Origin of the sequence: Streptomyces sp. NBC_01384 (assembly GCF_045040035.1) — a bacterium.
Taxonomy (GTDB): Bacteria; Actinomycetota; Actinomycetes; order Streptomycetales; family Streptomycetaceae; genus Streptomyces.
The window spans coordinates 4,984,796-5,212,595 of record NZ_CP109559.1 but is presented as its reverse complement, the minus strand read 5'-3'; the positions used below and the strand labels follow the sequence as shown (position 1 = coordinate 5,212,595).

Here is a 227,800-nt window from a genome sequence, read left to right as displayed (position 1 = left end):
GGCGGATCACGAAGGCGTTCAGCGACAGGGAGTGCTTGCCGACGATCAGCGAGACGGTCGTCGAGAGCTTGCGGGTGCCGGGCAGTTTCACGACGTACGAACCCGCCCTGGGGCTCTCCCACTCCAGCTCGGCCTCGGTGAGGACCTGCTCGATGATCGACGCTGCGTCAGCCATGGGGGGAGCGTACGTCAGGCACCCCGCGACGGGGGCATCAGCCCTGGCGGGCGCGTCAGCCCTGGCGGGCGCGTCAGCCCTGGCGGGCGCGCACCTTGCGGCGGTGGTTCTGCACCGCCGCCGTGTACACGTCCGCCGTCGCCGCGGCCGCGGTGTCCCAGCCGAAGTGCTGTGCGTGCCGCCCGGCGGCCTCGCCCATACGGGCCGCCAGCGTCCGGTCGTCGGCGAAATCGCCCAGCACGCGCGCGTAGGCGACGGGATCGTGCCCCGGGACGAGGAAACCGGTCTCCTGGTGGCGGACGGCCACCGGCAGCCCGCCGACCTCGGCGGCCAGCACCGGTGTACCGGCCGCCTGGGCCTCGATGGCGACCAGCCCGAAGGACTCGCTGTACGAGGGCATGACCAGTACCGACGCGGCCCGGAACCAGTCCGCGAGCTGCTCCTGACCGACGGGCGGCCTGAAGCGCACGACGTCGGCGATACCGAGCCGGGCGGCGAGTTTCTGCAGCCCTTCGGGCTTGGCGAGGCCGGTGCCGCTGGGACCGCCCACCACGGGGACGACGATGTTGCCGCGCAGCTCGGGCCGCTCGTCGAGCAGGACGGCGACCGCGCGCAGCAGCACGTCAGGGGCCTTCAGGGGCTGAATGCGGCCCGCGAAGAGCGGGATCAGGGCGTCCTGCGGGAGTCCGAGGCGGGCGCGGGCGGCGGCGCGGCCGTCGGCCGGGCAGAAGCGGTCCAGGTTGACGCCCGGGTGGACGACGGCGACCTTGCCGGGCTCGGCCTCGTAGTGGCGGACGAGCTCGTCGGCCTCTTCGGAGGTGTTGGCGATGAGGCGGTCGGCCGCGCGCACGATCTGGGTCTCGCCGATGACGCGGGCGGCGGGCTCGGGGGCGTCGCCCTCGGCCAGCGCGGCGTTCTTGACCTTGGCCATGGTGTGCATCGCGTGCACCAGGGGCGCGCCCCAGCGCTCGGCGGCGAGCCAGCCGACGTGGCCGGAGAGCCAGTAGTGGGAGTGCACGAGGTCGTAGTAGCCGGGGCGGTGACCGGCCCAGGCCTGCATGACGCCGTGCGTGAACGCGCACAGCTGGGCGGGCAGGTCTTCCTTGGCGAGGCCCTCGTAGGGGCCCGCGTCGACGTGCCGGACGAGGACGCCGGGGGCGAGTTCGACGGTGGGCGGGAGGGCGGCCGTGGTGGCCCGCGTGAAGATCTCGACCTCGATGTTGATCGCGGCGAGGCGCTGGGCGAGCTCCACGATGTAGACGTTCATGCCGCCGGCGTCGCCGGTGCCGGGCTGGTGCAGCGGCGAGGTGTGGACGGAGAGCATCGCGACGCGACGGGGCCTGCGGTGCAGCCTGAGCCGTGAGGGCGCCGCCGGGGAGCGCCGCCCGAGCCTGCTGACGTACTGGCTCACGTGGCGTTCCTCCTTGCTGCGGGGCTGCGGGCATGCCGTCGGAGGATGCGCCGCACCCTCCAAAGAGGCCAAACGCCGGACTACGTCGCTCCATTTCCTCCCCGCCCCCTCCCGGCCGTCCTTTGCCCAATCATTACCGTTGATCGCTCAACCGTTCGAGCCGGGGGTGCGTGCGCCGCGGGGCACAGACGCCGACCCCGACCCCGACCCCGGCGCAGGGGGCCTGTCGGACCGCCCGCTTACCCTCGTACGCATGACAGCCCGCGCAGCGTCCCGCCCCGTGGGTACGGTGACGCGCGGGACCACCAACCCCAACCGACTGCGCCGCATGGACCGCTGGATCGCGGCCGCCCACGGCGCCGAACTGCGCAGGAGCGCCGAACCGGTGGCGGTCGACCTCGGATACGGGGCCGCACCCTGGACAGCGGTCGAGCTGCTGGCGCGCCTGCGCACCACCGCTCCCCGCACACACGTGGTGGGCGTGGAGATCGAACCGGCGCGGGTCGCGGCGGCGCGGCCGTACGAGCGCGACGGACTCGTCTTCCGGCACGGCGGCTTCGAGGTCCCGGTGCAGGGCAGCCCCTCGCTCATCCGCGCGGCGAACGTGCTGCGCCAGTACGACGAGGAGCAGGTCGCCGAGGTCTGGCAGCGCCTGTGCGCCCGCCTCGCACCGGCGGGCCCCGGCTCCTCGGGCGGGCTGCTCGTCGAGGGCACCTGCGACGAGATCGGCCGCCGGCACGTCTGGGTCGCCCTCGGCCCCGAGGGCCCGCGTACGGTCACCTTCGCCACCCGCCTCGGCTCCCTGGACCGCCCGTCCGACCTCGCCGAACGCCTACCGAAGGCCCTGATCCACCGCAACGTCCCGGGCGAGCCCGTGCACGCGTTCCTGCGCGACTTCGACCGCGCCTGGGCGGCCGCCGCGCCCTACGCCTCGTACGGCGCCCGGCAGCGCTGGATCCGCGCGGTCCGCGACCTGACGGCCGACTGGCCGGTGACGGACGGGACACCGCGCTGGCGCCAGGGCGAAGTCACGGTGCGCTGGGAGGCGTTGGCGCCGCGGGGGTGAGCGGGGGGGGGAGCGGGGGGAGCGGGGGTGAATCGGGGAGCCGCCCTGCCCGCGCGGGGGTCGCCCGGAGGCCGGCGGTCCTCTCGCGGGACCGCAAAGAAGACTGCACGCGGGACCGCTAAGAAGACTGCAGGGGAGCGATAGCCCCCGCAGGGGTAAAGATCGGGAACTTCGGGGGGAATCCGGGGAAAAGACGCCGGGGCGATCGAGAGAATCCGGATGGGATGCGCGGGGGCGTCACGCGGGCGCGCCTTCTCGGCGGTTGGTGGCCACCGCGCGCCCACGCCCCGTACGGAACGAACTCCGTGACTGGTTCGTCACACAGCCGGGGAGATCGTCTTGTGCGGGAGGAGAGATCGTTTTACGGGATCGGGGCGGGGAGGGGAGTTCTTGCCCGCCTCTGTCGCATTGCGAGCCGACATGGCACGATCCCCCAGGCGTCCGTAAGTTACTGACGGTAAATCAGTTTGGGGGCGGAGTAATGGGATCCGGCAAGCGGAGCCTGACCACGGCGGCCATGGTTCTGACCTGCGCCTGCGCGGCGCTGTCGGCACCGGGTGTGGCGTATGCGAGCCCGACAGCGACATCCGCGCGCACACCGACACCGACACCCACCCCGGGAACCACGCCGGGAAGCACCCCCGGAAGCACCCCTGGAAGCACCCCTGGAAGCAAGGATCCCGCGAAGGACCCCGAGGCGGTCCGCAAGAAGAAGGACCTTGAGGCGATCCGTAAGAAACTGGACGGCCTCTACCACGACGCGGCGGTTGCCACGGACACGTACAACGCCGCCGAGGAGAAGGCCGAGCAGCAGTCCGCCGAGATCGTCGACCTGGCCCGCGAGATCGTCAAGGGGCAGGAGAAGCTGGACGAGTTGAAGGACCGCGCGGGCGCCGCGGCCAGGGCGCAGTACCGGGGCGGCGGGCTGCCGCCCGAGATGCGGCTGTGGCTGAGCGACAACCCCCAGGAGTACCTGGACGGCGCGGACCGGGTGCGCCAGGGCGAGCACGCGACCGAGGGCCTGCTCGCCGAGATGGCGCGCACCCAGCAGGACTTGGAGCAGTACGCGAAGGACGCCTCCGCGCAGTGGAGGGACCTGGAGGCCGACCGCCAGGCCAAGGCCACGGCCCAGAAGGAGATCAAGAAGCAGATCGCCGCCGCCGAGAAGCTGGAGTCCCAGCTCCAGAAGGAGGAGAAGGAGCGGCTGGCGAAGCTCGAGGAGGAGGCCGCCTACCAGGCGCAGACGGCCTGGCTGAGCTCCGGCGTCCTCGCGGAGCTCAACGGCAAGGCGTCCGAGCAGGGCAAGAAGGCCGTGAAGTTCGCCACCGATCAGATCGGCAAGCCGTACGAGTGGGGCGCCGAGGGTCCGGGGTCGTACGACTGTTCGGGGCTGACCTCGGAGGCCTGGGCGGCCGCCGGCCACGGCATTCCGCGCACCTCGCAGGAGCAGTGGAAGCAGCTCCCCCACGTCGACATCAAGGACATGCGCCCCGGCGACCTGATCATCTACTTCGACGACGCCAGCCATGTCGCGATGTACATAGGCGACGGGGCGATCGTGCACGCGCCGCGGCCCGGGCGGACGGTGACGATCGCGGGGGCGGGTTCGATGCCGATTCTGGGGGTCGTACGGCCGAACCCGTAGCGGTCGAGCCCTGCGATCAACTCCGGCGATCAGCTGCGGTGACCAACCGTGGCGATCGACTCCGATGACCAACTCCTGTGATCAACTCCGGCGACCGGGGCGCCGCCCGAAGCGGCCCCGCCCACAGTGACCCACCACACGTGACCTTCCCCACGGTCGCGCGTGCCCTCCACCCCGGGGACGTGACGTTCGTCATCTCGAAGGACACCGCATCCTGTCCAAGTGCGGTACAGGATGCGGCATATGACGGTGACCGTTGGCAGGACGCCGAGTCGCACACCATTCCGTTGCGGCGTCCGCTACCGCTATGGTCCCCGTCGGTGGGTCGAGGACCTTCGCCCACCACGCCCTCGGGGGGAGGGAAGGAACCCACAAGATGCCCGTACCCATACCGCGGCAGAGAGCGATCCCGGCCGCGGAGAGTGGTCAGGCTCAAGGCGCGTTCTCACCCGGCGGCCCCTCCGGAGACGCGACCGGGAGCCCGTCCGGGACAGCACCGGCGCCCCACGCCCCCACGACCCCGGTCGACAGCACCACCAACCTGACCCTGCTGGTCATCGAGGACGACCCGGCGGGTTCGCTCAGCGTGCCCGAAATGCTGGACGCGGCCGGCAAGCCCATCCGCATCCGCACCGCCCGCAACCTCACCGAGGCCGCGCGGCTGCTCACCGACGACGTCCACTGCATCCTGCTCGACCTCGCGCTGCCCGCCCCCGGCCGGGCGGCCGCCGAGAGCAACGACGAGCTGACCACGCTCAAGCACGTGCTGCGGCTCGCGCCCCGGCACGCCGTCCTCGCGCTCACCGCGTCCGGGGACGCCGAGCGCGGCGCCGAGGCGGTGCGCGTCGGCGCCCAGGACTATCTGCTCCGCGACGAGCTGGACGGCCGGCTGCTGAGCCGCGCGATCCGGTACGCGGTGGAGCGGAAACGTTCCGACAAGGCTGAGCGACGACTCACCGAGTCCAGGCTGCGCGCCCAGGAGAACGCACGCCTGGAGCGTGGCCTGCTGCCGACCCCCCTCCTGGAGGGCTCCTCGCTCCGCTTCGCCGCGCGCTACCGCCCGGGCCGCTCCCGCGCCCTGCTCGGCGGCGACTTCTACGACACGGTCCGTACATCCGACGGCACCGTGCACGCCATGATCGGCGACGTCTGCGGGCACGGGCCCGACGAGGCGGCGCTCGGCGTGGAGCTGCGCATCGCCTGGCGGGCGCTGACGTTCGCGGGCCTGTGCGGCGACGAACTCCTGTCCACCCTCCAGCAGGTGCTGGAGCACGAGCGCGAGAACGACGAGATCTTCGCGACGCTGTGCACGGTGGACATCGCGCCGGACGGCCGCCGCGCCGGGCTCTGCCTGGCCGGTCACCCGTCCCCGCTGATCTCCCGCCCCGGCCTCCGCCAAGGTCTCGGCCCCGCTCGACCAGGGGGAACCCCCGTCGTCGAACTGCTGCCGTACGAGAACGGCGGCCCGGCCCTCGGTCTGCTGCCCGGCGCCCGCTGGCCGCGCCAGCAGGTGGAGCTCGGCGGCGAGTGGAGTCTGATGCTCTACACGGACGGCCTGATCGAGGGCCGCGTCGGCGAGGGCAGGGAACGGCTGGGCCAGGACGGCATGGTGGAACTCGTCCGCCGCCGGCTCGCGCAGGGCCTGGCGGGCGAGGAGCTGCTGCGGGCGACGGTGAACGAGGTCAGGGACCTCAACGGCGGAGAGCTGACGGACGACGTGGCGGTGCTGCTGCTCGACCGGGCGCCGTAACCGTCGTACGCCTACAGGCTCGTCGTACGCCTACAGGCTCGTCGTACGCCTACAGGTACAAGGACGACTACAGGTACGAGCTGGTCAGCGGCCGCCGTTGTAGGGGCCGTACGGGCCGTCGCTGCTGCTTCCGCCGCGGCGGCCCCGGCCACCGCCGGAGACCTGGCGCAACGCGGGGCGTACGTCCACGAAGAAGACGATCGTGGCGACCAGCCCCGCGATCTGCAGGAAGATTATCGGGACCAGCAGGTTCACGGCCACTGTGATGCCCAGGATGATCAGCCAGAACATCTTGTTCTGCTTGTCGGCCGCGCGGTACGCGTCCTCGCGGGCCACCGCGGCCATCACCAGTGCCACCACGGCGAGCACCAGCATGGCAAGGAAGATCAGCGACATAAAGCCGCCGAATGCCGTCAAGAGCACTATGCCCACCGCCCGAGTCGAATCGTCTCTACGGCCACCGTACCCGGAGAACGGGCCGGGAACTCGGAGAGTGCCCGGCCCGTCTTCACATCGCGACACAGGCGCCGTGACTGCGTCGCTTCCTACTTCTCGTACTGCTCGTACTAGTTCGTACTGCTCCTGCTGCTCCTGCTGCTCTGACTTCGCCTGCCGCTCTTACTTCGCGGGCGGCGTCGTCTTCTTGGCGACGGGCTTGCGGGCCGGGGCCTTCTTCGCCATGGTCTTCTTGGCCGGGTCGGGCTCGGCGGCGGCAGCGGCCGGCTTCTCCTCCGCCTTGACCTCGACGGGCTGCGGCTTCGGCTCGACGGCCACGGCCAGTTCTTCGATCTCCTCGGCGGCCTCGCCGCGCCAGGTCCTCACGGTCTGCTCGCCGTGCTCGGCGACCTTCTCGTACGTCTCCCGGGCCTTCACGGCGTACTCGGCGGCGACGCCGACACCGCGCAGGGCGAAGTCCTGGGCGGACTCACCGAGCTTCTTCAGGTCGGTGTCGAGGGTGCTGATGAACTCCGTCACCTTGGCCTGGAGGTTCTCCTGCGCCTCCCTCGCGCGGGTGGTGGCCTCCCTCGCGCGGGTGGTGGCCTCCTTGGCGCGGGTGGCGGCCTCCTTGGCGCGGGTGGCGGCCTTCTCCTGGACGGCGTTCGAGTCGATGTTCTTCACGGTCTCAATGCGCGCCGGGGCCTCGGCACGGATCTGCTCCACGAGGCCGGGGACCTTCTTCGCCTGCTGGACGGCCAGGTCGGCGGTGCCGGCCAGGAAGTACAGCGGGGTCGGGTCCGTGGCGGCCTTGCGGATGTCGTCGGTGATGGCCATGGTGATGGTCCTCCCGGAGTCGCTTTCAGCTGAGGGTTTTGGTGTTCCGCGGCGAGACCGGCCGACCCGTGGAGGGCCCGGCGATGTTGCTCGTGGTTCTCGTCAACTGGCGGTCTGCTGCGGATCGGCATCGCTGCCGTCGGCCGTGCGGGGGCTGCGGACGGCGGTGTCCGGCGATTGCTGGGTGTCCGATATGTTCTGTGCCTTGCTCTGGGTCATGTCCTGGGCCATGCCCGGCGTGATCTCGAATCCGTTCTCCTTGCGGAAGGACTCGTAGATCTGGAGCAGCACCTGCTTCTGCCGCTCGTTCAGCGTGGGATCGGCGAGTATGACGGCACGCGTCGCACCTTCGCGTCGGTACTCCTCCCCGTCCCGCTCTGCATCAAGGATCCCGGCCCGCACGTACAGCGTCTCGGCGGAGATCCGCAGCGCCTTCGCGACCTGCTGCAACACCTCCGCGCTCGGCTTGCGCAGCCCGCGCTCGATCTGACTCAGATACGGATTGGACACCCCGGCGGCGTCGGCGAGCTGCCGCAGCGACAGTTGCGCGCTGCGCCGCTGCTCGCGCAGATACTCACCGAGATTGCCGACGTTGAGCGATGCCATGTCTCCACCTTGCCGCACCCTTGCTAACAATTGCAAGCACCCGCTTGCAAAAGTGCGCTACGCCACGCACCCGTTCCGGTGAGGCTGAGCACGATAGGTGTCGTATTTGCAGGACAACTGTCGTCGCCCTGACTCCAGCATGTCGCCAGGGCCTGTCCGGCGGATCGGATACTGCCGGACAGGCCCCGGGCCGGAAGGACTCAGCGCTTGAGCATGAAGGTGAAGTCGCCCGAGAGCTCGCCGCCCAGGTGGACTGTCGACACGAGGTTCCCCTCGGCGAGCAGTCTCTCGACCTAGGCTCGCGAAGAGCCGAAACCTTCGGCGCTCAGACGCACCGGTCGCACAGGTATCCCCGCCGCAAAGCGGACCGAGACCAGGCCACCCCCGGCACAGGCGCCCACCGGCCGCGGTGCGCCCGGTGCGGCGGCGGACCGTACGGCGACTGCCAGGCCGGCCGCTCGGTTCGACCCGAGCCGCCCACGTCGCGGCGCCGTACGACCGGGTCCTGGAGCAGCTCGGCTGCCAGGCCGGGGTCGTTGTCGTGCAGCAGGTTCAGGACCTCGGGCCGTACGGAACGCACGTTCATCCGCTCCAGGACAGTGACCTTGGCGGTGTCCCCGCACCCGGTGCACAGCGCGAGGAGCCAGGCGTCGAGGAGCTCGTGGTTCGCGTTGACGCGGAATTTGCCGTTCGCCCGGAAGCGCCCGGAGGCGCACGTGTGGCAACGGCGGAGAACGATCGGCAGGCAGGTGGGCACGACCACCCAGTTCTTGGACACAGAAATACACCGGTTCCAGTGAGAAGACCGCAGCGAAAAGGAGCGCGGCGCACATGTGCGACGCACGACGGATCAGCGCTCGGGGGGTCTCACTTGGTGTACAACGGCACGTCCTTGACAGGGCGACTGCGGGCGGGAGAACGGTAACGGCACACGAGAGTGCGGTTCCACGGATTTTCGGGCAGTTGGCGATACCTCGTGGCGGGCCCCCGTGCCACCCTCGACCCACCGGACATGCCCTAGTGGCGCCGGCCCGCAGCACAACCACGAAGGCCGACTCGCCCTCCAGGCCGCGAAGAACTGCGGCAACGCCGACCCGGTCTCCCAGCGGATCAACCTCGATGACGTCCGCGAGGCCCGCCTGGGGGCCGAAGCAGCCGTCGACCGCGGCCTTCACTTCGTCGCCGCGACAGGTCCGAAGGCGATGCCGGGAGATGAGGGAGCAGGCGAGTTCGGCCACGCAAGCCGGGAAGGCCCACCGAGGCAGCAGCAGCCCGTGAGGGATCCCACAAGCCGCTCGACCGCTGGCGCGAGGACGCCAACAACGCGGTCCTTGTGTCAGACCGGCCCTCTACGATCCCCGGTCATGACCGATGACGCGCTCGACTACTCCCAGCCCGGTCCGCTCACCCGCCTAGCCGCCGAGAATTAAGGCTCGCCGAGGGGCTGCCGGACGACCCGGTCGGTATTTGTGCTGCCGTACAGAGCTTGGTCATCCAGCCGACCGACGCCGCCGCGCTCGGCGTTTCCGAAGAGCGGCTCGCGGAGAAGGACATCCGGCCGGTGAACGAGCTGGTCGTCACGCTGACTGCGCTGGACCCCGCTCCCCTGCACCACGCCCGGACACCCGAGAAAAGGGTGGTGGGAACATGCCGCCACTTCGCCACCATCGCCTGCGCGATCCTGCGGGCGCGGGGCATCCCCTCCAGGGCCAGGTGCGGCTTCGGCACCTGCTTCCTGGAGGGACGCGGCCTCGACCACTGGATCACCGAGTACTGGAACGTCGGCGAACGGCGCTGGGTACGCGTCGACACGGAACATCTCGGCCACGGCTACGTCGAGCGCCCGGAAGACCTCGCACCGGGCGAGTTCCTGACCGGTGGCGAAGCGTGGATCCAGCACCGCAAGGGTCTGATCGATCCACACCTGTTCGGGGTCGTCGGCACCGATCACGCTTGGGGGCCTGCCGAGATCAGCGGCAATGCTGTCCGCGACCTTGCGGCCCTCCGCAAGCGGGAGATGCTGCCCTGGGATGAGTGGGGCCGAATGACCGAGGCCTACGAGGACAAGACCGGCCCCGACTATGACCGGCTCATCGACACCGTTGCCGATATCTGCGCCGGAGATGATCCGATGGCTCTGGCTCGTCTGTTTACCAGCGAGGACTTGCGACCTGGGTGCCGCCGCCCTGCCGTTGACGGCCGACGGCGGCCGTTTCTCGGCGCACGGGGCGGCCTCGGGCGGCTTCTCCCCCCTCGACGCGGAGGAGGCCGCCCGCCGGGGGATCGAGCTCTTCGGCATCGGCGACGTGCAGTTCGCCCCCGCCGACCTGCGCCGCTTCACGTCCACCGCCTACAGCGAGGCCGCGGCGGGGCGGCTGCGGCCGGTGATCGGGGAGGTGTTTCCGCTGGAGCGGGCGGGGGACGCACATGCGGCTGTTGAGGGGCGGGGGTTGGTGGGGAAGGTGGTGTTGGAGGTGTCGGAGGCGTCGCAGGCGTCGCAGGCGTGAGGGAACGCCGGCTCGGCGGCGACGACAGACTCCACAAGTCGTCGAGATGCTTGTTCCAGTGGCGACGACGGACTTGGAGTCGTCGCCGACCTCCCCGTGCCGACGCTCGCGGCGGAAAGGTCAGGCGCCCGCGGAGCCTCCGGCTGTCCGTTGACCGCGATGGTCTCCCTGCGGCAGCGCACGGGCAAGATAGGGGTTGGCCGTCAGTTTGCCCGGGAGCCCCAGGGCCGCCGTGGCGTCCGCCAGAGTCATCGCGTAGGCATCCACCGCACGGCGGACGTTGGGGGCATCGAGGCTGTCGCCGGTCACCAGGCGGTCGAGGTCCACGAAGGCCGAACGGATGACCTCCATGGAGCGGTAGACGCGCCAGTCCTCGAGCCAGCCCTTGGTGCAGTCCTCCGGCAGCAGACGGGACCAGCGGGAGAACAGCCGCGCACGGATCTCGGGCCGTGTCGGGGTGAGATGGATATGGCGGACCAGGTCGTGCAGCGGATCGCCGACCGTCGCCATCTCCCAGTCGATCAGCGTCAGACCGCCGTCCTCCCGGCGCACGAGATTCCACGGGTTCAGATCGCCGTGCAGGAGTACGGACCTACGGGGGACCAGGTTGTGGCGGTCCAGGAGCTCACCCAGCCGGTAGCCGCTGGGCAGCCCGAGTTCCCGCGCCAGATCCCGGGTGGCCTTGGGGAGTTCGGTCACCATGTGGACCAGCTCGTCCCGTAGCCCCAGGTAATAGGTGTGCCCTCGCATCTCGGGGTCCAGCTCGTCGCAGTCGACGTGGGTCAGCGCCCCGAGCTGGTCCACGAGATCGTCCGCCTCGTGCGGCAGAAGTCCCTCCGCCGGGTGCTCCGGGGGACGAAATCCGGCTCCCGGGCCCTCGTAGGAGTGGATCGTGAACTCGTCCCTCAGGCCGCTGCTGCCCAGGGCCAGCACTTTCGGCGCCCGTACCGCGGCCCCCGACCGCTCGATCGCTCCCAGCACCGCGTGCTCGTTCAGGAACCGGCGTTCCCTGGGGGTCACCGCCCCCACCTTTCGGCGCACCATCACCGGGAACGGGACCCCCGACACCCGTACCGCCGTACTGAGATGGGCCGTTCCCTTGAACACCCGCTCCGCGGAGGCGGCACCCTCCTCGAACAGCGCTTCTCGCACCGCCCGTTCGGGGAACCTGGGGTGCTCGGCCACCCGCGGGTCGCGCTGCCAGACGATCTGCGAGACAGACCTGTCCCGGCTGTGCCGGCCCCCATGGGACTCGTTCCATCGAAAGAGAATGCGTTCGATCTCGTGCTCCCCCGGCACGCTCTTGAGCCGCAGCGGCTCCTCGGCCGCCACCAGTGCCCGGTACACCGACCGCGTCGCGGCGTCCAGGTCCCGCTGGTCGAAGGAGTCGCCCAACGCGTTCGCGGCACGCATGACGTCGGGATAGACCGACTGGGCCCTCTCGAAGGCGACGTAGTGCTTCAGGTCCCGGTCCATGCCGTAGACGGCCTTGCTGCGGCGCGCGCTCATGGCCTCACGCCAGGCTTCGACCACCTCGTGCCACTGATGGTCGGGGTACTGCATCCGCACCAGGTGAGTGGCGAGGTCGTGCAGCGGGTCCCCGTAGCTCGCCAGCTCCCAGTCGACGCAGATCAGGGGCGGGGCGCCGTGGTAGGAGACGATCACATTGTCCCGGTGCAGGTCCGTGTGGAGCAGGCCGAAGGGACGGCTGATGAGGTTCGGCACCCGCTCCGCGAACCGCACCATCGCGTCCTCGGGAATGCCCAGCATCGCGAACAATCCGCCGAACACCGCCCAGTTGGGCTGCCTGATCTGTTCCTCGGCAGCGAACGCCAAGGCCCGCAGAAAGGCTCGGCTGTCCCGGCTCGACCGGGGCCAGGACATCGGCAGGGGCGGCAGTTGCTGCCTGCGCACCTGCGTCATGTCCGCGAGGAGACCCGCGAGAGCGGTGATCAGGTCGGAGTCCACCGGCTTGCCGTTGGGGCAGATGCTGGAGAGGGGTACGCCATCCACATAGCTCAGGACAGCGGTCCCCCGGCGCTTGACCAGACAACGCGGGACATGCGGAAGCACACCACAGATCGCGTTGAGGATCTCCGCCTCGTCCTGCCAGGTCCTGATGACCACGGGCAGCACCGATCGAATCCGCTCCCGCACCGTGACCGGCTGTCCGTCGTCGCAGGCCACGAGACGGGCATCGCCTTCCGTGAGCGGCCGCACCATGTAGTTGAGATTGTGGTGCCCGCGACTGAACGACCCCAGCATCCGGGCATAGCGCACGAATCTGTCGTACGCCTCGTCGTCCGCCCCTGGCAGAGCGGGCTTACCGAGATTTAGCGGACCGCCCACGGGTCACTCCTGAATAACTGTGCGTCGCAGCCGATGTTCATGCGCCGCAAGAGAGGTGAGCACACCTTAGTGCCCGCGCACGAAGGCCGCTGAGCGGAACGGGGCAATCGGTGGCCACCTGAGAGGCATACCACTCGTGGGCTTCAGGGCTTCTCGGCGAGGAGGTTCCAGCATGAGTCGAACCAGGCCTGCATGCTCTCCATGAACACCGAGCCCGTCGAGTCCGGGTCGCCCTCGTCATTGACGTGCCGGGTCAGCGTGGACCCGAGGCCGAGTACGTCGATGGCATCGACCTCCGTCTCGTCGTCCAGGAGGATGGTGCGCTCCAGGACCTCATAGGGCCCGAACAGCGCCTCGACACCTGGCCGCAGATAGAGCTTGAACGGCGGGGCCAGCGGTACGTACCGGATGTCCACTCGCACATCGGGCACCAGACCCTCGGTCTTCAGGTCACGCAGAGCCGTGCGCAACGAGATCGTGTGCCGGCCGGTGATGGAGCGGAACCGCTCCCGGAGCTGCTCCTGCAACTGGTCCAATTGTCCTGGATTCCGCTCCGGGTCCGGCTTCCGCTCCTGCTCATGCCCCTGTCGCGACTCCCGCCCCTGCTCCCGCTCCACATCCTCGTCCGGCTTCTTCGCGCGGGGATACGGAAGCTCGAGCGACTTCGACGGCAGCAGCATGCGCAGCTCAATGCGCTCGGGCTGTACCTCTCCGAGGCGGATGCGCTCGGCCTGCAACCGGATGTGAGCGTTCAGGGACTCGGAGGTGAGGGTGAACACGTCCAGCTTCACGACTTTCTGGGCGAAGGCCCGGGCGATGAAGGTACCCAGCGCCGCGCGCACCCGGGGCTCCTCCTTCTTCGGCGCCCTCAGATGGATCGGGGTGACGACCCGTGTTCCGCTGCCCTGACGGGACTTGACCCACCCCTCACTGTTCAGCTCCCGTATCACGCGCTGCACGGTGTCGCGGGAGACCTCGAACTCCTCGGCCAGTTCACGCTGCGGCGGCAGGTGGGAGTCCGGTGCGTAGGTACCGTCGGCGATACGGGAGCGCAACTCCTCCAGGACGCGCGCGAACTCCGTACCACCTCCGTCACCGCGTTCCTCGCTCACATCGCGACCGTACCTCGCCCAGTCCACAGGCAAACCGCTTCCAGTCAGATTGGCGGCAGATCCCAGAAATTGACAGGACTGGAAGTTGACTGGCTGTTAAGGGATCAAGCAGGCAGGGGATACCTAGCTCAAGTCAACCAGTCCAATTGGACAGCAAGTTGATCGATTCACGGAAGTGGACGGGTGAGAATCGTGATCATCTACCAACCGGCCCAGGTGGACGCCGAATTAAGAAGTCCGACACGGGCGACGACACGAACCTCGGCACTACCCCCGAAGCACCCGCAGAACCGGCTCCAGCGACCCCACCACATTTTCGGCCCCCGCCTCCCGCAGCAGCTTCTCCTTGGAGCCGTTACGCGCGTAACCGAGGAACGGAACGCCGGCTTGCCGGGCGGCTTCGTAGTCCGAAGGGGCGTCGCCGATCATCAGGGCGGCCGAGGGGGCGGCGCCCAGGGCGTTCAGGGCCCGGTTGAGGCAGTGCGGGTCCGGCTTGAGCCGGCGCAGGTCCTCGGTGCGGCCGTAGACGTTGAGGGCGAAGCAGCCGACGAGGTCGCGGCCGGCCAGGTAACGGGCGGCGGTGCGGGCCGAGTTGTTGGTCGCGATCGCCAGTCGCGCGCCCACGGCACTCCAGGTCCGGATCAGCGGATCCGCGTACGCGGTGGGCCAGGCGGTCGGCACCGCCTTGAGCTCCTGCTGGGTGAGCCGTTCCTCCAGCTCGGTCACCAGGTCGCTGTGCGGATGGCGCCGGTGGACCGCGTACAGGACGACCATCGGGTCCGGATGGACCTGCTCCTCCTCGGTCAGCAGCCCTCGCAGCCCCTGCCGCTCCAGCCACTCCACCAGGTCCTTCGCCACGTCCTCCGCGGAATGCCCCGCGAACAGCCGACAGATCGGCCCGTCGAAGTCGAAGAGTACGAAGCGAGCGCGTTCGATCACTTCCCGCAAGTTCTCGGTCTCTGCTGCCACCGGTTCAGTCTGCGCCGTATCAGAAGTCACTAGGAGAGTGTCAGGTCCGTGGTGATGGTTTCCCAGAGGGCGTCGAACCACTTCTGGGACTGATCCACGAACGCGGCGTCCCGTTGACCGGTCCGCCTCTCGAAGGAGAAGAGGAGGGACTCGGAGCCCAGAGCGTCGTACATGTCCAGAACTCCATCGGCCACCTCCTCCTCGCGTCGGGTGACCATGTAGTACGCGATTAAAGCCTCAACGCCGTTGAGCAGGTACAACTTCACCGGCGGAGTGAAGGGGAGGGCCCGGAACGCCACGCGTACGTCGATGCCATGCGAGGAACGCAGGGCGCGGAGGTTGTGCTGGAGCACGTGGACCTGGGCGTTGCGCTGGGCCAGCCAGCGTTTATGGACCGGATCGTCGTCTCCGCGGCCGTCGACGGGGACCGGGAAGGCGAGGTTGATGTCCCGGGAGGGGAGCAGGATGCGGACGTCGATCGTCTCCGGGCGGATGCGGCCCTCATGGATCAGCCGGACCGGTTCGCCGAGCGCCAGCATCAGGGTCTCCGCGGTCAGGCAGGCCGCGTCGACCCGGACGTGCGGCGCGGAGAACGCCTCGGCCAGGCGGGGAGCCAGCCCGACCATCGTGGTCTGGGGCTCGTTCCGGGTCGGTGTCGGCTCCGCGATCCGTGGGGGGCTGCCCTTGCTGACGTTGCTGAGCAGGCCGTCGTCCTGGAGGGCACGCAACGCCTGACGGACGGTGCCCCGCTCGACTCCGAACTCCTCTGCCAACTCGGCCTGAGTCGGCAGGCGGTCTCCCGCCTTGAGGTCTCCGGCGCGGATCCGATCCCGCAGGACGTCGGCGATCTCCTGGGGCGAGAGCCTTCTGCTGCCGTTCACTGCAACGTTCTCCTGGGTCACGACCAAACGCTACAACTCTGGTCCATCTATCGGGAGTTGTTTGAAAGTTGTTTATGACTACCGGCCAAGTGGGGACAACTTAATCAGAGTTGGCAACCAACTTGGCCAAGTTGGCGGAAGTTTTGCCTCCCCCACCCGAGCCCCGCACGAGCCCCACCCGAGGCCCAACCCGAGCACCGCCCCCGACTCACCCGGGCTCACCCTCGCACACCCCAGAGGAACCACCACGCCACAGTAGAAGCAGGAGAATCGCCCATGCCCGCCATCGCCCTTCTCTCCGCCCTCTTCGTCGTCGGCTTCGACCAGTTCGTCCAGTGGCAGTACGGCACGACGGGCGTCGTCGGTCTGCTGCTCCTCACCATCGGGATCAAGGCGAAGAGCCCCGCCTGCAGCTCCGTCGGGGCGGTCGTGCTGGCCCTGATGGTCGCCGGGCCCGCTCTGTGAACCAGGTCCGCACTGTGAACCAGGTCCGTGCCGCACAGGGGACCTCAGCTCGTCAGCAGCAGCTCCGAGCTGATCGTCTCCCACAGCGCGTCGAACCACCGGTGGGACTGCTCCACGAACGTGGTGTCCCGCAGCCCGGTCCCCCGCACGAAGGGGAACAGCATGGACTGGGTGCCCTGGACGTCGTACATCTCCAGGTATTCATGGTCCACCTCCTCCTCGCGCCTGCTCAGGGTGTAGTACGCGAAGAGCGCCTCGACGCCGTTGAGCAGGTACAACTTCACGGGCGGAGTGAAGGGCAGGGCGCGGAAGGAGACGTTGACGTCGATGCCGTGCGTGGCGCGCAGGGCGAGCAGGTTGTGGCGCAGCACCTGGCCCTGGGCGTTGCGGTTGGCCAGCCAGTTGCGCTGGAGCCGGCCGGAGGCCGACGCGTCCACCGGGGTGGGGAAGGCGAGGTCGATGTCACTGCTCGGGAGCAGTACGCGGACGTCGACCGTGGCCGGTTTTATTCGCCCCGCGTGAATGTGCCGGAGGGGTGCGCCCATGGCAAGGGTGAGTGATATCGACGTCAGGCACAGGGCGTCGATCTCCACGTGCGGGGCCTCGAAGGCGGCCGTGATCCGCCCGCCGAGCGCCACCGTGGTGGGCTGCGGCGAGGCCTCCGGGCCGGTCAGGGCCCGTTCCAGGGTGTCGGCGACGGTCGCCGGGCTCCCCTTGGACACGTTGACGAGCAGGTGCTCCGACTGCAGGATGCGCAGCGCCTGGCGGACGGCCCCGCGCTCGACACCGAACTCGTCGGCCAGCTTGGCCTGCGTGGGCATGCGCTCTCCCGGCCGCAGCCGGCCGGACCTGATCCGGTTGCGCAGCTCGTCGGCCACCTCGCGGTGTGACCTCTGTGGCCGTGGTGACCTGTTCCGCCCATTGACGGAGGCGTGTTCCGGCTCCACGACCAAACACTACAACTTCGCGCCATCTTTGGGCAGTTGCGGGATAGGTGGTTATGAGTCGTCCCAACACGGAGATAAGTAAGGGTGAGTTGGTTGCCAACTTGAGCAACATGGTCAAACTACCGGAGGGTTGGCCGCCAGAGTCATCAAGTCATCCACCCGAAGGCTGGTTCTGAAGGGCCGTCCTCAAAGAGGCCCGTCCCGAAGGCCCGTACTCGAGGCCCGTCCCCAAGGAGGGACCGTCATGCCGCTCGTCGCCCTCGCCGTCGCCGCCCTCGCCATCGGATTCGAACAGCTCATCCAGTGGAAGTACGGGCCGCTGGGCATCATCGCGTTCGTCGCGCTGTCCGTCGGCCTCAAGGCCAAGAACACCACCATCAGCGGCATCGGGGCCGTCATCCTCGTGATGCTGCTCGCACAGTCCGGCTGATCGGACGCCACCGTCCGGCAGTCCGGCTGACCGGGCTCCCTTCCGGAGGGGAGCCGGGAGCTCGGCCAGTCCGCACCACCACAACTGAATCGCTACGGATCAAGCACCACGAATCAAGCACTACGGATCAAGCACTACGGATCAGTAGTCATCACCCGCACGGAAGGAGTACCGGTCGGCCGAGATCAGAAGATGTCCGGGCACCACGGTCGCCTGGACGTGCGGAGCAGGGCGTCGGCAACGGAGGCGGCGCCCTCTCGTTCTTCCCGCACCCGCCCCAGCGCGGCAAGCCGGACCGCCGACTCGTCGCCCAGCCACAGCGACGCCAGCTCACCGACGTCCAGGGTGAGGTCGGCGCCGGCGGTGGTCGGTGCGCAGGCCGCTCCGTCCGGTCCGGCGTCCAGCCGATAGCGCCCGGCGGACAGCCCGTCCCCGTCGGTGACGTCCAGGACCAAGGTCCCGGACCCCGCGTACGTACGCGCCTCCAGAGCCCGTACGACATCCAGGATCCGCACCCACAGCCAGTCCGCCTGGGTGGTGATGCGGGCGGCGCGCGGATCGGGGAGGAAGTGCGGCAACAGATCGTCGGGGGCCCGCCAGCCGGTCTTGACCTTGGCGATCCAGTCGATCGAGCAGAGGTACTGCCACAGGGCGCGCTCGGCCGCCGGGGTCACCGCGATCAGCCAGTTCACGTCCGCCGTGTTGAGGGGTTGTTTGACGTCGCCCCAGTTGTCGTCCGACTCGTACGAGACCAGGCCCTCGACCTCGCCGGTCGCCGAGCGGTACACGGCGTAGAAGGGCTCGTCCCAGGGGTCGTCGCTCAGGCTCAGTACGCCGGTGTTGATCTGCCACCAGCGCTCGTCGCGGCCGACCGCGCCCGGCTGGACGCGCCTGAGCCGCTCGTACAGCTCCGGGCCGATCTTCCGTACGTCCTCGCCGTCGACCAGGTCGATACGGGTGCCGTCCGCCGGGCCCGACCAGCGGGGGTCGAGGCCTGCCCTGGGGACGTCGATGGTCCACTCGACGGCGGTGGTGGCCGGTCCGAAGCCGTACCGCCCGTAGATCGGATACTCCGCGGCGATGAGCGTGGCGACCACGTCTCCGCGTTCCTTCGCGGCCGTGAGGTCGGTGGCCATCATGCGGGTGAGGAGGCCGCGGCGGCGGTGGGTGGCGGTGACGGTGACGTTCGTGATCGCGTCGGCGGGGACGGGGGTGCCGCCGACGGTGGTGAGCTGCTGCGGGAACGATCTGAAGGTCGCGACGATGGGGGTGCCCCCGCTCGAGCGAAGTCGAGAGTGGGGGAGGCCGGTGTCGAAGGCGCCGAGTGTCCGCTCGGGCACGATGCCGGAACCCCGGTTGGTCATCTCCCGCTCCGATACGGCCGGGGAGCGCAGAAAGCCCGTGTGCATCGCGCGGATCCAGTCCGGGATCTCGGCGTCGGTGATCGCTCGTACGTCGATTTCTTCGCGGCGGCTCATGGGGTCACGCTAGGGGGACGGCTACGGGGGTGTCGCGCGGTTTTCGCCCACGCCACCCCTGGGGCGGGGCTCCGCCCCGCATCCCCGCCCCTCCGGAGTTTCGCTCAGAACACCGCCCGGATCTCCCCCACCTCGAGCCCCCCGCCCATCAGCGGCGCCCGGCCGATCCTCGTGGCGACCGGGGTGTCCACGCCCAGCAGGGACAGTGCACGGGCCAGGACGGGGCCGAGAGCCCGGCCGCCGCCGTCGTCGATCTTGAAGGCGAGGGCCCGGCCGTCGGGGAGGGCGACCGCCTGGACGGCCTCCGCGCCCATCTTGGAGAGGGTGCCCGGGACCTCGCGCATGAGCCAGGTGTCGGGGCGGCGAGTGCCGGCCACGTACTCGGGGTGGGCCCGCATCGCGTCGGCGACGCGGCGTTCGGCAGAGCCGGGAGCCGCGAGGACGAAGGAGCGGAAGGCCCGGGCCAGACCGGTGAGGGTGACGGCCATCAGCGGCGCCCCACAACCGTCCGTACCGACCGCGGCCACCGGCTCCCCGGCCGCCTCCTCGACGACGGTGTGGATCAGCTTCTGGAGCGGATGCCCGGGGTCGAGGTACGAGTCCGTCGGCCACCCGCGCAGTGCGCACACCGCGAGCATCGCCGCATGCTTGCCGGAGCAGTTCATGGTGACCCGGTCCCGAACGGCGCCCTCGGCGAGATACACCTCTGCCTCCTCCGGGTCCAGCGGCAGATCCGGCGGGCACTGCAACTGCCCGGCGGTCAACCCGTGCTCGGCCAGCATCCTCTGGACGAGTTCGCGGTGGAAGGTCTCCCCGGAGTGGCTGGCGGCGGCGAGGGCCAGCCGTTCGCCGGTCAGGTCCAGCCCCGCCCGCAGCACACCGGCCGCCTGCATCGGCTTGTTCGACGAGCGCGGGAAGATCGGCGCGCTCACCTCACCCAGCGCCCGCTCGACCGACCCGTCCGCGGCCAGCAGCACCAGGCTGCCCCGATGGCGCCCCTCGACGAATCCCGACCGGACGACCTCGGCGAGAACGGGGGGTATGACGAGGGGTATGGAGGGGTCTGCGGGCGCGGCAGGGGCGGCGGACATCGGCGGTGGCCTTCCAGGACTCCGGAACGGGGACCCGCCCCGGGTGATCGAACCGCGACACCTCAGGGGATGTCCCCCCTGACGTCTCCGGCCGAGCCCCGCGACCGCATACCCGGACCGTGCCCGAACGCGGCCGCCGCGACGGCGGAACCGTACGGAGCCGTGGGGCGCCCGGCCCCGGATCTCCCGGACCGGCGGTGCCGCCGCGACCACCACACGCGCCCCCCGGGATCGCCGGGGGCCACCGCGTCACATGAGCAGGTCGTCTACTTGTGCTTCCCCTTCACGGTACCTGCGGGCGATCTCGGCACTGCAATCGTCGGCCGTGCGCTGCAGCAGCTGGCGCCGCCGGGAGACCTGCTGCTCGTAGCGCACGAGCCGCCCCATCCCGGCGTCCAACTCGTCGTCCGTACGGGCATCCAGGTCCGACAGCTCCACCTCGGCGAGCATGTCCGCGGCCAGCCGCCGGTACTCCTCGCCGTGCGGTGTGCCGACCGTCACATGGCGGGCCGAGGAACGGTGCCGGGCGGGCGCGTCCGCCAGGATCTCCGGAAGCCGGTCGACGACGGACGCCTCGCCGGACGCGGCACCCGCCTCCCTCCCCAGCGCCGAGCGCAGGCCCGGACTCGTGCCCAAACCCGAAACCAGGGCCGATCCCGAAGTCGCGGAGGGTGCCCGCAGTCCCCCGCGGCGCGCCAGCTCCGCCCGCAGGATGTCGATCCGTCCCTGGAGCAACCGCCGCACATAGCTGAGGTCGGCCTCGTCCCGGTGCGCGTCGCGCCGCAGGGTCCGCAGTTCGGGCAGCCGCAGCAGGGCCAGATCGTGCTCGGGCGGGTCCGGACGCAGCGGGCTCTCGGTGCGCTGCACGGGAGGGCGATGAACTCCCGTACGACCGCCTTCCGCCCGCGGACTCGTACGGGTCAACGACACAGTCCCGGGCGGCTGCCCCGTACTCGGTGTGCTCATGTGCCTCTACCGTCCCCTCGACCGGCGCGGTCCACCCCACGGTTGCACCGCAACACACGCATCGTGCCACCCCAAGTGGACACTATGTGACCGAGTGCCCACGATAAGCCCCAGATGGGGGGGTAAGGATCAAAAAGAAACCCCCCAAATGACCCCCCAAAGGACCCTCCTGAGAGATCTTCTTCGGACACGGCATGATGGTCGCCATGCGTGCGGTGGTGCAGAGGGTGGACGGCGCGAGCGTCGTCGTGGACGGGGAACACGGTCCGGAGACAGTCGGGGCGATCGACGGCGAGGGGCTGTGCGTCCTCGTCGGCGTCACGCACGACGACACCAAGGAGAAGGCGGCCCAACTCGCCCGCAAACTCTGGTCCGTTCGGATGCTGGCGGACGAGAAGTCGTGCTCGGACATCGACGCGCCGCTGCTCGTCATCAGCCAGTTCACGCTGTACGGCGACGCCCGCAAGGGCCGTCGCCCCACCTGGAACGCGGCCGCCCCCGGCGACGTCGCCGAACCCCTCGTCGACGAGGTCGTCGCCCAACTCCGGGCGCTGGGCGCCACGGTGGCGACGGGCCGGTTCGGCGCGCAGATGCGCGTGTCGCTGACGAACGACGGCCCGTTCACCGTGCTCCTGGAAATGTGACCCAAGGGCTGTACGACCCCAGGGCCGTGAGGCCCCAGGGCCATGAGAGCCCAGGACTGTGTGAGCCCAGGACTGTGTGAGCGCTACGGCTCGACGACGACCTCCTGCGCCGCCGCCGTGGTGTCCGCCATCAGCCGGGCGTCCACCGGTACGTTCCGCTTCACCAGGCCGAGCGCGATCGGGCCGAGCTCGTGGTGGCGTACGGACGTGGTGATGAAGCCGATCTTCCGGCCGTCGGGGCCGTCGTCCGCGAGGCGCAGCTCGGCGCCGTGCGGCGGAAGGTGCACCTCGCTGCCGTCCAGGTGCAGGAAGACCAGCCGACGCGGGGGCTTGCCCAGGTTCTGTACGCGGGCGACGGTCTCCTGGCCCCGGTAGCAGCCCTTCTGCAGGTGCACGGCGCTGCCGATCCAGCCCAGCTCGTGCGGGATGGTGCGGTGGTCGGTCTCGAAGCCGAGCCGCGGGCGGTGGTGTTCGACGCGTAGCGCCTCGTAAGCCAGGAGCCCGGCCGCCGGGCCGGTCTTCGCGGCGTACGACTCCAGGTCCGTACGCGGCAGGAAGAGATCACGTCCGTACGGGGTCTCGCGTACGACGACGCCGTCCGGGACCTCGGCGATCGACCCCGCCGGCAGGTGGACGACCGCGACGTCGGCCGTGCGGTCGGCGGTTTCGACGCGGTAGAAGAATTTCATGGACTCCAGGTACGCGAGCAGCGCGTCCTTGGTGCCGGGCTCGACGTGGGCCCAGGTCGTGGTGCCGTCGTCGACGAGGTACAGCGCGTGCTCGATGTGGCCGTGCGCGGAGAGGATCAGTGCCTCGGTGGCGCGGCCCGCCGGGAGGTCCGTGACGTGCTGGGTCAGCAGCAGGTGCAGCCAGCTCAGCCGGTCCTCGCCGGTGACGGTGACGACGCCGCGGTGCGAGAGGTCCACGAAGCCGGTGCCGTCGGCGAGGGCGCGCTGCTCGCGGAACAGATCGCCGTAATGGGCGGCGACCTCTTCGTCCACGCCCTCGGCGGGGACGGCGCCGGGCAGAGACAGCAGGGGGCTCTTCATACGCCTAGCCTACGACTTGGTAGTTGAACTCTTGAGAGAGCAGTCCTTGCACCGACCGAAGATCGCGAAGTGCTTCATGTCCGTCTCGAAGCCGAACGTGTCCCGGAGCTTCGCGATGAACTCCGCGGCGACCGAGACATCGGCCTCGATGACATTCCTGCAGTCGCGGCACACCAGATGGATGTGGTGATGCCGGTCGGCCAGGTGGTACGTCGGCGCGCCGTGCCCGAGGTGGGCGTGCGAGACCAGCCCGAGCTCCTCCAGGAGCTCCAGGGTCCGGTAGACGGTGGAAATGTTGACCCCCGACGCCGTCTTCCTCACCTCGATGAGGATGTCGTCGGGGGTCGCGTGCTCCAGGGTGTCCACGGCTTCGAGGACAAGCTGGCGCTGCGGCGTCAGCCGGTAGCCGCGCTGCCTCAGGTCACTCTTCCAGTCGGTGCTCACCACACCAAAGAGTCTAGGACTACTTGAAGAAAGCGATCCCGTCGTCCGGCATGTCGTCCGGGAGGGCCTTGGCCCAGCGTTCGACGTCCTCCGGGGTGACGACCTTCTTCAGGTGCGCGGACATGTAGGGGCGCAGCTCGACCTCGGGGGTCTGCTTCTCGCCGACCCACATGAGGTCGCTCTTCACATAGCCGTACAGGCGCTTGCCGCCGCTGTACGGGGCGGATGCGGCGGTGCGCGCCACGGCGTCCGTGACCAGGTCGATCTGCGGCTGCTTGGCGGCCAGGTCGCCGTACCAGATCTCGACGACGCCGTCGTCGCGGATCATGACGACCTCGACCTTGCGGTTGCCGTCGATGCGCCAGAAGCCGGACTCGGTCTCCAGCGGCCGGACCTTGTTCCCCTCGGCGTCGAGCACCCAGGTGCGCGAGTGGTACTCCAGGAAGTCCCGCCCGTCCTGGGTGAAGGTGACCTCCTGCCCGAAGTTGCACTTCTCGGAGCCCGGGAAGTCGTGGACGCCCGCACCGGCCCAGTCGCCGAGCAGGAAGGCGAGGGGGAGCAGGTCCTTGTGCAGGTCGGACGGGATTTCGATCATGAGCTCGGCAGTTCCTCGATGGGTGTCAGCGCTGGCCCTGGTACAGCTTCTTCACGGCCAGCCCGGCGAAGGCGAGCACGCCGACGCAGACCAGGACCAGCAGGGTTTCGAAGAAGATCTCCACGGGGTGCTCCTCGGGTGAGCGGAGTGCGGTACGGGTACACAAGAGCCGGGCCCCAGCTTACGCGGCGGGAGTCCGGCTCTCTGCGTGAGGTACGCCCATTGGGGGGGGCTCAGCCGTGGAAGCCGCCGCCCTTGACCGCGCCGACGAAGGACGACCAGGCGCCGGCCTCGAAGACGAGGGGGGTGCGGGCGGGGTCCTTGCTGTCACGGACGGGGACGACGGCGGGGAGGTTGTCGGCGACCTCGACGCACTCGCCGCCGTCCGGATTGCTGTAGGAGCTCTTGCGCCAGTCGGCGGTGCTCAGGAGGTCGTCGGAGACCTCGACGCAGTTGCCGCCGTCCGGGTTGCTGTAGCTGCTCTTGCGCCACGTCACGTTGGTCAGGTCGATGGCTCGCACGGCACTTCCTCCAACATCCGCAGGATGAACGACCGCGACTCGGCCGGGTTCAGAGCCAGGTCGCGCATCGCATCGTACGCACGTTGCAGTGGCTCAACTGATCCGTTTCCCTCGACGAGTTCACCGCGGTGGGCGTTCTCCGTGTATGCCACCGTACTGCCGTCCAGCAGCCGCAGGAACATCACGGCGGTACTCACCAGCCCGTACAGACCGGCTACCTGCGGCAGTACCTGAAGCGTGATGTTCGGGCGCTGCGACACCTCCAGCAGGTACTCCAGTTGTTCCCGCCACGCCCCCGCGCCGCGCAGCGGCGTCCGCAGCACCGCCTCGGCCAGGAGGGCGCGGAACACCGGCGCGTCCTCCCCCTCCAGCAGCTCCCGTCGGCTTGTGCGGGCTTCGACCTGCCGGCTCAGGTCTTCGCCCTTGGCACCGCCCAGGGCGAGCACCTCGTGCGCGTACCCGTCGGTCTGGAGCAGGCCCGGCAGGATGCTCACCCCGAAGTGCCACAGGCTCACCGCCTCGGCCTCCAGCATCATGTACCGCCGGTACTGCTCCTTGAACTGCGTTGGATCGCCGACCGCCAGCTCCCACAGCGTGAGCAGCAACCCCGGCGTCCCGTAGTGCTGATCCAGCGCCTGAACGACCTCGGGACTCCCCAACGTCTGCCCGCTCTCCAGCTTCCCGAACAGCGACGAGTCCCACCCCAGCACCTCCGCGAGCTGCCGCAGGCTCTCCCCCTTGCCCGCCCGCAATAACCGCAGCTCCTCCGCGAAGCGCAGCCTGGGTTCCTGACTCCGTCCCGTGATCACGCGCCGCGGTGGCATCGCACTCCTCCGTGGAAAATCGTCGGCTCTGTGGAATTTGTGGAATTAACGACGCCAGGTCAAGAACAACCGCTGGTCCACGGCGTTTCCGCCCTGCCGATGGGCCATGCTCGCAACAGCCCTGAACACGCAGAGTAGTCCAATCGTCGCATTTCGTATAGAAGTTGGATGAATGGATGGAAATCGGTGACGGCGGAGACGACCGAGACGACGGACGCGAAACTCGACGGGCGGCGCGAGCACGCGCGGGCCGGGTTCGACGGCAGCGCGGTCACGGACGCCAACGTGCTGCTGGGCCGGCACCAGCGGCTGGAGCACCGCGAATGACCCGTCGTACGTTCTGTTACGTACTGAACGGTGCGAAGGCCGTGTGCGCCGGACCACCCATACACGGGAATGTGACACTCGGCGCCGAAGTGTCACATTCCCCACGCGGAAGAGTCCCAGGGGCGGGCACCCGAACGTACCGGGCGGCACGGACTACCCTTCGGCCATGGCGAAGAAGCTCGTGATCAAGGTGACAGCGGGGGCCGATGCCCCCGAGCGCTGCTCGCAGGCGTTCACGGTCGCGGCGGTGGCCGTGGCCAGCGGGGTCGAGGTCTCCTTCTGGCTGACCGGGGAGTCCGCGTGGTTCGCGCTGCCGGGCCGGGCCGCCGAGTTCGAGCTGCCGCACGCGGCGCCGCTGCCCGATCTGATCGACGCGATCCTGGCCGCGGGCCGACTCACCCTGTGCACCCAGTGCGCGGCCCGCCGGGACATCACGGAGAAGGACGTCATCGACGGCGTACGCATCGCGGGCGCCCAGGTCTTCGTCCAGGAGGCGATGGCGGACGAGACACAGGCGCTCGTCTACTGACCGCCGTCTACTGACAGCCGTCTACTCACCGTCGTCCACCGACAGCCGTCCGCTGAGGGCGGCCCCCTACGGCCGCCGCTTCTTCCCGTCCAGTTCGTCCCACCACTCGTCGGACTTCGGGTCCCCGGACGGGTCGTCCCACCAGCGGTCCTCGGGGCCGCGGCGGTTGGCCACCATCGCGGCGAACGGCGGGATCACCATCGCCACCACACACATCCCCACGGCCACGGGAATCGACCAGATCCGCACGACTCCCCAGGCCAGAACGAAGAGTCCGATGCACGTCCCCATCATGGCGAAGTACACGTGTCGCCGTCGTGCGTACATGACTCCAGCGTAGGCCCGTACATGCCGAAGGGCCGCACCCCGAGCGTCCAACCCAGGGGTGCGGCCCAACGGCCGTTCGTGGCTGCCGTCAGACGGCGATGGCGACCTCGGCGAGGCCGCCCGTCTGGGCGACGACCGTACGGTCCGCGGTGCCGCCGGGGACCAGGGCGCGCACGGTCCAGGTGCCCTCGGCCGCGTAGAAGCGGAACTGGCCCGTCGCGGAGGTGGGGACCTCCGCCGTGAACTCGCCGGTCGAGTCCAGCAGGCGCACGTAACCGGTGACGGGCTCGCCGTCGCGGGTCACCTGGCCCTGGATGGTGGTCTCACCGGGCTTGATCGTCGAGGCGTCGGGGCCGCCGGCCTTCGCTCCACACATATGTCGATTCCGTCCTTCAGTACTTCAGGCCTTGGGGGTTACTTGTTGGCGCCGAGCTCGATCGGAACGCCGACCAGGGAGCCGTATTCGGTCCAGGAGCCGTCGTAGTTCTTGACGTTCTCCACGCCGAGCAGCTCGTGCAGCACGAACCAGGTGAGCGCGGAACGCTCACCGATACGGCAGTACGCGATGGTGTCCTTGGCGAGGTCGACCTGCTCGTCGGCGTAGAGCTCCTTGAGCTCGTCGTCCGACTTGAAGGTGCCGTCGTCGTTCGCGTTCTTCGACCACGGGATGTTGCGGGCGCTCGGGACGTGGCCCGGACGCTGCGACTGCTCCTGCGGCAGGTGGGCCGGGGCGAGCAGCTTGCCGCTGAACTCGTCGGGCGAGCGGACGTCGACCAGGTTCTGCGAACCGATCGCGGCGATCACGTCGTCGCGGAAGGCGCGGATCGCGGTGTTCTGGGCCTTGGCCTTGTAGTCGGTCGCGGCGCGGCTCGGGACCTCGGCGACCAGGTCGCGGGAGTCGAGCTCCCACTTCTTGCGGCCGCCGTCGAGGAGCTTGACGTTGTCGTGGCCGTACAGCTTGAAGTACCAGTAGGCGTAGGACGCGAACCAGTTGTTGTTGCCGCCGTAGAGGACCACCAGCGTGTCGTTGGCGATGCCCTTCTCCGACAGGAGCTTCTCGAAGCCCTCCTGGTCGATGAAGTCACGGCGGACCGGGTCCTGGAGGTCCTTGGTCCAGTCGATCCGGATCGCGTTCTTGATGTGGTTCTTCTCGTACGCGGACGTGTCCTCGTCGACCTCGACGATGGCCACGCTCGGGTCGTCCAGGTGGTCCTGGACCCAGTCGGCGTCGACCAGGACGTCGCTGCGGCTCATGCTGTTTCTCCTCCGGGGCAGTTGCGGCGGGGCTGTGCGTTAGACAGAGGGTGCGCGGTCATGCCGGTCTCGGCTGCGCGGCGCGCACGGGGATCCTTGGCGAAGAGTTGCCAGGGGAGGGCGGACGGACGAATGTCCCGCTCAGAAGGTGCGACAGAGCATGGCGGCGACGCGGCACAGGTCTACTGCCCGCCGCTTCGTGAGATCCGCCTGTCGCTTCATGCCGTCGATCGTAGGGACGGACAGGCGGGGATGTCACCGGTGTGTCGGATACTGAGATGCGATCGTCCGTGATGTGAGACGACCTTCTCGCCGATCCCGCCCTCGCCCCGCCCAGGGGCCCCCGCGCCCGTCGTCGCGTCGACAGCGCCCCTGCGGTACGGACGGGCCCGTCTCGCCCCTCGGACAACCTCGGACAACCCTCCGCCCCTTGGCCGTTGGCGCTTGCCCCCTGGCCGTAGGCCGTTGGCCGTCCTACCCGACCAGCTTGACGTCCGAACCCTTCACCGAGATGTTCACGCCGTTCGCCGCCGCCTCGACCTTGTCGAGCTGGATGCCGCCCGGCAGCCGGTCGATCTTCTGCTCGAAGTCGGTGATCGCGCGCACCCGGTTCTCGGCGAGGGCGACGCCCACCTCGGGCAGCGAGTCCGCGTGCACCCGGACCGTGTTGCCCCCGACGACGGTGACCGAGCTGAGCACGGAGACCGGCTCGGGCAACGCGGAGCCGCCCACGGCCACCTTGACCGAGACCTTGATCTTGCCGTTGCCGCCGTCCGAGAGGCCCACGACCTCGGCGGTGACACCGGGGCCGACCGGCGTCAGCGCGGGCTTGACGGCCTTGAGCAGCGCGGCGTACGCGACGGTCGCGCTGCCGGAGGCGCTGTTGGCCGTGGCGGAGCTGTAGTCGCCGTTGAAGCTGACGCCGTGCATCTCGGCGTTCAGGTCGTCGATACGGATGGTGCCCGTACCGCCCCCGCCGCCCGTACCGCCGCCCGTCGACGCCTCGTACTCCTTGATACCGATCTTCACGTCGTCGAGCGTGCCGCCGACGACCTGGGTGAGGAAGGGGAAGCCCTCGATGGAGACGTCGGGGGTGCTGGCCAGGCCCTCGGTGCTCTTGATCCGGTCCGCCGCCTTGTTCTCCGCGAAACCGACCGCCACCCGGTCCGCGATCACGAACAGGCCGCCCAGGATGACGGTGACGATCAGGATTATTCGCAGTGCTCGCATGCTCGGAGTTTCCCCCACCTCGACCGGGTCCGGGCGACCGGCATGGCCGTCCCCCGGCGAATCTAACTCCGAAGGGCCCCGCGACGGGGGCCCCTCGAAGCCGTTGTAGATCACCTGTGACGAACGGCGCGGCCGAACGAACGGCCGCCAGCTAGCCGAGCGCGCGCCCCAGCAGGTACACCGCCGGAGCCGCGGCGGCCAGCGGCAGGGCCACGCCCGCGGTGAAGTGGACGAAACGGGACGGGTAGTCGTAGCTGGCGACCCGGTGGCCGATCAGCGCACAGACCCCGGCGCCGAGGCCGACGAGGGCGCCCTTGCCGCCCAGGTCCGTCATCCCGCCGACCGCGGCACCGGCGCCCGCCGCGGCCAGCACCGCCACCACCACGGAGGCCGCGGTGGGCAGCGGCAGCGCGCGGGCCAGGATCGTCACGGCGACCGCGGCGGCGCCCACCGTGACGGCGTCCGGCTCGGCCGCGAGGTAACCGGCCGCGATGATCGCGAGCGCCGCCGAGGCGACGGTCGCCATCAGGCCGTACATCCGGGTGTCCGGGTCGGCATGGCTGCGCAGTTGCAGCACGAGGGTGAGCAGGACCCACACGCCGAGGGTGCCGAGGATCGCGGCGGGCCCGTTCTCCCGGCCGGCCGCGAGCAGCGCCACGTCCGCGGTGACCGCGCCGAGGAACGCCAGCGCGATGCCCTGCCGGGCCGGCCACATGCCGTTCAGCCGGAACCAGCCCGCCGCCGTGACGGCCTGCAGCAGGACCAGGGGTACGACGAGGGCGTACTGCCCGATCGCCGCCGTACCGGAGAGCAGCAGCCCGAGCAGCGCGGTGAGCGCGGCGGGCTGGATCCCGGGTTCGATGATCGGCGAGCGGCCCTCGGCGCGGGCGCGCTGGGCGTCGGTGACGCGGGCGTTGCCGGTGACGGTCGGAGGGCCGTAGTCGGAAGCCGCCTCCGGGGCGAGGGAGGCCGTGCCGGGAGCGGACGCCTCGGGGCGCGGCGGCTGCGGGGCCCGCGTCGGGGCCGGGGTCCGTTCCCAGCCCTGTGCCGCGGTCTCCGGCGGAAGGGGCTGGGCGGTGACGCCGTACCCGCCTCGGTACGCCTGCGGCTCCTGGTAGCCCTGATGTCCCTGGTACCCCTGGTGTCCCTGGTACCCCTGCTGCTGTCCCTGGGGCGGCAGGTACGCCGTGTCCGCCGCCGGCATCGGAGGCTGCACGGGCTGCACCTGGTTCTCCCAGGTCTGCCCCTCCCACTGCTGGGTGTGCTGCTGCCACTCGGGCTGCTGTTGAGGCTGCGCGGCCTGCTGGCCCTGTTGAGGCTGCTGGCCCTGTTGAGGCTGTTGAGACTGCTGAGGCTGCTGAGGCTGCTGATACGGGTTGTACCCCTCGTACGGCCCCTCGTATCCGCCCTCGTACTGACCCTCGTACGGCTGGTTGCTCATCGTCTCGCTCACCCTCCTGCGAACGGCGGGAGCACCTCGACCGTGCCGCCCTCGGCCAGCCGTACCGTCTCATGCCCGCGGGTGCCCACCGGGTCACCGTCGATGAGGAAGGAGCATCGCCGCAGCACGCGGACGAGTTCGCCGGGGTGTCGCTCGCGGGCCGCTTCGAGCGCCTCGGCGAGCGTGCCCGCGTCGTACGGCTCCTCCGCGACGCCGGCCGCGGCCTTGGCGGCGGCCCAGTAACGGACCGTGCCCTTTGCCATCTCGTTCCTCAGTCATTGATTTCCGTGAACTCTCCGAACACGGTCAGGGTACTCAGCGGCACAGTGATTGGCCTCAGGAGACTCAATAGACGCTAGCCCGCCGCCGCGGCCGCCCATTCCCCGATCCGGCCCAGCAGCGCATCGTCGGCCGCGTGCTCGGCATGGCCCATGCCCGGCTCGATCCACAGTTCGGCGTGGTCACCGGAGGCGGCGGCGAGCATCCGCGGGTGGTCCAGGGGGAAGTAGCCGTCCTGGTCGCCGTGGACGATCAGGAGGGGGGTCGGCGCGATGAGGGGGACCGACTCGACGGGGGAGGCCGGCACCGGGTCCCAGTCGCGGTGGTGGATACGGGTGCGCAGCCCGTAGCGGCCGATCGCGCGGCCCACCGGCCGGGTCACCAGCCAGTGCAGGCGCCGCATGGGGGCCGTGCCCCGGTAGTACCAACGGGCGGGTGCGCTCACCGAAACCACGGCGTCAACCACGGCGTCGGTACGCGCGTCGCTGAGGGCCGCGTGGCGCAGCACCACCGACCCGCCCATCGAGAAGCCGACGGTGGCCACGCGCGTGTGCCCGAGTTCGCGGGCCCAGGCGACCGCGGCGGCCAGGTCGTGGACCTCGCGGTCGCCGACCGTGGAGCTGCCGCCGGAGGCGCCGTGACCGCGGAAGGAGAAGGTGACCACCGCCGCATGACGGGCGAGGACGGCCGCCGCGCGGCGCACGTGCGGACGGTCCAGATCACCCGTGAAACCGTGCGCGACGACGATGACCACGTCATTCGATCCCATGGCCGAGTCACCAGAAGGTCGCGTTCCAGGCTCGTACGCCGCATCGATCGTCACCCCGTCGACCGTATGCAGAGATCTCCGCAAACGGGTGCGCGGGGGCGTCTCAAGGGGTGGACGATAGGAAGATCCCGTGACTTGACCTGCCGGACCTGAGCTCATGTGGGCTATTCTGCTGAGCAGAGGACTCGGGCAGCGTAGCCCCCGGGTCCTTTTGTGCTTTCTGAAGCGTTGTATACGAAACGGGAAACCGTAGGTGTACCAAGGCCACGAACGCATAGCGACTCCCAGGGGCGCGGGAGCCGCACCGTAGGAAGCAGTGCCGCAAACGTCCTCGCAGGGACCGAGGAGGAACCAGACGTTATGGGCGAGCGAACCTTGCATGACCGTAAGACGACCCAGGCAGGTGGGGTGCGATGAGTTCTCTGCTACTCCTGACCAATGCCCTTCAGCCGTCGACGGAGGTGCTTCCCGCTCTCGGCCTGCTCCTGCACAACGTGCGAGTGGCTCCGGCGGAAGGCCCCGCTCTCGTCGACACCCCCGGTGCCGACGTCATCCTGATCGACGGCCGACGTGACCTCCCGCAGGTCCGCAGCCTGTGCCAGCTGCTGCGCTCGACCGGGCCCGGCTGTCCGCTGATCCTCGTCGTGACGGAGGGCGGCCTCGCGGCCGTCACCGCCGACTGGGGCATCGACGACGTACTGCTCGACACCGCGGGTCCGGCGGAGGTCGAGGCGCGCCTGCGGCTGGCCATGGGCCGGCAGCAGATCGTCAACGACGACTCCCCGATGGAGATCCGCAACGGCGACCTCTCGGTCGACGAGGCGACGTACAGCGCCAAGCTCAAGGGCCGGGTCCTCGACCTGACCTTCAAGGAGTTCGAGCTCCTGAAGTACCTCGCGCAGCACCCGGGCCGTGTCTTCACCCGCGCCCAGCTGCTCCAGGAGGTCTGGGGCTACGACTACTTCGGCGGAACGCGGACGGTCGACGTCCACGTACGACGGCTGCGGGCGAAGCTCGGACCCGAGCACGAGTCCCTGATCGGGACCGTCCGGAACGTCGGTTATCGATTCGTTACGCCGGAGAAGGTGGACCGCGCCTCGGACGAGGCGAAGGCCAAGGCGGCCCGGCCAAAGCCGGAGGATGCGGACGAGACGGCCCACCTGGACGCCGTCGAGGCCGTCGAGGCGGCGGCGGAGGCGCAGTAAGCGACCCCGAGGGCGCGAAGGGCGACTACGGGGGCGCAGTCAGCCGCCGTACGCCCTGCCCACAGGCGGGTCCATCCGCGTAGACTCCGCGCGTGGCCAAGGTGACGAGGGACGATGTAGCGCGACTGGCGGGTACGTCCACCGCCGTTGTCAGCTATGTCATCAACAACGGACCGAGGCCGGTTGCCCCGGCCACGCGCGAGCGCGTTCTCGCCGCGATCAAGGAACTGGGGTACCGGCCCGACCGGGTCGCCCAGGCCATGGCCTCGCGGCGGACCGAGCTCATAGGCCTGATCGTGCCGGACGCGCGCCAGCCCTTCTTCGGCGAGATGGCGCACGCCGTCGAGCAGGCCGCGGCCGAACGCGGGAAAATGGTCCTCGTCGGCAACTCCGACTACATCGCCGAGCGCGAGGTCCACTACCTGCGCGCCTTCCTCGGCATGCGGGTCTCCGGCCTGATCCTGGTCAGCCACGCCCTCAATGACAACGCTGCCGCGGAGATCGAGGCGTGGGACGCCCGAGTGGTGCTGCTGCACGAGCGCCCCGAGGCCATCGACGACGTCGCCGTCGTCACGGACGACATCGGCGGCGCTCAGCTCGCCACCCGCCACCTCCTCGAACACGGTTACGAGTACGTCGCCTGTCTCGGCGGCATCGCGGAGACCCCGACCGTCGGCGACCCGGTCTCCGACCACGTCGAGGGCTGGCGGCGCGCGATGCAGGAGGCCGGGATTCCCACCGAGGGGCGCCTCTTCGAAGCGCCGTACAACCGCTACGACGCCTATCAGGTCGGCCTGCAGCTGCTCGGCGGCCCGAGCCGCCCGCCCGCCATATTCTGCTCCACCGACGACCAGGCGATCGGCGTGCTGCGCGCCGCGCGCGAGCTGCGCATCGACGTACCGGGGCAGCTGGCCGTGGCCGGCTTCGACGACGTCAAGGAAGCCGCGCTGACCGACCCGCCGATGACGACGATCGCCTCCGACCGGTCGGCGATGGCCCGGGCCGCGGTGGATCTCGTGCTGGATGACGGTTTGCGGGTCGCGGGCTCACGGCGCGAGCGGTTGAAGGTGTTTCCGTCCAGGTTGGTCGTCCGGCGTTCTTGCGGTTGTGAGTAGCCGCGGGCCGGGTGGGGCTGGTCTCGCCCACCCGGCGTCGCCGCACAGTGTCTCAGCCCCGCGCCCCTGAAGCAGGGGCGCGTGCCGGCCCCGCGGGTTGCGGAGTCGGCGCGACGCGGATGCCGCCACAGAAGTGGCCGACGCCGCGGCGGGACGTCTCCAGCGGGGCGTACGACGCACCGGCCCGCTGTTTCCCGGGCCTCAGCGGGGCCCCGGCCCCTTTGGACGCTGTTGGCGCATCCGCTGCGGGCGGGTGGTCGGCTGCGGGAATGTGACACTCGCCGGGCAAGTGTCACATTCTCCGGGCCATACACCCTGGCCCTCGGGCCACCGGCCGGACCACCCACCACGCGCACCGGGATTCGCCCACAGCGTCCCTTTGTATCGGGGTGTATCGGGGCCCATATCGGGGCCCGGGCGCCTTTATATCGGGCATACGAGGTTCTGTCGGGCTTCTCAGCGGGGACTCAGGGAGCTCTCATGATCGCGCGGGAATCTCTTTTCATGACCGAGAGCTTCCGCCGCAGCGGCGAGTACCCCCAGGGCGACGACCACCAGGCGACCGACCCCATGCAGTCGGCGTACCCCCAGCAGCAGCCCGTCTCTTCCTCCCCCGTGAACCCCGAGTGGCCGCCCCCGCCGGCGTACGTGCCGGCCGCGCCGGTCGCCGTCGAGCCGGGTACCACCGTGTGGCCGGGCTCCGGTCAGGGTGCGGGTCCAGGCCAGGGGCCGGGTCAGGGCCCGGGTCAGGGTGGCTTCGGCGGTGCGGGCGGTCACGGCGGAGGCGGCGCGTACGGCGGCTACCCCGAGCCGGACGCCGTCTCCTCCACCGCGGTACTGATGGCGGAGCCGATCCCGGCCGCCCCCGCTCCGAAGAAGCGCGCGAAGGGCCCGCTCGCCCTGCTCGCCGCCGTGGCGATCGTCGCGGCGGCCATCGGAGGCGGCACCGCGTACGGCATACAGGAGCTGACCAGCAAGGACACCACGTCGAGCAGCACCAGCACCACCGTGGTGCCCACCGCCAAGAAGGGCACCGTGGCCGGTGTCGCCCAGGCGGTCAGCCCGAGCATCGTCGAGATCAGCGCGACCTCGAACGCGGGTTCGTCGACCGGCTCCGGCGTGATCATCACGTCCAGCGGCGAGATCGTCACCAACAACCACGTCATCTCGGGCGCCACCGAGATCAAGGTGCAGCTGAGCAGCGGCAAGTCGTACACCGCGAAGGTGGTCGGCACCGACAGCAAGAAGGACCTCGCGCTCATCAAGCTCGAAAGCGCGCCCTCCGGCCTGAAGGTCGCCACGCTCGGCAACTCCGACGGCGTCCAGGTCGGTGACGACGTCGTCGCGATCGGCTCCCCCGAGGGCCTGACCGGCACCGTCACCAGCGGCATCGTCTCGGCGCTCAACCGCGACGTGACCGTCTCCACCGACGAGAGCCAGGGCCAGCAGCAACAGCAGGGCAACGGCAGCGGCCAGTGGCCGTTCTCCTTCGGCGGCCAGCAGTTCAACGGCGACACCGGTTCCTCGACGACGACGTACAAGGCGCTCCAGACCGACGCGTCCTTGAACCCCGGTAACTCCGGCGGCGCCCTCATCGACATGAACGGCAACATCATCGGCATCAACTCGGCGATGTACTCGGCCGCGAACTCCTCGTCCAGCTCGTCGAGCGCGGGCAGCGTCGGCCTCGGCTTCGCCATCCCGATCAACACCGTCAGGTCCGACCTGGCCGGCCTGCGGGCCGGCGGCTCCGACAGCTAAGTCCTTCTTGGAGGTTGAAATGATCACGCGCGTCTCGCACAGCATCGAAGGCACCGACCCCGCCGCGCTCGACCTGGCTCTCTCGGTGGCCCGTGAACTGCACACGTCGGTACCGCGGGCTCCGGAAGTGGCGCTCCCGCTGAAGGCGATCTCGCAGGCGACCGCTCCGCAGATGATGGGCCTGCGTACGTCCGCCGCACGCCCGCACCGCCGCCGGGTCCCGCTGAGCCGCCTCAGCGCACTGCCGGGCTGAGCAACCCTCCCGGGCCGGCGCTGCCTGTGCTGCCCGTGCTGCCCGTTGCTGCCGGTTGCTGCCTGTTTCGGCTGATGCTTTCTCTCGGCCCCGCCCGGAAACGTGCGAGGCTGAGGGCGTCAGACCCCCCGTCCCACCGCACCCGAGGAACCCCCGCCCATGAGCCCCGCCGAAGGCGACCGTGAAACCCAGCGCATCCTGATCGTCGACGACGAGCCGGCCGTGCGCGAAGCACTCCAGCGCAGCCTCGCGTTCGAGGGGTACGACACCCAGGTCGCGGTCGACGGCGCGGACGCGCTGGAGAAGGCGACCGCGTACCAGCCCGACCTGGTCGTCCTGGACATCCAGATGCCCAGGATGGACGGCCTGACGGCGGCGCGCCGGATGCGCGGGGCCGGCACGATGACCCCCATCCTCATGCTGACGGCCCGCGACACGGTGGGCGACCGTGTGACCGGCCTCGACGCCGGCGCCGACGACTACCTGGTCAAGCCTTTCGAGTTGGACGAGCTGTTCGCCCGGGTCCGGGCACTGCTGCGGCGCAGTTCGTACACGGCCACGGCGGTCGGTGCCCCGGACGACGACGCGCTCACCTTCGCCGACCTGCGCATGGACCTCGCGACACGCGAGGTCACGCGCGCGGGCCGCCCCGTGGAACTGACCCGCACCGAATTCACGTTGCTGGAGATGTTCCTGGCCCACCCGCGCCAGGTCCTCACCCGCGAGCAGATCCTCAAGGCGGTCTGGGGCTTCGACTTCGAGCCCTCCTCCAACTCCCTCGACGTCTACGTCATGTACCTGCGCCGCAAGACCGAGGCGGGCGGCGAGCCCCGCCTCGTGCACACGGTGCGGGGTGTGGGGTACGTCCTGCGGTCGGGCGGCGCGGAGTGAAGAAGGTACTGCGCCGGTTCCGCTCCCTGCCGATCCGCTCCCGGCTGGCCATGCTGGTCGCGGCGGCGGTGGCGTTCGGGGTGGCGGCGGTCTCGGTGACGTGTTGGTTCATCGTGCGGGGGAAGCTGTACGACGAGATCAACAACACCCTCAAGGCGCAGCGGCAAGCCGTGCCGTATCCCGCGTTTCAGGACGCACTCACCAACTGCGGCCAGGACGCGACGGCCAGCACGTTCCGCAGGCAGATCGATTCCTACACTCAGGTGGTCCAAGCGGACGGCACTGTCTGTCCCTTCCCCTACGCCACAGGCACAGTGAAGGTCACCGACGGTGACACGAACATGGCCAAGGATCCGAAACTGCGCGACTTCACGATCCGGAACGGAACCGACAACAAGGGCAACGACGTGCAGGTGCTGACGATGCCACTCATCGTCAACGGCTCTCCCAACACCGACGGCCCGTCCCTGTACCGGAACGCCGCTCTTGTCGTAGCCGTCCCCCTCAAGGGCACCGAGTCCACCCTCAACGACCTGGCCCTCGTCCTCCTCCTCGTCTCCGGAATCGGAGTGGTCGGCGCCGGAGCCGCCGGCCTGGCGGTCGCCCGCGCGGGCCTGCGCCCGGTCGACAAGCTCACCGAGGCGGTCGAACACGTGGCGCGCACGGAGGACCTCTCCGTCCGCATCCCGGTCGAGGAGGACAGCGAGGACGAGATCGCCCGTCTCTCCCGCTCCTTCAACTCGATGACGTCCGCCCTCGCCAACTCCCGCGAACTGCAACAGCAGCTGATCGCCGACGCGGGCCACGAACTCCGCACACCGCTCACATCACTCCGCACCAACATCGAACTCCTCACCCGCAGCGAGGAGACAGGCCGTCCGATCCCCCCGGCGGACCGCAAGGCGCTGCTGTCGTCGGTGAAGGCGCAGATGACGGAACTGGCGGCGCTGATCGGCGACCTGCAGATGCTGTCGCGTTCGGACGCGGGCCAGTCGTCGGGCGACCGCCTTCAGGTGGTCGACCTCCAGGACACGGTCGAGGCGGCCCTGCGCCGCGCCCGCCTGCGCGGCCCGGAGCTGAGGATCACGGCGGACCTCCAGCCCTGGTTCGTACGGGCGGAGCCGTCGGCCCTGGAGCGGGCGATCGTGAACATCCTCGACAACGCGGTGAAGTTCAGCCCGCCGGGCGAGGCCGTCGACGTCATCCTCAAGGGCGGCGAGCTGACCGTCCGCGACCACGGCCCCGGCATCCCCACCGAGGAACTCCCCCACGTCTTCGACCGCTTCTGGCGCTCCCCGTCCGCCCGCGCACTCCCGGGCTCGGGCCTGGGCCTGTCGATCGTGGCCAGGACGGTGCAACAGTCCGGCGGCGAGGTGTCCCTGCAACCGGCGCAGGGCGGCGGAACCGTGGCGACGGTACGACTGCCGGGCGCGCCGACGCCTCCGCCCGAGCTGGGTCAGGACGGGGCCGAAGGTCAGTAGAAGCCGAGCATTCCTGGTGAGTCGATGTCGACGGTGACCACGCCCGGCGGATACGCGTTCTCGTCGCCCGTGAGCAGGATCGACATCCCCGTGAACTCCGGGCGCGGAAGCGCGCAGTACAGGGCGTGGCAGGTGTCCGGACCGCCGTAGCCGTCGCGGATCATGGTGCCGACGGTGACGGAGGCGACCGTGTCGAGGATGTCGACGACGATCGAGGAGAAGGCGAGCACCCGGCGGGAGAGATCCTCATCCCCCGCCTCGGCCTGCATAAGACACAGAGCGGGCACGTTGAGGCGGTCGCCGGGGGTACGCGCCATGTTTCCGGCCAGCAGGTTCAGCGTCTTGTGGCCGTCCGCGAGCGCCTTGACCGCGCTGGTGTCGAGGATGATCACGCGGCGACGCCCCGAGCGGCTCGGACCTTCTCGGCGGCGATCTTGTAGATGTTCGCAAGTACGTCGGGGGCCCGGTCGAACTCCTCGTCGCTGATGTCCACGCCGATCATGCCGCGCACAACCTCCCGGTCGGCCAGGAGCCGCTCGGCCCGCTGCTCGGCGGTCAGCTGCTCGGCCGCGAGCTGCTCAACGAGCTGCCCCAATGTCACGCCGCGATCCTTGGCGACCTGGGCGAGGTGGTCGCGGACTTCCTTGGTCACCTGGATGGTGGTGTGCTGTGCCATAGAGAAACCGTAGCCCGACCAGCGCCAGACCGGGAGGCGTCTCACACGAACGAGACGCCGCCGAACACCTCTCCGTTTTTGACCGCCCCCACGAAGGGAGCCCACGCCCCGGCGCCGAGCACCAGCGCGGAGCCCTGCGGGGCTTTGCTGTCCCGGACGGGCACGAGGCCGGGGCAGCCGTCGGCGACCTCGACGCAGTTCGTGCCACCCCCGTCACTGTAGGACGACTTGCGCCAGACAGCGGTGGTGAGGTCGGGGGTTCGGTTCATGATCTGCACTCCTCCAGAAGGCGCTTGATGAACGCCGTCGACTCCGCCGGAGTCAGAGCCGCGTCCCTGACCAGATCGTAGGACAACCGCAAGGACAGGACTTTGTCCGGATCGTCGATCAGCTCGCCGATGCCGTTGCCTTCCACGTAGGCAACTGGCTCGCCAACTCGCTGCCAAAGGAGCCAGAGGTGACTGTCCATGAGGTCGTGCACACCGGCCGTGAAGGGCAGTACCTGGAGCGCGACGTTCGAAAGTTCCGCCGCGTCCAGCAGGTATGACAGCTGGTCCGCCCACACATTCATGTCAGGAACCGGGCGCCGCAGCGCCCCCTCGTCCAGGATCACGCGCACCCTCGGCGCCGGTTCGCGGTTCAGCAGCTCCTGCCGTCCCATGCGCAAGGCCACCTGCTCCTCGACGTCCTCGTCGTTGCCAGCCGTTGTCTGAGCTCCAGACAACCCTGACAACACCGCTCGGGCATAGTCCTCGGTCTGCAACAGGCCCGGCACTCGCAGCTGGAACATCAACATGACCCGCGCGGTCGCCTCCAGCTCCATGAACTCCTTGTACTTGTCCTTGATGACGTCCTTGCGCGCATCCCGCCACAACCGAACCAGCAGGTCACCGGAGTCGTAATACCTGTCCAGGTCCTCCATGACCGCCTGCTTGGAGAGCCGCTGCCCCACCTCCAAGCGGTACAGATAGCTCTTGTCGTACGACGTCTCCTCGGCCAACTGCCCCAGCGTCTTACCGGTCTTCTCCCGCAGAAGCCGCAGCGTCCGCCCGAGCGCGGCACGCCCCGATTCCTCTTCTCCGTCAACGCGTTCGCCCACGTCACCCCTCCCCGTTGCCTGGGCGCCCGGACAACGCCCACCCTCTTCCGCAGCGTACGCGCCGGCTGTGACGATAAGGACACGAACGGTAATCACCGCTCGTCAGGACGACCGTCACGACAAACCCCCGCGGCCGATAGCAGGTCGGCCCGGGGGCGTGGCCGACGCCGCAAAGGAGCGCCGACATGGCCGAACGTATCGCGGGATTCTGCGAGTTACTACTTCTCGCACTGGTGCACGCATTGCTTCCCGCCCGGGGCCGCCACCGAATGGTTCCGGCCCAACTGCCGGACGTAGGCGGCAGGCCTCCGGCACCCTCCACCCCCGCACACCGCCCTGTACTCCGCCCCGTGGACCTATGGCCCATCGAGCGGGACACCCACCTCGTACGCCCGTATCTCCTCACGCCGGAAGATCGCCGCGCGCGGCGATCGCAGCGGCAGCGCCGCCGTGCCCTGTGGCTGGCCGTACACGGCATCGACGTCGGCCCCCGCCGCATTCACGGAGTGGAGGTGTCCGCGTGAACAACGCCGCCAAAACGCCCGACCGGCTGCGGCTGCTGCGACTACTGCCGTGGACGACACCCGAAGGCAAGCCCTGCTACCTGAGCACCGACAGCGACGGCAGCCGTCTCTCCCTGCTCGCCGACGACATCGAAGCGGCCCAGCTGGACTCCGGCGAGCAGGTACTGGCCGGAGCCAAGGCCGTACTCGCCGACCCCAAGGCCGGCGAGCGCGCGGTGCGCTTCGCGCTCACCAGGGCGACGGAGTCGCTGGCCGACGTGCTGCGTGTCGCGGTCAGCCGGGGCGGACGCATCCCCGGGGACGAACGGTGACCGTCACGGCAGGTCCACGAAGCGTCGTGCCCGGCGGAGCAGTTCCGTGCGGAGGGTGTCGTCGTCGAGGTCCATCACCAGGGGGTGGATGACGGCGCCGCCGATGCTCGCCGACCTGGAGAAGTACGCGACCGCCGCCGACCCGTACGTCATCGTCGTCGCCTCGGCGATCACGATGGACCCCAAGGGCAAGGTTCGCCCGCAGCTGACGGACGCGCAGGCCGCGGGCCAGTCGGTCGCGAACTGGCTCGGCGACTGGACGCCCACCGCCTCCTGACGCCCACGGCAGCCTCATTGACTCCCCGACCGGGGGGCTGGGCGCGGACACCGCCCAGCCTCCCCACATCCCTCTCAAAGCCCTCCCACAGCGCCCCGTTACACGTTGGGGGGATGGCGCGGAAGATCCTGCTGGCCGATGACGACGAGGCCGTACGTGAGGGGCTCGACCGGCTGCTCAGGTTCGAGGGGTACGAGACCGTCCTCACCGGGGACGGCCGCGAGGCCCTCGAACTGGCGGCCGGGGCGGACGGGCGGCCCGACCTGGTGCTGATGGACGTCACCATGCCCGGCCTCGACGGGCTGGCCGCGACGCGCCGGATCAGAGCCTCCGGGTCCACCGTCCCCATCCTCATGATCACCGGCCGGGACGCGGTCGGCGACCGTATCGTCGCGCTCGACAACGGCGCCGACGACTACCTCATGAAGCCCTTCGCCGCCGAGGAACTCCTCGCCCGGGTGAGGGCGTTGCTGCGCCGCTGCCCGCAGCACACACAGCGGACCCCCGCTCCCGACGAGCGGCTCGCCTTCGCGGACCTCGCCATGAACCGGCTCACCCGCAAGGTCAGCCGCGGCGACCGGCCCCTCGACCTCACCAGGACCGAGTACGCCCTGCTGGAGTATCTGCTCCGGCATCCGGCCAAGGTCCTCAGCCGGGCCCAGATCCTCAAGGAGGTCTGGGGCTTCGACTTCGAACCGACGTCGAACACGCTGGACGTGTACGTGATGTATCTGCGTCGGAAACTGGAGAGCCGCGGCGAACCGCGGCTCATCCACACCGTGCGGGGGCTCGGCTACACGCTCCGCGCCGCCAGGTAGTCGAGTTCCGGCGTCGCGAGCCGGGCATACGCCCCGCCCCACGCCATCAGCTCGTCGTGCGTGCCCGCCTCCACCAGCCGGCCGTCGTCCACGACCAGGATGCGGTCCGCGTCGGGGGCGAGGCTCAGATCGTGCGTGATCATGATCGTCGTACGGCCCGCCATCAGCCGTCGCAGCGGCTGCACCACCCGGCGCGCGGCGACCGAGTCGAGCCCGGCGGTCGGCTCGTCCAGGACCAGCACGGGCGCGGCGCGCAGCATGGCGCGGGCGATGGCAATCCGCTGGAGCTGGCCGCCGGAGAGGGTGGCCGTGCCGGGGGCGATCTCGGTGTCGTATCCCCCGGGCAGTGCGCTGATGAAGTCGTGCGCCACGGCGTCCGTCGCGGCCCGCTCGATGTCCGCCTGGGAGGCTCCCGGCCGTCCGCACTCGATGTTCTCGCGGATCGTGCCGTGCAGGATCAGCGTCTCCTGGGGCAGCAGCGCGACGTTCTCGCGCAGGAACTCCAGGGACATGTCGGGCAGCGGGACGCCGTCCAGGCAGATCACGCCGGCCGTGGGGTCGTAGAAACGGGTGAGGAGTTTGGAGAGCGTCGACTTTCCGGCGCCGCTCGGGCCGGTGACGATGACGAGTTCGCCGGGACCCGCGGTGAAGGTCACGTCGTGCAGGGAGTCGCGCTCGGCGCCGGGGTAGCGGAACGACGTGCCGTGGAAGCTGACCCAGCCGCGCACGGGCCAGTCCCGGACGGGCTCGGCGGGTTCGGCGACGGCGGGTTCGGCGTCCAGGATCTCCTGGAGGCGTTCCGCGCCGGCGGTGGCGGCGGTGAGGGTGAGGCCGAGCTGACCCAGATTGCGGATCGGCGGGTACAAGTACCCGAGGAACGCGGCGAAGGCGAGCAACTGGCCCAGCGACATGCGCCCCTGCGAGATCTCCCAGGCGCCGAGGCCGATCACCGCGAGCACGCACAGCGTCTCGACGACCTCGACGAACTGCTCGTACATCTCGCTCGCCCGCGCCCCGCGCACCGACGCCCGCATCCAGGCGCGCGCCTCGCGGTCGAGCCGCTTCTCCTCGGCGCGACGGCGGTTGTACGCCTGGGTCAGCACCACATTGCCGAGGGACTCCTCGACGACCGAGGTGATCGCGCCGTCGGCGGCCCGCTCCTCCTGGGAGGCCTGCTTGATCCGGCCGGAGAACCGGCGGGCGGCGACGAGGAAGAGGGGGGCGAGGAGGAAGGTGACGAGGGCCAGGTCCCAGCGCAGCCAGAGGGCGGCGGCGGCATAGAAGACGGCCGAGAAGGCCGCGGAGACCGTGCCGACCACACCCGACACGACCATCTGCTCGATGGCCTCGACATCACCGGTGAGCCGTTCGACCAGATCACCCTGGCGGTGCTTCTGGAAGAAGTCGGGCGGCAGATCCTGGACGTGACGGAACACACCCGCGCGCAGCCTCAGGACGAATCTCTCCGCGGTCCACACGGCGAGCGAATTGCCCAGGTAACCGACGAGCGCACCGATCACCGCGACACCCAGCCAGGCTCCGGCCGGTCCCCAGAACGCGGAGAGCGAACCGGCCTTCAGGGCGTGGTCCGTGAGCTGCGCGAAGAGCAGGATCGAGGCCGTCTCGGTGAGCGCGGCCACGACCACGCAGCCGATGATCAGCACCAGCCATTTGCGGTCGCCGCGCGTCAGCGGCCAGAAGCGTGCGAATGCCTCCCGTACTTCCCGCATATCAAATCAACTTTCCTTTCCGGTCCGGAACATGGCCGAGGCGGGGCCACCGGAAACCTCTCATTCCCGGGGACCCCGCCTCGCGCGGGCTGCTACTGGCCCTGACGGCCGACCGGGCGCTTCTTCGGAGCGGCGACCTTCTTCGGGGCGGGCTTCGGCGCGGGCTTGGCAACGCGCTGGGCGACCGGGGCGGCCTTGTGGTGCTTCTTGACGGGGGCGATCTTGTGGAAGCTCATGAGTGTCCCTCTCGCTCCTTCGATGAATTCGCTGAGTGCGGGTGGATCTGTTGATCGGGGATGGATCTTGCTTACTTGTTGCCGACAGGGCGACGCTCGGGCTTCTTCGCCACCGGGGCCGGCCTGGCGGGCTGACACTTCGCGGGCTTCTTCGGGGCGGGAGCGGGCTTGTGGTGCTTCTTGACCGGGACGATCTTGTGGAAGCTCATGAGTGTCTCCTTGTTCCCTGCGGGTGAATTCCCTTTGCCGTTTGCGCTGTTCGCTTTCGACATGGAAAACACTACGGGACTCCGGGCCCTGAAATCGCCAATTCGGCTAAGACCTCAATGAATTGCGGCTGAAACAAATTTTCAGATGACCGATGGAACCGACCTGCCACTCACACAGAATTTATTACGCCCCTCACACGGAATTTACCTAGGAAATTGCCAGGTCAAGTCAAGGGCGGACCAACAGAGCGGGGCCGGTACGCATCCGCGCACCGGCCCCGTCAGTGGTACCAGGGGGTTCGGAGCCACAGACTGATTGCCATCGCCCCACCACCGCCTGACGGACAGCCCTCCCCCGCTCCCTCGCCCCTGCTGCCGCTCCCCGCCACGCTCCACATCCACTCCCTTCAACTCCTTGTCCGGAAAACCCCGCGCCGTACCCTCGTATCCATGACCAGCGACGACACCTCGCCCTCTGCCCACAGCCGCTCCATCGAGACCCGCACCGTGCTCTCCCCGGCCCAGGCCGAGGAGGTGCTCCAGCTGCTCGCGGAGGCCGCCCGGGCCGACGGGCAGCAGGCGGTCTCCGAGCAGGGGCGGCTCCAGCTGAAGGGCGGCGCCCGCGAGGGCGTACGGCATCTGCTGCTGACCGTCGGCGACCAGCTGGTCGGGTACGCGCAGTTGGAGGACACCGACCCCGTGGAGGCCCCGGCCGCCGAACTCGTCGTGCACCCGGCGCACCGCGGACACGGGCACGGCCGGGCCCTGGGCGCGGCGCTGCTCGCCGAGTCCGGCAAGCGGCTGCGCGTGTGGGCGCACGGCGGGCACTCCGCCGCACGGCACCTCGCCCAGGTCCTCGGACTCACCCTCTTCCGCGAACTGCGCCAGCTACGGCGGCCGTTGACCGACCTCGAGCTGCCCGAGACGAAGCTCCCGGACGGCGTGCGTGTCCGCACCTTCGTGCCCGGCCAGGACGACGCGGCCTGGCTCGCTCTGAACGCCGCGGCCTTCGCCCACCACCCCGAGCAGGGCTCCCTCACCCAGCGTGACCTGGACGACCGCAAGGCCGAGCCGTGGTTCGATCCGTCCGGGTTCTTCCTCGCCTTCCGCGGGGGCGAACTCGTCGGCTTCCACTGGACGAAGGTCCACGCCACGGAGGGCCTGGGCGAGGTGTACGTCCTCGGGGTCGGCCCCGGCGCCCAGGGCGGCGGCCTCGGCAAGGCCCTCACCACGATCGGGCTCCGCCACCTCGCCGCCCAGGCCCTGCCCACCGCCATGCTCTACGTCGACGCCGACAACAAGGCGGCCATGACCGTCTATGAGCGGCTCGGCTTCACCACCCACGAGACGGACCTGATGTACCGGAGCGAGTCCTGACCGATGGTCCCGTTCCCGTTCCCGTCACCATTCCCGTCACCATTCCCGTCACCGGTGAGCGAGGGCAGCGGGCCGCCACGACCGTAGGGGTTCCACGCAGGACCACGCCCCGACCAGCGCCGCCACGACCAGGATCAGCGCCCACCGCTCATGGGCGCCGTCCCAGCGCGGATCGGCCGGCCCGACGAAGAGCGTCCACCCATTGGGGGGGCAACAGGGGTGCCACCACCGCTGTTGCCACAGTGTCCGGCGCAACCGGCCGCGCGCGCCGTCGCCGCGCAGTGCGTCGACCAGGCGCCGTGAGCCGATGCGCCACAGCCAGCCCGCCGCGTCACCCTCCTCGTGGTAGCGCGCGGTGCCGCGCCAGACGGCGAGGAAGGTCTCCTGCACGACGTCGTCGACAACCCCAACGTCCGCGCACCGGCCGCGCAGACACGCCGTCAGCCACGGCGCATACCGCCGGTACAGCTCCTCGAAGGCGCGACGGTCCCCGTCCGCCGCGATCGCCCGCAGCAGTTCCCCGTCGCTTCTCGTTTCCCTCACATCCCCTCATCGGACGAGCCCCATCGATCGGTTCACACCCCCGCCCACCCATCTCGGAATCCCTCCCACGGATCTCGGAGACCGGCCCGCGCATGCCGCTCTTGACTCCGGACACCCTCTTGCACCACCCTTTCACTACTCAATTAGTGAAAGGGTGATTGCCCAAGTGGTCGAGTACCGCATCGACCGGCGCAGCGGCGTCGCCACCTACGTGCAGATCGTCCAGCAGACCAAACAGGCCCTGCGCCTGGGCCTGCTCGAACCGGGCGACAAGCTCCCCACGGCCCGCGAGGTCGTGGAGGCCACCGCGATCAATCCGAACACCGTCCTCAAGGCCTACCGCGAGTTGGAGCGCGAGGGCCTGGTCGAGGCCAGACGCGGCCTCGGCACCTTCGTACGGAAGTCGCTGGGCGCGGCCCCGGCCGACTCCCCGCTGCGCGCCGAGCTCGACGACTGGGCGGCCAGGGCCCGCGAGGCCGGGCTCGATCACGACGACGTGGCGGCGCTCTTCACCGCCGTACTGGAAACGTTCACCGAGGGAGACCAGGAATGAGCAACACCGCCATCGAGGCGGCCGGGCTCGGCAAGAAGTTCGGGCGGCGAGGGAGCTGGGCACTGCGCGAGTGCTCCTTCCGGCTCCCCGCCGGACGCGTCTGCGCCGTCGTCGGCCCCAACGGCGCGGGCAAGTCGACCCTGCTGATGCACACGGCCGGACTGCTCGCCCCCACCGAGGGCTCCCTCACCGTGCTCGGCACGCACCCGGCCGCCGCCCGCGAACGCATCGCGTACGTCGCCCAGGACAAGCCGCTGTACCCGCAGCTCACCGTGGCCCAGACGCTGCGCCTGGGCCAGGAGCTCAACCCCGCCCGCTGGGACGCCTCGGTCGCCGAGCGGATCACGTACGAGAACGGCGGTCTGGACCCGAAGGCCAAGGTGCGCGCGCTGTCCGGCGGTCAGCGCACCCGCGTGGCCCTCGCCCTCGCGCTCGGCAAGCGGCCCGAACTCCTGCTCCTGGACGAGCCGATGGCCGACCTCGACCCGCTCGCCCGCCACGAGCTGATGGGCACGCTGATGGCCGAGGCCGCCCAGCACGGCACGACGGTCGTGATGTCCTCGCACGTCGTCGCCGAGCTGGAGGGCTCCTGCGACTACCTGTTGCTGATAGGCGGCGGCCAGGTGCGGCTGGCCGGCGACCTGGACGACCTGCTGGCCGCGCACACCCTGACCACCGGGCCGGTCCGCGACCTCGCCCCGCACACCGTGGTCGAATCCCGCACCACGGGGCGCCAGTTGACCGCCCTGATCCGCCCTCAGGGCCCGTTCGTCGCGGGAGCCGACGCCCGCACCGCCGCACCCTCCCTGGAGGAGCTGGTCCTCGCGCACCTGCGCAACCCCGAGGCCCCCGCGCTGATCCTCGCCTCCGCCCGCACCGCCGTCCAGGAGTCCGCCGCATGACCGCGCTCACCGCCCCCGGCACCGCGGCCGCGCCCACCCGCCGCCCGTCCGCCTCACGCGGCCTGGTGCGCACGGTGCTGCTGCTGCACCGCCCGGCGCTCTTCGTCTGGGCCGGCCTGTTCGTCGCGCTCGCGGCCCTGCTGCTGTGGCTGTACGGCCCGGGGACGGACGCGGCCGCCGCGGCGTGGCGGGAGTACGACCGCTGCACGAAGGCCACCTGCCCTTACGACCAGGACGCGATCCTCAGGTACAAGTCGTACTCCCTGTACGCCTCCCTCGCGCTGACCTTCCTGCCGTTCCTCGTCGCGGCCTGGGCGGGCGCCTCGCTGATCGGCCGCGAGATGGAGACCGGCACCGCGCAGCTCGCATGGACCCAGTCGGTCTCCCCGGCCCGTTGGCTGGCGGTCAAGCTGGCGGTTCCGGCCGCGCTCGTCACCGCCGGGACCAGCGTGCTGGTGCTGCTGCACCGCCGGATGTGGGTGAAGAGCCAGGGCCGGATCGACACCGCCAAGGACTGGACCGATTTCCTCGTCTTCCACGCCAACGGCCCGACCACCGTCGCCTTCGCCCTGTCCGGGCTGGCCGTCGGCGCGCTCGCCGGAATCAAGCTGCGCCGCTCCCTGGCCGCACTCGGCGTGTCGGTGGTGTGGATGGCCGGCGTCCGGTCCGCCCTCGCCCTCGCCCTGCCCTACCTCTGGCCGCCGGTGAGGACGGTCACCAGTCTCACCCACGACAGCCCCACGAGCCTCGGCATCACCGTCAACGAGGGTCTCCTCACCTCCACCGGCGCCCGGCTGGCCGACCCGCACTGCGGCAGCAGCCACAGCTCGGAGTGCCGTGCCCTGTACGACAGGCTCGACGCCGTCAGCTTCTATACCGACTCCCACCCCGTCTCCCACTACTGGCCTCTCCAGTTCGTGGCGACCGGCGTCGTCCTCGCCCTCACCGCGCTCGCGCTCCTCGCCGCCTTCCTCCTGCTCAAGCACCGCACCGGAAGCGCGCCGAAGCACCACACCACCGGCGCGCCGAAGCAGGCCCAGCGATGAGCGCCGTCACCGGCCTCCCCTGGACCGTCGTACGCCTGCACCGCGCGGCGCTGATCGTCTGGGGAGCGTTCGTGGCCGCCGTCGCCGGGCTCCTGGTGTGGCTCGTCGAGGTCAAGGCGGACGCCGCCCGGGCCGAACTGGCCTACTGCGCACACCGCGAGACCTGCACCATCACGGCCACCCTCGACTACGGCGACACCATCCGCTGGGCCGCCACCCTCCTGTGCTACTCCTCCTACGCTGTCGCCGCCTGGGCGGGCGCCGCGCTGGTCGCCCGCGAACTGGAGACGGGAACCACGCAGCTCGCCTGGACCCAGTCGGTGTCGCCCGTGCGCTGGCTGACCGCCAAGCTCGCCGTGCCCGCGCTGCTGCTCACGCTCGGCGGCGCGGTGCTGGTGCCGCTGTTCCGCTGGGGCTGGTCGAGCAACCCGGACCGGCTGAACGACGACTGGGCCTCCGACAACGTCTTCGTCGCCCGCGGGCCGGCGATGGTGGCGTACGTCCTGTGCGCGCTGGCCGTCGGCGCGCTGGCCGGACTGGTGCTGCGGCGCGCGCTGCCCGCCCTGGGCGTCTCCTTCGCCCTGATGCTGGTGCTCAACCAGTTCCTGCAGAGCCACCGCGCGGATCTGTGGCCCTCGGTCACCCGTACCGGCGCCAGGGGCGAGTTCAATCCGCCCGACAGCGCCTGGCGGCTGGAGGACGGGGTGCTCGTCCACGGCGAACACGTGCCGAACCCCGGTTACGGGAACTGCGAAGGCACGGCCGCGGAGACCAAGCGGTGCCTGGCCGACCACGGGATCACCGGCAACTACTCCGTCTACCACCCGGCCTCCCACTTCTGGCCCCTCCACCTGGTGGAAACCGGCATCGTCCTCGCCGTGGCCGCCGCCGCCACCGCGGCCGCCTTCCGGCTGCTGCGCCGACGCACCGCCTGAAGCGCCCGGCGCTCGCCGCCACCCCATGCCGTACGCCCCCCACGGGGTGGGGCGTACGCGGCTCCCGGACATGTAGACGTCCGGGAGCCGCTCCCCGATATCCCGCACGTCATGTCGCCGTAACCATCGATTCAGACGAGCTTGCAACGCTCAGCCAATGAATCCCGCCGTGCCAGAGCCCCCGCCTCCGCCGGAGAACGAGCCCTCGCCGACGACTCCGCCGACTCCGCCGACTCCGACGAGGGGCAGCGAGCCGGTACGGGCGATGCGGAACGGGAACATCCGCCTCGCCCCGCTACCGCTCGCCCTCTCCGACGCGCCGGTCTCGCTCCCGGCGCGGAAGAATGGGTCCATGAACCAGCCCAGCGCCCAGGCACCGGTCCAGCACCCGCAGCCCTCCGTCGGCTCCATAGCCGCCCACCGCCCGCACACCGTGGCGGCGAACGTCTCCGACCTCGAGCCCGACCTCGACGCCGACCTCGACGCGTACGAGGACACGGTGCAGGACGGCATCATCTTGCCGCAGGGCCGGTTCCTGGACCGGGAACGCAGCTGGCTGGCGTTCAACGAGCGGGTTCTGGAGCTCGCCGAGGACCCGAACACGCCCCTCCTCGAACGGGCCAACTTCCTGGCGATCTTCGCCAGCAACCTGGACGAGTTCTTCATGGTCCGGGTGGCGGGCCTGAAGCGCCGCATCGCGACCGGCGTCGCCACCAAGTCCGCCTCCGGCCTGCAGCCCCGCGAGGTCCTGGAGATGATCTGGGCCCGCTCGCGCGAGCTCATGGCCCGGCACGCGGCCTGCTACCAGGAGGACATCGCCCCCGCGCTCGCGGAGGAGGGCATCCACCTGGTCCGCTGGAGCGAGCTGACGGAGAAGGAGCAGGCCCGCCTGTTCACCCTCTTCCGGCACCAGATCTTCCCGGTCCTGACCCCGCTGGCGGTCGACCCCGCGCACCCCTTCCCGTACATCTCGGGTCTCTCCCTGAACCTCGCGGTCGTCGTACGGAATCCGGTCAGCGGCCACCGGCACTTCGCGCGCGTCAAGGTCCCGCCGCTGCTCTCCCGCTTCCTGGAGGCCTCCCCGAACCGCTACGTCCCCATCGAGGACGTCATAGCGGCACACCTGGAGGAACTCTTCCCGGGCATGGAGGTGCTTGAGCACCACACCTTCCGCCTCACCCGCAACGAGGACCTGGAGGTCGAGGAGGACGACGCCGAGAACCTGCTCCAGGCACTGGAGAAGGAGCTCATGCGGCGCCGCTTCGGGCCGCCGGTGCGTCTTGAGGTCGAGGAGTCCATCGACCGGTACGTCCTCGATCTCCTCGTACGGGAGCTGAAGATCTCCGAGGCCGAGGTGTACCCCCTGCCGGGTCCCCTGGATCTCACGGGCCTCTTCGGCATCGGGAAGCTGGACCGGCCCGAGCTGAAGTACCCGAACTTCGTCGCAGGCACCCACCGCGATCTCGCGGAGGTCGAGTCGGCGTCCGCGCCCGACATCTTCGCCGCCCTCCGCGAGCGCGACGTCCTGCTGCACCACCCGTACGACTCCTTCTCCACCTCCGTGCAGTCGTTCCTGGAGCAGGCCGCGGCCGATCCGGATGTGCTCGCGATCAAGCAGACGCTGTACCGGACCTCGGAGACCTCGCCGATCGTCGACGCGCTCATCGACGCCGCCGAGTCCGGCAAGCAGGTCCTCGTCCTCGTCGAGATCAAGGCACGCTTCGACGAACAGGCCAACATCAAGTGGGCCAGGAAGCTGGAGGAGTCGGGCTGCCATGTCGTGTACGGGCTCGTCGGGCTGAAGACCCACTGCAAGTTGTCGCTGGTCGTACGGCAGGAGGGGGACACGCTCCGGCGCTACTCCCATGTCGGCACCGGGAACTATCACCCGAAGACCGCCCGCCTGTACGAGGACCTCGGTCTGCTCACCGCGGACCCTCAGGTCGGCGCCGACCTCTCCGACCTCTTCAACCGGCTCTCCGGCTACTCCCGCCGCGAGACCTACCGCCGGCTGCTCGTCGCCCCCAAGTCCCTGCGCGACGGCCTGATCGCGCGGATCAACAAGGAAGTCCAGCACCACAACGCGGGACGCCCCGCCTACGTCCGCATCAAGGTCAACTCGATGGTGGACGAGGCGATCATCGACGCGCTGTACCGCGCCTCCCAGGTCGGAGTGCCCGTCGACGTGTGGGTGCGCGGCATCTGCGCGGTCCGGCCGGGCGTCCCGGGCCTGTCCGAGAACATCCGCGTACGGTCCGTGCTCGGCCGCTTCCTCGAACACTCCCGGGTCTTCGGCTTCGGCAACGGCGGCGAGCCCGAGGTGTGGATCGGCAGCGCCGACATGATGCACCGCAACCTCGACCGACGGATCGAGGCCCTGGTCAGGATCACCGACCCGGCCCACCGGGCAGCCCTCAACCGGCTGTTCGAGACCGGGATGTCGGACACCACTGCCTCCTGGCACCTGGGACCGGACGGCGAGTGGACCCGGCACGCGACCGACGCGGACGGCCAGCCCCTGCGGAACGTCCAGGAGATGCTCATAGACGCCCGGAGGCGCCGGCGTGGCACAGCAACACCTTGATCCCCCCACCGACTCCACGGTCGGCCCGGTGTCCGGGGACGCCCTCGCGGGCTACCTGAGGGCCCAGGCCACGGAGTTCCTCCGTTCCCTGCGGCAGCACCGGGAGACCGGCGCCGATGGCGGTACCCCCGCCCGAGCGAAGTCGAGAGCGGAGTCACGGCCGGGGGAGAACGGCTCGGGGGAGAACCGTTCGGGGGAATCCGTCGACGCGGCGCGCGCCCTGCGCCGCTCGGCCCGCCGCATCAGCGGCACCCTGCACACCTTCCGGCCGCTGCTCGACGCGGACTGGTCGGAGGGCATGCGGCCCGAACTGGCCTGGCTGTCGGGCACCCTGGCCCGCGAGCACGCCTACGCGGCCCGCCTGGAACGGCTGCTCGGCGCGCTGAACCGGCTCTCGGGCGCGTCCGGCTTCCCCACCCAGGCCGGCGGGCAGGGCGCGACCCCCAAGGCCCACCTGACCGTGGGCGCCGCGAAGGCGGGCGCGCTGCTCGACCGCCAGCTCACCCTGGCCCGTACCCGGGCCCACTCGGCGGCGCTCCAGGCGCTCGGCTCCTCCCGCTTCCACGCCGTCGCGGACAGCGTCGCCGTGCTCGCCAGCGAGGTGCCGCTGACCCCCGCGGCGACCACGGCCGACCTGCGCCCGCTGGCCGCCGCCGCGACGGACCGGCTGACCGACGCGGTCACCGCGCTGCCGCTGGTCACCGCGGGCCACCCCTACAACGCGGAGGCCCTCGTGCACGGCCTCTCCGCGGACACCGCGCCCCACCCCCAGGACGCCCCCTGGCACCAGGTCCGGCTGCTGCTGCGCCTGCACCGCTACGCGTGCGAGGTCCTGTACGGGGAGGACGCCCCCGCCGACGTACGACTGCTCGCCGCGGGCCAGGCACTCAACCGGCACCGGGACGCGGCCGAGGCCGCCTCGGCCGCGGCGTCGGCGGCCCGTACCCCGCGCATCGCCCCGGCGACCGCGTACGCGCTCGGCGTGCTCCACGCCGACCAGCGGCACGAGGTGGAGGCGGCGCGGTTCGCGTTCCAGCAGAGCTGGCGGAAAGAAGCCGTCCACACCCGGTGAGGGAGGCCAGATGACCGACGACACCTTCAGGCCCGTACGAGCGGCGGGCTGCGTCCTGTGGCGCCGCTCGCCCATCGACGGTGAGCTGGAGATATGTCTGGTCCACCGGCCGAAGTACGACGACTGGTCACATCCGAAGGGCAAGCTCAAACGCGGCGAGGACCCGCTCGCGGGGGCACTGCGGGAGGTCGCGGAGGAGACGGGGTACGCCGCCGTCCTGGGCTCCGAGCTGCCCACCCTCCGCTATCCGGTCGCCGGCCGTCCCAAGGAGGTCCGCTACTGGGCGGCCGAGGCGACGGACGGTCAGTTCCGGCCGAACGACGAGGTCGACCGCATCCTGTGGCTTCCTCCGACCGCGGCCCGCCACCGCCTGACCCATCCCAGGGACAGCGACCTGGTGGACGCCGCGCTGAGCACGTTGCGCATGGCCTGAGCATGGGCGTGCCCTCGGCCCTCCCGCGCCGGACCACACCCCGCACGCACCCCACGCGCACTCCTCCACACCCCGCGACCCCCATCCCCTCGCCCCGCTCGGCACCCCGCCCATGTGGGGCACAAATCCGCCCACGCAATGGAATGTCACTGTGTCCTTGACGTAAGCGTTCCGTGACCTCACCGCACCGCCCACAGGGGTTCACCCTCCGTTCACTTACGGCCTTCGACGGCTTCACCTGATCTGCCTAATTTCGGCCTTACCCGGTGCGGAACGCCTCCTGTGTGTGGCCTCCGCATTGCACACACACCTCGCACGCCGCCAACCAGACGGCGGCTCCTGGAAGGAACACCCCAACAGTGAAGCTTCAGCGCAAGAACCGGCTTCGCGCCCTTTCGCTCGGTGCTGTCGCCGTCTCCGGCGCCCTGGCCCTCACGGCGTGCGGCTCCGACGACACCGGCACCAAGAGCAACGCCAGCGGCGGCGCGACGACGGGCTCCAGCAGCTCGATCAAGTGCGACAACGCCAAGGGCCAGCTGCTCGCCGACGGCTCGTCCGCGCAGAAGAACGCGATCGACGCCTGGGTCAAGGAGTTCAGTGCCGCCTGCTCCGGCGTGCAGATCAACTACAAGGGCGGCGGCTCCGGCGCCGGTGTCACCGCGTTCACCCAGGGTCAGGTCGCCTTCGCCGGCTCCGACTCCGCGCTGAAGCCCGAAGAGGTCACCGCCTCCAAGAAGATGTGCACCGGCGGCGGCCAGGGCATAGACCTCCCGATGGTCGGCGGCCCGATCGCGGTCGGCTTCAACGTCCCGGGCGTCGACAAGCTGGTCCTGAACGCCTCGACGATCGCCAAGATCTTCGACAGCAAGATCAGCAAGTGGAACGACACGGCGATCGCGAAGCTGAACCCGGGCGTCACGCTGCCCGACCTCAAGATCCAGGCGTTCCACCGCTCGGACGAGTCCGGCACCACGGACAACTTCACCAAGTACCTGATCGCCGCGGCTCCGGCCGACTGGAAGTACTCCGGCGGCAAGGCCTGGCAGGCCAAGGGCGGCCAGTCCGCTCCGCAGTCCTCCGGTGTCGCCCAGCAGGTGAAGCAGACCTCCGGCGCCATCGGTTACATGGAGCTGTCGTTCGCCAAGGACGGCATCAAGGCGGCCTCCGTGGACACGGGCGCCTCCGCGCCGGTCGACGCCACCGTCGAGAACGCCACCAAGGCCATCGCCGACGCCAAGGTCATCGGCACGGGCAGCGACCTCTCTCTCAAGCTGAACCGCGCCACCAAGGCCGAGGGTGCCTACCCGATTACTCTGGTCACGTACGAGATCGTCTGCGACAAGGGCAACAAGTCGGACACCCTGGCTGCCACCAAGGCGTTCCTGACCTACGTCGCGAGCGAGGACGGCCAGAAGATCCTGAGCAGCATCGACTACGCCCCGATGCCGGCCGAGATCATCGCCAAGGTCCGCAGCACCATCGCGACCCTGAGCTGACCTGAGTGTGCGGCCCGCCTCACCGAGGCGGGCCGCACCGTCCGGTGCACCGCCGCCTGGAGCCGCCACCCCTTACGGCTCCGCAGACCGGAGAATCCTGATGGACATATCGACACAGAACGCAGAAGAAGCGCCTCCCCCCACCCCCCAGCCTTCCGTGGCCGTGCAGAAACGCACGAGCCGCGGCACCACCCGACCCGGTGACCGGATCTTCCTCGGTCTCTCCCGCGGGTCGGGCATCTTCCTGCTGGTGATCATGGCCGCCATCGCGGCCTTCCTCACCTATCGCGCCTCGCTCGCGATCAGCAAGGACCACGGCAACTTCCTCACCACCTTCGAGTGGAACACCAACACCATCCCGCCGGTGTTCGGTATCGCCGTCCTGGCCTTCGGCACGGTGGTCTCCTCGATCATCGCCATGGCCCTGGCGGTCCCGGTCGCGGTCGCCATCGCGCTGTTCATCACGCACTACGCGCCGCGCAAGCTGAGCGGCCCGATCGCCTACGTGATCGACCTGCTCGCCGCCGTGCCGTCCATCGTCTACGGCCTGTGGGGCGCCCTCGTCCTGGTGCCGCACATGAACGGCCTCTTCGGCTGGCTCAACACCTACTTCGGCTGGACCGGCATCTTCGACTGGCAGGGCGGCGCGCCCCGCTCGATGCTCACCGTCAGCATCCTGCTCGCGATCATGATCCTGCCGATCATCACCAACGTGAGCCGCGAGGTCTTCCGCCAGGTCCCGCAGATGCACGAGGAGGCCGCGCTGGCCCTCGGCGCCACGCGCTGGGAGGTCATCCGCATGTCGGTGCTGCCCTTCGGCCGCTCCGGCGTGATCTCCGCCTCGATGCTGGGCCTCGGCCGTGCGCTCGGCGAGACGATGGCCGTCGCCACGGTCCTCTCCCCGACCTTCGACATCAACGCCAGCCTGCTCGACCCGGGCGGCGGCACCTTCGCGCAGAACATCGCCAGCAAGTTCGGCGAGGCGACCGCGGACGGCCGTGACGCGCTGATCGCCTCCGGTCTGGTCCTCTTCGTCATCACCCTGCTGGTCAACGGCGCGGCCCGGGTGATCATCGCCCGCCGCGCGGAGTATTCGGGGGCCAACGCATGAGCCACGCAGCAGCAGTCACGGACAAGCGCCCCAGCACCCTGCGCGGCGCGACCCTGCCGAAGTGGTCCCCGTGGGCGATCGCCGCCGGCGCGGTCGTGGTGGCCGTGGGCATCGGTCTGGTCGGCGGTCTCGACAGCAAGGTCCAGTGGGGCCTGATCGCCGGAATCCTCTTCGTCCTCGGTACGTACGGCATCGCCGCCAAGGTCGAGGGCCGTCGCCAGGCCAAGGACCGCGTCGCGACCAGCCTCGTGTGGGTCTGCTTCCTCATCGCGGTGGTCCCGCTGGCCTCCCTGATCTGGACGACCGTCAAGCGCGGCGTGAAGGTCTTCGACGTCTACTTCCTGACCCACTCGATGGGCGTGGTCGCGGACTCCGAGCCCGGCGGCGGCATCTACCACGCCATCATCGGCACCCTGGAGCAGGTCGGTCTCGCCACCCTGATCGCGGCGCCGATCGGCGTGCTCACCGCGGTCTACCTGGTGGAGTACGGGCGCGGCAAGCTCTCCGCGGCCATCACCTTCTTCGTCGACGTGATGACGGGCATCCCCTCGATCGTCGCCGGTCTGTTCATCCTGAGCCTGATGCTCATCATGGACCTGCAGCCCTTCGGCTTCGCCGGTTCGCTGGCCCTGGCCATCCTGATGATGCCCGTCGTGGTCCGCTCCACCGAGGAGATGCTCAAGCTCGTACCGAACGAGCTGCGCGAGGCGTCCCTGGCGCTCGGCGTGCCCAAGTGGCGCACGATCCTTAAGGTGGTCCTGCCGACCTCGATCGGTGGCATCACGACCGGTGTCATGCTCGCCGTCGCGCGCATCACGGGCGAGACGGCCCCGGTGCTGCTGCTGGTGTGGGGCACGAACTTCATCAACATGAACCCGTTCTCCGGAGCGCAGGCCTCGCTGCCGCTGTACATCTACCAGCAGTACGCGAACAGCGCCGGTTCGAACGCGGCGTACGACCGTGCCTGGGCGGCGGCGCTCGCCCTGATCGCCTTCGTGATGATCCTCAACATGGTGGCCCGCGGCATCGCCCGCTGGAAGGCGCCGAAGACAGGTCGCTGACGCGGCCATATCAGCGACCAGCAGCATCCCCTCGAAAGAAGCAGTGATTGACATGGCCAAGCGAATCGACGTAAGCGGTCTCACCGCCTACTACGGCTCCCACAAGGCGATCCAAGACATCTCGATGACGGTCGAGCCGCGCTCGGTGACGGCCTTCATCGGCCCCTCCGGCTGCGGCAAGTCGACCTTCCTGCGCACCCTCAACCGTATGCACGAGGTCACCCCCGGCGGCCGGGTCGAGGGCAAGGTCCTCCTCGACGACGAGGACCTCTACGGCCAGGGCATCGACCCCGTCGCCGTGCGCCGCACGATCGGCATGGTCTTCCAGCGCCCGAACCCCTTCCCCACCATGTCGATCTTCGACAACGTGGCGGCGGGTCTGCGCCTGAACGGCTCCTACAAGAAGTCCGAGCTGAACGACGTCGTCGAGAAGTCCCTCAAGGGCGCGAACCTCTGGAACGAGGTCAAGGACCGCCTCAACAAGCCCGGTTCGGGCCTGTCGGGCGGCCAGCAGCAGCGTCTGTGCATCGCGCGAGCGATCGCGGTGGAACCGCAGGTGTTGCTGATGGACGAGCCGTGCTCGGCGCTGGACCCCATCTCGACCCTGGCCATCGAGGACCTGATCGGCGAGCTGAAGGAACGCTTCACGATCGTCATCGTGACGCACAACATGCAGCAGGCCGCGCGTGTCTCGGACCGCACCGCGTTCTTCAACCTGGCCGCGGTGGGCCAGCCCGGCCGGCTCATCGAGATCGACGAAACGGAGCGCATCTTCTCCAACCCGTCGGTCCAGGCCACGGAGGACTACATCTCCGGCCGCTTCGGCTGAGCCCGGTCCCCTGGAACCCCTCGCGGTGCTGCATGGCGGTGCCACCGCGAGGACGAGAAGGGCCCGCCCCTGGCTCCCGGGGGCGGGCCCGCTCGTTTTCTCCTGACCCTCGCCGCCGCCACCCGTCCCCTGGGTGGTTCTTTGACTGCGGGTAAGTCGGCTGCGGGTAAGTGGGGGCTGATCGCGCAGTTCCCCGCGCCCCTAAGGGCGCGCCGCCCTCGGCCTGAAGGTTCCGGTGCGGTGGGCGTTCTGGCCGGTGCCCCCAGGGCCACGGTGTATGGCCCGGAGAATGTGACACCTGCGCGGCGAGTGTCACATTCCCGCGGTCGACCACCCGGCCGCAGCCGACTGGCCAACAGCGTCGGTTCACGGGTGGGCAGGGGCGGCGGGTGCGGAGGAAACGGTTTGCCGGAGTCGTTACAGGAACGCCAGGTTCACGATCCAGAAGCTGGCCGCGGCCACCAACGCCGCCGCCGGCATCGTAATGAACCAGCCCATGACGATGTTCTTGGCAACGCCCCAACGGACGGCGTTCAGACGCTTGGTCGCGCCGACACCCATGATCGCGGAGGTGATGACATGCGTCGTGGAGATCGGCGCCTTGAAGAGGTACGCGGTGGCGAACATGATCGACGCCCCCGTCGTCTCCGCGGCAAACCCCTGTGCCGGATCAAGCTCGATGATCTTCCGCCCGAGCGTCCGCATGATCCGCCACCCACCCGCGTACGTCCCCAGCGACAGCATCACCGCACAGACGATCTTCACCCACACCGGAATCGGATCGTCCGCCGTCTGGACGTCACCGATGACGAGCGCCATCACCACGACGCCCATCGTCTTCTGGGCGTCCTGGAGACCGTGACCGAGCGCCATCCCGGCCGCGGACACCGTCTGCGCGATACGGAATCCCCGCTTGGTCTTGTGCGGATTGGCCCGCCGGAACAGCCACATGATCGCGCACATGACCAGATAGCCGACGATCAGACCGACGACCGGCGACAGGAACATCGGGATGATGACCTTGTCCACGACCCCGGACCACAGCACCTTCGTACCGCCCGCGAGCGCGGCCCCCACCAGCCCCCCGAACAGCGCGTGCGAAGAGGACGACGGAAGCCCGAAGTACCAGGTGACCAGGTTCCACACGATGGCCCCGACGAGCGCGGCGAAGAGGATCCCCATCCCCTTCGAGCCCTCGGGCGTCTCGATCAGCCCCTTGCTGACGGTGTTCGCCACCCCGCTGCCGAGGAACGCACCCGCGAGGTTCATCACCGATGCCATGGCGAGCGCGGCCCGCGGAGTCAGCGCCCGCGTGGACACCGACGTGGCGATGGCGTTCGCCGAGTCGTGGAAGCCGTTCGTATACGTGAATCCGAGCGCGACCAGAATGGTCACGACCAGCACAAAGGTGTCCACGAAGCTCAGGACTCCTTGACGGCGATGGTCTCCACCGTGTTCGCCACATGTTCGAACGCGTCGGCCGCTTCCTCCAGCACATCCACGATCTGCTTGAGCTTCAGCACCTCGATGGCGTCGTACTTGCCGTTGAAGAGATGGGCGAGCAGCTTGCGGTGGATCTGGTCCGCCTGGTTCTCCAGCCGGTTGACCTCGATCCAGTACTCCGTGAGGTTGTCCATCGTCCGCAGGTTCGGCATGGCCTCGGCCGTCAGATCGGCAGCGCGCGCCAGCACCTCGATCTGCTGTTCCACACCCTTGGGCAGCTCCTCGACCTGATACAGCACGACCAGGTCGACGGCCTCCTCCATGAAGTCCATGATGTCGTCGAGGGACGAGGCCAGGTTGTAGATGTCCTCGCGGTCGAACGGTGTGATGAAGGAGGAGTTCAGCTGGTGGAAGATCGCGTGAGTGGCGTCATCACCGGCGTGTTCGGCGGCCCGCATGCGCTCTGCGATCTCGGCCCGGGCGGAGGCGTCCGCCCCGAGCAGTTCCATCAGGAGTTTCGAGCCCGTGACGATGTTGTCCGCGGAGGCGGAGAACATGTCATAGAAGCTCGTCTCCCTGGGGGTCAGACGAAAGCGCACGTGGGGTCCTCAGAGTCCTTTTGTTCGGTCAGGCTGATGCTAGGCGCATCATCCGGCCACGGCTAACCGGCCGTCTCCCAGTGTCGCCCATCGGGCACAGTGATCAGCACAGGGTCCGGTACCGGCATCGGGCAAGGGCCCTATACCCAGCAAAGTTCGTTACCATATACCCGCCAGGGGTATATAAACCGCACCAGCGGGAGGACGCGATGACGACCACCGAGGCCGGCGCGACGGCGCCCTCCGGCAACACCGAAACGGCCCAGGAGATCCAGGACATTCCTGACATCCAAGAGACCCGAGAGACCCAGGAGCCTCAGGAGCCCCAAAAGGCCGAGGCGGTCCAGGAAGTCGTGACCGACCACGACCGCGGCGTCCACGGCTACCACAAGCAGAAGGACGAGCACCTCAAGCGGCTGCGCCGTATCGAGGGCCAGGTCCGCGGTCTGCAGCGGATGGTCGACGAGGACGTCTACTGCATCGACATACTCACCCAGGTCTCCGCCTCCACCAAGGCCCTGCAGTCCTTCGCCCTCCAGCTCCTCGAGGAGCATCTGCGCCACTGCGTCGCGGACGCGGCCCTCAAGGGCGGCGACGAGATCGACGCGAAGGTAGAGGAAGCGACGAAGGCGATCGGCCGCCTGCTCCGTACCTGATGAAGGATCACGCGACAGGGCCGACAAAGCCGACGGGGGAGTACGCGCGTACAGACGCAACCAAGGAAGTACCTGCGCAAGGCGGGTCTAGTCCTCCGTGCAGCTCCCCCGCGCACCGCGCTCTTCGGCCACTTTCAGCACCTCGTCGATGCTCTCAAGGCTGAGCCGGTCCTCGTGTGCGGCCGAGGCCGCGATGATCAGATCGCCGCACAGCTCGATCTCGGCGAGGGCCACGTGGTCCTGAACTGCCGTACCGCCGACCGGAGCCACGTGCATCACCTCTTCCTGCCGTCACCGGCTTCCTAGAGTAGGGAGCGGCCTACACACCGCGCATGGCACGGAAGGGCCATTTCCAGCCCCCAACTCGTCCTCACGCACGGGCCGACGCGCGGACCCTCTACGGTTCCGCGATCTTCCCCGCGAAGATGTCCCCGGACTCCGGAAGCCGTACGTGGGCGGGGACCCCGAAGTCGTACAGCAGGGTCGTCGACGCGACCGCGACGGTGCCCTTGTGCTGGTCGTTGACAAAGCTGAACCGGTTCCGGAGTTTGCGGACGCGCCCCTGGTCGTCGAGGTAGGCGTCGAAGGGGACTTCGGCAGTGGCGAACCCTTTCGCCGCCGCCCGCAGTGCCTTCCGGTTCCCCTTCGAGGCACCGGCCGCGGCGATTTCGAGATCCGCGGTCCCGCGATAGTGCCGCACCGGCGTCCCGGCCACCTCGGTCCTCCCCACATACGTCGCCGTCCGCGCCCCCCGCAGCACCTCGGCCGCGGCGAACGGGTCGGTGGCGCCGCCGGTCACCAGGTTCCCGTCGGAGAGGGTGGCCGTCTCGACGCGCACCCACTTGTCGGCGGGGACGCCGGCGCCACGGTTCTTCATGAACAGGGCGCCCGGGGCGAGGAGTTCGGTGATCGGGCGGTGCTCGACGGCGCCGGCGGGATCCTGCGGCAGCAGCACTTCCAGCTGCCCCAGCTGTTCCTTGAAGTCGTAGACGCCCTGGCCGCGGATGGTGACCCGGGTCCCGCCGGTGGCCATCTCCATCGACGTACGGGTCTTCGCGCTGCCGACGCGCCGCAAGGTGTCGGCGGCCCGGTGCAGTACCTCGACGGTGGTGGTGCCGGCGCGCGCGTCCTCGGCGCCGGCCCGGCCGACGGAACACCCGCCGACACCGACCATGAGCCCCGTCACCGCGACCGCGACGACGCCCGCACTCATCCGCCTATGCCGTTGCGCCACCATCGTCTGCCGACCCCCAGCCGGTCCGTCCCGGGCCCTCCTGACGTTCCGGTTAACGACGGGTAGGGACGCCCGTCACGCGGCAGGGATTCATTTGCTTGCCTTGGGTAACGTTGTTGGTGTGGCGCAGCCGGACGACACCCATCCCAGCCGGGAACACCGAACGACGACGATCGAACAGGGCCGCTTCTGCTTGGCCCGCTGCACCTGCGGCTGGCGAGGCCCGGCCCGCCGGGCCCGCAGCCTGGCCCGTACGGACGCCCAGGGCCACACGGAGGGCACCCGATGAAGATCCGTGAAGACGGGGCGATATCCGCGTGTGATCACGGTCATGTCGCGGTTCCGTCCCACGCCCGTACGCTGTGGAACTCCCGTGAGCGGACACCCGTCTCGTCCCACGCACAGGGAAGCAACGGGAGGCACACATGCAACGGCGTACGTTCATAGGTGGCGGCGCGGCCGCACTCGCGGTGGCGGCCACGGCCGCGTGCAACGGCAAGGACAGCGGCGGCAAGGCCTCGGGTGCCACGGACACGGCCGACACCTCCCTGCGCACGGCCACCACCGGTACGGGCACCACCAGTACGGGCACCGGCACCAGCACCACCCGCGCCGCCGCGAACTGGACCGCCCTCGCCAAGGATCTGGACGGTGCCCTGGTCCGCCCCGGCGACCGCAGTTGGTCGGTGGCCCACCAGCTGTACAACACCCGCTTCGACTCCCTGAAGCCCACCGCCGTCGCGTACGTCGCCCACGCGGACGACATCCGTACGACCATGGCCTACGCCCGCGCCCACAACATCCCGCTGTCGATCCGCAACGGCGGCCATTCCTACGCGGGTTGGTCCTCCGGAAACGGCCGCCTCATCCTCGACGTCTCCAAGCTGAACACCATCCGGGCGTCCGCGAACGAGGCGGTGATCGGCGCCGGTTCCAAACTGATCGACGTCTACCGGGCGCTCACCGCGAAGGGCGTCACGATCCCGGCCGGTTCCTGCCCGACCGTCGGCGTCTCCGGTCTGACCCTCGGCGGCGGCCACGGCGTGGTCTCCCGCGCGTACGGCCTGACCTGCGACAGCCTCACCCAGGCGACGCTGATCACGGCGGACGGCAAGCAACTCGTCGCGAACGCGAGCGAGAACAAGGACCTCTTCTGGGCCCTGCGCGGCGCGGGCAACGGCAACTTCGGCGTCGTCACCGAGCTCCGCTTCAAGACCCACCCCGCCCCGCAGGCCGTCTCCGCGTACATGACCTGGCCCTGGGCGAAGGCCGCCGCCGTGGTGAAGGCCTGGCAGGAGTGGGGCCCGGACCAGCCGGACGAAATCTGGTCCGCGCTCCACCTGGAGAACGGCAGCGGCACCCCCACCGTCGCCGTCGCCGCCTTCTCCCTCGGCACCTACGGCGAACTCCAGAACGCCGTGGACCGCCTGGCCACCCAGGTCGGCGCCCCCGCGCGCAGCGTCTCGCTCAGAAAGCACTCGTACAACGAGGCGATGGAGGCGTACGCGGGCTGCTCCTCGTTCCCCACCGAGGCCCAGTGCCACCTGCCGGGCTCGACGCCGGGCCGTTCCCCGCAGGGCGCCCTCGGCCGTGAGACGTACGCGGCCCGCTCGGACTTCTTCGACCGCTCGATCTCCGCGGCCGGCATCCAGACGCTGCTGAACCAGATCTCCTCGGTGCACGGCGGCGCGGGCAGCATCGCGCTCACGGCGCTCGGCGGCGCGGTCAACCGGGTCTCGCCGACCGCGACGGCCTTCGTGCACCGGCGTTCCCGGATGCTCGCCCAGTACATCGCCTCCTGGGGCGCCGGCGCCTCCGGCACCACGGCCCAGTCCTGGCTGACCTCCGCCCACACGGCGATGGCTCCCCACGCCTCCGGCGCCGCCTACCAGAACTACACGGACCCGACCCTCACCAACTGGCGCCAGGCGTACTACGGCGACGCCGCGACCCGCCTCACGGCCCTGAAGAAGCAGTACGACCCGAACCGCTTCTTCTCCTTCCCTCAAGCGCTGTGACCACTCCGTAGGGGAGCTCTCACGCGGCGAGGTCCGGCTCCTCCGGCCGCTCCGCCCGGGCCCCGGGAATCAACGCGCCCTGCCCCGCACGCCGCGCCCGAATCAGCCGGCCGCCGTGCGGCGACCGCTCCACGGCCTTCATCACCGGGGTCAGCAGGGCCATGGCGAGCGGGGACAGCAGCAGGGCGACGGCGGTGCCGAGGGCGAAGCCGCCGATGACGTCCGTCGGGTAGTGCACGCCCATGTAGACCCGGCAGAAGCCTTCGAGGAGCGCGATCCCTATCCCGGCGAGCCCGAACCTCCGGTCCGCGACGAACAGCCCGACTGCCATCGCCATGGTGAGCGTCGCGTGGTCGCTCACGAAGGAGAAGTCGGACTTGCCGCTGACCAGCACATCGAGCCCTTGGTGGTCGACGAAGGGCCGGGGGCGCTCCACGAAGCCCCGTATCGGCACGTTCACCAGCACCGCGATGCCCGCGGCGAGCGGCGCCCAGACGAGCGCGGCCACCGACGAGGCGGCGTTCTCCTCGCCGCGCCGCCGCACGGTCCACCAGCACCACAGCACCAGCAGGACCGTCGCGAGCAGCAGCCCGTACTCGCCGACGAATTCCATGCCCCGGTCGAACCAGTGCGGTGCGTCCTTGGCGAGGCCATTGATGTCGTACAGCAGATCGACGTCGGGGTTCGAACCGGATTCGGCGAGTCCAGCCATGGTGCTGCGGCCCCTTCGTCGTCTTTCCCGCGGGCGCACCTTTCCGTGCGCCGCCCGATCCACCCCCGTGGTCGTAGATCCGCTTACGTCAACGTCCTACGTCAACAGGAACGCACACTCCCCATCAGTACGTTCCACTCTCCACCGAATGATCACGTAGACGTTATCGAAGAGAGATACATCGCCGCAGCTCAGAGGCCGGTCACACCGTCGTGGGCAACGCTTTCGCGCCATCCTCGGTCACGCGGGTGGCGCCGAAGTAGTCGGGGGTGTCGATGGGGTCGAAGCGGATGACGGCACCCGTCCGCGGCGCGTCGATCATGTACCCGCCACCCACATAGATCCCGACGTGCCGGATGGCCCGGGAGTCGGTGAGGTCGTCGGAGAAGAACACCAGATCACCCGGCAGCAGTTCCTTGCGCGCGGGGTGCGGTCCGGCGTTGTACTGGTCGTTGGCGACCCGCGGCAGGGAGACCCCCACAGTGTCGTACGCGGCCTTCGTCAACCCCGAGCAGTCGAAGCGTCCGCCCTGGTCAGCGCTGCCGTCGCCACCCCACAGGTAGGGCGTGCCGAGCCTCTTCTGCGCGTAGGTGATCGCCGCGGCGGCCTGCCTCGACGGATCCACCCGGGTCACCGGCCGGGCGAAACTCTTCTCCAGCGTCGTGATCGTCTTCACGTAATTCTGGGTCTCCTTGTACGGCGGCACGCCTCCGTACTTGATGACCGCGTAAGCCCCCGCGTTGTAGGCGGCGAGCATGTTCTCGGTGACGTTCCCCGGCGCGTCCTTCACATACGAGGCGAGCTTGCAGTCGTACGAGGCGGCCGACGGAATCGCGTCATTTGGATCCCATACGTCGCGCTTGCCGTCCCCGTTGCCGTCGATTCCGTGCGTGGCCCAGGTCCCCGGGATGAATTGCGCTATCCCTTCCGCCGCCGCCGGACTCTTGGCGTTCGGATTGAACCCGCTCTCCTGATACAGCTGCGCGGCCAGCAGTGCGGGATTGATCGCGCCGCAGAGATTGCCCCATTGCTGTACGAGCGTCTGGTACGCGGCCGGCACGGCGCCCTTGGCGAGCCCCACCGAGCCTCCGCCGACCCCGTTGGCGAGGTTTCCCGCGACGACGTAGACGCCGACGACGAGCAGCATCATGAAGGCGAGTCCCGTCCCGGCAACGGCGGTAGCCACGATCCATGCCTTACGCACCGTCAACCGCCCCTCGCCGCCCGGGAGTCCACCGGACGTCAGTCTAGAGGCGACCCCTGCGCGAGGAAACGATCACACACGACAAGAAACCGAAGCTCGGAGTGCGCCCCCACCCGACCCCGCACGCCCCCAACCCCGCTCCGCGCGCGGCCAATCCGCCCCGTGCGCCCCTAACCCGCCCGGCGCGCCGCCTTGTAGAGCCTCGCGGCCTCGTTCCCGAGGACGACGCTGTACGAGACGTCGTCGGTGTCCCCACCCGCCTCGTGACCGCCGATGACCCCGACGACGTCCCCGTCGCCGTTCACCCAGGGGCTGCCGCTGGTGCCGGCGGCGAAGGCGGGGCACTCGATGCGCTGTTGGGTGCGACTGTGGACGGTCGGTTTGTTCGTACAGGTGATCGGCGCGTCAAGGGTGCTGGGGTACCCGGTGACGGTGACGGCGGTGGCCCCGGTCTCCCGCCCCGTGGCGAGGGCATTACCGCCGACGACGTCCTCGACACCCTTGCCGCCCCGCTTGGCGACCTCGGCGAAGGCGACGTCGCTGTCCTCGTCCTGACCGCCGGTCCACGCGTCACCGACGTACGTCTTCTGGACGTCCCAGATCCCGTACGGCGCCTTGCCTTCCCGGTACCCGGGCACGAACCGGAGCTTCCCGTCCCCGTCCAGGCAGTGCGCGGCGGTCACGATGAGATTCCGCCCCTCGCTGTGCACGACGGAGGCGGTGCAGAAGTGCCCGCTCAGGCTGTTGCCGCTGCCGAACAGGGCGCCCACGCGGGCGTTCGCCTTGTTCGTGTCGGCCTGCACGGTCACAGCGAACGGCCCGGGGCCGTCATCGGCGGACGCCACGGACGCGGACGTGACGGCGAGCATCACGACCACGACGAACAAAGCGTTCCGCCGGTTACCTGGGGGACGAGTGGTGCGCTTCATTGGTTCACACTCTGGCTCACGGAATTAAGAAAAATCCTGGAACCACACTGAGAATCTCCTATGAGTCACCGGCGGGAGCCAACGGGTCACGACGACACGTACACCGTACGACCCTTCCTCAGCCCCTGCACACACACTCGGCCCACAACAGTTTCCCGCCCCGCCCCGAACCCAGGGCATACGCACCCCAGGCCTCCGCACAGGCCTGCACGAGCTGCAGCCCACGACCACTCTCCGCACTGTCCACAGCCTGTGGACGAACGTCGCCGAACCCGGGCGGAACCTTTGGGTCGGAGTCCCACACGGCGATCCGCAGCCGCTCGGATTCGACCCCGCGGATGCGGAGAGCGTACGGGCCCTGGGTATGCAGATGGGCGTTGGTGAGCAGCTCGGAGGCGAGCAGCTCGGCGGTGGGGGTGAGTGCGGTGAGCCCGTGGGCGGCGAGGACGGTCCGGAGGGTGGCGCGGGCGATGCCCGGGGCGCGGGGATCGTGGGGGAGTCGGAGGGTGTAGGCCCAGGACGGCGATACGGTTGCCATGGGAAGTCTCCCGGTTCGGAGGGGAGTTGGGTGATTTGGATACATTGCCCAGTGACCGCGGCCGCTCCGTCGAGCGGGGTGCTTCTGGGCGGGGCGCCCGAGTAATAAGGTAGTGGCGCCAGATGTCATGCATGACATGAATGCCTGAGTATCCATGACTTACCACCCATATGGGTGACCAGCCGCAACAAGGAGGCGGGCCAGCCGATGAGAAACAACCCGACGGGTCGCCAACTCCGGTTCGGCGGTGAGCTGCGCAAACTGCGCGAGCGCGCAGGATTGAGCGCCACCCAGGCCGGTCAACTGATCGGCGCTCAGCAGAGCCAGATCAGCAACATGGAGGCCGGGCGCATCGGCGTGAGCGCCGAACGCGTGCGTACGCTGGCCTGCCATTACAAGTGCCCGGACAAGGCGCTCGTCGACGCACTCGCGGACATGACCTCGGGGCGCAAGCGCGGCTGGTGGGAGGAGTACCGCGAGATCCTCCCCGCCGCTCTGCTGGACCTCGCCGAGGTGGAGCACCACGCCTGGCGCCTGCGTACCGCGGTCACGGTGCACATCCCTGGCCTGTTCCAGACCATCGATCACGCCCGTGAGCTGTTCCGGCAAGTCGTACCCGAGTTCTCACCACCGGAGATCGAGCACCGGGTGTCGTTCCGCATCAAGCGCCAGACCGTCCTCTTCAGGGACGCCCCCACCACTCAGGTGGCGATCATCCACGAGGCGGCCCTGCGCATGCAGTTCGGCGGCCTCACCGTGGCCAAGGCCCAGTTGCGGCACCTGCTGGACATGAGCGAGCGGGACCACATCACCCTGAAGGTGCTCCCGTTCGCCGCCGGATCCTTCCCCGGTTCCGGCCAGTCGATCTTCTACTCCAGCGGCCCGGTTCCTCAGCTCGACACCGTGCATCTCGACCAGTCCCACGGCCCCGTGTTCCTCGACGCCGAAGCTCAGCTGCGGATGTACCGCGTTCTCCTCGACCGGATGGAATCCGTGTCCCTCGACCCCGAGCACTCCCGCGATTTCATCCACAAGCTGATCCACGATCTGTGAAAGGGACCGAAATGCTCCAGCACACCTCCTGGCAGAGGTCGTCCTACTGCGGATCGGGCGACTCGTGCGTGCACGTCACCGCCACCGCCACCGCCACCCGAATACATCTCACCGAGAGCAGCGACCCCCGCGGAGCGATACTCACCGCCGCCCCCGCCGCCTTCCGCACCCTCCTCCTGACCCTGAAGGAAGAACCCCGTGGCTGACGTCCCCTCGAACCTCGACTGGGTCCGCGCCGCCCCCGACGACGCGACCGGACCCGGCCCCTGGATCGAACTCGCCTTCGGCCCCGACGACCTGGTCTACATCCGCGAGACCAGTGACCCCGAGAACGTCGTCACGACCACCCAGAAGAAGTGGGACGCCTTCGTTCTCGGCGTACAGGCAGGTGAGTTCGACCACTTCGTGGAGGGAGTGGAGGACGGCGCACCGTAGGGACGCCGTCGCCCCCCACCCGCCACCAGGACACCCTTCTCAGAAACCGTGAACACTTCCGCGCAAAGTGTTCACGGTTTCCAGCAGCCCCCCGACGGAGCCGGCACCGCCGCGCTCCCCTTGCCCCCTTGCTCCCCTTGCTCCCCTTGAGTCAAGTCAAGCCGACGTCAACTTCCAGCCATCAAGGGGCCATTGGGCGGTAACCCGATCACCCGGGTTCAGTAAGGCGGAAGTCAGAATTCCAGATCTCTCTTGTTTGTCACGTACTCAACAAGCGAGTGTCTACGCGGGTCACACGACCCGGCCGCCGGGGACACCGTACCGACGGCACAGCACCCGCACCGCCCCTGTCAACCTCTCTCAGGAGCTGTACGTTGCGTACTTCACCCCCCATTCCCCCCACATCCCCCACGCCCGGCACCAGATCGGCCGCACACACCAATTGGCGCCGTATAGGCTCCGCGGCCGCCGCCACCGCCGCCCTCCTGGCAGCCGGTTTCGGCACCGCCGTCGACGCGAGCGCCGCCCCCGCCACCACGACGACGGCCAACGCCACGGCCGCGTCCACCTCCTCCAAGGTGACCTGGACCCGTTCCTGCGCCGAGCCCAAGAAGAAGGGGGAGATGGCCTGCAACGCGCTGCGCGTGACCGGCGGTGTCACCGCCTTCATGAAGGCCAACGCCCACGCGAACGCCGTCACCCCCAAGGCCGCCGCCGCCTCCCCCACCGGCTACGGCCCCAGTGACCTCCAGAACGCGTACGGCCTGACCGACGCCGCCGCGTCCAACGGTTCCGGCGAGACCATCGCGATCGTCGACGCGTACGACGACCCGAACGCGGCCTCCGACCTCGCGGCGTACCGCTCGTACTACGGCCTGTCGGCCTGCACCGTCGCCAACGGCTGCTTCAAGAAGGTCAGCCAGACCGGCTCCACGACCTCCCTCCCCACCGCCGACAGCGGCTGGGCCGGCGAGATCTCGCTCGACCTCGACATGGCCAGCGCCGTCTGCCCGAACTGCAACATCACGCTGGTCGAGGCGAAGTCCTCCTCCATGGCCAACCTCGGCACCGCGGTGAACGAGGCGGTCAAGCTCGGCGCGAAGTACGTCTCCAACAGCTACGGCGGCTCGGAGTCCTCCTCCGACACCTCCTACGACAGCTCGTACTTCAACCACCCGGGCGTCGCCATCACGGTCAGCGCGGGCGACGCGGGCTACGGCGCCGAGTACCCGGCGGCCTCCAAGTACGTGACCTCCGTCGGCGGCACCGCCCTCTCCTCCAGCTCCAACAGCCGTGGCTGGACCGAGAAGGTGTGGAACACCAGCAGCACCGAGGGCACCGGCTCGGGCTGCTCCTCGTACGACGCGAAGCCGAGCTGGCAGACCGACGCCTCCTGCTCGAAGCGCATGATCGCGGACGTCTCGGCGGTCGCCGACCCGGCGACCGGCGTCTCGGTCTACGACACCTACGGCGACGGCACCGGCTGGGTCACCTACGGCGGCACCAGCGCCTCGTCGCCGATCATCGCGGGTGTGTACGCCCTGGCCGGCACCCCGTCCAGCGGCTCGTACCCGGCGCAGTTCCCGTACAACTCGGCCGGCACCTCGGCCCTCAACGACGTGACCTCCGGCAGCAACGGCTCCTGCTCCACGAGCTACTTCTGCACCGCCAAGTCGGGCTACGACGGCCCGACCGGCTGGGGCACCCCCGAGGGGATCGACGCCTTCACCGGCTGATCGCGGCACCCTCCGCACGGCACGGAGCCGCCGGGCGACGGAGTAAGTGGGGATCCACCGGCGGCACCCGAGACGGGCCGCGGCAGCCGGCCGCGGCCCGTTCGCCGTCTCTTCCAACCGGTAAACATCCTTGGTACATCCCTTGAACCGCCTGTGCGTTGAGTCAAGCGGCGCTCAGCCCCAGGCCATCGAGCGTCCATCGAAAAGTAACGCACCGGCCTCGTTCAGTAATGCGGAAGTCAGGATTCCAGACCCCTCTTGTTGTCACGTACTCAACAAGAGGATGGTCATCGGCGGGCCGCTCGGCCCTCCGCCGGGGACACCGTACCGGCGGCGCACCCGCACTGCCCCTGTCAATCACTCTCAGGAGGCTGTACGTTGCGTACCTCGATCCCCCAAGAGCCTGCCAGACCCGCCGTACGTGGCAAATGGCGTCGCATAGGCGCCGCGGCCGCCACCACCGCGGCCCTCGTACTGGCCGGTTTCGGCACCGCCGTCGACGCGAGCGCCGCCCCCGCCACCACGACGACGGCCAAGGCCACGGCCGCGTCCACCTCCTCCAAGGTGACCTGGAGCCCGGCCTGTTCCACGCCCGCGAGGGGCCAGATGGCCTGCAAGGCGCTCCGTGTCACCGGCGGTACGACCGCGTTCCAGAAGGCCAACGCCCACGCGGACGCCGTCACCCCCAAGGCCGCCAACGCCGCCACCCCGTCCGGCTACGGGCCCAGCAACCTCCAGAGCGCCTACGGCCTGACCTCCGCCGCCGCCTCCAACGGAGCGGGCGAGACGATCGCGATCGTCGACGCGTACAACGACCCGAACGCCGAGGCGGACCTCGCCAAGTACCGCTCGTACTACGGCCTGTCGGCCTGCACCACCGCCAACGGCTGCTTCAAGAAGGTCAGCCAGACCGGCTCGACGACCTCCCTGCCCTCCAGTGATTCCGGCTGGTCCGAGGAAATCTCCCTGGACGTCGACATGGCCAGCGCCATCTGCCCGAACTGCAACATCCTGCTCGTCGAGGCCACCTCCGCCACCATGGCCAACCTCGGCAAGGCGGTGAACGAGGCGGTCACCCTGGGCGCGAAGTACGTCTCCAACAGCTACGGCGGCTCGGAGTCGTCCTCGGACTCCACGTACGACACCTCGTACTTCAACCACCCGGGCGTCGCCATCACGGTCAGCGCGGGCGACTCCGGCTACGGCGCCGAGTACCCGGCGGCCTCCAAGTACGTGACCTCTGTCGGCGGCACCGCCCTGTCCACCAGCTCCAACAGCCGCGGCTGGACCGAGAGCGTGTGGGAGACCAGCAGCACCGAGGGCACCGGCTCGGGCTGCTCCTCGTACGACGCGAAGCCGACCTGGCAGACCGACACGGGCTGCTCGAAGCGGACCATCGCCGACGTCTCGGCCGTCGCCGACCCCGCCACCGGCGTCTCGGTCTACGACTCCTACGGGGTCACGGCCGGCTGGTACACCTTCGGCGGCACCAGCGCGTCCTCGCCGATCATCGCCGGTGTGTACGCCCTCGGCGGCACCCCGTCCAGCAGCTCCTACCCGGCTCAGTTCCCGTACGCGGCGGCCGGCACCTCGGCCCTCAACGACGTGACCTCCGGCAGCAACGGCAGCTGCAGCTCCAGCTACCTCTGCACCGCCAAGTCGGGCTACGACGGCCCGACCGGCTGGGGCACCCCGGAGGGAGTGGCGGCCTTCACGGGCTGACGCGCAAGGAAGCGGGGGGGAGCTGCCGGCGGGCGTACGTGGGGTCCCTCCGGCAGTGCGGGAGAACGGGCCGCGGCAACCAGCCGCGGCCCGTTTCCGTGTGCCACGACGACGGGGGATAGCCTTCAGGAGGGGCCACGCGTCCACATCAGGCAGACGCGCGACCTGGAGAACATCGGCTCGACAGCCCGTCAGAAACAGGACAGGCAGGCGGGGATGCTACGAGGTCGGCAGGGCAACGGCCCCGCAGACTTCGTAGAAGGGGTTAACGACGGAACCACACCACAGGTTCCGTTCCGACTTCATTGCCCGTCGTGACCAGCCGTGATACACAGAGTGACCATACGACTCTTCGCATACCGTGGCACGCTCCCCGAATGGGTCCCGCGTGCGCCGGTGACAAGGGATTCGTAGGAAACCCGCCAATCAATGACGCCAAGTCGACATACGACAGCGACATTGTCAGCGAGAATGGGCCCGACCTCTGCGCGCAGTGGCAGGGGGTGCAGAACTACCCACTAGGGGCGGTGACTTACATGCTTTTCGCAGCCGACAAGGGCGACATCACCACAATCATCGGCGGAATCGCCCCGAACTGGGGTCCCTTCGGCAGCCTGGGCAACGAGGCCAAGACGATGATCCAGGTCGTGATGGCGGTCGCCATCCTGCTCTGCCTCGGGATCGCGATCTGGGGAGCGGCGAAGCAACGCATCGGAGCGACGGCGCTCCGCGACACGTTCAGCGCCGAACAGGGCAAGGGTCTGATCATCGCGGGCCTCACCGGAGTCTTCATCATCGGCTCCCTCGGCACGCTCTTCACCATCGTGTACGGCATGGCCGTCTAGCCCCGGCCGGGCGCCCGGCTCGTCTCTTGCTTTTCCTCTCTTTTCCTTTCCTTCCCTACCCGATCGTCGCGCCCACCGGCTGAGGTTGCGTTTCCCTGATGTCGAGTCACCACACCGCGCCCGCGCGGAAACCAGCACGGCTACCGTCGTACTACGCGGTTCAGCAAGAGGTTGAGGGGGCGTACGCGACATGAGTCTCGGTGACGAACCCGGATACGGGGACGGCTCCCGCGGCGAGGACGGGGGGTACGGGGGCACGGGCCAGACCCGCACCCGGCTCCCCGACCGCCCCGGCGACGTCTACGGCGGCGCCCGCCGCGGCCGCTCCTCCTCACGGAGCCTGGTCACGGTGGTGGGCGTCGTCGTCCTGCTGATCGCCGCCATCGCCTTCGCGAACCGCGGAGGCGGCAATTCCTCTTCCACCTCCGGAACCGGGAACGGAAGCAGCAACGGCTCCAAGACCTCCCCCACGGCACCTACGGGCCAACGGCCGGTCGAGTCGAAGAACGGGGGAATCCCCTCGGGGTTCGCGCACAACGAACAGGGAGCGCAGAGCGCGGCGGCGAACTACGCGGTGGCGCTGGGGTCGACGAGCATGTTCCAGAAGGCCAGTCGGCACAGCGTGATCGACACGCTCTACACCTCCGCCGCGGCCGGCCGTCTCCAGGGCCCGCTGGACGCCGCCTACTCGACGAGCTTCCTCGACAAGCTCGGGCTCGACGCGGACGGCAACGCACCGAAGGGCAGCACCTTCGTCTCCCACACGATCCCCGTGGGCAGCAAGGTCGAGCAGTACAGCGCCACCGACGCCAAGGTGTCGGTCTGGTACCTGGGGCTCATCGGAATGTCCGCGCAGAACTCGACCGACCCCGTCACCTCGACATGGAAGACGTGGACCTTCGAGCTGCAGTGGTCCGGTGGGGACTGGAAGATCGTCACGGACTCGCAGAAGGACGGCCCCGCCCCGGTCCCCGGCGACGACAAGGCCGCCACCTCCGACGAGATCAGCAAGGTCATCGAGGAGTACGGAGGGTTCACTTATGCCCGGTAGCCCACGCCGTGTACTCAGGCTCACCGGCGCCGTCGCGGCCGTACAGACCGCGGTCGTTCTGCTGGCGTCCCATGCCTACGCGGATCCGTCGCCGAGTGCGAGTACCAGCCCGGGCGCGAGCCCGAGTGCGAGCGCAAGCGCCTCGACCGACTCGTGCAAGCTCATCGTCGGCGAGGCCAAGAAGTACTGCCAAAAAGGCAGCACCACCGGCGGTACCACCGACCCCGGTACCACCTCCACCCTCGACCCCCTCTCCTCCCTGGCCAAGGGCTGCGCCGAAGCCGCCTCGTGGACCATCGACAAGCTCTCCGCCGCGGTCAACGACACGGCGAACGTCGACTTCACGAACGCCAAGTTCCTCCAGCAGTACGCCGTGGTCTTCGCGGCGTCGACCATCCTCACCCTCCTCCTGTGGCTGCTGGCCGTGGCGAAGCGGGCGGTGCGAGGCGTCCCCCTCGGCACCGCGATCTCCGAGGCGATCGGCTTCCTCTGGCTGACGGTGCTGGCGTCGGCGTTCACCCCGCTGATCCTCTACACCGTCGTCTCGGCGAGCGACGGCGTCACCGACGTACTCGCCAAGACCACCGGCAACCAGACCGACACCTTCTTCGGCACCTTCTCCGGCGCCCTCGCCAAAGGCGAGAACATCGGCGGCGGCCCGATCATGCTGATCGTCGTGTCCCTGGTGTCGATCCTCGCGGCAGGCGTCCTGTGGCTGGAGCTCGTCATCCGCGCCGCGCTCCTGTACGTCGGCGCCCTGCTCGGCACCGTCGTCTACGCCGGGCTCGTCGACAAGAACCTCTGGAGCCACGTCCGCCGCTGGGCCGGCATCATGATCGCCGTCATCCTGGTCAAACCGGTCATCGTGATCGTGCTGGGCCTGGCCGGCGCCCTGTCGACCAACGGCGGCCCGAACTCCTTCTCCGCCGTCGTCTCCGGCCTCGCGATCATCCTGCTCGCCATCTTCGCCAGCGCGATGATCTACCGCTTCGTCCCCGGCTTCGGCGACGAGATCGCCAACGGCCGCAACAACCGCATCATGCAGGGCGCCGAAGGCAAGGCCGCGGCCGTCATCAGCTCCCCGGCCACCCTGGTCGCCCAGGGCATCAAGACCCACAGCACCCGCGCCGACAACAACGGCGGAGGAGGGGGAGGCGGCGGCAACAGCCAGTCCCGCCCCTCCAACCCGGTCTCCGGCGGCGTGGCCGCCCACAGCACCCGTACGCCCAACGGCGGCGGCGGATCTGTCCCCTCCGCCGCACCCCCACCGCGTACCGGCAACACCCGCAACAGCAGCAGTAGCAACCGCACGGGAGGTGACGGGCGTTGACGACCGAGTCCCACGTGTCCCATCCGGCCACGCCCCGCCGTACATATCTGATCGGCCGCGCCCGGCCGAACGCGATCGTCGGCCGGAATCGTGAATCCGGCGAGATCGCGCTCATCATCGCGGGCGCGTTCCTGGGCATGATGTGCGGCTTGCTCGTTCCGGTGCTGTCCCTGCGGATCGTGCTGCTGATGGGCTTCCCGCTGGTGGCCATCGCCGCGGTGTACGTCCCGTACAAGCGCCGCACGTTCTACAAGTGGTTCGAGATCAACCGCAGTTACAAGCGCAACCTGCGCCGCGGCACGGCGTACCGCAGCAACGTCATGGAGGCCGGTACACGCGTCGACGGCCGTGAGGTCGAGATCGGGCCGCCGCCGGGCATCGGCCGGATCTCCTGGCTCGCGGCCCCCTTCGGCCCCGACGAGATCGCCGTGCTCCTGCACGCCGACCGCCGCACCGTCACCGCCGCGATCGAGATCGAGGGCCCCGGCGTCGGCCTGCGCGACAGCGAGGACCAGGAGGCCCTCGTCGACCGCTTCGGCACGCTGCTCAAGCACGTCGCGAACGGCGACGGCTTCGTCACCCGCCTCCAGATGCTCGCCCGCACCCTCCCCGCCGACCCGGACGCCCACGCCAAGGACGTCGCCCAGCGCGGGGACGAGAAGGCACCGGCCTGGCTGCAGCAGTCGTACGACCAGCTCCAGTCCATGGTCTCCACCAGCAGCGAGCAGCACCGGGCGTATCTCGTCGCGTGCATGCACTACACCCGCGAACTCGCCGCCGAGGCCCAGACCATGGCGCGCGCCGCCCGTCCGCAGGGCGGGAAGAAGCTGGACCGCGACGCCGGGCTCGCCGTCGTCATGGCGCGTGAGCTGACCGACATCTGCTCGCGGCTCCAGGAGGCCGACATCCGGGTACGTCAGCCGCTCGGTCAGGGGCGGCTGGCCTCCCTCGTGCACTCCATGTACGACCCCGACCACCCGATCGACCACATCCAGGCGATGACGAAACGTAATGCCTGGCCCGCCGAGCTCGACGCCATGGAGCCCACCTACCTCCAGGCGAAGACCCGCGAGTCCTCCACCCGTGCGCCCTGGTGCCACGCCACGGCCTGGGTGAAGGAATGGCCGATGACCCCGGTGGGCGTCAACTTCCTGGCCCCGCTCCTGGTCCACACCCCGGACGTGATCCGCACGGTCGCCGTCACGATGGACCTCGAACCCACCGAGGTCGCCATCGAGCGGATGCTGACGGAGAAGACGAACGACGAGGCCGAGGCCAGCCGCCAGGCCAAGATGAACCGCACGGTCGACCCCCGCGACATCGCCTCCCACAACCGCCTGGACCAGCGCGGCGAGGACCTCGCGAGCGGCGCGGCGGGCGTGAACCTCGTCGGCTACATCACCGTCTCCTCCCGCTCCCCCGAGGCCCTGGCCCGCGACAAGCGCACGATCCGCGCCTCCGCCGGCAAGTCGTATCTGAAGCTGGAGTGGTGCGACCGTGAGCACCACCGCGCCTTCGTCAACACACTGCCGTTCGCCACCGGAATCCGCAGGTAGGAGCTGATGTTCTGATGCGGGATCCGCTGTCCGCCGCGACAGACGCCTTCGCGGGCTTCCTCTTCGGCAAGGTCGAGACGACCCGCCTGCCCGTGCGCACCTCCACGGGCCAGGCCCAGGCGGTCTACCTGCCGACGGCCGCCCCCGGCCTCGGCGACTCGGGCGTCATCATCGGACGCGAGGTGTACTCCGGGAAGGGGTACATCTACGACCCCTTCCAGCTGTACGGTCAGCAGCTCCCGGCGCCGCACTGGCTGGTCCTCGGCGAGTCCGGCAACGGCAAGTCGGCGCTCGAGAAGACGTACGTCCTGCGCCAGCTGCGCTTCCGCGACCGCCAGGTCGTCGTCCTCGACGCGCAGGGCGAGGACGGCGTCGGCGAGTGGAACCTCATCGCGGAAGAGCTGGGGATAACTCCTATCCGTCTCGACCCGACAGCGGCGCTGGACATGGGCATCCGGCTCAACCCGCTCGACCCGGCGATCACGACGACGGGCCAGCTGGCCCTGCTGCGCACCATCATCGAGGTCGCCATGGGGCACGGCCTCGACGAGCGGTCCGGCTTCGCCCTGAAGGTCGCGCACGCCTTCGTCAACGAGACGATCCTCGAGCGCCAGCCGGTGCTGATGGACATCGTCGAGCAGCTACGCCACCCCGAGCCGGAGTCGGCCGAGGCGATGAACGTCGCCATAGACGACGTGAGGGCGTGGGGCCTGGACGTGGCCCTGGTGCTTGACCGCCTGGTCGACGGTGACCTGAGGGGCATGTTCGACGGCCCCACGACGGTAGGCATCGATCTCGACGCCCCGCTCATCGTCTTCGACCTGTCCCACATCGACCGCAACTCCATCGCCATGCCGATCCTGATGGCGATCGTCGGCGTGTGGCTGGAACACACCTGGATCCGCCCCGACCGCAAGAAGCGCATCTTCCTGGTGGAGGAGGCGTGGCACATCATCAACAGCCCGTTCGTGGCCCAGCTCTTCCAGCGCCTGCTGAAGTTCGGCCGACGCCTGGGTCTGTCCTTCGTGGCGGTGGTGCACCACTTGAGCGACGTGGTGGACGGCGCGGCGGCCAAGGAGGCGGCCGCGATCCTGAAGATGGCGTCCACCCGGACGATCTACGCCCAGAAGGCGGACGAGGCGCGGGCGACGGGACGGGTGATCGGCCTGCCCAGGTGGGCGGTCGAGATCATCCCGACCCTGACCCCCGGTATCGCCGTCTGGGACGTCAACGGCAACGTACAGGTGGTCAAACACCTGATCACCGAGACGGAACGACCGCTGGTCTTCACCGACCGCGCCATGACCGAGTCCTCCGCCGACCTCCGCGCCGACGACGCGCTGCGCGCCGCGGAGCTGGAGGCCGAGGAGCGCGCGGCGGCCTTCGTGGAGCAGCACCTCGCCGATCTCGACGGTTCGTCCGAGTCCACGGTGGCGTGAGATGAGACGTGAGATGAGGGCGTGAGATGAGAGGGGACAGGCGGGACCAGCGCAAGGCGGAGGGCGGCATCCCGGACGGGCTGTTGATCGGGGTGCTGGCTTTCCTGCTCGGCATGACGTTCCTGGTGTGGTCCGCCACCGGGCTCTCCGGCTGGTTCGCCCGCGGTGCCTGGCCGGACACCGTCACCTTCGCCCGTACACCACTGGCGCTGCGGCACCTGATCGGGAAGCCGCACGATGTGGCGGGCGCCTGGCCGAAGACGCCCGCGGACCAACTGTCGGGGTACGGGCTCTTCTGGGGCCTGTTCATCGGCCAGTTGATGGTGCTGGTCGTGCTGACGATCTTCGTGATGGGGACGTGGGCACGGTGGCGGGCGGTACGGGCGAGACGAAGAACGGGGGCGTACGCTACCCCGGCACCAACCCCGGCCCCGGCCCCAGCCCCGGTACCCGAACCGGCTCCGACCCCCGCTGCCGAACAGGCCCCCGCGCATCACGAGGTCCCGCTGCCGCGACCCGAGCCGCAGCCGGCCGAGCTGTCCAAGGAGGCTCCGCAGACAACGGCTTCGACGGCTCCCTTGGCAGCGGGCGGTAAACGGCTGAGTGGGTGGGAGAGAAATGGCGCCGCAGGCGCGCTCGTCCTCGCACCCCCGGAAACCCGCCAACCCACCGCGACTCAAGCCGTACGAGACGCGGAGGGCCCCGCTCTGGTAGTCACCTCCAACCCCACCATCTGGTCGGAGACCAAGGACGCCAGAGCCAAACTGGGCCCCGTCCTCCTCTACGACCCCTCCCACCTCTGCGACACCCCCGCCCGCCTCCACTGGTCCCCCTCCAACGGCTGCGAGGACAAGGCAACAGCGGCATCGAGAGCCGCCGCTCTGCTCAGCCCCGTACGCCCCACCGCCAAGGTCGACCAGGCCATGGCGGACGTCGCGGAAACGCTGCTGCGGAGCTATCTGCACGCCGCCGCCGTGGAGGGCAAGGCCTTCCGCCACGTCCACCGCTGGGCCCAGGGCACCCAAGTACAGGACGCCGTACGAGCCCTCCGTACGAACCCCAAGGCCGCATCCGGCGCGGCGGGCGAGCTTGAGGCCGCCCTCACCTCGCACCCCGAACGCCGCGACATCGCCCAGGAATTGACGGCCCGCGCACTGTCCGCCCTCTTCACGGTCAACGTCCGCGAATCCTGCACTCCAAACCGAAGTGACGCCCTCGTCCTGGATTCCTTCGTGAACGAAGGGGGCACGCTTTATGTGGTCGGTGAACCCATCGAGGACCCCAAGGCGAACCCCGGCGCGATGCCGCTCCTGACGGCCCTCGCCTCAAGCGTGGTCGAGCGCGGCCGGCGCATGGCCGAACGGTCATCCTCCGGTCGCCTCGACCCACCACTCACGCTCGTCCTGGACGACGTCGCCGCGGTGGCTCCGCTTCCCCAGCTCCCGGAGCTGCTCTCCACCGGCGCGGGCCAGGGCCTGCCCACCCTGGCCCTGCTCCGCTCCCAGGAACAGGCCAGGGCCCGCTGGCCCCAGTACGAACTCCCGGTCTAAGAGCCCAAGAACCCAAGAACCCAAGAACCTAAGAACCTAAGAACCTAAGAACCTAAGAACCTAAGACGCCGACGGCCGCGTGATCACGAACTCCAGGTCCCGGGTCCCCTCGTTCCCATGTGACTCCACGGACCCCCCGGTCGGTACGAACCCCGCCTTGCGGTAGAAGGCCTCGGCCCGACCGTTCTTCTCGTGCACGAACAGCCGTACGCGCTCCAGGCCGTTCCCCCAGGCCCACGCGAGGGCGGCATCGAAGAGCGCGTCCGTCACCCCCACCCCGCTCCCCCGGTACCCGGCCCGTACGAAGACGCCCACCAGATGCCCCTGGTCCCGTTCGATCACGGCATCGAAGAAATCCAGCTGCCCGGCCTTCTCGACCAGCACGACCACGGACCCGCCCCACGCCCCGTCCGGGCCGACCGCGACGAACTGCCGCGCGCCGTCCCCCTCGGCGGCCCCCGCCGCCCGCTCCTGCCAGAACGAGTCGGGCCGGGCCAGGGCCTGCTCGTAGGTCTCCAGGAACGCGAGATGCGCGACGGGGTCCCGCAGGGCGGCAAGGCGAAGCTCCTTGACCGCGGGCCACTCGTCGGCGCGTATGGAACGGACTACGTGGTTCATAGGACCACCGTAGTCTCCACGTCCGACATCGCTCACCTGAATTCCACCCTGCCGATCCCCGCCGTCCGGGCCCCCGTCATGCTCTTCCCTGTACGCACATTGATCCCAGGGGAGAAACCCGCATGACCAAGGTCCAACTAGAGGAACTCCGCGAGGTCATCCACCCTGCGGGCAAGCTGGAGAGCAGGGCGGAGCACTGGGCCGGCCGCCTCTACATGCGCGCGCTCTCCCTGCGGGTGACCCGCCTGATGCTGGGGACGCGCGTCTCGCCGAACCAGATCACGACGGTCATGGTCTTCGCGGGCATACTCTCCGGAGTCGCCCTGATCGTCCCCGGCCTGGGCGGCGCCGTCCTCTCCGTCCTCTTCATGCAGCTGTACCTGCTGCTGGACTGCGTGGACGGCGAAGTGGCCCGCTGGCGTCGGCAGTTCAGCCCGCTCGGCGTCTACCTGGACCGTCTCGGCGCCTATCTCGCCGACGCCGCCGTCATGGTGGGCATGGGCATCCGCGCCGCCCAACTCGGCCTGGACCCCTACCTGGTGGCCGGCCTCGCGGCGGCCATCGGTGTGCTGCTTCTGAAGTCGTCCTCCGACCTCGTCCACGTGGCCCGCTCCGACAGCGGCATGGAGAAGGCCACCGACCAGTCCGTCGTCCCGCGCTCCAGCGGCCTGGCCCGCGTCCGCCGTCTCGCCTCGGCCGTCGGCCTCCACCGCCTGGTCAACGGCATCGAGTGCACCATCCTGCTGCTTGTGACGGCCGTCGTGGACCTGGCGCTCGGCGACCTGACGGCGACGAAGATCGCGACCGTGGCGGTCACGGCGATCGTGTGGCTGCTCGTCCCGGCGCACATCGTCTCGATCGTCGCGTCGTCCCGCCTGAAGTAGTCGTCCCTCCTGAAGCAACCGTGAGACATGGCGGGGGCGGCCCGTTGTCGAGGCCGCCCCCGTCTTGCTGCCGTCAGATCGGTCGACGGCTTCAGGGCGTCGTACGCCGTCGCGCTCGGCCCCGCGGTGAACGAGTTCACCATCGGCGTCGCGTACGCGTCGAACTGAGCATGCTCTTGTCGGGCGACAGCACCGCGTTGAGCGGAAGGTTTCCGAGCTGGGCCTGTTGGCCGGCCGGAGTGACTCTGTACCGACGGGAGTGACAACTCGACATCTGTTTCTGCGTCTGAGGACCATGGGCAAAGCAGTGACGCAGAGGCATGACGTGGACATAACTGCATGGTGAACGCGAAAAAGCCCCAACTCCGGGTGCATACCCAAGAGTTGAGGCTTTTTCTCAAAATTTGTTCGGCGGCGTCCTACTCTCCCACAGGGTCCCCCCTGCAGTACCATCGGCGCTGTGAGGCTTAGCTTCCGGGTTCGGAATGTAACCGGGCGTTTCCCTCACGCTATGACCACCGAAACACTATGAAACTGTAACTACCGCACCATACCCAGTGGCCCAGGGCATGGGGTTGTTCGTGGTTTCAGAACCAACACAGTGGACGCGAGCAACTGAGGACAAGCCCTCGGCCTATTAGTACCAGTCACCTCCAGCGGTTACCCGCCTTCCAGATCTGGCCTATCAACCCAGTCGTCTACTGGGAGCCTTAACCCCTCAAGGGGGTGGGAATACTCATCTCGAAGCAGGCTTCCCGCTTAGATGCTTTCAGCGGTTATCCCTCCCGAACGTAGCCAACCAGCCATGCCCTTGGCAGGACAACTGGCACACCAGAGGTTCGTCCGTCCCGGTCCTCTCGTACTAGGGACAGCCCTTCTCAATATTCCTACGCGCACAGCGGATAGGGACCGAACTGTCTCACGACGTTCTAAACCCAGCTCGCGTACCGCTTTAATGGGCGAACAGCCCAACCCTTGGGACCGACTCCAGCCCCAGGATGCGACGAGCCGACATCGAGGTGCCAAACCATCCCGTCGATATGGACTCTTGGGGAAGATCAGCCTGTTATCCCCGGGGTACCTTTTATCCGTTGAGCGACGGCGCTTCCACAAGCCACCGCCGGATCACTAGTCCCGACTTTCGTCCCTGCTCGACCCGTCGGTCTCACAGTCAAGCTCCCTTGTGCACTTACACTCAACACCTGATTACCAACCAGGCTGAGGGAACCTTTGGGCGCCTCCGTTACTCTTTAGGAGGCAACCGCCCCAGTTAAACTACCCATCAGACACTGTCCCTGATCCGGATCACGGACCCAGGTTAGACATCCAGCACGACCAGAGTGGTATTTCAACGACGACTCCACAACAGCTGGCGCTGCCGCTTCAAAGTCTCCCACCTATCCTACACAAGCCGAACCGAACACCAATATCAAACTGTAGTAAAGGTCCCGGGGTCTTTCCGTCCTGCTGCGCGAAACGAGCATCTTTACTCGTAGTGCAATTTCACCGGGCCTATGGTTGAGACAGTCGAGAAGTCGTTACGCCATTCGTGCAGGTCGGAACTTACCCGACAAGGAATTTCGCTACCTTAGGATGGTTATAGTTACCACCGCCGTTTACTGGCGCTTAAGTTCTCAGCTTCGCCACCCCGAAGAGTGACTAACCGGTCCCCTTAACGTTCCAGCACCGGGCAGGCGTCAGTCCGTATACATCGCCTTACGGCTTCGCACGGACCTGTGTTTTTAGTAAACAGTCGCTTCTCGCTGGTCTCTGCGGCCACCCCCAGCTCAGAGTGCAAGACTCATCACCGGTGATGGCCCCCCTTCTCCCGAAGTTACGGGGGCATTTTGCCGAGTTCCTTAACCATAGTTCACCCGAACGCCTCGGTATTCTCTACCTGACCACCTGAGTCGGTTTAGGGTACGGGCCGCCATGAAACTCGCTAGAGGCTTTTCTCGACAGCATAGGATCATCCACTTCACCACAATCGGCTCGGCATCAGGTCTCAGCCTTGATGTGCGACGGATTTGCCTATCGCACGGCCTACACCCTTACCCCGGGACAACCACCGCCCGGGATGGACTACCTTCCTGCGTCACCCCATCACTCACCTACTACAGGTCTGGTCCGTCGGCTCCACCACTCCCCTTTGCCCGAAGGCTCCGGGACGGCTTCACGGACTTAGCATCGCCTGGTTCAATGTTTGACGCTTCACAGCGGGTACCGGAATATCAACCGGTTATCCATCGACTACGCCTGTCGGCCTCGCCTTAGGTCCCGACTTACCCTGGGCAGATCAGCTTGACCCAGGAACCCTTAGTCAATCGGCGCACACGTTTCTCACGTGTGTATCGCTACTCATGCCTGCATTCTCACTCGTGAACCGTCCACCACTGCCTTCCGGCGCGGCTTCACCCGGCACACGACGCTCCCCTACCCATCACAGCAGGCGTTGGCCCTATAGCTGCAATGACACGACTTCGGCGGTACGCTTGAGCCCCGCTACATTGTCGGCGCGGAATCACTAGACCAGTGAGCTATTACGCACTCTTTCAAGGGTGGCTGCTTCTAAGCCAACCTCCTGGTTGTCTCTGCGACTCCACATCCTTTCCCACTTAGCGTACGCTTAGGGGCCTTAGTCGATGCTCTGGGCTGTTTCCCTCTCGACCATGGAGCTTATCCCCCACAGTCTCACTGCCGCGCTCTCACTTACCGGCATTCGGAGTTTGGCTAAGGTCAGTAACCCGGTAGGGCCCATCGCCTATCCAGTGCTCTACCTCCGGCAAGAAACACACGACGCTGCACCTAAATGCATTTCGGGGAGAACCAGCTATCACGGAGTTTGATTGGCCTTTCACCCCTAACCACAGGTCATCCCCCAGGTTTTCAACCCTGGTGGGTTCGGTCCTCCACGACCTCTTACAGCCGCTTCAACCTGCCCATGGCTAGATCACTCCGCTTCGGGTCTTGAGCGCGCTACTAAACCGCCCTATTCGGACTCGCTTTCGCTACGGCTTCCCCACACGGGTTAACCTCGCAACACACCGCAAACTCGCAGGCTCATTCTTCAAAAGGCACGCAGTCACGAGACACCAAGCAAGCTTGATGTCCGACGCTCCCACGGCTTGTAGGCACACGGTTTCAGGTACTATTTCACTCCGCTCCCGCGGTACTTTTCACCATTCCCTCACGGTACTATCCGCTATCGGTCACCAGGGAATATTTAGGCTTAGCGGGTGGTCCCGCCAGATTCACACGGGATTTCTCGGGCCCCGTGCTACTTGGGTGTTTCTCAAACGAGCCGTTGACGTTTCGACTACGGGGGTCTTACCCTCTACGCCGGACCTTTCGCATGTCCTTCGCCTACATCAACGGTTTCTGACTCGTCTCACGGCCGGCAGACCGTGAAAGAGAAATCCCACAACCCCACATACGCAACCCCTGCCGGGTCTCACACGCATATGGTTTGGCCTCATCCAGTTTCGCTCGCCACTACTCCCGGAATCACGGTTGTTTTCTCTTCCTGCGGGTACTGAGATGTTTCACTTCCCCGCGTTCCCTCCACTTGCCCTATGTGTTCAGGCAAGGGTGACAGCCCATGACGACTGCCGGGTTTCCCCATTCGGAAACCCCCGGATCAAAGCCTGGTTGACGACTCCCCGGGGACTATCGTGGCCTCCCACGTCCTTCATCGGTTCCTGGTGCCAAGGCATCCACCGTGCGCCCTTAAAAACTTGGCCACAGATGCTCGCGTCCACTGTGCAGTTCTCAAACAACGACCAACCACCCATCACCCCCGGTTACCACCGGAGTTCACTGGGGCCGGCACTGAAGGCAGCCAAAATCGGCCGTACCTTCAGACACCCAACAGCGTGCCCGACCCGATCCCGTCCGGAGATCATGCGTTCCACACTCCTAAGAGCAGTACTTGCAGCCTCCGACCCGTGAACCCGGCCGAATAATCAACGTTCCACCCATGAGCAACCAGCATCAGACATTCGCTGATGTACTGGCCTCTGACCTCACCCCGGAGGGATCGGTAAGAAGTGCTCCTTAGAAAGGAGGTGATCCAGCCGCACCTTCCGGTACGGCTACCTTGTTACGACTTCGTCCCAATCGCCAGTCCCACCTTCGACAGCTCCCTCCCACAAGGGGTTGGGCCACCGGCTTCGGGTGTTACCGACTTTCGTGACGTGACGGGCGGTGTGTACAAGGCCCGGGAACGTATTCACCGCAGCAATGCTGATCTGCGATTACTAGCAACTCCGACTTCATGGGGTCGAGTTGCAGACCCCAATCCGAACTGAGACAGGCTTTTTGAGATTCGCTCCGCCTCACGGCTTCGCAGCTCATTGTACCTGCCATTGTAGCACGTGTGCAGCCCAAGACATAAGGGGCATGATGACTTGACGTCGTCCCCACCTTCCTCCGAGTTGACCCCGGCAGTCTCCTGTGAGTCCCCATCACCCCGAAGGGCATGCTGGCAACACAGAACAAGGGTTGCGCTCGTTGCGGGACTTAACCCAACATCTCACGACACGAGCTGACGACAGCCATGCACCACCTGTACACCGACCACAAGGGGGCGACCATCTCTGGCCGTTTCCGGTGTATGTCAAGCCTTGGTAAGGTTCTTCGCGTTGCGTCGAATTAAGCCACATGCTCCGCTGCTTGTGCGGGCCCCCGTCAATTCCTTTGAGTTTTAGCCTTGCGGCCGTACTCCCCAGGCGGGGAACTTAATGCGTTAGCTGCGGCACCGACGACGTGGAATGTCGCCAACACCTAGTTCCCACCGTTTACGGCGTGGACTACCAGGGTATCTAATCCTGTTCGCTCCCCACGCTTTCGCTCCTCAGCGTCAGTAATGGCCCAGAGATCCGCCTTCGCCACCGGTGTTCCTCCTGATATCTGCGCATTTCACCGCTACACCAGGAATTCCGATCTCCCCTACCACACTCTAGCTAGCCCGTATCGAATGCAGACCCGGGGTTAAGCCCCGGGCTTTCACACCCGACGTGACAAGCCGCCTACGAGCTCTTTACGCCCAATAATTCCGGACAACGCTTGCGCCCTACGTATTACCGCGGCTGCTGGCACGTAGTTAGCCGGCGCTTCTTCTGCAGGTACCGTCACTCTCGCTTCTTCCCTGCTGAAAGAGGTTTACAACCCGAAGGCCGTCATCCCTCACGCGGCGTCGCTGCATCAGGCTTTCGCCCATTGTGCAATATTCCCCACTGCTGCCTCCCGTAGGAGTCTGGGCCGTGTCTCAGTCCCAGTGTGGCCGGTCGCCCTCTCAGGCCGGCTACCCGTCGTCGCCTTGGTGAGCCACTACCTCACCAACAAGCTGATAGGCCGCGGGCTCATCCTTCACCGCCGGAGCTTTTAACCCACCCAGATGCCCAGGCAGGTATTATCCGGTATTAGACCCCGTTTCCAGGGCTTGTCCCAGAGTGAAGGGCAGATTGCCCACGTGTTACTCACCCGTTCGCCACTAATCCACCCCGAAGGGCTTCATCGTTCGACTTGCATGTGTTAAGCACGCCGCCAGCGTTCGTCCTGAGCCAGGATCAAACTCTCCGTGAATGTTTTCCCGACTGCGTCTAATTAAAGACTGCGGGGACGACACCACGAGAGCGGAACCAAGGGGAGGAATAATCCCCCCGGTTCACAGCGTCCTCGCTGTGCGCCTGCCAGGCAGTGCCCGGCAGGACTTTTTCAAAGGAACCTCGTCCCAGCCGATCGGCCGGAGACGGGGTATCAACATATCTGGCGTTGATTTTTGGCACGCTGTTGAGTTCTCAAGGAACGGACGCTTCCTTTGTACTCACCCGAGAGACTCTCTCAGGCTTTCCTCCGGGCGCTTCCCTTCGGGCTTGCTTTGTTCTTGTTTCGTTCTTGCGTTTCCGACTCTATCAGACCGTTTTCCGATCCGATTTCCTCGGCGCTTTCCAGGTTTTCGCTTTCGCTTTTCCCTTTCCGGCGGCTCCGACTCTATCAGATCCTTTCGGGCCTGATTCCCAGTCGGTGGGGCTTGTCTTCGCGGCTGTTGGGCCGTTCCAACGTCCCAGACTTTAGCGGATCTTCTCGGCAGTTCCTAATCGGACTCGCCGAGCCCAAAACGAATTGAATTCGGACACGCCGAAATTCACCCGATTGGGCGATCATGCTGATGGTTTGGGTGCCGCTTCTGCGGCGGAGGTGCTACCGCCGAACCGTTACGGCTCCGTGGCAACTCGGAGAACCCTACGGACCCAGCAGGGGGATGTCAATCTTCCCTGTCAAGATCTTTTAGTCGAGGTCGCTGAGCCGACCGCCCGCATCCGGCTGGGCGTGCTCCACGCGGCGTAGAAGACGCGTCAGAACCTCACCCAGGACACCCCGCTCATCGGCGGACAGGTCCTGGAGGAGGTCTTCCTCGAAGACGGTGGCGAGGCGCATGGCCTCCAGCCACTTCTCGCGCCCCTCGTCCGTCAGCTCCACGATCACCCGGACGCGATTCGACTCATCACGCTCCCGGGTGACCAGCCCCTCCGCGACCATGCGGTCGATGCGGTGAGTCATCGCGGCCGGAGTCAGCCCCAGCCGCTTGGCGAGGTCGCTGGGACCCATGCGGTAGGGCGCGCCGGCGAGGACGAGGGCCTTGAGGACCTCCCACTCGGCGTTGCTTATGCCGAGGGTGGCGGTCTGGCGGCCGTAGGCGACGTTCATCCGGCGGTTGAGGCGACCGAGTGCCGAGACGATCTTCTCGATCTGGGGGTCGAGGCCCTGGAACTCGCGCTGGTAGGCGGCGATCTGTTCGTCGAGTGTCGGCTCGGTTGTCGGCTCGGTGACGCCGGGGGTGTCGCCCATGTCCGAAGTATCGCACGGGCCCGCTTGGCGTTGAAGTCCTTCGAGATGTACAGTTCAACATCTAACTTTAGCTTCGAAGTCTTCAGGGCTGCATCCATGCACCATCCATGCATGCCGAAGCTTCACGACCAAGGCAGGTGAAAGTGACCAGGGCGATGGGCGCAGCGATGCGCCGGATCCAGGTGGGCAACGCACTCGGCGCGTTCGGGCTCGGCTTTACCGTCCCCTTCCTCTACGTCTATGTGGCGCAGGTACGGGGACTCGGCTCCATGACGGCGGGCATCGTGCTCGCCGTCTTCGCCGTGGCGGCGCTCGTGGCGCTGCCGTTCGCCGGGCGGGCCATCGTCCGCCGCGGCCCGCTGCCGGTCCTGCTCACCGCCCTGGTCACCGCCGCTTTCGGAGCGCTGAGCCTGGGACTCGCGAGCAATGCCACGGCCGTGCTGCTGTCGGCGGCCGCGCTCGGTGCCGGGCAGGCGGTCATGCAGCCGGCGCTCGCGACGATGATCGTGGACTGCTCGACGGCGGACACGCGGTCGCGCGCCTTCGCGACGCAGTTCTTCCTGCAGAACCTGGGTCTCGGTGTCGGCGGGCTCATCGGCGGCCACATCGTCGACACGACCCGCGCGAGCTCCTTCACGCTGCTGTTCGCGATCGAGGCGGCGATGTTCCTGGTACTGGTCGTGATCATGGCGACCGTACGGATGCCGCACGCGCCGCGGATCCAGGGGGACGCGCCGCAGGCCACGGGCGGCAGCTGGAAGCAGCTGCTGGGCAACCGGGCCATGGTGCAGCTGTCGGTCCTGGGCTTCGTGCTGTTCTTCGCCTGCTACGGACAGTTCGAGTCGGGGCTGTCCGCGTACGGCGTCGAGGCGGCCGGGATCTCCACCTCCGCACTCGGTACGGCGATGGCGGCGAACACCGCGATGATCGTGGTCGCGCAGTTCGCGGTGCTGAAGTTCGTCGAGCGCCGGAAGCGGTCGCGGGTGATCGCCGCGGTCGGGGTCATCTGGGCGGTCGCTTGGCTCACGGCCGGGTACGCGGGGCTCGGACACGGCAGCCAGACCATGGCCACGGCGGCGTTCGTTTCGACGTACGCGCTGTTCGGGCTCGGCGAGGCGATGTTGTCGCCGACTGTCGCGCCGCTGGTCGCCGACCTCGCGCCGACGGGCCTGGCGGGGCAGTACAACTCCGCCTTCGCCCTGGTGAAGCAGCTCGCGCTGGCCGTCGGTCCGGCGGTGGGCGGTCCGATGGGGGCCTCGCTGCACGGCCCGTACGTCGTGACGTTCCTTCTCTTCTCGCTCGGCATCACCTTCCTGGCGCTGCGACTGGGGCGGCAGCTCAGCCCCGTACAGAATCAGCCGTGGCTGGCGAAGAGCCGGGTGGTGGCTCAGGGCGGCGGGGCGTCGGCGGAACCGGTGCCGGCGAGCGCCTGACGGACGGTCGTACGACGGCCGCCACCACGTTTTCGACGTGGTGGCGGCCGTTGTGGTGTGTGTCAGCGGACCCCTGTTTCCCGCTCCATCCGGTCTCGACCAGGTTCTCAGCCGTTGGCCCGTGGCAGCGCGAACTCGCACCACACCGCCTTCCCACCCCCCGGCGTACGACGCGACCCCCAGCCGGAAGCGATCGTCGCGACGATCGCGATACCGCGGCCGGCCTCGTCGCCGGGCTCGGCGCGACGCCGCCGTGGCAGATGATCGTCGCCGTCGGTGACCTCGATGATCAGGCGCCGGTCGGTGCGGCGCAGGCGCAGCCGCATGGGCGGGGTGCCGTGCTGGAGGGAGTTGGCGACGAGTTCGCTGGTGGCGAGGACGCCGAGGTCATGGAGGTCGGACGGGAACCGCCAACTCGTCAGGACGCCGGAGGCGAAGGCACGCGCGCGGGGCGCCGCTTCCACCCCGCCCAGCAGTTCGAGCGCCGCGTTGCGGAAGAGCTCGCCGTCGGGGCCCGTCCGGGCGGGCTGTTGGAGGACCAGCACGGCCACGTCGTCGTCGTGGTCGGCGGTGACGCCCGCGGAACGGACCAGGCGGTCGCAGACGACCTGGGGGGTGCCCGTCGCCCCCGCGAGGGCGCGCTCCAGGGACGCGATGCCCTCGTCGAGGTCTTCGTCGCGGCGCTCGACCAGGCCGTCGGTGTAGAGGACGGCGGTGGAGCCGGGCCCCAGGGGAACCGAACCCGACGCGTGCATCCAGCCACCGGTGCCGAGCGGCGGGCCGGTGGGTTCGTCTGCGCGGATGACGATGCCGTTCTCGTCGCGTACGAGGATGGGGAGGTGGCCGGCGGAGGCGTACACGAGGCGCCCCTCGTTGGGGTCGTGGACGGCGTACGCGCAGGTGGCGATCTGGTTGGCGTCGATCTCGGTGGCGAGGCCGTCGAGGAGCTGGAGCACCTCGTGCGGGGGCAGGTCGAGGCGGGCGTACGCGCGGACGGCGGTGCGCAGCTGGCCCATGACGGCCGCGGCCCGCACGCCACGGCCCATGACGTCGCCGATGACGAGCGCCGTACGGCCGCCGCCGAGGGTGATCACGTCGTACCAGTCGCCGCCGACCGCGGCCTCGGTGCCGCCGGGCTGGTAGGTGGCGGCGACGCGCAGGTCGTCGGGCTCCTCGAGCTCCTGGGGGAGCAGTGAGCGCTGGAGGGTGACGGCGGTCTCGCGCTGGCGGCGCTCGCTGGCGCGCAGTCGCTCGGCGGCCTCGGCGTGGTCGGTGACGTCGGTGGCGAAGATGAGCACGCCGCCGTCCCGGCCCTCGGGCGCGCCGTCGACGGGGGTGCAGGTGAACGTGTACGAGCGGCCGCCGGGCGCCTTGCGGGACTTGACCGTGCGCGGCTTGGCGCTGCGCAGCACCTGGTCGAGGAGCGGGAGGAGGCCGATCTCGGCCAGCTCGGGCAGTACCTCGCGCGCGGGCTCACCGACGGGTCGGGCGCCGAAGGCCGCGACATAGGCGTCGTTGACGTACGCGACACGGTGTTCGGGGCCGTGCACGAGGGCGACGAGGGCGGGGACGCGGTCGAGGACCTCGCGCACCGGCAGGTCGTCGACGGCGGGGACGGGCAGCGGGTCGTCGGTCAGCTGCTCGGCGCGGGCCGCGGGCACGGAGCCTTCCCCCCGCCGGTCCGGGGAGGCCGTGTGCTCGGTCCGCGCTGCGGCGCGACGCTGCGTTCCGGGGAGCCGGGCGCTCCAGCGGGTGAAATTCACCGAATCCTTGCCTCGTGATGTCGTCTCAGGTCGGCTCCGGATCCGGCCGGGGGGCCGGCCCGCGGCCGGAGCCGCTGGGGCGCCGCCTCCCCGGTCGGTATCCGGTCGGGATCCGGGGAACGCGGCGCTTGGGAAGAAGCCTCATGGGTGCGAAGAGCGAGCGGTCGGCCCGCCCAAGGTCGGGGACCAGTCTGGCCGACCGGACCGACATCCGTCAGACGCCTGCCTGATCGGTGGAGTTCCTGGGTCCGGTCAGGACGACCCCTTCGGGTCGAGCTTGGGGTCGAGAGGATGCTTTCCACCGGCCGCGAGTTCGAACTCCGCTCGAGGATGTTCGAGCGATCCGAGAGACACGATCTCCCTCTTGAAGAGCCCCGCCAAGGTCCATTCGGCGAGTACACGGGCCTTGCGGTTGAAGGTCGGGACCCTGCTGAGGTGGTAGACGCGGTGCATGAACCAGGCAGGGTAGCCCTTCAGCTTGCGCCCGTAGACATGTGCGACGCCTTTGTGCAGTCCGAGGGAGGCGACCGAGCCAACGTACGCGTGGGAGTACGTCTCCAGGGCCTCGTCGCGCAGGGAGTGCGCGATGTTGTCGCCGAGGACCCTGGCCTGGCGCACCGCGTGCTGGGCGTTGGACGCGGTCTCCTTGCCAGGCTCCACGGCGGTGACGTCGGGGACGGCGGCGGCGTCTCCCGCTGCCCACGCGTGCGGGGCGCCGTCGACGGTCAGTTCGGGGGTGCACTTGAGACGGCCGCGTTCGTTCAGCGGGAGGTCGGTGGCGGCGAGGATCGGGTGCGGCTTCACACCGGCGGTCCACACGACCGTACGCGTGGGGAAGCGCGCGCCGTCGCTGAGCACGGCGATCCGGTCCGCGCAGGAGTCGAGGCGGGTCTCCAGGCGTACGTCGATGTTGCGGCGGCGCAACTGGGTGATCGTGTACTTGCCCATCTCCTCGCCGACCTCGGGGAGGATGCGGTTCGAGGCCTCCACGAGGATCCACTTCATGTCGTCGGGCTTGACGTTGTGGTAATAGCGGGAGGCGTAGCGGGCCATGTCCTCCAGCTCGCCGAGTGCCTCCACGCCCGCGTAACCGCCTCCTACGAAGACAAAGGTCAGGGCGGCGTCGCGGATCGCGGGGTCGCGGGTGGAGGAGGCGATGTCCATCTGCTCGATGACGTGGTTGCGCAGTCCGATGGCCTCCTCGAGGGTCTTGAAGCCGATCGCGTAGTCGGCGAGACCGGGGATCGGGAGGGCGCGCGAGACCGAACCGGGGGCGAGGACGAGTTCGTCGTACGAGATCTGCTCCGTGTCCGCGCCTTCCTCCGCGGTGGCGAGCGTGGCGAGCGTCGCCGTGCGCTTGGCGTGGTCGATGGCGTGGGCCTCGCCGATGACGATCCGGCACTGGTCGAGAACCCGGCGCAGCGGGACGACCACATGGCGCGGCGAGATCAAGCCCGCGGCGGCCTCGGGGAGGAACGGCTGATACGTCATGTACGGGTCGGGCGAGACCACGACGATCTCGACCTTGCCCTGCTTGAGCTCCGGCTTGAGTTTCCGCTGGAGACGCAGAGCGGTGTACATCCCGACGTAGCCGCCACCGACGATGAGAATGCGCACAGGTTCGCTCACCATCCCATGACGCACCCACCTCTGGAGTTTGTCCACAGGCTCGACAATTTGTGTGACCGGTCATCGCATGCCCGGAGGCTTGGCCGATTCACCCGAGTGCGGGGAAAGTGCGCAGGTCAGCGGGGATGATCGGGGGGGTCGGAGGGTGCGTAATCGGGAGGTAACCGACCCGTACTCCGATCGGGGGGCGCTCTGTGCGGAACCTGCCTCTTCTGAATTGACCCCCTCTCAACTATGTTCGTGTGTCGACGGGGTGTAGGGGGATGCGCTCGACGAGTCCGCACGACGGGGAGTCCGTACGACGGGTTCGTGATTCAAGCTTGTTCCGCACGCTCCGGCTTCCAATGGCGGGGAGAGTCTCCGGGGGGAGACGTCATTACCGGGGGAACGCTTATGCACATTCAGGATTCTCATTGGTCTTCCGCGTCTGCCATCGCGTCCGGTGGCACGGTCGGCGCGGCAGCGGGCGGCAATGGCCGCGGTCCGGTGGACGGATCGCGCACGACGCCGCTGCGGGTGGACGCACAGCGCAATCTGGAGCACGTACTGCGTGCGGCGCGCGAGGTCTTCGGCGAGCTGGGGTACGGCGCGCCTATGGAGGACGTGGCGCGGCGCGCCCGGGTCGGCGTCGGCACGGTGTACCGGCGCTTCCCGAGCAAGGACGTCCTGGTCCGGCGGATAGCCGAGGAGGAGATCTCCCGGCTGACCGACCAGGCGCGTACGGCGCTCGGTCAGGAGGACGAGCCGTGGTCGGCGCTCTCGCGCTTCCTGCGCACGTCGGTGGCCTCGGGCGCCGGGCGGCTGCTGCCGCCGCAGGTGCTGCGGGTCGGCGTCGCGGACGAGGGGCCCGTGGTGGACGAGGCGCGGGTGCCGCAGCAGCGGTCCCAGCTCGCCCCCGAGCTCCGGCTCGTCGAGCAGCGGTCTGCGCCCGAGGCGGAGGCGGTGACCGCGGTGGCCGACGACGCCGGTGCGGCCGCGCTGCTCGACGTGGTGGGCCGACTGGTGGACCGGGCGCGTGCGGCGGGTGAGCTGCGGGCGGACGTGACCGTGGCGGACGTACTGCTGGTGATAGCCACGGCGGCGCCCTCGCTGCCGGATGCCGCCCAGCAGGCCGCGGCCTCGGCCCGGCTGCTGGAAATCCTGCTGGAGGGGCTGCGCTCGCGTCCGGCGTGACGAGGGTCGCGGAGGCCGACATGACGGAGGTCGGGGTGGCGTGGGCCACATCCGCATATTCCAGCCATAGCGGCAACTCCCGCACGGGGAGCGTTTATTGACTATCCCCCAAACCAGTGACCGCTAGTGCTGTCGTGTGGCAAGTCCCCACGGACGAGTGGTTGGTCCGTGGGGCGGGGTCTCCTGCCTGAAGCGTGTGGCACTCTGTCCCGGTATTCGGGTCCGAGTGTGCAGGCGGGGGCTTTCCGCGATGAGCGTTGACGGGCGGGACGAGTCACTCGGTGACGGTGGCTCGGAGGCCGGTGGGGTGCCCTCACTGCAGGTACCGAGTCAGGGCGGCCCCACGAGCTTCCAGGGACGCACGGGCACTCCGGAACCCTCTGCCGCTCCGGGGGAGCCGAGTGTTCCCGCGCAGCGCGACCGGTTCGACCGGCGTGACGGTGGCGGTGTCCTGCGGCCCCCGATCGAGTTGCCGCCGTCCGACGCCGATCTGATCGGCCGGATGCGCGCGGGCGAGAACGACGAGAACAGCGAGAACGACGAGAACACGGCGTACGAGGAGCTGTACCGCCGCCACGCCGCAGCCGTCCGCCGCTATGCCCGCACCTGCTGCCGGGACGCGCACACCGCGGACGACCTCACCGCCGAGGTGTTCGCCCGCGTGCTCCAGGCGGTGCGCCGCGGCCACGGGCCCGAGCACGCCGTACGCGCGTATCTGCTCACCACGGTCCGCCGCGTCGCCGCGAACTGGACGCAGTCCGCGAAGCGGGAGCACCTGGTCGACGACTTCGCGGTGTTCGCCGCGCTGGCCGCCCGCACCTCCGAGGTGTCCGACGACGACACGCTGGACCCGGGCGCCGACGTACGGGCGATGCACGAGGCCGAGCAGTCGATGGCCATGCGGGCGTTCCGCTCACTGCCGGAGCGCTGGCAGGCCGTGCTGTGGCACACGGAGGTCGAGGACGAGTCGCCGAGCGAGGTCGCCACGCTCTTCGGGCTGGACGCCAACGGCACCCGCGTCCTTGCCAGCCGCGCCCGCGAGGGCCTCAAGCAGGCCTACCTCCAAGCGCACGTCAGCGCCACCCTCACCATGGACGAGGAGTGCGCGCGCTACGCCGACCAGCTCGGCGCGTATGCCCGCGGCGGACTGCGCACCCGGGCCGAGCGCGGGCTGCGCAAGCACCTGGAGGAGTGCGCCAAGTGCCGGCTGGCCGCGGGCCAGATCAAGGAAGTCGCGAGCGGCATCCCGGCGGTCGTGCCGGTCGCGGTCATCGGATGGTTCGGTGCCGCCGGGTACGCGAAGGCCGTCGCGCTCATCGCCGGTGGCGCGGGCGCGGGCGCGGCCGGAGCAGCGGGTGCGGCGGCGGCGAGCGGCGGCTCGGGCGGGGCGAGCGCCGGGGGTGGCGTGGCGGCCTCGTCGGGGCTCGCGGCGCCGGTCAAGGCCGGTATCGCGGCGGGAGTCGTCGCGGTGGTCGCCGGGGCGGTGGCACTCGCCCTGGTCGGCAGCGACAGCCCGGCCAAGAAGCCCGAGGCCAAGCCGCGGGCCACCTCGCCGGTCGTCGAAGCGCCCCAGCCGACGCCGATCCCGTCGAAGAAGCCCGCGCCGCGGCCGGCCGTGGCTCTCGCCCCGGCCCCCACCCCCACATCAACACCGACACCGACACCCACCTCGAAGCCCACGCCCGAGCCGTCCCCCACCCCCACCCCCACGACGGCGAAGGCGGAGCCGAAGCCCACACCCAGGCCGACCCCGCCCCCGGCCCCGGCCCCGCCCCCGACGCCCACTCCCACCTCGACGCCCCCGCCCGCGCCGGTCGTCTACCAGTGGAACGAACTGAAGTACGACGTCACCGGTGACCACACCAAGCCCGAAATGCGGCTCCGCGAGAGCAGTTGGATGTGGCAGCGCTGGGGGATGTCGATCGCGGACCAGCAGTACACACACGGTGTGACCGTCCACGGCGATTCTTCCGTCACCATCGACCTCAACCGCAGCTGCACGGCGTACGACGCGCTGGTCGGCATCGACGACCTCACGATGGGCCTCGGCCAGGTGAGGTTCTCCGTGTACGCCGACGGATCGCGCCTGTGGCAGTCGCCCCTGGTCAAGGGCGGCGACCACGCGATCCCCGTCCATGTGAACCTCACCGGCCACACAACGATTCGCCTCGCCGTCGAACCGCACACGGCCTTCGACGCCGCGGCGTCGGCGGACTGGGCGGAGTCGACGTTCCAGTGCCAATGAGGCAGAGGGTTCCCCGGCGGGGCTGCGCGCCGCCGCCCCCGAACCCATTTCTCTCGCCCCCGCCGCCCCTACCCGTCCCATCCTTCTGGGGCTCCGCCCCAGCCCCCGCCCACCCACAGCCCACCAACCCGCGGCCCACCAACCCACAGCCCACCGACCCGCAGCCGTCGCCCCACTCCCCCGCAGCCGCCCAACCCACCGAAGGGGCCGGGCCGGTGTGTCGCAAGCCCGTCGCTTACGTTCGGATCTGGCAGCGGTTCGCTCGGTCGGCTCACGTCTGATCCGGCGGCGACGGGCTCGACGCACCGGCACGGCCCCGACCCACCCTCGGGCGCCCGCCAGAGCTAGCCCCGCTAACCCAGCCAACCCGCTAGCCCTGCTAGCTCCGCTAGCCCCGCCCCACAGCCCCCGCGCCCAGCGCCCGCCCCTGCGGCACGATCCCCGCAGGCACCGCCCGCTGCCGCGCGGGCGTCCCCGTCCAGCACGTTCCCCGCCGCGCCAGCAACCGCCGCAGCCACAGCTCCAGGGAGACCAGATCCGCCAGTCCGTCCAGGGGCAGCGGTTCCCCCGCCGCGGCCGCCCGCAGGGCCTTGCGGACGACCCGCGCCTCGACCAGGCCCGCCTGCGCCAGCAGCGGGGTGTCGAACAGAGCGATCAAGGAGTCCGCGGCCACCCGCAACCCCGTCCGCGCGGCCGCCGCCGAGGACGCGTGCGACGGCGCGCCCCAGCCGGGCGGCAGGTCGGCCACCCCGGCACCCTCCAGCACGGTACGGAGGATCGCGGCGCGCGCCCCGGGCTGGACCCGCAGGGCCTCCGGAAGTTCACGGCACGCGCGTACGACCTGGTTGTCCAGGAACGGCGCGTGCAGCCGCTGGAAACGGATCTCGGCGGCCTGCTCCAGGACGCGCAGATCGGCCGCATACCGCGCGAGCGCCGCGCGGGCCCTGAAGTCGCCGGGCCGCTGCCCGGGCCCGATCCCGGCACCCGCCCGACCTGCGGCTCCTTGTAGGCGAACCGATACTTCAGCCAGCGCCTCACCGGTCAGCCAACGCGCCGCGGGGCCAGGCCTGGCCCAGGTGAGCGCGGCGAGTGACGCCCCGACCGCGCCTCCTGGTTCCTCGAAGCGCCGGTGCAGCAGCCGGTCGGCGAGGACGTCGACGCCGGTCCGGTACGGCGTACGGGCGAGCTTACGCGCCGCGCCGTACACGCGCGCGGGGACCATGACGGAGCCGTCCGCCTTCGCCAAGGCGGCGACGGGGCGCACCAGATGGCGTCTCTTGCGGTCCATCAGCAGATCGGCCAGCCGGGCCGGGTGCGCGTCCAGGACCTGCCGTGCCCCATGCCCGATGAAGTGGTCCGCGCTCCCGGAGGACAGCCGCGCGCGATGCCGGGCCGCCGTCACCAGCGACGGTCCGGGCTCGTCGGTCAGGGGGCCCTCCAAGTCGGCGTACGGAAGCACTTCTTCGCCCCCGGCGACGACCACGTGATGCAGCCGGGGGTTCGCGGCGAGCGTCCCGGCGCGCTCCACCTCGGCCTCCCGTCCGCGGACGGCGAGGTCGTTGAAGGTGACGGCGAGGAGACGTTCACCGGCGCCGGTGCCGTGGCCCAGGACCGTGCCGGGTGCCCCGGGGAGGCCCGCCGCGAGCAGGGCCAGCGTTCCCGAGGCGGGCCCTCCGGAGAGGTCGGCCCCGATCCCGGGGACCGGCATGCCGCGTGCCGCGCGCCGCTCGGCGGGCCCCATCCCGGGCACCGGCCCGGGGTCGATGTCTGTCCCGGGGACGTGACGCGGCGCGGCGAGGCGCGCGCGTACGGCCTCCACGAGGGCGTCCCGGACGCCGTCCACCGCGCGGTCGGGGTCGGCGGAGGGCGCGGCGACGGCGAGCGAGGCGACCGGCTCGTAGCCGGCGATCTCGCGGGCACCCGCGCGCAGGATCAGCGCGTGCCCCGGCGGTATGCGCCGCACGCCGTCGTACGGGGTCGAGTCGTGCACCGCGGCCGGTACGTCGGGGGCGGCGAGCAGGGCCGCCAGGTGCCCGAAGTCGAGGTTGGCCTCGATGAGGTCGGCCAGTGGCAGCGCGGCGGTCGCGTAGGCCGTACCGCCCGCCCAGGGGGTGTGGAAGACGGGCCGGGCGCCCGCGAGGTCGCCCGCGACGGTGGTGCGGCGGCCGACCTGGACGACGGCGGTGTAGCTGCCGGACCAGGCGGTGAGATGGCGAAGTGCCCCGCCGCGCGCGGCGAAGAGGCCGACCTTGAGTTCCTCGTCGCTCGCCCCGCAGGTGCCGAGGACGGCGATCCGGTTCTGCGCGTCGGCCTTGATGACGCGGACCTCGTCGGGGCGCCAGTCGCCCACCGCCCAGAGCGGATCGGGGTCGCCCCACAGCAGTTGGGAGCCCACCGGGTGCACCGTCTCGCCGTCGCTCCCGGTGCCGCCCGCCGAGCCGATCTCGGGCGCTCTGGCGGCGGTACTGCTCCACCCCACCAACCATCGCATCGCCGCCTCCACAGGCTGTGGACAACCAGTGCACCGTACGAACTCGGCTCCATGCTGCCACGAAGAGCGCGCACGGGAGGGTTCATGCCACGGCTTGCGCCCCCTGGAATGCGCCCCTGCGAAGGCGTCCGCGCCGCTACGGGGGCACTGCAAAGCCGATCCGAAGCAGATGCGAACACCCGCCCGGCGCAAGCGGATCGGAAGAGAATCACTGGAAACGGCGAACGGCCGGGGTCGGCTCGGCGACGCGAATGCGCCCCCGATACGCTCCCCGAAAGCACCTCATGCGCCCTCAAGTGACGTGGTAGGAGCGCTATTTGCCTGCAAAGGCCGCCGTCGATTTTCGGCCAAATCGGCTGCGGGCGGACAGGCGCGCACACGCTCCGTACAGGCCCTGCGCACCGTTTGGACAACGCACAGTCCGGGAGGCGGAGTTCGCCTCCCGGACCGGTCCGCCGCCCGCGGGGATGTAGGCGGCGGTGTCCCCCAGCCCACTGGATCCAGTACAGCGGGCCGACCCACGCACGATCCATGGAAGCGCTCCCGTGGTGGCCGGAGAAGAGCGCACGGACGGGCGCACAGCCACACAGCGGGAGCACGCCGCAACCGTCCGCACTTCCGTACGGACCACAATCTCGCCATCCGGAACAACGCCCCTTAACGCTTGGGATGCGGCGAACTACGCTGGGTTTACGAATGCCGCATGGTTATGCCAGCGCGGCAGCCGTCTGTGTCGAGGGGTGGCGCATGTCCAGGGAGCAACGCGGGCCGAACGAAAAACTCGGCGCCGTTCTCGCCCTCGCGGGAATCAGCAACGCAGGGCTCGCGCGGCGCGTCAACGATCTTGGTGCCCAACGCGGGTTGACTCTTCGCTACGACAAGACGTCCGTGGCGCGCTGGGTGTCGAAGGGAATGGTGCCGCAAGGTGCGGCGCCGCACCTCATCGCGGCCGCCATCGGACAGAAGCTCGGCCGCCCGGTGCCGCTCCACGAGATCGGTCTGGCGGACGCGGACCCCGCGCCCGAGGTGGGCCTCGCCTTCCCCCGTGACGTCGGACAGGCGGTGCGGTCGGCCACCGAGCTGTACCGTCTCGACCTCGCCGGGCGCCGGGCCGGCGGCGGTGGCATCTGGCAGTCACTGGCGGGATCCTTCGCAGTGAGCGCTTACGCGACTCCCGCTTCACGGTGGCTGATAACCCCGGCCGACAGTTCGGTGGCTCGGGACGCGAACCCTTCCGAGGGCTCCGGAGCACCACTGAAAGTCGGCCACAGCGATGTGCAGAAGCTCCGCGAGGCAGCGGAGGACGCCAGGCGCTGGGACTCCAAGTACGGAGGCGGCGACTGGCGTTCGTCGATGGTGCCGGAATGTCTGCGGGTCGAGGCGGCGCCGCTCCTGCTGGGCGCCTACTCCGACGAGGTGGGCAGAGCCCTGTTCGGGGCGAGTGCCGAGCTGACCCGTCTTGCGGGCTGGATGGCCTTCGACACGGGCCAGCAGGAGGCTGCCCAGCGCTACTACATCCAGGCCCTGCGCCTGGCCCGAGCGGCCGCCGACGTCCCCCTGGGGGGCTACGTACTGGCCTCCATGTCGCTCCAGGCGACCTACCGAGGCTTCGGCGACGAGGGCGTCGACCTCGCCCAGGCCGCCCTGGAACGCAACCGCGGCCTCGCCACCGCCCGCACCATGAGCTTCTTCCGCCTGGTCGAGGCACGCGCCCACGCGCGCGCGGGTGACGCCCAGGCGGCCGGCGGGGCCCTGAAGGCCGCCGAAGGCTGGCTGGAGCGGGCCCGGGACGGCGACAACGACCCGTCCTGGCTCGGCTTCTACTCGTACGACCGCTTCTGTGCCGACGCGGCCGAGTGCTATCGCGACCTCAAGGCGCCGCGCCAGGTCCGCCGCTTCACTGAGCAGGCACTGTCGAAGCCGACGGAGGAGTTCGTACGCTCCCACGGCCTGCGGCTGGTGGTGTCGGCGGTCGCCGAGCTCGAGTCGGGCAATCTCGACGCGGCATGCGAGCAGGGCGTACGGGCGGTGGAGGTCGCCGGGCGGATTTCCTCCGCGCGCACGACCGAGTACGTGAAGGACCTCCTGCACCGCCTGGAGCCGTACGGCGACGAACCGCGCGTGGTGGAGCTGCGGGAGCGGGCACGGCCGCTGCTGATGGCTCCGGCGTAGGCGCGTAGGCGCGAGACGCTCCGCTGGAAGGCCGGTTCGAAGGCTGCGGGCCGGCTGTGGCTGGTCGCGCCCACGCGGCGGAGCCGCACCATGTCACAGCCCCGCGCCCCCAACGGGGCGCGGCACCGGCACAGCTTCCGGGGCTTCACGAGTTTGAGGGCGTTGTCAGTGGCGCAGTGCACTCTTGAAGCCGGGAGGTGAAGCAGATGCGGATCGTTTACGACTGCGATGTGCTGGTGATCGGCGGCGGGATCGTCGGCCTGGCGACGGCGTATGCGATCACGCGCGCCGCGCCGGGCACGCGGGTGACCGTCCTGGAGAAGGAGCAGGGCCTTGCCCGCCACCAGACGGGACGCAACAGCGGGGTGATCCACAGCGGGATCTACTACCGGCCGGGCTCGCTGAAGGCGCGGTACGCGGTGCGGGGCGCCGCCGAGATGGTCAAGTTCTGCGCCGAGTACGACATCGCGCACGCCGTCACCGGCAAGCTGATCGTCGCCACGGAGAAGGCGGAGCTGCCCCGGCTGCACGGGCTGGTGCAGCGCGGCCGGGAGAACGGGATTCCGGTGCGGGAGCTGGGCCCCACCCAGATAGCGGAGTACGAGCCGGAGGTGCGCGGACTCGCCGCGATCCACGTCGGCACGACGGGGGTGTGCGACTTCGTCGCCGTGGCCCGGCGGCTCGCGGAGGCCTCCGGGGCGGAGATCCGGTACGGCGCCGAGGTCGTCCGGGTCGACCGGCGGCCCGCCCTCGGAGTCGCCGTGCTGATGCGGGACGGAGCGGTGGTGCGGGGGCGTGTGCTGGTCAATTGCGCGGGCCTGCACTGCGACGAGATCGCGCGCCTGGCGGGGGACGACCCGCGCATGCGGATCGTCCCCTTCCGCGGCGAGTACTACTCACTGGCGCGCCCTGAGCTGGTGCACGGCCTGGTCTACCCGGTTCCCGACCCTGCCTTCCCGTTCCTCGGCGTGCACCTGACCCGGGGTGTCCACGGCGACGTCCACATCGGGCCCAACGCGGTGCCCGCGCTCGCCCGGGAGGGGTACGGGTGGGGGGTCGTCCGGCCCCGCGAGGTCGGCGCGAGCCTGGCCTGGCCCGGGGCCTGGCGGATGGCGCGGCGGCACTGGCGGTACGGGGCGGGGGAGCTGCGGCGGTCGGTGTCGAAGACGGCGTTCACCACGGCCGTGCGGCGGTTGCTGCCGGCGGTGACGCCGGACGATCTGATACCGGCCGCGGCGGGTGTTCGGGCCCAGGCCGTACTTCGGGACGGAGCGCTGGTGGACGACTTCCTGATCGAGGAGGGGCCGCGCACGGTGCACGTCCTGAACGCCCCGTCCCCCGCCGCCACCGCCTCCCTCCCCATCGGGAGAGAGATTGCCCGGAGGGCGCTGGGGGCGTTGGCGGGGGTGTAGGGGGCGGGAGCGTAAGGGGCGGGGGTGCAGGGGGCCAGGTGCGGCGCATCCGGGGCACGTTTCTTCGCCCCCGCCGCCCCTACCCGTGCCCTCCCGTACCCGGGGCTCCGCCCCCAGGCCGGCCCCGCCAGGGGGCGCTACGCCCCCTGGAACCCCGCATCGGCCTGAACGGCCTCGTGCTCAGACGCCGGACGGGCTGAATGATGCGGCCCGGGGCCCGGGGCGGGTGGGGGCGGCGGGGGCGAGAGAGCGGCGCGGCGGGCGCCGTAAAATCGGGTTCACTGTGGCTGATTCCCTTGACTCCCCCGAAGAGCCCCGGCTCACCTCCTCCACCGGCGGCACCACCAGCGGCGCCACCGAAGGCTCCCCGAGGCATCTACGCGCCAAGGGGGAGCCCAGGTTCCCCGACGGGCCGATGGCCGACCCCGCCGGGTCGCACTTCGAGCGGCGGATCCGGAGTTTCCAGCCGCGGCGCAGCCGGGTGACGGCCGGGCAGGCGGACGCGTTGCAGCGGCTGTGGCCCAAGTGGGGGCTCGACATCGACGGGCAGCGGGTGATCGATCTGGCCGAGCTGTTCGGGGGTGAGCGGCCCGTCGTGCTCGAAATCGGGTTCGGGATGGGCGAGGCCACCGCGCAGATGGCGGCGGAGGACCCGGACACCGGCATCCTCGCCGTCGACGTGCACACGCCGGGCCAGGGCAACCTGCTCAATCTCGCCGACCAGAACGGACTGTCCAACATCCGGGTCGGCAACGGCGACGCGATCATCCTGTTGCGGGAGATGCTCACGCCCGACTCGCTCAGCGGGCTGCGCGTGTACTTTCCCGATCCCTGGCCCAAGAAGCGGCACCACAAGCGGCGGCTGATCCAGCCGGAGTTCCTCACCCTCGCCGCGACCCGCCTCAAGCCGGGCGCGCTGGTGCACTGCGCGACCGACTGGGAGCCGTACGCCGAACAGATGCTGGAAGTCTTGGGCGCACACCCGGACTTCGAGAACACCCAGCCGGACGGCGGTTACGCGCCCCGTCCGGACTTCCGGCCGCTGACCCGTTTCGAGGGCCAGGGACTGGACAAGGGTCATGTGGTGAACGACCTGCTGTTCCGACGCGTACAGAACCCCGTACAGAACCCCGTACAGCACCCCGTACAGCACCGAGACCAGCACACATCCGGCGACTGAACACCCGCGGACGACATCAGGCAGCGTCGCGGGCAGCGCCCCTCCCTCGTTAGGGTCAATGCCGTGGCCACCTTTCCCGCGTACCCCACGTACCCCGGCGGTCCCACCGGCGGCCCGGCCGACGGCGCGCCGCGGCACGCGCACTGGTGGCGGCGGAAGTCGGTGCGCTACGGCGCGCCGATCACCCTGCTCGCGCTCTCCGGGCTCGTCATCCTGGCCCTGGTCCGCCAACAGACCGGCACCGAGGGCTTCCTGGTGGGCCTCGGCCTCGCCGTACTGCCCGTCCCGCTCCTCGTCGCCGCCTTCCGCTGGCTGGACCGGGTGGAGCCCGGCCCCTGGCGGAACCTGCTCTTCTCCTTCGCCTGGGGCGCCTGCGCGGCGGCGCTGATAGCGATCGTCGCCAACAGCTTCGCGACCAGATGGATAGAGACGGCGACCGCCGATCCCTCCAGCGCGGACACCCTCGGCGCGACCGTCATCGCGCCCATAGTCGAGGAGTCCGCGAAGGCCGCCGCCGTACTGCTGATCTTTCTCTTCCGTCGGCGGGACTTCACCGGCATCGTCGACGGGGTCGTCATAGCCGGGGTCACCGCGACCGGCTTCGCCTTCACCGAGAACATCCTCTACCTCGGCACCGCCTTCGGCACGGACCAGCTCAGCGGCGACCGCGGACTGGCCTCCGTCACCGCCGCGACCTTCTTCGTCCGCGTCGTGATGTCACCGTTCGCGCACCCGCTGTTCACCGTGTTCACCGGCATCGGCTTCGGCATCGCGGCGCAATCCGCCGAACGCCAGCACCTGCGCCGCGTCCTGCTGCCCCTCGCCGGGCTGCTGCTCGCGATGGGCATGCATTCCATGTGGAACGGCTCGTCGAACTTCGGCGAGTACGGGTTCTACGCGGTGTACGGCGCGTTCATGGTGCCCGCGTTCGGGCTGCTCACCTTCCTCGTCATCTGGACGCGGCAGCGGGAGCTGAAGACCGTACAGACCGAACTTCCGGCGTACGCCGCCGCCGGGTGGCTGACCCCGCCCGAGCCGTATGTGCTCGGTTCGATGCGGGCGCGGCGGCTGGCCCGCGACTACGCCGCCCACCACTTCGGCAAGGAGGCGGCGCGCTCGGTCGCCCAGTACGAGGCGTACGCGACCTCGCTCGCGTTTCTGCGGCACCGGGGGCGCAGTGGCCGCGCGAACGCCGACTTCGTCGTACGGGAGCGGGAGTTGCTCCATGAGCTGTGGCGCCGCCGGGAGGTCGCCCGCCCCTCCCTCGCGTACGCGGCCCGGGCGATGGCCCCGGCCGTCCCGGTGCCGACACAGGTGCCGATGCAGGTGCCGCCGCCGTGGCCCGGGTACGGCTACGGCTACGCGCCGATACCCGGGCAGCCGTACCCCGCCACCGCGACGCCGTACCCCGCCACCGCGACGCCGTATCCCGCACCGGCGACGCCGTATCCGGCGTACAACTCCTCTCAGGCGTAGGCCTCAGGCGGACGCTTCCGTCAGCTTCGCGAGCTCCGCGTCCGTCAGGTTCAGGTCCGCCACGCCCAGCAGCGCCGGAAGCTGTTCCACCGTCCGCGCCGACGCGATCGGGGCCGCGACCGTCGGCCGGGCGGCGAGCCAGGCGAGGGCGACCGTGGCGACCTCGGCGTCATGGGCCTGGGCGACCTCGTCGAGGGCGGCGAGGACCTTCAGGCCCCGCTCGGTCTCCAGGTGCTTGCCAGCGCCCGCGGCGCGCGCGGAGTCGACCGTCGTGCCCGGGCGGTACTTGCCGGTGAGGAAGCCGGACGCGAGCGCGTAGTACGGGACGGCGGCCAGGCCGGTGCGGGAAGCGACCTCCTGGAGCGGGCCCTCGTAGGTGTCGCGCGAGACGAGGTTGTAGTGGGGCTGGAGGGCGACGTAGCGGGCGAGGCCCTCGCGGTCGGAGAACTCCACGGACTCCGCGAGCCGCTCGGCGGAGATGTTGGAGGCGGCGATCTCCCGGACCTTGCCGGCCCGGACCAGTTCGTCCAGCGCGCCGATGATCTCCTCGACGGGCACCGAGGTGTCGTCGAAGTGGGTGTAATAGAGGTCGATGTAGTCCGTGCCCAGGCGGCGCAGCGAGGCGTCGGCCGCCGCCTTGACGGTGCTCGCGGACAGCCCCTTGTACTGGGGGTGGCTGCCGACCTTGGTGGCGAGGACGACGTCGGAGCGGTTGCCGCGCGCGGCGAACCACTTGCCGATGATCGTCTCCGATTCGCCGCCCTCGTTGCCGGGGACCCAGGAGGAGTAGGCGTCGGCGGTGTCGACGAAGTTGCCGCCCCCGGCCGTGTACGCGTCGAGCACGGCGAAGGACTGCGCCTCGTCGGCGGTCCAGCCGAAGACGTTGCCGCCGAGGGCGAGCGGGAAGACCTCGACGCCGGAGGAACCGAGCTTGCGGAGAGAAGTCATGCCTGACTTCAACGCCCGTACCGGACGGCCGTATTCCACATTCCGCATTCCACCTGCGGGCCCGGCCCGCCGGAGGGATCAGGAATCAGGCCCGTCGCGCCGGAAGGATCAGGGGTTCAGGCCCTTGCTCTGCAGCCACGCCATCGGGTCGATCGCGTCGCCGCCGCCCGGGTGGACCTCCAGGTGCAGGTGCGGCCCGGTCACATTGCCGGTCGCGCCCACGCGGCCGATGATGTCGCCGGTGGCCACCTTCTGCCCCACGCTGACGCTGATGGACGACTGGTGGCAGAACCACAGCTCGGTGCCGTCGTCGAGGGTGAGGATGGTGCGGTAGCCGTACGCGCCGGCCCAGCCCGCCTCCGTGACGGTGCCGCCGTGGATCGCCTTGATCAGCGTGCCGGTGGGGGCCGCGAAGTCGAGGCCGGTGTGGTAGCCGGAGGACCACATGGAACCGGGGTCACCGAAGCGGCCGGTCAGGGTGTACGAGGAGGTCGGCAGCGAGTAGCTCTTGGCGAGCTCGGCGAGGCGCGCGGCCTCGGCCTTCTGCTTGGCCTCTTCGTCCGCCTTCTTCTTCGCGGCGGCGACCTTGGCCTCGGCGCCGTCCTTCTCCTGGGCGGCCAGCGTGACCGCCTTCTTCGCGGCGGCGGCCTCGGCGGCGTCCTGGGCCGCCTTGTCGACCTGGTCCTGCTGCGACTCGGCCTGCAGGATGATGCGGGCGCGCAGCGCCTCGCCCGCGTCCTTGTTGCCCCGCGCGGCGTCGGCGCTGCTCACACCGGCGCTGGTGAGCGGGGTGGCGGAGGCCTTCGGCGTGCTGGAACCGCCGTCGGATATCAGCGCCTTGGCCGATTCGGTGACCGAGGAGAAGTCGGGCAGCGAGATGGAGACCGGCGGCTTGCCGGGCGCCGCGGTGGCCATGCCGCCCGCGCCGACGGCGGCCAGGACACCGACGCCCAGAACCGTGGAGCTGCGGGCGAGTCCGCCCCCGCGCTGCTTGGAGACGCGATGCCGGCCGCGGACGGGAAGGACGGAATCCTCGGTGGGGTTCCACTCCTCCCAGGGGCCCTCGTCCTTGCCGTAGGCGTAGCCAAAAGTCTGGGTGTCGTTCGGCGCGAACGAAGTGGGCTGGGCGGGCCGGTTGGACGCCACTTGGGCGTGCTCCTTTCCTTCCTTCTCGCCTACCGGGTTAGCTGACGGGTTCGGAGCAGGAAGGTCTCCTACGCGCGTCGACCCACGGTGTCTCCACCGTGAAAGACGCTCGATTCACCCCAAGTTGATGGTTCCCCGGTTCCCTTGCGGGATTCGGCGCGTGCGCACGGAGCCGACTCTTGTGACGGCTGGGACGACCGCGCTGCGTTATCGAACGTTAATAGACCCGGGTACCTGATTCCAAGCCGTTCGCACTGATCATTAACCACTCTTGGCCAGGACTTACAGGTCACGAACGGCGAAAATCGGACGACTTGACCACGCGTCACTACTTCCGGGTCACTTGACAGCGTGTCAGTTGTCATGCGGAGGGGAACCGCCCGATCACCCCTCGTGACAACGATCGAGAAGTCCTCCGCGGCGGCTACGGCCGTCGTACGGCGAGCAGCGCCATGTCGTCCGTCAGGACGCCGCCCGTGTGCCGGCGGACCTCCTCCGCGAGCGTGGCCAGCAGTGCGTCGGGGCCGGGGAAGACGCGTCCGGCGAGGCGCGCGGCCGGATCGTAGAAACGGCCGTGCGCGTCGCGGGCCTCGGACAGCCCGTCCGTGTAGAGGAGCAGCGTTGCCCCGTGCGGGAACGCCGCCTCTTCGGCGCGGTCCGGCCAGCTGCCCAGCTCACCCATTCCGAGCGGCAGCGCCGGGTTCGCGGCGGCGAGCGTGACCAGCGTGCCGTCCGCGTGCAGGAGCAGCGGCGGCGGGTGGCCGCGGTTGACGATCCGTACGACCGCGCCCTCGTGCGGGATCTCCGCGAGGACGGCGGTGGTGAACCCCTCGAAGGCGTCGAGGCCCTCGCGCCGGGTGCCCTCGCGGGCCAGCGCCCGCTCCAGCCGCTGCGCCACCGCCTCCGGCGTCGCCTCCTGCTCGGCCGCCTCCCGGAACGCCCCGATGACCACCGCCACGGCGGCCACCGCGCCCATGCCCTTCCCGCGTACGTCGCCCGCCACCAGCCGTACGCCGTGCGGGGAGTCCTGCACCGCGTACAGGTCACCGCCGATGAACGCGCCCGCCTGCGCGGCCTCGTAGCGCGCCGCGACCTCGACCCCGCCGATCCGCTCGTCGGGTTCCGGCAGCACGGCGCGCTGGGCCGCCTCGGCGATCTCGTGGGCCGAGGCGAGCCGTTCGCCCGTGCGGCGGACCAGGATATTGATGAGCACGGCCAGCACGGCGACCGTCACCATCGTGATCACCTCGGTCATCGCGACCACGCGCAGTACGACGCCGAGCCTGACGTGGATCGAGAGCACCGCGACGACCGCCGCGGTGCCGGTGAGCACCGTGCCGCGCAGCGAGAAGAGCGGCGCGGCCACCAGCGGCGCGGCCGTGAAGAGGGGCCCCGCGGTGAAGGCCGACGGGGTGAAGTAGTCGTGGAACGCGCCGACGGCGATGAGCAGCGCGGGCAGTACCCGGACGAAGCTGCGCGCATACGACATCCGGCTCCGGTCCGTCTCGACCCGGCTGGGCGCCTGCTCGTCGTACGGCTCGTCGCACGACTCCCCGCACAGCCGTTCGTACGACTCGTCGTCCGGCTCGTCAGCCCGCTGCACACCTCCTCGCTGCCCCACCCGTCCAGGTTTCCCGGAGCGGGGGCGGCAGGCGACCGGTGTGGCCCGACCGGGGGACACGCGTGGCGGGCTGGGTACGTACGCCCTACAGCTCGGCCCCCGGCACCCCAGTGCGCCGCAGCCCGTGCAACGCCCTCGGTGCCCTCGTCGCCCTCGTCGACGATGTACAGCCGAAGAAGTACGCGCGGGCCCAGGACAACCCCGGCGCCTGCCGCGTCCGGGGCTCCCCTCGCGGTCCTTTCCGCTCCCCGGTCTGCGCGGCCATGTGATGCTCGTCCGTGGCGTGTTCGGCGTCCGCCGGGCCGCCGCATCCGTGGTGGTCCCCGGCCGGGGCGACGACGGTCCCGCCGTGCGGCACGAAGTCGTGGCCGCCGTGGCAGGCCCCGAGGAACAGGGCGCCCGCGGCGAGCAGCAGCGCGAGCGCCGGGCCGCGCCGCACCAGCCACCGCAGACGACTCGCAGCGGGACGACTCATAGTGACCAGAAGACTACAGAACGTCGGGGCGGCAGGGAAAAAACCAAGGGCCGGAACTCGTTTCCGAGTTCCGGCCCTTGGCCTTCAGTAGCGGGGACAGGATTTGAACCTGCGACCTCTGGGTTATGAGCCCAGCGAGCTACCGAGCTGCTCCACCCCGCGTCGTTGAAACCAGTGTACGCCATACGCGGGACCCCAAGCACACACGTTTACGCCCGCCCCTCCTTCCGGCACGGGCGTCCGCCTTCCGGCACGGGCGTCCGCCTTTCGAGGTCACCCCGGAAGGCTTTCGAGGTCACCCCGGCGGGAGGAGTTCACCCCGGAAGAAGGTGGCGGTTCGGCAGCTTCGCCCGCTCTTCGTACTCGGGCAGCACGACGACGTCGACCCCCGCGGCCGCCAGCAGGCCATTGCCGTCGGCAGCCGCCACGAAGGTGTCAGGCTCGCGCCAGGCCGTCACGACCCGCCGTACCCCCGCGTCGAGGATCAACCGCGCACAGGGCGCGGGTCGGGACGCCCGCCGGGCACACGGCTCGAGACTGCTGTACACGGTGGCGGAGCCGAGCCGCGGGTCCGCGGGGTCGACCTTCGCGAGCGCGGCCTCCTCGGCGTGCACCACGGCATCGCTCCCCTCCCGGGAGTGCCCGCGCGCCAGCTCGGTCCCGTCGGCCGCCACGACCACCGCCCCCACGCTGAACGCGGTCTCCGAGGGCGGACACAGCCCCGCGAGCTCGCACGCGACCCCCAGCCAGTGCCGGTCCGCCGCGGAGGCGAGCCCACCGACGCCCGGCGCCGTGGGGACGTACCGGATGAGGACGACGTCCCCGACCGGCCGTGTCTCCACCAGCCGCATCCGACCGGGCGGATACCCCCCGGGTCCGAACAGCCGCGGCGCGTCCGCGTCCCCCACGAACAGCGGCGCGACGGCGAGCTGCAGTTCGTCGGCCAGCCCCTGGCGCACCAGCTGGGTGTGCACCCGCCCGCCGCCCTCGACCATGAGCCGCCGTACCCCTCGTACGTCGTGAAGGTGTTCGAGTACGGCCGGCCAGTCCAGCTCGGGCCCCGTCGGGACCACGTCGACGTCCAGACCGCGCAGGGCCTCGGCGGCCCGCTCGGCGCCCTTGTCCGTCGTATAGACGACCTTCTCGCCACCGGTGTGCCAGAACTGCGCGTCCGGGTCGAGGTCGCCGGACCCGCTGACGGTGACCTTCAGCGGGTACTCCGGGCGCCCGGCGGCGACCCGCGCCGCCCGCCGTTCGGCGGAGTTGACGAGGAGCCGGGGATTGTCGGTACGGAGTGTCCCCGCGCCGACCAGGATCGCGTCGCTGGACGCCCGTACCTCGTCGACCCGGTCGAAGTCGGCCGGACCCGAGAGCAGCAGCCGTTCGGGGCCGGTGTCGTCGAGGAAGCCGTCGAGGGAGACGGCGGCGGACAACAGGACGTAGGGGTGGGGCATGGGGCGCACCCTCCAGCTTCGAGCTCTGAGCTCCTAGTGGTTCAACTTTTAAACAATACCTAGACTAGTGACATGACCACCCGCTGGCTCTCCCCCGCCGAACAACGCGCCTGGCGCTCGTACATCGCCGCCACCTCGCTCCTCACGGACACGCTCGACCGGCAGCTCCAGGCGGAGGCCGGCATGCCCCACCTTTACTACTCCATCCTGGCCATGCTCTCCGAGGCGCCGGACCGGCGGCTGCGGATGACCGACCTCGCCGAGATCCTGAAGATCACCCGCAGCCGGCTGACGTACGGCGTGACCCGGCTGGCGAACGACGGCCTGGTGCGCCGGGAGGGCTGTCCCAGCGACAAGCGCGGCCAGGTCGCGGTGCTCACGGACGAGGGCATGGCCGTCCTGGAGCGGGCGGCACCCCGCCATGTGGAGCAGGTCCGGGCGGTGCTCTTCGACCATCTGACCCCGGAACAGGTGGGGCAGCTGGAGAAGATCAGCGAGAGCATCACGCGGGGCATCCAGGGAGAAGATCCCGGGGCCCCCGGGGAAGATCTGCCGTGGCGGCGACGTTCCTCCTAAGGTCGCCGACACGCCGGCGACCAAAAGCGTTGCTTGAACATTAAAGCATCATGTACTGTCTCTCCCCGAGGTAGTGCTTCAAATCTGAATCACCACTACCTGAAGCACTACCTGAAGCGTCACTGGCGCAACTGGCATCACACCCGCTGGACCGGAGAGACAACATGCGCGAATTCCCCACCGCCACGGTGCGCACCCGCGTCACTGTGCCCCTGCGTTTCGGCGACGGCTACTCGGTCGACGCGGAGCTCGTCACCTTCCACGGCCTGGCCGACGAGAAGGAACACCTCGCCGTCGTCCTCGGCAAGCCCGCCGCGACCCCGCTGGTACGGCTGCACTCCGAGTGCCTGACCGGCGATGTCTTCGGCTCGGCCCGCTGCGACTGCGGCCCGCAGCTGCGCGAGGCGGTGGAGCAGATCGCGGAACAGGGCGGGGTGCTCCTGTACCTCCGTCAGGAGGGCCGCGGCATCGGTCTCTACAACAAGCTCGACGCGTACGCCCTCCAGGACCAGGGCCTCGACACCTACGCCGCCAACGCCGCGCTCGGCCTGCCCGAGGACGGCCGCGACTACACGGCGGCGGCCCAGATGCTCCAGGCCCTCGGCATCGACGACCTGGACCTGCTCTCGAACAACCCGGACAAGGCCGAGCAGCTGCGCGACCTCGGTGTCACGGTCTCCCACCGCGTCCCGACGGGTGTCTTCACCACCGCCCACAACGTGCGCTACCTGCGCGCGAAGGTGCTCCAGACCCAGCACACACTGCCGCTGCCGGAACTCACGGCGGGCTGAACTCCGAGGCCCCAGGCCGGACCACAACCAATGGATCAAAGGTCCTGGTGGGGGTGTGGTGGATGGTTCCGGGCGGTTTTCCGCCGTCCGGAACCACCAGGTCAGCGATCCAGCGCACCTTCGGTGCGCGCCCGGGGCGTGGTAAATCCCGTCACAGGAGTGCGCTCAGCGGTTGAGGTACGCCAGCACCGCGAGGACGCGCCGGTTGTCGTCGTCGGAGGGTTGCAGGCCGAGCCGCGTGAAGATCGAGGCCGTGTGCTTGGACACCGACCGCTCGGTGATCACCAGTTGCTGGGCGATGGCAGCGTTCGAGCGCCCCTCCGCCATCAGCGAGACCACCTCCCGCTCCCGCGGGGTCAACGCGGCCACGGCGCCGTCGGCGGAGTTGTGGGCCAGCAGACGGGCGATCACCTCGGGGTCCATCGCGGTGCCGCCTGCCGCCACCCGTCGTACCGCGTCGATGAACTGGCCACCGTCCATCACCCGGTCCTTGAGCAGATAGCCGGTGCCGCCCTGGCCCGCGGCCAGCAGTTCGCGGGCGTACAACTGCTCGACGTACTGCGAGAGCACCAGCACCGGAAGCCCCGGGGAGAGTCGTCGGGCCTCCAGCGCGGCGCGCAGGCCCTCGTCGGTGAAGGTCGGCGGCAGCCGCACGTCCACGATCGCCGCCTCCGGCCTCTCGGCCGCCACCGCGGCCAGCAGGTCGGGGCCGTTGTCGACGGCGGCCGCCACCTCGAATCCGTGTGCCTCCAGCAGGCGCGTCAGGCCGTCCCTCAGAAGGAAGAGGTCTTCGGCGATGACAACGCGCACGGGATCTCCATGTTCACGATGGTCGGACCGCCGGGCGGACTGCTGACGGCGAGTACGCCGTCGAAGGCGGCGATGCGGCGCTCGAGACCGCGCAGACCGGTGCCGTCGGCCGGATCGGCACCGCCCCCGCCGTCGTCGGTGACGGTGATCCGCAGCGTACCCGGCGGCGCACCTGTGCCTGGGCCGCCGTCATGGTCGATCTCGATCCAGATCTGCCGGGCCTCGGCGTGCTTGGTCACGTTGGCCAGCAGCTCGCTCACCGCGAAGTAGGCCGCCGACTCCACCGGGGCGGGCGCCCGGCCCGGCAGCTCCGCGGTGAAGTGCACCCGATACGGCAGGTCCAGGGCCAGCGCGTGGACCGCGTCGGCCAGGCCCCGGTCGGCCAGTACCGGCGGATGGATACCGCGGATCAGGTCGCGCAGTTCGGCCAGCGCCCGCGCCGAGGACTTCTTGACCTCGACCAGCAGGCTCCGCGCGGCCTCGGGGTTGGTGGCCAGCAGGTGCTCCGCCGTGTCCAGGGCCATGCCCATGGCCACCAGCCGGGCCTGCGCGCCGTCGTGCAGATCGCGCTCGATCCGGCGCATCTCGGCCGCGCCGGCGTCGAGGGTGTCGGACCGGGTCTGCGCCAGGTGGTCGACGCGCTGCGCCAACTCCTCCTGTCGGCTCGGGCCCAGCAGGTGGTGGGCCGTGCGGCCGTACAGGAGCATCAGTCGCGGCGCGGCCCACAGCACGACCGGCAGCGACGCCAGCAGCAGGGCCGCCGCGATCGTGATGGCTGCCAGGACCAGCAGGTGCCCGACCGGCTTGATGTAGCCGGGACCGAGGAACGTGCCGAGCGCCTGGGCCGCGACGAAGGCCGGAGCGGCGACCAGCGCGGCGAGGACGCAGCCCACGCCTCCCGTGAAGGAGGTCCACAGCAGGTCTCGCCAGGTCGCCGGGTCGGTCAGCACCCAGCGCGTCCACCGCCACACGCGTCCCGACCGCGCCGTCCACCGCCGTACCCCGGTCGCGGTCGTCGGTACGTCGATGACGGGCGCGGGGCGGTAGGGCACCGCGATGGGCACCCCGCTCCACGCTCCCGCCATCCTCCGGTGCAGCCCGGCCACCCAGCGCATGCCCGGCACGCCGCACACGAGCAGCGGCAGGCTGAGCCAGACGACGCCGTGGTGGCCGCCGGGCAGTGGCCCGCGGTAGACCGCCAGGGCGGCCCACGCCAGCAGCGGGGGCACCAGCAGCACCGCTCCGCCCGTCCCCCGGCCGGTGCCACTGCCGCGGACCAGCCCGCGCATCCCCAGCACCGCACAGGGAACCAGGCTGAGGATCACCAGCAGCCACAGGCCGTACCTGTCCTTGCCGACGCTGCCCGCCATCGTGGCCGTCGACGGCTCGAACGGCTGTCCCGCGGTGTGCAGGCCGGCCAGCAGCAGCGTGGGGCCTGCCAGCAGGGCCGCGGCCCCGGCCAGGGTGACGCCCCAGATCGCGAGCAGCCGGACCGCCGCCACGACGCCGCTGCCGGTCCTGGAGGGCGTCGGCTCCCCCGCAGGCTGCGTCCGGGCCCGCCCTCGGAACCACCTGCCCGGCGTGATCTCGCTCCCGCCCATTTCTGCCCCCTTCGTCCTGTCGGCCCGGAACAGTGTGCAAGGCCGGCCGGGTGGTCGGCATGCGTCCTGAGCCCCGAAGCCGGGATGTAGCCAGCTACACCTCCAAAACCCCGCTCAACCCTGTGTCGGCGAACTCCCGTCCGTCCCTAGCTTCTTCAGCGGCTTCGAGGAACACCGCAGGAGCGGTGCCCCGGTCGATGCCCCGACCCGTGGAGGGCCCGTGACCGCGCCGATCATCGAGATCCGCGACGTGAGCAAGAAGTACGACGAAGGACGTCCGGCGCTGGCCGACCTGGACCTGGAGTTGAACGCCGGCGAGGCACTGGCCGTGCTCGGGCCCTCGGGCAGCGGCAAGTCGACCCTGTTGAACATGATCGCCGGCCTTGACCGGCCGTCCGAGGGCACCGTCGCCGTGGGCGGACTCCGCCTGGACGGGCTGGGCGAGACCGCGCTGGCGAAGTACCGCAGGGAGCGGATCGGGATGGTCTTCCAGTTCTTCAACCTGCTGGACGACCTGACCGTGGAGGACAACGTGCTGCTGCCGGCGCAGCTGGCGGGCCGCCCGCGCGCCCTTGCCCGCCACCGGGCGGCGGACCTGCTGGAGCGCCTGGGCATCGCCCGTCACGCGCGCGCCTTCCCCGGCCGCCTCTCCGGCGGTGAGCGGCAACGGGTCGCGGTGGCGAGGGCCCTGATGAACCGTCCGCAACTACTGCTGGCCGACGAGCCGACCGGTGCGCTGGACAGCGCCTCCGCGGCGGAGGTCAGGGACCTGCTGGCCGAGCTGAACCGGGAGGGGCAGACGATCGTGCTCGTCACTCACGACACCACGCTGGCGGCCTCCTGCGCGACCCGCACCGTCGAACTCGTCGACGGCCGGATCGCGCGCGACGTCGTGCGGGCGGTGGCCGGATGAGCGCGCTGGGCAAGGTGGTCCGCGCCGGCGTGGGCCGACGCCGGATGCAGACCCTGGTGATGGTGCTGACCACGACGATGGCGGTGGCCGCGGCAGTGCTGGCGACCGGACTGCTGGTGGCCTCGCGGGCGCCGTTCGAGCACGCCTTCGCCAAGCAGCGCGGGGCGCAGCTGACCGCCTGGTTCGACCCGGCCGAGGCCACTGCCGCGCAGGTGGCGGCGACCGCCCACGTCTCCGGCGTGACCGCCACAGCCGGTCCTTATCCGGTGCTGTCGCTGTCCCCGCGGTTCGGGGCCAACAAGTCGCGGTTGCCGGTGGGCGGTGTCATGACCGAGATGAGCGTGGTCGGCCGGGCGGACACCGGAGGAGCGGTCGACGACCTGGTGCTCACCACGGGCCACTGGGCCACGGGCAGCGGGCAGATCGTGCTCAGCGACCAGAACACGCCACTAGGAGTGGGCGATCAGCTGTCCCTCCCCGACCTGCCGGGCAAGCCGGTGCTGACCGTCGTCGGGCTGGCCCGGTCGGTGACCGCGACCGCGGACGCCTGGGTCTCGCCGACACAGATCGCGGCCCTGACCGCCCGGGGCAGCCGGCCCGGCCAGCAGATGCTCTACCGCTTCCGCAACGCCGCCACCGATGCCGAGGTCACCGCCGACCGCAAGGCGGTCGAGACGGCCGTACCACGGGGGTCGCTGACCGGGGCCTCCTCCTACCTGCAGACCGAGCGGTCCGCGGACCGCACCGAAGCGACCTTCGTCCCCTTCGTGATCGCCTTCGGGGTGCTCGGCCTGGTCATGTCGGTGCTGGTCATCGGCACCGTGGTCAGCGGCGCGGTCGGCTCGGCGACCAGGCGCATCGGCATCCTGAAGTCCCTGGGCTTCACCCCGGCGCAGGTGGTCCGCGCCTACGTCGCCCAGGCGCTGATCCCCGCCACGGTCGGCACCGCCCTCGGCGTCGTGCTCGGCAACCTGATGGCGATCCCGGCCCTGCACGAGGCCCAACGCGCCTACAGCACCGGTTCCCTGGCCGTCGCGCCATGGATCGACCTGGCCGTACCCGCCGCCGCGCTGGCCGCGGTCGCGGCGACGGCACTGGCCCCCGCGCTGCGGGCCGGAAGGCTGCGTACGGTCGAGGCGCTCACCGTGGGCCGGACCCCGCGGGCGGGCCGTGGGCGGACGGTCCAGCGGCTGCTTGCCGGGCTGCCGCTGCCGCGCGCTCTGAGCCTGGGGCTGGCCACGCCCTTCGCCCGGCCCGCCCGTTCGGCGACGGTGGCTGCGGCCGTCGTCTTCGGCACGCTCGGTGTGACCTTCGGGACCGGCCTGGCGATCTCGGTGAACGGCGTCCAGAACGGACTCGACCGCAGGGACGCGGGCGCCGTCACGGTCCAGGACATCGCGCCACTGGCCGGCAACGGGTCCAAGGACACCGTCGATCCCGCGCTGATCGCCGCCAGGATCGCGGCGCAGCCGGGCACCCGGAGGTACTTCAGCACGGAACAGACCCAGGTCCGCGTGGCCGGACTCGCCGGTTCCGTCAATGTGACCGCGTATCGGGGCTACGGGGGCGGCTACTCCTGGGGCGCCTACCAGTTGGTCTCCGGAACCTGGTTCCACGGCCCCGGCCAGGCGGTGGTCCCCTACGGCTTCCTGCGGGCCACCGGGACGCACGTCGGCGACACCGTCACCCTCACCGCGAACGGCCGCCGCGCGGTGGTGCGGATCGTCGGCGAGGACCTGGACGTCCGCGAGGGCGGCATGGTCATGCTGACCGACAGCTCCTCCCTGGCCGGCCTCCGCCTCAAGATCCCTTCCGAGCTGGTGCAGTTCGACATCGACCTGAAGCCCGGCACCGACGCCACGGCCTACGCGGCCTCGCTGGGGAAAGCCCTGCAGCCGCCGGGCATCCTGGTGCTCCCGTCCGGGAACAGGGTCAGCCCGACGATCATCGCCATGGACGCACTGGTGGCTATGTTCACCCTGATGCTGGTCGCGGTGGCCGGGCTCGGCGTCCTCAACACAGTGGTGCTGGACACCCGCGAACGCGTCCACGACCTCGGGGTGTTCAAGGCACTCGGCATGTCGCCGAGGCAGACCGTCGCCATGGTGCTCAGCTCGGTGGCCGGGATCGGGCTCGTGGCCGGTGCGGTCGGCGTGCCGATCGGCGTGGCCCTGCACAAGCGGGTACTGCCGGTGATGGGCAGCGCCGCAGGCACGGCCATCCCGAAGGCGGACATGGCGGTGTACTCGCTCACCGTGCTGGTCGCCCTGGTCCTGGGCGGCCTGGTGATCGCGACGGCAGGAGCGCTGTTGCCCGCGGGGTGGGCGGCGAAGGCGAGGACGGCGGTGGCGCTGAGGAGCGAGTAGCAAGGACGGGGGCGAGGCGGGAGGCAGGCCACGCCCACTCCCGCTCACGCACGGCACGAAAACGAAGCGGCGCCCGAGCCGACAGAAGCCGACTCGGGCGCTGCACAGCAGGCCAGAGGGTTCGGCGCCCGGCGGCTGTCCGGGCCGAAGGCGTCCGGGGCCTGGCCATCGTTCTCGGCAATCCCGGCGCCCACGGTGACAGGCAGGACGAGGAACGGTTTCGCCGTCCTCTCGCGGCGGGCGCCCTGTCAGCACGGGTGGGCGGCACGCAGATCTTCAACGCGGCGGCCGTCGCGGCAACGTCAACGGCGCTCGTCGGGTGGACGGGCAGCAACGGCGGCAGCAACGACAACCACATCATCAGGAACGCTGTCTTCGTCGCCCCCGGCGGCATCCAGCTTTGAACACCACAGCGGCCCCGTTCTCCTTCGGGAGGGCGGGGCCGCTTCGTCGTGTCCGGGGTCAGACTTCGGGGCGCCGGTCGTAGGCGGCGAGCGTCGCCTTGTTCGTCGACGCGTCCTGGAAGACGAGCTCCCAGGGCCCGGTGTTGACGTCGAACTCCTTGCCGAAGCCCACCCACTTGCCCGTCATGCGGCGGCCGGTCGGTTCGACGAGCAGCTGGATCGCGCCGTGGTAGCGGGCCCCTCGGTAGTAGCCCTCGGACGCGGTCTGCTCCGTCCACGTGCCGGTAGCGACGTGACCGTCCACTTCCAGATCCATCGTCAGGGGCGAGTCCGACGAGCCGGGCAGCGAGCGGACCGTGAGCCGGTTGCCGTGCTGCAGCAGCACCACGTAGTGCAGGCCCGTGAAAGCCGAGTCACGGCCGCTGGAGAAGTACTCGTACCGCGACAGCCACACCCCCGAGTAATTGCGCGACGAGGCCTGCGGCACGCCCTGTGGCGGACTCGCCGCCGGGGCAACGCCGTTGGCCCCCGCTTCCATGTCGTGCCCGCCATGACCGTCATCGGAGACGCGGGCCATGGGCACGCTGACGGTGAAGCCGAGGGATTCGATGGGCAGACCGGTGACATCCTCCAGGGCGCGGGCGTAGATGGGGCGCGGCGCAGCCGTGGTGCCGGATTCCCAGCGCTGTACGAGCCGCTTGTTCGCATCGTTGGGGACGCCTGCGCGGGCGCCGGCCTCACGGACCGCGCGGGCGAAGTCGTCTTGGGACAGGAGCATGCCCATACGTACTGCTCGCAGGGCGCTGTTCGGTGTGGCCATGCGCTCACGGTAGACCTGTGCCGCTCGGAATGACACCGAAATGACGCCCTCGATGCCGCCGGTTTGACGCCTGCAACGACGCCGCGGAACTCCCCGTGACCGGGCCACCTTGAATCCGTGACCGACACAGGCAGCGACTCGATGCACCCCGGTCTGACGCTCACCGTCTATCGGGTGAATCCCGAGACGATGGAGCGCACACCCGTCTGCTCCCGCGTGCTCCCACCCGCCGACGAAGCCGTGTTCAGCATGGCCTTCCCGCCGTGCGACTGCCCTCGCTGCACGAAAGGCGGCCTGACCGGATGAGCCCCATGTGGGACAACGAGCCCGAGCACGCGGAAGGGATCTGCGTCGCCTGCGGCGTCCACACCAACGACGGCATAGTCCGCTGACTGCCCCGCACGTCCGGCCCCGACGTCCGCCTGATCATTCACGCCGAGGCGCGAGACTGCACGCCACCTCAGCCCGCCAGGAACCTCCGGCTGAGCAGGCACGGCTCCGGTCTCTCAGACTCCCGCCCGCTCCTGCAACTCGGGAGCGGACGGGCCACCGCCCCAACCAGGGGCATCCGTCCACAACAGGAGGAAGACGTGACCATTGCGTTAGAGCGTCCCGTGGGCACCACCGACCCGATCACTCTGGTCGACCCCCAGGTAGCCGAGCGGCTCGCCCGCCGCGTCACCGCCGACCACCCGGAGATCAGCGAGGCAACCGCACGCCGCATCGTCGGCCAGGCCGCTGCGTTCATCGCCGCGTCTGGTCAGCAGCCCGGCCGCGAGCTCGTGCCGAGCGAGCTGGTCGATTACGGCTGGCACGCGTTCATCCTGCACACCGTCGACTACGCCGCCTTCTGTCAGCGCGTCGTCGGCCGCTTCGTCCACCACGTGCCGACCGACGAGGACGAGCAAGTGCAGGACGGCGCGCCACAGGCCCGCGAACGCACGGTCGCCGCGATCACCGCGGCCGGGTACGCGGTCGACGAGGAGCTGTGGCCCGAGGCATCGGCCGAGTGCACCCAATGCCACGCGGGATGCACGGACAGCCCCAACGGCGGCAAGAAGTAACACCACCCACTGTGCAAGACTCCAGCCGTCCGGCATCCCGCTGCCGGGCGGCTGGCCTCATGAGCGGAGCAGGCAGTGACAGAGACAGCAATCGCCTGGGACACCTACTCACAGCAGCGCCCCGAACGACGGCCGGTCAACGCCCGCGGCGAGTCGACCTGGTTCAACTGGACGCAGTACGCCGACCACGGCCCCGGCGTCGAGCTCCTCGACCTGCCCGCCGGCGGCCGCGTCCTGGATCTCGGGTGCGGGAAGGGTGGCAATGCGGCGCACCTGGCCACGCTCGGCATGGACGCCGTCGGCATCGACATCTCGCCCGTGCAGCTGCGCGCCGCCGAGGAGCGGTGGGGTGGGACGCCAGGGCTCGGGCTGCGCCGCGCGGACGCACTGACCTTCCTGCAGGAGGGCGGTGAGGACTTCGACGCCATCTACTCCGTGTACGGCGCCGTGTGGTTCACCGACCCGGCCGCCCTGCTGCCGCTCGTGCGGGAGCGGCTCCGGCCCGGCGGCGCTCTGGTGTTCTCGCAGCGCCCGCCCACTGAGGGCTGCTACGGCTGCCAGGCCTCGTACATCCCGCGCAGCGAAGACGTGGACCCGCTCGTCGTGAAGCGCTGGGACTACGAACCGCACGCCTGGATCAGCCTGCTCCGGGAGACCGGCTTCACAGACGCCGCTGCCCGCGTCCTGCCGGCGCCGCCCGGGAACCGGAAGACCGGCACGTTGGTTGTGACCGCCCGCGGCTGAACCCCGCAGACAGGCCCCCGGCCGGATCATCCCCGACCGGGGCCGCTCCATGCCTTGATCGTTTGCACCTCGTCCGAGCATGGGCCGAGCTAACGATCTCCAAGCCCCCGGAAACCGCTGAAGCCCCCGACTCAGATCACGTCTGAGCTGGGGGCTTCTTGGTAGACCCTGTGGGACTCGAACCCACAACCAATGGATTAAAAGTCCACTGCTCTGCCAATTGAGCTAAGGGTCCACACGTCGGCCCGTATCGATCCCGTGCCGATGCATCCCCGAGCATAGCGGGACGAGGCCGGGACTCCGATCGGGTATCGGTGACCCGGCCACGCCAACAGCGAACAACCCTGTGGATCGACCGGTTCGGGCGCGTCCTATCCGGCCTTCTCGACCCCGGCCCTGGCGGCCTCGCGGGCGATCGTGCGCGCGTGTTCCGGGTTGAGGAACCAGTGGCGCGCCGAGGCCAGCCACCAGGTCGCGGCGGAGCCGAGGACGACGAGGACCGCGACCGGGGCGTAGTTGAAGGTCTCCCAGGTGACCGGCGAGACCTGCGGCAGCATGAACAGGACGGTGATGACGGCGACCCAGGCGACCGAGACGACGCCGATCGGGCGCGACCAGCGGCCCAGATGCCACGGCCCCCGTTCGAACCCCTCCCCCTTGCGCAGCCGCAGCAGCGTCGGGATGACGTACGCGATGTAGAGCCCGATGACCGCGATCGACGTCACGGCCGCGTACGCGGTCACATTGATCAGGTAGGGCAGCCCCAGCACCAGGGCGCCCAGCGCCGCCAGCCACACCGCCGCGACCGGCGTGCGCGTGCGCGGGCTCACGGTGTGCCAGACGCGGGAGAACGGCAGCGCCCCGTCGCGCGAAAAGGCGTAGATCATGCGGCTGTTGGCGGTCACCGACGCCATCCCGCAGAAGAGCTGCGCGCCGATCACGACCAGGAGGAGGAGTTTCCCGGCCGTGGCTCCGAGCGCGTCGAGCAGGATCTGCGCCGGGGGCGCGCCCGTCGCCGAGCCCAGCTCCTTGTCGTACGACTGGATGGCGAAGGTGAAGCCCAGCAACAGTACGAATCCCGCTATCCACGACGTCCAGATGGACTGGACGATGCCCTTGGGCCCCGCCGTCGACGCGTCGTGCGTCTCCTCGGTCATATGGGCGGAGGCGTCGTACCCGGTGAAGGTGTACTGCGCCATCAGGAGGCCGATGAGGACGACGTACACCCCGCTGCCCCAGCCCGTGTTGTTCACGAAGTGCGTGAACACGAAGCTCGCCGACTGGTGGCGGTCCGGTACGAAGGCCAGCGCGCCCACGATCACCGCGACGCCCAGCACGTGCCACCAGACGCTGATGTCGTTGAGGAGGGCGACGATCCGGACCCCGAAGGTGTTGAGCAGGCCGTGCAGGACGAGAATCCCGGCGAAGAGCAGGATCGTACGGCCCGGTGTGATCGCGAAGTCGAACTGAAGATTCAGGTACGCGCCCAGGAAGGACGCCGCGCCGAAGTCGATGCCGGCGGTCACCGCGACCTGCCCGAGGACGTTGAACCACCCCGTGAACCAGGCCCAGGCGGCCGCGGACCGCTCCGGGGCGAGCCGGTGGGCCCAGAAGTAGAGCCCGGCCGACGTCGGATAGGCCGAGCAGATCTCGGCCATCGACAACCCCACGAACAGCGTCATCAGTCCGACCGCGACCCATCCCCAGGTGATCACGGCGGGGCCGCCGGTGTTCATGCCGAACAGATACAGCGTCAGGCAGCCCGACAGGACCGAGATGATCGTGAAGGAGACCGCGTAGTTGGAGAACGCCGACATGCGGCGGGCGAGAACCTGCGTATAGCCGAGCTGGGCAAGCCGTTCTTCGTCCGACAGCCCACTCGCCATGGCGTCATCTGTCATGCCCCCAGCGATTCCCTCGCCGGGGGATCGACATGCACCGATCAAGACATCGGGTTGGCTAGAAAAGACCCCTGTAGCCCTGCCACCCGCTCCCGATCTTCACCCGCGAGCCGAACGATCCGTTCCCCTTGCCGTCCTGGCGGTAGAGGTTGCCGGAGGTGTCCCGCACCACCAGGTCGTTCTTCCCGTCCCCGGTGATGTCCCCGACGCCGACGACGGAGTTGTACGAGCCTCCCCAGCCCGAGAACACCTTCACCCGCTCCTTCAGCAGACCCGTCCCCGTGCCGTTGTAGCGCCACAGCGTGCCGGCCTTGTCTCGCGCCAGCACATCGCCGAAGCCGTCACCGTTCAGGTCACCGGCGCCGACGATCTTCGTGTAGCCGGTCCACGCCGAGCGGATCTTCACGCCCGCCTTCAGCTTGCCCGCGCCGTCGTTGGCGAACAGGTAGACGTCACCGGTCGAGGCCTTGCGCGCCAGCAGGTCGACGCGACCGTCGCCGGTGAGGTCGCCGGGTGCGGTGAGCACGTTGTACGCGTTCCAGCCCGTGCCGAGCGAGGTGTGGCTGCTCGCCGGGGTGTACGGGGCACCGCACTTGCCCGCGTAGCGGCGCAGTTCGCCGCCCGGCATGCGGACGAGCATCTCGGCGCACCGGTCGCTGTCCATGTCGCCGAACGGGACGGCGACGGTCCCCGCGGGCCAGCCGGAACCAGAGCGCTTCCAGTCGAAGGCGCCCTTGCCCTCACACGGAGGCGGCGGTGATGGAGCGGGTGAGCCGTACGTCTTCGTAGCGGTACGGGTTCACGGCGTCGACGTACTGCTTGCCGGTGGAGGTGGCCTGGTAGACGTAGTAACGGCCGGTGGCGTCCACGAACCGGCCGCCGGTCACCGCCGGTTCGTCGGCCGAGTTCAGGCTGCTGGCGGTCAGCCAGACCTGGGCGTGCTGCTTGCCGTGCTCGTCGACCGCGAAGTAGCCGACGAGCTGGTTACCGGTGGACCGCAGCGGTACGCAGTTCCCGGCGTCGCACGGCACCCGCTGCGCATGGCTGCCGTCCGCGAAGACGTCGGCGATACCGCGGGAGGTCCGCTCCAGCACCGTGGCGCCGTCGGGCGAGATCTGACGGCCGATCACCCACTGGTAGCCGCTCGGAGTGTTCTCCACGGTGGTCAGGAAGCCACCCGCGTAGTCGATGCCCCACACCCCGTCCGTCTGGACGGGCGTCGGCGTGGTGTCCGCGGTGGCTGGGCCCGCGGCGGTCAACGAACCGGCGCCCAAGGCGGCCAGGCCCACCACGGTGAGTGCGATCCGGCCGCGCCGGGTCGCCGAAGTGCGTGCGCGCACGCGCCTGATCAAGGGTCCCTCCCCAGGGAAACGAGAACGGCATGGCGGCGGGGGCAGAATCCTCCCCGCACCCTGTGCGCAGCCGCGTCGAATCCCCCTCGGCCGTGCCCCTCCATGCAAGTGATCGGATGCTAACAGCGGTCACACAGGCGTCGGTGGGGAAATAGAGAGCGGTGGCGGGACCGGCTCCGAAAACGCCGGAGGGCCCGTACGACCGGAGTCGTACGGGCCCTCGAAGGCGGATCGGCGTCAGCCGTTGCGATCAGCTGCTGCGATCAGTTGTCGCCGTCAGGTGCTGCGATCAGCCGTTGCGCTTCCAACGGGGCTTCTCGTCGCGGCGGCCGAAGGAACCGGTGCCGGTGCCGGTGCCCGTGCCGGTTCCGGTGCCGGTGCCGGTGCCACGGTGGTCGTCACGACGGCCGTACGGGCGGTCGTGGCTGCCGGCGCGGAACCCGCTGGAGGGGCGGTTGTCCTGACGGTCGCGGTTGAAGGGACGGTCGCTGCCACGGTGGCCACCACGCTCGTCACGACGCTCGAACGAACGGCCCGCACCACGGTCGTCACGACGGTCGTTGTCACGGCGGAAGCCGGAGCCACCACGCTCGTCACGACGCTCGAACGAACGGCCCGCACCACGGTCGTCACGACGGTCGTTGTCACGGCGGAAGCCGGAGCCACCACGCTCGTCACGACGCTCGAACGAACGGCCCGCACCACGGTCGTCACGACGGTCGTTGTCACGGCGGAAGCCGGAGCCACCACGCTCGTCACGACGCTCGAACGAACGGCCCGCACCACGGTCGTCACGACGGTCGTTGTCGCGACGGAAGCCGCCACGGTCGCCACGGTCGCCACGGTCCCCGCGGTCGTTGTCGCGGCGCTCGTAGTTGCCCCGCTCGTCACGACGCTGACGCGGCTGCTCGTAGGACGAACGCTCGTAGGACGGACGCTCGGCGGGCTGCTCGGACACGGCGGCCGGCGCCTCGGCGGGAGCCTCGGCCACCGCCTGCTCCGCCACGGCCTCCGCGGCCGCGACGACCGCCGCCTCCGGGTCCTCGCCCCGCTCGCGCGCGGCACGGGCGACCAGACGGTCGGCCTCACCGCGCAGCTCGGCGGCACGACGCTGCGCGCGCTCCAGCTCCTTGGTGAGCTGCGTGACCTCACGCTCTGCCTGCTGGGCGGCGTCGCCCGCCGACTGGGCCTGGACCTCGGTCATCGACCGGGCGCCGGTGATCTCGGCGACCTCGGGCTCGAAGGCCGTACCGGAGTTGATGATGTGACGCGCGGCGTCGACGCCCGCGTCCTCCATCAGCCGGAAGATCTGGCGGCGCTGGTGCGGCAGCGACAGCGACACGACGGTGCCGGAGCGGCCCGCGCGGGCCGTACGGCCGGAGCGGTGCAGGTAGTCCTTGTGGTCACCGGCGGGGTCCACGTTCAGGACGAGGTCGATGCCGTCGACGTGGATACCGCGGGCGGCGACGTCGGTCGCGACGAGCGCGTTGACGTAACCGTCCTTGAAGTCCGCCAGCGTCCGGGTCCGCGCGCCCTGCGTCATACCGCCGTGCAGCGCGTCGGCCTTCACACCGGCGTCGCGCAGCTGCTCGGCGATGCGGTCGGCGCCCAGCTGGGTGCGGACGAAGATGATCGTGCGGCCCTTGCGGGAGGCGATCGCGGCGGTGACCGGCGCCTTGTCCTTGGGCTTCACGATGAGGATGTGGTGCGACATGGTCGTGACGTTGCCCTGGGCGCTGTCGACCTCGTGCGTGACCGGGTTGCTCAGGTACCGCTTGACCAGCGTGGAGATCTCGTTCTCCATCGTGGCCGAGAACAGCATGCGCTGGCCGCCGGCCGGGACCTGGTCGAGCAGTTCGGTGACCTCGGGCAGGAAGCCCAGGTCGGACATCTGGTCGGCCTCGTCGAGAACGGCGATCTGGGTGTTCTCCAGCGAGCAGGCGCCGCGGTTGATGATGTCGCGCAGGCGGCCCGGGGTGGCGACGAGGACGTCGACGCCGCGCTCCAGGGCGTAGATCTGGTTGCCCATCGACGTACCGCCGCAGACGACCTTCATCTTCAGGCCGAGGACGTCGCCGTACGGCTGCAGCGCGTCGGCGACCTGCATGGCCAGCTCACGGGTCGGGGTGAGGATGACGGCGCGGGGCTTCTTCTTCTCGGTGTGCCCGCCGGCCAGCTGGGCCAGCGTCGGCAGACCGAACGAGAGGGTCTTGCCGGAGCCGGTACGGCCACGGCCGAGGATGTCCTTGCCGGCCAGGGCGTCCGGGATGGTCGCGGCCTGGATCGGGAAGGGGGTGGTCACGCCGTTCTGCGCGAGCTTACGGACGACGCCCTCGGGGAGGCCGAGGTCGGCGAAGGTGATCTCGGGGGCGGTCTCGACGGCCTCGACTGCCTCGACCGTCTCAACGGTCTCAACGGTCTCGACTGCGGCCTGGACGCCCTGGGTGTCGTCGCCCTGGTTGTTCTCGGGCACGACGACGTGATCAGTACTGGAAACAGACATGCGAAATGCGAACCTTCCGGAGTTCTTTCGGCACGCGCCCAAACTCCGTGAAGTCGCAATCGACCGCCTCTATGCGGTCCGGCCACGGCAGGGGAGAGTACGCGCCACACGCGGCGCTCTCTGCGTTGGCGCCGGGCAAATGGGATCAAACGATCTACCACCATACGCACCCCCCACCCCTAAAGGCAAACTGACCCCCTAAGGGGCAGGTCAGACACGCACGGGGAGGGCTAACGCCTGATGGCACGAGCTCTAACGCCTGGTGGGATCGAGCGTATTCCCCACGTCCCCACATTCCCGCCGCCCGTCTACTTCCCCACACCCCCGGCGCCCGTCTACGCCGGACCCCCCGCCCGTGGCGCCGGCTCCCGCTGCACCAGTTGCGCGGACTGCTCGTGCGCCGAGGACGACGGCTCCGCCGTAGTCGGCTCGGACGACGGCGACACGGGCGGCGGAGGAGGCGGCGGGGGCGGCGGCGTCGGGTCCGACGTCGCATGCGTAGGGCTCGGATCCCCGTTCGACGGCGCGGGCTGCTGCGGCCGCCCCTTCCCGTCGCCCTTCCCCGTCGCCCCGCCGGAAGGCTTCGCATCCCCGGACCCCGACGCGGACGGAGACGCCGTCCCGGACGCCGACTCACCGGGCTTGACGGAGGCACCCCCCCTCACCCCCGTCCTCCCGTGGAACCAGAAACCACCCCCGCCCACCGCGGACTCCCCGTGCGGCGCCTCACCCGCTCGCCGCCCCGCCGAGTGCGAGGGCCCGGGCCTGCCTCCGTCGTCACTCACGCTCATACAGCCGGCGGCGGCCGCGACGGCGATGACCGTGGCGGCCAGACGGACAGATACGTACAAGGCGCGCACGGGCAGCCACCTCCGAGGGGGCGGGTCGGTGAGTCCCCCCTGTCCAACTCCCGCCGCCCACAAGAAGACACGCGCGGAGAACACACATCCCGCACCAGGTCTCCTGCCCCCTGCCCCCTGCCGATCACCTCACCCGTACCCGAGCGCATGCAACCGATCGTCGTCGATCCCGAAGTGATGAGCGATCTCGTGCACCACGGTCACCTCGGACTCCGCGACCACGTCCTCCCGCGTCTCGCACATCCGCAGGGTCGGCCCCCGGTAGATCGTGATCCGGTCCGGCAGCACCCCCGCGTACCACTCCCCGCGATCGGTCAGCGGAATCCCTTCGTAGAGCCCGAGCAGCTCGGGATCGGACGGGTCGGGCTCGTCCTCGACGAACACCGCCACGTTGTCCATCAGCCGCGTCAGCTCCGGCGGAATCCGGTCCAGCGCCTCGGCGACCAGTTCCTCGAACTCCTCGCGCGTCATCTCCAGCACAGGGCCATTGTCCGGTACGACCGCCTCGCAGGAGAGTCGACGACAACCCCGTACGCCCCCGCATACCCACCACCGCACTTGGGCATACGGGACCAATGGCCCGCGTCCCCGCTGCCGTCACCACCGTCATATCCGCCGTCACCACCGCCCTGACCCGCAAACGCCGCTCCCTCCGCTCCCGCCACACCCCGCGCCTCCGCCGCGCCCTCAGCTCCCGCCGCCCTCCCCGCTTCCGCCCCGTCACCGGGGAACTCGTCCAGGAGCCGAACCCGTACGCCCGGGCGCTCGGCCTGATGGCGGTCGTCCTCCTCGGTGCCTGGCTGGGCCTGCTGATCGTGGGCAACGTGCGTGTCCCGGTCGGCCCCATGAACACCACGATGACCCTGCGTCCCTCGGTCAGCGGCGGCACCAAGATCAACGTCTCCCCGCTCGGCGCCCTGGAGCTGAACAGCCACGTCGCCCCCGTCCGCCTCGACGTGAACGTCGACCAGCTCGACCCGGTCCGCGCGCAGGCCCTGGTCGACCACCCCGAGCGGCTCTCGGGCCTGCAGGACGAGGTCGCGCACGATGTCGAGCACGGCACGCTCGACCTGGCCGTACGGTCCTGCGTCGCGGTCGTGTCGGGCGCCACGGCCCTCGGCCTCGCGGTCTACCGCCGCCCGCGCCGCGCCCTGGCCGCCGGCGGCCTGGCCCTCGCCCTCCTCACCGCCTCGGGCGCGACGGCCTTCGCCACCTGGAACCCGAATTCGGTCCTGGAACCAAAATTCTCCGGCCTGCTCTCCTCCGCCCCCTCCCTCGTCGGCAACGCCCGCAACATCGTCAGCGAATTCGACGTCTACCAGAAGGAGTTGGCGCGCCTCGTGACGAACGTGACGAAGCTGTACGACGTCACCTCCACACTCCCGACGTACGAGCCGGACCCGACCACGATCCGGGTCCTGCACGTCTCCGACATCCACCTCAACCCGGCGAGCTGGAAGATCGTCGCCTCGCTGGTGAAGCAGTACAAGATCAATGCGATCGTCGACTCCGGCGACACCATGGACCACGGCACCTCGGCCGAGAACGGCTTCCTGGACCCCATCCCGGACCTGGGCGCGCCGTACATCTGGGTCCGCGGCAACCACGACAGCCACGTCACGCAGCGCTACCTGGAACGCATGAAGAACGTGCACGTCCTGGACGACGGCCGCGCGGTCACGGTCGCGGGCCTGCGCTTCGCCGGCATGGGCGACCCCCAGTTCACCCCCGACCGCTCGGTCGCGCCGGGCGGCAACGCGGCGGAGGAACTGGCCGGCGCCCGCCTCGCCTCGGCCCTGCGCGACCAGCGCACCGCGGGCACCCCCGTCGACATCGCCATCGCCCACGAGCCGTCGGCGGCCCGCCTCACGGACGGCGAGGTCCCCCTCGTCCTGGCCGGCCACCTCCACCACGAGCAGATGGAGGTCATGAAGTACGGAACCCGCCTGCGCGTCGAGGGCTCGACGGGCGGCAGCGGCCTGCGCGCGGTCGAGGGCAAGTACCCCGACCCCATCGAGGCATCGATCCTCTACATCGACCGCGACACCCGCCGCCTCCAGGCCTGGGACGAGATCAAACTCGGCGGCCTGGGCCTGACAACGGCCGAGGTGAGCCGCCACCTCCCCAAGGAGAACCAGCCCTGAGCCACCCTTCCTATCTGGTTTGGCCCGCGTCCAGGCCACGTAGTACAGTCTGTTCGTGCCCAAGGGCGCCGGTCAGGGCTTGACCGTCCCGAGCTTCTGTCGAAGCGAAGGAGAAGCGGAACCCCTCGGGGGAAAGCGGAGTCACATGCTTCTCACGTCCCCTCGGGAACGCGAAGACGAAGCAGAGCGGTACTGGCTGTTCGCCCTCATCGTCTAGCGGCCTAGGACGCCGCCCTTTCAAGGCGGTAGCACGGGTTCGAATCCCGTTGGGGGCACGCAATACCGTGTGCGACACTGTTTTACGCGTCGCACGCAACAGCTTGGTCCTGTGGAGCAGTTTGGAGTGCTCGCCACCCTGTCAAGGTGGAGGCCGCGGGTTCAAATCCCGTCAGGACCGCTGAGGTTTCGCAAGAGACCTCGTGGCTGGGTAGCTCAGTTGGTACGAGCGATCGCCTGAAAAGCGATAGGTCGCCGGTTCGACCCCGGCCCCAGCCACCACAATGAAGGCCCCGTCCCTTACGGACGGGGCCTTCGTCGTACCCCTCGATGCCCCGGCGAGTCGAGCTTGGCATGCCCCGGGCAGGACACTACGTTCTGGCTGACCGACGTCACGTGTGAGGCAAGGGGGACCAGTGATGCTGGGCAAGGACAGGGCGAAGCCGATACGGGATCTCGACCTGGAGCGCTACCGGGCCCTGTACGGGCTGACGGCGGTCGTCCTGAGCAACTTCGCGATCGTCGCCGTCGCGATCGTCGGCGTATGGCGCCTGGGCGGCGACAAGTCGGTGATCATCGGCGTGCTGACCGCCGCCTTCACCGCGGTCAGCACCATGACCACGGCCTACCTCGGCATCAAGGCCGTCTCCAACACCGCCCAGGCAATGGCCCAGGGCGCCCCCCGCCGCACCCCCACACCCCCCGAGACACCAACACCACCGCCCGAAACGCCGACCCCCACACCTCCGGCCCCCACACCTCCGGCCCCCCGCACCCCCTAACGCACCCCCGATCACCCGCAGCCGCCATGCGACGCGAGGGGCCGTGCCGGTACGTCGCAAGCCCGTCGCTTACGCCCGGATCGAGCAGCGGCTCCCTTGCCCGGCCCACGTCTGATCCAGCGGCGACGGGCTCGACGTACCGGCGCGGCCCCGCCCCACCACCCGGCGGACAGCGCACCACCACCCGGCGGACAGCGCACCCGCACCGGCAGACAGCACCCCACCACCCGGCGGACAGCGCACCCGCACCGGCAGACAGCACCCCACCACCGGCGGACAGCGCACCCGCACCGGCAGACAGCACCCCACCACCGGCGGACAGCGCACCCGCACCGGCAGACAGCACCCCACCACCGGCGGACAGCGCACCCGCACCGACGGACAGCGCACCCGGCGCCAGGCACCCCACGGGGCTCGGGATAAAGCACTCGCCAGTAATTTCGGCGAGATGAGATCCTGGACGGCGTATGTCTACGCATCCTGCCCCCGTCCTCGGCGACCTCGCCCCCCGCCTGGCCGAGCTGTCCCTGCGCGAAGCGCACCGGCTCGGCCGCAGGCTTGAGGGCGCACGCCGGATCCGCAAGCCCGAAGCCCGCGCCGCCGTGCTCGCCGAGATCGACGCGGAGGTCACCAAGGCCGAGGCCCGTATGGCCGAGCGCCGCACCCGCGTGCCCGCCGTCACATACCCCGAGCAGCTCCCGGTCAGCCAGAAGAAGGCCGACATCGCCGACGCGATCCGCGACCACCAAGTGGTCATCGTCGCAGGTGAGACAGGTTCCGGTAAGACCACCCAGATCCCCAAGATCTGTCTCGAACTGGGCCGCGGCGTCCGCGGCATGATCGGCCACACCCAGCCCCGCCGCATCGCCGCCCGCACGGTCGCCGAGCGCGTGGCGGAGGAGCTGGACACCCCCCTGGGCGAGGCCGTCGGCTGGAAGGTCCGCTTCACCGACCAGGTGAACCCGGACGGCACCTTCGTCAAGCTCATGACGGACGGCATCCTGCTCGCCGAGATCCAGACGGACCGCGAGCTGCGCGCGTACGACACGATCATCATCGACGAGGCCCACGAGCGGTCCCTCAACATCGACTTCCTGCTGGGCTACCTGGCCCAGCTGCTCCCCAAGCGCCCGGACCTGAAGATCGTCATCACCTCGGCGACGATCGACCCGGAGCGCTTCTCGCGCCACTTCGGCGATGCGCCGATCATCGAGGTCAGCGGCCGCACCTACCCGGTGGAGGTGCGTTACCGCCCCCTCCTCGAGGAAGACTCCGACGACGCCGACCGCGACCAGATCACCGCGATCACGGACGCCGTGGAGGAGCTCCAGGCGGAGGGCAAGGGCGACATCCTCGTCTTCCTCTCCGGCGAGCGCGAGATCCGCGACACGGCGGACGCGCTCACCAAGAAGCAGTACCGCTTCACCGAGATCCTCCCCCTCTACGCCCGCCTCTCCCACGCGGAGCAGCACCGCGTCTTCCAGCCTCACACCGGCCGCAGGATCGTTCTGGCGACCAACGTCGCCGAGACCTCGCTCACCGTGCCGGGTATCAAGTACGTCATCGACCCGGGCACCGCCCGTATCTCCAGATACAGCCACCGCACCAAGGTGCAGCGTCTCCCCATCGAGCCGGTCTCGCAGGCCAGCGCCAACCAGCGCAAGGGCCGCTGCGGCCGTACGTCGGACGGCATCTGCATCCGTCTGTACTCCGAGGACGACTTCACCACCCGTCCGGAGTTCACGGACGCGGAGATCCTCCGTACGAACCTCGCCTCGGTCATACTCCAGATGACCGCGGCCGGCCTGGGCGACATCGAGAAGTTCCCCTTCATCGACCCGCCGGACCACCGCAACATCCGCGACGGCGTCCAGCTCCTCCAGGAACTGGGCGCGCTGGAACCGCCCGCCCGTCACCCGGCCACCGCCCCTCAACGAGCCGCTTCGCGGCCCCCCTCCTCTTCAAAGGACGAACGCAAGCGCCTCACGGACACGGGCCGCAAGCTCGCCCAGCTCCCGGTGGACCCCCGCCTGGCCCGGATGGTCCTGGAGGCCGACAAGAACGGCTGCGCCCGCGAGGTCATGGTGATCGCCGCCGCGCTCTCCATCCAGGACCCCCGCGAGCGCCCCGCCGACAAGCAGACCCAGGCGGACCAGCAGCACGCCCGCTTCAAGGACGAGACGAGCGACTTCCTCGCCTTCCTCAACCTCTGGCGTTACGTCCGCGAACAACAGAAGGAACGAGGCTCGTCGGCCTTCCGCCGTATGTGCAAGCAGGAGTACCTGAACTTCCTGCGCATCCGCGAATGGCAGGACATCTACAGCCAGCTGCGCACGGTCGCCAAGCAGATGGGCATCCATCTCAACGAGGACGACGCGGCGGACCAGAGCGTCCACGTCTCCCTCCTCGCCGGCCTGCTCTCCCACGTCGGCATGAAGGACGTGAAGGAAACCGGAGGGGAGAGCGGGCGGAGCACGGGGAAGAACGAGTACCTGGGCGCCCGCAACGCCAAATTCGCGATCTTCCCGGGCTCGGCGCTCTTCAAGAAGCCCCCGCGCTTCGTGATGTCCGCCGAGCTGGTGGAGACCTCCCGCCTCTGGGCCCGCGTCAACGCCAGGATCGAGCCCGAGTGGGTCGAGCCCCTGGCCGAGCACCTCCTCAAGCGCACATACAGCGAACCGCACTGGGAGAAGGACCAGGCGGCCGTGATGGCGTACGAGAAGGTCACCCTCTACGGCGTCCCGATCGTCGCCCAGCGCAAGGTCAACTACGGCCGCATCGACCCGGAGACGTCCCGCGAGCTGTTCATCCGCAACGCCCTCGTGGAGGGCGACTGGCGCACGCACCACAAGTTCTTCGCGGACAACCGCAAGCTCCTCACCGAGGTCGAGGAGCTGGAGCACCGCGCCCGCCGGCGGGACATCCTGGTCGACGACGAGACGCTCTTCGACTTCTACGACCAGCGGGTGCCCGCCCATGTCGTGTCCGGCGCGCACTTCGACTCCTGGTGGAAGCACAAGCGCCACGACGAGCCCGAGCTCCTCGACTTCGAGCGTTCGATGCTCATCAACGAGAAGGCGGGGGCCGTCACCAAGGACGACTACCCCGACTCGTGGCGCCAGGGTCGCCTCAAGTTCCGGGTGACGTACCAGTTCGAGCCGGGAGCGGACGCCGACGGCGTGACGGTCCACGTCCCGCTCCAGGTGCTGAACCAGGTGACGGACGACGGCTTCGACTGGCAGATCCCGGGTCTGCGGGAAGAGGTCGTCACCGAACTCATCCGCTCCCTCCCCAAGCCCATCCGCCGCCACTACGTCCCCGCCCCCAACTTCGCGCAGAGGTTCCTGGACCAGGCCGTGCCTCTCCAGGAGCCGCTGCCGACGACGCTCGCCCGCGAGCTCAAGCGCATGGTCGGCGTCCCGGTCGCGGCCGAGGACTTCGACTGGTCGCGGGTCCCCGACCACCTGAAGATCACCTTCCGGATCGTCGACGAGCGGCGCCACAACCTCGCCGAGGACAAGGATCTGGAGGCGCTCAAGCTCCAGCTGAAGCCGAAGGCCCGCAAGGCGATCTCGCAGGCCGCGGCGGCGACGGCGGAACGCGAGGGCGGCGAGTCCCTGGAGCGCACGGGCCTGACGGACTGGACGATCGGCACGCTGACCCGCGTCTTCGAGACGCGCCGGGCCGGCCAGCCGGTGAAGGCGTACCCGGCCCTCGTCGACGACGGACCGACGGCGAACACCGTCTCCGTACGTCTTTTCGACACGGAGGCCGAGCAGGCCCAGGCCATGTGGAAGGGCACCCGGCGGCTGATCCTGCGCAACATCCCGGTGAACCCGGCGAAGTTCGCCTCGGACAAGCTCACGAACGCCCAGAAGCTCGCCCTGTCCGCCAACCCGCACGGCTCCGTCCAGGCCCTCTTCGACGACTGCGCGACGGCGGCGGCGGACAAGCTGATCGGCGACTTCGGGGGCCCGGCGTGGGACGAGGAGTCGTACCGGAAGCTGTACGACAAGGTGCGTGCCGAGATCGTCGACACGACGGTCCGGACGGTGGGTCAGGTGCAGCAGGTCCTCGCCGCCTGGCAGGCCTGTGAGCGCCGCCTGAAGGCCACCGGCAGCCCCACCCTCCTGGCCAACCGCACGGACGTACGGACGCAGCTGAACGCCTTGGTGAAGCCCGGCTTCGTCACGGCGACCGGGCTGCGCCGGCTCCCGGACCTGATGCGCTACCTGATCGCCGCCGACCGGCGTCTGCAGCAGATGCCGACCGGCGTCCAGCGGGACACCACCCGCATGGAGAAGGTCCACGAGATGCAGGACGAGTACGCGTGGCTTCTGGAGCAGATGCCGCAGGGCCGGCCGGTCCCGCAGCAGGTCCTGGACATCCGCTGGATGATCGAGGAGCTCCGCGTCAGCTATTTCGCCCACGCGCTCGGCACGGCGTACCCCGTCTCCGACAAGCGCATCGTGAAGGCGATCGACGCGGCGGTGCCGTAACGGCGCCTGCACGGTGGGTGAGTTCGACCCCGGGCTCACCCTCCTGTACAGTTTCTTTTCGCAGCACAGCGCACGAACAGTAGCTGCGAAACCTGGTCCTGTGGAGCAGTTTGGAGTGCTCGCCACCCTGTCAAGGTGGAGGCCGCGGGTTCAAATCCCGTCAGGACCGCATCGCATACGAGAGCCCGGGTCTTCGGACCCGGGCTCTCGTGCGTACACGCTCCGCGCGCGCCGCACGTACATCCGCACACATCCGCGCACATACGAACTCGGCGCGCCCGTACGCCCCCTCACGCCCCCTCACGCGCCCGTACACGCCCTTTCGCGCCCCGGCGGTAGGTCAACGCCACACCCCGCCCCCCGAGCGCTCCACGGCCCCTCCCGCCCACCGCCGGACCCCGCCCCCGGCGCCACCGGCGGAGCCCCCCGCACCTTGACGGCGTCACATTCCACGGGTACCCCGGAAGCCAGAGCACTCGACCTCCTGGAGGTGGTCCATGGCGGCGTCCACTCGGCACGAGACGCGCGCTCTGCTCCGCGCCCATCTGTCGGCCGCCTCCGGGTATCGCCATCTGACGCGGCACTGCCCGATCTGCCACCAGCTCCTGAGACTGGCCATGGAGCCCACTCCGTACGGCGAGGAGGACGAGACGGCGCCCGAGGACGAAACTCCCTCCGAGGCACATCCGTCCCAACTCCTCTAGCGCAGAGTCACTATGAGCAACAAGGACTCCGGCATGTGACGGGTGTCACCGCATAAGTTTTCAGAACAGCGGAACTTACACCCCACCTACAACTGGTCAATTTAATATGTGCAATTGCACCACTCGCCGAGGACTCCCACAGGAGATCCGACACCCCTCCCCAGACTCCGACAAGGCCACCCACAGACCCACCGCACAGCCCATGTCCGCACCCCCTCGGCACCCCCTCGGCACCCGAGCAGGGCACAAAAAAATCGCGCTGGACCCGGCGGAGTCCAGCGCGATCGACGACGCACCCTTGTCGCTGTGTAACTGGGTTGGGCGTGAGCCCTGTTGGGGCAGGACCCGCGTCGCTTGGAGCTGTGGTTCGGGCGTCTCGGCGGGTTGGGGGACCTACCGAATTGCCCGGTTATGCGATTGTTCAGGCCTCGCTGCGCTGCTGCGGGATACCCGCGAGTAGCGCGCGGACCTCAGCCTCGCGGTAGCGGCGGTGCCCGCCGAGCGTGCGGATGGACGTAAGCTTGCCGGCCTTCGCCCACCGCGTGACCGTCTTGGGGTCGACACGGAACATGGTGGCGACCTCAGCCGGGGTCAGCAGCGGCTCGGCATCAGGGGTGCGAGCGGTCATGAGCGGCCTCCTCGGGAGAACCGAACCTTCTCGGTTCTTTCCTCTAAATTCTGCACCTTGACCCGCGTTGCCCGAAATGGCGGACGCGGGTCGAGTCGGTTATAGGACGAACGGCTTGTCCTCGGCACTACAACTACACCATCCGTCCAGCCGCGTCGGCCAAACCGATGGAATTGCCCTCCCAGGTGTTCATCAGCGACGGAAGCCGATGGACCATGCCATAGCGGACAGTCACACCCCTGTGACGATCAGTCACAGGGGTGATCAGGAGTCATCAGACCCCCCATAGCGTGCAATGCTGAGATTCCGCCCATACATGGGCGGATGGAGCCGTCACCGGACTCCTTGTCCTATTTTGGCACGAGGAGGGGCAAGCGATGCAAGAGCCAGGAAAGTGCCATCCGTCACGCTTGGCACACCGTCGACACAAAAGACCGGATCGGGACCTACGTCCCGCAGTGCGGGTTCTTCTCCCGCGGTGAGGGTCCTTCAGCGTGCGAGGACCATACGCGAGTTCGACGCCAACGGGTGAGATCCAGATCACACGCCTCAGGTGACCCAGGAGTCTCCCGCGTCCCGTCAGTTCGCCGACCGTCGGTCCCGCACCGACCGCCACCGCTCCACGAGTCGCCCGTACGCCTCGCCCGCCGCCGCCCCGTCCCCGCTGCGCAGCGCCGCGATGCCCTCGGCGACGTCCGCGGCCGAGTGGTCATCCTCCAGGTGCCCGGCCGGCAGGGCGTGCACGAGCCCGCCGTAGTCCAGCTCGACCAGCGAGCGCGGATGGAATTCCTCCAGCCATCGCCCCACGTCCACCAGGCCGTCGATCAGCGGCCCCTCGTCCAGGGTGTCCTTGAGCGTCTTCAGGGCCCGCGCGGTGCGCCGCCGTGCCTGGACCATCGGCGTCCGGTAGCGCAGCACCGGCGCGGCCTCGTCGCCCCCCGCGCCCTTCTCGTACTGCCGCTCCTCGTCGGAGACCAGCACGAACCAGTTCAGCGGCACCTGCCAGGTGGACGAGCGGATCCAGGGGCGGGCGTCGGGGTTGCGGGCCAGCCAGCGCTCGTAGTCCAGGGCGGCCTGGCGGCGTACGAGTGGCGGCAGGACGGCGTCCAGGACCGGACCGGGCAGTTCCTCGGCCAGCTCGCCCAGGGCCTGCCAGCCGCGCAGCCGGGTGCGCCAGGGGCAGACGCAGAGCACCCCGTCGACGCTCAGCACGAACGCCTCGCCGCTCTCGTGCACCGGCACGGGGATCGGCGGGGTCGGCAGCAGATCGACCAGGGAGCGTCGCAGTTCGTCCTGGTACGAGGGGCGCTCGGCGCGCCGTGCGTAGCGCGCCCAGTGGCCGCGCTCCGGCTCGGGGAAGGCGGCCAGCGGTTCGTACACGCGCAGATAGGACGCGTACGGGACGATCACCGAGGACACCTTGGGCACCCCTGCTCCCTCCCCAAAGGACCGGACACGAAACCCGGGCGGGAATCCCGCTCAACCGGCACGCGAGCGACCGGGAAAACACTGCAAATCGTCCCACGGCCGTGCGGAAACGTACTCCGTGCGGAGGTGATCCCGAACACCGCGCAGTTGGTGACCGGGCGCAGGCTCTACCCTCATGCCCACGGAGCCCGCCATCCGCACGGGCACCGTCTTCAACCGCCGCTACTTACCTGGGAGTCACCACCGTGACCGACGTAACCGGCGCGCCTGCTGATGTACTGCACACCCTGTTCCACTCGGACCAGGGGGGTCATGAGCAAGTCGTGCTCTGTCAGGATCGGGCCAGCGGCCTCAAGGCCGTCATCGCCATCCACTCCACCGCCCTGGGCCCCGCGCTCGGCGGTACGCGGTTCTACCCGTACGCGAGCGAGGCGGAGGCCGTCGCCGACGCGCTGAACCTCTCGCGCGGGATGTCGTACAAGAACGCCATGGCCGGTCTCGACCACGGCGGTGGCAAGGCCGTGATCATCGGGGACCCCGAGCAGATCAAGAGCGAGGCGCTGCTCCTGGCCTACGGCCGGTTCGTGGCCTCGCTCGGCGGCCGGTACGTCACCGCGTGCGACGTCGGTACGTACGTGGCCGACATGGACGTCGTGGCGCGCGAGTGCCGCTGGACGACGGGCCGCTCGCCGGAGAACGGCGGCGCGGGCGACTCCTCGGTCCTGACCGCCTTCGGGGTCTTCCAGGGCATGCGGGCGAGCGCCCAGCACCTGTGGGGCGACCCGACGCTGCGCGGCCGCAGGGTCGGCATCGCGGGCGTCGGCAAGGTGGGCCACCACCTGGTGGACCACCTGCGCGAGGACGGCGCCGAGGTCGTGATCACGGACGTACGGGCCGATTCCGTACAGCGGATTCTGGACAAGCACCCGACCGGCGTCACGGCGGTCGCGGACACCGAGGCGCTGATCCGTACCGAGGGCCTGGAGATCTACGCCCCGTGCGCGCTCGGCGGGGCCCTGAACGACGACTCCGTGCCGGTGCTCACCGCGAAGATCGTGTGCGGGGCCGCCAACAACCAGCTCGCGCACCCGGGCGTCGAGAAGGACCTCGCGGACCGCGGGATCCTGTACGCGCCCGACTACGTCGTGAACGCCGGCGGTGTCATCCAGGTCGCCGACGAACTGCACGGTTTCGACTTCGACCGGTGCAGGGCGAAGGCCGCGAAGATCTTCGACACCACGCTGGCCATATTCGCACGTGCGAAGGAGGACGGGATTCCGCCGGCCGCCGCGGCCGACCGGATCGCCGAGCAGCGGATGGCGGAGGCGCGCCGCGGGCGATAGCGGAACCTGCCGTTCCGGCGATTTCCGTACGTGTCGCGACGCTTGTCAGGGACCCGCCGAGGGGACACTTAGAGAGAACTCTCACTCCTGTCGGCGGGTCGCACGCCAAGAAGAGGTTAAAATCGCGGTTGACCAGCGAGGACAGGGCACCTCGCGGGTTCTGGGCGAAGGCGCGTCCTGCGGGCGACGTACCGTATGGGCGCGGGCTCAGGTACCGTGGAAGCCCTACGGACCGGTCTCTCCATGAGAGCCCGTTCCAGATCATGAACGCGTGTCAAGACTCTGGGGCCACCGAGCCCCGTATCCGAGGGGGTCGAGCCATGGGGCGCGGCCGGGCAAAGGCCAAGCAGACGAAGGTCGCCCGCCAGCTGAAGTACAGCAGCGGCGGGACTGACCTCTCGCGTCTGGCCAATGAGCTGGGCGCTTCGACTTCGAACCAGCCGCCGAATGGCGAGCCGTTCGAGGACGACGACGAGGAAGACGACCCGTACGCCCAGTACGCGGATCTCTATAACGACGACGATGAGGACGAGGACGATCAGTCCGGTCCGCAGCCTCAACGTCGCGGCGCTTGACGCACCAGCGTCCCTCGCGGTTTCCGCGATCTCTCGTAGCAGTAGCGATGAGCAGATCTCTGTTGGCGGATTTCTCGTAGCAACTGCACTTCACCCGGTCCGGGGCATCAGCGCCGGACCGGGTTTCGTGCTGACTGCGCGACCCCGGCGGGCTTCCTACCGGGCGTAGTCGCCGATCAGGGCGGCACCCGTCGCGTGCTCGCCGCGCTCGGTGATCTCACCGGCGATCCAGGCGTCCACGCCACGGTCCGCGAGGGCGGCCAGCGCCACGTCCGCCGATTCCTCGGGGACGATCGCGATCATGCCCACGCCCATGTTCAGCGTCTTCTCCAGCTCCAGGCGCTCGACGTCGCCCGCCTTGCCGACGAGGTTGAAGACCGGGGCCGGAGTCCAGGTCTCGCGGTCGACGATCGCGTGCAGGCCGTCCGGGATGACGCGGGCCAGGTTGGCCGCGAGCCCGCCGCCGGTGATGTGGCTGAAGGCGTGCACCTCGGTGGTCCTGGTCAGCGCCAGGCAGTCCAGCGAGTAGATCTTGGTGGGCTCCAGGAGCTCCTCGCCGAGTGTGCGGCCGAACTCCTCGACCTGCTGGTCGAGGCTCAGGTTCGCCCGGTCGAAGAGGACGTGGCGGACGAGGGAGTACCCGTTCGAGTGAAGACCGGAGGCCGCCATGGCGATCACCGCGTCACCCTTGCGGATACGATCCGCGCCGAGCAGCCGGTCGGCCTCCACCACGCCCGTACCGGCGCCCGCGACGTCGAAGTCGTCCGGACCGAGCAGGCCCGGGTGCTCGGCCGTCTCGCCGCCCACCAGGGCGCAGCCCGCGAGCACACAGCCCTCGGCGATGCCCTTCACGATGGCCGCCACGCGCTCCGGGTGGACCTTGCCGACGCAGATGTAGTCGGTCATGAAGAGCGGCTCGGCGCCGCACACCACGATGTCGTCCATGACCATCGCGACCAGGTCGTGGCCGATGGTGTCGTACACGCCGAGCTGCCGGGCGAGGTCGACCTTGGTGCCCACGCCGTCCGTGGCGGAGGCGAGCAGCGGGCGCTCGTAGCGCTTGAGGGCGGAGGCGTCGAAGAGGCCGGCGAAGCCGCCGAGGCCGCCGAGGACCTCGGGGCGCTGCGTCTTCTTCACCCACTCCTTCATCAGCTCCACGGCGCGGTCGCCCGCTTCGATGTCGACGCCGGCAGCCGCGTAGGAAGCACCGGATGTGCCCGTCGACGCAGTCGACTGATCAGATACAGCAGACATTGCCTGGGATCTTTCGGGTTGGTGATACGGGGCTCTGCGGCCCTTACGGGCGACGGATGGCGTCAGCCGCGGCCGTGGCTGCGGGACCCGCGGCCAGCTCGGTCTCCAGGAGCTGCTTGCCGAGCAGCTCGGGGTCCGGGAGCTCCATCGGGTACTCGCCGTCGAAGCAGGCGCGGCACAGGTTCGGCTTGGCGATGGTGGTCGCCTCGATCATGCCGTCGATGGAGATGTACGAGAGGGAGTCGGCGCCGAGCGAGGTGCCGATCTCCTCGATGGTCATGCCGTTGGCGATCAGCTCGGCGCGGGTCGCGAAGTCGATGCCGAAGAAGCAGGGCCACTTCACGGGGGGAGAGGAGATCCGGATGTGGACCTCCGCCGCGCCCGCCTCACGGAGCATCCGGACCAGGGCCCGCTGGGTGTTGCCGCGCACGATCGAGTCGTCGACGACGACCAGGCGCTTGCCCTTGATGACTTCCTTCAGGGGATTCAGCTTCAAGCGGATACCCAGCTGGCGGATGGTCTGCGAGGGCTGGATGAAAGTCCGGCCGACGTACGCGTTCTTGACCAGGCCGGCACCGAACGGGATGCCACTGGCCTCCGCGTAACCGATCGCGGCGGGGGTCCCGGACTCCGGGGTCGCTATCACCAGATCGGCCTCCACAGGGGCTTCCTTGGCGAGCTTGCGGCCCATCTCGACACGCGAGAGATACACGTTCCGGCCGGCGATGTCCGTGTCCGGGCGGGCCAGGTACACGTACTCGAAGATGCATCCCTTGGGCTTCGCTTCCGCGAATCGGGACGTACGCAGGCCGTTCTCGTCGATGGCGACGAACTCGCCCGGCTCGATCTCGCGGACGTAGGCCGCGCCGCAGATGTCGAGGGCGGCGGACTCGGAGGCGACGACCCAGCCGCGCTCCAGGCGGCCGAGGACCAGCGGGCGGATGCCCTGCGGGTCGCGGGCCGCGTAGAGGGTGTGCTCGTCCATGAAGACGAGGCTGAACGCGCCCATGACCTGCGGGAGGATCTTTGCAGAGGCCTCTTCGATGGTCAGCGGCTTGCCGTCGTCGTCGACCTGGGCCGCGAGGAGCGCGGTGAGGAGGTCGGTGTCGTTGGTGGCCGCCACGCGCGTGGTGCGGCCTTCCTGCTTGGGGAGGTCGGCGACCATCTCGGCGAGCTGCGCCGTGTTGACCAGGTTGCCGTTGTGGCCGAGCGCGATGGAGCCGTGCGCGGTGGCACGGAACGTCGGCTGGGCGTTCTCCCACACGGAGGCACCGGTGGTCGAGTAGCGGGCGTGACCGACCGCGATGTGACCCTGGAGCGAACCGAGCGAGGTTTCGTCGAAGACCTGGGACACGAGGCCCATGTCCTTGAAGACGAGGATCTGGGAGCCGTTACTGACCGCGATACCCGCGGATTCCTGGCCCCGATGCTGGAGGGCGTAGAGCCCGAAGTAAGTGAGCTTGGCGACCTCTTCGCCCGGAGCCCAGACACCGAAGACGCCGCAAGCGTCCTGGGGGCCTTTCTCACCGGGGAGCAGATCATGATTGAGTCGACCGTCACCACGTGGCACGCCACCGAGTGTAGGCGAGATCGACCACTGGTCCGAATTGGGGATACGGACCTTTGACGGATCACTCGTCGGCGACGGCTTGTACGGTCTTTCCGTTTGTGCTGGTCAGCGCGATGGCTCGGTGATTCAACTCGTATACGACCGTGCTGTCGAAGAGGCCCAACAGGGTCCTCTCCGTGTCCATGAGTGAGCCGTCGCACATCATCCGGGTGGTCTTGGCGGTGCCGAGGGTGATGCGTCCGTCGCGGATGGTGGCCTCGGCGGTGACGTGGTTGCAGCCGAGGCGACCGGAAAGGGTGCCGTTCGCCTTGTCGAGGGTGAAGTGGGCGTCGGCTCCCTCGGGAAGCGACTGGGCCACGCCACCGTCCCCGAGGGACGTGACCGTCCACTTCGTGCCGTACAGGGGCGCGTCCGGCTCCTTGGTGAGGCTGACGCGGTCGCCGCCGTCGGTGGTGAGCGTCAGCTTGTCGCCCTTGACCTCGCTGGTGAACGTGTCGTCGGCGTAGGCGCGGCTCAGGGTCTCCTCGAAGGTCATGGGGTCCTTCTGGCAGCCCATGTCAGTCGCCTCGATCTCCCCGAAGTCGATGCGTTCACCCTTGAGAGTGGCGGTCGTTCCGAATCCGTTGCAGCCGAGGTTGCCGCTGACGCGACCGTCTTCGCCGATCCGCAGGTACGCGCTGTCCGGCGCCTGCCGGGTCCGGCCCTGCGTGGTGAGGGTGTCGACACTCCAGTGGACGCCGGTGACCGGCGACGATCCCGTTCCCGCGGAACCGCTGCCCGCCGTCTCGGTGCCGCAGGCCACGGCGAGCGGAAGCAGGGTCAGGACGCTGAGGGTCAGTCGCTGCTTGTCCATGGCGGTGTGACGGGAGGGGTGGGGTGGCCGGTTCCCCTCAGCCCATCCTCCGCCGTCTCAGCCCATCAGGGGCAGCAGCCCGCCCAGGTCCGCCCGCTCCCCGCTCGCACTGACCTTCGCCTCGTCCAGCGCGCTCTTCCACTCCGTGCGTCCCGTCGCCAGCCGGATCCAGGTCAGCGGGTCGGTCTCCACGACGTTCGGCGGCGTGCCCCGGGTGTGCCGGGGGCCCTCCACGCACTGCACGACGGCGTACGGCGGGATCCGCACCTCCGTCGACGCGCCGGGCGCCTTCACGGCGAGGGCGTCGGCGAGCAGCCGGGTGCAGGCGGCGAGGGCCTGGCGGTCGAAGGGGATGTCGAGCCCGGGGACAGCCGCGTTCAGGTCGTCGGTGTGGACGACGAGTTCGACGGTACGGGTGACGACGCAGTCGGCCAGCGGCATCGCGCCCGCGCTGGTGGCGAGCAGCCGGGTGCCGGGGTGGGCGTCGAGGTGGGCTGTGAAGTCCCGCTCTACATCGGCCAGGAAGGCCACCAGGTCGGGGTGGTCCTCGGCCAGTCGGTGGGCGGTGTCCGCGATGGCCCCGGAGTTGGCGGAGGTCGCGAACGGCCAGTCGAGGACCGTGGCGTCCTGCTTCACAGGCTCTGGCGTGTCGAGGAGCCGGGCGACGGCCGCGAGAGTCGTGCCGACGTGCGCGACCAGTTCCCGCACCGTCCAGTCGCCGAGCCGGGTGGGCAGCGCGAGCCGCTCGGGCGTGAGGGCGCGGACGGCCTCCCGTATGTACCCGAATTGTGCGAGAACCGCGGCGCGAGTCCTGGCGGGGTCGTACGTCCGTGTGCGCTTCTTGACCGGGGGCATGGCTGGGAGCCTATTCCTTGACGGCGTAGCCGTTCAGGCCCCCGGGCGGTGGCCAGGCACGGAAATGTGACACCCGGCGCTGAAGTGTCACATCCCACCAGCCACCTACGGGCGGGGGCTTCGCCGTACGTGGTCGACGAAGGAGGAGAAGACCTCCAGGGGGGTGGGGAGGAGGATGGCTATCTCGACGCAGTTGCCCCCTGCTTCACTGCTGTACGAGGACTTGAACCAGGCTGCGGCCGGCGCAAGTGCGCGGGCGCCATGGTAGATGCTCATCGCTGTTCCACCAGGTGAGCGAGGGCAGTCACCCGTGAGCGTGAACGGCGGCGAAAGCCACCCGGCGCCGCCGGACGTGGACAACACTGGCCCGTGCCTGGAAGGGGGTGCAACATCACGGTTATGGCCGCGCACACGTCTCAGATGTCGGTGGAGGAGTTCGAAACGATCGCCTCCGCCGCTCCCGAGACCGTCACGTTGGAGTTCATCAACGGACGGATCGGGGTCAAGGCGGTGACCGACGGAGACCACAAGACCATCGTGGCCTGGCTGGCCCGGCGCTGTATGCGGACCAGGCCCGACCTGGACCTGTATCAGGGCCGAGGGCTCCGGGTGGAGGCGTATCGAGAGGGCAGGGCGAAAGCGGACGCGGTGCTCACGCCCGAAGCCCACTTCGCGGGTGCGGGCGAATGGGCCGACCCGGACGGAACGCTCATGGTCGTCGAGGTCACCTCATACGATTCCGACACCGACCGACGGGACCGGCACGAGAAGCCGGCCGCCTACGGCCAGGTCGGAATCCCGGTGTACCTCCTGATCGACCGGGACTCCTGCACCATCACCGTGCACAGCGCCCCGGACCGGAAGGTCGGGGGCTACCGCACCCTTCACACGGCGAAGTTCGGCGAGACGGTGTCCGTCCCCGACCCGATCGGCATCGAGCTCGACACGGAGATCCTCAAAAACTACGTCCGATGAACCGAGGAGCCCCCGCCCGGATCCGAATCCGGGCGGGGGCTTCGCCGTACAAGCCGTACAGCCCGTACAGCCTGTACAAGCCGCACGGGCTGCTCGGCTACGCCAGCAACGCCGGGATCGTCCCCTCATGCGCCTCGCGCAGCTCGGCCAGGGAGAGCGCGAACTCGCCCTGGACCTCGACCACCGCGGTTGAATCGGACTCGGTCCCGTCCACGACACCGATACGGGTGACGGGCAGACCCCGCGCACCGCACATGTCGTTGAAGCGGAGCTCCTCCGAGCGCGGGACGGCGACGACCGCGCGGCCCGCCGACTCCGAGAACAGGAAGGTGAAGGCGTCGAGACCGTCGGGTACGACCAGCCGCGCGCCCTTGCCGCCGAGCAGCGCCGACTCGACCACGGCCTGGATCAGACCGCCGTCGGACAGATCGTGCGCCGAGTCGATCATGCCGTCGCGGGAGGCGGAGATGAGGATCTCGCCGAGCAGCCGCTCGCGCTCCAGGTCGACCTTCGGGGGCAGACCGCCGAGGTGGTCGTGGACGACCTGCGACCAGGCCGAACCGCCGAACTCCTCGCGGGTGTCACCGAGCAGGTAGAGCAGCTGGCCCTCTTCCTGGAAGGCGACCGGCGTGCGGCGGGCGACATCGTCGATGACACCCAGCACGGCCACGACCGGGGTCGGGTGGATGGCGGCCTCGCCCGTCTGGTTGTAGAGCGAGACGTTGCCGCCGGTCACCGGGGTGCCCAGCTGCTGGCAGGCGTCGGCCAGACCGCGGATGGCCTCGGCGAACTGCCACATGACGGCCGGGTCCTCGGGCGAGCCGAAGTTCAGGCAGTCGGAGACGGCGAGCGGCTTGGCGCCGGTCGTCGCGACATTGCGGTAGGCCTCGGCAAGGGCGAGCTGCGCGCCCGTGTACGGGTCGAGCTTGGCGTACCGGCCGTTGCCGTCCGTGGCGATGGCCACGCCGAGCCCGGTCTCCTCGTCGATGCGGATCATGCCCGAGTCCTCGGGCTGCGCCAGCACCGTGTTGCCCTGCACGAAGTGGTCGTACTGGGAGGTGATCCAGGACTTGGAGGCCTGGTTGGGGGACGACACCAGCTTCAGGACCTGGTCCTTCAGCTCGTCCGAGGTCAGGGGCCGCGGGAGCTTGTTCGCGTCGTCGGCCTGGAGCTCGTCCTGCCAGGACGGGCGGGCGTACGGGCGCTCGTAGACCGGGCCCTCGTGCGCCACGGTCCGCGGGTCGACGTCGACGATCTTGCCGCCGTGCCAGTAGATCTCCAGGCGGTCGCCGTCGGTGACCTCACCGATGACGGTGGCGATGACGTCCCACTTGTCGCAGATCTCCAGGAACCGGGCGACCTTCTCCGGCTCGACGACCGCGCACATGCGTTCCTGCGACTCGCTCATGAGGATTTCCTCGGGCGAGAGCGTCGAGTCGCGCAGCGGGACGTCGTCCAGCGTCACGCGCATGCCGCCGGAGCCGTTGGAGGCCAGCTCGGACGTGGCGCAGGACAGACCGGCCGCGCCGAGGTCCTGGATACCGACGACCAGCTTCTCGGCGAAGGCCTCCAGGGTGCACTCGATGAGGAGTTTCTCCTGGAAGGGGTCACCGACCTGGACGGCGGGACGCTTCGACGGCTTGGCGTCGTCGAAGGTCTCGGAGGCGAGGATCGAGGCGCCGCCGATGCCGTCGCCGCCCGTGCGGGCGCCGTACAGGACGACCTTGTTACCGGTGCCGGACGCCTTCGCAAGGTGGATGTCCTCGTGGCGCATGACGCCGATGGCACCGGCGTTGACGAGGGGGTTGCCCTGGTAGCAGGCGTCGAAGACGACCTCGCCGCCGATGTTGGGCAGGCCCAGGCAGTTGCCGTAGCCGCCGATGCCCGCGACGACGCCCGGCAGGACGCGCTTGGTGTCGGGGTGGTCGGCGGCGCCGAAGCGCAGCGGGTCGACGACGGCGACCGGGCGGGCACCCATCGCGATGATGTCGCGCACGATGCCGCCGACGCCGGTGGCCGCGCCCTGATAGGGCTCGACGTACGACGGGTGGTTGTGCGACTCGACCTTGAAGGTGACGGCGTAGCCCTGGCCGACATCGACGACACCGGCGTTCTCGCCGATGCCGACGAGGAGGGCGTCGGACTGCGGGGCCTTCTCGCCGAACTGGCGGAGGTGGACCTTCGAGGACTTGTACGAGCAGTGCTCGGACCACATGACGGAGTACATGGCGAGCTCGGCGCCGGTCGGGCGGCGGCCGAGGATCTCGACGACCCGCTCGTACTCGTCCTTCTTCAGTCCCAGTTCGGCCCAGGGCAGCTCGACGTCGGGGGTCGCGGCCGCGTTCTCGACCGTGTCCAGAGGCGTGCGGCTCATGCGGTGACCAGCTTCTTGAGGATCGAGGTGAAGAAGGGGAGGCCGTCGGTGCGGCCGGTGCCGACGAGGGGCTCCACGGCGTGCTCGGGGTGCGGCATGAGACCGACGACGTTCCCGGCCTCGTTGGTGATGCCCGCGATGTCCCGGAGGGAGCCATTGGGGTTGAAGTCCATGTAACGGAAGGCGACCCGGCCCTCCGCCTCCAGCATGTCCAGGGTGCGCTCGTCGGCGACGTACCGCCCGTCCATGTTCTTCAGCGGGATGTGGATCTCCTGGCCGGACGCGTAGTCGGTCGTCCAGGAGGTCTCCGCGTTCTCCACCCGCAGCTTCTGGTCGCGGCAGATGAAGTGGAGGTGGTTGTTGCCGAGCATCGCGCCGGGGAGGAGGTGCGCCTCGGTGAGGACCTGGAAGCCGTTACAGATGCCGAGGACGGGCATTCCGGACTTCGCCTGCTCGATCACGGTCTCCATCACCGGCGAGAAGCGCGAGATGGCACCGGCCCGGAGATAGTCGCCGTACGAGAAACCACCGGGCAGCACCACGGCGTCGACCTGCTTGAGGTCCTTGTCCTTGTGCCAGAGAGCGACGGGTTCGGCACCGGCGAGCTTGATCGCACGCTGCGTGTCCCGGTCGTCGAGGCTGCCCGGAAAGGTGACGACTCCAATACGAGCGGTCACTTTCCTGCCTCCGCGACTTCCTCGACCTTGACGGTGAAGTCCTCGATCACGGTGTTGGCGAGGAAGGATTCCGCCAGTTCATGGATGCGGGCGAGCGCGGCGTCGTCCACCGGTCCGTCCACTTCCAGTTCGAATCGCTTTCCCTGACGTACGTCGGAGACACCTTCGAAACCGAGGCGCGGCAGTGCACGCTGCACCGCCTGGCCCTGGGGGTCGAGGATCTCCGGCTTGAGCATGACGTCGACTACGACGCGTGCCACTGGCACTCCCGGTGTGTGGTGCTGAGCAGGTCGCTTCAGACTACCCGCACAAAATTTCTACTCGCGTAGATTCGTAGAATCCTACGTGAGCCCGATCACGATCCCGCATCGACGCAGGGGCCTGCACGGAAAATCCTGGGAAAAATCGCAGAAGAGCGGCCGGACCCCATTACCTTCGGACACGCGGAAGGTTTTAGTCGGGCTTCACAATGCAATGCTCGGCACTGTACAAAGGAATTGGCAATAGCCGATACTTTGCCCAATAACAGCCGGACAGTCGGCATCTCCCCGACAACTCCGTGACGTCCGCGCACGTCATGGGGTGTGATCGCAGAGGTGCCGCACGAAGGGACCGATATTCGTGGCGCAGCGTGTCGTGGTCACTCTCTTTGACGACATCGACGGCTCGGAAGCGGCGGAAACGATCGCCTTCGGACTCGACGGCAAGTCGTACGAGATCGACCTCAATCCAGCCAATGCCAAGAAACTGCGTAAGGTCCTCGAACCCTACGTCGAGGCCGGCCGCAAGCAGTCGAAGTCCGGGAAGGCCTACACGCACACCGCGTTGACCCCCGACCCGGCCGCCGTCCGCGCCTGGGCCCGCTCCAACAAGCTGGACGTGCCGCCGCGCGGGCGCATCCCCAAGAAGGTCTACGAGGCGTTCGCCGAGGCGCAGTGAGCCCGCGGGTCCTCGCGGGTCACCCGCGAGGACCCGCCATCGGGCCTTGGGAACAACCGACTTGCGCTGACCCCCCGCTGATCAGCTAGAGTCTGGAGCACGCCGAGGGGCAAGGCCGAAAGCCGGACCCGAGGAGTCACGCGGGTGTAGTTCAGTAGCAGAACATCCCCCTTCCAGGGGGAAGGCGCAGTGTGCAATTCCTGTCACCCGCTCTGCATCCCTTACCAACCACTGTTGTGGATCAGGTAAGGTGGTGCTCGCGCCGATCGGTGAGAGCCGGTCGGAGGCAATGCGGACGTAGCTCAGTTGGTAGAGCGCAACCTTGCCAAGGTTGAGGTCGCGAGTTCGAGCCTCGTCGTCCGCTCCAGCAAGCAAAGACCCCGGTCAACGACCGGGGTCTTTCTCGTGTGCGCGCACGGGCGTCTCCTGGCATTTGTCATGCGGAGTGATGGCACCGCGCACTGCTGCGGGGTCCGGTCCACACGGATGCTGATTTCATGAACACGAACGAGCAAGATGACGTGATTGAGGTCACTGATCTGCGGCGCGTGTACGGGGGAGATTCCGAAGCCGTACGCGGAGTCGCCTTCTCCGTGGGCCGAGGCGAGCTCTTCGCGCTGATGGACCCGAAGGGCACCGGGCTGTCGGTCGGCTCGGTCGTCCTGTCGACCTCCGTCGGCTTCTCGGTCCTCTTCGCGGTCTACAGCTCGCTGGTGAGCGTGTACGCGGCCCGCCGCGAGGAGCTCGTCCTCAAACGGCTGCGCACCGGGGAGCTGCGGGATACCGAGATCCTCGCGGGCGCGGCCGTGCGTGGCTACCGCGAGGCTGATCTCAGGGCCGAACTCACGGGCGCCCAGGGCGTGTTGGCGGCCGCCGACAACGACTGCGAGGTCAGCGGCTCGGCGACCGGACTGCCCACGCAGATCCAGTCGGCGCTCGGCTGGGTCGTACGGGAGGCGACGACGAACGTGCCGCGGCACGGGGACGCCGGAAGGTGTGCGGTGTCCCTGCGGACGGCGGCGGGCCGGTGATCCTCACCGTCGAGAACGACGGGGTGCCGGATGCGGGGCCCGGTCCCGCCGAGCCGGTAAGGGAGTCCGGGCTCCCGGGGCTGCGGGAGCGGCTCAGGGGGGTGGACGGGGTGCTGCGGGCCGGACCCGTCGGGGGCGGGCTCGTCCCCCACCCTGCGAGTGAGGTCACCCCGTGACATCCGTACCGCCCGGGCGGCTGCTGCTCGCCGACGACGAGCATCTGATCCGGGGAGCGCTCGCCGCGCTGCCGGCGCTGGAGGACGACCTCGTGGTGATCGCCGAGGCGGGCCACCGGGCCCGAGGCCCTGGCGATGGCGATGGCGATGGGGGTGGCGATGGCGCACGAGCCCGATGTCGCCGTCCTGGATCTGCGGATGCCGGAAGCGGACGGTGTGAGTGTGGCCACATCGCTGCACGTCGAGCTGCCCGGCTGCCAGCGCTGATCGTGACGAGCCACGGGCGGCCGTGGCATCTGAAGCGAGCGCTTGCGGCGAGTGTGCGGGGGTTCGTCCCGAAGACGGTCGGTGCGCAGCGGCTCGCCGAGATCATTCGTACGGTGCACGCGGGAAACCGCTATGTGGACCCGGAGTTGGCCGCGGCCGCGATCTCCGCAGGGGACTCGCCGCTGACCGCTCGGGAGGCGGAGGTGCGGGAGTTCGCCGCCGACGGGGCGCCCGTCGCGGAGATCGCGGAGCGGGCCGCGCTGTCGCAGGAGACCCTGCGGAACCATCGGTCGTCCGCCGCGTCGAAGCTCGGGGCGGAGAACCGGCACGCGGCGGTACGTCTCGCGCGTGAGCGAGGTTGGGTATAGTTGCTCTCGCGCAGCAGCGCAATGCGGACGTAGCTCAGTTGGTAGAGCGCAACCTTGCCAAGGTTGAGGTCGCGAGTTCGAGCCTCGTCGTCCGCTCAGGGAAAGAAGCCCCCGGCCCTTCAGGGTCGGGGGCTTCTTCGTGTGCCTCTGCGCGTCCTCAGCTCCAGGTGGTGCCGGTCAGGCGCTCGTACGCCTCGATGTACTTGGCGCTGGTCGCGTCCACGACCTGCTGAGGCAGCGGAGGCGGGGGCTGCTCGCTCTTTCGGTCCCAGCCCGACTCGGGGGAGGTCAGCCAGTCCCGGACGAACTGCTTGTCGAAGGACGGCTGGGCGTGACCCGGCTCCCACGCGTCGGCGGGCCAGAAGCGGGAGGAGTCCGGGGTCAGCACCTCGTCGGCGAGGACGAGCGTCTCGCCCTCGTAGCCGAACTCGAACTTGGTGTCCGCGAGGAGGATCCCGCGTTCGCGCGCGATGTCGCGGGCGCGGCCGTAGACGGAGAGGGTCGTCCGGCGCAGCTGGGCGGCGGTCTCGGCGCCGACCTGGCGGGCGACCTCCTCGTACGAGACGTTCTCGTCGTGCTCGCCGACCGCGGCCTTGGTGGCGGGGGTGAAGATCGGCGCGGGGAGTTCCGAGCCGTCGACGAGGCCCTCGGGGAGGGCGAGGCCGCAGACCGTGCGGGACTCGTCGTACTCGACGAGTCCCGAGCCGGTGAGGTAGCCGCGCGCGACGCACTCGACCGGGACCATGCGCAGGGACTTGCAGATCAGGGTGCGGCCGGCCCAGTCGGCGGGGGCGCCCGGCGGGAGTTCGGTGCTCAGGACGTGGTGCGGGACCAGGTCGGCGAGCTGGTCGAACCACCAGAGCGAGAGCTGGGTGAGGACGCGGCCCTTGTCGGGGATCTCGGTGGGCAGCACCCAGTCGTAGGCGGACATGCGGTCACTGGCGATCATCACGAGGTCGCCCGCCTCGTTCTGGTACAGGTCGCGCACCTTGCCGGTGTGCAGATGCACCAGACCCGGGACCTGGAGGGGCTCGGGCTTTTCGACGAATCCGGACACGGTTCCTCCCCGTGGTTCTGTCCAATGGCTCGATTCTCCCGTATTGGGAGCGCGGCTTTGGCCAGGGGGTCGGTGGGGGTCTTCGGTGGCGGTGCGGGGGCGTGCTTTCTCAGTCGCGTTTGCAGATGCGGTCGAGGAGGTTCGCGGTGGCGCGCTGGACACGGGCGTCGACGTGGCCGGGGCGGTCCAGGGCCGGGGACCAGGCGAACGTCCCGGCTGCGAAGACCAGGGCGCCGGAGGGCGCTCGGTAGAGCGAGGTCTCCTGGTGGCGGACGGCGCCCTCGCTGTCCCGGTACGGCGAGTGGGCGAGGAGGATACGGCCTTGGTGCTCGGGCAGCGGGGTGCGCGGGAAGTAACGGTCGGCCTCGCCCGCGACCATGCCGTCGAGTTCGTCGCCCTCGTGCGCGCCGGTCGCCTCCCACAGCCAGTGGTCGGCGTTGCGCACGACCAACGGGTGGGGCTCGGGGACCCTCCCCGCGTACTGGATGCCGATGAGCTGCTGCTCGGGACGGTCGATTTCGCGCCACAGCGCCGGCTTTCCCGGGCCCCTGCGCTTGCGGCAGGTCAGCAGGCGGTCGGCGACGCCGGACGGGGACGGGCCCAGCTCCACCTGCCAGTACATGGTGTTGGCGGAGAGGAAGACCAGCGAGGTGCCGTTCTCGCGGGCGAGTTCCACGGTGCGGCGCATGGTCGTCGACCAGTACTCGTCGTGGCCCGGGAAGACCAGGCCCCGGTAGCGGGTGGGGTCGACGCGGCCGGCGTGCAGGTCGCGGGCGTCGGCGTAGGCGAGGTCGTACCCGTAGCGCTCGGCCCAGCGGATGAAGTCGTAGGCGTGGCCGACGTGGAGCGGGAGGCCCGCGCCGGCGTACGGCCTGTCGAAGGAGACCGTCGTCGCGGCCTCGGACTCGCCGAGCAGCCGGCCGTTCTCGTCCCAGGCGTGGTAGAGGCTGGCGCCGGTGTGCCCGTCCTCCGGATAGAGGTTGTACGCCTGCCACGTGATGTCCGGGAGCAGGAGGAGAAGGTCGGCGGGGTGGTTGTCGCGGACCGTGAAGGGGACGTGGGAGCGGTAGCCGTCGACGGTGGTGAGGACGGCGACGTACGCCCCGATGTTCCAGTAGCTCGGGATCTGCAGGCGCCAGGAGAGCCACCAGTGGTGGCAGGAGACGGTTCTGTCGGCGGTGAGGGGTGGCGGCTGAACGATGCCGGAGAGGCGGGGGCTGGTGGTGATCTTGCTGGCCCCGTCGCCTCCGTAGTGCCCGATGCGGTAGATGTCGACGCTGAACTCCTGCGGCGGGTCGACGGTGACATGGAAGTCGATGGCCTCGCCCGGGGCCGCCGCGCCGTTGGAGGCGAAGCCCTTGATCTGGCGGTGCACGTCGTCCGCCGAACGGGGGCCGCCGGCTCGGGGCTGGGGGATGGGGGGCCTGCGCGAGCCTGGGCGGAGGGCGGTGCCACGGGGGTCCGCCGCTCGGTCCGCTCGCTCCGCCCGGTCCGCTTGACTGGCCTGGTCGACCTGATCAATCTGACCGACCCGACCAACCTGATCGATGTGGTCGATGTGGTCGATGTACCAGGGGACGACGTGGCCGGTGTCGTCGAAGTACTGCTCGTCACCGCGCAGCCAGGGAACGGGGCCCTGGCCGAAGGGGTCCGTCACGGCATGCGCCAGTGCTCCCGACTCCCAGCGGCGGATCTGCTGCGACCCCATGCCTGTTCCCCTCCCTCTTGCCCCCGTCGGTTCCGTAATCCTTTGCCCTGTGCGCGATCGGTCCCAGCACATCACATTACGCACGCAGTCCGTCACCGTTCGTCGCGAATTGACGCGAACGGAAAGGGTAATTCCGGATAGGGGGTGGGTGTGCGGGGTGTGCGTGGCCGGGTTTCGCCCCCGGAATCAGACCAGGCGGACCGGTTTCTCGGGGCGGACGCCGAGGTGGCGGAGCCAGTCCCGGAGGGGCGCCGGGTCGCCGTGTTCGACGAGGGTCAGGACACGGGGACCCAGGTCGGCGGCACGTTCGCCGTTGACCAGGAGGGACGGCCCGTCGAGCCAGTCCAGCCCCGGCACCGCGCCCGCGGTGTCCATCGCGGCGCAGCAGACCATCGCGGTGACATGGTCGGCCAGCAGTTCGCGCCCGGTGCGCGGCGGCTGGAGCGGGAAGAGGGGCAGCATCCCGTCGTCCCAGAACGCCCGGTCGGGCCCCGGCTGCTCCGCGCCCCCGCTCGGCGCGGACACCACGGCCGGCGCCGACGCCTCCTCACGGGCCAGCTCCGCGCTGAGCCCGGCCACGAGTGCCGCCGTCCGCTCGCTCCCGAGGGCAAGGTCACCGTCGTCCTCGTCCTCGTCGAGGCCTATGCCCATCTCCTCGTACGCCCCGCGCCGACTGGTGGCGAGTGCCGACGCGGCCGAACCCGGAGCGGGGGGCGCGTCCGGAGCAGGGGTCGCACCCGGAGCGGGGGTCGCACCCGGAGCGGGGGGCGCGCCCGAGGCCGATCCGGAGCCGGAGTCGGAGTCGGAGTCGGAGTCGGAGTCGGAGTCGGATGCGGATTCGGTGCCGTCGGTGGGTGGCGAGGTCAGATGATCCAGCACGCGCGCCAGCGTCGGGCCGCCCTGGTCGGGGGCCGTCGGGTCCGTGGGGTGGCGAACGCCCAGCGCGTCCAGCACCCGGTGCAGTCGGGCCGCGTCGGTGCGCCACTTACGGTCGACGACCTCGTCCGGATACTCCTGCCAGTCCACCGGCGACCAGTCGGGCCCGGACTCCGCGGGCCCGCCGTGGAAGAGGCGGGCGGCGAGGAGCGAGGCGGCCTCGTCCACCGCGCCGGGCTCTTCGAGCAGATCGCAGGCGGGGCGCTCGCCGAGGCGGGAGGCGAAGCCCTCGGCCAGCCGGTCGCGGCGCGACAACTCGGTGAGGGCGGCGACGACGCCTGCGTCCAGCCGGGACGGCCAGCGGCCCATCCGCCAGGCGGGCAGCGCGACGCGGGTCAGCAGCCGGTCCCAGCCCGCGTAGGCCAGGCCGACCTGCTCCTGCGCGACGATCCGCAGACCGTAATCCACAGCCTGTGCACGCTCGGCTGCGGCGGCGGCCACTCCCCGTTCCATTTCGGCCGCGTGGCCCCGGCAGCTGCACAGCAGCAGTCGGGTCACCCAGCCGACGCCGGCGAGGACCGTGCGGACCAGTGGGCCGCGGGCGGGCGCCGAGGTCACCGCCACGGCCGCGTCCAGACCTCGTACGAAACGGCGGGCCGCGGCTATGTCGGGGTGCGCCGAAGGACCCGTACCGGCGACGACCGGGGCGAGGACCGCGCGCAGCTCCCCGACCCGCATCCACCACAGGAAGGGCGAGCCGATGACGAGGACGGGAGCCGTGGGGGCCCGGCGGGTACGCCCCGATACTCCTCGTACGCCTGTTATCTCGTCTCTGTCCTGGGGTGGTGGCGGGCCGTGCGCCGGGTGGGTGCGGTCCTCCAGCCAGCTGTCGCAGTCCGGGGTCAGCGCTATGGCCGAGGGCGGCGGGACGTCGAGGCGGTCGGCCAGGTCCCGCACCATGCGGTAGAGGTCGGGGGCGGACTCCTCCGCGATCGGGACCGTGGGGCTCACGGCGGGCCGGGCGCGGGCGACCACCAGGGCGATGCCCGTGGCCGCGAGGAGGACCAGGGCGGCGAGGACGGACACGACCCAGCGCGTGACGGGCCAGCCTCCGCCGGTGATGTGCCCGGTGGAGTCGCCGACGAGCAGCACGACGGCGACGGCCGCCGGCAGCAGGGCGACGGCCAGCGCCCGGCTGCGGATGCGCAGCACGGCGAGAGCCCGGGAACGCGCGGCCTGCGCGCCCACCTCCACACCCATACCGGTCACGACCGGAGGTCACCCCCTGCTGTCGGCCCGGCCCGGGCTGTCTCACAGCCCGCGCCGGCAAATGCCCTGACGTTGCTCACTCCCCCACTGTGGCACCCACCACTGACATCGCAATGCCGGTGGGCCAAGTGCCGGAACGCTTTCGCCGCACCCTAGTTGGGGCCCGGGCCCCCGTCAGCCGGATGGGGCATCGCTCACTCGATGGAATGGCTCTGGGGAAAGGTGGATGACCGTGGGCAACGATCAGGCCCCGGATTCCGTACAGAATCCGGGGCCCAGCGGTACGTGAAGGAGTGGGGTCTGTGCTTTCGTCAGGGGTGGGGGCCATGCCTCCGTCAGGAGGGTCTACGCCTCCGTCAGAGGTGGGGGCTACGCCTCCGCCGCCGCCTTCGCCGCGATGTCCGTACGGTGCTGCGAACCGTCGAGGCCGATGCGGGAGACCGCCGCGTACGCGCGGGCCCGGGCCTCGGTGAGGTCGGTGCCGGTCGCTGTGACGGAGAGCACACGGCCGCCCGCGCTGACGACCGCGTCGCCGTCGCGCTTCGTCCCGGCGTGCAGGACGTACGCGTGTGGGGCGTCCAGCGCCGCAACCTCGTCGAGCCCGGTGATCGGGTCACCGGTGCGCGGGGTGTCCGGGTAGTTGTACGAGGCCACGACCACCGTGACCGCCGCGTCGTCGCTCCAGCGCAGCGGCTCCAGGTCGGCGAGCGTGCCCTCGGCGGCGGCGAGCAGTACGCCCGCGAGCGGGGTCTTCAGCCTGGCCAGGACCACCTGGGTCTCCGGGTCACCGAAACGGGCGTTGAACTCGATCACCCGTACGCCACGGCTCGTGATCGCCAGACCCGCGTAAAGGAGGCCGGAAAACGGGGTGCCGCGGCGGCGCAGTTCGTCGACGGTCGGCTGGAGGACGGTCTCCATGACCTCCTCGACCAGCTTCGGGTCCGCCCATGGGAGGGGCGAGTACGCGCCCATGCCGCCGGTGTTCGGGCCCTCGTCGCCGTCCAGCGCGCGCTTGAAGTCCTGGGCGGGCTGCAGCGGGACGACGGTCTCGCCGTCGGTGATCGCGAAGAGGGAGACCTCGGGGCCGTCGAGGAACTCCTCGATGACGACACGCTCGCAGGCGTTGGCGTGCGCACGGGCCTTGTCGAGGTCGTCGGTCACGACGACACCCTTGCCGGCCGCGAGTCCGTCGTCCTTCACGACGTACGGGGCGCCGAAGGCGTCGAGCGCCTCCTCGACCTCCTCAGGCGTCGTACAGACGTACGAGCGCGCCGTCGGGACGGCCGCCCCCGCCATCACATCCTTGGCGAAGGCCTTGGAGCCTTCCAGCTGCGCGGCCTCCTTGGAGGGGCCGAAGCAGGGAATGCCCTCCGCGCGCACGGCGTCGGCGACCCCGGCGACGAGCGGTGCCTCCGGGCCCACGATCACCAGTTCGGCACCGAGCTCCGTGGCCAGCGCGGCCACGGCGGCGCCGTCGAGGGCGTCGACCGCGTGCAGCTCCGCCACCTCTGCGATGCCTGCGTTCCCGGGAGCGCAGTGCAGGGAGATGACGTCGGGATCGAGGGACAGGGAACGGCACAGGGCGTGTTCGCGGGCGCCGCTACCGATGACGAGGACCTTCACGGGGTCAGCCTAACCGCCGGGGACGGGTGCCTTTGTGGGGGCTTCCGAAGCGGGAGGCCCGGAGGGTTGGTGGGATCCTCCGAGAAGCGTGGGGGGACGGGGGCCGCGGGGGTCGGTCGTTCGGCCGGGGCGGTGTCTGTTCTGGAGCGGGCGGTGTCTGTTCTGGAGCGGGTGGCGGCCGTCAGCCGCAGGCATCGTCGGTTCAACCGCAGGTGCCGGCGTTCTGCCGCGGGCAGCGTTCGTTCAGCCGTGGGCGCCGCTCGTTCACTCGTTGGAGAACTCCTCCACCACCGTCGCCCCCAGTTCGCGGACGATCAGGTCGTGGCCCGAGAGGGCGGACTCGTCGAGGTCGGGGTCGTCGTCCTCGGGGATGTCGTCCTCGGGGGCCACCGGGGGCGGCTCGGGGGCGGCGGGGCGCGGCGGGGCGGGAGTCGTCGGGGCGGGCGCGGCCGGAGCCTGGCCCGCGGACGGGCCCTGCGGCGCGGCGGGGCGCGGCGCGGGGGCCGGTGACTGCTGGGGCGCGGGGCGCGGCGCGGCCGGAGCTCCGCCGTAACCGCCACCGCCGCCGAACCCGGGGCCAGGGGCCGCGACCGGGGGCGGTGCCAAGCCGCCCGAGGCGTCGACGATCGCCTCGATCTTCCACTGGACGTGGAACTGCTCGGCCAGCGCCTGCTTCAGCACTTCCTCGCTGCCGCTGCTCGCGAAGTTGTCCCGCGCGCCCGCGTTGACGAAGCCGATCTGCAGGGTCGTGCCGTCATAACCGGTGACCTGCGCGTTCTGGCTGAGCAGGATCCAGGTGAAGCGGCGGCGGTTCTTCACCGCCTCCAGGATGTTCGGCCACAGCATGCGGGGGTCGATGCCACCGGCGGCGGGCGCCGCAGCGGAGGCAGACGCGGCGGCGGGTGCGGCGGCGGGAGTGGGAGCCGTCGGCGTGGCCGCGGGCGCGCTGGGCGCGGCGGGGGCCTGCCCTCCGCCCGCGGGTGCGGCGGTCGGCCAGCCACCGGGACGCCGGCCGCTGCCCGCGGCCGTCGCGGTGGGCCAGGCACCGGGTGCGGCGCCCGACGGGGTGGCGGACGCGGCCGGAGCCTGCGGCCGCTCGGCTGCCGGAGCGGCGACCGGGGCGACCGCGGGCGCGGCAGCGGGGGCCGCGGGACCGGGAGCCGCCGGGTACGCGGGCGCGGCAGCGGGCGCCGCGGGGGCAGGAGCCGCTCCCGCGCCGCTGGTATCGGGCGCCCCGTACCCCTCGACGCCTCCCTGCTGCCCGCCAGGCCCCGCCGCCCGCGCGGCGGCCCGCGCAGCGGCGGCCCCACCGCCCGGCGGAACCATCGCAACCCCGGCGGCCGGCGCGCCGCCATGGACCTCAGGACCGGGCACGTACCCCATGGCGGGTCCGCTTCCGCCGCCACCGGAGAAGTTCACCCCGCGCTCGATACGGTCCAGGCGGGCCATGACGGATCGCTCGTCCCCGTACGCGGCGGGCAGGAGCACGCGCGCGCAGATGAGCTCGAGCTGGAGTCGCGGCGAGGTGGCGCCGCGCATCTCCGTCAGCCCCTCGTTGACGAGATCGGCGGCGCGGCTCAGCTCGGCGGCGCCGAAGACCCCGGCCTGGGCCTGCATGCGCTCGACGACGTCGACCGGGGCATCGATGAGCCCCTTCTCCGCGGCATCGGGAACCGCGGCCAGGATCACCAGATCCCGCAGCCGCTCCAGGAGGTCGGCAACGAACCGCCGAGGGTCATTGCCCCCCTCGATGACCCGGTCCACGATCTCGAAGGCCGCGGCGCCGTCCCCCGCGGCGAAGGCCTCGACCACCGAGTCGAGCAGCGACCCGTCGGTGTAGCCCAGCAGCGAGGTGGCCATGGCGTACGTCACACCGTCGGTGCTGGCCCCCGCGAGGAGCTGATCCATGACGGACATGGAGTCACGCACGGACCCCGCACCGGCCCGCACGACCAGCGGCAGCACCCCGTCCTCGACGGGAATGCCCTCGCGCCCGCAGACCTCGCCCAGGTACCCCCGAAGGGTCCCCGGCGGCACGAGCCGGAAGGGGTAATGGTGGGTCCTCGACCGGATCGTCCCGATGACCTTCTCGGGCTCGGTCGTGGCGAAGATGAACTTGAGGTGCTCGGGCGGCTCCTCGACCACCTTCAGCAGGGCGTTGAAGCCCGCCGGGGTGACCATGTGGGCCTCGTCGATGATGTAGATCTTGTACCGGCTGCTTGCGGGCCCGAAGAAGGCCTTTTCTCGCAGGTCACGGGCGTCATCGACACCACCGTGCGAGGCGGCGTCGATCTCGATGACGTCAATGGACCCCGGGCCGTTTCGCGCGAGGTCCCGGCAGGACTGGCACTCCCCGCACGGCGTCGGCGTCGGCCCCTTCTCGCAGTTCAGACACCGGGCCAGAATCCGGGCGCTGGTCGTCTTCCCGCATCCGCGCGGACCGCTGAACAGGTACGCATGGTTGACCCGATTGTTCCGCAGCGCCTGCTGCAACGGGTCGGTGACATGCTCCTGCCCGATGACCTCGGCGAACGACTCCGGGCGATAGCGGCGGTACAGCGCGAGAGACGACACACATACGAGGTTATAGGCGCCCACTGACAACAAGAACCGTTCGCCGAGCACCCAGGCCCCTGGCCGCGAGACCCCGCCGCATCCCCGCCCCGCAAACGCAAGCGCCCCCCACGCACCCGCCAGAGCCAACCTACCCTTGCTGCCTTCCGGCCCTGGGGGAGTTCAGTCAGATAGCGCCACGTGAGGGGCTCTGCACAGAGTACCTGATCCGAGAGGGGGGAACGAGTTCGCGAGCACTCCTCAACGTCTTGTATTGTTTGCGGCGGAGGATTCGCCTAGAGGCCTAGGGCGCACGCTTGGAAAGCGTGTTGGGGGCAACCCCTCACGAGTTCGAATCTCGTATCCTCCGCCAGTGCCTCACCGGGCACGATGTCGAAGGGCCCCACCGTTCGCGGTGGGGCCCTTCGACGTTGTCCGTCTCAGTTTCCGTCTCAGTCGGCCTCTGCGGAGTACCAACCAGGGGCGCTCTCCTTGGTGACGACCGGTTCCGCCCAGGCCGCAACCGCGAGGGCATCCCGCTTCACCATGTGCCCATCGACGACCTCGTAGAGCAGCCGCCGCACTCGTGGCCCGAGCCGAATCACGTACCGAACACCCTCGACGTCCACCGCGCCGATTTCGCCCCGGTCACTGTCGGCGGTGAAGCCGTCAGCCTCGACCACGTGCCAGCCGGCCTTCGAGGCGAGATACACCCAGGTGCCGAACGCCCGCTCGTGATCCGAGTAGGGCGTCACGCCACCGACGCGCGCGATGATCTCGACAGGGTCCGTCCGCTTGTCCATGGTTCCTCCCCCAGCTGTCCCTCCCGGACGGGAGGCAGACGATCCCGGATCATGGCAGATGCCGTCCATCGGCACCCCGAAGGGCCTCTCCGACCTGCTGAGCGGTCCTTTTCAACACTGCCCCGGTGACATGCATGTACCTGGCCCGCATACGGGCCGCTCCCCCGGGCTCCCAGCCCATGACCGCGTCGACCACGACGTCCGGGACCCCGAGGATCAGGAGAACGGTCGCAGCGGTGTGACGAGCGTCATGAAACTTGGTGGACTTGTGCTCGCGGCGGGTCTGCTGCTCCTGGGGGCAGTAGCCGGCTTTCCGGCCGCACGGATTGTCCCCGCAGCCGTGGGCGTACTTGGGGCGCAGCCGGTTCTTGCGGATCCGGACGTATCCCGCGTCCAGGTCGACGTCCTCCCAGTGCAGCCCGAGCGCCTCCCCCTAGCGGAGCGGCAATCCGGACGTTCACGCTGGTCAAGGGCCGATCCAGCCTCAAATGATCGCAGCTTCCCAAGCTGAGGGCGCCGCAGTGCAGTCACAGTGTGTGCTGTACAGCAGTCTCCCACGCACCCGACCATGGCCGAGGGCACCTCCAGAGCCCGGGGAGGAGAACACATGGCGGACAGCGAGGCGGCAATCCGCGCTGTGGCGCGCCGCGCTGACCACGTCTACTGGGTACGGGAGTGGCCCGACAAGCCGATCTGGCGGGACCGGCTTCGCCGATGGATGGACCCCGCGTCGTACCACTTCGACCGGACCGCCACCCCACCGGAACCCTGGGTCGACCGGCCCGCCGGCTACTACGAGCGAACAGGCTGGCGCATCCGTGCGGCGTACGTCAGATCTGACCTGGCTTTCGAGGTCGAGTACGTAGTCTGCAATCCGTGCAAGATCGGCTGGGTGGAAGCGCCTCACTCCTACGAGGGCTATAAGCGCTGCGGCCTCGCCTCAGCCGCTCTCCGCTCCCTGCGCCATGTCTACCCAGGAGTCCAGTGGCACACGGGCGGCGGTCATTTCCGCGAGGCCGAGCCCTTCTGGAGTTCCATCAGCGTCGGCGTGCCCGGCGGCTACACCCAGCGGGGAAGATGCCGTCATGTGGAACCGGGGCGAGCGCGGTGAGCGAGAAGACACTCCCAGGTCCGTGACCAGGGAACCCGTGATGGGCGCCCGTCTCAGTTTCCGTCTCATTCAGCCCTGTTCACGGCCGTTCAGACGAGACCAAGAGTCGGGTGCAGCCCACGAGCGGGCCGCCCATGAAAGCAGGTGAACGCCCCTGTACTCGGCCCAAGCCCCCGCCGCCACAGTTGGAAAGCGTATTGGGGGCAACCCCTCACGAGTTCGAATCTCGTATCCTCCGCCAGTGCCTCACCGGGCACGATGTCGATGGGCCCCACTGTTCGCAGTGGGGCCCATCGACGTTGTCCCAGTCCTCGTTGTCCTGGTCTTTGTCCACAAGGGCCGCTTCCGGCACTACCCAGAATCGCCGTTCCGATCGCCGGGCCGCCCCCTCGGCTTGACCGATAGGCTTGAACCTACGGTGTTGGCATGTCCGCGACGTCCTCAAGGATGCGGGCGATCAGGTGCTGGTAGCGGCGGCGTATCCGGGCGGACCAGCCGGGCTCCCAGCCCATGATCGCGTCGACGACCGTGTCCGGGGGCCCAGGGGCTTACGGCGCCGAGTCCTTCACGTTCTTGGCAAGGGCGTATGCCTCGGTCGGGGAGGTGCTGGACGGCGGGTGGTCCTCGCTGGTGGGCATACCGTTGGCGTCCAGCCCGATGACGTCGTTGTAGGGGCTGACCGTCGCGCACTTCTTGGTGTCGCCGGTCTGCTGGTGGGAGCCGTTCAGAGCCACCTGGGTGTCGACGTGCGTCGGAGTCGGCTTGCCGCCGGGGAAGGTGTCGCCAGTCGTCCAATCGGTGCCGATGAGCAGCACGATCTGGGAACCGGTGCCCTGCTCGACCGCCTTGGACGGGAGGCCGAGCGCCTTGGCGACCGCCTGGGCCTGCGCCTTCTGCCTGGCCGGGTAGGTCAGCGAGGTGGCGGTGGAGGGAGTCCCGTTCCCCGAGTCGGTCTCCTTGCTGAAGCCCTGGTCGATCAGCGCCTGGGCGATCGCCACCCCCCGGTGGTACACCTCGGTGCCGTTCTCGACGTGGACGGCGACCGAGGCGGCGGAGACCGGGCTGGCGGTCGCCGAGGGGGAGCCCTTCTTCCCGGTGGACGCGGTGAGCGACTGGTCGTCCGCGATGGTCTTGAACATCTCCTTGGCGCCCGGGCCGATCAGCGTCTCGGACCCGCCGCCCGGCAGGTCGACGTCCTGGGTCTGCATGGTGGCCCAGGTGATCCGGCCGGCGGGCACCTTGTTGAGGTCGAGGGCCAGGTCGATGAGCTTGCTGGGGGAGTCCAGGCTGTTGTCGACGGTCAGCGCCTTGGTCGCGGCGTTGGCCATGCCCCACATCTTCGACGGGCTGCTCAGCGTGCCCTTGCTCTTCATCTGGTTGAGGAGGGCGTTGAGGAAGATGTGCTGGGCGTCGGTCCGGCCGCGGCTGTCGCTGGAGTCACCGAAGCCGTGCCGGGTCCGCACAAACTCCAGCGCGGCATCACCCTTCAGCGTGTGCGACCCCTCCTTCAGCTTCAGGTGGCTGTAGGGGTCGTAGACGTTCTTGCTGACGCAGACGTGCGTCCCGCCGACCGCGTTGGACATCGCCACCACGCCGGCGAAGTCGATCATCATGAAGTGGTCGATGGGTATCCCTGTGAGCTGGTGCACCGCGACGACGCTGCAGCCGGGGCCGCCGTTCAGCGCCGAGTTGATCTGCGCGCGGGTCTGCGCCGGCATGCTCGGGTGGCCCGGGTCGTGGCAGCCGCTCCAGTCGGTCCGCAGGTCGCGGGGGATGCTCATCACCGTGGCATTGGACCGGTCGGCGGATATGTGGACGATCATCTCCACATCGGCTCGGGCGCCGCTGGCCGTTCCGCAAGCGCCGCCGAGCTTGCAGTCCGCCGCGCTGTTACGGGCGTCGGATCCGATGACCAGGATGTTGATCGGGCTGCGTCCGAACGCGTCGACCTTCTCGTGCCCGGCGCCGTCCTTGCCGTTGGCGGACAGATCGTCGGACTTGATGTTGCTGTTCAGCTTTCAGTACGCGTACGCGGCAGTACCGACGCCGAGCACCAGCACGAACCCCAGCAACAGCCCGACGATCTTAAGCGCGCGCCTTCTGTCAGGCTTCTTGCCGGCTCTGCGCATGGCAGCCCTGCCACCGCCGGCCAACTCCGCCGGATCCGCCTTCTCGGCCCTGATCCGGCCGGTGGCATGCCTCCGCGGTCTGAGGGGCTGCGTCATGAGAACTTCCTCGAACCTTCAGGGGGCGACGGCTACCAGAACTATCCGTAAGTGGGACTCGTGGAAGGCAAGTTGGGTTGTAATCCGGTCGGCTTCCGACCGGCCCTCTCCTGCGAAATGCCTGGGCGGCCAACCAAGTTGGGCGAGTTCCCGCGCAACCACACAATCCGCACTTAGCGACGGTCCCAGAGGGTTGCAGTCAGGGCTGCGTTCACCCCCGTTCAGCCCGGTGCGGTCGTCGCTGCTCGAACCCGTCCACCGCAGGTCAGGACACTGACGGGCTATCCCGGACACCCGCACGAACATGTGGAAAGCGTGTTGGGGGCAACCCCTCACGAGTTCGAATCTCGTATCCTCCGCCAGCCCAGAGGGCCGGACCACGAAAGTGGTCCGGCCCTCTGGCGTTCGCCCGTCTCAGTCGGCCTCTGCGGAGTACCAACCAGGGACGCTCTCCTTGGTGACGACCGGTTCCGCCCAGGCCGCAACCGCGAGGACATCCCGCTTCACCATGCGAGCGTCCACGACCTCGTAGAGCAGCCGCCGCACCCGTGGCCCGAGCCGGAGGTCTCGATGAAGGTGAAGATCTCGGGCGTTCATCTGGTCCACGTCCGGGCCCGGCTCGCCGGCACCGCGCGCCGGATGACGCTCCACCTGCCCACGCTGGTATGCAGCACGCCTTCACCGAAGTCTTCGACGCCTCCTACGCGCCACCAGCACTCTGACCGTCCCGACCACCCCGTCCGCGAGGCCCCACGCCCCCACCCAGGACATCAGCGAGCAGCATCAAAGACGATCCGCCTCGAATCACGCCGGTGGATTCGGGCTGAGGCGAGTTCGCTTTACGACACCTCAGCGGCTGAGGTGAACATTACGCGCGGTGACTGGCTCTCCGCATTGGTCGCAGGTCAGTGTCGGGTGTGTGCGCGATCCGCACACCTCGTGCGTCCAGGTCAGCGATGTGCCTTGGGTGTCCGCCGCATGCTCCGTGAGATAGGTGTTGCCCCACTGCGTCAAGATCATGATTGCGGGGAAGAGGTCAAGGCCGGCTTGGGTGAGGCGGTATTCGTAGTCGTTGCGGATCGGGCCGCCTGCGTACCGCTCCCGGATGAGCAAGCCGCCATCGACCAGTTTGCTGAGCCGACTCGACAACGTGGGGCGTGGGATCCCGAGGCTCTGTGCGAACTGACCATAACGGCGCACGCCGAAGAAGGCTTCGCGGAGGATCAGCATCGTCCACCGCTCGCCAACCAGGTTGAGGGTCCGTGTGACCGGGTCGTCGCTGGGCCGGTCCGCGGCCTGAGCCTCAGTGTTGTCCGTCACCGAGCGATGGTATCGCGTCACCATCGTCAGGCCGCTTCGCCCGGATCGCTCGTCGACAGCAGGGACCGAGCGTGTTCCCTGATGAAAGCCAAGGTCGCAGCGCCGTCATCGTCGTCGGCTGTCGCAGGGACGAGCCCGACGTGGTCGGCGCCGGCGTCGAAGTACGCCTTGATGCGCCGCAGCACTTCAGGTCCTGACCCGATCGCGCCGACGGCCGCAGGGAGCTCGTGGGGGATGTCTTCCACGAGCGTGTGCCGGCTGTCGGAGGAACGTGCCTGACGGACGAGGCCGCCGAAGCCCAACTCCGTGAACATCTCGCCGTAGCCCGGCGGACGAAGATAGACGGCCAGTTGCGATGCGAGTTGGTGGTAGGTGGCGGGGCCCGGTTCGACGGAACAGGTGACCCACACCGCGAGCGGTGGTGAGGGCCGCCCGCAGGCCTTCGCGAAGGCGTCGATCGACGCGCGGGCCTTGGCGGTGTATGCCGGCGACACCAGGTTCAGGACGACCTCGTCCGCGCTCTCGGCGGCAACTTGCGTCATGCGGGGCCCGAACGCCGCGACGCTGATCGTGCAGCCCGGTTGTGGCTGGCGGAGTTTGAAGTCCTTGGCGTGAATGTGCCGACCGGAGAACGCGGCCCGTCTTCCCTCGAAGAGGTCGCGCAGCACCGTGACCGATTCCCTGGTCCGCTGGGCGTTGCCGCTCCAGCTGCGGTCGTGCCAGTCGCGGACGATGCGAGGGCTGGACGCTCCCAAGGCCACGTCCACGCGCCTGTTCGTCAACGTCGCGACGCTGGCCACGCCCATGGCGATGGCGACGGGGGAACGGACGCCGACGGCGAGCGGGCCGACGGTCAGCCGGGGGAGCGAGGTGCTGCTTGCGACGGCGGTGGCGAGGGCGAATGCGTCGAATGTGGCCATCTCGCCGAGCCACAGCCGCTCGAAGCCGCAGGCACTGGCCTGACGGGCGATCCCGAGTGCTTCCAGGTCGGGCCGGCCCAGCCAATACGGGAGCACCACGCCGAGCGACGGCCCCTTCACAGCTGAGCCACGTTCGCGGGGAGGCCGAGCAGGATGCGGCCGGTTGTCTCCCACATGGCCGGGCTTACCTGCAAGTGGGCGGTGGCGGTGGTCGCGTCCCGCAACCGGCGCTGCAGCGGCGAGCTTTCGTAGACCACCGATCCGCCGCCGAGGTCGTACATGGTGCGAACAACCTCCGCCGAGGTGCGGGCGGCGTGGGCCCCAGCCAGCCGCAACCCGGTGCGAAGGCCAAGTGACACTGTGTCGCCGGTTTTCGCCGCCTGCCATGCGTCGTCGATGGCGGAGTAGAAGAAGGCCCGTGCGGCTCGCAAGGCGGCCTCGGCCTGGCCCACGGCGGCCTGCGTCGTCGGCTTCTCCGCCAGCGTCTTCCGCGAGCCAGTGGTGGCCTTGTGGCCCGCGAGGTCGAGGAGGTCATCGATCGCGCCGCGAGCGTTGCCCAGCGCGGCCGCGGCGATGGACAGCGCGAAGTATCCGTAGATCGGGAACCGGTACAGCGGCGCGTCGATCAGGGGACCGTCCGCGAGCGACAGCACTCGGTGCGCGGGAACGAACACGTCCTCGGCCACGGTGTCATGGCTGCCCGTCCCGCGCAGGCCGGAGGTATGCCAGGTGTCGAGTATGCGCAGCTGCTCGGTGGGGATCGCGACCGCACGCAGTGTCGGGGCACCGTCCTTGTCGCCGCGGCCGTCGGCCAGGACACAGCCTCCGAAGAAGTAGTCCGCGTGCGTGACCCCACTGCAGAACGACCAGCGGCCGGAGACGATCACGCCCCCGTCGACGGGGCGGGCCGTCCCTCGGGGAGCCCACACTCCCGCTGCGATCGAGCGGGGGTCACCGAGGGTTTCGGCGGCACCTTCCGCAGGCAGGTACGCCGCGAGCAGGCTGCTGGTGAGAGCGATCGAGACGCACCAGCCGGTGGCGGCGTCGCCGCGCGCGATCGTCTCGGCGCATTCAAGTGAGACGGCGGGGGGAGCCTGCGCAGCGCCAAGAGTCTCGGGCGCCCCGCAGCGCATGAGCCCGGAGTCGCGGAGCGCGTCAACCAGCTCCGGTGTCAGTTGACGGCCCCGTTCGATGTCGGCGGCCGCGGCCTTGGCCTGGAGGCGGATGCGATCCGCGGCCTGCTGGAGGCTTCCTGGCTTCGGATCGGCTGCTGGAAGTGTGCGGGTCATGGCTCCCCTTCATGTGATTCAATTGCTTTACTAGTTCAGAAATTATATTGTCGCTCTGCCCGGCGGCAGTCAAGGGCGGAAGGAGGACCCGATGCAGCCCGTGCGAAGCGGAAGGCCTGTACGGAGCGGCGGATGACGTCGAGATGCTCGTCGTGGGCGCGGGCATCGGCGCCCGGAGGCGTACGGTTCGCGAGACCGGTGGGGGCGAGCGACTGCGGCTGCACGGCCCCCGCCGCCTGGCCCGTGCACTGGCCGAGCACGTCGGGCCGCACGACGATCGGCACGCGACGCGGCGCAAACGCGGGCACCCCCTGCCAGGCATGTCCTCCCCGCCATGCCGACCGGCCGACCCGTCAGGAGATCCAGCCCGACGTGGGCAGCGAACAAGCGTCGCTTGATGTCGGTGAACAGAAGCGTGTTGCACAACACTCAATCGCCGCAGTACCCAGGGAGCTGTGATGACCGGGCCGGAGAAAGACCTGCTGACAGCTGCTTTCCGTGAGGTGATGTCAGGTGTGGCCACGCCGGTGAGCGTGGTCACTGCGATGGACGACGGGCGGCCGCACGGCACCACGGTCAGTGCTTTCTCGTCGTTGTCGATGCAGCCGCCCATGGTTCTGGTCGCGCTCGACCGTCGTTCGGAGCTGTTGGGGTTGATCACGTCGTCTCTGCGGTTCGGGATCAACGTTTTGGGAGGCGGGCAATCGGCGTTGGCGCTGGCCTTCGCGCGCAAGGGGGGCGCTGGGAAGTTCGCCGGCGTGTCCTGGGAGGTGGACGGCCGCGTCCCGCGGTTGCTCGGTGCATCCGGCTGGCTGGCCTGCGAGGCCGCCGATTTCATCGGCGGGGGTGACCATGTGATCGTCCTGGGCCACGTCGTCTCGGCCGAGGCGGGCGGCGGCGCCCCCCTCACCTACCACGCCCGGGCCTTCGGTACCCACGTCGCGTCGGTGTAGCTCTGGCGCACGAAGGACGGTAGCGGGAGGTCGGCTGCACAACGCACCGGTAAGGGCGCAGCCGTACGCGCCGACGTGGAAGGCCCGGTCGCTACGGGCAACGATGTGACGACTCCCGTACGGGTGACGCCACTTGCACACGCTCCCCGTCGTGGCGCACAACGTGCAAGGCACAACCGGGCCGTAGCCGCAGACGATTCCCCGAGACCGGGTCAGGTCCCGGGGAATCGTCCACACGAGCTGCTCCGGCGACTCGTCGGGAAACGGTCCGGAGAAAAGTGCCGGGGAACGGCTGGAGAAAGTGCCCGCGGATGATGACGATGCGGTGGAGCGTGAAGCGCAGTTGCGCTCACATGCCTAACGGCCGCACGGCCGAAATCACCTTCGATGCGCGTGGCCGGATCGCAGCGATTCGCAGTTCGGCGTTGGCGACGCCGCCGATCACGTCCATGACGGCGGCGGTCAGCAGCGCCGTGACGACGTGTTCGACGGGCCTGTTGCTCAGCTGATGGTGACGACGCGGGCCCAGTGCGGCGGAGTGTCCGGGGCGTAGTCGGGGTTTTCCTCGTCCACTGCGCTCGCTGGGCGGGGGAAGAGACCGACGACGGTGCGGCAGGGTGGCTGTGCGGAGGGCCAGGGTGTCTGACCGTCCGTCAGAGCTACGATCACGTCCGGGCGGGGCCGGGAGCCGAGCGCCCGGGCGAAACCGGAGCGCAGATCCGTTCCCCCGCCGCCGATCAGTTCGATGTTCTCGGCGCGGCAGAGCGGGACGGCAAACCCGGCCGCCGCGTCGCAGGAGATCACCGACACCAGGTCGCGCCGCCCGCCCACCGCCCGCGAGATCGCCGCCACCTCCAGCAGCGCGCTGCCCAACTCGGCGTCGCTCACCGACCCTGAGGTGTCGATCACGACGCAGACCCGGGGCGGCATACGGCGCAGGCTCGGCAGCAGCACCCCGGGCACAGCGGCCGATCGGCGGGACGGACGCCGGTAGCTGTGGTCCTCGCCCACTCCCGACGCACCCGCCGCGGAGCGGACCGCCGCCCCCAGCAACTGCCGCCACGGCTGCGGTGGATGGAACGCCTCATCCGCCCACCGGCGCCATCCCTCCGGAGCGTCGCCCGGCCGGCCCTTGATCCCCTCGGCGACCCGGAAGCGGACCGCGTCCTGCTGCTGCCTGCTCAGCCGGTGTGCCCCGTCGGGCCCCAGCTCCCACGGCCGGTCCTGCCCGTCGGCACCACTTCCGCAGTCCAGCCAGGCCAGGTCCGCGGCGAGCCCGGACATCGATGCCGTCCGCAGGTACTCCTCCATCAGCAGCCCGTCGGGCAGCCGCAGCAGCGACGGCAGCACCGCCCCGGCAGGCAGGGGCAGACCGTCACCGTAGATGTCGTCGTTGATCTCGAAGTCGGCGGCGATGTTCCGCCGCAGCCTCCCCCAGCCTTCGGCCGGGGGGACCCCCATCTCGCTTCGCTCGCCGGGCCCGTGCTCCCCGTGCTCCCGCGCATACCGCTCGCCCCGCCCGTGGTGGTCCCGGAGCAGATGGGAGACCTCGTGCACCCAGACGCCCGCCAGCTCCTCCACCGGGGTGCGCGCCACGAAGCCGGGGGAGACGTAGCAGCGCCAGTGCGCGTCCACCGCCATCGTCGGCACTGAACGGTCCTCCACCACGTGCAGCGCGAAGAGCGCGCCGGCCAGGTAGGGACGGACCTTCACCGCGTGCAGCCGGGCGGCCAGCAACTTCTCCATGTCCAGCGGGAGTCCGGGCGGGCCGGCCGGCCCGCCGGAGCCGGCCGGCGGCCTCGGCGCGGTGGGCCGCACCGGGCGCGGCGGCGAGGGCCGGGGCATCGGGCGTGGCAGCGGGCGCGGCCCCGGGCGCTTCGCGGCCCCCGTCATCGGCGCGCCCCCGTCGTACGCCCGGTGTCGGCCGCCGCCGCGGCCCGCCCCACCGACTGGTCCGCCTGCCGGGCAAGACCGATCACCCCGGCCAGCCGCTCCACCGCCTCCGGCACTTCCCAGTCGTCGCGCCGCAGCGCGGCCAGCGCGGTCGCCGGGGCGACCAGCAGGTCCGGGGCGCCGGTCTCCAGCGCCCGGACCAGCACCGCCCAGCCCGCCTCCCACCGCTCCCGCTCTGGCCGCGCCCCGACGGCGGCCACCACCGCCTCCAGTGCCGCCTGCCGCAGATCGCCCCGCACCGGCAGCTCGGCGGAGGCCGGATCGGCCAGCAACGACTCCGGGTCCGGCAGTTCCATCCGGTCCAGATGGGCGAGGAGTTCGAGCCCTGGCCCGTCCCCCACCGCGCCCCTCACCAGCAGCGCCAGCACCTCCCGGGAGACGGAGGCCGCCGTGCCGAAGGCCAGCAGGGTCAACGCGGCCTCCCAGCTCCGGGGCGAGGGCCACGCACCACCGCGCCGCGTCTCGGTGCTCGGCAGCCGGTGGATCAGCGTCGGCCGGGCTTCCAGGAAACGGCACACTGCGCGCCGGGCGTAAGCCACCGCCTCCGGCAGCCGCTCCGGCACCAGCCGGGGCAGCTCCGCCCGGGGCCAGATCCCGCCCAGCCCGCGCACCACCACCTCCCGGTCGTGCACCCAGTACAGATGCACGAACCGGTTCGCCAGCGGCGGGCTCAGCTCCCACCCGTCCGCCGCCGACGCGCGCGGATTGGCGGCGGCCACGATCCGTACTCCCGACGGCAGTTGCAGCGCACCAACCCTCCGCTCCAGGACGACCCGGAGCAGCGCGGCCTGGACGGCCGGGGTGGCCGTGGAGAGTTCGTCCAGGAAAAGCAACCCCCGCCCGGCCCGAACGAGTTCCACGGCCCACTGCGGCGGCGCCATCGGCACCCCCTGCACCGTCGGGTCGTCGCCGACGATGGGCAGCCCGGAGAAGTCTGTCGGCTCGTGGACGCTGGCGATCACGGTCGTCAGCGGCAGGTTGAGGGATGCGGCGAGCTGCGTCAGGGCCGCGGTCTTGCCGATGCCCGGCTCGCCCCACAGCAGCACGGGCAGGTCGGCCGCGACAGCCAGGGTGAGCGCTTCGAGCTGCTCGTCGGGGCGCGGCTCGGTGGAGGTCGTCCGCAGCAGGGCCAGGAGGTCATCGGCGACGACGAGTTGGGTGCCGGTACCGGATGCGCCGGCGGGGGTGGGTGCGGGCGCACCGGCAGGGGTGGGTGCGGGCGCACCGACGGCCGGGACCGGGGCGGGCAGGAGGGTACTGGAGGTCATGGGCATCACCTGGGGTGGGATAAGGGAACGGAACGGGACGGCGCGTCCCGAAGGTGGTGGGGTCGTGCGGCGCGGAACGCGCAGTGCGAGCGCGGGACGTAGGTGGGGCAGCCGGTCAGACGATCGCCCGGTAATCAGGGTCAGGTCAGGTCAGGTCAGGCCGGTACGGGGCCGTGCCCGGCTGCTCCGCTTGAGGCGCATTGCGGCAGGCGTACGGCGATCGAGCCTGGGCCGGTGGCCCGGCTCCGCGTGCCCCAAGCCGGAGGCGTTCCCGCCCCCGACCGCACCGGCAGCGGGGTGCACGGCGACCAGCCCCGAGCGGAAAAGTCCGTGGTCGATGCGGCGGGCCGCAGCCGACTCCAGCTCCTCCCGGAGCGGCCCGTCGCGCAGGACCGCACCGGGACCGAGCAACCCCTCGACCACGTTCAGCGCCCCGGCGACGTCACCGTGGCCGAGCCGCTCCCGGACCGCGGGCAGTGCCTCCGGTTCGCGGTGCACCGCGTCGATCGCCCGCAGGCAGGGCAGCGCGGGCCCGCCGAGCGCCACCAGCAGCTCCTCCCGGCGCAGTTGTGCCGGGTCGTGATCGATCGCCGTCAGTGCCCCGTCCCGCAGCGCGATCCGGTGGACCTCGCCCCGGCACTCCACCCGGTGCGGGTCGCTGGGCTGGGGGGCGGAGCCGGCCGCCGGTCCCGAACCGGCCGCCGCCGCCGCCGAGGCAGCCACCGCCAATGCTGTGGCGACGAGCGGATGCAGCCGATCGGACGCGACCAGCCCGGCCCGCAGCAACTCCAGATCCGGAAGGACCCTGGCCGCCGCCTCCGGCAGCACCGGAAGCGCTGCGACCTCCTGCGGCGGCAGCGCCTCCCGGAGCGGCCGAAACGTCGGGGCATGGCTGTCGTCGGGGGCGACGAGTTCGAGCACGGCGCGGCTCCGCGTACCGAGCCGCACGGTGAAGGCCCCGCGAGGGCGACCCTCGGCTCCCAACAGCAGCTCGGCCTCGGCGGCCCACCGTGCCGACGCCCACGAGCAGTCGTGGACTGCGGACCGATCGGGCAGGTCTGGCACGTCCGGCCGGGCGAGCGTGTAGGGCCGGTCGGGCGGCGCCAGGAACGGCTCCCCGCCCGCACCGCACCGCCACGCCAGTTCGCCGCACCGCCCGGAGTCCCAGAGATGCCGGTGCAGGTCGAGCCGGAAACGCCGGTCGGGATGCGGGTGCGGATGGTGCCTCGGGGCGCCGATCCCGGACTCCTCCCACAGGGCCAGGGACATTCGCTGTCCGGCGTCCGCCCAGGCCGGCGGTGTCCGCACCACCAGCTGCAACGGCGTGGCGCCAGAACTCCGGTAACGGGCCAGGGAGATGGTCAGGCCGGGCCGGAGCCGTCCGTCGGGGACGATCCGGGGCATGTGCCAGCGGAGCAGATCCGGCGCCAGCCGACGCAGATCCGCACGAAGGCGGGTGACGAGCTCGGTGCCGTGGCGGTCGCGCACGGCGCGCAGATCGAGATCGACGTCGATCCGGGCGGCGGCGCAGGCCCCCGCCCAGTCACCGACCGCACGCCGTGCGGTCGCGGTCTCGATCATGGACGGCGGCACGGCGTACTCGCGCACGCGCTGCCACATCAACAGGTGGGCCGGAATCGTGTTCGCGAAGTGATGTGCCATCAGCACTCACCTTGCGCGAACGATTCCCCCGATCCATACGAGGAGTTGTTCTTCATCCTCCGCATCATAAGCACCGCGATGAGGATCTGTCAGTCCCCCCTCGACCGCCCATCACCCTTCCTCGACGCACGCCGCAACGCCCGGGGTAGCGCGGCGAGTACCGCCGTCGCCGCCCGCTACGGACCGTGCGGAGGGAAACGACCAGCGGCCGAGCCCGAGCACCGGCCGCAGCCCGACCTCCTCCGTCCTGTCCGTAAGCGCGACCAGGACCTGCCGGCCCCGGCGCTCCGGCAACTGCCGACTCTCGGCATCCGCAACGGCGATGGGCTCCACGTCCACAGCAACGCCGCGAGTACGTGGTCCTGTGATCCGACGGTTCCGGCCGCAAGGTCCTCGCTTCGTCCACGCAGGCGAAGACCAGTACGCTCGCTTCGGTATCGGCGGCGAGGAGCCGAGGAGAGAGCAACTCGGCGGCTGCGCCGCTTCTCAGTATCCGGTCGAAAGTGACGCACTGTCGGATCCGCGCGGCCGATGCTTCAGCCGGCCCCTCGAGTTTCTTGACGAAAACGCGCTCCCCGGCGTCGGTGGTGCCGATCCAGTTGTGGTTGCGGCCGGGTAACTTTCTGACGTCTGCTTGCCCGGCCAGAGACCCGAACCCCGTGCGGGTCAGAAGGTCCTGCACTTCGGAGTACTCGTTGAGGGTGTCGGTGGTCCCGTCCGTCACGGTTTCGCACCCCTGGCGACTGAGCGGCTGATCGAGCGGGCGGCTTCTCCCGGCTGGTCGGCGGCGGCATAGATCCGGCTCGCCAGCACCGGTTCGCCTTTTCGCAGCCGCACCAGCAGCGGCTCTTCGAGGTCGATGACAAAGTTGGTCGCACTGCCGACGGTGCAGGCCACTGCGCCGTCTTCGTCCGGGACCCTGCGCAGTCCGTATCCGTGGGTGGCACCGTGCGCGACGCGTACAGACCCGAGCACCTCGACCGGAATCGTCAACTCACGGAACGGTCCGGTGCGTAAGCGCAGATTCCTGCTGTCCAGCAGGTGAGGTGAGCGGGCGGTCATCGCGCAGAAGCCCAACGAGAGAACGAGGGAGAACACCATCCACAGGAGATGGATCACCCGGCCGGCCGGCGGAAGCATCGCGTCGATGACGAGCCCGGTGACCAGGTCCGTTCCGGCGAAGGCCCAGACGATCATCCGTACGTCCGAAGAATGGGGGATCGGCAGCCGTCCCTCGGGCAGCGTCATGGGTCTGCGAGCCGACCAGTCCCCCAAATCGCGCAGCATGGCGCCCGTCCATTGTTTCCAGGACCGGCGGGGCGCCGATCCCGCTTCGACGGATTCAGGACCGGTGTGGTCATGCATTTCTCAGGCTCCTTCCGAGCCAGAAACCGGACACTGAGGTCTTCTCGGCAACGTGACGGTTGCGGTACGTGACTGTGCGCGGGGCGGTTCGATGTCGCACGGGGTGACCTGGCGTCAGACATGAGCGAAGCCCCTGGTAGGAACGGGTCTGCGAAGATCAAGTTCCGTACAGCCAGAGGCTTCACACGTTGACCAGTATCACCTACACCGCTGTGCTCGATGTCGGCAGGGAGACCGCCGAGACCCTGGCCCGGCTCCTGCGCGAGCACCGCGAACGGCTCGGCACCCGCAAGGGCACCCGCGCCCTGGGCGTCTTCAAGCAGGGGGTTCTCGTCCTGCGGTGGTTCGTCGACGGGGCCCGGCTGGCCCAACTCGCCCGCGACAACGGGGTATCCGTCCCCACCGCCTACCGTTATCTCCACGAGGGACTGACCGTGCTCGCCGACCACGCCCCGGACCTGTCCACCGCGCTGGAGCAGGCGGCCGCCGCCGGCTACACCCACCTCAACCTGGACGGCACCGTCATTCGCACCGACCGCGTCGCCGCACCCGGCCCCAACAAGGCCGACTTGTGGTGGTCGGGAAAACACAAGCACCACGGCGGGAACGTGCAGGTCATATCCGCCCCCGACGGCTGGCCGCTCTGGGTCTCCCCGGTCCGGCCCGGCCGCGAGCACGACACGACCTGCGCCCGCACGCACGGCCTGATCGCCGCACTGGACCGGCTCGCCGCCGCCCTCGACATCCCCACCCTGACCGACCTCGGCTACGAGAACGCCGGAGACGGCTTCCGCCACCCGGTCAAGAAGCCCCAAGGCCGCGAACTCACTCTCGACCAGAAGACGTTCAACAAGGCGATCCGCGGCATCCACGGCGTGGCCGAACGTGCGAATGCCCTGCTCAAGGTCACCTTCAAGGCCCTGCGCCGGGTCAGCCTCGACCCCGGCAGCATCACCCGGATCGCCCGCGCGGCCCTCGTCCTGCTCCAGATGGAACACGGCCGCACCACGTGAACGAAGATCACAAACGGTCACGAGACGTTACCGAGAAGAGTTCACTATGCAGGTACCGGCCACAAAGGTGAGTGCTGCTGCTTTCGGCTTGCTGCCGACCAGTCCGGCCACGCCAGCCATTCCGGTGGCTCCGGCCAATCCCACGAGGGCAGGCAGGACCGCCTTCAGATGATCCGGGTTGCGTCCTCCGTGCGAGGTGGCCTTTGGCGAGTCGAAGGGGTGGGGCATGTTCATATGCGCGGCGACCGATTCAGGAAGAACTCCCGAGGTACGGAGGCCAGGAGTGCCGGAAGCGCGTAAGGCGGCATCGGTTTCCTTCCGGTACCTGCTCCAGAACACGACATCGCCCTTGCACGCCCTGACGTAGGCCAGCGTCACCTCCAGGCTGGGGAGGCTGAGCCCTCGGGCTGCCTCCGACAGGGTCGTCCCCGAATAGTTGGCGCGGCTCGCCAGTTCGCGATACGAAGGGTTGCCCACCGATCTTCGGAGCGCTCTGAGCTCGTACGCGAAGCTCTGCATTGGTCCCTCGGAAGGATCTGAGCCCGTCTCTGGTCGTCCCACCTCGGTCAACTCCCCCATTTCCTTTTTGCGTTGCCATCTGAGTTCCACGAGCACACCTCAGGCCAGCCGCGCTCGTGTTTGTCACAAGCCCTGCCGGTGGCACTCGTAAGAGAGGCTGGTCTTTGGTCGTGAAAGCGGTGATCGCTCTCAGATCCAGCCGTGCTCGCGCGCCATACGTGCCGCGGCGTGACGGTTCTCCGTCCCGAGCTTGCTCACGGCTGACGACATGTGGTTGCGGACGGTTCCCGCCGACAGCCCGACACGCTCGGCGATCTCCGCGATCGAGGAGCCATCCACCGCAAGGGCCAGCAAGTCGCCTTCGCGTGGGGTGAGCGGGCTGTCCCCCGCGCTGATGGCCTCTGCCGCCAGCTCTGATGAGATGTAACGCTTGCCGGCGTGGACCGCCCGGATGATGTCCGCCAGATCATGAGCCGATACCGTCTTTGGCAGGAACCCGCGGACACCGATCTCCAGGGCCCGCTTCAAGTACCCCGGCCGCCCATGGCTGGTGATGATCATTGTTCGGCAGTGCTGCAGTTCGTCACGGAGCGCCTCGGCGACGGCGAGGCCGTCGAGCCCCGGCATCTGCAGATCCAGGACCGCGACATCGGGTTGGAGCGCTCGCGCCATGGCCAGGGCTTCTGTGCCCGTAGAAGCCTGGGCCACCACGGTCAGATCCCCGGTGAGCCCGAGCAGGGCTGCCAGAGCGCCTGTGATGAGCTGCTCGTCGTCGGCGAGTAGGACCCGGATCCGCTTTTCATCGGTCACGATGGCGTCCTCTCCAGTGCCTGGGAAGACTCCAGGGGAAGACGGACGCACAGGGCGAATCGTCCCTCGCTCCTGGGACCTGCCTCCACAGTGCCGCCCAGTGCGGCCAGTCGCTCGGTAAGGCCGACAAGCCCGCCGCCCCCCTTCGGTGTGCTCCCTCGGTCACGGTCAACGGTCAACTCCGTCGTTCTCTGTGACTCCTCCCCGTCCTGTGGGACGGGGCTTCTCGCTATGCCGGGTTGGCGTCGCGACGGACCAGCCCGGCCCGTAGAACGTTGAGTGTCGGCGACCGCTGAGACGGTGGCGGTGCTGGCGCCATGCTGGTCTGGCTCGGCCTGCGGGCCGCCACGGAATTCGCCCCTGACCGTTTCGCGCCGGACGAGGCCAACACTCGGCTGCTGCGCCTCACGGCACCATGAAAGACGAGCCGTCCGGCCATGCCACCGTTCACGGCCCTGGGTGCTACCGACTGGTCCACCGACCCCGCTACACCGCGCTCAGACAAGACGTACGGGCCGACCTCACATCCCCGGCACATCCCCGACGTTCAGGTCTTGGGCGTCGACTACACGGCGACGAGGCGCACTCTGTCGCCGCAGAGCTTCGTCATGTCGTCGATGTCCGAGGTGAGCATGACGACCGGGCGGCGCTGCCGCAGCGCCATCTCGGCCACGGCGGCGCCGATGGCGTATTGGTGACCATGAAGCCCAGCATTGATCAGCATGGCTGAGGCGGCCTTTGCCTCCTCGTCGCCGATGTGCACGATCCGCACGCCGGACGGGACCCGGGCGAGCCGCGCCTTCTCGGTCCGACGATGCACCGCTTCGATGATGGTGAGTGCGCTGATGACCACCTCCATGCCCCGCTTGCGGGCTTCGGCGATGAGGGCGACAACGGGCTCGTGATCACTGACGAACTTCGACAGGCCCTCGCAGTCGAGAACGAGGGTGCCTTCGTGGCTCAGCTTGCGGCGGGCCACTGCCCCTCCTCGGCGAACACCTCGTCGAAGACCCGGCGTGCCCGCTCCTGCTCGTGCTCGGAGATCGGCCCCTGACGGCGTTCGTAGTCGGCCAGGTACTCATCCAGGATCTGACCGCGCAGCTCGCGCTCCACCGCTTCGGTGATGAACGCGGAGAACTCACGCTTGCCGACCCGTCGGCGGATCGCCTCCGCCGTCCCCTCGGGGAGGGAGAGGCTGACCCTGGTGGCTGGGCCTTCGCCGACGCTGTAAGGAATCTCGCTCACGGGACCGACATTATCAAACAAGTAGGAATTTGGCCTGGGCGCAGCATCCGCCGAACGACGCGAGCCGCCCACCCGTCACCTCGTGGTCTCGGTTCTGGTCTCATTCACCTACGTTCAGCCGTGTCTGGCCCGGGTCTCTCCGCTGAAGCACGCCAACCTCAACTGCCTGGGCCACTACAGCTTCGCCGCCCGCCCGCCACGCGAGGGCCTGCGCCCATTGCGTGACCCGGCGACCGTCCACCTCGACGAGGACGACGAGGGCACCGGCGAATGACGCGGCGTCAGGGCGCGTATCGGGTCGTGATCAATGAGCATCGCAGCTTCCGGGGCGGGTGCCCGTCTGGGGTGCGGGGCCCGGCGATCTGCGGCTGCGCCGTGTGGACGCGAGTGACCGGAAGCGTTGCCGCAGGCAGGCAGCGGCGGGGCCCAAGCGCCCCGGCCGCGTGCCCGCCGGGACGGTGTGTCAGACCATGGCGAGCCGGTCCACCAGCAGCTCCACCCTCGGCTCGGTGTCCTCCGGCGGCAGCCGTCCCGCCCGGGTCAGGGTCGCCAGGCCGTGCAGGGCCGCCCAGAACGTCTCGGTGAACAGCCCCGGGTGGACGCCGTCCCCGGCGACTACGCCCAGGCTCTCCAGCAGCGCGGCGAAGGCGTCCTTGAGAGGTTCCGGGGTGTCCTCCTGCGCGTACGCGAGACCGCCGTCGAGCTGGAAGATGGCGTCGTAGACCGCCGGGTTGCGTGCGGCGAAGTCGAGGTAGGCGCGCGCGAGGGCGGCGACCCGCTCGCGCGGGCCGTCCGCGGCGGCGGTCGCGGCCCGCACCGCCGCGGCCATCTCGGTGGCGCCCTGGAGGGCGACGGCGCCGATGATCTCGCGCTTGCCGCGGAAGTGGCTGTAGAGGACGGGCTGGCTGTATTCGATGCGCTCGGCGAGCCGACGGGTGGTGACCGCGTCCCAGCCCTGCTGCTCGGCGAGTTCACGGGCCGTCGCCACGATGAGGCGCTCGCGCTCCGCCCGTTCGCGCTGCTTGCGTTCCTGTACCGACATGACTCGATGCTAGCACCGCTAGACAATCAAGCGGCAGCAGTACTAGCGTTGCCTCATCACCTAGCAACACTAGATGCCAGGGGGGCATCATGTTCAACGCACTCGAGGTCGTCACCACCGTGATCGTCGGCGTGATGGTGGGGGTGGAGTTCTCCGTCGCCTTCGTCATGAACCCGATCCTCAACGCACTCCCCGAGGACAGTGGCCAACTCGGCCACGCCCACGGGGGCCGGATGCTCGGCGCCGTGATGCCGGTCTGGTACATCGGCTCGCTCGTCCTCGTCGTGGTCTGGGCCATCGCCGGATGGCACCACCACGGCACCGGCCTCGTCGTCACCGCCGGCGCGCTGCTGATGCTCAGCGTGGTCATGTCGATCCTGCTGCTCGTCCCGATCAACAACCTGAACAAGACGTGGACCCCTGACAACCGTCCCGCCGACTGGAAGCAGCAGTTGCACCGCTGGGACCGCTTCCACTACGTCCGCGTCGCCGTCATCATCGCCGCCTTCGCCCTGCTGGTCGCCGCCCTCGCCTGATACCAAAGCCGCCCCGACATGCACTGATTCGCCCCGTTATATCGACGGCTTTCACCCCGTCGGGGTGAGCCCGACAGGGCTTCGGATTACTGACCCCGCGGGCCGACGCCGCGCCGGTGGCGCACAATCCCCGCTCCCCGGGTCACAGCGGGCCACCGAACTCCCGACATCCGGGAATGCAGCTGCCGCTCAGATCCCACAACGGCGATCCCGACGAACTACGCCCCTCGATCAAGCGCGTCCGCGTGGCCCGATCAGGCTCCACACGACTCAGCAAGCTCCACGAAGCGTACGTCTGCGCCTCCGACAACAGCCCCGCCACCATGGGCATTTCGGCGGAGGCGGGTGACCTGTATGTCATCCCGACGAGCAGCAAGGCGTACGAGGTGTCCTACGGCACCGCGCACCAGCCACAGTCGGCGACCGGTGGGGACTTCTGGCTGGCCTCCGCCACGCACAGGGGCGGCGTGCCGTCCGGGGTGTCCGCGACACTCAAGAAATCCGGGCTGACCACCCTCAAGGTGTCTGCCCGTTCCGGCCCCGACAGCGGACGGGCGCGGTTCTCGTTCAGCTACCAGTCGACGGGCGGCGGCAGCTGCTCGCTGTCCACGAACTCGCTCGGGTTCCAACGTGACCTGCCCAACTCCTTCAGCGTCCACCTCCCGCCCGGCCATCCGGGCTCCAGGCCGCGTACGACCCCGAGGAACTGCTCAGCGCCTGGCGCCGGGCCTGAGCAGGGCATGGGCTCCTGTGGTTGCAGTGCAACCCGTCCGCCCCGCGGAACCCCGCGCCTCCAGTCCGGTGGCGCGGGCCTGTCACGGAGATGAGCGACCTGGTCTTCTTCCGCGCCGACGCCGAGGCCCTGCCGCCCCGGCAAGCAGATGCGGACGTATCCCGCGTCGAGGTCGATGTCTTCCCAGTGGAGCCCGAGCACCTCCCCTTGCCACAGGCCGAGCACCAGGCCGAGCACCAGGCCGACACCCGCCAAGCGCGACCACGCCGCCCAACCATCCATCGGTTCGCAGCCACATAACCCACAGAGCCGCGGCCCGAGCCCAGTTGACCTGCCACGTCGGCAACGCCCAGGCCTCGGCCTGGACCGTGGACCAGCCCTCCAACGCCGTGCGCGCGACACCCCGTCAGCCGCTCACCAGGGCCGACGAGGGCTTACGACACGAGGCGGTAGGGCACCCGAACGAGGCAGAACCCCTGGCCGTAAGGGTCAAGAGTGACGTTTTGTCAGGTTATGCACCTTTGGTTCTTGTTATCCATTTCTGATACGCATAGCGTTGCGGCAAACACCTCCGGAACGTGCGGTGTCGGGCCACCGCGGGGCATGTGTGAAGCGAACCTGAAGCACCGTCAGCAATGGTCCGCGCCACCTCTCCCCCCCCTGGGCGGCCTTCCCGCCCCTCTCGGCCGTGCCCTCCCGGGCCCGGCCGCTCGGCAATGCACCGCAGGAGGTGGCAACCCGGGCTTTCTCGGCCTGTTCGAGAAACCTGACAGACACGAGGAAGAAGACATGCGACGCATCGCGCTCGGACTCATCTCGGCTGCATGCGGCACCGTTCTGGCCGCCACACCGGCACTCGCCGACAGCCCGCACTTCCTGTTCGCAACCAACCAAGTGAACCAAACCACCGGGGCTCTCACGACCTCGTTCAAGGAGGTCGGCCTGGGAACCGGCGCTTCCAGCATCAACATCACGCTCACGGCGGACGGGACCGCTCTATACCAGTGCTTCAACAACGGCGGCAACCACCCCAAGGCAAAAAACAAGGAGACGGTGACGACCCAGCTGATCGCCTCCGGCACCTTCCGCGTGCGCAACGGGCAGACCACCGGGAGCCTGACCGTGGGCCCGCCCGGACCGGGTGACTTCAGCTGCCCGTCGGGACAGACGCTGTTCCTGGAGAAGGTGACCTACACCAACACCTTCGTCTTCGATCAGGCCGGCACCATGAAGCACGCCACGCCCGACCCGATCGGGACCGGTACGATCCACGTCCCAGTCTGACCGGCTGCGACACCAGCCCTTCGTCCAGCACCACGCGCGAGGGCACGAGCGCCCGTGCCGCCGAAGCCGTATCCGCCACTCAGCCGCGGCGGGAACACAGCGGTCTGGTGATCACACTCGCCGGCGGTCGCCACGAAGAACGACGGCAACCCTGACGGCAACGACGGCACACACAGACCGGCGATCACCACCGCCGGCCATCAACCCGGAGGGCGCACTCGCCGCCCGACACCCTGCCTGATCCTACGGATCAGAAGGTTGCACCGGCGGAGACGGCCTGGCCTCGTGCCAGGCCGTCTCCGTCTCCGTCTCATCCAGCGAGTTCACCGCCGTTCAGGCGGGTTCATCAGCAGAGACCGTCCCGGCAGTCACCCGCCTACGAACGCGGGTGAACGGCCATGGCCCGGAAGGCCCGCTCGTCGACACTTCCGGGGCCGCCGGCCCATCGTCACCCGATGAGCCGGCCCCAGAGGACAAGGAAGGGCAGGTCAGGCCCGATAGGCCAGGTTCGCCATCATCCCGGCCTCGCCGTGGTACGCGTTGTGGCAATGCAGCATCCACTGACCCGGGTTGTCAGCGTCGAAGAAGACGGACAGCTTCTTCTTGGGCAGCACGATCGCGGTGTCCTTGCGCGGCCCGGAATCGCCGATCCGGTACGTGTGGCCGTGCAGGTGCATCGGATGCCACATGTCGGTGTCGTTGACGAAGTCGAGCCGCACCCGCTGCCCCTCCCGGACGACGATCGGTTGCGCCTCGGGATCCTTCATGTCGAACGGAACGCCGTTGATGGCCCAGTTGTACATCATCATGTTGCCGGTCAGCTTGATCTGGTGCGTGACGTCGGTCTTGGCGGACTTCAGGCGCACGTCGTCGGCGGCGCGCAGCTGGGACGCCGTCATGATCATGCCGTCGAGTTCCTTCGGGCGGACGGTCGCGGAGGGCTTGCTCCCCGAGCCTGTACGCACCAGGGCCAGGCCATTCGCGTTCTTGCCCTCGGCCAGGGCGACGAGCGGGAAGACCCCGTCGCCGAGGGTGACGATGACGTCATACCGCTCTCCCATGCCGACCAGCAGGGCGTCGACTTCCTGGTGTTGGACCGGAAAGCCGTCGGTGTGGGTGATCGTCAGCTTGTGACCGCCGAGGGCGACCCGGTAGGCGGTGTCCGAGCCGGCGTTGATGATCCGCAGCCGCACCTTTGTGCCGGGCTTGCCGCTGTAGACGTCCGGGTCGGTCGCCACGCGGCCGTTGATCAGGTGATGCGGGTACTTCACGTCGCCGGCGTCGCCGCCGAGCAGCTTGCTGGTGGCACCCATGAGCATGAACTTCTTCCCCATGCCGCCCGACGAGGCGGAGGCCGAGGGGGACGCGGAGCCCCTGTCCATCCCACCCATGCCACCCATGTCACCCATGCTGTCGCCAGAGCTGCTGGGGCTGGTGCTCATATCCTTGCCGCTCATGTCCATGCCGCTCATGCCGGCCATGCCCCGCTTGAGCTCGGCGAAGACGTCGTCGGGGGTGCCGGTGACACCGTCGACCCAGTCATCGAGCAGGACGACCCACTCGTCGTCATAGGCGAGGGTTTCCTTGGGGTCCTCGACGATCAGCGGGGCGTACAGGCCCCGGTCGAGCTGGACGCCGACGTGCGGGTGGAAGAAGTACGTGCCCGGGGCGTCGGCGATGAACTTGTAGGTGAAGGTGGAGCCGGCCCGGACGGCGGTCTGGGTGGCGGGCGGTACGCCGTCCATGTCGTTGCGCAGGGCGATGCCGTGCCAGTGAATCGACGTGGTGGTCTTGTCCGGGAGCTGGTTGGACAGCTCGGCGACCAGGGTGTCGCCGACGGACAGCCGCACCTCCTTGCCCGGCGTTCGGCCGTCGAAGGCCCAGGTCTTGGGCGTGACACCGCCGCCCAGGTCGATCATGGCAGGCGCCGCGGTGAGGCTGAGCTTCTGCTGCCGTCCGGTGCTGGTCCGCTTCTTCTCGGCGGCGGCGACCGCCGAGCCGGACGGGCTGACCAGGGCGCCGGAGCCACCGGAGCCGCTGCCGCCGGAGCCGCTACCGCAGGCGGCGAGCGCGCCGGCGCCGACGGCTCCGAGTCCGGCGAGCAGGACGGAGCGGCGGTTGATGCTGTTCATTTTTCGTTGTCCTCTGCTGTGCAACTGCGGATGTGGGCGCGGAGGCACGGCGCATCGAGCGCCGTCCCGCGCGGCCTAAATGCGCAGCTGGGAGAGGACGGACAGATCGGGCGGAGCTCGGCTCACCACGGCGCCGGGCGCATGTCCGGACAGCGCCTGCGAGAGGTTCACCGGTGAGGGAAACCCGCTGTGATCCGGTACGACGAGTTGCACCGAGCCGACGCTCGCCGCGCTGCAGTGCTGCATGCCGGCGCCCGCGCACATACCGCCGTCGAGACCGTGCGTCGAGGAGCCCGAGACGGACGGTTCCGCCGCGTCGGGCATGACGTGCACGGCGTTGACGTTGACTGTGGTGGGCATGGCGGCATGCGCCATGCCCGGCATCGGGGGAACCCCGGTCGTGGACACCTCATGATGGACGAGCACGGCCAGCGCGGCGCACAGGGTGACGATCACCCCGTACGCCCAGCGGACGGCAGTGCCGCCGCCGCTGCGCCCTGCTCGCATCGCCATGAGATCACCTGTGCCGTGCCCGCGGATCAGTGCTTTCGCATCTTACCCCCAGGGGGTACGGATGGCCTGGCTCCCTGACATGGCCGGCCAACCCGAAGAGCGGAGCCCGGCGGCCCGCGACCTCGTCATCGCGCTGGCCGGCCGCGCGCTGACCGGCCCCCAGCCGGGCACGCCGCCCGTCGCCGCGCACCACCTGTCCTGGCACACCCGGCAGGTGGTGCGCGGCGCTCCGCGCCCTGCCACAGTGACCTGAGCGCACCTGAACGCACCTGAGCACTGTGCGGCGGGTGTGACGCAGGTCATGGGAAGTAGGTGCGGGGTGCCGGACAGCTCATTGAGGTGAGCATCCATCTGCGTACCCGGGTACGGGCCGGGGAATCGAGCGCGTTCGCCGAGCTCTTCGACAGCTACGCGCGCGCTGTCTACAACCATGCCTTCCGGCTGACCGCCGACTGGTCGACGGCCGAGGACGTGATGGCCGCGACCTTCCTGGAGGCATGGCGGCTGCGCGACCGGGTCGACCCCGAGGGCGGTTCGCTGCGGCCCTGGCTGCTGGGCATCGCCACCAACACCGCCCGCAACCAGTACCGGACCAACCGGCGCTATCGGCAAGCCGCCCATGCCGCCGCGTCGGCCGAACTGTCGGTGCCCGACCACGCCGAGGACGTGGCCGCCCGCGTCGACGACCGGCGCCGCCTCGCCACCGCCCTCACCGCGCTCGCGGCGCTGCGCCGCCCCGAGCGGGAGGTCATCGCGCTGTGTCTGGGTGAGGGCCTGGACTACGAGGCGGCGGCGGAGGCACTGGGCATCCCGGTCGGCACGGTCGCCTCCCGCCTCTCCCGGGCCCGCAAGAAGCTGCGCGCCCTCACCGAACCCGAACCCGAACCCTCACGCGAAGAACCCGGACCGCCGCTCAAAAAAATTCGCGGAAAACGGGAAGGCATCCGCCCCAACCGACAGATAACAGGTGATCGCACACACGTGATCCGGCCCGCACAGGAAGGAAACCGATGAACGCGAACACGTCCCGGCAGAGTTCCGTCGACTCGGACGAGAGCGCACAGCTCGTGTCCCAGATGTCCTGGACACCACGCGACCTGCCGACGGGCCGTCACCAGTTCCACAAGGAGCGCCTGATGGCCCAGATTCACCAGATCCAGCAGGACGAGCGCACGGCGGCCTCCGAGTCGGCGGCCCCGGCACGGACCCGCCGCCTCCGACTGCCCCGCCCGGCGATCGCGCTGCCCGCGCTGGCGGCCGCCCTGGCCGCAGCGGTCGTCGCCGGAGTGACGATGAACGACAGCGGCGGAGTCAGGGTCAGCGGCGTCGCCACCGGACCGGCCCTGACCACCCACATCGGTGCCGCGTCCGCCAAGGGCGTCCCCCAGTTGCTCGACCAGATCTCACTGGCGGCGGCCGAGGCCGAGGGGACCCGCCCGGCCGTCAAGCCCGGCCAGTACGTCTACATCGAGTCCCAGTCGGCCGACACCTTCCTGAAGACGGTCGACGACAAGACCAGCCTCGCCAGCCACACGCTGCACCGCCGCCAGGTGTGGTACTCCCCCGACGGCACCAAGGGCTGGCTGATCGACCCCGCCGTCAACCGGAGCTCCGGGGGAGAGACCCTGAGCCTGCCCGACGAGCAGGGCAACACCCCGGTCGGCGGCCTGAACCACCCCACCTACGACTACCTGACCACACTGACCACCGACCCCGACCAGCTCCTGGCCACGATCTACAAGGAGACCAAGGGCCACGGCAACTCCCCCGACCAGGAGGCGTTCACCACCATCGGCGACCTGCTCGTCGAGAGCTACCCGCCGGCGGACCTCTACCCGGCCCTGTTCAAGACCGCGGCCAAGATCCCCGGTGTCGTCGTCGTCCAGGACGCGGTGGACGCGGTGGGCCGGCACGGAATCGCGGTGGCCCGGCTGGACGAGACCAGCGGTCAGCGCGAGGAATGGATCTTCGACGAGAAGACCCATGGCTTCCTGGGCGAGCGCTCGGTCCAGGTGAAGCGGAACACCGGCACGGACGCCCTGATCACCCCCGGCACCGTGACGTTCACCAGCGCCATCGTCAAGCGGGCCATCGTCGACGGCATCAAGCAGACCCCGTCAGCCACCGGCTGACGCACCGCCTCCGGACGGCGCGAGACCGGTGCGGTGGGCCAGGATCACCAGTCGTACGCGGTCACCGGTCACGGCACCGCGGTGTGGTCAGCCGGCGCACCACATGGGTCTTGGCCGTCCCGGAGGGCTTCCCCGGCGCCCCGGAGGGGAGCCAGGTCCCGGTTCAGCCGATCTTGACGGTCTTCGACACCGTGACCTGGTCGATGTCGGTGGTGCGGACCGTGGCCTTCATCGTCCAGGTGCCCGCCACCGGCAGGGTGACGCCGTCCGCCCCCCAGTAGCCGCCCCTGTCCGTCAGCTCCGCGTCGATCGGGCCGATCTGCTGGGCTTCCAGGGTGAAGGTGAGGCGCAGTTCGGGCACGGTCGCGAGGCCGCCGTCGGGGCCGAAGATCACGGCCTGCACCGAGTTCTCGCCCACCCGGCCCGACGTCAGCTCGATCTGCACCTTGCCGTGCCCGCCCGGCGTACCCACGTCGAACGGGATCACCGTCGTCGTCACCCGGGACTCCCCGGAGGCCGCGGTGGCGGAGGCCGCGGCGGCCTCGGTGGCCGCCCGGCCCGGCTGGGTACCGGTGAGCAGGGTGGTGATCACGAGCACGACGATCCCGACAGTGACCTCGACCAGCACCGAGCGCCGCAACGACCGCCGGTACCGGTCGGCCTCGTCGGAGGACCCCTGATCCGGTACGCGGTCGTCCGGTACGCCGTCGTCCGGTACGCCGTCGTCCGGCACTCCGTCGGGCCCCTCGGCTCGTACGTCGGTGGGGGCAGCCGACGCTCCCACCCTCTCCGGCACCCGCTCCACCACCACCGCCACAGCCGTCCGCTCCTCCTCCGCCGCGAGCATCAGCCGCCCGGTCCAGCGTCGCGAGACCCCCGCCCCCGCCAGCAGCACCAGCACCGCCGCCAGCTTGGCGACGAGGAGGTGGCCGTACGACGTCGAGGTCAGGGCGTCCCAGGAGCCGAGGCCGCGCCAGGACTGGTAGACGCCGGTGACGACCAGGACGGCGACCGAGGCGAGGGCGAGGCGGGAGAAACGGTTGACGGTGGCCGCGGGAAGCGGCTCGGCCGACCGGTACAGCGCGGTGAGCAGGGCCACCAGGCCGCCCAGCCAGACCGCCATCGACAGCAGGTGCAGTACGGCGGAGACCATCGCCACCGGGACCTGGATCCCGGCGGACGCGTGCTCGGCGGCGGCCCAGGTGATGGCGAGGGAGACGGTGAGCAGTCCGCCGAGTGCGAGGACGGCCCGCCCCCGCACGGACTGCCGTACCGGATAGAACGCCGCCGCCCCCAGCAGCATCAGCCGCGCCAGCAGGGCCAGCCCCGGCCTGCTGGTCAGGGTCTCGCTGAGGACGGACGGGTCGAAGGCGTCCGCCGGAGAGCTGCCGCGCTCGTACGGTCCGCGCAGGAGCAGCAGCGCGACCGTGGACAGGACCAGGGTCCACCAGCCGGTGAGGAGCAGTCGCCGCACCGCGCCCGGGAAACCGCAGACCAGAACGAAGGTGGCCGCGCCGATGAGGAGGGCCAGGCCGCCGTACGCGACGTAGCGGGCGGCGTCGTAGAGCGTGCCGGCGGCGGTGTCCCCGGCGGGGTCGACGGGGACGGGTGGGGCGGTCGCGGAGGGTTTGCCGATGGAGAAGGTGAAGGCGCCGGAGATCGGGTGGCTGTCCGCCGAGACGACCCGCCAGGCCACCGTGAAGGTACCGGTGGCCAGGCCCTTCGGCAGGGTCACGCGGGCGGTGTCGGAACGGTCACCCGCGTGCCCCGGATCGCCGGTGTGGACACGCCGGTTGTCCGGGTCGAGCACGCGGAAGGAGTCGTCGAGGAGCCCGATGGACTCGCTGAAGGTCAGGGTGACCTGGGTGGGCGCCGTCTTCAGGACACTGCCGTCCTGCGGATCGGTGCCGATCAGCGCGGCGTGGGCGGACGCGCCGCCTACGCCGCCGAAGAGCACCAGGACCAATGCCGTGCCCAGCAGGGCAAGCCCCCGGGCGATCCGCCGTCGCTCCCGCTGTCCGCCACCACGTCCGCTCACACGCCGTCTCCGTCGTCTCCGTATTTCCAGCGTCTCCGCATTTTCCAGCGTCTCCGCGTTTCCAGAGTCACGGATACGTACGGACGAATCCGGCGCCGTGCTCACTCCGCCGGCAAGGAGCCCCCCGCAAAGGCCGCCTTCCGCGTCAGGAAGGCCAGTCGCGCGCGCTTCTCGGGCAAGTAGACCTCGGGCAGGTCGATTTCGGGAAGCACGATCTGCGGGCCCGGTACGAAGCCCTGCCGGACCAGGCGCGCGATCGCCTTCGCGTTGCGCGCGTCGGGTTCGACCACGACCCTCCGCCGGTCCAGGCCGATCAGCACATAGGTGGTGAAAGCGGTCAGCAGGGCGGACGACCAGCCCGGCCGCCCGCCATCCGGCCCCGCGGGAGCGATCAGCAGATGGACGCCGATGTCACCGGGCTCGACGTCGTAGCACTCGCTGACCCGGTCGGCCTCGGGCTCGTACGTCTGGAAGAGCGCGGCGGGCTCGCCGTCCTTGACCGCGAGGAACGCGTGGTGGGTGTCGAGCGAGTCCAGATGGGCGTAGGTGTCGAGGACTTGCTCCTTCGTCAGCCCGTTCATGCCCCAGAACACCGCGCTCTCCTCGCTCACCCAGCCGTGGATGACGTCCAGGTCGGCGTGCGGGTCGACGGGCAGGATGCGGACGGTGCCGAAGCCGTCGAACTTCTGCTCGTGGACGGCCTCGCGATCGGCGGCGTACGGCTCAGTGGTCCTTACGTTGGTCATGGCTCTCCTCTTTCTCGGTCGTCTCGCTGGTCAGTCGGCTCCAGTCGGTGATCACCGGGGCCAGTTCTCCCTTGAGCCACAAGGGGAGTTGGTCGCGGTGGTGGGCCGAGCCCGGGATGCCCGAGGCGCCGAACGGCACCACCCAGAGGCTGTTGTCACGGTCGGCGAGGTCCCAGACATAACGGGCGGCCGGGCCGCGCGCGCTCAGGTCGGTGAGGCCGGGGACCGCCGAGGTGCACAGCACGCAGTCATGATCGCCGGAGAGACCCGGTTCACCCGGTTCGTCATACGACGTCGGGGTCGAGGGCGAGGTCGAGGGCGAGGTCGAGGACGAGGTGAGCGCGCGCCAGGGGGCGAGGCGGTGGGTGTCACCCCAGACGCCGAGCGGCCGCGCGGCCGCCTCCTCGACGGCTTCTCGGACGAGGGCGGCGCGGTCGATGCCGTACAACTCCTCGGCCCTCAGCAGGTTTTCGAGGGCGAAGCCGATCCGGGGGAGCAGCGCGAGCCAGGGGCGGAAGATCTCGGGGTACGCGGGCGGGTCGGCCAGCGCCGCGAAGGCCGGGTGGGCGGCCAGCCGCCGTACGACCCCGCCGCGCACCGCGGAGTACGCGGCCGCCGCCATGCTGTCGGCCGTCATCCGGCGGTCCCAGCTCAGCAGCCCGTCGCGCAGGCCCGTCGCCTCCAGGCTCAGTCCGTCGAGGGCGGCGAGGCGGTCCAACAGCGGTGCGGCCGAGGCGAGATGGGTGTCCATGTGGATGTCCGCCATCTCCCCGGCCGACCACGCGTGCTGTCGCTCCAGAAGGTGGCGGATGCGCGTGGCACGGTGCGGCGGGGCGAATTCGACGCCGAGCGGGGTGGCCGGGCCGCGCTGGTTCGCCATCACGGCCACGCCGTCCTCGACCGACCCGTACGGCATCTCGTGCCAGCCCCGCCACTCGTGCCCCGGTTCCCAGGCCGCGACGATCCGGGTGCGGTTGTCCACGCCGCGGACCGGGACCCGGCCCGCGACCCGGTGCAGCACGCCGCCCTCGGTGTCGGCGGCCTGGACGACGTTCACGGGCTCGGCCCAGCGGTCGAACGCCCGGTCCACGTCGGCGACTTCGCGGGCCCGGAGGAGGGGGAGGAGGGCGCTGAAACCGAGGTCTTCGGTGACGCGGGGCGGATAGCGAAGGCTGAGGGGACCGACCCCCTCGACCCCCTCGATCTCCCCAATCTCCCCAATCTCCCCGATCCCCTCGGTTCCGCCTACGACGACCGGTCCGCGCGCGGTCTCGATGACCTCGACCTCGACCGGGTCACCGCCCGCCACCTCGACCGTCTCCACGTGCCGGGTCACCGGCCGCCACTGCCCGTCCGGGTCCAGCGCCTCCAGGGCCCCCGGCTCCCCCAGTGCCCCGGGCTCCCCCGGCACCTCCGGCCCGACTCTCCGCAACCGCTCCCGGTACAGGTCCTGGTAGTCGGCCATCGCGTTGGTGATGGCCCAGGCGACGGTGCCCGTGTGGGCGAAGTGGGCGATGCCCGGAATGCCGGGGACGGCGAGGCCGACGACGTCGAACTCGGGGCAGGAAAGGTGAATCTGCTGGTAGACGCCGGGATCCTCGATGAAGCGGTGGGGGTCGCCCGCGATGACCGCCTGCCCGGTGACGGTCCGCTCGCCGGTCACGAGCCAGCCGTTGCTGCCCGAGGTGCCGGGCCCGTCGGTGGCGAAGAGCCCCACGGCTAGAGGCCCCATCCGGCGGACGGCCTCCTCTCTCCACAGCTTGGCGGGGAAACCGGCGAAGAGGATGTGCGTACCGAGCCAGACGCCGAGCGGGGTCCAGGGCTCCCAGCGCCCCGGGGTGAGCCCTGTGTGCGCGAACTCCGGCGCACTCCGGGCGCCTTCGGCCAGCCCGTCGTTGACCCCGTCGACGTACGCGACGACCCAGTCGGCGGTCTCCGGGTCCCGTCTCTCCAGGGCCGCGAAGCAGCGTCTCGCGGTGTCGTCGAGCCGTGCCCGGCGTGCGAACCGGTCCCAGCCGACGGCCTCGGCGCCGAGGAACGCGGCCGACGTGCCCTGCGAGCGATGGCGTTCGACCTCCAGCTGCCAGGCGCGGTCGACGGCGGTGGTACGGCCCTGGGCACGGGCGAGTTCGCGGGCGTTCCCGGCGCGCAGGTGGGGGATCCCCCAAGGGTCACGGTAGAGCTCGGCGGTCACGATCCATCCCCACTCTTATCAGGTTAGGCTAACCTAACCTATATTGGGCGAATCGTACGCGAGGAGTGGAGAGGCGATGGGCCAGGGCGGCGGGACCCGGGGACACCATCGAGGCGACGGTCCACGGCAGCGCGTTCACGGAGCCGGACCCGGCCCCGTCGCATGTCTTCGCCGTCGGCGACCCTGCTTCCCTGCCCGCCCTCAACTCCCTCCTGGACGCGGTGAGGTCGGCCCCGGCGACGATCTGGTTCAAAACGGACGACGGCATGGACGGGCTCCCGCTCCGTACCGTACGGCCCCCTCGCGCCACGACCTGCGCCCGGTCTTCCGCCTCGGCAAGGGCGTCCACCTGGTCGCCGAGATCAAGGCAACACTCCCCGGCCTCCTGAAGGACCAGACCGCCCCGTACGCCTGGATCGCCTGCGACACCACCACGACCCGCGCCCTGATGACGTACGTCCGCAAGGAACTCGCTTTCCCGAGGCAGCGGGTGAACGCCCTGGGGTACTGGCGCACCGCCTGAGCCCCTATCTGGTCCCCTTACTGTTCGGAGAGGCGTCGCGCACGCTCACGCGGGATCATCGAGGCATGGACGTCAGTCTTCACATCGCCCAGGATCCCGACGCCGACGAACTGCTCAGCCGCAGTCCCCTTGCCGCCCTGACCGGGATGCTGCTGGACCAGCAGGTACCGATGGAGTGGGCGTTCAAGGGACCGCGGACGATCGCCGAGCGCATGGGCACGGACGACCTGGACGCGCACGAGATCGACGCGTACGACCCGGAGAAGTTCGCCGCGCTGCTGTCGGCGAAGCCGGCCGTGCACCGCTATCCGGGGTCGATGGCCAAGCGGATCCAGCAGCTGTGCCAGTACCTCGTGGAGCACTACGACGGGGACGCCGCGGCGGTCTGGAAAGGCGTCCGAACCGGCGAGGAGCTCCTGCAACGGCTCAAGGACCTGCCCGGCTTCGGCGCCCAGAAGGCCCAGATCTTCCTGGCCCTCCTCGGCAAGCAGTTCGGCGTGCGGCCCAAGGGCTGGCGCGAGGCCGCGGGGCCGTACGGCGAGCCGAAGTCCTTCCGCTCCGTCGCGGACATCACCGGCCCGGAGTCCCTGGCGAAGGTCCGGGCCCACAAACAGGAAATGAAGGCCAGGGCAAGGGCCTCCGACAAGTAACCCCCGAGTCCCAAGTCCCGATCCCCAAATCCCCCGTCCCCCGTCCCCGGACGTCCTGGGTCCGTCGGATGGCCCACCCCGCTGGCAGCCCACCCCCGCCCGGCCGAAGCATGAAGCATGACCGAGGCACCGAACGGCTCCCCCAGGGGCCCGCGATACGACGACCGCCAGGCCCACAACCGTGAGCCGAGCGCCGCCCCCGAAGGCCCCCTGCACCTCATCGCCCGCAGCGCCTGGCAGGCAGTCCTGATCGCCGGTATCGCGGCCCTGGCGCTGGGCGTGATGGTGCTGGCCTGGCCGGGCGCCTCCCTGCGCGTCGCGGGGGTGCTCTTCGGGCTCTACCTGCTCTTCAGCGGCGTACTGCAGCTCGTCGCCGCGTTCGGCACCCACGCGGCGACCTCGCTGCGCGTCATGGCCTTCATCAGCGGCGCCCTCTCGATCCTGCTCGGCCTGTTCTGCTTCCGCGGCGCGATGGAGTCGATCCTGCTGCTCGCCCTGTGGATCGGCATCAGCTGGCTCTTCCGCGGCATCACCCAGTCCCTGGCCGCCGCGTCCGACCCGAGCGTGCCGGCCCGCGGCTGGCAGGTCTTCCTCGGGATCGTCAGCTGCTTGGCCGGGATCGTCCTGATCGTGTCCCCGTTCGCGTCGGTCGCCGTCCTCACCCTCGTGGGCGGCTGCTGGCTCCTCGCGGTGGGCGTCACCGAGATCATCACGGCGTTCGTGATCCGCAGTCGCGCCAAGCACGTCCCGCGCATCCTCTGACGGCCACCACGAGCCACGTCGTACGTCAACTCCGCGCCCCGCCCATACGCCATAAGGGCGGATCTCCCCGCCGACCCGATGAACCACCCACCCCAGATGGGGACACGACCTCCTATGAGCCCCACTCCGCTCCGCCCACGCCGGCCGCGCAAGCCGCACCGGCACGCGTGGATGCGGATTCTGGCGCTTCTCGTCGTCACGGTCCTCGCGGTGGGCACGCACGTCGAGGCGCTCTCCGGGGCCTCCGTCGCCGCCTCCGCCTCCGCCGAATCGGGCGGCGGCTGCGAGCACGACGCACTCGACACGCCCATGCGACCGCCCGCCCGACCGGAACACGGCCCGCTCACCGCGCTGCGCCCCGCTCCCGGCCGCCCGGAGCCGGAGCCCCGCCCCCGCCACGTGCGGCCGTCGGACCCCCGCACCCCGCACGCCCTGCGCTCAGTGGTCCTGCGCTGCTGACAGGCCCGGCCTCCGGACCGTCACCCACCAGCGACTCAGCGAACCAGCGAACGCAAGGACAACAGCCATGCCCAACGACCCGTACGCGGTCCTGCGCGCCCTTCTGCGCGCGGAAGCCGTACGCAACACGCCCAAGCCGAAACCCGAACTCAGGCCCGGGCCGGACGACCGGCAGGTGCGGACACCCCCACCGAAGGAGCGCGGAAACAACTAGGAAGAACGGCAACGAACAGCCAAGGCGACCGCCCCCTCGAATGCGGGGCGGTCGCCCGCCCCGCTCCGCCCCACTCCGCTCCACCCCACTCCGCGCCGACTACCGTCTGCGCCGGGCCGTCCCGAAGAGGGAGCGGGTGAACTCCCGCCCAATCTGCGTACCCACCGACCGCGCCAGGGGCTTGAAGATGACACTGCCGACGACCTGCTCGAAGACCGAGGGCTCACGGTCGACCGCCTCCGCGTAACGCCCGTACAGCGGGGACACCCGCACCGCCCGGTCGAGGGCGGCCGCGTCGACGGGGCCCATCAGGGACTGCGGGGCCCGCAGCCGTGCCCTTCTGGTCGGCGTGGTGGAAGATCAGGCCGAGCGACTGCTCCTGGGTCTGGTTGAGCTGGAGCACCTTGGACAGCAGCACCGGGCCGAAACTGGTGATCGTCGCCCGTACGGGGATGCCGTGGCCCATTCCGCCGAGCGCGTAGAACTCGGCCGGGCGGCCGGTCGGCGTCCACTCCTGGTGGACCTCCTGGGCGCGCCCGAGCACTCGGTCGTTCGACACGCCCGGGGCCGAGGTCCCCGACACATCACCCTTGATGTCGGCGAGGAACACCGGCACGCCCTGGGCCGACAGCTGCTCGGCGATCAGCTGGAGTGTCTTGGTCTTGCCGGTGTCCGTCGCGCCGGCGACCAGGCCGTGCCGTGCCGTGCCGTGCCGTGCCGTGCCGTGCCGTGCCGGTTGAGCATGGGCGACGGGATACGGATCTGCGCGTCCGGCAGGCACCGCCCGTCCCAGAACCGCGCGCCCAGGTCGAGAGCGGGGCCGGAGAAGGCGTACCCGGAGGCGATCTCCAGAACCTCCTGGGGCAGTGCGCCTCCCCGGGGACGGGGATCGGCGGCCGGGGCCGTCCGGGAATCCGCGGCCGGAGGCACGGTCTCGCTGTCGCTCATATCAGGCCCCTGTTCCTGATTTGCAACGATTTGCGGCGTCTTTTCCGGCGTCGTACTCCGCCGCCTGGGCTGCGCCCGGAAGGTCCGGGCCGGTAGGCTTTCCGTGTGATCTTCAAGCGCATCGGAAACGGCCGGCCGTACCCCGACCACGGCCGGGAAAGCACCCGGCAGTGGGCGGACGTCGCGCCGCGCCCGGTCCGCCTCGATCAGCTCGTGACGACCAAGGGCCAACTGGACCTGGAGACCCTCCTCGCCGAGGACTCCACCTTCTACGGCGACCTCTTCGCGCACGTCGTGAAATGGCAGGGCGACCTGTACCTCGAGGACGGCCTGCACCGCGCCGTCCGCGCCGCGCTGCAACAGCGCCAGGTGCTCCACGCGCGCGTGCTCGAACTCGGCTGAGACCCGGGACACCGGACACGAGCGCCGGGATCTCTCCCCATTGACCCTTTTGGGTTGTACTGAGCCCCGGTCAATGATCATTTAGTAGGCATAGCCGCCGCGGCACACTACGCTGCGCCCATGAGCATGCTCACTCCCCCTGGCATGGGCGGCCAGTATCGAATCACGGGGGACAAGTACCCACGGATGCGCCGGCCCCGGGGGCGCCGCAGGCTCGTGTTCCTGGTGGTCGCCTCCGTCACCGCGCTAGGGCTGATCGGGTGGGGAACCCTGCAGCTCATCGACGTCTTCACAGGCGGCAGCGGCAAGGCCACGGCGGCCGGCCCCAAGGCGGACTGCACGTCCAAGGCCAGTCCGTCGGCCAAGGCGTCCGCGGCGTCCGCGGCATCCGCCTCCGAGGCGCTGCCCAGGCCCGGTCAGATCACGGTCAACGTCCTGAACGCCACGCCCCGCAGCGGGCTCGCCAAGGAAACCGCGGACGAGCTGCAGAAGCGCGGGTTCCGCATCGGCGACGTGGGCAACGCGACGGACGCGTACGACAAGAAGGTCCCCGGCGCCGCGGTACTGCTCGGCGCGAAGACGGCCGTCCAGGCCGCGCTGCCGGTGCTGGGCACGCAGCTGACCGGCGCCGAGGTGAAGACGGACGGCCGCGGTCAGGCCGACCAGGTCGACCTGATCATCGGCACCGGCTTCAAGAACCTGACGAAGAAGGAAGACGCCGACAAGGCGCTGGCCGTCCTGGCCCAGCCCCGGCCGACGGCTTCCGCGTCGCCGAAAAGCTGCTGAGAGCCGCGCCGAGCCCGTACGACCGCTGAAGGTCCCGCAGGAGATGCGGGACCCTGAGCGGGCCCTGGGCGGAATCTCGACGCTGTTGGCGCATCCGCCGCGGCCGGGTAGCTGGCCGCGGGAATGTGACACTCGCCGCGCAAGTGTCACATTCTCCGGGCCACACACCGGTGCCCCCGGGGGCACCGGCCGGACCGCCCACCACGCCGACCGGTATACACCGACAGCGCCGGAATCTCGTGCGGGGCCCTACTCGGCCGCGCCGTACATCCGGTCCCCCGCGTCCCCGAGGCCCGGGACGATGTAGCCGTGCTCGTTGAGCCGCTCGTCGACCGACGCGGTCACGACCGTCACCGGCGTGCCCGCGAGCTCGCGCTCCATGACCTCGACGCCCTCCGGGGCGGCGAGGAGCACCACGGCGGTGACGTCGTCGGCGCCGCGCTTGATGAGCTCCTGGATCGCCGCGACGAGGGTGCCGCCGGTGGCCAGCATCGGGTCGAGGACGTACACCTGGCGCCCGGAGAGGTCGTCCGGCATACGGGTGGCGTACGTGGACGCCTGGAGCGTCTCCTCGTCGCGCACCATGCCCAGGAAGCCCACCTCGGCGGTCGGCAGCAGCCGCACCATGCCGTCGAGCATGCCGAGGCCCGCGCGCAGGATCGGCACGACGAGGGGGCGCGGGTAGGACAGCTTGACGCCCGTGGTGGAGGCGACCGGGGTCACGACGTCGACCTGCTCGGTGCGCACGTCCCGGGTGGCCTCGTACGCGAGCAGGGTGACCAGCTCGTCGGCGAGCCGCCGGAAGGTCGCGGAGTCGGTGCGCCGGTCGCGCAGGGTGGTGAGCTTATGGGCGACCAGAGGGTGGTCGACGACGTGGAGACGCATGCCCATAACAGTAACCGTGCCCCCGTGTCCCTCGTGCTGGCATCAAACCGCCCGTCAGAGGGAAAGTGGGAGGGACGGACCTGGGGTGGTGTGCCTATGTCGGACCGGGAAAAGGAGCCCCCGGAGCAGCTGCAGCGACGCGACCGAGCCGAACGGACCGGACAAGCTGAACGAGCCGAACGAGCCGAACGAGAGCAGCCGGAGACGGACGCCGAGCGCCGGCGCCGCCGGGCCCGATTCCTCCGGGAACTGACCGAGGCGCGCGAGCTGCGCGACCGCGTCCAGCCCCGCCGCGTCAGGGCGGCCCGCCTCCGTCACGCCATGCGCATGCGCACCTTCCGTTGGTAGCCCGCCCACGCCGTGAGAGGTGCCAGGTGCGTGTGCAGCGCCCATGGCCGCGTACGATCCGCTGTTAGCGATCAAAAGTGGCAGACACAGCAGGCCGAAGACGTCCCCTGAACGCTCTGTTTCTGCCACGATTCCGAGTGGGTGGGGCTCAGAGCAGCACTCCCCGCCCAATCGACCTCCGCCGGGGGGACCCCCAACCGGCACGCCTATGACCAGTGGGAGAGTCACGGTGTACTTCGCCGCACTGCTCGCGCGCACCGAAGACGGGTGGGAAGCGAGCGACACAGAGCTCGACGATGTGGAGACCCTGTCGGATCTGACCGATCTGGCCCGTGAAGCCTCGGAGGAGGACACGGTGCTCGTACTCATCGAGCAGGAGGACGCGTGGTTCGGCGTCGTCCGCGTGGACGGCGAGGAGGACCCTCGTATCTACGTCTCGGACGCCGCCGCCGCTGCCCGCAGTTCGTACGGGGAGATCCTGCTCACGGACGAACTACTAGGACGGGAGCCCGGCGACGACGACGCCGACCTGGACTCCCTCGACCTGGACGGCACCGAGGACGGTGAACCCGACAACGGAAGCGACTCCGAGGACGACGAGGACGAGAGCGCGTCCAACGAGGCCGTGTCGCACAGCCCCGTCGGGGACCGCGAGATCCTCGCCGACCTCGGTGTGAGCGAGAAGGAACTGCTCGCCCTGGACGAAGGCGACGCGCTCAGCACGATCGCCGACGCCCTGGGAGCGGCGGAGGTCCTGGAGACCGTTCGCTAGTTTCCCGGGGGAGCGGTTTCCCGAGGGAGGCGACTCCCGGGGAAGGCAGTTTCCCGGGAGAGCCCGATAGATTTTCAGGGTGAGCCCGACAAAAGAGACCTTTCCAGCAGATCCGGCAGATCCGGTACGCGACCGCTGGCGGGCCGCGATGCGGCTCGCCTTGGACGAGGCCCACCTGGCCGTCCAGGGCGGGGATGTCCCCGTCGGCGCCGTCGTACTGTCCACGGACGGTACGACGGTGCTCGCGGCCGGGCACAACGAACGTGAGGCCACCGGCGATCCGACGGCGCACGCCGAGGTGCTCGCGATCCGCGGGGCCGCCCAGCGGCTCGGCGAGTGGCGGCTGTCCGGCTGCACGCTCGTCGTCACCCTGGAGCCCTGCACGATGTGCGCGGGCGCGCTCGTGCAGTCCCGGGTGGACCGGGTCGTCTACGGTGCCCGCGACGAGAAGGCGGGCGCGGTCGGCTCCGTCTGGGACCTCGTACGCGACCGGCGGCTCAACCACCGGCCCGAGGTGATCGGGGGCGTACTCCAGGACGAGTGCGCAAGCCTCCTCACACGCTTCTTCCGCGACCGCTGATCGCGGGGCTGCCGATCCCGGGCAGCCACGGGAAACGGATTTCAGACCACGGCCCACCTTGGGGTAAGGTCTCCCTCGGTAGCGTGTCCGAGCGGCCGAAGGAGCTCGCCTCGAAAGCGAGTGTGGCGCAAGTCACCGAGGGTTCAAATCCCTCCGCTACCGCTTCAGAAGGGCCCCGTCGAAAGACGGGGCCCTTCTTGCTGCAACCCGGCCCGGCAAAAGACCTCGACCAGCGAGCCGTTGGTCCATAAAAAGGGCGTGAACGTTACACTCGCCGCCGGCAACAGGGGGCCCAGTGGGCGCAGCAGTCACAGGGGAGGCCGCGATGGCGGTGAATTCGAAGAAGATCGCCGTCTACGCGCTCGTGGTCTTCGCGCTGTACGTGATCATCACCGATCCGGCGAAGGCCGCCGACTACGTCCAGATAGGGTTCGAGGGCATATCGACCGCCGCTCGGTCCATCGGCGACTTCATGACATGGATCGCCGACGGGGCCAAGAACTGATCGGCCGCCCACGTACCACCGGCACCACCAGGGAGTACCCGTGATCCGCCATCTGGTCCTCTTCAAGCTCAACGACGGCGTCGAGCGCGACGACCCGCGCGTCGTCGAGGGCGTGGCCGCCTTCCGCACGCTCGGCGACCAGGTCCCCGAGCTGCGGTTCTGGGAATGCGACTGGAACATCACCGACCGTCCCATCGCGTACGACTTCGCGATCAACTCCGCGGTCGACGACACCGACGCCCTGAAGCGGTACTTGGAGCACCCGGCGCACCAGGCGGGCGTGGCGCTGTGGCGTGAGTTCGCGACCTGGGTGGTCGCCGACTATCCGTTCTGAGCCGACGCGCTCCGGGCCCCTCGCCAAAACCGGCGGGGGGCCTTCTTGCTTCCTATGGCCCAACTCTCCCTAAATCCCGTTCAACACGAGGTTATGCGGTGCTTGCACACAGTGCACATGTCTTGTGATGCTATGACCGCTTTTGATGGATGAGTTGACGGATCTGACGGATCACAGAGGTGGAGTTGACCGTGCCGGCCAGTACTGCGCCTCAAGCACCGCCACAGGAAGTCACCCAGGAGGTCACCCGGGGAGCCGCCCGGGACGTCGACCGGGACGTCAACCGGGAAGCCGCTAAGGAAATCGCCCAGGAAATCGCCCAGGAACACATCACCCCGGAGCAGGTCGCCCCGGAGCGACGCCGTGGCGCCGACACCCGGGCCCTCACCCAGGTGCTCTTCGGCCAGCTCAAGCTGCTGGAGCCAGGCACCCCGGAACACCACCGCGTACGCGGGGCGCTCATCGAGGCGAACCTCCCGCTCGTCCGGTACGCGGCCGCCCGCTTCCGCTCCCGCAACGAGCCGATGGAGGACGTGGTCCAGGTCGGGACGATCGGGCTGATCAACGCGATCGACCGCTTCGACCCCGACCGGGGCGTACAGTTCCCGACCTTCGCCATGCCGACGGTCGTCGGCGAGATCAAGCGGTACTTCCGCGACAACGTCCGCACCGTCCACGTACCCCGCCGGCTGCACGAGCTGTGGGTGCAGGTGAACAGCGCGACGGAGGACCTGACGACGGCCTTCGGACGCTCCCCCACGACCGCCGAGATCGCCGAGCGGCTGCGCATCACCGAGGAGGAGGTGCTGTCCTGCATCGAGGCCGGGCGCTCGTACCACGCGACCTCCCTCGAAGCCGCCCAGGAGGGCGACGGGCTGCCCGGACTGCTCGACCGGCTCGGCTACGAGGACCCGGCCCTCGACGGGGTCGAACACCGCGACCTCGTCCGCCACCTCCTCGTACAACTGCCCGAACGCGAACAGCGAATCCTTCTCCTGCGCTACTACAGCAATCTGACGCAGTCACAGATCAGCGCGGAGCTGGGAGTCTCCCAGATGCATGTGTCAAGGCTGCTCGCCCGCAGCTTCGCACGGCTGCGATCCGCAAACAGGATCGAGGCGTAACCGACAAGAGCGAATCGCTCAACGTCTCCTTTTCCGACAGTTCAGCGCCGAAAGACCGTCAGACCCCCTTTTTCCAGGGCCGATTCACCCCCTCCATGTCGACATGTCACTACAGCGTGTTGCCGACATGTGACATTCTGCCGGAAGAGCGTTTGGCGCAGCCCCGCCTCCGGTATTCAGGTGGAGGCTGCGTTCCTCCGACGGGAGCGTCCGCCGCGACCGTCCGCGACCCAAAGGGGGTGGCATGTCCGCAGACCAGGGCAGCTCGAAGGTGCTCACGCTCACGAAGAGCGAGGCAGCGCCCAAGGCGCACGACGCGCTTCACGATGTCCCGGCCCTCCCGGCCCCCGATGCCGCTCCGGCCCTCGAAGCCGTCCCGGCGGCCCCCGAAACCTCGGGAGCCATCGACACCCGCACCTTGTCCCGCTCCCTGTTCCTGCGGCTCGCCGCACTCGGCGAGGACAGCCCCGAGCGCGCCTACGTCCGGGACACCCTCATCGAGCTCAACCTCCCGCTGGTCCGGTACGCGGCGGCCCGCTTCCGCTCCCGCAACGAGCCGATGGAGGACATCGTCCAGGTCGGCACCATCGGCCTGATCAAGGCGATCGACCGCTTCGACTGCGAACGCGGCGTGGAGTTCCCGACCTTCGCGATGCCGACGGTCGTGGGCGAGATCAAGCGGTTCTTCCGCGACACCTCGTGGTCGGTGCGCGTACCGCGCCGCCTCCAGGAGCTGCGCCTGGCCCTCACGAAGGCAAGCGACGAGCTCTCCCAGAAGCTCGACCGCTCCCCGACCGTCGCCGAACTCGCCACCGTGCTCGGCGTGTCCGAGGAGGACGTGGTCGACGGCCTCGCCGTGGGCAACGCGTACACGGCGTCCTCGCTGGACTCACCGGCCCCCGAGGACGACGGCGGCGAGGGCTCCCTCGCGGACCGCCTCGGCTACGAGGACACCGCCCTGGAAGGCGTCGAGTACCGCGAGTCGCTGAAGCCGCTGCTCGCCAAACTCCCGCCCCGCGAGCGCCGGATCATCATGCTGCGCTTCTTCGCCAACATGACCCAGTCGCAGATCGGCGAGGAGGTCGGCATCTCGCAGATGCACGTCTCCCGGCTCCTCACCCGGACCCTGGCCCAGCTCCGGGAAGGCCTCATCTCCGACTGACACTACTGATGCTTCATAATTGACGGATCGTCAGCCACACTGGCGCGATGCGTCGAGCGACTTGGCTCCGTGGCCGTCGAGGCGCCCTGGTGGGCGCCTCGACGGCTTTGGTCTGCCTGGGCACCGTACTGGCCGCCTGCGGGGATGGTGGGGGCGGTGGGGGCGACGGCGGCTACGTGGCGGTGGAAGCGCCCGCGAAGTCGCCAACGGTCGTAGCCCCTACCGGGCACGTCTCGCTGGCCCCGTTGGTCCCGCCGGCCGGGTCCTCCCCTCCCAAGGGAGCACCTCAGCAGGGCAGTTCGGGCCCAGGGGGATCGGGATCGCTCTCCGCCTCCAACGGGACGGCGACGAACGGCACCCCCGGAGGCGGGAACGGGAATACGTCGATGCCCTGGTCCGGCAGCGGCAACTCCGGCCGTACGACAGGGGGTTCGGGAAGCCCGTCCGCGTCACCGCCCCCGACGGCACCCGGGTCCACGACGGGTACCGGGCCCGCCGGTCCCGCAGTGCTCAGCGTGGGCGATCCCACGCGGGAGGCCACCGACAAGCGCTGGTGCGAGAAGGTGACCGTCTCCTTCCGCAACACCGGTGAGACCGCAGTGCGTTCGGGCACGGTGACCCTGGGGACGCACATCATCGGGCTGCTCGGTATCGACTGGGCGACGATCGAGTCGACGCGGGACCTGCCCGCGCCGATCGCCGCCGAAGCGAGCAGCACAAAGACCTGGACGGTGTGCGTCGACGCCTGGCGTGTGCCCTTGGGCATGCACATCGAGACGCGGGACGTGTCCGTCCAGTGGAAGTGACCCGCCGTTCACCGGCGGGACCTTTACGTACCGGGTGTCTTGCTTACATCAGCGCGAGCCACGCCACGGCGGCCACGACCACCACGGCGACGACGACGCCGAGGATCAGGCCGATGCGGGGGCCCGCCGGGGCGGCCGCCTGCTGCTGCTGCCGGGCCTGGGGGCCCTCGTCGACGAAAGCGCGGAACATCTGGGTGCTACCCGCGGGGTCGTAGTTGCCCTCGGGTCCCTGGGTGTTTGCCATGGCCCAGGACCCTAGCGAATACACGGGGCCTGCCCAAGTGCAGGGTTCCCCTTGACACCTTTTCCCTCGGCTCCGAAAGCCACGGCATCCGTCGTCGGGGGCCACCGCCCCCCAGCCCCCCGCATCGACCTGACCGACCTCGCCCTCATTTGCCCGACGCGCCGGAGTCTTTTAGGGGCGCGGGGAACTGCGCGACCAACCCCCACCCACCCGATCCACAGCACAACCAAAGCCAAGCACCCCCTCCCACCTGCAAGTTTACGTTCGCCAATACTTGCCTTTGCCAAGTTTTTGGCCCAGCGGCAGCGATTTCGTTTGCCTGTAGCAACCAACCGCATTTATGGTTGCCCCAAGCAACGAATACGGGAGGTGTGATGGCCGCGCAGGCGCAGTACGAGGAATTGGCTCGTCAGCTCAGTGCCATCGGCGCTGTGAAGCGGGAACTCGGGCGGATCCTGCCGCACGACTGCCCCGCGGGCTCCGCCGCCGTACTGACCCTCCTCGGCCGGCACGGCGACATGCGCATGAGCAGACTCGCCGAGCTGCTGGCCGTGGACATGTCAGTGACCAGCCGCCACGTCGCCCACGTCGCCGACCGGGGCTGGATCGAACGCCTCCCCGACCCGGCCGACAAACGCTCCCGCATCCTGCGCCTCACCGACGCGGGACGCGACCAGCTCACCGAGCTCTCCCGCCGCTCCTCGCGGCTGTTCGCCGACCGGCTGAGCGACTGGTCCGACCACGAGGTCGGCCTGCTCATCCACCTGATGGGCCGGCTGCGCGAGAGCTTCGGCGACTGCCGTGCCGTACCCCGGCCGCCCTACGTGCCGGAAGCAACCGAACTGACCACCCGTACACCCGCGTAAGACAAGAGAAGGAAGCCCATGGCAACGACCACACCAGCCGGTGTGCGGGCTCACGCCAAGCACGGAGGCGGATCCTCCGACGGCACTCCGATGACACACCGGCAGATCATGGAGGCGCTCTCCGGGCTGCTGCTCGGTATGTTCGTCGCGATCCTGTCGTCGACGATCGTCACCAACGCACTCCCCGAGATCATCGGCGACCTGGGCGGCGGCCAGTCCGCCTACACCTGGGTCGTCACGGCCTCGCTGCTGGCCATGACCGCGACCACGCCTCTGTGGGGCAAGCTCTCCGACCTGTACAGCAAGAAGGCGCTCGTACAGATAGCCCTCGTCATCTACGTCCTGGGATCGGCCGCCGCGGGTCTGTCCCAGAACCCCGGCATGCTCATCGCATGCCGTGTGGTCCAGGGCATCGGCGTCGGCGGTCTCTCCGCCCTCGCCCAGATCGTCATGGCGGCGATGATCTCCCCGCGTGAGCGCGGCCGTTACTCCGGCTACCTCGGCGCGACCTTCGCCGTCGCGACCGTCGGCGGCCCGCTGCTCGGCGGTGTCATCACCGACACCTCGTGGCTCGGCTGGCGCTGGTGCTTCTACGTCGGCGTGCCCTTCGCGATCATCGCGCTGATCGTGCTGCAGAAGACCCTGCACCTGCCCACCGTGAAGCGGGACGTGAAGGTCGACTGGGGCGGCGCGTTCTTCATCTCCGCCGCGGTCTCGCTGCTGCTGGTCTGGGTCACCTTCGCCGGTGACAAGTACGACTGGGTGTCGTGGCAGACGTACGCGATGGTGGGCGGCGCGATCGCCCTCGGGCTGCTGTTCGTGCTCGTCGAGTCCAAGGCGAGCGAGCCGATCATCCCGCTGCGGCTGTTCCGCAACCGCACCATCACCCTCTCCTCCCTCGCCTCGCTCTTCGTGGGCGTCGCGATGTTCACCGGCACGGTCTTCTTCAGCCAGTACTTCCAGCTGGCCCGCGACAAGTCCCCGACGATGTCGGGCGTCATGACCATCCCGATGATCGGTGGCCTGTTCATCGCCTCCACGGTCTCCGGCCAGGTCATCACCAGGACCGGAAAGTGGAAGTACTGGCTGGTCAGCGGTACCGTCCTGATCACCGCGGGCCTGGGCCTGCTGGGCACCATCCGCTACGACACGACCTACTGGCACGTCGCGATCTTCATGGCGCTGCTCGGTCTCGGCGTCGGCATGACGATGCAGAACCTGGTGCTGTCCACGCAGAACCAGGTGGCCCCGTCCGACCTCGGCTCGGCCAGCTCCACGGTGACGTTCTTCCGCTCCCTCGGCGGTGCGATGGGCGTCTCCGCGCTGGGCGCGGTCATGTCCACCCGGATCACCCACTATGTCAAGGACGGCCTGGCCGCCCTCGACCCCAAGTACGCCGCCGCGGCGTCCGGCTCGGGCTCCGGCGCCATCCCGAAGATGGACGCGCTGCCCGCCCCGCTGCGCACCGTCCTGGAGAGCGCCTACGGTCACGGCATAGCGGACGTCTTCATGATCGCCTCCGCCCTGGCGCTGCTCGCCTTCTTCATCGTCCTCTTCATCAAGGAGGTCCCGCTGCGGACCTCGGGCGCGCTGGCCCAGGCGGCGGAGGCCAAGGCGGAAGCCGCGGCCACCACCGGGGCTCCGGTCGCCTCCGAGGCAGCCGCCGTCGAGGAGAGGACCCCGAGCTGGGCGACCGTCTCCGAGACCAGCCCCCAGGCCGACCCGCAGGCTCCGCAGGGCACGCAGCAGTTCGCCGCCGTCGCCACCGCGACGCGGGAGAGCGCCCCGCTGCCCGCCTCCGGCGGCATCCCGGTCCGCGGTCACGTCCGCGGCGCCGAGGGCGCGCCCGTCCCGCAGGCCGCGGTCACGCTGATCTCGCTCGCGGGACGGCAGCTGGGCCGGTCGGTCGCACAGGCCGACGGCTGGTACGCGGTGGACGCGCCCGGCACGGGCTCGTACGTCCTGATCGCCTCCGCCGACGGCTTCCAGCCGCAGGCCTCGACGATCGTCGTGAACGGCGAGCCGGTGGCGTACGACATCCTGCTGAGCGGCACGAGCGGGCTGAGCGGGCTTGTGCGGGCCGCCGAGACCGGCAGCCCGGTCAAGGACGCCATGGTCATCGTGACCGACGTCCGCGGTGACGTGCTGGCCACCGGGACCACCGGTGAGCAGGGCCAGTTCACCTTCGCCGAGCTGGTCCCGGGCCCGGTGACCATCGCGGTGAACGCGGCGGGCCACCGCCCGCAGGCCCTCCCCGTCGAGGTCGGCGGCGCCGGGGTCACCCGGGTCGAGGTCGAACTCAGCGCGGGCGCCCAGCTCCAGGGAGTCGTACGCGCACCCGGCGGCCCCCTGCCCGACGCCCGGGTCACGCTGGTCGACGCGGCCGGCAACGTGATCGGCACCGCCAGGACCGGCACCGACGGCGCGTACGCCTTCACCGACCTGGACGGCGGCGAGTACACCGTCATCGCGACGGGTTACCCCCCGGTGGCCACGGCACTGATGGTGACCGGCCGCGGTGTCGACGACCACGACATCACCCTCGCCCACCCGGGCGAGTAGTCCATACCCCGGCCCGTGGGGACGCGCGCACTCTGAGCGGAGGTGCGCCCCCCACGGGCCGGTTTCATTGCGACCAATTTTTGATGCTTTGCAGGGAGAAAACGGGATGGGACTGACCGCACGGATTCGCACGCGGAACGGATGGGCCGTGTCGCACGCGGTCGTCACGGTGACCGACATGACCGGCACGCAGGTGCTGCGCGCCGAGGCGGACGCCGAAGGAGCCGTACACGACACGACCGCCCTCGCGCCCGGTGCGTACACCGTGATCGTCACCGCGGTCGGGTACGCGCCCGCCGCCTCCAGCGCGATCGTCACGGCGAGCGGCCGGGCCGAGATCGGCCAGGTGACCCTCGCCCGCCAGGGCGGCACCGAACTGCCGCCGCCCGGCCCCTGGACCGTCGACCCGGCCCACTCCTCCGTCGGCGCGGTCGCCCAGCACCTGGGCATCTCCAGCGTGCGCGGCCGTTTCACGGACTTCTCGGCGACGATCGAGATCGCCCCGGACGACGTGTCCAAGTCCCGCGTCGAGGCCGTGATCTCGGCCGCCTCGATCGACACCGGCAACGGCATGCGCGACGGCCACCTGAAGTCCCCGGACTTCCTCGACGTCGAGACCTACCCGCAGATCACCTACCGCTCGACCGGCCTGACCCCGGCCGGCTCCGGCCGCTGGACCGTCCACGGCGACCTCACCATGCGCGGTGTCGTACGCCCGGTCGACCTGGACCTCGCCTACCTGGGCACGGGCGCGGACCCGTGGGGCGGCACGCGAGCGGCCTTCCGTGCGACGACCGAGCTCCACCGCGAGGACTTCGCGATGAACTACAACCAGGTGATCCAGGCGGGCATCTCGGCGATCGGCACGACGCTGAAGGTGGAGCTGGACGTCCAGGCGGTGCAAGGGGTGCCACTCCCGCAGGCGTGAGGTGAGCGCCCCTTGAGGGGCGCGGGGCCCTGACATTGTGCGGCTCCGCCGCGTGGGCGCGACCAGCCACGAACAACCCGCACCCAAAAGACCGCGCCTTCAAAAGACCGCACCTTCAAAGCGGGCAGCCTAGGCTGACTCACATGGCACCGAACATCGCGACGAACACCGCCGTATCCCAGAACGAGCTGCTCGACTTCGTACGCCCCCGCCACCGCGCCATCCTCCTCACCCGCCGTACCGACGGCAGCCCCCAGGGCTCCCCCCTGACCTGCGGGGTCGACGACGCCGGGCGGATCGTCGTCTCGACCTACCCAGAGCGCGCGAAGACCCGTAACGCCAAGCGGGACGAGCGCGTCAGCCTGATCGTCCTGAGCGACGAGTGGAACGGACCCTGGGTCCAGATCGACGGCACGGCCGAGGTCGTCGACTCCCCCGAATCCGTCGAGCCCCTGGTCGAGTACTACCGGAACATCGCGGGCGAGCACCCGGACTGGGACGAGTACCGGGAGGCGATGCTCAAGCAGGGCAAGTCGATCATCCGGGTCACGCCGGTGAAGTGGGGCCCGGTCGCGACGGGCGGCTTCCCGGCCCGACTGGCACCCCAGGAGTAACCGAGGAGCAGCGAGCCGGGGCTATGCCCTGGCGACCATCGTCTCGATCCCCGCGATCAGCGTGTCCAGCGCGAACGTGAAGTCCCGCTCGCGCATCTCCTCGACCGTGTCACCGCCGCGGGCCGCCATGAGGTCCGCGGCGCTCTCGAGGTTGACCGAGAACTGCGGCTGTTCGCTGATCGTGCTCATCGCCTGACGGAAGTACTCGTCCTGGGTCATGCCCGCCGAGGCGCACCGCTGCACGAAGTGGCCCTCGATGGTGCCGAACCCGTACACGAACTGGAAGACCGCCGAGAGCGCGCCCATCTGCCCGTACGGTGGCAGGCCGGTGTTGCGGACCACTTCCTGGACGCAGAGCGAGAAGGCCATGGAGTGCGGGCCGATGTTCAGGAAGGTGCCGATGAGCGGGGACACCCAGGGGTGACGGACCAGCAGCGCCCGGTACCCGGTGGCCAGCGATCGCAGCTGATCACGCCAGTCCTCGCCCGACTCCGGGTCGGGCAGCTCCAGTTCACCGAAGACCGAGTCGAGAGCGAGTTCGAGCAGGTCGTCCTTGGTGTCGACGTACCAGTACACGGACATCGCGGTGACGTTCAGTTCGGCGGCCAGCCGGCGCATGGAGAACCTCGCCATCCCCTCGGCGTCCAGCAGCCGTACCGTGACCTCGGTGATCCGGTCCCGGTCGAGCACCGACGGCTGCCCGCCGCCGCGCACCGCACCGCCCCGGGGGGCCTTGCCCTCCAGCCAGACACTGGTCCGCGCCGGACGCTCGGCACGGTCGGCTGTCCTCACCATGGCGTACCTTCCTCGGAACTCGGAACTCGGAACGGGGGACAGCGACAGCGGGTCCGCCCTCCCTGACCCCGATGCTAAGCGGGCGCCAGGACGAAACCGCCACCGCGGAGTCTGCCCTTTCCGCACGTCGTAGCAACGCCGCGGCCAGTAGTCCATCGAGGAGGACGGCCCCGCGCCCACCAGTTGACCGGTCTCCAGGCCGGACGAGAACGCGTCCGTGATCCGCCCGCGCTCCTCGTCCGAGCCCGCCGAGGCCGGCGTCGCGGGCAACGAGGTCGCCGCCGGAATCAGCGCCGCGAACCGGGAGTTGAGAACCGCGCCGACGCCCGCCGACGCGATGGTCCGAGGCCCGCTCTTCGTGCGAAAAGGGCGGTGGCCCGGAGCTGGATCGCTCCGGGCCACCGCCCCTACAAGAACTTCCTGAAACCCCCTGATCAGCTGGTCGGCTTCGTCAGGTCGTAGAAGGTGGCCGAACCGGCCGTCACCTTCTTGAAGTTGGCCGTGACCCACGAGCTGATCTGGGAGGAGGTGGAGGTGGTGGAGGAGTTGCCGCCACCGCCCATGCCACCGCCCGAGATGAAGTAGTGGATCTTGCCGTCCGTCACGTACTTCTTGAACTGGGCCAGCGTCGGGGACGGGTCGGTGCCGTTGAAGCCGCCGATCGCCATCACCGGCTTTCCGGTGGCGAGCTGGTAGCTCGCGGAGTTCTGGGAACCGATGGCCGCGGCCGCCCAGGTGTAGTCCCCCGCATTCGTCTCCAGCAGCTTCTTCGCCGCGGAGCTGACGGTCGCGCCGTTGAGCAGACCGCCCACGCCACCGCCGCCCATGCCGCCCTCGCCCATCGCGCCACCGCCGGGCATGCCACCCTGCCGGTTCTGGCCCTGGGTGTTGCCGTTGCCCTGCTGGTTCTGGCCCGGGAAGCCGCCGGTACCGCCGGTGCCACCGGTGCCGCCCGTCGGGGGCTGGCCCATGCCGCCGCCCTGCTGGGTGTTGCCGTTGCCGCCCTGCTGGTTGGTGGTGCCGTTCGTGCCGTTCCGGCCGCCGCCGGGGAAGCCGCCCCGCATGCCACCGCCGCCACCGGGACCACCCCGGCCGCCCATCATGCTCGCGCCCGCCGGACCGGCCGTGACGATCGAACCGGTGTGCCCGGTGTTCACCGTGGACAGCGTGTACGCCGTCGGACCCGCGACCGAGGCCACGAAGCTCAGCCCGACCGCCGCGAGCGCCAGTTGACGGCCCAGCTTGGCCGCGAAGATCAGGCCGAGGGCGCCGGCCAGACCGCCGATGAGGACGAGCCACTTCAGCCAGGGCAGGTAGTCCGAGGTGCGGTTGAGGAGGACGTATCCCCAGGCCGCGGAAGCGGCGACCGTGCCCGCCAGGGTGAGCGAGGCCCAGATCTTGGACCGCTCCTCCCACAGCACCGTCGCGCCCATGCCGACGACGGCCGCGATGTAGGGGGCCAGGGCCACCGTGTAGTACTGGTGGAAGATGCCGGCCATGTAGCTGAAGATGATCGCCGTCATCAGCAGCGCGCCGCCCCAGGCGAGGAACGAGCTGCGCGTCAGGTCGGTCCGCCTGGCCTTGCGGGTGAGCACGAGCCCCGCGACGAACAGGATCAGCGCGGCGGGCAGCAGCCAGGCGATCTGGCTGCCGATCTCCGAGTTGAACATCCGGTTCCAGCCGGTCGCGCCCCACATGCCGGTGCCACCGCCGCCGCCACCGCCACCGACGCTGCCGGTCTCGTCGCCGTTGATGCGGCCGAGGCCGTTGTAGCCGAAGGTCAGCTCAAGGAAGGAGTTGTTCTGCGAGCCGCCGATGTACGGGCGGGAGGCCGCGGGCCACAGCTCCACGATCGCGACCCACCAGCCGCCGGCGACGACCATCGCCACCGCCGACAGGCCCAGCTGCGCGAACCGCTTCTTCAGCTGCACCGGCGCGCAGACCGCGTACACGACCGCGAGCGGCGGCAGGATCAGGAAGGCCTGCAGGGTCTTCGCGAGGAAGGCGAAGCCGACCGCGACACCCGCCCAGACCAGCCACTTCGTCCGGCCGTCCTCCAGAGCGCGGATCACGCAGTAGATCGTGACGGTCATCAGCAGCGCGAGCATCGCGTCCGGGTTGTTGAACCGGAACATCAGCGCGGCGACGGGAGTGAGCGCGAGCACCGCGCCCGCGATCAGACCGGCCGCTGGGTTGAAGCGACGGCGCACGGCCCCGTACAGGACGCCGACGGTGGCGACGCCCATCAGCACCTCGGGGACCAGGATCGCCCACGAGCTGAGGCCGAAGATCCGTACCGACAGGGCCATCGGCCACAGCGAGGCCGGCGGCTTGTCGACGGTGATGGCGTTGGCCGAGTCGAGCGAGCCGAAGAAGAGGGCCTTCCAGCTCTGGCTGCCGGCCTGGACGGCCGCGGAGTAGAAGGAGTTGGCGTACCCGGAGGCGCTCAGGTTGTAGAGGTAGAGCAGGCCGGTGGCGACGAGCAGGCCGAGGAAGGCGGGGCGCACCCAGCGCGGGTCCTCGGGCCGGCCGCGCCAGGCGCGGTGGAAGAAGGGCTGCTTGGGCTCACCGGACCGGGGAGCCGCGGTGGGCGGCGCGACGGGCTCCTGCAGAGCCGTACCGCCTTGTAGAGCCGTACTGCCTTGTGAGGCCGGCGGCCCCCAGAAGTGACCTGCGTCCCCGGAGGGACTCGCGCCCCCCTGGTGGCTCGTGTCGGACTGAGTCGTCATCGTGCGTCCCTCGCGTCCCTCGGGTCGTGATCGTGCGGGCGCACCGCCTGCAGCTGCATGGTTGCGTCCCCCCAGGTGCGGTCCGCGGCTTCACCGGCGCGGAACTCGTTGGTCTGGTTGTGGTCGTGGTTGATATACGGCGCTTGGGGCGCCGTCGGGCCCGGGCGCTGGGGCAGCGGCGGGTGCGGGTGCTGCTGGTGCGCCGCGGTCGTGCCGTAGGTGGGCGAGGCCGTGCCGTAGGTGGGCGAGGCCGGTTGGTGCGAGGCGACGACGGTCGAGGCCGCCGTCTCGTCGCGCCGCTCCGGGAAGACCCAGGCGCGGAAGAGCAGGAACCGCAGCACGGTCGCCGCGAGGTTGGCGGCGATGAGCACCGCGAGTTCGGTCGAGTGCGCCGGGCTGCTCGTCGCCGCGTTCAGGGCGGCGAGCGAGCCGCTGGTGAGCGCGAGGCCGATACCGAAGACGACCAGGCCCTGCGCCTGGTGCCGGACCGCGCTGCCCCGGCCGCGGACGCCGAAGGTCAGACGCCGGTTGGCCGCGGTGTTGGCGACGGCCGAGACGAGCAGGGCGAGCGCGTTGGCGACCTGCGAGCCCGAGAACGAGCGGAAGCCGCTGTACAGCAGCAGGTAGAAGAGGGTGGACAGGGCGCCCACCACACAGAAGCCGACGAGCTGGCGGGCCAGACCCTTGGGTACGTCGGTCAGGTCCCGGTCGCGCGGATCGTCCCCGAAGGGGCGCGCGAGCCGGTCGAGCGGGAGCGAACCGGTGGCGAGGGCGCGCCCCACGCGCCACACGCCCTTCAGGTCGTCGGTCGCGGTCTTCGCGATGTGCACGGTCGAGTCCGGGTCGTCGACCCAGTCGACCGGCACCTCGTGGATGCGCAGTCCGGCGCGCTCGGCGAGCACCAGCATCTCGGTGTCGAAGAACCAGCCGGTGTCCTCGATCAGCGGCAGCAGTATCTGGGCGACATCGCGGCGGATCGCCTTGAAGCCGCACTGCGCGTCCGAGAAGCGGGCCTGCAGCGAGCCGCGCAGGATCAGGTTGTAGGTGCGGCTGATGAACTCCCGCTTGGCGCCACGCACCACGCGTGAGCTGCGGGCCAGCCGGGAGCCGATCGCGAGGTCCGAGTGGCCCGAGATCAGCGGGGCCACCAGCGGGAGCAGGGCGTTGAGGTCGGTGGACAGGTCCACGTCCATGTAGGCGAGGATCGGAGCGTCCGAGGCCGACCACACGGTGCGCAGCGCGCGCCCGCGGCCCTTCTGCTCAAGCCGGAAGGACCTGACTTCCGGTATCTCCGACTCCAGCCGTGCGGCCACCTGAGGGGTGGTGTCCGTCGACGCGTTGTCCGCGACAGTGATGCGGAACGCGTACGGGAAGGTGCGCTTGAGATGCTCGTGCAGTCTCACCACACACGGCTGGAGATCCTTCTCCTCGTTGTAAACGGGGATCACTACGTCCAGGACAGGCGTACCGGCGGACCCGGCCGGGAGGTGCTCCCGCGCCGGCAGGTTGCCGGGAGAAGAGTCGGTTCGCATGGGAACGACTCTCGTCATACGCCCTGTTGCACCCATGTGGTGGCGCTGTGCTGTGCCTGTGAGTGCAGTTGCGTCTTTGTTTCCACGAACGGATCCACGAACGTTTCGACGGCGAGCGCGGGCAGATGCAGGGTGAACACAGTCCTGCCGGGCACGCTGTCCACGGTGACGGCACCCCCGTGCGCGGCCGCGACGGCCTGCACGATGGCGAGTCCCAGACCGGTCGAGCCGGAGGACCGGGAGCGCGAGGAATCACCGCGTGCGAAGCGTTCGAAGACGCGCGGGAGCAGGTCGGGCGGGATGCCGGGCCCGTCGTCCTGGACGTCCACACACAGCCACGGCCCGTGCCGGTGCACGCGTGCGGTGACGGTCGTACCGGGCGGGGTGTGCGTTCTGGCGTTCGCGAACAGATTGACCATGACCTGCTGGAGCCGTGCGGCGTCCGCCAGTACGAGCGCGGGCTCCTCCGGCAGTTCGAGCCGCCAGTTGTGCTCGCGCCCGGCCGCCCGGGCGTCGCTCACCGCGTCGATGACGAGCGGTACGAGGTCGGTCTGGTCGTACTGGAGCGGGCGTCCGGCATCCAGCCGCGCGAGCAGCAGCAGGTCCTCCACCAGCCCGGTCATCCGGCTGGCCTCGGACTCGATACGGCCGAGGGCGTGCCGGGTGTCGGGCCCGGTCTCTTCGCGGCCGCGCCTGGTCAGCTCGGCATAGCCACGGATCGACGCCAGCGGGGTACGCAGCTCATGGCTCGCGTCCGCGACGAACTGCCGTACCCGCATCTCGCTCTGCTGACGTGCGTGCAGCGCGCTGTGGATGTGGTCCAGCATGCGGTTGAGCGCCGCGCCGACCTGGCCGACCTCGGTGTGCGGGTCGGCCTCGGACTCGGGAACGCGCTCGTAGAGGGTGACCTCACCGGTGTGCAGGGGGAGTTCGGAGACGCGGGTGGCGGTGTTGGCGACCTTGCGGAGGGGGCGGGTGGCCACGCCGACGAGCACGTACCCGGCGATGCCGGCGGCGACCAGGCCGGCGGCGGTGACGCTGACCTCGACGAGGATGAGTGTGTCGATGTTGTCGTCGACGTCCTTGGTGGGCAAGGCGACGTAGAACGCGCCGCGACCGTTCTGGCTCTGGGTGTAGGTGACGCGGTACTCACCCAGGCCAGAGATGTCCACGGTGTGGTGGGTGTCGTTCTTGGCCACGGAGGCGAGCACGGCTGTCTGCCCAGATGAGAGCTGGGTGGACGTCATGTCCTGGTAGCTCTTCTCGTTGGCGACGACCGCCTTGTCGATTCCACCGTCCTTGCCGATGGCGGCGACGATGGTCTTCGGCTGCGTCGGCCCCTTGGTGACGAAGTTGAGTTTCTCGTCCGTCGTCAGGTCGTTCGACCCGGTCGACGAGGTTCCGTTCGGGTTCCCGAGCCCCGTGCCGTTGCCGTTCGGACCCAGGTCACCTGGTTTCGGGCCACCGCCCGCCGCCCGCCTGGCAACATCGGTGACCTGGACGTCCAACTGGTCGTACAGATGCGAGCGCAGCGCCAACGTCGTCACCGTGCCGATCACCGCACACACCACGGCGATCAGCGTCACGGACGCGACGACAAGCCGCGTCCGCAGCGTGCGCGGCTGTCGTCCTCGCCCCTGCTTACGCGGCCGTCGTCGTCCGCTCATGACACCGCGGGCTTGATCAGGTAACCGGCCCCACGCCGGGTGTGGATCATCGGCTCACGGCCGGCGTCGATCTTGCGGCGCAGGTACGAGATGTAGAGCTCCACGACGTTGGCCTGGCCGCCGAAGTCGTACGACCACACGCGGTCGAGTATCTGTGCCTTGCTGAGTACACGCCGGGGATTACGCATGAGGAACCGCAGGAGTTCGAACTCCGTCGCGGTGAGATGGATGTTCTCCCCGGCACGCGAGACCTCGTGACTGTCCTCGTCGAGGGTGAGGTCACCGACGACGAGCACGGAGTCGGAGCGCCGGTCGGCGGCACCGGAACGGCGGATCAGCCCGCGCAGCCGGGCCACGACCTCTTCGAGGCTGAAGGGCTTGGTGACGTAGTCGTCGCCGCCGGCCGTCAGTCCCGCGATGCGGTCCTCGACGGCGTCCTTGGCCGTGAGGAAGAGGACGGGCACGTCGGGCAGATCGCGGCGCAGGCGCCCCAGGACCGCGAGCCCGTCCATGTCCGGCAGCATCATGTCGAGGACGACGGCGTCGGGCCGGAACTCGCGCGCGGTCTGCACCGCACCCTGTCCGTCACCCGCGCTGCGGATCTGCCAGCCTTCGTAGCGAAGAGCCATGGAGAGCAGCTCGGTGATCGACAGCTCGTCGTCCACCACCAGCACTCGGACGGGGCTCCCGTCCGGCCTCAGCAGTTCGGTGCGCCCCTGGGGCGAGGTCGTGGTCATAGCGGACACCTTGTCGGGGTCCTCTGAGAACGCGCTTTCGGGAACCTGTGATTTTCCTGAGAAACACACAGGTGCCTCTCAGGGAACTCCTGGGAAGATCACGGAGTTCCCCTCGGCCCCCGGCTCACCTGTCGATCTTGAACAGGCGCGCCCCGTTCTCGTAACAGACCGCCCGCAGCCAGTCGTCCCCGAGCCCGAGCCGCTCCAGGGCGTGCAGCTGATGGACATAGGGATACGGAATGTTCGGGAAGTCGGTCCCCAGCAGGACCCGTTCACCGAGATCGCCGAGCCGGGCCCGCGCCTCCCGCGGAAACGGCGCGAACCGCTCACCGAAGTCCGTGAACGCCATCGTCGTGTCCAGCCGCACCTCCCCGTACCGCTCCGCCAGGGCGAGGAAGTCCTCGTACTCGGGCATCCCCATGTGCGCCACGATCAGCCGCAGCCGGGGGTGCCGGGCGAGCACGCGGGCGACCGGCTCGGGCCCGGTGTGCTTGCCGGGCGCGGGCCCGGACCCGCAGTGCATCACGACGGGGATCCCGGCCTCGGCGAGCATCCCCCAGGCGGGGTCCAGGAGTTGATCACCCGGGTCGTACGCCCCCACCTGGACGTGCGCCTTGAAGACGCGGGCCCCTTGCTCCACGGCCTCCCGCACATACCCCTCGACGCCCGGCTCCGGAAAGAGGGTCGCGGTGTGCAGGCAGTCGGGCGTCCGGCGGGCGAAGTCGACGGCCCAGGAGTTGAGCCACTGCGCCATGCCTGCCTTGTGCGGATAGAGCATGGCGGTGAAGGCCCGTACCCCGAACTCCCGGATCACCGCGAGCCGTTCGCCCTCCTCCGCACGGTAGGTGATGGGCCACTCGACGCCGCCGGTCAGCGCGCCGAGTCCGTCGAAGTAGGCCCACACCTTGCGCAGGACGCGCTCGGGCATGAAGTGCGTGTGGACATCGACGAGTCCCGGCAGCCCGAGCCGCTCCCAGAACCGCCGTACGTCTTCCCGCACATCCTCGCGTACGTCCTCCCGTACGTCCTCGCGTACGGCCCTTGAGTCCACTTCGACCCTTGGGTCCCGTTCGTCCCTTGGGTCCCGCTCAGCCGCGCGCACGCTCGAACCCGTGGCTCCGCTCGACCTTGGCGATGTGCAGGGTGTAGCGCTCGTACCACTCGGCGCGGCCGCGCTTCTGCGCCGCGCGGTGCTCGGCATGGCCGCTCCATTCCTTGATCGCGTCGGCGTCCCGGAAGTACCCGAGGGTGATGGACAGCCCGCCCGGCGTGCGCGCTTGATCCATGCCGAGGTAACCGGGGATCTCCTTCACCAGCTCCTCCATGCGCTCGGCGGTCTCGCCGTACCCTCCGTCGTCCTCGACACGGACGGAGGTGAACACGGCGACGTAGTAGGGGGGTTCATGGGCTGCGACAGGCGCAATGGAGTGATCGCTCATGTCAGTCACTGTCGGGCCGCGTGCCTCCACCCGTCCAGGCCCTTTTCCGAACGGGATCCAGGAGGGATCCAACTCTTGACCTTTGGAGAACGGCATCCGCGCGGGCACTCAGAAGAGTCCGTCCTGCAGCACATTCCTGTCTTCCCACTCCCTCACGGGAACCGTCAGTCGCTCACCACTGGCCGCAGTCAGCTCCCACCCGGTCATGAGCCGTGTATCGAGAACGACGACCCCACGCCCGGTCGCCAGATGCAGATCCGGCCCGGCAACGGCGACCAGCTCCCCGCTCACCACACCGCCCCCGACGAGCTCGCTCACGACACCGACGGCGGCCGGGAGCCCTTCGAGCCCGAACACGTCGGTGTGGTCGACAGCCTGGAAAGGTGCGCGCTCCAGGGACTCGGGCCAGCCGTCGAGCTCCATGACCCGCGCATGCAGCTCCCGGATCTCGGCCAGCCGCTCACCCGCCCCCGGCAACGCGGCCCGCACCGCCCTCTTCTCGGCGTACGGAATCCGATCCGGCACACGGAGCGCGGCCCGCAGCAACTCCTCGGCCCGCCGCGCCGCCATCAACGGCCCCTGCCCGAGCCAGCTGAAGACGACAGCTCCCTGCTCCAGCAGCCGCGCGGGGCCGCGCGCGACTCCGGTGATCCCGACCTTGACCATGCCGGGGCCGAACCACGCGAGATACACGCGGTACGGCCGCGGATCGTCGGCCATCGTGTCGGCGGCCACGGAGTGCGCCCGGTCCAGCCGCGCGCACTCCTCACAGCGGGCCCCGGCTCTCCGCGCCGACACCACCGCCCGTACGGGGCACACGTTCCCCCGCGCCCCCACACACGTCCGTACGCCCTCGTCCACCACCCCAAAGGCCACCCGCTTCCCCCGGGACAGCGCACTGCCCCGCCCACCGCCCCACACCAGCACGGGGCCGTCCGCCGACCACCGCAGACCCGAACATCTCCACGTCTGTGCCATCACTCGCGAGCGTAGGGGCTGCCACTGACAACGGGGCGGGCGATCAAGTCCTCACCGGCTGGTCAGGCGGCGGACTCGTTGACGGACTCCCCCTTCACGGACTCACCCCTCACGGACCCACCGCCGACCGCCACGTCGGTCCGGACCGCGGGCCGCCCGCGCCCCGCCAGCCGGCACGCGACACACCCGGGGTGCCCCTCCCGCGCGCCGAGGTCCTTGACCCGCAATCCCCACTCGGCGACGGGCCGCCGCCCGGGCGGCTTGCCCCACCCGGCGAGGTGGAGAACCCAGGTGACCACCACGCCGACCCCCACGACCGCCAGCCCGCCCCACACCCCCAGGGCGTTGTCGGCGCAGACCCCCAGTCCCATCCCCAGGGCGCCCACGGTGGCGATCCCGAACCCGGTCCACCCCGCGAGGGTGTGTCCCTCGTCATGCTTACTCACGTAAATGCCTCCCTCTGTTCGAACAGCGGAGCTTCGTGACATGAGGGACTAGAATCCCTCACAGGCTAAGAAATCTACCCCAGAAACATCTCACGCACTAAGGGATTGCGTACTAGGGATCGCGTACCGGGATCGCCTACCAAGGGATATACACATGCACCAGGGCAAGCCGCGACCGCCCGCGACCGAGGCCCAGGCCCTCAACGCCATGGACCACCTCGTAGCGACGGCCATGATCGGCCAGCAGGAGATGGCCCAGCGGCTGAACCTGAACGTCACCGACCTCACCTGCTTCGCCTTCGTCCTGGAAGCGGGCGACACCCTGCTCACGGCCGGCGACCTCGCCGAACGCGCCCACGTCACAACGGGCGCCGTCACGGGCATCCTCAACCGCCTGGAGCGCGCCGGATACGTCACCCGCCGCCCCGACCCGACGGACCGCCGCCGCGTTCGGGTCGCCGCGAACCCCGACGCGCTCGCCCGCGTCACGGCCCTCTACGAGCCGCACTGCGCCCGCCTCACCGAACTCTTCTCCGACTACTCGCCCGCCGAAATCGCGCTCCTGAACGACTGGTTCACCCGTGCGGGCAAGTTGATGAGCGAATACCTGGAGGAGCTCCGGAAGGGCGACTGAGGCCCCTCACCTCCGCTGACGTACGAGGGGCCCGAAGCCGCAACTATGTTTTGCGACTTCGGGCCCTTCTCGTTCTCCGCCGTTCTCAGGCGTCCCCCTAGGGCAAGACGTACACCGGCGCCCCATCCGCCGCGCACCCGCTCTGCCGCATGCACCCGCGCTTGAGCAGCATCCGCACGCTGTCGTGGACACGCTCCATCGTCAGCCCGGTCCGCCCGGCGATCTCCTCCAGCCGGTACTGCGCCTTCCCCCGCACGAGCGCGGGCGCGAGATACGCCGCGACGGCGTGCACATCCGCGGTGACGACAAGATTCCTCGCCTGCCATCCGGCGAGCAGCTCCTGCGGCGTCATTACCGGCGACTTCTCGACCCCGCCGCCCGCCCCCATCCGCCCGGCGATCCGGTCCAGCAACTCGGCCATGCGCCCCAGGGCCACCGCCATCGCGTCCTGACCCCGGGCGATCACCTCCTGACTCCGAAAGATCATTTTCTGACTGCGCGCCATCGCCTCCTGGCTCCGGGCCATGGCGCTCCGGTCACGGTTCGACTCCCGCAGCAGCTGAATCCTCTCGGCCATCAGCTGCTCCCGTTGAACCGCCAGCCGATTCCCCTCGGCCATCAGAGCATTGCGCTCGGCCAGCAACTCGTTCCGCGCTGTCGCCTGTACCGCGAGCTCCTCGTCCGCCCGAATGTTCCGCTCCTCGAGCCGCACGATGGCATCGGCGACCTGCTCGGGCACGACGTAGGCGACGCCACCGCCGGGGGCGGGCTGCACGAGGGCCGGCTCGAGCTCGTAGCAGCCGTCGCGCTGGACGGTCACGACGACCTCGGCCACCCAGGCCTTGAAGGGCTCGCACTCGGGCTTGGTACACCCGTTGACAAGTTGGACGAGCCCTTCGAGGTTCACCATCTTCATCGACCTTTGAAGCCTGTGACCTGCAAGTTTGCGCAAGGTGTCTGCTGTACAGACGCTTCCTGCAATCTCACTCAGACGCTTCTGCCAGTTTGCAGCGACATGCATCTACAGGGCTTGCCGCGTGTTTGCGTACCCCAGGTTCCTCGCCACGTCCGCCGCCGGGAACCAGTGCTCCCCCTCCACCAACGTCAGCCTCCGCACCCGCGCCCCCGTCGCAGCGAACACGAAGTCGTTGATGTCGATCGCATCCTGCTCATACATCGAGCATCACCTCCACGCCGGAAATTAGGCGCCGAAGCATGCAACTCCCGTAGAAATCAACAAGGTTCACCTGATAGACGACAGAAGGATCGATTCCCCGCAAGATCGACCACACCGAAGAACCCTCGCCGGAACCCTCGCCGCACGGGCAACGAAAAAGGCCCTCGGAGTGATCCGGGGGCCTTCAACCTGTGTGCACTCGGCAGGATTCGAACCTGCAACCTTCTGATCCGTAGTCAGATGCTCTATCCGTTAAGCTACGAGTGCTTGTTTTGTTTTTCTCCTGCTTCGTCCCGCTTCCCGGGCTTTCGGCCCGCTCGCGGCGACAGGAAGAACATTACATGACTGCCGCCGCCATGTGAAATCCGTTTGCCGCACCGCTTGTGAGCTGGGAAAACGTGCTCCAGGGGGGACACAACACCGAAGCCCCGGTCCAGGTGGACCGGGGCTTCGGATCTTGTGGCGGAGGCGGAGGGATTTGAACCCTCGATGGGCTTTAAGGCCCAAACCGCATTAGCAGTGCGGCGCCATAGACCGGACTAGGCGACGCCTCCCGCACAACCGCCCGCGCGAGCGCGAGTGGTGCGTGCAGATGATGACACAGCCGGGTGGGGTGTCACCAATCGGCTCCCACGGTACTAGGCAGGTGGCCCGCAGAGCAAAGTCCTCGGGAGCCGAACGGCCACGGGTCCTGTCCACGCGCGACCGCGCGCGGCCGGGCGGGGCACGCGGCGCGCAACCGTGCGGGACACGCGGCGTTAGGCAGGTCATGTTGCGTTGTCTCATGGTGCGCCGTCTCGGTCTCGCCGCCGTCTGCGCCGCCGCGCTGTCCACCCTGCCCAGCACGCCCGTGGCCGCCTCCGCGGAACCGGTCGCCCCGCTCACCCTGGCGCCCCCGCCGGCCCGCGGCGACGACTCCGGGGACCGGCTGACCGTGACCGTCCACGACACGGGAGGGGGTCGCGACGGGACGTTCCGGCTGCGGTGTCATCCCGGTGGTGGCAGCCACCCCGACGTGGGCAGGGCCTGCGCGACGCTGGACCGGCGGACCACCTGGGGCAGGGATCCCTTCGCCCCCGTGGCCCCCGGCACGATGTGCACGATGATGTACGGCGGTCCGGCCACCGCCCAGGTCACCGGGACCTGGGCCGGGCGGCCCGTCGACGCCCGGTTCGACCGGGCCGACGGCTGCCAGATCGCGCGCTGGAACGCCCTCGTGCCCCTGCTCCCGGACGTCCACGTGTAGCCGCGGCACGGCCCGGCCACGGCGGGCTCATGGTTCCGCGGGGGAACAGGGGAACGAACAGGGGACCTAGCGGGGGAACGAGCGGGGGAACAGGAGGAAGCGAAGAGGGCGCGAGCGGGGGCGAAACGCGCGGTCACAGGTTCTGTCGCTCTTCTGCGTGCGACCTCCCTCTCATCCGGCGTCGCGAGCGCAACCTCTGCCCGTAGACTCCCTCGCGTGACACGCTGCGGGCAGGTTGGCAAGATGGCCCTCGCGGTCGGCAAGGTGCGGTAACAGGGAGGAAGCGTCTCGTGAGCAGCAGGCCATCCCGAGGCGCTGCTCGCCTCGCAGCCATACTGGACGCGCTGCCCGATGCGTTGGTGCTGGTCAACGCCAATGGGACCGTCGTCAACGCCAACACCATCGCCCTGGAGGCCTTCGAGGCCCCGGGCACGGCCCTGGTGGGGCGAGGGCTGCTCGATCTGCTGCCGGAGTTCGACTCGCGGCTGATCCCCGGGTCCATGCGACGGCCCGACACCATCGACCAGCGCGGGCGGACCAAGCCGACCCGGATGATCGCGCGGCGGACCGACGGCATCGAGTTCCCGGTCGAAGTCACCAGTGCGAATCTCGAGAACGGCCAGCAGGCCTACGACAGCTACGGTCCCACCCCTGACGAGCTGCTCATGCTCGTCGTACGCGATCTGTCGGGCACCGTCGACACCGAGGCCGAACTCGCGCGTTCGCAACGCCAGACCGAGATGATCCTGCGGGCCGCGGCCGAGGGCGTGGTCGGGACGGACACGGAAGGGCGGGTCGTTCTCGTCAATCCGGCCGCCGCTCAGATACTCGGTTATCGGGCCAGCGATCTCGGTGGCCAGGATCTCCACTCGCTCATCCTTCACTCGCGCGCGGACGGCGAGTCCTTCGCGTACGAGGAGTCGCCGCTCGCCGACACCCTGCGCTCCGGGCGCAAGCACCGGGTGCGCGGGCAGGTGCTGTGGTCCAAGACCGGGGACAAGGTGCCGGTCGACCTGACGACCGCTCCGGTGCGCGACGGGGACCAGCTCGTCGGTGCCGTGATGACCTTCACCGACCGGCGGCCGTACGACGCCCTCGCCGAGGAGAAGGACGCCGAGGCCACCCAGCACACGGAAGAGCTCGAACGGATCGGCGAGGAGCACGCCGCGGAGCTCGATGCGCTGCGCGAGCAGCACGCGGCCGAGCTCACCGAGGTACACGAGCGGCACGAGGAGGAACTCGCCGCGAACGACGAGCGGTACGCCGCGCTCGGCGAGCGCGAGAAGGACCGGTACGAGGCGCTCACCGCCCGGCACGAGCAGCTCCTCGCCGTGCTCGGCCGATCCCTGCGCGGGCCCCTCGACCAGCTGCGCGGCGAACTCTCGAAGCTCGCCGCCGACGACGCGGGCCAACTGTGGCCCGAGGCCAACCAGGTGCTCCACCACCTCGCGGCCGGCTATTCGCGGATCACGACGCTCGTCGACAACGTCCTCGGCTATCAGCGGCTGGACGCCGGGACCGAGGAGATCATCCGGACGAACGTGATGCTCGACGCGGTCGTGGCGGCCGGTGTCGACGGGGCCGTCGAACTGATCGGTCCCGGACGCGTGCAGTTCGCCGTGCACGCGCCGCCCATCGAGGCCGAGGTCGACCCGCAACGGCTCGCGCAGGCACTCGCCCACCTCATCGCGGACGTGGCCGGCGTCGACGCGACCGGCAACGCGCCCGTGTCCGCGGGCGGCTACATGGACAACACCGTCGTCGTGGCGGCGGCGCAGCGCGGCGAGGTCGTACGGATCGAGGTGCGCGGGCCGTACACCGGGGGAGACCCGGTGCACGAGCCGATCGTGCGTGGAATCGTGCGGGCGCACGGCGGTGTGCTGCAGACGCACGAGGTGCCGGGCATGAGCGGCAGCGCGTTCGTGCTGGAGGTGCCGATCGGCGGCGGGGCCGGGGCGGTCGCGCCCGCGGCTCCGGTGTCGTCCGGTGCCGAGATCGCCCTTCCCGAGCAGGCCTCGCACCAGGGGCAGCAGGGGCAGCAGGAGCCCCAGAGCGGTGGCAGGCGGCGGGCCAGGCGGTCCTCCGTGGACGCCTTCCTGGAGAGCGAGGTCGCGGCCGCGGAGCCGACCGCACTCGAGGCGGGCGCGGTCGCTCCCACGGGGCGGCGCCGGCGGCGTACGGCTGCGGAGCAGGATGCCGCCGAGGTGGCCGTTCCCGCGCAGGGGTCGGGCGCCGAGGGCTCCGGTGAGGGCGGCTCCGGCGGTACCGGGCGCCGACGCGCACGGCCGAGTGCGATCGAGCCCACGGGCGACGGTGGGGCCGGGGGTGTCTCCGAGGGCGCGGTCGTCACCGCGGCCGAGCACGCGGCGGGAACCGCGGCCGTGGGAACGGGGCTGGGCGGGACGGTGCCTCCGCAGGGGGTGCCCGTGCCCTCCGGGCGGCGTGCCCGCCAGGGCGGCGAACAGCACGCGCTGCCACCCGCGCTGCCCGCGCCCCCCAGCGCTCCGACTGCCCCATCTGCCCCGCCGGCTCCACCAGCTCCAACTACGCCGACCGCGCCCGCTGCTCAGGGTGTTCCGGAGGCCGGTGGCTCCGCCGAGGACGCCGGTACGCAGCCCACCGGACGGCGTCGGCGTGCGCTGGCCGCGGCGGCCGAGCGTGCCACGGCGCAGGAGGCGGGCGCCCGCGCCGTGTTCGCGCTGCCGCCCGCGGAGGCGGACCGCTCACCGGAGTACGTCCTGGCCGAGCAGCAGGCCCAGCAGGCCCAACGGGCCCAGCAGCAGATCCTGGAGCAGGCGGGCGGTGCCGTCGGTGTCGTTGCCGGGGCGGCCCAGGGTGCCGAGGGTCGTCACGACACGGCCCTGCACGACCCGGCCGACGACCACACTCCGCTCCAGCCGCACCCGGTTTCCGCTCCGTCGGGACGGCGGGCGCTCCCGGCCCAGGCCCCGACCCCGGTCCCGGCTCAGCCGGACGCGGTGGCGGTTCCGGCTCAGGGCGTTCCCGTACCGGCCACCCCGACACCCGGAGTGCCGGGACAGACCGTCCCCGCGCAGGCCCCGGCCCCCTGGCCGGCCCCGAACGCCGACGACACCTCCGGCGCCGGCCTCCCCCTACAGCCGGGAACCCCCGTACCGCCCAGAGCGCCCGCGCCGCCCGTGGCAGCGGCCGCCCCCCAGGCACCAGCACAGCCGCAGCCGAGGCCCCCCGCCCCCGGCACCCCCCTGCCACCGGAGCAGCCCGCGCAGCAGCAACCCCAGCCTCAGGCACAGCCCCAGCCACGCATGGCTCAGCCACTGCCCGCCGAGGCTGCCGCCCCCATCGACCCCAACTCGACGCAGGGGCGGGCGATCAGCGTGCGGACGCTCGGGCAGGGCGTCCCGTTCGGCCGCCAGCCCGCACCGAACCAGCCGCAGGCCGCACCGGCACAAGCCCAGGCACGAGCACAGGCACAGGCACAGGCACAGGCCCAAGGGCAGGCGCAGCAGTCCGCCACGCCGCCCCCGCACCAGACCAATGGCTCCGGCCGCCGCCGTAAGCTCGGCACGCCCCCCGAGCCCGTCGCCGAGCGCCCGGAGACCGCGGCCCGGCCGCATCCGACGGCCGGTCAGGCGCCCGGGCCGAGGCTGCCCGGAGCCACCGAGGGCGCCGGACGGTCGTACGCCATAGGAGCCCCGGACAAGAACGCCGACGAAGGCCCCGAGCCGCTCGACGGCCCCGGCGGCGCAGTGGAGGTCGCCGACCAGCCGCTACCGCGGCCCCTGGACGACGAGCTGCCCCCGGAGCCGTTGGACAACCCGCGCCGCCTCCTCGTGTGGCCCGCACCGGACGTGACGACCCAGCAGGCACTCAGCGACCGCGGCTACCGGCCCGTCATCGTGCACTCGCGCGAGGAGGTCGACGCGCAGATCGCCGCGTTCCCGGCCGCCCTGTTCGTGGACCCGCTGACCGGGCCGATCACACGCACCGCCCTCCAGTCGCTGCGCCAGGCCGCCGTCGCCGCCGAGGTCCCCGTCCTCGTCACGGCGGGACTCGGGCAGGCGACGCGCGAGGCGGCGTACGGCGCCGATCCCGCCGTACTCCTGAAGGCGCTCGCGCCGCGCGACTCCGAGCAGCACCCGCCACGCGTGCTGCTCATCGAGGAGCACGCGGAGATCGCGCTGGCACTGACCTCGACGCTGGAACGGCGCGGGATGCAGGTCGCACGGGCGTCCACGGACGAGGATGCCGTCACACTGGCCTCGCAGATGCGCCCGAACCTGGTCGTGATGGATCTGATGCAGGTACGGCGTCGGCGCGCCGGAATCGTCGACTGGCTGCGGGCGAACGGGCAGTTGAACCGCACCCCGCTCGTCGTCTACACCGCCGCCGTCGACCGGGCCGAACTGCCGCGTCTCGCCGCCGGCGAGACGGTCCTGTTCCTCGCCGAGCGCTCGACGAGCGTCGAGGTGCAGGACCGGATCGTGGACCTGCTGGCTCGCATCGGAACGAACTGACCCTGCTCAATCGAACTGACCCCGTTCATACGACGGTTGGGGTGCTGTTTCACGTGAAACAGCACCCCAACCGTCGTACTGTCGCCGAAGCGGTCAGAGCTGGGTGACGTCCAGCTCGCCCTGGGCGTACTGCCGGCGCAGCACCTTTTTGTCGAACTTGCCGACGCTCGTCTTCGGGACCGACTCGATGATCGTCCAGCGCTCGGGGAGCTGCCACTTGGCGATCCTGGCCTCCTCGGCGAGGAAGGTGCGCAGCGACGCGAAGTCGGCGGTGGCGCCCTCCTTGAGGACGACCGTGGCGAGGGGACGCTCGCCCCACTTGTCGTCGGGGACGGCGACGACGGCGGCCTCGGCGACGGCCGGGTGGGACATCAGCGCGTTCTCCAGGTCGACCGACGAGATCCACTCGCCGCCCGACTTGATGACGTCCTTGGCGCGGTCGGTGAGGGTCAGGAAGCCGTCGTGGCTGATGGTGCCGACATCGCCGGTCTTGAGCCAGCCGTCCTCGCTGAACTTGTCGGCGGGGCGGACCGGTTCGGTGCCCTGGCCGCCGTAGTACGCGCCCGCGATCCAGGGGCCGCGCACCTCCAGCTCGCCCGCGGACTCGCCGTCCCAGGGGAGGTGTTCGCCACCGGGGCCGGTGAGGCGGGCCTCCACACTGGCCGGGAAGCGGCCCTGGGTGAGGCGGTACGCGAACTCCTCGTCCGTGCCCATGGCGCTGGCCGGCGGCCGGGCGATCGTGCCCAGCGGGGAGGTCTCCGTCATGCCCCAGGCGTGGCAGACGCGCATGCCCAGCTTGTCGAAGGCCTCCATGAGGGAGGGCGGGCAGGCCGAGCCGCCGATGGTGACCTGGGTGAGGGAGGAGACGTCCCGGGGCCTGGCGTGCAACTCGCCGAGCAGGCCCTGCCAGATGGTGGGCACGGCCGCGGCGTGCGTCGGCCGCTCGGTCTCGATCATCTCGGCGAGCGGCGCGGGCTGGAGGAAACGATCCGGCATGAGGAGGTTGACGCCGGTCATGAACGTGGCGTGCGGCAGGCCCCAGGCGTTGACGTGGAACTGGGGGACCACAACGAGCGAGGTGTCCTGGTCCGTGAGCCCCATCGACTGGGCCATGTTGACCTGCATGGAGTGCAGGTAGATCGAACGGTGGGAGTAGATGACGCCCTTGGGGTCGCCGGTCGTGCCGGAGGTGTAACACATGGCCGCGGCGGCGCGCTCGTCCAGCTCCGGCCAGTCGTACGTGGTCGGCCTGCCCGCGATCAGCTCGTCGTACTCGTGCACCTGGACGCTCGCAC

Annotated in this window: 212 protein-coding genes, 13 tRNA genes, 3 rRNA genes, 1 other RNA gene, 9 pseudogenes and 1 riboswitch (2 of these 239 cut by a window edge); of the genes and pseudogenes, 116 read left to right on the top strand and 122 right to left on the bottom strand. The window is 69.8% G+C overall.

All coding sequences use genetic code 11. The features are described from left to right. On the bottom strand, positions 1–175 hold the start of the coding sequence (locus OG747_RS24040; RefSeq protein ID WP_405881399.1) for a YbjN domain-containing protein. It extends 317 nt beyond the left edge of the window; the window shows 175 of its 492 coding nt (coding positions 1–175); its start codon is at positions 173–175; its stop codon lies beyond the left edge, outside the window. 73 nt (positions 176–248) lie between these two features. After that, positions 249–1,586, bottom strand: coding sequence for a D-inositol-3-phosphate glycosyltransferase (mshA, locus tag OG747_RS24035; RefSeq protein ID WP_405881398.1), 1,338 nt, complete (start codon positions 1,584–1,586; stop codon positions 249–251). A gap of 253 nt (positions 1,587–1,839) precedes the next feature. On the opposite strand from mshA, the gene OG747_RS24030 reads away from it, so the two are divergent. The 3 genes from OG747_RS24030 to OG747_RS24020 all read left to right on the top strand — a co-directional run bounded on the left by OG747_RS24030 (position 1,840) and on the right by OG747_RS24020 (position 6,047). Next, entirely contained in the window at positions 1,840–2,652 is an 813-nt protein-coding gene (locus tag OG747_RS24030) for a class I SAM-dependent methyltransferase (protein ID WP_405881397.1), read from the top strand. Between the two features lie 481 nt (positions 2,653–3,133). Continuing rightward, positions 3,134–4,297 carry an NlpC/P60 family protein gene (locus OG747_RS24025; RefSeq protein ID WP_405881395.1) on the top strand — a complete coding sequence of 388 codons (1,164 nt, stop codon included), beginning with the start codon at positions 3,134–3,136 and terminating at the stop codon, positions 4,295–4,297. A 376-nt stretch (positions 4,298–4,673) separates the two neighbouring features. Further along, positions 4,674–6,047, top strand: a complete 1,374-nt coding sequence (locus OG747_RS24020; protein WP_405881394.1) for a PP2C family protein-serine/threonine phosphatase — start codon at positions 4,674–4,676, stop codon at positions 6,045–6,047. Between the two features lie 84 nt (positions 6,048–6,131). Here the strand turns inward: OG747_RS24020 and OG747_RS24015 are convergent, their stop codons facing one another. From OG747_RS24015 to OG747_RS24000, 4 genes and pseudogenes are all read right to left on the bottom strand, one after another. Next, entirely contained in the window at positions 6,132–6,470 is a 339-nt protein-coding gene (locus tag OG747_RS24015) for a DUF2516 family protein (protein WP_405885644.1), read from the bottom strand. Positions 6,471–6,665: 195 nt separating this feature from the next. Continuing rightward, positions 6,666–7,319, bottom strand: coding sequence for a hypothetical protein (locus OG747_RS24010; protein WP_405881393.1), 654 nt, complete (start codon positions 7,317–7,319; stop codon positions 6,666–6,668). Between the two features lie 102 nt (positions 7,320–7,421). After that, a complete protein-coding gene (locus OG747_RS24005) occupies positions 7,422–7,925 on the bottom strand; it encodes a helix-turn-helix domain-containing protein (RefSeq protein ID WP_405881392.1) in 504 nt (167 codons plus the stop codon). Between the two features lie 200 nt (positions 7,926–8,125). Continuing rightward, a pseudogene (locus tag OG747_RS24000) lies at positions 8,126–8,703 on the bottom strand (DUF1062 domain-containing protein). A 783-nt stretch (positions 8,704–9,486) separates the two neighbouring features. On the opposite strand from OG747_RS24000, the pseudogene OG747_RS23995 reads away from it, so the two are divergent. Further along, a pseudogene (locus OG747_RS23995) lies at positions 9,487–9,675 on the top strand (transglutaminase domain-containing protein); the annotation flags it as partial. Positions 9,676–10,048: 373 nt separating this feature from the next. Next, a complete protein-coding gene (locus OG747_RS23990; RefSeq protein ID WP_405881391.1) occupies positions 10,049–10,432 on the top strand; it encodes a zinc-binding dehydrogenase in 384 nt (127 codons plus the stop codon). A 120-nt stretch (positions 10,433–10,552) separates the two neighbouring features. Here OG747_RS23990 and OG747_RS23985 read toward each other — a convergent pair whose 3' ends face one another. The 4 genes from OG747_RS23985 to OG747_RS23970 all read right to left on the bottom strand — a co-directional run bounded on the left by OG747_RS23985 (position 10,553) and on the right by OG747_RS23970 (position 15,770). Then, a complete protein-coding gene (locus OG747_RS23985; RefSeq protein ID WP_405885643.1) occupies positions 10,553–12,697 on the bottom strand; it encodes a phosphotransferase in 2,145 nt (714 codons plus the stop codon). Between the two features lie 227 nt (positions 12,698–12,924). Next, a complete protein-coding gene (locus OG747_RS23980) occupies positions 12,925–13,893 on the bottom strand; it encodes a GntR family transcriptional regulator (protein ID WP_405881390.1) in 969 nt (322 codons plus the stop codon). Positions 13,894–14,160: 267 nt separating this feature from the next. Next, positions 14,161–14,943, bottom strand: a complete 783-nt coding sequence (locus tag OG747_RS23975) for an HAD family hydrolase (protein WP_405881389.1) — start codon at positions 14,941–14,943, stop codon at positions 14,161–14,163. Then, the gene (locus OG747_RS23970) at positions 14,892–15,770 is read right to left on the bottom strand and encodes a GntR family transcriptional regulator (RefSeq protein ID WP_405881388.1); all 879 of its coding nucleotides are present in this window, start codon (positions 15,768–15,770) and stop codon (positions 14,892–14,894) included. Before OG747_RS23970 ends, OG747_RS23975 begins: the two co-directional genes overlap by 52 nt. A gap of 249 nt (positions 15,771–16,019) precedes the next feature. On the opposite strand from OG747_RS23970, the gene OG747_RS23965 reads away from it, so the two are divergent. Further along, positions 16,020–16,208: a hypothetical protein gene (locus OG747_RS23965; RefSeq protein ID WP_405881387.1), complete on the top strand. Its 189-nt coding sequence runs from the start codon at positions 16,020–16,022 to the stop codon at positions 16,206–16,208. Positions 16,209–16,252: 44 nt separating this feature from the next. Here OG747_RS23965 and OG747_RS23960 read toward each other — a convergent pair whose 3' ends face one another. Continuing rightward, entirely contained in the window at positions 16,253–17,161 is a 909-nt protein-coding gene (locus OG747_RS23960) for a winged helix-turn-helix domain-containing protein (RefSeq protein WP_405881386.1), read from the bottom strand. A 238-nt stretch (positions 17,162–17,399) separates the two neighbouring features. On the opposite strand from OG747_RS23960, the gene OG747_RS23955 reads away from it, so the two are divergent. Beyond that, positions 17,400–17,585 (top strand): hypothetical protein, encoded by a 186-nt coding sequence (locus OG747_RS23955; protein ID WP_405881385.1) that lies wholly within the window; start codon positions 17,400–17,402, stop codon positions 17,583–17,585. Between the two features lie 185 nt (positions 17,586–17,770). Here OG747_RS23955 and OG747_RS23950 read toward each other — a convergent pair whose 3' ends face one another. The 3 genes from OG747_RS23950 to OG747_RS23940 form a co-directional block, all read right to left on the bottom strand. Continuing rightward, positions 17,771–19,063: a GNAT family N-acetyltransferase gene (locus OG747_RS23950; RefSeq protein ID WP_405881384.1), complete on the bottom strand. Its 1,293-nt coding sequence runs from the start codon at positions 19,061–19,063 to the stop codon at positions 17,771–17,773. A 104-nt stretch (positions 19,064–19,167) separates the two neighbouring features. Further along, entirely contained in the window at positions 19,168–20,154 is a 987-nt protein-coding gene (locus tag OG747_RS23945; RefSeq protein WP_405881383.1) for an asparaginase, read from the bottom strand. 249 nt (positions 20,155–20,403) lie between these two features. Next, the gene (locus tag OG747_RS23940) at positions 20,404–21,120 is read right to left on the bottom strand and encodes a hypothetical protein (RefSeq protein WP_405881382.1); all 717 of its coding nucleotides are present in this window, start codon (positions 21,118–21,120) and stop codon (positions 20,404–20,406) included. A 206-nt stretch (positions 21,121–21,326) separates the two neighbouring features. Between OG747_RS23940 and dtd the strand changes: the two genes are divergently transcribed. Further along, positions 21,327–21,764 (top strand): D-aminoacyl-tRNA deacylase, encoded by a 438-nt coding sequence (dtd, locus tag OG747_RS23935; protein ID WP_405881381.1) that lies wholly within the window; start codon positions 21,327–21,329, stop codon positions 21,762–21,764. 83 nt (positions 21,765–21,847) lie between these two features. Here the strand turns inward: dtd and OG747_RS23930 are convergent, their stop codons facing one another. The 5 genes from OG747_RS23930 to OG747_RS23910 all read right to left on the bottom strand — a co-directional run bounded on the left by OG747_RS23930 (position 21,848) and on the right by OG747_RS23910 (position 25,197). Next, positions 21,848–22,813, bottom strand: a complete 966-nt coding sequence (locus tag OG747_RS23930; RefSeq protein ID WP_405881380.1) for a YgfZ/GcvT domain-containing protein — start codon at positions 22,811–22,813, stop codon at positions 21,848–21,850. A 9-nt stretch (positions 22,814–22,822) separates the two neighbouring features. Next, positions 22,823–23,260 carry a Fur family transcriptional regulator gene (locus tag OG747_RS23925; RefSeq protein ID WP_405881379.1) on the bottom strand — a complete coding sequence of 146 codons (438 nt, stop codon included), beginning with the start codon at positions 23,258–23,260 and terminating at the stop codon, positions 22,823–22,825. 16 nt (positions 23,261–23,276) lie between these two features. Next, positions 23,277–23,852, bottom strand: coding sequence for an FABP family protein (locus OG747_RS23920; protein WP_097285290.1), 576 nt, complete (start codon positions 23,850–23,852; stop codon positions 23,277–23,279). A 233-nt stretch (positions 23,853–24,085) separates the two neighbouring features. Further along, the gene (locus OG747_RS23915) at positions 24,086–24,373 is read right to left on the bottom strand and encodes a DUF397 domain-containing protein (protein ID WP_405881378.1); all 288 of its coding nucleotides are present in this window, start codon (positions 24,371–24,373) and stop codon (positions 24,086–24,088) included. Then, the gene (locus OG747_RS23910; RefSeq protein WP_405881377.1) at positions 24,355–25,197 is read right to left on the bottom strand and encodes a helix-turn-helix domain-containing protein; all 843 of its coding nucleotides are present in this window, start codon (positions 25,195–25,197) and stop codon (positions 24,355–24,357) included. The genes OG747_RS23915 and OG747_RS23910 overlap by 19 nt, the downstream gene beginning before the upstream one ends. A gap of 168 nt (positions 25,198–25,365) precedes the next feature. Between OG747_RS23910 and OG747_RS23905 the strand changes: the two genes are divergently transcribed. Both OG747_RS23905 and OG747_RS23900 read left to right on the top strand, forming a co-directional pair. Next, complete coding sequence (locus tag OG747_RS23905) at positions 25,366–25,524, top strand: hypothetical protein (protein WP_405881376.1); 159 nt, start codon at positions 25,366–25,368, stop codon at positions 25,522–25,524. 166 nt (positions 25,525–25,690) lie between these two features. Beyond that, complete coding sequence (locus OG747_RS23900; protein WP_405881375.1) at positions 25,691–26,053, top strand: DsrE family protein; 363 nt, start codon at positions 25,691–25,693, stop codon at positions 26,051–26,053. A gap of 66 nt (positions 26,054–26,119) precedes the next feature. Here the strand turns inward: OG747_RS23900 and OG747_RS23895 are convergent, their stop codons facing one another. From OG747_RS23895 to OG747_RS23860, 8 genes are all read right to left on the bottom strand, one after another. Then, positions 26,120–26,380: a DUF3099 domain-containing protein gene (locus tag OG747_RS23895; RefSeq protein ID WP_405881374.1), complete on the bottom strand. Its 261-nt coding sequence runs from the start codon at positions 26,378–26,380 to the stop codon at positions 26,120–26,122. 88 nt (positions 26,381–26,468) lie between these two features. Further along, positions 26,469–26,756 (bottom strand): DUF1416 domain-containing protein, encoded by a 288-nt coding sequence (locus OG747_RS23890; RefSeq protein ID WP_054232391.1) that lies wholly within the window; start codon positions 26,754–26,756, stop codon positions 26,469–26,471. 38 nt (positions 26,757–26,794) lie between these two features. Next, complete coding sequence (locus OG747_RS23885; protein WP_405881373.1) at positions 26,795–27,634, bottom strand: sulfurtransferase; 840 nt, start codon at positions 27,632–27,634, stop codon at positions 26,795–26,797. Between the two features lie 141 nt (positions 27,635–27,775). After that, a complete protein-coding gene (locus tag OG747_RS23880) occupies positions 27,776–27,856 on the bottom strand; it encodes a putative leader peptide (RefSeq protein WP_350310325.1) in 81 nt (26 codons plus the stop codon). Between the two features lie 252 nt (positions 27,857–28,108). Beyond that, positions 28,109–28,864, bottom strand: coding sequence for a DUF2993 domain-containing protein (locus tag OG747_RS23875; RefSeq protein ID WP_405881372.1), 756 nt, complete (start codon positions 28,862–28,864; stop codon positions 28,109–28,111). A 151-nt stretch (positions 28,865–29,015) separates the two neighbouring features. Beyond that, positions 29,016–30,305, bottom strand: coding sequence for a hypothetical protein (locus tag OG747_RS23870; protein WP_405881371.1), 1,290 nt, complete (start codon positions 30,303–30,305; stop codon positions 29,016–29,018). A gap of 8 nt (positions 30,306–30,313) precedes the next feature. Next, a complete protein-coding gene (locus OG747_RS23865; RefSeq protein ID WP_405881370.1) occupies positions 30,314–30,568 on the bottom strand; it encodes a MoaD/ThiS family protein in 255 nt (84 codons plus the stop codon). Positions 30,569–30,660: 92 nt separating this feature from the next. Beyond that, on the bottom strand, positions 30,661–31,512 hold the full coding sequence (locus OG747_RS23860; protein WP_405881369.1) for an alpha/beta hydrolase: 852 nt from the start codon (positions 31,510–31,512) through the stop codon (positions 30,661–30,663). A gap of 254 nt (positions 31,513–31,766) precedes the next feature. Here OG747_RS23860 and OG747_RS23855 point away from each other — a divergent pair, with 254 nt between their 5' ends. The 6 genes from OG747_RS23855 to OG747_RS23830 all read left to right on the top strand — a co-directional run bounded on the left by OG747_RS23855 (position 31,767) and on the right by OG747_RS23830 (position 38,059). Beyond that, the gene (locus OG747_RS23855; RefSeq protein ID WP_405881368.1) at positions 31,767–32,558 is read left to right on the top strand and encodes a response regulator transcription factor; all 792 of its coding nucleotides are present in this window, start codon (positions 31,767–31,769) and stop codon (positions 32,556–32,558) included. Between the two features lie 92 nt (positions 32,559–32,650). Further along, entirely contained in the window at positions 32,651–33,673 is a 1,023-nt protein-coding gene (locus OG747_RS23850) for a LacI family DNA-binding transcriptional regulator (protein WP_405881367.1), read from the top strand. Between the two features lie 504 nt (positions 33,674–34,177). Beyond that, positions 34,178–35,434, top strand: coding sequence for a S1C family serine protease (locus OG747_RS23845; protein ID WP_405881366.1), 1,257 nt, complete (start codon positions 34,178–34,180; stop codon positions 35,432–35,434). Between the two features lie 19 nt (positions 35,435–35,453). Beyond that, positions 35,454–35,687: a hypothetical protein gene (locus OG747_RS23840; RefSeq protein ID WP_405881365.1), complete on the top strand. Its 234-nt coding sequence runs from the start codon at positions 35,454–35,456 to the stop codon at positions 35,685–35,687. Between the two features lie 159 nt (positions 35,688–35,846). Further along, complete coding sequence (locus OG747_RS23835; RefSeq protein ID WP_405881364.1) at positions 35,847–36,578, top strand: response regulator transcription factor; 732 nt, start codon at positions 35,847–35,849, stop codon at positions 36,576–36,578. Continuing rightward, positions 36,575–38,059 carry an ATP-binding protein gene (locus OG747_RS23830; RefSeq protein WP_405881363.1) on the top strand — a complete coding sequence of 495 codons (1,485 nt, stop codon included), beginning with the start codon at positions 36,575–36,577 and terminating at the stop codon, positions 38,057–38,059. The genes OG747_RS23835 and OG747_RS23830 overlap by 4 nt, the downstream gene beginning before the upstream one ends. Here the strand turns inward: OG747_RS23830 and OG747_RS23825 are convergent. The 4 genes from OG747_RS23825 to OG747_RS23810 are packed head-to-tail and all read right to left on the bottom strand — an operon-like array spanning position 38,053 to position 39,834. Continuing rightward, positions 38,053–38,451, bottom strand: coding sequence for a hypothetical protein (locus OG747_RS23825; protein WP_405881362.1), 399 nt, complete (start codon positions 38,449–38,451; stop codon positions 38,053–38,055). The genes OG747_RS23830 and OG747_RS23825 overlap by 7 nt on opposite strands. Then, positions 38,448–38,735, bottom strand: coding sequence for a hypothetical protein (locus tag OG747_RS23820; RefSeq protein ID WP_384914660.1), 288 nt, complete (start codon positions 38,733–38,735; stop codon positions 38,448–38,450). Before OG747_RS23820 ends, OG747_RS23825 begins: the two co-directional genes overlap by 4 nt. A 41-nt stretch (positions 38,736–38,776) precedes the next feature. Next, entirely contained in the window at positions 38,777–39,004 is a 228-nt protein-coding gene (locus tag OG747_RS23815; RefSeq protein ID WP_405881361.1) for a DUF397 domain-containing protein, read from the bottom strand. After that, complete coding sequence (locus OG747_RS23810; protein WP_405881360.1) at positions 39,001–39,834, bottom strand: helix-turn-helix domain-containing protein; 834 nt, start codon at positions 39,832–39,834, stop codon at positions 39,001–39,003. Before OG747_RS23810 ends, OG747_RS23815 begins: the two co-directional genes overlap by 4 nt. 185 nt (positions 39,835–40,019) lie before the next feature. Between OG747_RS23810 and OG747_RS23805 the strand changes: the two genes are divergently transcribed. The 4 genes from OG747_RS23805 to OG747_RS23790 all read left to right on the top strand — a co-directional run bounded on the left by OG747_RS23805 (position 40,020) and on the right by OG747_RS23790 (position 41,764). Further along, entirely contained in the window at positions 40,020–40,358 is a 339-nt protein-coding gene (locus tag OG747_RS23805) for a hypothetical protein (RefSeq protein WP_405881359.1), read from the top strand. Continuing rightward, complete coding sequence (locus OG747_RS23800; RefSeq protein WP_405881358.1) at positions 40,355–40,669, top strand: hypothetical protein; 315 nt, start codon at positions 40,355–40,357, stop codon at positions 40,667–40,669. The genes OG747_RS23805 and OG747_RS23800 overlap by 4 nt, the downstream gene beginning before the upstream one ends. Before the next feature lie 88 nt (positions 40,670–40,757). Beyond that, complete coding sequence (locus OG747_RS23795) at positions 40,758–40,946, top strand: hypothetical protein (RefSeq protein WP_405881357.1); 189 nt, start codon at positions 40,758–40,760, stop codon at positions 40,944–40,946. A 113-nt stretch (positions 40,947–41,059) separates the two neighbouring features. Next, positions 41,060–41,764 (top strand): response regulator transcription factor, encoded by a 705-nt coding sequence (locus OG747_RS23790; protein WP_405881356.1) that lies wholly within the window; start codon positions 41,060–41,062, stop codon positions 41,762–41,764. Here OG747_RS23790 and OG747_RS23785 read toward each other — a convergent pair. From OG747_RS23785 to OG747_RS23775, 3 genes are all read right to left on the bottom strand, one after another. Then, the gene (locus tag OG747_RS23785) at positions 41,740–43,494 is read right to left on the bottom strand and encodes an ABC transporter ATP-binding protein (protein WP_405881355.1); all 1,755 of its coding nucleotides are present in this window, start codon (positions 43,492–43,494) and stop codon (positions 41,740–41,742) included. The two genes, OG747_RS23790 and OG747_RS23785, sit on opposite strands and share 25 nt — an antisense overlap. Positions 43,495–43,586: 92 nt before the next feature. After that, positions 43,587–43,730, bottom strand: coding sequence for a hypothetical protein (locus tag OG747_RS23780; RefSeq protein WP_405881354.1), 144 nt, complete (start codon positions 43,728–43,730; stop codon positions 43,587–43,589). Between the two features lie 71 nt (positions 43,731–43,801). After that, positions 43,802–43,939 carry a hypothetical protein gene (locus tag OG747_RS23775; protein ID WP_405881353.1) on the bottom strand — a complete coding sequence of 46 codons (138 nt, stop codon included), beginning with the start codon at positions 43,937–43,939 and terminating at the stop codon, positions 43,802–43,804. 450 nt (positions 43,940–44,389) lie between these two features. Between OG747_RS23775 and mshD the strand changes: the two genes are divergently transcribed. Further along, the gene (gene mshD, locus OG747_RS23770; protein ID WP_405881352.1) at positions 44,390–45,316 is read left to right on the top strand and encodes a mycothiol synthase; all 927 of its coding nucleotides are present in this window, start codon (positions 44,390–44,392) and stop codon (positions 45,314–45,316) included. 48 nt (positions 45,317–45,364) lie between these two features. On the opposite strand, the gene OG747_RS23765 is transcribed toward mshD, so the two are convergent. Next, complete coding sequence (locus OG747_RS23765; protein ID WP_405881351.1) at positions 45,365–45,859, bottom strand: RNA polymerase sigma factor; 495 nt, start codon at positions 45,857–45,859, stop codon at positions 45,365–45,367. A gap of 166 nt (positions 45,860–46,025) precedes the next feature. Between OG747_RS23765 and OG747_RS23760 the strand changes: the two genes are divergently transcribed. From OG747_RS23760 to pstB, 11 genes are all read left to right on the top strand, one after another. After that, complete coding sequence (locus tag OG747_RS23760) at positions 46,026–46,412, top strand: GntR family transcriptional regulator (protein WP_405885642.1); 387 nt, start codon at positions 46,026–46,028, stop codon at positions 46,410–46,412. Next, the gene (locus tag OG747_RS23755; RefSeq protein ID WP_405881350.1) at positions 46,409–47,314 is read left to right on the top strand and encodes an ABC transporter ATP-binding protein; all 906 of its coding nucleotides are present in this window, start codon (positions 46,409–46,411) and stop codon (positions 47,312–47,314) included. The genes OG747_RS23760 and OG747_RS23755 overlap by 4 nt, the downstream gene beginning before the upstream one ends. Beyond that, positions 47,311–48,360: an ABC transporter permease gene (locus tag OG747_RS23750; RefSeq protein WP_405881349.1), complete on the top strand. Its 1,050-nt coding sequence runs from the start codon at positions 47,311–47,313 to the stop codon at positions 48,358–48,360. Before OG747_RS23755 ends, OG747_RS23750 begins: the two co-directional genes overlap by 4 nt. Continuing rightward, the gene (locus OG747_RS23745) at positions 48,357–49,295 is read left to right on the top strand and encodes a hypothetical protein (protein WP_405881348.1); all 939 of its coding nucleotides are present in this window, start codon (positions 48,357–48,359) and stop codon (positions 49,293–49,295) included. Before OG747_RS23750 ends, OG747_RS23745 begins: the two co-directional genes overlap by 4 nt. A gap of 352 nt (positions 49,296–49,647) precedes the next feature. Then, the gene (locus tag OG747_RS23740; protein ID WP_405881346.1) at positions 49,648–51,879 is read left to right on the top strand and encodes an RNA degradosome polyphosphate kinase; all 2,232 of its coding nucleotides are present in this window, start codon (positions 49,648–49,650) and stop codon (positions 51,877–51,879) included. After that, positions 51,860–52,951, top strand: coding sequence for a CHAD domain-containing protein (locus OG747_RS23735; protein WP_405881345.1), 1,092 nt, complete (start codon positions 51,860–51,862; stop codon positions 52,949–52,951). Before OG747_RS23740 ends, OG747_RS23735 begins: the two co-directional genes overlap by 20 nt. A gap of 10 nt (positions 52,952–52,961) precedes the next feature. Then, positions 52,962–53,384, top strand: a complete 423-nt coding sequence (locus OG747_RS23730; protein ID WP_405881344.1) for an NUDIX hydrolase — start codon at positions 52,962–52,964, stop codon at positions 53,382–53,384. Between the two features lie 359 nt (positions 53,385–53,743). Then, positions 53,744–54,880, top strand: a complete 1,137-nt coding sequence (gene pstS / locus OG747_RS23725; protein ID WP_405881343.1) for a phosphate ABC transporter substrate-binding protein PstS — start codon at positions 53,744–53,746, stop codon at positions 54,878–54,880. 100 nt (positions 54,881–54,980) lie between these two features. Next, on the top strand, positions 54,981–55,991 hold the full coding sequence (gene pstC / locus OG747_RS23720) for a phosphate ABC transporter permease subunit PstC (RefSeq protein ID WP_405881342.1): 1,011 nt from the start codon (positions 54,981–54,983) through the stop codon (positions 55,989–55,991). Further along, positions 55,988–57,052: a phosphate ABC transporter permease PstA gene (pstA, locus tag OG747_RS23715; protein ID WP_405881341.1), complete on the top strand. Its 1,065-nt coding sequence runs from the start codon at positions 55,988–55,990 to the stop codon at positions 57,050–57,052. Before pstC ends, pstA begins: the two co-directional genes overlap by 4 nt. A 52-nt stretch (positions 57,053–57,104) precedes the next feature. Then, entirely contained in the window at positions 57,105–57,881 is a 777-nt protein-coding gene (gene pstB / locus OG747_RS23710) for a phosphate ABC transporter ATP-binding protein PstB (protein ID WP_405881340.1), read from the top strand. A 417-nt stretch (positions 57,882–58,298) separates the two neighbouring features. Here pstB and OG747_RS23705 read toward each other — a convergent pair whose 3' ends face one another. Together OG747_RS23705 and OG747_RS23700 are read right to left on the bottom strand one after the other, a co-directional pair. Then, positions 58,299–59,297 carry an anion permease gene (locus OG747_RS23705; RefSeq protein ID WP_405881339.1) on the bottom strand — a complete coding sequence of 333 codons (999 nt, stop codon included), beginning with the start codon at positions 59,295–59,297 and terminating at the stop codon, positions 58,299–58,301. A 5-nt stretch (positions 59,298–59,302) separates the two neighbouring features. Continuing rightward, positions 59,303–59,923 carry a DUF47 domain-containing protein gene (locus OG747_RS23700; RefSeq protein WP_405881338.1) on the bottom strand — a complete coding sequence of 207 codons (621 nt, stop codon included), beginning with the start codon at positions 59,921–59,923 and terminating at the stop codon, positions 59,303–59,305. Between the two features lie 209 nt (positions 59,924–60,132). Between OG747_RS23700 and OG747_RS23695 the strand changes: the two genes are divergently transcribed. Next, positions 60,133–60,579 (top strand): metal-sensitive transcriptional regulator, encoded by a 447-nt coding sequence (locus OG747_RS23695; RefSeq protein WP_405881337.1) that lies wholly within the window; start codon positions 60,133–60,135, stop codon positions 60,577–60,579. A gap of 87 nt (positions 60,580–60,666) precedes the next feature. Here OG747_RS23695 and OG747_RS23690 read toward each other — a convergent pair whose 3' ends face one another. After that, positions 60,667–60,855, bottom strand: coding sequence for a hypothetical protein (locus OG747_RS23690; RefSeq protein WP_405881336.1), 189 nt, complete (start codon positions 60,853–60,855; stop codon positions 60,667–60,669). Positions 60,856–60,976: 121 nt separating this feature from the next. Then, complete coding sequence (locus OG747_RS23685) at positions 60,977–61,816, bottom strand: hypothetical protein (RefSeq protein WP_405881335.1); 840 nt, start codon at positions 61,814–61,816, stop codon at positions 60,977–60,979. Positions 61,817–61,934: 118 nt separating this feature from the next. Here OG747_RS23685 and OG747_RS23680 point away from each other — a divergent pair, with 118 nt between their 5' ends. Both OG747_RS23680 and OG747_RS23675 read left to right on the top strand, forming a co-directional pair. After that, on the top strand, positions 61,935–62,102 hold the full coding sequence (locus tag OG747_RS23680) for a hypothetical protein (protein ID WP_405881334.1): 168 nt from the start codon (positions 61,935–61,937) through the stop codon (positions 62,100–62,102). A 136-nt stretch (positions 62,103–62,238) separates the two neighbouring features. Then, on the top strand, positions 62,239–63,831 hold the full coding sequence (locus OG747_RS23675; RefSeq protein WP_405881333.1) for an FAD-binding oxidoreductase: 1,593 nt from the start codon (positions 62,239–62,241) through the stop codon (positions 63,829–63,831). A 19-nt stretch (positions 63,832–63,850) separates the two neighbouring features. On the opposite strand, the gene OG747_RS23670 is transcribed toward OG747_RS23675, so the two are convergent. The 4 genes from OG747_RS23670 to OG747_RS23655 form a co-directional block, all read right to left on the bottom strand. Beyond that, complete coding sequence (locus OG747_RS23670; protein ID WP_405881332.1) at positions 63,851–64,543, bottom strand: phosphatase PAP2 family protein; 693 nt, start codon at positions 64,541–64,543, stop codon at positions 63,851–63,853. Positions 64,544–64,745: 202 nt separating this feature from the next. Then, positions 64,746–65,753, bottom strand: coding sequence for an NlpC/P60 family protein (locus OG747_RS23665; RefSeq protein ID WP_405881331.1), 1,008 nt, complete (start codon positions 65,751–65,753; stop codon positions 64,746–64,748). Between the two features lie 164 nt (positions 65,754–65,917). Continuing rightward, complete coding sequence (locus OG747_RS23660) at positions 65,918–66,676, bottom strand: trypsin-like serine peptidase (protein WP_405881330.1); 759 nt, start codon at positions 66,674–66,676, stop codon at positions 65,918–65,920. A 118-nt stretch (positions 66,677–66,794) separates the two neighbouring features. Continuing rightward, entirely contained in the window at positions 66,795–67,214 is a 420-nt protein-coding gene (locus tag OG747_RS23655) for an ATP-binding protein (protein ID WP_405881329.1), read from the bottom strand. Positions 67,215–67,421: 207 nt separating this feature from the next. Between OG747_RS23655 and OG747_RS23650 the strand changes: the two genes are divergently transcribed. The 11 genes from OG747_RS23650 to OG747_RS23600 all read left to right on the top strand — a co-directional run bounded on the left by OG747_RS23650 (position 67,422) and on the right by OG747_RS23600 (position 79,931). Then, entirely contained in the window at positions 67,422–68,267 is an 846-nt protein-coding gene (locus OG747_RS23650; RefSeq protein WP_405881328.1) for a helix-turn-helix domain-containing protein, read from the top strand. Positions 68,268–68,278: 11 nt separating this feature from the next. Then, complete coding sequence (locus tag OG747_RS23645) at positions 68,279–68,473, top strand: DUF397 domain-containing protein (RefSeq protein ID WP_405881327.1); 195 nt, start codon at positions 68,279–68,281, stop codon at positions 68,471–68,473. Further along, a complete protein-coding gene (locus tag OG747_RS23640; RefSeq protein WP_405881326.1) occupies positions 68,466–68,702 on the top strand; it encodes a DUF397 domain-containing protein in 237 nt (78 codons plus the stop codon). Before OG747_RS23645 ends, OG747_RS23640 begins: the two co-directional genes overlap by 8 nt. A gap of 374 nt (positions 68,703–69,076) precedes the next feature. Beyond that, positions 69,077–70,438 carry a peptidase S8 gene (locus tag OG747_RS23635; RefSeq protein WP_405881325.1) on the top strand — a complete coding sequence of 454 codons (1,362 nt, stop codon included), beginning with the start codon at positions 69,077–69,079 and terminating at the stop codon, positions 70,436–70,438. A gap of 378 nt (positions 70,439–70,816) precedes the next feature. Next, positions 70,817–72,160, top strand: coding sequence for a peptidase S8 (locus OG747_RS23630; protein ID WP_405881324.1), 1,344 nt, complete (start codon positions 70,817–70,819; stop codon positions 72,158–72,160). A gap of 536 nt (positions 72,161–72,696) precedes the next feature. Next, positions 72,697–73,005: a hypothetical protein gene (locus OG747_RS23625; RefSeq protein ID WP_405881323.1), complete on the top strand. Its 309-nt coding sequence runs from the start codon at positions 72,697–72,699 to the stop codon at positions 73,003–73,005. A 190-nt stretch (positions 73,006–73,195) separates the two neighbouring features. Next, positions 73,196–74,056: a hypothetical protein gene (locus tag OG747_RS23620; protein WP_405881322.1), complete on the top strand. Its 861-nt coding sequence runs from the start codon at positions 73,196–73,198 to the stop codon at positions 74,054–74,056. After that, complete coding sequence (locus OG747_RS23615) at positions 74,046–75,386, top strand: hypothetical protein (RefSeq protein ID WP_405881321.1); 1,341 nt, start codon at positions 74,046–74,048, stop codon at positions 75,384–75,386. Before OG747_RS23620 ends, OG747_RS23615 begins: the two co-directional genes overlap by 11 nt. After that, positions 75,383–76,942 carry an SCO6880 family protein gene (locus OG747_RS23610; protein WP_405881320.1) on the top strand — a complete coding sequence of 520 codons (1,560 nt, stop codon included), beginning with the start codon at positions 75,383–75,385 and terminating at the stop codon, positions 76,940–76,942. Before OG747_RS23615 ends, OG747_RS23610 begins: the two co-directional genes overlap by 4 nt. Positions 76,943–76,956: 14 nt before the next feature. Further along, the gene (locus OG747_RS23605; RefSeq protein ID WP_405881319.1) at positions 76,957–78,381 is read left to right on the top strand and encodes an ATP-binding protein; all 1,425 of its coding nucleotides are present in this window, start codon (positions 76,957–76,959) and stop codon (positions 78,379–78,381) included. 26 nt (positions 78,382–78,407) lie between these two features. Further along, entirely contained in the window at positions 78,408–79,931 is a 1,524-nt protein-coding gene (locus tag OG747_RS23600; protein ID WP_405881318.1) for a type IV secretory system conjugative DNA transfer family protein, read from the top strand. Between the two features lie 60 nt (positions 79,932–79,991). On the opposite strand, the gene OG747_RS23595 is transcribed toward OG747_RS23600, so the two are convergent. Next, on the bottom strand, positions 79,992–80,549 hold the full coding sequence (locus OG747_RS23595) for a GNAT family N-acetyltransferase (protein ID WP_405881317.1): 558 nt from the start codon (positions 80,547–80,549) through the stop codon (positions 79,992–79,994). 122 nt (positions 80,550–80,671) lie between these two features. Between OG747_RS23595 and OG747_RS23590 the strand changes: the two genes are divergently transcribed. Continuing rightward, positions 80,672–81,433 (top strand): CDP-alcohol phosphatidyltransferase family protein, encoded by a 762-nt coding sequence (locus OG747_RS23590; protein WP_405881316.1) that lies wholly within the window; start codon positions 80,672–80,674, stop codon positions 81,431–81,433. Positions 81,434–81,839: 406 nt separating this feature from the next. On the opposite strand, the gene rrf is transcribed toward OG747_RS23590, so the two are convergent. From rrf to OG747_RS23570, 4 genes are all read right to left on the bottom strand, one after another. After that, a 5S ribosomal RNA gene (gene rrf / locus OG747_RS23585) occupies positions 81,840–81,956 on the bottom strand. A gap of 94 nt (positions 81,957–82,050) precedes the next feature. Beyond that, positions 82,051–85,173 (bottom strand): 23S ribosomal RNA (locus OG747_RS23580). Between the two features lie 317 nt (positions 85,174–85,490). Next, a 16S ribosomal RNA gene (locus tag OG747_RS23575) occupies positions 85,491–87,016 on the bottom strand. Together the 16S, 23S and 5S rRNA genes form the textbook arrangement of a ribosomal RNA operon. Before the next feature lie 705 nt (positions 87,017–87,721). Further along, positions 87,722–88,282, bottom strand: a complete 561-nt coding sequence (locus tag OG747_RS23570) for a MarR family winged helix-turn-helix transcriptional regulator (RefSeq protein ID WP_405881314.1) — start codon at positions 88,280–88,282, stop codon at positions 87,722–87,724. Between the two features lie 155 nt (positions 88,283–88,437). On the opposite strand from OG747_RS23570, the gene OG747_RS23565 reads away from it, so the two are divergent. Next, entirely contained in the window at positions 88,438–89,715 is a 1,278-nt protein-coding gene (locus tag OG747_RS23565; protein WP_405885641.1) for an MFS transporter, read from the top strand. A gap of 107 nt (positions 89,716–89,822) precedes the next feature. Here OG747_RS23565 and OG747_RS23560 read toward each other — a convergent pair whose 3' ends face one another. Then, entirely contained in the window at positions 89,823–91,478 is a 1,656-nt protein-coding gene (locus OG747_RS23560) for a SpoIIE family protein phosphatase (protein WP_405881313.1), read from the bottom strand. Between the two features lie 252 nt (positions 91,479–91,730). After that, positions 91,731–93,110 (bottom strand): NAD(P)/FAD-dependent oxidoreductase, encoded by a 1,380-nt coding sequence (locus OG747_RS23555; protein ID WP_405881312.1) that lies wholly within the window; start codon positions 93,108–93,110, stop codon positions 91,731–91,733. Positions 93,111–93,500: 390 nt separating this feature from the next. On the opposite strand from OG747_RS23555, the gene OG747_RS23550 reads away from it, so the two are divergent. Beyond that, positions 93,501–94,280, top strand: coding sequence for a TetR/AcrR family transcriptional regulator (locus OG747_RS23550; RefSeq protein WP_405881310.1), 780 nt, complete (start codon positions 93,501–93,503; stop codon positions 94,278–94,280). 250 nt (positions 94,281–94,530) lie between these two features. Continuing rightward, positions 94,531–96,525 carry a sigma-70 family RNA polymerase sigma factor gene (locus OG747_RS23545; RefSeq protein ID WP_405881309.1) on the top strand — a complete coding sequence of 665 codons (1,995 nt, stop codon included), beginning with the start codon at positions 94,531–94,533 and terminating at the stop codon, positions 96,523–96,525. Between the two features lie 388 nt (positions 96,526–96,913). On the opposite strand, the gene OG747_RS23540 is transcribed toward OG747_RS23545, so the two are convergent. Further along, positions 96,914–99,016, bottom strand: coding sequence for an asparagine synthase-related protein (locus OG747_RS23540; RefSeq protein ID WP_405881308.1), 2,103 nt, complete (start codon positions 99,014–99,016; stop codon positions 96,914–96,916). Between the two features lie 747 nt (positions 99,017–99,763). On the opposite strand from OG747_RS23540, the gene OG747_RS23535 reads away from it, so the two are divergent. From OG747_RS23535 to OG747_RS23520, 4 genes are all read left to right on the top strand, one after another. Continuing rightward, complete coding sequence (locus OG747_RS23535) at positions 99,764–101,188, top strand: MFS transporter (RefSeq protein WP_405881307.1); 1,425 nt, start codon at positions 99,764–99,766, stop codon at positions 101,186–101,188. Positions 101,189–101,394: 206 nt separating this feature from the next. Next, positions 101,395–102,600, top strand: a complete 1,206-nt coding sequence (lhgO, locus tag OG747_RS23530) for an L-2-hydroxyglutarate oxidase (protein WP_405881306.1) — start codon at positions 101,395–101,397, stop codon at positions 102,598–102,600. 283 nt (positions 102,601–102,883) lie between these two features. Further along, positions 102,884–103,780: a tRNA (guanosine(46)-N7)-methyltransferase TrmB gene (gene trmB / locus OG747_RS23525; RefSeq protein ID WP_405881305.1), complete on the top strand. Its 897-nt coding sequence runs from the start codon at positions 102,884–102,886 to the stop codon at positions 103,778–103,780. Between the two features lie 63 nt (positions 103,781–103,843). After that, the gene (locus tag OG747_RS23520; RefSeq protein WP_405881304.1) at positions 103,844–105,256 is read left to right on the top strand and encodes a PrsW family intramembrane metalloprotease; all 1,413 of its coding nucleotides are present in this window, start codon (positions 103,844–103,846) and stop codon (positions 105,254–105,256) included. 3 nt (positions 105,257–105,259) lie between these two features. On the opposite strand, the gene OG747_RS23515 is transcribed toward OG747_RS23520, so the two are convergent. From OG747_RS23515 to OG747_RS23490, 6 genes are all read right to left on the bottom strand, one after another. Continuing rightward, positions 105,260–106,204 (bottom strand): aldo/keto reductase, encoded by a 945-nt coding sequence (locus tag OG747_RS23515; RefSeq protein WP_405881303.1) that lies wholly within the window; start codon positions 106,202–106,204, stop codon positions 105,260–105,262. A gap of 108 nt (positions 106,205–106,312) precedes the next feature. Next, positions 106,313–107,350, bottom strand: a complete 1,038-nt coding sequence (locus tag OG747_RS23510; RefSeq protein WP_405881302.1) for a M23 family metallopeptidase — start codon at positions 107,348–107,350, stop codon at positions 106,313–106,315. A gap of 11 nt (positions 107,351–107,361) precedes the next feature. After that, a riboswitch (cyclic di-AMP (ydaO/yuaA leader) is annotated at positions 107,362–107,519 on the bottom strand. 255 nt (positions 107,520–107,774) lie between these two features. Further along, on the bottom strand, positions 107,775–108,839 hold the full coding sequence (locus OG747_RS23505) for a PP2C family protein-serine/threonine phosphatase (RefSeq protein WP_405885640.1): 1,065 nt from the start codon (positions 108,837–108,839) through the stop codon (positions 107,775–107,777). A 217-nt stretch (positions 108,840–109,056) separates the two neighbouring features. Next, entirely contained in the window at positions 109,057–109,446 is a 390-nt protein-coding gene (locus OG747_RS23500) for a hypothetical protein (RefSeq protein ID WP_405881301.1), read from the bottom strand. Positions 109,447–109,534: 88 nt separating this feature from the next. Continuing rightward, positions 109,535–109,608 (bottom strand) — tRNA-Met (locus OG747_RS23495). A gap of 152 nt (positions 109,609–109,760) precedes the next feature. Next, positions 109,761–110,900 carry a dihydrofolate reductase family protein gene (locus OG747_RS23490; protein ID WP_405881300.1) on the bottom strand — a complete coding sequence of 380 codons (1,140 nt, stop codon included), beginning with the start codon at positions 110,898–110,900 and terminating at the stop codon, positions 109,761–109,763. Between the two features lie 72 nt (positions 110,901–110,972). Here OG747_RS23490 and OG747_RS23485 point away from each other — a divergent pair, with 72 nt between their 5' ends. Next, a complete protein-coding gene (locus tag OG747_RS23485) occupies positions 110,973–111,476 on the top strand; it encodes a MarR family winged helix-turn-helix transcriptional regulator (protein ID WP_405881299.1) in 504 nt (167 codons plus the stop codon). Between the two features lie 164 nt (positions 111,477–111,640). Then, a complete protein-coding gene (gene ribA / locus OG747_RS23480; RefSeq protein ID WP_405881298.1) occupies positions 111,641–112,267 on the top strand; it encodes a GTP cyclohydrolase II in 627 nt (208 codons plus the stop codon). Positions 112,268–112,432: 165 nt separating this feature from the next. Here ribA and OG747_RS23475 read toward each other — a convergent pair whose 3' ends face one another. Both OG747_RS23475 and OG747_RS23470 read right to left on the bottom strand, forming a co-directional pair. Continuing rightward, complete coding sequence (locus OG747_RS23475; protein WP_405881297.1) at positions 112,433–113,077, bottom strand: LuxR C-terminal-related transcriptional regulator; 645 nt, start codon at positions 113,075–113,077, stop codon at positions 112,433–112,435. Beyond that, complete coding sequence (locus tag OG747_RS23470) at positions 113,041–114,678, bottom strand: histidine kinase (protein ID WP_405881296.1); 1,638 nt, start codon at positions 114,676–114,678, stop codon at positions 113,041–113,043. The genes OG747_RS23475 and OG747_RS23470 overlap by 37 nt, the downstream gene beginning before the upstream one ends. Positions 114,679–114,898: 220 nt before the next feature. Between OG747_RS23470 and OG747_RS23465 the strand changes: the two genes are divergently transcribed. The 3 genes from OG747_RS23465 to OG747_RS23455 all read left to right on the top strand — a co-directional run bounded on the left by OG747_RS23465 (position 114,899) and on the right by OG747_RS23455 (position 118,361). Further along, positions 114,899–115,591, top strand: coding sequence for an ABC transporter ATP-binding protein (locus OG747_RS23465; protein WP_405881295.1), 693 nt, complete (start codon positions 114,899–114,901; stop codon positions 115,589–115,591). Then, positions 115,588–117,957 (top strand): FtsX-like permease family protein, encoded by a 2,370-nt coding sequence (locus tag OG747_RS23460; RefSeq protein WP_405881294.1) that lies wholly within the window; start codon positions 115,588–115,590, stop codon positions 117,955–117,957. The genes OG747_RS23465 and OG747_RS23460 overlap by 4 nt, the downstream gene beginning before the upstream one ends. A gap of 257 nt (positions 117,958–118,214) precedes the next feature. Beyond that, positions 118,215–118,361: a hypothetical protein gene (locus tag OG747_RS23455; protein WP_405881293.1), complete on the top strand. Its 147-nt coding sequence runs from the start codon at positions 118,215–118,217 to the stop codon at positions 118,359–118,361. 58 nt (positions 118,362–118,419) lie between these two features. Here OG747_RS23455 and OG747_RS23450 read toward each other — a convergent pair whose 3' ends face one another. Next, on the bottom strand, positions 118,420–119,181 hold the full coding sequence (locus tag OG747_RS23450) for an XRE family transcriptional regulator (protein ID WP_405881292.1): 762 nt from the start codon (positions 119,179–119,181) through the stop codon (positions 118,420–118,422). Between the two features lie 117 nt (positions 119,182–119,298). Between OG747_RS23450 and OG747_RS23445 the strand changes: the two genes are divergently transcribed. The 3 genes from OG747_RS23445 to OG747_RS23435 all read left to right on the top strand — a co-directional run bounded on the left by OG747_RS23445 (position 119,299) and on the right by OG747_RS23435 (position 120,989). Then, positions 119,299–119,487, top strand: coding sequence for a hypothetical protein (locus OG747_RS23445; RefSeq protein ID WP_405881291.1), 189 nt, complete (start codon positions 119,299–119,301; stop codon positions 119,485–119,487). Positions 119,488–119,771: 284 nt separating this feature from the next. Then, positions 119,772–120,245, top strand: a complete 474-nt coding sequence (locus OG747_RS23440; protein WP_405881290.1) for a glycine-rich domain-containing protein — start codon at positions 119,772–119,774, stop codon at positions 120,243–120,245. A 75-nt stretch (positions 120,246–120,320) separates the two neighbouring features. Next, positions 120,321–120,989: a class I SAM-dependent methyltransferase gene (locus OG747_RS23435; RefSeq protein WP_405881289.1), complete on the top strand. Its 669-nt coding sequence runs from the start codon at positions 120,321–120,323 to the stop codon at positions 120,987–120,989. Positions 120,990–121,148: 159 nt separating this feature from the next. On the opposite strand, the gene OG747_RS23430 is transcribed toward OG747_RS23435, so the two are convergent. From OG747_RS23430 to OG747_RS23405, 6 genes are all read right to left on the bottom strand, one after another. After that, positions 121,149–121,224, bottom strand: a tRNA-Lys gene (locus OG747_RS23430). A gap of 136 nt (positions 121,225–121,360) precedes the next feature. Then, positions 121,361–122,890: an amino acid permease gene (locus OG747_RS23425; protein ID WP_405881288.1), complete on the bottom strand. Its 1,530-nt coding sequence runs from the start codon at positions 122,888–122,890 to the stop codon at positions 121,361–121,363. 58 nt (positions 122,891–122,948) lie between these two features. Beyond that, complete coding sequence (locus tag OG747_RS23420) at positions 122,949–123,554, bottom strand: FG-GAP repeat domain-containing protein (RefSeq protein ID WP_405881287.1); 606 nt, start codon at positions 123,552–123,554, stop codon at positions 122,949–122,951. A gap of 76 nt (positions 123,555–123,630) precedes the next feature. Continuing rightward, a complete protein-coding gene (locus tag OG747_RS23415) occupies positions 123,631–124,230 on the bottom strand; it encodes a hypothetical protein (RefSeq protein ID WP_405881286.1) in 600 nt (199 codons plus the stop codon). 301 nt (positions 124,231–124,531) lie between these two features. Next, the gene (locus OG747_RS23410; RefSeq protein WP_405881285.1) at positions 124,532–126,745 is read right to left on the bottom strand and encodes a DEAD/DEAH box helicase; all 2,214 of its coding nucleotides are present in this window, start codon (positions 126,743–126,745) and stop codon (positions 124,532–124,534) included. A gap of 989 nt (positions 126,746–127,734) precedes the next feature. Beyond that, positions 127,735–128,085 carry a metallopeptidase family protein gene (locus OG747_RS23405; RefSeq protein ID WP_405881284.1) on the bottom strand — a complete coding sequence of 117 codons (351 nt, stop codon included), beginning with the start codon at positions 128,083–128,085 and terminating at the stop codon, positions 127,735–127,737. Positions 128,086–128,180: 95 nt separating this feature from the next. On the opposite strand from OG747_RS23405, the gene OG747_RS23400 reads away from it, so the two are divergent. The 8 genes from OG747_RS23400 (at position 128,181) to OG747_RS23365 (ending at position 135,950) form a co-directional block, all read left to right on the top strand. Beyond that, on the top strand, positions 128,181–129,749 hold the full coding sequence (locus tag OG747_RS23400; RefSeq protein ID WP_405881283.1) for a metallophosphoesterase: 1,569 nt from the start codon (positions 128,181–128,183) through the stop codon (positions 129,747–129,749). Positions 129,750–129,951: 202 nt separating this feature from the next. Further along, positions 129,952–130,024: transfer RNA gene (locus OG747_RS23395), tRNA-Glu, on the top strand. A 47-nt stretch (positions 130,025–130,071) separates the two neighbouring features. Then, positions 130,072–130,146: transfer RNA gene (locus OG747_RS23390), tRNA-Asp, on the top strand. Between the two features lie 24 nt (positions 130,147–130,170). Beyond that, a tRNA-Phe gene (locus OG747_RS23385) sits at positions 130,171–130,247 on the top strand. A 137-nt stretch (positions 130,248–130,384) separates the two neighbouring features. After that, the gene (locus OG747_RS23380) at positions 130,385–130,747 is read left to right on the top strand and encodes a hypothetical protein (RefSeq protein WP_405881282.1); all 363 of its coding nucleotides are present in this window, start codon (positions 130,385–130,387) and stop codon (positions 130,745–130,747) included. Positions 130,748–131,214: 467 nt separating this feature from the next. Then, a complete protein-coding gene (hrpA, locus tag OG747_RS23375) occupies positions 131,215–135,246 on the top strand; it encodes an ATP-dependent RNA helicase HrpA (protein ID WP_405881281.1) in 4,032 nt (1,343 codons plus the stop codon). A 94-nt stretch (positions 135,247–135,340) separates the two neighbouring features. Then, a tRNA-Asp gene (locus OG747_RS23370) sits at positions 135,341–135,415 on the top strand. Between the two features lie 328 nt (positions 135,416–135,743). Next, positions 135,744–135,950, top strand: a complete 207-nt coding sequence (locus OG747_RS23365) for a DUF6274 family protein (protein ID WP_405881280.1) — start codon at positions 135,744–135,746, stop codon at positions 135,948–135,950. 421 nt (positions 135,951–136,371) lie between these two features. On the opposite strand, the gene bldC is transcribed toward OG747_RS23365, so the two are convergent. Next, positions 136,372–136,578, bottom strand: a complete 207-nt coding sequence (bldC, locus tag OG747_RS23360) for a developmental transcriptional regulator BldC (RefSeq protein WP_003949541.1) — start codon at positions 136,576–136,578, stop codon at positions 136,372–136,374. A 579-nt stretch (positions 136,579–137,157) separates the two neighbouring features. Next, complete coding sequence (locus OG747_RS23355) at positions 137,158–138,006, bottom strand: hypothetical protein (protein ID WP_405881279.1); 849 nt, start codon at positions 138,004–138,006, stop codon at positions 137,158–137,160. Positions 138,007–138,251: 245 nt separating this feature from the next. Between OG747_RS23355 and OG747_RS23350 the strand changes: the two genes are divergently transcribed. Beyond that, positions 138,252–139,349 (top strand): Leu/Phe/Val dehydrogenase, encoded by a 1,098-nt coding sequence (locus tag OG747_RS23350; protein WP_405881278.1) that lies wholly within the window; start codon positions 138,252–138,254, stop codon positions 139,347–139,349. Positions 139,350–139,669: 320 nt separating this feature from the next. Further along, positions 139,670–139,924: a DUF3073 domain-containing protein gene (locus OG747_RS23345; protein WP_405881277.1), complete on the top strand. Its 255-nt coding sequence runs from the start codon at positions 139,670–139,672 to the stop codon at positions 139,922–139,924. Positions 139,925–140,080: 156 nt separating this feature from the next. Here OG747_RS23345 and purM read toward each other — a convergent pair whose 3' ends face one another. The 5 genes from purM to OG747_RS23320 all read right to left on the bottom strand — a co-directional run bounded on the left by purM (position 140,081) and on the right by OG747_RS23320 (position 144,732). Beyond that, a complete protein-coding gene (purM, locus tag OG747_RS23340) occupies positions 140,081–141,178 on the bottom strand; it encodes a phosphoribosylformylglycinamidine cyclo-ligase (RefSeq protein ID WP_405881276.1) in 1,098 nt (365 codons plus the stop codon). 43 nt (positions 141,179–141,221) lie between these two features. Then, the gene (purF, locus tag OG747_RS23335; protein ID WP_405881275.1) at positions 141,222–142,748 is read right to left on the bottom strand and encodes an amidophosphoribosyltransferase; all 1,527 of its coding nucleotides are present in this window, start codon (positions 142,746–142,748) and stop codon (positions 141,222–141,224) included. A 61-nt stretch (positions 142,749–142,809) separates the two neighbouring features. Next, a complete protein-coding gene (locus OG747_RS23330) occupies positions 142,810–143,601 on the bottom strand; it encodes an META domain-containing protein (RefSeq protein WP_405881274.1) in 792 nt (263 codons plus the stop codon). A 57-nt stretch (positions 143,602–143,658) separates the two neighbouring features. After that, complete coding sequence (locus OG747_RS23325; protein WP_405881273.1) at positions 143,659–144,456, bottom strand: sterol carrier family protein; 798 nt, start codon at positions 144,454–144,456, stop codon at positions 143,659–143,661. 105 nt (positions 144,457–144,561) lie between these two features. Beyond that, positions 144,562–144,732 (bottom strand): DUF397 domain-containing protein, encoded by a 171-nt coding sequence (locus tag OG747_RS23320; RefSeq protein WP_405881272.1) that lies wholly within the window; start codon positions 144,730–144,732, stop codon positions 144,562–144,564. 114 nt (positions 144,733–144,846) lie between these two features. On the opposite strand from OG747_RS23320, the gene OG747_RS23315 reads away from it, so the two are divergent. Then, a complete protein-coding gene (locus tag OG747_RS23315) occupies positions 144,847–145,431 on the top strand; it encodes a Uma2 family endonuclease (protein WP_405885639.1) in 585 nt (194 codons plus the stop codon). A gap of 97 nt (positions 145,432–145,528) precedes the next feature. Here OG747_RS23315 and purL read toward each other — a convergent pair whose 3' ends face one another. Genes purL through purS form a run of 3 tightly spaced genes read right to left on the bottom strand, consistent with a single transcriptional unit; the run spans position 145,529 to position 148,742 of the window. Next, positions 145,529–147,805: a phosphoribosylformylglycinamidine synthase subunit PurL gene (gene purL / locus OG747_RS23310; protein ID WP_405881271.1), complete on the bottom strand. Its 2,277-nt coding sequence runs from the start codon at positions 147,803–147,805 to the stop codon at positions 145,529–145,531. Further along, positions 147,802–148,482, bottom strand: a complete 681-nt coding sequence (gene purQ / locus OG747_RS23305) for a phosphoribosylformylglycinamidine synthase subunit PurQ (RefSeq protein WP_405881270.1) — start codon at positions 148,480–148,482, stop codon at positions 147,802–147,804. The genes purL and purQ overlap by 4 nt, the downstream gene beginning before the upstream one ends. Continuing rightward, on the bottom strand, positions 148,479–148,742 hold the full coding sequence (gene purS, locus OG747_RS23300) for a phosphoribosylformylglycinamidine synthase subunit PurS (RefSeq protein ID WP_005482678.1): 264 nt from the start codon (positions 148,740–148,742) through the stop codon (positions 148,479–148,481). Before purS ends, purQ begins: the two co-directional genes overlap by 4 nt. Positions 148,743–149,103: 361 nt before the next feature. On the opposite strand from purS, the gene OG747_RS23295 reads away from it, so the two are divergent. From OG747_RS23295 to OG747_RS23265, 7 genes and pseudogenes are all read left to right on the top strand, one after another. Continuing rightward, a complete protein-coding gene (locus OG747_RS23295; RefSeq protein ID WP_405881268.1) occupies positions 149,104–149,421 on the top strand; it encodes an Lsr2 family protein in 318 nt (105 codons plus the stop codon). A gap of 140 nt (positions 149,422–149,561) precedes the next feature. Beyond that, positions 149,562–149,633: transfer RNA gene (locus OG747_RS23290), tRNA-Gly, on the top strand. 79 nt (positions 149,634–149,712) lie between these two features. Beyond that, positions 149,713–149,788: transfer RNA gene (locus tag OG747_RS23285), tRNA-Gly, on the top strand. A 262-nt stretch (positions 149,789–150,050) separates the two neighbouring features. After that, positions 150,051–150,230: pseudogene (locus OG747_RS23280) on the top strand (ABC transporter permease); the annotation flags it as partial. Beyond that, a pseudogene (locus OG747_RS23275) lies at positions 150,228–150,628 on the top strand (sensor histidine kinase); the annotation flags it as partial. The pseudogenes OG747_RS23280 and OG747_RS23275, both read left to right, overlap by 3 nt. Further along, a pseudogene (locus tag OG747_RS23270) lies at positions 150,625–151,263 on the top strand (response regulator). The pseudogenes OG747_RS23275 and OG747_RS23270, both read left to right, overlap by 4 nt. Positions 151,264–151,286: 23 nt before the next feature. Then, a tRNA-Gly gene (locus OG747_RS23265) sits at positions 151,287–151,359 on the top strand. A gap of 61 nt (positions 151,360–151,420) precedes the next feature. Here the strand turns inward: OG747_RS23265 and OG747_RS23260 are convergent. The 6 genes from OG747_RS23260 to ffs form a co-directional block, all read right to left on the bottom strand. Further along, positions 151,421–152,320, bottom strand: coding sequence for a phosphoribosylaminoimidazolesuccinocarboxamide synthase (locus tag OG747_RS23260; RefSeq protein WP_405881267.1), 900 nt, complete (start codon positions 152,318–152,320; stop codon positions 151,421–151,423). A 109-nt stretch (positions 152,321–152,429) separates the two neighbouring features. After that, positions 152,430–154,028: a N,N-dimethylformamidase beta subunit family domain-containing protein gene (locus OG747_RS23255; RefSeq protein ID WP_405881266.1), complete on the bottom strand. Its 1,599-nt coding sequence runs from the start codon at positions 154,026–154,028 to the stop codon at positions 152,430–152,432. Between the two features lie 186 nt (positions 154,029–154,214). Then, positions 154,215–156,164: a hypothetical protein gene (locus tag OG747_RS23250; protein WP_405885638.1), complete on the bottom strand. Its 1,950-nt coding sequence runs from the start codon at positions 156,162–156,164 to the stop codon at positions 154,215–154,217. Between the two features lie 378 nt (positions 156,165–156,542). After that, on the bottom strand, positions 156,543–157,796 hold the full coding sequence (gene purD, locus OG747_RS23245; RefSeq protein ID WP_405881265.1) for a phosphoribosylamine--glycine ligase: 1,254 nt from the start codon (positions 157,794–157,796) through the stop codon (positions 156,543–156,545). 264 nt (positions 157,797–158,060) lie between these two features. After that, positions 158,061–160,370, bottom strand: coding sequence for a DNA polymerase III subunit gamma and tau (locus OG747_RS23240; RefSeq protein ID WP_405881264.1), 2,310 nt, complete (start codon positions 160,368–160,370; stop codon positions 158,061–158,063). Between the two features lie 94 nt (positions 160,371–160,464). Beyond that, positions 160,465–160,563: signal recognition particle sRNA small type (ffs, locus tag OG747_RS23235), an RNA gene on the bottom strand. A gap of 71 nt (positions 160,564–160,634) precedes the next feature. Between ffs and OG747_RS23230 the strand changes: the two genes are divergently transcribed. Next, a tRNA-Ser gene (locus tag OG747_RS23230) sits at positions 160,635–160,722 on the top strand. Positions 160,723–160,801: 79 nt separating this feature from the next. Here the strand turns inward: OG747_RS23230 and OG747_RS23225 are convergent. Continuing rightward, positions 160,802–161,152 (bottom strand): hypothetical protein, encoded by a 351-nt coding sequence (locus OG747_RS23225; protein ID WP_405881263.1) that lies wholly within the window; start codon positions 161,150–161,152, stop codon positions 160,802–160,804. A gap of 49 nt (positions 161,153–161,201) precedes the next feature. Then, positions 161,202–161,585 (bottom strand): annotated as a pseudogene (locus OG747_RS23220) (site-specific integrase); the annotation flags it as partial. Between the two features lie 174 nt (positions 161,586–161,759). Between OG747_RS23220 and OG747_RS23215 the strand changes: the two are divergent. Beyond that, positions 161,760–162,263 (top strand): hypothetical protein, encoded by a 504-nt coding sequence (locus tag OG747_RS23215; RefSeq protein WP_405881262.1) that lies wholly within the window; start codon positions 161,760–161,762, stop codon positions 162,261–162,263. A gap of 548 nt (positions 162,264–162,811) precedes the next feature. Here the strand turns inward: OG747_RS23215 and OG747_RS23210 are convergent. From OG747_RS23210 to OG747_RS23185, 6 genes are all read right to left on the bottom strand, one after another. After that, entirely contained in the window at positions 162,812–164,173 is a 1,362-nt protein-coding gene (locus OG747_RS23210; protein ID WP_405885637.1) for an LCP family protein, read from the bottom strand. Positions 164,174–164,281: 108 nt separating this feature from the next. Next, positions 164,282–164,488: a hypothetical protein gene (locus OG747_RS23205; protein ID WP_405881261.1), complete on the bottom strand. Its 207-nt coding sequence runs from the start codon at positions 164,486–164,488 to the stop codon at positions 164,282–164,284. Between the two features lie 414 nt (positions 164,489–164,902). Next, positions 164,903–165,139 (bottom strand): hypothetical protein, encoded by a 237-nt coding sequence (locus OG747_RS23200; protein WP_405881260.1) that lies wholly within the window; start codon positions 165,137–165,139, stop codon positions 164,903–164,905. 198 nt (positions 165,140–165,337) lie between these two features. Then, complete coding sequence (locus OG747_RS23195) at positions 165,338–165,808, bottom strand: winged helix-turn-helix transcriptional regulator (RefSeq protein WP_405881259.1); 471 nt, start codon at positions 165,806–165,808, stop codon at positions 165,338–165,340. Positions 165,809–165,834: 26 nt separating this feature from the next. After that, positions 165,835–166,827 (bottom strand): LLM class F420-dependent oxidoreductase, encoded by a 993-nt coding sequence (locus tag OG747_RS23190; RefSeq protein ID WP_405881258.1) that lies wholly within the window; start codon positions 166,825–166,827, stop codon positions 165,835–165,837. A 17-nt stretch (positions 166,828–166,844) separates the two neighbouring features. Further along, complete coding sequence (locus OG747_RS23185) at positions 166,845–168,017, bottom strand: acyl-CoA dehydrogenase family protein (protein ID WP_405881257.1); 1,173 nt, start codon at positions 168,015–168,017, stop codon at positions 166,845–166,847. 458 nt (positions 168,018–168,475) lie between these two features. Between OG747_RS23185 and OG747_RS23180 the strand changes: the two genes are divergently transcribed. Both OG747_RS23180 and OG747_RS23175 read left to right on the top strand, forming a co-directional pair. Continuing rightward, complete coding sequence (locus OG747_RS23180; RefSeq protein ID WP_405881256.1) at positions 168,476–168,970, top strand: flavin reductase family protein; 495 nt, start codon at positions 168,476–168,478, stop codon at positions 168,968–168,970. Positions 168,971–169,281: 311 nt separating this feature from the next. Next, positions 169,282–169,479: a hypothetical protein gene (locus OG747_RS23175; protein WP_405881255.1), complete on the top strand. Its 198-nt coding sequence runs from the start codon at positions 169,282–169,284 to the stop codon at positions 169,477–169,479. Here the strand turns inward: OG747_RS23175 and OG747_RS23170 are convergent. From OG747_RS23170 to OG747_RS23155, 4 genes are all read right to left on the bottom strand, one after another. Continuing rightward, positions 169,472–170,716 (bottom strand): DUF2201 family putative metallopeptidase, encoded by a 1,245-nt coding sequence (locus tag OG747_RS23170; protein WP_405881254.1) that lies wholly within the window; start codon positions 170,714–170,716, stop codon positions 169,472–169,474. The two genes, OG747_RS23175 and OG747_RS23170, sit on opposite strands and share 8 nt — an antisense overlap. A 143-nt stretch (positions 170,717–170,859) precedes the next feature. Further along, complete coding sequence (locus OG747_RS23165; protein WP_405881253.1) at positions 170,860–172,191, bottom strand: AAA family ATPase; 1,332 nt, start codon at positions 172,189–172,191, stop codon at positions 170,860–170,862. Positions 172,192–172,341: 150 nt separating this feature from the next. After that, entirely contained in the window at positions 172,342–173,853 is a 1,512-nt protein-coding gene (locus OG747_RS23160; protein WP_405881252.1) for a hypothetical protein, read from the bottom strand. 720 nt (positions 173,854–174,573) lie between these two features. Then, entirely contained in the window at positions 174,574–175,218 is a 645-nt protein-coding gene (locus OG747_RS23155; RefSeq protein ID WP_405881251.1) for a hypothetical protein, read from the bottom strand. A gap of 212 nt (positions 175,219–175,430) precedes the next feature. Here OG747_RS23155 and OG747_RS23150 point away from each other — a divergent pair, with 212 nt between their 5' ends. Further along, on the top strand, positions 175,431–176,231 hold the full coding sequence (locus OG747_RS23150) for a transposase family protein (RefSeq protein WP_405885520.1): 801 nt from the start codon (positions 175,431–175,433) through the stop codon (positions 176,229–176,231). Between the two features lie 708 nt (positions 176,232–176,939). On the opposite strand, the gene OG747_RS23145 is transcribed toward OG747_RS23150, so the two are convergent. The 3 genes from OG747_RS23145 to OG747_RS23135 form a co-directional block, all read right to left on the bottom strand. After that, the gene (locus OG747_RS23145) at positions 176,940–177,560 is read right to left on the bottom strand and encodes a response regulator (protein WP_405881250.1); all 621 of its coding nucleotides are present in this window, start codon (positions 177,558–177,560) and stop codon (positions 176,940–176,942) included. 565 nt (positions 177,561–178,125) lie between these two features. Next, a complete protein-coding gene (locus OG747_RS23140) occupies positions 178,126–178,539 on the bottom strand; it encodes a DNA-binding protein (protein ID WP_405881249.1) in 414 nt (137 codons plus the stop codon). Further along, entirely contained in the window at positions 178,521–178,805 is a 285-nt protein-coding gene (locus tag OG747_RS23135; protein WP_030973973.1) for a hypothetical protein, read from the bottom strand. The genes OG747_RS23140 and OG747_RS23135 overlap by 19 nt, the downstream gene beginning before the upstream one ends. A gap of 82 nt (positions 178,806–178,887) precedes the next feature. On the opposite strand from OG747_RS23135, the gene OG747_RS23130 reads away from it, so the two are divergent. Then, the gene (locus OG747_RS23130; RefSeq protein ID WP_405881248.1) at positions 178,888–179,079 is read left to right on the top strand and encodes a hypothetical protein; all 192 of its coding nucleotides are present in this window, start codon (positions 178,888–178,890) and stop codon (positions 179,077–179,079) included. Positions 179,080–179,268: 189 nt separating this feature from the next. Here OG747_RS23130 and OG747_RS23125 read toward each other — a convergent pair whose 3' ends face one another. After that, positions 179,269–179,847: a TetR/AcrR family transcriptional regulator gene (locus OG747_RS23125; RefSeq protein WP_405881247.1), complete on the bottom strand. Its 579-nt coding sequence runs from the start codon at positions 179,845–179,847 to the stop codon at positions 179,269–179,271. Positions 179,848–179,936: 89 nt separating this feature from the next. On the opposite strand from OG747_RS23125, the gene OG747_RS23120 reads away from it, so the two are divergent. The 4 genes from OG747_RS23120 (at position 179,937) to OG747_RS23105 (ending at position 182,400) form a co-directional block, all read left to right on the top strand. Next, positions 179,937–180,383, top strand: a complete 447-nt coding sequence (locus tag OG747_RS23120) for an anthrone oxygenase family protein (protein WP_405881246.1) — start codon at positions 179,937–179,939, stop codon at positions 180,381–180,383. Positions 180,384–180,559: 176 nt separating this feature from the next. Continuing rightward, the gene (locus OG747_RS23115; RefSeq protein ID WP_405881245.1) at positions 180,560–181,210 is read left to right on the top strand and encodes a hypothetical protein; all 651 of its coding nucleotides are present in this window, start codon (positions 180,560–180,562) and stop codon (positions 181,208–181,210) included. After that, the gene (locus OG747_RS23110; protein ID WP_405881244.1) at positions 181,207–181,416 is read left to right on the top strand and encodes a hypothetical protein; all 210 of its coding nucleotides are present in this window, start codon (positions 181,207–181,209) and stop codon (positions 181,414–181,416) included. Before OG747_RS23115 ends, OG747_RS23110 begins: the two co-directional genes overlap by 4 nt. Before the next feature lie 303 nt (positions 181,417–181,719). Beyond that, positions 181,720–182,400, top strand: a complete 681-nt coding sequence (locus tag OG747_RS23105; protein WP_405881243.1) for a hypothetical protein — start codon at positions 181,720–181,722, stop codon at positions 182,398–182,400. Positions 182,401–182,888: 488 nt separating this feature from the next. On the opposite strand, the gene OG747_RS23100 is transcribed toward OG747_RS23105, so the two are convergent. Both OG747_RS23100 and OG747_RS23095 read right to left on the bottom strand, forming a co-directional pair. Beyond that, positions 182,889–184,532, bottom strand: a complete 1,644-nt coding sequence (locus tag OG747_RS23100) for a multicopper oxidase family protein (RefSeq protein WP_405881242.1) — start codon at positions 184,530–184,532, stop codon at positions 182,889–182,891. Positions 184,533–184,607: 75 nt separating this feature from the next. Then, positions 184,608–185,045 carry a hypothetical protein gene (locus OG747_RS23095; protein WP_405881240.1) on the bottom strand — a complete coding sequence of 146 codons (438 nt, stop codon included), beginning with the start codon at positions 185,043–185,045 and terminating at the stop codon, positions 184,608–184,610. A 100-nt stretch (positions 185,046–185,145) separates the two neighbouring features. Between OG747_RS23095 and OG747_RS23090 the strand changes: the two are divergent. The 3 genes and pseudogenes from OG747_RS23090 to OG747_RS23080 form a co-directional block, all read left to right on the top strand. Further along, a pseudogene (locus tag OG747_RS23090) lies at positions 185,146–185,298 on the top strand (restriction endonuclease); the annotation flags it as partial. Between the two features lie 86 nt (positions 185,299–185,384). Beyond that, positions 185,385–186,059, top strand: coding sequence for an RNA polymerase sigma factor (locus OG747_RS23085; protein ID WP_405881239.1), 675 nt, complete (start codon positions 185,385–185,387; stop codon positions 186,057–186,059). Continuing rightward, positions 186,056–187,177 (top strand): CU044_5270 family protein, encoded by a 1,122-nt coding sequence (locus tag OG747_RS23080; RefSeq protein ID WP_405881238.1) that lies wholly within the window; start codon positions 186,056–186,058, stop codon positions 187,175–187,177. The genes OG747_RS23085 and OG747_RS23080 overlap by 4 nt, the downstream gene beginning before the upstream one ends. A 163-nt stretch (positions 187,178–187,340) precedes the next feature. Here the strand turns inward: OG747_RS23080 and OG747_RS23075 are convergent, their stop codons facing one another. The 3 genes from OG747_RS23075 to OG747_RS23065 all read right to left on the bottom strand — a co-directional run bounded on the left by OG747_RS23075 (position 187,341) and on the right by OG747_RS23065 (position 192,155). Continuing rightward, on the bottom strand, positions 187,341–189,215 hold the full coding sequence (locus OG747_RS23075; RefSeq protein ID WP_405881237.1) for a copper resistance CopC/CopD family protein: 1,875 nt from the start codon (positions 189,213–189,215) through the stop codon (positions 187,341–187,343). 101 nt (positions 189,216–189,316) lie between these two features. After that, complete coding sequence (locus tag OG747_RS23070; RefSeq protein WP_405881236.1) at positions 189,317–189,961, bottom strand: GNAT family N-acetyltransferase; 645 nt, start codon at positions 189,959–189,961, stop codon at positions 189,317–189,319. Then, entirely contained in the window at positions 189,939–192,155 is a 2,217-nt protein-coding gene (locus OG747_RS23065; protein ID WP_405881235.1) for a penicillin acylase family protein, read from the bottom strand. The genes OG747_RS23070 and OG747_RS23065 overlap by 23 nt, the downstream gene beginning before the upstream one ends. A gap of 62 nt (positions 192,156–192,217) precedes the next feature. Between OG747_RS23065 and OG747_RS23060 the strand changes: the two are divergent. The 5 genes and pseudogenes from OG747_RS23060 to OG747_RS23040 all read left to right on the top strand — a co-directional run. Beyond that, positions 192,218–192,678 (top strand): annotated as a pseudogene (locus OG747_RS23060) (siderophore-interacting protein); the annotation flags it as partial. Between the two features lie 65 nt (positions 192,679–192,743). Then, on the top strand, positions 192,744–193,328 hold the full coding sequence (locus OG747_RS23055; protein WP_405881234.1) for an HhH-GPD-type base excision DNA repair protein: 585 nt from the start codon (positions 192,744–192,746) through the stop codon (positions 193,326–193,328). Between the two features lie 117 nt (positions 193,329–193,445). After that, positions 193,446–194,090 carry an HdeD family acid-resistance protein gene (locus OG747_RS23050; protein ID WP_405881233.1) on the top strand — a complete coding sequence of 215 codons (645 nt, stop codon included), beginning with the start codon at positions 193,446–193,448 and terminating at the stop codon, positions 194,088–194,090. 114 nt (positions 194,091–194,204) lie between these two features. Continuing rightward, positions 194,205–194,549 (top strand): hypothetical protein, encoded by a 345-nt coding sequence (locus tag OG747_RS23045; RefSeq protein ID WP_405881232.1) that lies wholly within the window; start codon positions 194,205–194,207, stop codon positions 194,547–194,549. A gap of 67 nt (positions 194,550–194,616) precedes the next feature. After that, positions 194,617–194,763 (top strand): hypothetical protein, encoded by a 147-nt coding sequence (locus tag OG747_RS23040; protein ID WP_405881231.1) that lies wholly within the window; start codon positions 194,617–194,619, stop codon positions 194,761–194,763. Positions 194,764–194,862: 99 nt separating this feature from the next. Here the strand turns inward: OG747_RS23040 and OG747_RS23035 are convergent, their stop codons facing one another. Together OG747_RS23035 and OG747_RS23030 are read right to left on the bottom strand one after the other, a co-directional pair. After that, complete coding sequence (locus tag OG747_RS23035) at positions 194,863–195,072, bottom strand: hypothetical protein (protein ID WP_405881230.1); 210 nt, start codon at positions 195,070–195,072, stop codon at positions 194,863–194,865. Positions 195,073–195,097: 25 nt separating this feature from the next. Continuing rightward, a pseudogene (locus OG747_RS23030) lies at positions 195,098–195,711 on the bottom strand (helicase HerA-like domain-containing protein); the annotation flags it as partial. A gap of 105 nt (positions 195,712–195,816) precedes the next feature. Between OG747_RS23030 and OG747_RS23025 the strand changes: the two are divergent. Then, positions 195,817–196,113: a type II toxin-antitoxin system VapB family antitoxin gene (locus OG747_RS23025; RefSeq protein ID WP_003955420.1), complete on the top strand. Its 297-nt coding sequence runs from the start codon at positions 195,817–195,819 to the stop codon at positions 196,111–196,113. A gap of 144 nt (positions 196,114–196,257) precedes the next feature. Continuing rightward, complete coding sequence (locus OG747_RS23020) at positions 196,258–196,899, top strand: LytR C-terminal domain-containing protein (RefSeq protein WP_405885636.1); 642 nt, start codon at positions 196,258–196,260, stop codon at positions 196,897–196,899. Positions 196,900–197,148: 249 nt separating this feature from the next. Here OG747_RS23020 and upp read toward each other — a convergent pair whose 3' ends face one another. Next, positions 197,149–197,784: a uracil phosphoribosyltransferase gene (gene upp, locus OG747_RS23015; protein ID WP_405881229.1), complete on the bottom strand. Its 636-nt coding sequence runs from the start codon at positions 197,782–197,784 to the stop codon at positions 197,149–197,151. Positions 197,785–197,880: 96 nt separating this feature from the next. On the opposite strand from upp, the gene OG747_RS23010 reads away from it, so the two are divergent. The 8 genes from OG747_RS23010 to OG747_RS22975 all read left to right on the top strand — a co-directional run bounded on the left by OG747_RS23010 (position 197,881) and on the right by OG747_RS22975 (position 202,609). After that, positions 197,881–198,132, top strand: a complete 252-nt coding sequence (locus OG747_RS23010; RefSeq protein WP_405881228.1) for a hypothetical protein — start codon at positions 197,881–197,883, stop codon at positions 198,130–198,132. Positions 198,133–198,361: 229 nt separating this feature from the next. Beyond that, entirely contained in the window at positions 198,362–198,904 is a 543-nt protein-coding gene (locus OG747_RS23005; protein WP_405885635.1) for a hypothetical protein, read from the top strand. 148 nt (positions 198,905–199,052) lie between these two features. Then, positions 199,053–199,484 (top strand): tRNA adenosine(34) deaminase TadA, encoded by a 432-nt coding sequence (gene tadA / locus OG747_RS23000; protein ID WP_405885634.1) that lies wholly within the window; start codon positions 199,053–199,055, stop codon positions 199,482–199,484. Between the two features lie 77 nt (positions 199,485–199,561). Continuing rightward, a tRNA-Ser gene (locus OG747_RS22995) sits at positions 199,562–199,646 on the top strand. Positions 199,647–199,809: 163 nt separating this feature from the next. Continuing rightward, positions 199,810–199,989, top strand: coding sequence for a hypothetical protein (locus OG747_RS22990; RefSeq protein WP_405881227.1), 180 nt, complete (start codon positions 199,810–199,812; stop codon positions 199,987–199,989). Positions 199,990–200,029: 40 nt separating this feature from the next. After that, a complete protein-coding gene (locus OG747_RS22985; RefSeq protein WP_405881226.1) occupies positions 200,030–200,323 on the top strand; it encodes a Dabb family protein in 294 nt (97 codons plus the stop codon). A 191-nt stretch (positions 200,324–200,514) separates the two neighbouring features. Next, positions 200,515–201,447 (top strand): RNA polymerase sigma factor SigF, encoded by a 933-nt coding sequence (locus tag OG747_RS22980; protein ID WP_405881225.1) that lies wholly within the window; start codon positions 200,515–200,517, stop codon positions 201,445–201,447. A 244-nt stretch (positions 201,448–201,691) separates the two neighbouring features. Further along, the gene (locus tag OG747_RS22975) at positions 201,692–202,609 is read left to right on the top strand and encodes an RNA polymerase sigma factor SigF (protein WP_405881224.1); all 918 of its coding nucleotides are present in this window, start codon (positions 201,692–201,694) and stop codon (positions 202,607–202,609) included. A gap of 286 nt (positions 202,610–202,895) precedes the next feature. Here the strand turns inward: OG747_RS22975 and OG747_RS22970 are convergent, their stop codons facing one another. Next, the gene (locus tag OG747_RS22970) at positions 202,896–203,087 is read right to left on the bottom strand and encodes a hypothetical protein (protein ID WP_405881223.1); all 192 of its coding nucleotides are present in this window, start codon (positions 203,085–203,087) and stop codon (positions 202,896–202,898) included. Positions 203,088–203,124: 37 nt separating this feature from the next. On the opposite strand from OG747_RS22970, the gene OG747_RS22965 reads away from it, so the two are divergent. Next, positions 203,125–203,415: a hypothetical protein gene (locus OG747_RS22965; RefSeq protein ID WP_405881222.1), complete on the top strand. Its 291-nt coding sequence runs from the start codon at positions 203,125–203,127 to the stop codon at positions 203,413–203,415. Between the two features lie 43 nt (positions 203,416–203,458). Here the strand turns inward: OG747_RS22965 and OG747_RS22960 are convergent, their stop codons facing one another. Next, complete coding sequence (locus OG747_RS22960) at positions 203,459–203,659, bottom strand: hypothetical protein (protein ID WP_405881221.1); 201 nt, start codon at positions 203,657–203,659, stop codon at positions 203,459–203,461. Between the two features lie 374 nt (positions 203,660–204,033). Between OG747_RS22960 and OG747_RS22955 the strand changes: the two genes are divergently transcribed. The 4 genes from OG747_RS22955 to OG747_RS22940 all read left to right on the top strand — a co-directional run bounded on the left by OG747_RS22955 (position 204,034) and on the right by OG747_RS22940 (position 208,629). Then, positions 204,034–204,525 (top strand): MarR family winged helix-turn-helix transcriptional regulator, encoded by a 492-nt coding sequence (locus OG747_RS22955; protein ID WP_405881220.1) that lies wholly within the window; start codon positions 204,034–204,036, stop codon positions 204,523–204,525. A gap of 18 nt (positions 204,526–204,543) precedes the next feature. Further along, a complete protein-coding gene (locus tag OG747_RS22950; protein ID WP_405881219.1) occupies positions 204,544–207,087 on the top strand; it encodes an MFS transporter in 2,544 nt (847 codons plus the stop codon). A 106-nt stretch (positions 207,088–207,193) separates the two neighbouring features. Then, positions 207,194–208,015 carry a YceI family protein gene (locus OG747_RS22945; RefSeq protein ID WP_405881218.1) on the top strand — a complete coding sequence of 274 codons (822 nt, stop codon included), beginning with the start codon at positions 207,194–207,196 and terminating at the stop codon, positions 208,013–208,015. A gap of 143 nt (positions 208,016–208,158) precedes the next feature. Continuing rightward, positions 208,159–208,629 (top strand): PPOX class F420-dependent oxidoreductase, encoded by a 471-nt coding sequence (locus OG747_RS22940; RefSeq protein ID WP_405881217.1) that lies wholly within the window; start codon positions 208,159–208,161, stop codon positions 208,627–208,629. A 21-nt stretch (positions 208,630–208,650) separates the two neighbouring features. Here OG747_RS22940 and OG747_RS22935 read toward each other — a convergent pair whose 3' ends face one another. The 9 genes from OG747_RS22935 to OG747_RS22895 form a co-directional block, all read right to left on the bottom strand. Next, on the bottom strand, positions 208,651–209,424 hold the full coding sequence (locus tag OG747_RS22935; RefSeq protein WP_405881216.1) for a TetR/AcrR family transcriptional regulator: 774 nt from the start codon (positions 209,422–209,424) through the stop codon (positions 208,651–208,653). A 434-nt stretch (positions 209,425–209,858) separates the two neighbouring features. After that, positions 209,859–212,153 carry a glycosyltransferase family 39 protein gene (locus OG747_RS22930; protein ID WP_405881215.1) on the bottom strand — a complete coding sequence of 765 codons (2,295 nt, stop codon included), beginning with the start codon at positions 212,151–212,153 and terminating at the stop codon, positions 209,859–209,861. Further along, positions 212,150–213,685, bottom strand: a complete 1,536-nt coding sequence (locus OG747_RS22925; protein ID WP_405881214.1) for a glycosyltransferase — start codon at positions 213,683–213,685, stop codon at positions 212,150–212,152. The genes OG747_RS22930 and OG747_RS22925 overlap by 4 nt, the downstream gene beginning before the upstream one ends. A 14-nt stretch (positions 213,686–213,699) precedes the next feature. Next, positions 213,700–215,352, bottom strand: a complete 1,653-nt coding sequence (locus tag OG747_RS22920; protein WP_405881213.1) for a sensor histidine kinase — start codon at positions 215,350–215,352, stop codon at positions 213,700–213,702. Continuing rightward, complete coding sequence (locus tag OG747_RS22915; RefSeq protein ID WP_405881212.1) at positions 215,349–216,089, bottom strand: response regulator transcription factor; 741 nt, start codon at positions 216,087–216,089, stop codon at positions 215,349–215,351. Before OG747_RS22915 ends, OG747_RS22920 begins: the two co-directional genes overlap by 4 nt. 124 nt (positions 216,090–216,213) lie before the next feature. Then, a complete protein-coding gene (locus OG747_RS22910) occupies positions 216,214–217,140 on the bottom strand; it encodes an amidohydrolase family protein (RefSeq protein ID WP_405881211.1) in 927 nt (308 codons plus the stop codon). 37 nt (positions 217,141–217,177) lie between these two features. Beyond that, positions 217,178–217,528: an antibiotic biosynthesis monooxygenase family protein gene (locus tag OG747_RS22905; RefSeq protein ID WP_405881210.1), complete on the bottom strand. Its 351-nt coding sequence runs from the start codon at positions 217,526–217,528 to the stop codon at positions 217,178–217,180. 108 nt (positions 217,529–217,636) lie between these two features. After that, positions 217,637–218,506: a DUF2797 domain-containing protein gene (locus tag OG747_RS22900; protein ID WP_405881209.1), complete on the bottom strand. Its 870-nt coding sequence runs from the start codon at positions 218,504–218,506 to the stop codon at positions 217,637–217,639. A 62-nt stretch (positions 218,507–218,568) separates the two neighbouring features. After that, the gene (locus OG747_RS22895) at positions 218,569–218,994 is read right to left on the bottom strand and encodes an HGxxPAAW family protein (RefSeq protein WP_405881208.1); all 426 of its coding nucleotides are present in this window, start codon (positions 218,992–218,994) and stop codon (positions 218,569–218,571) included. A 112-nt stretch (positions 218,995–219,106) separates the two neighbouring features. On the opposite strand from OG747_RS22895, the gene OG747_RS22890 reads away from it, so the two are divergent. After that, on the top strand, positions 219,107–219,586 hold the full coding sequence (locus OG747_RS22890) for a MarR family winged helix-turn-helix transcriptional regulator (protein ID WP_405881207.1): 480 nt from the start codon (positions 219,107–219,109) through the stop codon (positions 219,584–219,586). A 97-nt stretch (positions 219,587–219,683) separates the two neighbouring features. Here OG747_RS22890 and OG747_RS22885 read toward each other — a convergent pair whose 3' ends face one another. From OG747_RS22885 to OG747_RS22870, 4 genes are all read right to left on the bottom strand, one after another. Further along, positions 219,684–220,607 (bottom strand): BRO family protein, encoded by a 924-nt coding sequence (locus OG747_RS22885; protein ID WP_405881206.1) that lies wholly within the window; start codon positions 220,605–220,607, stop codon positions 219,684–219,686. After that, positions 220,608–220,763 carry a hypothetical protein gene (locus tag OG747_RS22880; RefSeq protein WP_405881205.1) on the bottom strand — a complete coding sequence of 52 codons (156 nt, stop codon included), beginning with the start codon at positions 220,761–220,763 and terminating at the stop codon, positions 220,608–220,610. Positions 220,764–220,957: 194 nt separating this feature from the next. Beyond that, a tRNA-Arg gene (locus OG747_RS22875) sits at positions 220,958–221,030 on the bottom strand. A 193-nt stretch (positions 221,031–221,223) separates the two neighbouring features. Further along, a tRNA-Ser gene (locus tag OG747_RS22870) sits at positions 221,224–221,317 on the bottom strand. Positions 221,318–221,547: 230 nt separating this feature from the next. On the opposite strand from OG747_RS22870, the gene OG747_RS22865 reads away from it, so the two are divergent. Both OG747_RS22865 and OG747_RS22860 read left to right on the top strand, forming a co-directional pair. After that, positions 221,548–222,009 (top strand): SSI family serine proteinase inhibitor, encoded by a 462-nt coding sequence (locus OG747_RS22865; RefSeq protein WP_405881204.1) that lies wholly within the window; start codon positions 221,548–221,550, stop codon positions 222,007–222,009. A 290-nt stretch (positions 222,010–222,299) separates the two neighbouring features. Continuing rightward, complete coding sequence (locus OG747_RS22860; protein ID WP_405881203.1) at positions 222,300–226,505, top strand: PAS domain-containing protein; 4,206 nt, start codon at positions 222,300–222,302, stop codon at positions 226,503–226,505. A gap of 93 nt (positions 226,506–226,598) precedes the next feature. Here OG747_RS22860 and OG747_RS22855 read toward each other — a convergent pair whose 3' ends face one another. Next, positions 226,599–227,800, bottom strand: partial view of a long-chain fatty acid--CoA ligase gene (locus OG747_RS22855; protein WP_405881202.1) — the 3' portion only. 475 nt of this gene lie beyond the right edge of the window; the window shows 1,202 of its 1,677 coding nt (coding positions 476–1,677); its start codon lies beyond the right edge, outside the window; the stop codon is at positions 226,599–226,601.

Bases quoted from the DNA above. Each gene is read 5' to 3' on its own strand.
- OG747_RS23080 (WP_405881238.1), top strand. From the start codon at position 186,056: ATGAACGCGAACACGTCCCGGCAGAGTTCCGTCGACTCGGACGAGAGC.
- OG747_RS23660 (WP_405881330.1), bottom strand. From the start codon at position 66,676: ATGAAGCGCACCACTCGTCCCCCAGGTAACCGGCGGAACGCTTTGTTC.
- OG747_RS23110 (WP_405881244.1), top strand. From the start codon at position 181,207: ATGAGCGACCTGGTCTTCTTCCGCGCCGACGCCGAGGCCCTGCCGCCC.
- OG747_RS23670 (WP_405881332.1), bottom strand. From the start codon at position 64,543: ATGGCTGGACTCGCCGAATCCGGTTCGAACCCCGACGTCGATCTGCTG.
- OG747_RS23500 (WP_405881301.1), bottom strand. From the start codon at position 109,446: ATGAGTCGTCCCGCTGCGAGTCGTCTGCGGTGGCTGGTGCGGCGCGGC.
- OG747_RS23425 (WP_405881288.1), bottom strand. From the start codon at position 122,890: ATGACAGATGACGCCATGGCGAGTGGGCTGTCGGACGAAGAACGGCTT.
- OG747_RS23330 (WP_405881274.1), bottom strand. From the start codon at position 143,601: ATGGACAAGCAGCGACTGACCCTCAGCGTCCTGACCCTGCTTCCGCTC.
- OG747_RS23450 (WP_405881292.1), bottom strand. From the start codon at position 119,181: ATGGCCACACCGAACAGCGCCCTGCGAGCAGTACGTATGGGCATGCTC.
- OG747_RS23905 (WP_405881376.1), top strand. From the start codon at position 25,366: ATGAATGGATGGAAATCGGTGACGGCGGAGACGACCGAGACGACGGAC.
- OG747_RS23040 (WP_405881231.1), top strand. From the start codon at position 194,617: ATGCCCAACGACCCGTACGCGGTCCTGCGCGCCCTTCTGCGCGCGGAA.
- OG747_RS23605 (WP_405881319.1), top strand. From the start codon at position 76,957: ATGCGGGATCCGCTGTCCGCCGCGACAGACGCCTTCGCGGGCTTCCTC.
- purM (WP_405881276.1), bottom strand. From the start codon at position 141,178: ATGTCTGCTGTATCTGATCAGTCGACTGCGTCGACGGGCACATCCGGT.
- OG747_RS24025 (WP_405881395.1), top strand. From the start codon at position 3,134: ATGGGATCCGGCAAGCGGAGCCTGACCACGGCGGCCATGGTTCTGACC.
- OG747_RS22880 (WP_405881205.1), bottom strand. From the start codon at position 220,763: ATGTATGAGCAGGATGCGATCGACATCAACGACTTCGTGTTCGCTGCG.
- OG747_RS23460 (WP_405881294.1), top strand. From the start codon at position 115,588: ATGAGCGCGCTGGGCAAGGTGGTCCGCGCCGGCGTGGGCCGACGCCGG.
- OG747_RS23105 (WP_405881243.1), top strand. From the start codon at position 181,720: ATGTGTGAAGCGAACCTGAAGCACCGTCAGCAATGGTCCGCGCCACCT.
- pstC (WP_405881342.1), top strand. From the start codon at position 54,981: ATGGACATATCGACACAGAACGCAGAAGAAGCGCCTCCCCCCACCCCC.
- OG747_RS23695 (WP_405881337.1), top strand. From the start codon at position 60,133: ATGACGACCACCGAGGCCGGCGCGACGGCGCCCTCCGGCAACACCGAA.
- upp (WP_405881229.1), bottom strand. From the start codon at position 197,784: ATGCGTCTCCACGTCGTCGACCACCCTCTGGTCGCCCATAAGCTCACC.
- OG747_RS23590 (WP_405881316.1), top strand. From the start codon at position 80,672: ATGACCAAGGTCCAACTAGAGGAACTCCGCGAGGTCATCCACCCTGCG.
- OG747_RS23010 (WP_405881228.1), top strand. From the start codon at position 197,881: ATGTCGGACCGGGAAAAGGAGCCCCCGGAGCAGCTGCAGCGACGCGAC.
- OG747_RS23815 (WP_405881361.1), bottom strand. From the start codon at position 39,004: ATGAACCGAACCCCCGACCTCACCACCGCTGTCTGGCGCAAGTCGTCC.
- OG747_RS23860 (WP_405881369.1), bottom strand. From the start codon at position 31,512: ATGAGCTCAGGTCCGGCAGGTCAAGTCACGGGATCTTCCTATCGTCCA.
- OG747_RS22950 (WP_405881219.1), top strand. From the start codon at position 204,544: ATGGCAACGACCACACCAGCCGGTGTGCGGGCTCACGCCAAGCACGGA.
- OG747_RS23185 (WP_405881257.1), bottom strand. From the start codon at position 168,017: ATGACCCGCACACTTCCAGCAGCCGATCCGAAGCCAGGAAGCCTCCAG.
- OG747_RS23740 (WP_405881346.1), top strand. From the start codon at position 49,648: ATGAACCAGCCCAGCGCCCAGGCACCGGTCCAGCACCCGCAGCCCTCC.
- OG747_RS23675 (WP_405881333.1), top strand. From the start codon at position 62,239: ATGCAACGGCGTACGTTCATAGGTGGCGGCGCGGCCGCACTCGCGGTG.
- OG747_RS23895 (WP_405881374.1), bottom strand. From the start codon at position 26,380: ATGTACGCACGACGGCGACACGTGTACTTCGCCATGATGGGGACGTGC.
- OG747_RS23780 (WP_405881354.1), bottom strand. From the start codon at position 43,730: ATGAGCTTCCACAAGATCGCCCCCGTCAAGAAGCACCACAAGGCCGCC.
- OG747_RS23045 (WP_405881232.1), top strand. From the start codon at position 194,205: ATGAGCCCCACTCCGCTCCGCCCACGCCGGCCGCGCAAGCCGCACCGG.
- OG747_RS23655 (WP_405881329.1), bottom strand. From the start codon at position 67,214: ATGGCAACCGTATCGCCGTCCTGGGCCTACACCCTCCGACTCCCCCAC.
- OG747_RS23380 (WP_405881282.1), top strand. From the start codon at position 130,385: ATGCTGGGCAAGGACAGGGCGAAGCCGATACGGGATCTCGACCTGGAG.
- OG747_RS23565 (WP_405885641.1), top strand. From the start codon at position 88,438: ATGGGCGCAGCGATGCGCCGGATCCAGGTGGGCAACGCACTCGGCGCG.
- OG747_RS23570 (WP_405881314.1), bottom strand. From the start codon at position 88,282: ATGGGCGACACCCCCGGCGTCACCGAGCCGACAACCGAGCCGACACTC.
- OG747_RS23515 (WP_405881303.1), bottom strand. From the start codon at position 106,204: ATGACTTCTCTCCGCAAGCTCGGTTCCTCCGGCGTCGAGGTCTTCCCG.
- OG747_RS23820 (WP_384914660.1), bottom strand. From the start codon at position 38,735: ATGGCACAGCACACCACCATCCAGGTGACCAAGGAAGTCCGCGACCAC.
- OG747_RS22900 (WP_405881209.1), bottom strand. From the start codon at position 218,506: ATGGCACAGACGTGGAGATGTTCGGGTCTGCGGTGGTCGGCGGACGGC.
- OG747_RS23790 (WP_405881356.1), top strand. From the start codon at position 41,060: ATGGCGCGGAAGATCCTGCTGGCCGATGACGACGAGGCCGTACGTGAG.
- OG747_RS23775 (WP_405881353.1), bottom strand. From the start codon at position 43,939: ATGAGCTTCCACAAGATCGTCCCGGTCAAGAAGCACCACAAGCCCGCT.
- OG747_RS22940 (WP_405881217.1), top strand. From the start codon at position 208,159: ATGGCACCGAACATCGCGACGAACACCGCCGTATCCCAGAACGAGCTG.
- hrpA (WP_405881281.1), top strand. From the start codon at position 131,215: ATGTCTACGCATCCTGCCCCCGTCCTCGGCGACCTCGCCCCCCGCCTG.
- OG747_RS23930 (WP_405881380.1), bottom strand. From the start codon at position 22,813: ATGAAGAGCCCCCTGCTGTCTCTGCCCGGCGCCGTCCCCGCCGAGGGC.
- OG747_RS23940 (WP_405881382.1), bottom strand. From the start codon at position 21,120: ATGAGCACACCGAGTACGGGGCAGCCGCCCGGGACTGTGTCGTTGACC.
- lhgO (WP_405881306.1), top strand. From the start codon at position 101,395: ATGCGGATCGTTTACGACTGCGATGTGCTGGTGATCGGCGGCGGGATC.
- OG747_RS23545 (WP_405881309.1), top strand. From the start codon at position 94,531: ATGAGCGTTGACGGGCGGGACGAGTCACTCGGTGACGGTGGCTCGGAG.
- OG747_RS23020 (WP_405885636.1), top strand. From the start codon at position 196,258: ATGGGCGGCCAGTATCGAATCACGGGGGACAAGTACCCACGGATGCGC.
- OG747_RS23535 (WP_405881307.1), top strand. From the start codon at position 99,764: ATGTCCAGGGAGCAACGCGGGCCGAACGAAAAACTCGGCGCCGTTCTC.
- OG747_RS23095 (WP_405881240.1), bottom strand. From the start codon at position 185,045: ATGGCGATGCGAGCAGGGCGCAGCGGCGGCGGCACTGCCGTCCGCTGG.
- OG747_RS23120 (WP_405881246.1), top strand. From the start codon at position 179,937: ATGTTCAACGCACTCGAGGTCGTCACCACCGTGATCGTCGGCGTGATG.
- OG747_RS23325 (WP_405881273.1), bottom strand. From the start codon at position 144,456: ATGCCCCCGGTCAAGAAGCGCACACGGACGTACGACCCCGCCAGGACT.
- OG747_RS23855 (WP_405881368.1), top strand. From the start codon at position 31,767: ATGAGTTCTCTGCTACTCCTGACCAATGCCCTTCAGCCGTCGACGGAG.
- OG747_RS22920 (WP_405881213.1), bottom strand. From the start codon at position 215,352: ATGAGCGGACGACGACGGCCGCGTAAGCAGGGGCGAGGACGACAGCCG.
- OG747_RS23365 (WP_405881280.1), top strand. From the start codon at position 135,744: ATGGCGGCGTCCACTCGGCACGAGACGCGCGCTCTGCTCCGCGCCCAT.
- OG747_RS23505 (WP_405885640.1), bottom strand. From the start codon at position 108,839: ATGTCGTATGCGCGCAGCTTCGTCCGGGTACTGCCCGCGCTGCTCATC.
- OG747_RS23550 (WP_405881310.1), top strand. From the start codon at position 93,501: ATGCACATTCAGGATTCTCATTGGTCTTCCGCGTCTGCCATCGCGTCC.
- OG747_RS22975 (WP_405881224.1), top strand. From the start codon at position 201,692: ATGTCCGCAGACCAGGGCAGCTCGAAGGTGCTCACGCTCACGAAGAGC.
- OG747_RS23035 (WP_405881230.1), bottom strand. From the start codon at position 195,072: ATGGGCCCCGTCGACGCGGCCGCCCTCGACCGGGCGGTGCGGGTGTCC.
- OG747_RS23685 (WP_405881335.1), bottom strand. From the start codon at position 61,816: ATGGTGGCGCAACGGCATAGGCGGATGAGTGCGGGCGTCGTCGCGGTC.
- OG747_RS23055 (WP_405881234.1), top strand. From the start codon at position 192,744: ATGGACGTCAGTCTTCACATCGCCCAGGATCCCGACGCCGACGAACTG.
- OG747_RS23205 (WP_405881261.1), bottom strand. From the start codon at position 164,488: ATGACGCAGCCCCTCAGACCGCGGAGGCATGCCACCGGCCGGATCAGG.
- ribA (WP_405881298.1), top strand. From the start codon at position 111,641: ATGCGCGAATTCCCCACCGCCACGGTGCGCACCCGCGTCACTGTGCCC.
- OG747_RS23845 (WP_405881366.1), top strand. From the start codon at position 34,178: ATGACCGAGAGCTTCCGCCGCAGCGGCGAGTACCCCCAGGGCGACGAC.
- tadA (WP_405885634.1), top strand. From the start codon at position 199,053: ATGCGGCTCGCCTTGGACGAGGCCCACCTGGCCGTCCAGGGCGGGGAT.
- OG747_RS22945 (WP_405881218.1), top strand. From the start codon at position 207,194: ATGGGACTGACCGCACGGATTCGCACGCGGAACGGATGGGCCGTGTCG.
- OG747_RS22990 (WP_405881227.1), top strand. From the start codon at position 199,810: ATGGCGGTGAATTCGAAGAAGATCGCCGTCTACGCGCTCGTGGTCTTC.
- OG747_RS23155 (WP_405881251.1), bottom strand. From the start codon at position 175,218: ATGCATGACCACACCGGTCCTGAATCCGTCGAAGCGGGATCGGCGCCC.
- OG747_RS23215 (WP_405881262.1), top strand. From the start codon at position 161,760: ATGGCGGACAGCGAGGCGGCAATCCGCGCTGTGGCGCGCCGCGCTGAC.
- OG747_RS23875 (WP_405881372.1), bottom strand. From the start codon at position 28,864: ATGCGAGCACTGCGAATAATCCTGATCGTCACCGTCATCCTGGGCGGC.
- OG747_RS23490 (WP_405881300.1), bottom strand. From the start codon at position 110,900: ATGCCCCACCCCTACGTCCTGTTGTCCGCCGCCGTCTCCCTCGACGGC.
- OG747_RS24020 (WP_405881394.1), top strand. From the start codon at position 4,674: ATGCCCGTACCCATACCGCGGCAGAGAGCGATCCCGGCCGCGGAGAGT.
- OG747_RS23540 (WP_405881308.1), bottom strand. From the start codon at position 99,016: ATGCGATGGTTGGTGGGGTGGAGCAGTACCGCCGCCAGAGCGCCCGAG.
- OG747_RS23345 (WP_405881277.1), top strand. From the start codon at position 139,670: ATGGGGCGCGGCCGGGCAAAGGCCAAGCAGACGAAGGTCGCCCGCCAG.
- OG747_RS22895 (WP_405881208.1), bottom strand. From the start codon at position 218,994: ATGTCACGAAGCTCCGCTGTTCGAACAGAGGGAGGCATTTACGTGAGT.
- OG747_RS23945 (WP_405881383.1), bottom strand. From the start codon at position 20,154: ATGTCCGCCGCCCCTGCCGCGCCCGCAGACCCCTCCATACCCCTCGTC.
- OG747_RS23985 (WP_405885643.1), bottom strand. From the start codon at position 12,697: ATGCTGGGGTCGTTCAGTCGCGGGCACCACAATCTCAACTACATGGTG.
- OG747_RS23920 (WP_097285290.1), bottom strand. From the start codon at position 23,852: ATGATCGAAATCCCGTCCGACCTGCACAAGGACCTGCTCCCCCTCGCC.
- OG747_RS23690 (WP_405881336.1), bottom strand. From the start codon at position 60,855: ATGCACGTGGCTCCGGTCGGCGGTACGGCAGTTCAGGACCACGTGGCC.
- OG747_RS23870 (WP_405881371.1), bottom strand. From the start codon at position 30,305: ATGAGCAACCAGCCGTACGAGGGTCAGTACGAGGGCGGATACGAGGGG.
- OG747_RS23555 (WP_405881312.1), bottom strand. From the start codon at position 93,110: ATGGTGAGCGAACCTGTGCGCATTCTCATCGTCGGTGGCGGCTACGTC.
- OG747_RS23785 (WP_405881355.1), bottom strand. From the start codon at position 43,494: ATGCGGGAAGTACGGGAGGCATTCGCACGCTTCTGGCCGCTGACGCGC.
- OG747_RS23745 (WP_405881348.1), top strand. From the start codon at position 48,357: ATGAGCGCCGTCACCGGCCTCCCCTGGACCGTCGTACGCCTGCACCGC.
- OG747_RS24010 (WP_405881393.1), bottom strand. From the start codon at position 7,319: ATGGCCATCACCGACGACATCCGCAAGGCCGCCACGGACCCGACCCCG.
- OG747_RS23795 (WP_405881357.1), top strand. From the start codon at position 40,758: ATGACGGCGCCGCCGATGCTCGCCGACCTGGAGAAGTACGCGACCGCC.
- OG747_RS23900 (WP_405881375.1), top strand. From the start codon at position 25,691: ATGGCGAAGAAGCTCGTGATCAAGGTGACAGCGGGGGCCGATGCCCCC.
- OG747_RS23160 (WP_405881252.1), bottom strand. From the start codon at position 173,853: ATGGCACATCACTTCGCGAACACGATTCCGGCCCACCTGTTGATGTGG.
- OG747_RS23910 (WP_405881377.1), bottom strand. From the start codon at position 25,197: ATGCCACCGCGGCGCGTGATCACGGGACGGAGTCAGGAACCCAGGCTG.
- OG747_RS23125 (WP_405881247.1), bottom strand. From the start codon at position 179,847: ATGTCGGTACAGGAACGCAAGCAGCGCGAACGGGCGGAGCGCGAGCGC.
- OG747_RS23595 (WP_405881317.1), bottom strand. From the start codon at position 80,549: ATGAACCACGTAGTCCGTTCCATACGCGCCGACGAGTGGCCCGCGGTC.
- mshD (WP_405881352.1), top strand. From the start codon at position 44,390: ATGACCAGCGACGACACCTCGCCCTCTGCCCACAGCCGCTCCATCGAG.
- OG747_RS23990 (WP_405881391.1), top strand. From the start codon at position 10,049: ATGATCCGATGGCTCTGGCTCGTCTGTTTACCAGCGAGGACTTGCGAC.
- OG747_RS23050 (WP_405881233.1), top strand. From the start codon at position 193,446: ATGACCGAGGCACCGAACGGCTCCCCCAGGGGCCCGCGATACGACGAC.
- purL (WP_405881271.1), bottom strand. From the start codon at position 147,805: ATGAGCCGCACGCCTCTGGACACGGTCGAGAACGCGGCCGCGACCCCC.
- OG747_RS23645 (WP_405881327.1), top strand. From the start codon at position 68,279: ATGCTCCAGCACACCTCCTGGCAGAGGTCGTCCTACTGCGGATCGGGC.
- OG747_RS23485 (WP_405881299.1), top strand. From the start codon at position 110,973: ATGACCACCCGCTGGCTCTCCCCCGCCGAACAACGCGCCTGGCGCTCG.
- OG747_RS23620 (WP_405881322.1), top strand. From the start codon at position 73,196: ATGAGTCTCGGTGACGAACCCGGATACGGGGACGGCTCCCGCGGCGAG.
- OG747_RS23410 (WP_405881285.1), bottom strand. From the start codon at position 126,745: ATGTCTGTTTCCAGTACTGATCACGTCGTCGTGCCCGAGAACAACCAG.
- OG747_RS23890 (WP_054232391.1), bottom strand. From the start codon at position 26,756: ATGTGTGGAGCGAAGGCCGGCGGCCCCGACGCCTCGACGATCAAGCCC.
- OG747_RS23965 (WP_405881387.1), top strand. From the start codon at position 16,020: ATGCCCGCCATCGCCCTTCTCTCCGCCCTCTTCGTCGTCGGCTTCGAC.
- OG747_RS23755 (WP_405881350.1), top strand. From the start codon at position 46,409: ATGAGCAACACCGCCATCGAGGCGGCCGGGCTCGGCAAGAAGTTCGGG.
- OG747_RS22885 (WP_405881206.1), bottom strand. From the start codon at position 220,607: ATGCATGTCGCTGCAAACTGGCAGAAGCGTCTGAGTGAGATTGCAGGA.
- OG747_RS22865 (WP_405881204.1), top strand. From the start codon at position 221,548: ATGGTGCGCCGTCTCGGTCTCGCCGCCGTCTGCGCCGCCGCGCTGTCC.
- OG747_RS23600 (WP_405881318.1), top strand. From the start codon at position 78,408: ATGAGAGGGGACAGGCGGGACCAGCGCAAGGCGGAGGGCGGCATCCCG.
- OG747_RS23400 (WP_405881283.1), top strand. From the start codon at position 128,181: ATGGCCCGCGTCCCCGCTGCCGTCACCACCGTCATATCCGCCGTCACC.
- OG747_RS22905 (WP_405881210.1), bottom strand. From the start codon at position 217,528: ATGAGCGATCACTCCATTGCGCCTGTCGCAGCCCATGAACCCCCCTAC.
- OG747_RS23625 (WP_405881323.1), top strand. From the start codon at position 72,697: ATGCTTTTCGCAGCCGACAAGGGCGACATCACCACAATCATCGGCGGA.
- OG747_RS23885 (WP_405881373.1), bottom strand. From the start codon at position 27,634: ATGAGCCGCAGCGACGTCCTGGTCGACGCCGACTGGGTCCAGGACCAC.
- OG747_RS23865 (WP_405881370.1), bottom strand. From the start codon at position 30,568: ATGGCAAAGGGCACGGTCCGTTACTGGGCCGCCGCCAAGGCCGCGGCC.
- OG747_RS23880 (WP_350310325.1), bottom strand. From the start codon at position 27,856: ATGAAGCGACAGGCGGATCTCACGAAGCGGCGGGCAGTAGACCTGTGC.
- OG747_RS23255 (WP_405881266.1), bottom strand. From the start codon at position 154,028: ATGGGGTCGCAGCAGATCCGCCGCTGGGAGTCGGGAGCACTGGCGCAT.
- OG747_RS23180 (WP_405881256.1), top strand. From the start codon at position 168,476: ATGACCGGGCCGGAGAAAGACCTGCTGACAGCTGCTTTCCGTGAGGTG.
- OG747_RS23115 (WP_405881245.1), top strand. From the start codon at position 180,560: ATGCAGCTGCCGCTCAGATCCCACAACGGCGATCCCGACGAACTACGC.
- OG747_RS23165 (WP_405881253.1), bottom strand. From the start codon at position 172,191: ATGACCTCCAGTACCCTCCTGCCCGCCCCGGTCCCGGCCGTCGGTGCG.
- OG747_RS22935 (WP_405881216.1), bottom strand. From the start codon at position 209,424: ATGGTGAGGACAGCCGACCGTGCCGAGCGTCCGGCGCGGACCAGTGTC.
- dtd (WP_405881381.1), top strand. From the start codon at position 21,327: ATGCGTGCGGTGGTGCAGAGGGTGGACGGCGCGAGCGTCGTCGTGGAC.
- OG747_RS23950 (WP_405881384.1), bottom strand. From the start codon at position 19,063: ATGAGCCGCCGCGAAGAAATCGACGTACGAGCGATCACCGACGCCGAG.
- OG747_RS23225 (WP_405881263.1), bottom strand. From the start codon at position 161,152: ATGGACAAGCGGACGGACCCTGTCGAGATCATCGCGCGCGTCGGTGGC.
- OG747_RS22890 (WP_405881207.1), top strand. From the start codon at position 219,107: ATGCACCAGGGCAAGCCGCGACCGCCCGCGACCGAGGCCCAGGCCCTC.
- OG747_RS22960 (WP_405881221.1), bottom strand. From the start codon at position 203,659: ATGGCAAACACCCAGGGACCCGAGGGCAACTACGACCCCGCGGGTAGC.
- OG747_RS23805 (WP_405881359.1), top strand. From the start codon at position 40,020: ATGGCCGAACGTATCGCGGGATTCTGCGAGTTACTACTTCTCGCACTG.
- OG747_RS23320 (WP_405881272.1), bottom strand. From the start codon at position 144,732: ATGAGCATCTACCATGGCGCCCGCGCACTTGCGCCGGCCGCAGCCTGG.
- OG747_RS23730 (WP_405881344.1), top strand. From the start codon at position 52,962: ATGACCGACGACACCTTCAGGCCCGTACGAGCGGCGGGCTGCGTCCTG.
- OG747_RS22925 (WP_405881214.1), bottom strand. From the start codon at position 213,685: ATGCGAACCGACTCTTCTCCCGGCAACCTGCCGGCGCGGGAGCACCTC.
- OG747_RS22930 (WP_405881215.1), bottom strand. From the start codon at position 212,153: ATGACGACTCAGTCCGACACGAGCCACCAGGGGGGCGCGAGTCCCTCC.
- OG747_RS22915 (WP_405881212.1), bottom strand. From the start codon at position 216,089: ATGACCACGACCTCGCCCCAGGGGCGCACCGAACTGCTGAGGCCGGAC.
- OG747_RS23170 (WP_405881254.1), bottom strand. From the start codon at position 170,716: ATGGAGAAGTTGCTGGCCGCCCGGCTGCACGCGGTGAAGGTCCGTCCC.
- OG747_RS23835 (WP_405881364.1), top strand. From the start codon at position 35,847: ATGAGCCCCGCCGAAGGCGACCGTGAAACCCAGCGCATCCTGATCGTC.
- OG747_RS23100 (WP_405881242.1), bottom strand. From the start codon at position 184,532: ATGAACAGCATCAACCGCCGCTCCGTCCTGCTCGCCGGACTCGGAGCC.
- OG747_RS23420 (WP_405881287.1), bottom strand. From the start codon at position 123,554: ATGGACAGCGACCGGTGCGCCGAGATGCTCGTCCGCATGCCGGGCGGC.
- pstB (WP_405881340.1), top strand. From the start codon at position 57,105: ATGGCCAAGCGAATCGACGTAAGCGGTCTCACCGCCTACTACGGCTCC.
- OG747_RS23250 (WP_405885638.1), bottom strand. From the start codon at position 156,164: ATGGGTGTGGAGGTGGGCGCGCAGGCCGCGCGTTCCCGGGCTCTCGCC.
- OG747_RS23175 (WP_405881255.1), top strand. From the start codon at position 169,282: ATGATGACGATGCGGTGGAGCGTGAAGCGCAGTTGCGCTCACATGCCT.
- OG747_RS22955 (WP_405881220.1), top strand. From the start codon at position 204,034: ATGGCCGCGCAGGCGCAGTACGAGGAATTGGCTCGTCAGCTCAGTGCC.
- OG747_RS24030 (WP_405881397.1), top strand. From the start codon at position 1,840: ATGACAGCCCGCGCAGCGTCCCGCCCCGTGGGTACGGTGACGCGCGGG.
- OG747_RS23470 (WP_405881296.1), bottom strand. From the start codon at position 114,678: ATGGGCGGGAGCGAGATCACGCCGGGCAGGTGGTTCCGAGGGCGGGCC.
- OG747_RS24005 (WP_405881392.1), bottom strand. From the start codon at position 7,925: ATGGCATCGCTCAACGTCGGCAATCTCGGTGAGTATCTGCGCGAGCAG.
- pstA (WP_405881341.1), top strand. From the start codon at position 55,988: ATGAGCCACGCAGCAGCAGTCACGGACAAGCGCCCCAGCACCCTGCGC.
- OG747_RS23840 (WP_405881365.1), top strand. From the start codon at position 35,454: ATGATCACGCGCGTCTCGCACAGCATCGAAGGCACCGACCCCGCCGCG.
- OG747_RS23070 (WP_405881236.1), bottom strand. From the start codon at position 189,961: ATGACCAACGTAAGGACCACTGAGCCGTACGCCGCCGATCGCGAGGCC.
- OG747_RS23615 (WP_405881321.1), top strand. From the start codon at position 74,046: ATGCCCGGTAGCCCACGCCGTGTACTCAGGCTCACCGGCGCCGTCGCG.
- bldC (WP_003949541.1), bottom strand. From the start codon at position 136,578: ATGACCGCTCGCACCCCTGATGCCGAGCCGCTGCTGACCCCGGCTGAG.
- OG747_RS23650 (WP_405881328.1), top strand. From the start codon at position 67,422: ATGAGAAACAACCCGACGGGTCGCCAACTCCGGTTCGGCGGTGAGCTG.
- OG747_RS23750 (WP_405881349.1), top strand. From the start codon at position 47,311: ATGACCGCGCTCACCGCCCCCGGCACCGCGGCCGCGCCCACCCGCCGC.
- OG747_RS23955 (WP_405881385.1), top strand. From the start codon at position 17,400: ATGCCGCTCGTCGCCCTCGCCGTCGCCGCCCTCGCCATCGGATTCGAA.